The sequence below is a fragment of the Flavihumibacter profundi genome (assembly GCF_020076305.1).
GTDB classification, from domain to species: domain Bacteria; phylum Bacteroidota; class Bacteroidia; order Chitinophagales; family Chitinophagaceae; genus Flavihumibacter; species Flavihumibacter profundi.
Genome location: NZ_JAIQXE010000001.1, coordinates 1325377 through 1556062 on the forward strand (window position 1 = coordinate 1325377; position 230686 = coordinate 1556062).

Annotated in this window: 204 protein-coding genes, 1 tRNA gene and 1 other RNA gene (2 of these 206 running past the window's edge); 75 read left to right on the forward strand and 131 right to left on the reverse strand. The window is 42.7% G+C overall.

From position 1 onward, the window contains the following. A protein-coding gene (locus LAQ65_RS05700) for an alpha-isopropylmalate synthase regulatory domain-containing protein (RefSeq protein WP_224115979.1) crosses the window boundary here: on the forward strand, nucleotides 1-681 show its end. The gene continues 813 nt to the left of window position 1, outside the view; the window shows 681 of its 1494 coding nt (coding positions 814-1494); the start codon falls outside the window, past its left edge; it ends in the stop codon at nucleotides 679-681. 20 nt (nucleotides 682-701) lie between these two features. Then, a complete protein-coding gene (leuB, locus tag LAQ65_RS05705) occupies nucleotides 702-1775 on the forward strand; it encodes a 3-isopropylmalate dehydrogenase (protein WP_224115980.1) in 1074 nt (357 codons plus the stop codon). A gap of 3 nt (nucleotides 1776-1778) precedes the next feature. Here leuB and LAQ65_RS05710 read toward each other — a convergent pair whose 3' ends face one another. The 10 genes from LAQ65_RS05710 to LAQ65_RS05755 form a co-directional block, all read right to left on the reverse strand. Beyond that, nucleotides 1779-2882, reverse strand: a complete 1104-nt coding sequence (locus LAQ65_RS05710) for a DUF4185 domain-containing protein (RefSeq protein WP_224115981.1) — start codon at nucleotides 2880-2882, stop codon at nucleotides 1779-1781. An 18-nt stretch (nucleotides 2883-2900) separates the two neighbouring features. Further along, nucleotides 2901-5156 (reverse strand): DUF7133 domain-containing protein, encoded by a 2256-nt coding sequence (locus LAQ65_RS05715; RefSeq protein WP_224115982.1) that lies wholly within the window; start codon nucleotides 5154-5156, stop codon nucleotides 2901-2903. 51 nt (nucleotides 5157-5207) lie between these two features. Next, nucleotides 5208-6392 carry an RNA polymerase sigma factor gene (locus tag LAQ65_RS05720; RefSeq protein WP_394369715.1) on the reverse strand — a complete coding sequence of 395 codons (1185 nt, stop codon included), beginning with the start codon at nucleotides 6390-6392 and terminating at the stop codon, nucleotides 5208-5210. Nucleotides 6393-6495: 103 nt separating this feature from the next. Further along, a complete protein-coding gene (locus LAQ65_RS05725) occupies nucleotides 6496-6849 on the reverse strand; it encodes a YciI family protein (RefSeq protein ID WP_224115984.1) in 354 nt (117 codons plus the stop codon). Nucleotides 6850-6859: 10 nt separating this feature from the next. Then, the gene (locus LAQ65_RS05730; RefSeq protein ID WP_224115985.1) at nucleotides 6860-7243 is read right to left on the reverse strand and encodes a VOC family protein; all 384 of its coding nucleotides are present in this window, start codon (nucleotides 7241-7243) and stop codon (nucleotides 6860-6862) included. A gap of 844 nt (nucleotides 7244-8087) precedes the next feature. After that, nucleotides 8088-10091, reverse strand: a complete 2004-nt coding sequence (locus LAQ65_RS05735; RefSeq protein WP_224115986.1) for a glycoside hydrolase family 97 protein — start codon at nucleotides 10089-10091, stop codon at nucleotides 8088-8090. A 448-nt stretch (nucleotides 10092-10539) separates the two neighbouring features. After that, on the reverse strand, nucleotides 10540-11703 hold the full coding sequence (locus LAQ65_RS05740) for a serine hydrolase domain-containing protein (protein WP_224115987.1): 1164 nt from the start codon (nucleotides 11701-11703) through the stop codon (nucleotides 10540-10542). Nucleotides 11704-11705: 2 nt separating this feature from the next. Continuing rightward, nucleotides 11706-12107: a hypothetical protein gene (locus tag LAQ65_RS05745; protein WP_224115988.1), complete on the reverse strand. Its 402-nt coding sequence runs from the start codon at nucleotides 12105-12107 to the stop codon at nucleotides 11706-11708. A 21-nt stretch (nucleotides 12108-12128) separates the two neighbouring features. Then, the gene (locus LAQ65_RS05750) at nucleotides 12129-12836 is read right to left on the reverse strand and encodes a hypothetical protein (RefSeq protein ID WP_224115989.1); all 708 of its coding nucleotides are present in this window, start codon (nucleotides 12834-12836) and stop codon (nucleotides 12129-12131) included. A 16-nt stretch (nucleotides 12837-12852) separates the two neighbouring features. Next, nucleotides 12853-13467 (reverse strand): DUF1349 domain-containing protein, encoded by a 615-nt coding sequence (locus tag LAQ65_RS05755; RefSeq protein ID WP_224115990.1) that lies wholly within the window; start codon nucleotides 13465-13467, stop codon nucleotides 12853-12855. 215 nt (nucleotides 13468-13682) lie between these two features. Between LAQ65_RS05755 and LAQ65_RS05760 the strand changes: the two genes are divergently transcribed. From LAQ65_RS05760 to LAQ65_RS05770, 3 genes are read left to right on the forward strand one after another with little or no spacing between them, the layout of a single operon-like run. After that, nucleotides 13683-14750 (forward strand): DUF1611 domain-containing protein, encoded by a 1068-nt coding sequence (locus LAQ65_RS05760; protein ID WP_224115991.1) that lies wholly within the window; start codon nucleotides 13683-13685, stop codon nucleotides 14748-14750. 55 nt (nucleotides 14751-14805) lie between these two features. Next, entirely contained in the window at nucleotides 14806-15843 is a 1038-nt protein-coding gene (locus LAQ65_RS05765) for a dipeptide epimerase (protein WP_262901404.1), read from the forward strand. Nucleotides 15844-15848: 5 nt separating this feature from the next. Beyond that, on the forward strand, nucleotides 15849-16958 hold the full coding sequence (locus tag LAQ65_RS05770; RefSeq protein WP_224115992.1) for a D-TA family PLP-dependent enzyme: 1110 nt from the start codon (nucleotides 15849-15851) through the stop codon (nucleotides 16956-16958). Nucleotides 16959-16974: 16 nt separating this feature from the next. Here the strand turns inward: LAQ65_RS05770 and LAQ65_RS05775 are convergent, their stop codons facing one another. The 5 genes from LAQ65_RS05775 to LAQ65_RS05795 form a co-directional block, all read right to left on the reverse strand. Further along, a complete protein-coding gene (locus LAQ65_RS05775) occupies nucleotides 16975-17370 on the reverse strand; it encodes a hypothetical protein (protein ID WP_224115993.1) in 396 nt (131 codons plus the stop codon). A 7-nt stretch (nucleotides 17371-17377) separates the two neighbouring features. Next, on the reverse strand, nucleotides 17378-17902 hold the full coding sequence (locus LAQ65_RS05780; RefSeq protein WP_224115994.1) for a YceI family protein: 525 nt from the start codon (nucleotides 17900-17902) through the stop codon (nucleotides 17378-17380). A 333-nt stretch (nucleotides 17903-18235) separates the two neighbouring features. Beyond that, nucleotides 18236-18682 carry a DUF1572 family protein gene (locus LAQ65_RS05785; RefSeq protein ID WP_224115995.1) on the reverse strand — a complete coding sequence of 149 codons (447 nt, stop codon included), beginning with the start codon at nucleotides 18680-18682 and terminating at the stop codon, nucleotides 18236-18238. Nucleotides 18683-18917: 235 nt separating this feature from the next. Continuing rightward, nucleotides 18918-19931, reverse strand: a complete 1014-nt coding sequence (locus LAQ65_RS05790) for a DUF3500 domain-containing protein (RefSeq protein ID WP_224115996.1) — start codon at nucleotides 19929-19931, stop codon at nucleotides 18918-18920. A gap of 93 nt (nucleotides 19932-20024) precedes the next feature. Continuing rightward, nucleotides 20025-20393: an O-methyltransferase gene (locus LAQ65_RS05795; protein WP_224115997.1), complete on the reverse strand. Its 369-nt coding sequence runs from the start codon at nucleotides 20391-20393 to the stop codon at nucleotides 20025-20027. 380 nt (nucleotides 20394-20773) lie between these two features. Between LAQ65_RS05795 and LAQ65_RS05800 the strand changes: the two genes are divergently transcribed. Continuing rightward, nucleotides 20774-21748 carry a YitT family protein gene (locus LAQ65_RS05800; RefSeq protein ID WP_224115998.1) on the forward strand — a complete coding sequence of 325 codons (975 nt, stop codon included), beginning with the start codon at nucleotides 20774-20776 and terminating at the stop codon, nucleotides 21746-21748. A gap of 8 nt (nucleotides 21749-21756) precedes the next feature. Here the strand turns inward: LAQ65_RS05800 and LAQ65_RS05805 are convergent, their stop codons facing one another. Then, entirely contained in the window at nucleotides 21757-22161 is a 405-nt protein-coding gene (locus LAQ65_RS05805) for a hypothetical protein (protein WP_224115999.1), read from the reverse strand. Nucleotides 22162-22367: 206 nt separating this feature from the next. On the opposite strand from LAQ65_RS05805, the gene LAQ65_RS05810 reads away from it, so the two are divergent. The 3 genes from LAQ65_RS05810 to LAQ65_RS05820 are packed head-to-tail and all read left to right on the forward strand — an operon-like array spanning nucleotide 22368 to nucleotide 28127. Further along, nucleotides 22368-23516: an efflux RND transporter periplasmic adaptor subunit gene (locus LAQ65_RS05810; protein ID WP_224116000.1), complete on the forward strand. Its 1149-nt coding sequence runs from the start codon at nucleotides 22368-22370 to the stop codon at nucleotides 23514-23516. A 5-nt stretch (nucleotides 23517-23521) separates the two neighbouring features. Further along, complete coding sequence (locus tag LAQ65_RS05815) at nucleotides 23522-26734, forward strand: efflux RND transporter permease subunit (protein WP_224116001.1); 3213 nt, start codon at nucleotides 23522-23524, stop codon at nucleotides 26732-26734. A gap of 1 nt (nucleotide 26735) precedes the next feature. Further along, complete coding sequence (locus tag LAQ65_RS05820; protein ID WP_224116002.1) at nucleotides 26736-28127, forward strand: efflux transporter outer membrane subunit; 1392 nt, start codon at nucleotides 26736-26738, stop codon at nucleotides 28125-28127. 23 nt (nucleotides 28128-28150) lie between these two features. On the opposite strand, the gene LAQ65_RS05825 is transcribed toward LAQ65_RS05820, so the two are convergent. From LAQ65_RS05825 to LAQ65_RS05905, 17 genes are all read right to left on the reverse strand, one after another. Next, nucleotides 28151-28444 (reverse strand): hypothetical protein, encoded by a 294-nt coding sequence (locus tag LAQ65_RS05825; protein WP_224116003.1) that lies wholly within the window; start codon nucleotides 28442-28444, stop codon nucleotides 28151-28153. 78 nt (nucleotides 28445-28522) lie between these two features. After that, nucleotides 28523-29572, reverse strand: coding sequence for an SMP-30/gluconolactonase/LRE family protein (locus tag LAQ65_RS05830; RefSeq protein WP_224116004.1), 1050 nt, complete (start codon nucleotides 29570-29572; stop codon nucleotides 28523-28525). A gap of 11 nt (nucleotides 29573-29583) precedes the next feature. After that, entirely contained in the window at nucleotides 29584-30072 is a 489-nt protein-coding gene (locus tag LAQ65_RS05835; protein WP_224116005.1) for a GyrI-like domain-containing protein, read from the reverse strand. 192 nt (nucleotides 30073-30264) lie between these two features. Further along, nucleotides 30265-31347 carry a TlpA disulfide reductase family protein gene (locus tag LAQ65_RS05840; RefSeq protein ID WP_224116006.1) on the reverse strand — a complete coding sequence of 361 codons (1083 nt, stop codon included), beginning with the start codon at nucleotides 31345-31347 and terminating at the stop codon, nucleotides 30265-30267. Between the two features lie 13 nt (nucleotides 31348-31360). Next, complete coding sequence (gene hisIE, locus LAQ65_RS05845; protein WP_224116007.1) at nucleotides 31361-31957, reverse strand: bifunctional phosphoribosyl-AMP cyclohydrolase/phosphoribosyl-ATP diphosphatase HisIE; 597 nt, start codon at nucleotides 31955-31957, stop codon at nucleotides 31361-31363. 28 nt (nucleotides 31958-31985) lie between these two features. Further along, nucleotides 31986-32744, reverse strand: coding sequence for an imidazole glycerol phosphate synthase subunit HisF (gene hisF, locus LAQ65_RS05850; RefSeq protein ID WP_224116008.1), 759 nt, complete (start codon nucleotides 32742-32744; stop codon nucleotides 31986-31988). Between the two features lie 30 nt (nucleotides 32745-32774). Then, the gene (gene hisA / locus LAQ65_RS05855) at nucleotides 32775-33491 is read right to left on the reverse strand and encodes a 1-(5-phosphoribosyl)-5-[(5-phosphoribosylamino)methylideneamino]imidazole-4-carboxamide isomerase (RefSeq protein WP_224116009.1); all 717 of its coding nucleotides are present in this window, start codon (nucleotides 33489-33491) and stop codon (nucleotides 32775-32777) included. A 9-nt stretch (nucleotides 33492-33500) separates the two neighbouring features. Further along, nucleotides 33501-34913 (reverse strand): pyridoxal phosphate-dependent decarboxylase family protein, encoded by a 1413-nt coding sequence (locus LAQ65_RS05860; RefSeq protein WP_224116010.1) that lies wholly within the window; start codon nucleotides 34911-34913, stop codon nucleotides 33501-33503. 3 nt (nucleotides 34914-34916) lie between these two features. Continuing rightward, the gene (gene hisH / locus LAQ65_RS05865; RefSeq protein ID WP_224116011.1) at nucleotides 34917-35507 is read right to left on the reverse strand and encodes an imidazole glycerol phosphate synthase subunit HisH; all 591 of its coding nucleotides are present in this window, start codon (nucleotides 35505-35507) and stop codon (nucleotides 34917-34919) included. A gap of 32 nt (nucleotides 35508-35539) precedes the next feature. Next, complete coding sequence (gene trpA, locus LAQ65_RS05870; protein ID WP_224116012.1) at nucleotides 35540-36316, reverse strand: tryptophan synthase subunit alpha; 777 nt, start codon at nucleotides 36314-36316, stop codon at nucleotides 35540-35542. Next, nucleotides 36313-36783 (reverse strand): GNAT family N-acetyltransferase, encoded by a 471-nt coding sequence (locus LAQ65_RS05875; RefSeq protein ID WP_224116013.1) that lies wholly within the window; start codon nucleotides 36781-36783, stop codon nucleotides 36313-36315. Before LAQ65_RS05875 ends, trpA begins: the two co-directional genes overlap by 4 nt. Nucleotide 36784: 1 nt before the next feature. Next, nucleotides 36785-37990: a tryptophan synthase subunit beta gene (gene trpB / locus LAQ65_RS05880; protein WP_224116014.1), complete on the reverse strand. Its 1206-nt coding sequence runs from the start codon at nucleotides 37988-37990 to the stop codon at nucleotides 36785-36787. A gap of 4 nt (nucleotides 37991-37994) precedes the next feature. Then, nucleotides 37995-38630, reverse strand: coding sequence for a phosphoribosylanthranilate isomerase (locus LAQ65_RS05885; RefSeq protein ID WP_224116015.1), 636 nt, complete (start codon nucleotides 38628-38630; stop codon nucleotides 37995-37997). A gap of 61 nt (nucleotides 38631-38691) precedes the next feature. After that, nucleotides 38692-39483, reverse strand: a complete 792-nt coding sequence (trpC, locus tag LAQ65_RS05890) for an indole-3-glycerol phosphate synthase TrpC (RefSeq protein WP_224116016.1) — start codon at nucleotides 39481-39483, stop codon at nucleotides 38692-38694. Nucleotides 39484-39494: 11 nt separating this feature from the next. Next, nucleotides 39495-40487: an anthranilate phosphoribosyltransferase gene (gene trpD, locus LAQ65_RS05895; protein WP_224116017.1), complete on the reverse strand. Its 993-nt coding sequence runs from the start codon at nucleotides 40485-40487 to the stop codon at nucleotides 39495-39497. A gap of 62 nt (nucleotides 40488-40549) precedes the next feature. After that, nucleotides 40550-41131 carry an anthranilate synthase component II gene (locus LAQ65_RS05900; protein ID WP_224116018.1) on the reverse strand — a complete coding sequence of 194 codons (582 nt, stop codon included), beginning with the start codon at nucleotides 41129-41131 and terminating at the stop codon, nucleotides 40550-40552. An 18-nt stretch (nucleotides 41132-41149) separates the two neighbouring features. Further along, nucleotides 41150-42601, reverse strand: a complete 1452-nt coding sequence (locus tag LAQ65_RS05905; RefSeq protein WP_224116019.1) for an anthranilate synthase component I family protein — start codon at nucleotides 42599-42601, stop codon at nucleotides 41150-41152. A 260-nt stretch (nucleotides 42602-42861) separates the two neighbouring features. On the opposite strand from LAQ65_RS05905, the gene LAQ65_RS05910 reads away from it, so the two are divergent. After that, nucleotides 42862-43491 carry an NAD(P)-dependent oxidoreductase gene (locus LAQ65_RS05910; RefSeq protein WP_224116020.1) on the forward strand — a complete coding sequence of 210 codons (630 nt, stop codon included), beginning with the start codon at nucleotides 42862-42864 and terminating at the stop codon, nucleotides 43489-43491. A gap of 6 nt (nucleotides 43492-43497) precedes the next feature. On the opposite strand, the gene hisB is transcribed toward LAQ65_RS05910, so the two are convergent. Genes hisB through hisG form a run of 6 tightly spaced genes read right to left on the reverse strand, consistent with a single transcriptional unit; the run spans nucleotide 43498 to nucleotide 49628 of the window. Next, the gene (hisB, locus tag LAQ65_RS05915; protein WP_224116021.1) at nucleotides 43498-44643 is read right to left on the reverse strand and encodes a bifunctional histidinol-phosphatase/imidazoleglycerol-phosphate dehydratase HisB; all 1146 of its coding nucleotides are present in this window, start codon (nucleotides 44641-44643) and stop codon (nucleotides 43498-43500) included. 5 nt (nucleotides 44644-44648) lie between these two features. Further along, nucleotides 44649-45107, reverse strand: a complete 459-nt coding sequence (locus LAQ65_RS05920) for a c-type cytochrome (protein ID WP_224116022.1) — start codon at nucleotides 45105-45107, stop codon at nucleotides 44649-44651. A 3-nt stretch (nucleotides 45108-45110) separates the two neighbouring features. Next, nucleotides 45111-46358, reverse strand: coding sequence for a PQQ-dependent sugar dehydrogenase (locus LAQ65_RS05925; protein ID WP_224116023.1), 1248 nt, complete (start codon nucleotides 46356-46358; stop codon nucleotides 45111-45113). A gap of 4 nt (nucleotides 46359-46362) precedes the next feature. Then, nucleotides 46363-47421 (reverse strand): histidinol-phosphate transaminase, encoded by a 1059-nt coding sequence (gene hisC, locus LAQ65_RS05930; protein WP_224116024.1) that lies wholly within the window; start codon nucleotides 47419-47421, stop codon nucleotides 46363-46365. 11 nt (nucleotides 47422-47432) lie between these two features. Further along, a complete protein-coding gene (hisD, locus tag LAQ65_RS05935; protein ID WP_224116025.1) occupies nucleotides 47433-48752 on the reverse strand; it encodes a histidinol dehydrogenase in 1320 nt (439 codons plus the stop codon). A gap of 15 nt (nucleotides 48753-48767) precedes the next feature. Next, nucleotides 48768-49628, reverse strand: a complete 861-nt coding sequence (gene hisG, locus LAQ65_RS05940) for an ATP phosphoribosyltransferase (RefSeq protein ID WP_224116026.1) — start codon at nucleotides 49626-49628, stop codon at nucleotides 48768-48770. Nucleotides 49629-49865: 237 nt separating this feature from the next. Here hisG and LAQ65_RS05945 point away from each other — a divergent pair, with 237 nt between their 5' ends. Continuing rightward, on the forward strand, nucleotides 49866-50873 hold the full coding sequence (locus tag LAQ65_RS05945; RefSeq protein WP_224116027.1) for an L-threonylcarbamoyladenylate synthase: 1008 nt from the start codon (nucleotides 49866-49868) through the stop codon (nucleotides 50871-50873). Nucleotides 50874-50893: 20 nt separating this feature from the next. After that, nucleotides 50894-51364 carry a hypothetical protein gene (locus LAQ65_RS05950; protein WP_224116028.1) on the forward strand — a complete coding sequence of 157 codons (471 nt, stop codon included), beginning with the start codon at nucleotides 50894-50896 and terminating at the stop codon, nucleotides 51362-51364. 5 nt (nucleotides 51365-51369) lie between these two features. Here the strand turns inward: LAQ65_RS05950 and fsa are convergent, their stop codons facing one another. The 3 genes from fsa to LAQ65_RS05965 all read right to left on the reverse strand — a co-directional run bounded on the left by fsa (nucleotide 51370) and on the right by LAQ65_RS05965 (nucleotide 53600). Further along, nucleotides 51370-52020, reverse strand: coding sequence for a fructose-6-phosphate aldolase (gene fsa, locus LAQ65_RS05955; RefSeq protein ID WP_224116029.1), 651 nt, complete (start codon nucleotides 52018-52020; stop codon nucleotides 51370-51372). 83 nt (nucleotides 52021-52103) lie between these two features. Further along, nucleotides 52104-52203: signal recognition particle sRNA small type (ffs, locus tag LAQ65_RS05960), an RNA gene on the reverse strand. Nucleotides 52204-52295: 92 nt separating this feature from the next. Next, complete coding sequence (locus tag LAQ65_RS05965; protein WP_224116030.1) at nucleotides 52296-53600, reverse strand: type IX secretion system plug protein; 1305 nt, start codon at nucleotides 53598-53600, stop codon at nucleotides 52296-52298. Between the two features lie 107 nt (nucleotides 53601-53707). Here LAQ65_RS05965 and LAQ65_RS05970 point away from each other — a divergent pair, with 107 nt between their 5' ends. Beyond that, nucleotides 53708-54940, forward strand: a complete 1233-nt coding sequence (locus LAQ65_RS05970) for an ABC transporter permease (protein WP_224116031.1) — start codon at nucleotides 53708-53710, stop codon at nucleotides 54938-54940. A 6-nt stretch (nucleotides 54941-54946) separates the two neighbouring features. On the opposite strand, the gene LAQ65_RS05975 is transcribed toward LAQ65_RS05970, so the two are convergent. Beyond that, nucleotides 54947-55675: an RNA methyltransferase gene (locus LAQ65_RS05975; protein WP_224116032.1), complete on the reverse strand. Its 729-nt coding sequence runs from the start codon at nucleotides 55673-55675 to the stop codon at nucleotides 54947-54949. Between the two features lie 25 nt (nucleotides 55676-55700). On the opposite strand from LAQ65_RS05975, the gene LAQ65_RS05980 reads away from it, so the two are divergent. Continuing rightward, a complete protein-coding gene (locus LAQ65_RS05980; protein ID WP_224116033.1) occupies nucleotides 55701-58028 on the forward strand; it encodes a BamA/TamA family outer membrane protein in 2328 nt (775 codons plus the stop codon). Between the two features lie 46 nt (nucleotides 58029-58074). Here the strand turns inward: LAQ65_RS05980 and truB are convergent, their stop codons facing one another. The 3 genes from truB to proS all read right to left on the reverse strand — a co-directional run bounded on the left by truB (nucleotide 58075) and on the right by proS (nucleotide 61587). Next, nucleotides 58075-58779 carry a tRNA pseudouridine(55) synthase TruB gene (gene truB / locus LAQ65_RS05985; RefSeq protein WP_224116034.1) on the reverse strand — a complete coding sequence of 235 codons (705 nt, stop codon included), beginning with the start codon at nucleotides 58777-58779 and terminating at the stop codon, nucleotides 58075-58077. Nucleotides 58780-58811: 32 nt separating this feature from the next. Continuing rightward, nucleotides 58812-59900 (reverse strand): M48 family metallopeptidase, encoded by a 1089-nt coding sequence (locus tag LAQ65_RS05990; protein ID WP_224116035.1) that lies wholly within the window; start codon nucleotides 59898-59900, stop codon nucleotides 58812-58814. A 211-nt stretch (nucleotides 59901-60111) separates the two neighbouring features. Then, entirely contained in the window at nucleotides 60112-61587 is a 1476-nt protein-coding gene (gene proS / locus LAQ65_RS05995) for a proline--tRNA ligase (protein ID WP_224116036.1), read from the reverse strand. Nucleotides 61588-61706: 119 nt separating this feature from the next. Between proS and LAQ65_RS06000 the strand changes: the two genes are divergently transcribed. Together LAQ65_RS06000 and LAQ65_RS06005 are read left to right on the forward strand one after the other, a co-directional pair. Further along, nucleotides 61707-62468 carry a hypothetical protein gene (locus LAQ65_RS06000; RefSeq protein ID WP_224116037.1) on the forward strand — a complete coding sequence of 254 codons (762 nt, stop codon included), beginning with the start codon at nucleotides 61707-61709 and terminating at the stop codon, nucleotides 62466-62468. A gap of 100 nt (nucleotides 62469-62568) precedes the next feature. Beyond that, nucleotides 62569-64119: an OmpP1/FadL family transporter gene (locus LAQ65_RS06005; protein WP_224116038.1), complete on the forward strand. Its 1551-nt coding sequence runs from the start codon at nucleotides 62569-62571 to the stop codon at nucleotides 64117-64119. Here LAQ65_RS06005 and LAQ65_RS06010 read toward each other — a convergent pair. The 6 genes from LAQ65_RS06010 to LAQ65_RS06035 all read right to left on the reverse strand — a co-directional run bounded on the left by LAQ65_RS06010 (nucleotide 64116) and on the right by LAQ65_RS06035 (nucleotide 70272). After that, nucleotides 64116-65501 (reverse strand): GH1 family beta-glucosidase, encoded by a 1386-nt coding sequence (locus LAQ65_RS06010; protein WP_224116039.1) that lies wholly within the window; start codon nucleotides 65499-65501, stop codon nucleotides 64116-64118. The genes LAQ65_RS06005 and LAQ65_RS06010 overlap by 4 nt on opposite strands. A 74-nt stretch (nucleotides 65502-65575) precedes the next feature. Continuing rightward, entirely contained in the window at nucleotides 65576-66487 is a 912-nt protein-coding gene (miaA, locus tag LAQ65_RS06015) for a tRNA (adenosine(37)-N6)-dimethylallyltransferase MiaA (protein WP_224116040.1), read from the reverse strand. Nucleotides 66488-66506: 19 nt separating this feature from the next. After that, the gene (locus tag LAQ65_RS06020; RefSeq protein ID WP_224116041.1) at nucleotides 66507-67076 is read right to left on the reverse strand and encodes a plasmid pRiA4b ORF-3 family protein; all 570 of its coding nucleotides are present in this window, start codon (nucleotides 67074-67076) and stop codon (nucleotides 66507-66509) included. A gap of 38 nt (nucleotides 67077-67114) precedes the next feature. Next, nucleotides 67115-68533 (reverse strand): CCA tRNA nucleotidyltransferase, encoded by a 1419-nt coding sequence (locus tag LAQ65_RS06025; RefSeq protein WP_224116042.1) that lies wholly within the window; start codon nucleotides 68531-68533, stop codon nucleotides 67115-67117. Nucleotides 68534-68639: 106 nt separating this feature from the next. Continuing rightward, entirely contained in the window at nucleotides 68640-69635 is a 996-nt protein-coding gene (locus tag LAQ65_RS06030) for a glycosyltransferase family 9 protein (protein ID WP_224116043.1), read from the reverse strand. Nucleotides 69636-69654: 19 nt separating this feature from the next. Further along, the gene (locus LAQ65_RS06035) at nucleotides 69655-70272 is read right to left on the reverse strand and encodes a Sua5/YciO/YrdC/YwlC family protein (protein ID WP_224116044.1); all 618 of its coding nucleotides are present in this window, start codon (nucleotides 70270-70272) and stop codon (nucleotides 69655-69657) included. Between the two features lie 12 nt (nucleotides 70273-70284). Here LAQ65_RS06035 and sucC point away from each other — a divergent pair, with 12 nt between their 5' ends. Beyond that, nucleotides 70285-71502, forward strand: a complete 1218-nt coding sequence (gene sucC, locus LAQ65_RS06040; protein ID WP_224116045.1) for an ADP-forming succinate--CoA ligase subunit beta — start codon at nucleotides 70285-70287, stop codon at nucleotides 71500-71502. A 59-nt stretch (nucleotides 71503-71561) separates the two neighbouring features. Here sucC and LAQ65_RS06045 read toward each other — a convergent pair whose 3' ends face one another. The 5 genes from LAQ65_RS06045 to LAQ65_RS06065 all read right to left on the reverse strand — a co-directional run bounded on the left by LAQ65_RS06045 (nucleotide 71562) and on the right by LAQ65_RS06065 (nucleotide 76548). Next, nucleotides 71562-72482, reverse strand: a complete 921-nt coding sequence (locus LAQ65_RS06045; protein ID WP_224116046.1) for a sugar phosphate isomerase/epimerase family protein — start codon at nucleotides 72480-72482, stop codon at nucleotides 71562-71564. Nucleotides 72483-72485: 3 nt separating this feature from the next. Continuing rightward, entirely contained in the window at nucleotides 72486-74216 is a 1731-nt protein-coding gene (locus LAQ65_RS06050) for a GMC oxidoreductase (RefSeq protein ID WP_224116047.1), read from the reverse strand. A 385-nt stretch (nucleotides 74217-74601) separates the two neighbouring features. Then, nucleotides 74602-74829 carry a CDGSH iron-sulfur domain-containing protein gene (locus tag LAQ65_RS06055; protein WP_224116048.1) on the reverse strand — a complete coding sequence of 76 codons (228 nt, stop codon included), beginning with the start codon at nucleotides 74827-74829 and terminating at the stop codon, nucleotides 74602-74604. A 26-nt stretch (nucleotides 74830-74855) separates the two neighbouring features. Continuing rightward, a complete protein-coding gene (locus tag LAQ65_RS06060) occupies nucleotides 74856-75539 on the reverse strand; it encodes a bifunctional 4-hydroxy-2-oxoglutarate aldolase/2-dehydro-3-deoxy-phosphogluconate aldolase (RefSeq protein ID WP_224116049.1) in 684 nt (227 codons plus the stop codon). After that, entirely contained in the window at nucleotides 75532-76548 is a 1017-nt protein-coding gene (locus LAQ65_RS06065) for a sugar kinase (protein WP_224116050.1), read from the reverse strand. The genes LAQ65_RS06060 and LAQ65_RS06065 overlap by 8 nt, the downstream gene beginning before the upstream one ends. Before the next feature lie 161 nt (nucleotides 76549-76709). Here LAQ65_RS06065 and LAQ65_RS06070 point away from each other — a divergent pair, with 161 nt between their 5' ends. From LAQ65_RS06070 to LAQ65_RS06085, 4 genes are all read left to right on the forward strand, one after another. Beyond that, nucleotides 76710-77258 carry a DUF1415 domain-containing protein gene (locus LAQ65_RS06070; RefSeq protein WP_224116051.1) on the forward strand — a complete coding sequence of 183 codons (549 nt, stop codon included), beginning with the start codon at nucleotides 76710-76712 and terminating at the stop codon, nucleotides 77256-77258. Nucleotides 77259-77385: 127 nt separating this feature from the next. Then, a complete protein-coding gene (locus tag LAQ65_RS06075; RefSeq protein ID WP_224116052.1) occupies nucleotides 77386-78459 on the forward strand; it encodes a 3-oxoacyl-ACP synthase III family protein in 1074 nt (357 codons plus the stop codon). Between the two features lie 5 nt (nucleotides 78460-78464). After that, nucleotides 78465-79448, forward strand: a complete 984-nt coding sequence (locus tag LAQ65_RS06080; protein WP_224116053.1) for a YpdA family putative bacillithiol disulfide reductase — start codon at nucleotides 78465-78467, stop codon at nucleotides 79446-79448. A gap of 32 nt (nucleotides 79449-79480) precedes the next feature. Beyond that, on the forward strand, nucleotides 79481-80389 hold the full coding sequence (locus tag LAQ65_RS06085) for a matrixin family metalloprotease (protein WP_224116054.1): 909 nt from the start codon (nucleotides 79481-79483) through the stop codon (nucleotides 80387-80389). A gap of 2 nt (nucleotides 80390-80391) precedes the next feature. On the opposite strand, the gene LAQ65_RS06090 is transcribed toward LAQ65_RS06085, so the two are convergent. The 6 genes from LAQ65_RS06090 to LAQ65_RS06115 form a co-directional block, all read right to left on the reverse strand. Continuing rightward, entirely contained in the window at nucleotides 80392-81696 is a 1305-nt protein-coding gene (locus LAQ65_RS06090; protein WP_224116055.1) for a GntT/GntP/DsdX family permease, read from the reverse strand. Continuing rightward, nucleotides 81684-83108 (reverse strand): gluconokinase, encoded by a 1425-nt coding sequence (locus LAQ65_RS06095; RefSeq protein ID WP_224116056.1) that lies wholly within the window; start codon nucleotides 83106-83108, stop codon nucleotides 81684-81686. Before LAQ65_RS06095 ends, LAQ65_RS06090 begins: the two co-directional genes overlap by 13 nt. Nucleotides 83109-83116: 8 nt before the next feature. Further along, nucleotides 83117-84205 carry a hypothetical protein gene (locus LAQ65_RS06100; protein ID WP_224116057.1) on the reverse strand — a complete coding sequence of 363 codons (1089 nt, stop codon included), beginning with the start codon at nucleotides 84203-84205 and terminating at the stop codon, nucleotides 83117-83119. A gap of 111 nt (nucleotides 84206-84316) precedes the next feature. Continuing rightward, a complete protein-coding gene (locus LAQ65_RS06105) occupies nucleotides 84317-84805 on the reverse strand; it encodes a TlpA family protein disulfide reductase (protein ID WP_224116058.1) in 489 nt (162 codons plus the stop codon). 1017 nt (nucleotides 84806-85822) lie between these two features. Then, entirely contained in the window at nucleotides 85823-87793 is a 1971-nt protein-coding gene (locus LAQ65_RS06110) for a putative porin (RefSeq protein WP_224116059.1), read from the reverse strand. A 38-nt stretch (nucleotides 87794-87831) separates the two neighbouring features. Then, complete coding sequence (locus LAQ65_RS06115) at nucleotides 87832-88653, reverse strand: purine-nucleoside phosphorylase (protein ID WP_224116060.1); 822 nt, start codon at nucleotides 88651-88653, stop codon at nucleotides 87832-87834. Between the two features lie 222 nt (nucleotides 88654-88875). Between LAQ65_RS06115 and lon the strand changes: the two genes are divergently transcribed. Then, nucleotides 88876-91278 carry an endopeptidase La gene (lon, locus tag LAQ65_RS06120; RefSeq protein ID WP_224116061.1) on the forward strand — a complete coding sequence of 801 codons (2403 nt, stop codon included), beginning with the start codon at nucleotides 88876-88878 and terminating at the stop codon, nucleotides 91276-91278. 161 nt (nucleotides 91279-91439) lie between these two features. Then, nucleotides 91440-92423, forward strand: coding sequence for a type IX secretion system protein PorQ (porQ, locus tag LAQ65_RS06125; RefSeq protein ID WP_224116062.1), 984 nt, complete (start codon nucleotides 91440-91442; stop codon nucleotides 92421-92423). 4 nt (nucleotides 92424-92427) lie between these two features. On the opposite strand, the gene bioB is transcribed toward porQ, so the two are convergent. The 4 genes from bioB to LAQ65_RS06145 are packed head-to-tail and all read right to left on the reverse strand — an operon-like array spanning nucleotide 92428 to nucleotide 95890. Then, on the reverse strand, nucleotides 92428-93402 hold the full coding sequence (gene bioB / locus LAQ65_RS06130; protein WP_224116063.1) for a biotin synthase BioB: 975 nt from the start codon (nucleotides 93400-93402) through the stop codon (nucleotides 92428-92430). A 10-nt stretch (nucleotides 93403-93412) separates the two neighbouring features. Next, complete coding sequence (locus LAQ65_RS06135; RefSeq protein WP_224116064.1) at nucleotides 93413-94528, reverse strand: M42 family metallopeptidase; 1116 nt, start codon at nucleotides 94526-94528, stop codon at nucleotides 93413-93415. A gap of 33 nt (nucleotides 94529-94561) precedes the next feature. Beyond that, a complete protein-coding gene (locus tag LAQ65_RS06140) occupies nucleotides 94562-95401 on the reverse strand; it encodes a UbiA family prenyltransferase (RefSeq protein ID WP_224116065.1) in 840 nt (279 codons plus the stop codon). 9 nt (nucleotides 95402-95410) lie between these two features. Beyond that, entirely contained in the window at nucleotides 95411-95890 is a 480-nt protein-coding gene (locus LAQ65_RS06145; RefSeq protein ID WP_224116066.1) for a hypothetical protein, read from the reverse strand. Nucleotides 95891-95942: 52 nt separating this feature from the next. Between LAQ65_RS06145 and LAQ65_RS06150 the strand changes: the two genes are divergently transcribed. Next, the gene (locus tag LAQ65_RS06150) at nucleotides 95943-96959 is read left to right on the forward strand and encodes a LuxE/PaaK family acyltransferase (RefSeq protein WP_224116067.1); all 1017 of its coding nucleotides are present in this window, start codon (nucleotides 95943-95945) and stop codon (nucleotides 96957-96959) included. A 170-nt stretch (nucleotides 96960-97129) separates the two neighbouring features. On the opposite strand, the gene LAQ65_RS06155 is transcribed toward LAQ65_RS06150, so the two are convergent. The 5 genes from LAQ65_RS06155 to LAQ65_RS06175 are packed head-to-tail and all read right to left on the reverse strand — an operon-like array spanning nucleotide 97130 to nucleotide 104829. Continuing rightward, nucleotides 97130-97864 (reverse strand): 3-keto-disaccharide hydrolase, encoded by a 735-nt coding sequence (locus tag LAQ65_RS06155; protein ID WP_224116068.1) that lies wholly within the window; start codon nucleotides 97862-97864, stop codon nucleotides 97130-97132. Between the two features lie 10 nt (nucleotides 97865-97874). Then, complete coding sequence (locus tag LAQ65_RS06160; RefSeq protein ID WP_224116069.1) at nucleotides 97875-100019, reverse strand: chitobiase/beta-hexosaminidase C-terminal domain-containing protein; 2145 nt, start codon at nucleotides 100017-100019, stop codon at nucleotides 97875-97877. After that, nucleotides 100019-101044, reverse strand: coding sequence for an NHL repeat-containing protein (locus tag LAQ65_RS06165; protein ID WP_224116070.1), 1026 nt, complete (start codon nucleotides 101042-101044; stop codon nucleotides 100019-100021). Before LAQ65_RS06165 ends, LAQ65_RS06160 begins: the two co-directional genes overlap by 1 nt. 9 nt (nucleotides 101045-101053) lie before the next feature. Next, nucleotides 101054-102505 carry a DUF1501 domain-containing protein gene (locus LAQ65_RS06170; protein WP_224116071.1) on the reverse strand — a complete coding sequence of 484 codons (1452 nt, stop codon included), beginning with the start codon at nucleotides 102503-102505 and terminating at the stop codon, nucleotides 101054-101056. A 2-nt stretch (nucleotides 102506-102507) separates the two neighbouring features. Beyond that, on the reverse strand, nucleotides 102508-104829 hold the full coding sequence (locus LAQ65_RS06175; RefSeq protein WP_224116072.1) for a PSD1 and planctomycete cytochrome C domain-containing protein: 2322 nt from the start codon (nucleotides 104827-104829) through the stop codon (nucleotides 102508-102510). A gap of 324 nt (nucleotides 104830-105153) precedes the next feature. Between LAQ65_RS06175 and rpiA the strand changes: the two genes are divergently transcribed. After that, on the forward strand, nucleotides 105154-105846 hold the full coding sequence (gene rpiA / locus LAQ65_RS06180; protein WP_224116073.1) for a ribose-5-phosphate isomerase RpiA: 693 nt from the start codon (nucleotides 105154-105156) through the stop codon (nucleotides 105844-105846). A gap of 129 nt (nucleotides 105847-105975) precedes the next feature. Then, entirely contained in the window at nucleotides 105976-106278 is a 303-nt protein-coding gene (locus tag LAQ65_RS06185) for a hypothetical protein (RefSeq protein ID WP_224116074.1), read from the forward strand. Nucleotides 106279-106596: 318 nt separating this feature from the next. Here the strand turns inward: LAQ65_RS06185 and LAQ65_RS06190 are convergent. The 6 genes from LAQ65_RS06190 to LAQ65_RS06215 all read right to left on the reverse strand — a co-directional run bounded on the left by LAQ65_RS06190 (nucleotide 106597) and on the right by LAQ65_RS06215 (nucleotide 110930). Beyond that, nucleotides 106597-106678, reverse strand: a tRNA-Leu gene (locus LAQ65_RS06190). Between the two features lie 75 nt (nucleotides 106679-106753). Beyond that, nucleotides 106754-107662: a DMT family transporter gene (locus tag LAQ65_RS06195; protein ID WP_224116075.1), complete on the reverse strand. Its 909-nt coding sequence runs from the start codon at nucleotides 107660-107662 to the stop codon at nucleotides 106754-106756. After that, a complete protein-coding gene (locus LAQ65_RS06200; protein WP_224116076.1) occupies nucleotides 107662-108474 on the reverse strand; it encodes a 2,3,4,5-tetrahydropyridine-2,6-dicarboxylate N-succinyltransferase in 813 nt (270 codons plus the stop codon). The genes LAQ65_RS06195 and LAQ65_RS06200 overlap by 1 nt, the downstream gene beginning before the upstream one ends. 38 nt (nucleotides 108475-108512) lie before the next feature. Next, nucleotides 108513-109106: a porin family protein gene (locus LAQ65_RS06205; protein ID WP_224116077.1), complete on the reverse strand. Its 594-nt coding sequence runs from the start codon at nucleotides 109104-109106 to the stop codon at nucleotides 108513-108515. Nucleotides 109107-109169: 63 nt separating this feature from the next. Continuing rightward, nucleotides 109170-110417, reverse strand: a complete 1248-nt coding sequence (locus tag LAQ65_RS06210; RefSeq protein WP_224116078.1) for a metallophosphoesterase — start codon at nucleotides 110415-110417, stop codon at nucleotides 109170-109172. Between the two features lie 12 nt (nucleotides 110418-110429). Continuing rightward, nucleotides 110430-110930: an NADPH-dependent FMN reductase gene (locus LAQ65_RS06215; RefSeq protein ID WP_224116079.1), complete on the reverse strand. Its 501-nt coding sequence runs from the start codon at nucleotides 110928-110930 to the stop codon at nucleotides 110430-110432. Nucleotides 110931-111054: 124 nt separating this feature from the next. Here LAQ65_RS06215 and LAQ65_RS06220 point away from each other — a divergent pair, with 124 nt between their 5' ends. The 6 genes from LAQ65_RS06220 (at nucleotide 111055) to LAQ65_RS06245 (ending at nucleotide 115429) form a co-directional block, all read left to right on the forward strand. Next, nucleotides 111055-111735: a metal-dependent hydrolase gene (locus tag LAQ65_RS06220; RefSeq protein ID WP_224116080.1), complete on the forward strand. Its 681-nt coding sequence runs from the start codon at nucleotides 111055-111057 to the stop codon at nucleotides 111733-111735. Between the two features lie 38 nt (nucleotides 111736-111773). Further along, complete coding sequence (locus LAQ65_RS06225; RefSeq protein ID WP_224116081.1) at nucleotides 111774-112598, forward strand: ParA family protein; 825 nt, start codon at nucleotides 111774-111776, stop codon at nucleotides 112596-112598. A 41-nt stretch (nucleotides 112599-112639) separates the two neighbouring features. After that, nucleotides 112640-113557, forward strand: coding sequence for a ParB/RepB/Spo0J family partition protein (locus LAQ65_RS06230; RefSeq protein WP_224116082.1), 918 nt, complete (start codon nucleotides 112640-112642; stop codon nucleotides 113555-113557). Nucleotides 113558-113561: 4 nt separating this feature from the next. Continuing rightward, the gene (locus LAQ65_RS06235) at nucleotides 113562-114221 is read left to right on the forward strand and encodes a DUF5683 domain-containing protein (RefSeq protein WP_224116083.1); all 660 of its coding nucleotides are present in this window, start codon (nucleotides 113562-113564) and stop codon (nucleotides 114219-114221) included. Nucleotides 114222-114287: 66 nt separating this feature from the next. Continuing rightward, entirely contained in the window at nucleotides 114288-115004 is a 717-nt protein-coding gene (gene dapB / locus LAQ65_RS06240; protein ID WP_224116084.1) for a 4-hydroxy-tetrahydrodipicolinate reductase, read from the forward strand. 11 nt (nucleotides 115005-115015) lie between these two features. Beyond that, a complete protein-coding gene (locus LAQ65_RS06245) occupies nucleotides 115016-115429 on the forward strand; it encodes an RrF2 family transcriptional regulator (protein WP_224116085.1) in 414 nt (137 codons plus the stop codon). On the opposite strand, the gene LAQ65_RS06250 is transcribed toward LAQ65_RS06245, so the two are convergent. Both LAQ65_RS06250 and LAQ65_RS06255 read right to left on the reverse strand, forming a co-directional pair. Then, entirely contained in the window at nucleotides 115423-116652 is a 1230-nt protein-coding gene (locus LAQ65_RS06250) for a peroxiredoxin family protein (RefSeq protein WP_224116086.1), read from the reverse strand. The genes LAQ65_RS06245 and LAQ65_RS06250 overlap by 7 nt on opposite strands. Before the next feature lie 59 nt (nucleotides 116653-116711). Further along, nucleotides 116712-117659 carry an NAD-dependent epimerase/dehydratase family protein gene (locus tag LAQ65_RS06255; RefSeq protein WP_224116087.1) on the reverse strand — a complete coding sequence of 316 codons (948 nt, stop codon included), beginning with the start codon at nucleotides 117657-117659 and terminating at the stop codon, nucleotides 116712-116714. A 127-nt stretch (nucleotides 117660-117786) separates the two neighbouring features. Here LAQ65_RS06255 and kdsA point away from each other — a divergent pair, with 127 nt between their 5' ends. Then, nucleotides 117787-118608 (forward strand): 3-deoxy-8-phosphooctulonate synthase, encoded by an 822-nt coding sequence (kdsA, locus tag LAQ65_RS06260; RefSeq protein WP_224116088.1) that lies wholly within the window; start codon nucleotides 117787-117789, stop codon nucleotides 118606-118608. Between the two features lie 174 nt (nucleotides 118609-118782). Then, complete coding sequence (locus LAQ65_RS06265) at nucleotides 118783-123540, forward strand: translocation/assembly module TamB domain-containing protein (protein ID WP_224116089.1); 4758 nt, start codon at nucleotides 118783-118785, stop codon at nucleotides 123538-123540. A gap of 20 nt (nucleotides 123541-123560) precedes the next feature. On the opposite strand, the gene LAQ65_RS06270 is transcribed toward LAQ65_RS06265, so the two are convergent. Both LAQ65_RS06270 and LAQ65_RS06275 read right to left on the reverse strand, forming a co-directional pair. After that, on the reverse strand, nucleotides 123561-124766 hold the full coding sequence (locus LAQ65_RS06270; protein WP_224116090.1) for a bifunctional 3,4-dihydroxy-2-butanone-4-phosphate synthase/GTP cyclohydrolase II: 1206 nt from the start codon (nucleotides 124764-124766) through the stop codon (nucleotides 123561-123563). A gap of 65 nt (nucleotides 124767-124831) precedes the next feature. Next, the gene (locus tag LAQ65_RS06275) at nucleotides 124832-125659 is read right to left on the reverse strand and encodes an alpha/beta hydrolase (RefSeq protein WP_224116091.1); all 828 of its coding nucleotides are present in this window, start codon (nucleotides 125657-125659) and stop codon (nucleotides 124832-124834) included. A gap of 149 nt (nucleotides 125660-125808) precedes the next feature. Here LAQ65_RS06275 and LAQ65_RS06280 point away from each other — a divergent pair, with 149 nt between their 5' ends. The 6 genes from LAQ65_RS06280 to LAQ65_RS06305 all read left to right on the forward strand — a co-directional run bounded on the left by LAQ65_RS06280 (nucleotide 125809) and on the right by LAQ65_RS06305 (nucleotide 132067). Continuing rightward, nucleotides 125809-126762 (forward strand): ATP-grasp domain-containing protein, encoded by a 954-nt coding sequence (locus LAQ65_RS06280; RefSeq protein ID WP_224116092.1) that lies wholly within the window; start codon nucleotides 125809-125811, stop codon nucleotides 126760-126762. Nucleotides 126763-126803: 41 nt separating this feature from the next. Continuing rightward, a complete protein-coding gene (locus LAQ65_RS06285; protein WP_224116093.1) occupies nucleotides 126804-127916 on the forward strand; it encodes a carboxylate-amine ligase in 1113 nt (370 codons plus the stop codon). Nucleotides 127917-127929: 13 nt separating this feature from the next. Continuing rightward, nucleotides 127930-129573 carry an amidohydrolase gene (locus LAQ65_RS06290; RefSeq protein ID WP_224116094.1) on the forward strand — a complete coding sequence of 548 codons (1644 nt, stop codon included), beginning with the start codon at nucleotides 127930-127932 and terminating at the stop codon, nucleotides 129571-129573. 78 nt (nucleotides 129574-129651) lie between these two features. Next, on the forward strand, nucleotides 129652-130488 hold the full coding sequence (locus tag LAQ65_RS06295; protein ID WP_224116095.1) for a type 1 glutamine amidotransferase: 837 nt from the start codon (nucleotides 129652-129654) through the stop codon (nucleotides 130486-130488). 57 nt (nucleotides 130489-130545) lie between these two features. Further along, a complete protein-coding gene (locus LAQ65_RS06300) occupies nucleotides 130546-131769 on the forward strand; it encodes a hypothetical protein (RefSeq protein WP_224116096.1) in 1224 nt (407 codons plus the stop codon). Continuing rightward, complete coding sequence (locus LAQ65_RS06305; protein WP_224116097.1) at nucleotides 131753-132067, forward strand: cupin domain-containing protein; 315 nt, start codon at nucleotides 131753-131755, stop codon at nucleotides 132065-132067. Before LAQ65_RS06300 ends, LAQ65_RS06305 begins: the two co-directional genes overlap by 17 nt. Before the next feature lie 9 nt (nucleotides 132068-132076). Here the strand turns inward: LAQ65_RS06305 and LAQ65_RS06310 are convergent, their stop codons facing one another. The 4 genes from LAQ65_RS06310 to LAQ65_RS06325 all read right to left on the reverse strand — a co-directional run bounded on the left by LAQ65_RS06310 (nucleotide 132077) and on the right by LAQ65_RS06325 (nucleotide 140425). After that, nucleotides 132077-133210, reverse strand: coding sequence for an efflux RND transporter periplasmic adaptor subunit (locus LAQ65_RS06310; protein WP_224116098.1), 1134 nt, complete (start codon nucleotides 133208-133210; stop codon nucleotides 132077-132079). Nucleotides 133211-133257: 47 nt separating this feature from the next. Further along, nucleotides 133258-137616: a CusA/CzcA family heavy metal efflux RND transporter gene (locus tag LAQ65_RS06315; protein WP_224116099.1), complete on the reverse strand. Its 4359-nt coding sequence runs from the start codon at nucleotides 137614-137616 to the stop codon at nucleotides 133258-133260. A 92-nt stretch (nucleotides 137617-137708) separates the two neighbouring features. Continuing rightward, a complete protein-coding gene (locus tag LAQ65_RS06320; protein ID WP_224116100.1) occupies nucleotides 137709-138095 on the reverse strand; it encodes a hypothetical protein in 387 nt (128 codons plus the stop codon). Between the two features lie 32 nt (nucleotides 138096-138127). Beyond that, a complete protein-coding gene (locus tag LAQ65_RS06325) occupies nucleotides 138128-140425 on the reverse strand; it encodes a TonB-dependent receptor (RefSeq protein ID WP_224116101.1) in 2298 nt (765 codons plus the stop codon). A 206-nt stretch (nucleotides 140426-140631) separates the two neighbouring features. On the opposite strand from LAQ65_RS06325, the gene LAQ65_RS06330 reads away from it, so the two are divergent. Beyond that, entirely contained in the window at nucleotides 140632-141123 is a 492-nt protein-coding gene (locus LAQ65_RS06330; protein ID WP_224116102.1) for a GNAT family N-acetyltransferase, read from the forward strand. Nucleotides 141124-141708: 585 nt separating this feature from the next. Here the strand turns inward: LAQ65_RS06330 and LAQ65_RS06335 are convergent. The 4 genes from LAQ65_RS06335 to LAQ65_RS06350 form a co-directional block, all read right to left on the reverse strand. Beyond that, nucleotides 141709-142332: a SprT-like domain-containing protein gene (locus tag LAQ65_RS06335; RefSeq protein ID WP_224116103.1), complete on the reverse strand. Its 624-nt coding sequence runs from the start codon at nucleotides 142330-142332 to the stop codon at nucleotides 141709-141711. A 3-nt stretch (nucleotides 142333-142335) separates the two neighbouring features. Further along, nucleotides 142336-142737, reverse strand: a complete 402-nt coding sequence (locus LAQ65_RS06340; protein ID WP_224116104.1) for a hypothetical protein — start codon at nucleotides 142735-142737, stop codon at nucleotides 142336-142338. Between the two features lie 96 nt (nucleotides 142738-142833). Next, on the reverse strand, nucleotides 142834-143256 hold the full coding sequence (locus tag LAQ65_RS06345) for a bactofilin family protein (RefSeq protein WP_224116105.1): 423 nt from the start codon (nucleotides 143254-143256) through the stop codon (nucleotides 142834-142836). An 11-nt stretch (nucleotides 143257-143267) separates the two neighbouring features. Continuing rightward, complete coding sequence (locus tag LAQ65_RS06350) at nucleotides 143268-143663, reverse strand: hypothetical protein (RefSeq protein WP_224116106.1); 396 nt, start codon at nucleotides 143661-143663, stop codon at nucleotides 143268-143270. A 120-nt stretch (nucleotides 143664-143783) separates the two neighbouring features. On the opposite strand from LAQ65_RS06350, the gene porW reads away from it, so the two are divergent. Both porW and LAQ65_RS06360 read left to right on the forward strand, forming a co-directional pair. Next, entirely contained in the window at nucleotides 143784-146765 is a 2982-nt protein-coding gene (porW, locus tag LAQ65_RS06355; protein WP_224116107.1) for a type IX secretion system periplasmic lipoprotein PorW/SprE, read from the forward strand. A gap of 24 nt (nucleotides 146766-146789) precedes the next feature. Next, the gene (locus LAQ65_RS06360) at nucleotides 146790-149198 is read left to right on the forward strand and encodes a penicillin-binding protein 1A (RefSeq protein ID WP_224116108.1); all 2409 of its coding nucleotides are present in this window, start codon (nucleotides 146790-146792) and stop codon (nucleotides 149196-149198) included. A 67-nt stretch (nucleotides 149199-149265) separates the two neighbouring features. Here LAQ65_RS06360 and LAQ65_RS06365 read toward each other — a convergent pair whose 3' ends face one another. From LAQ65_RS06365 to LAQ65_RS06375, 3 genes are read right to left on the reverse strand one after another with little or no spacing between them, the layout of a single operon-like run. Beyond that, on the reverse strand, nucleotides 149266-150513 hold the full coding sequence (locus LAQ65_RS06365; RefSeq protein WP_224116109.1) for an OmpA family protein: 1248 nt from the start codon (nucleotides 150511-150513) through the stop codon (nucleotides 149266-149268). Nucleotides 150514-150570: 57 nt separating this feature from the next. After that, nucleotides 150571-151023 carry a septal ring lytic transglycosylase RlpA family protein gene (locus tag LAQ65_RS06370; protein ID WP_224116110.1) on the reverse strand — a complete coding sequence of 151 codons (453 nt, stop codon included), beginning with the start codon at nucleotides 151021-151023 and terminating at the stop codon, nucleotides 150571-150573. A 3-nt stretch (nucleotides 151024-151026) separates the two neighbouring features. Continuing rightward, the gene (locus tag LAQ65_RS06375; protein WP_224116111.1) at nucleotides 151027-152745 is read right to left on the reverse strand and encodes a L,D-transpeptidase family protein; all 1719 of its coding nucleotides are present in this window, start codon (nucleotides 152743-152745) and stop codon (nucleotides 151027-151029) included. A 29-nt stretch (nucleotides 152746-152774) separates the two neighbouring features. Here LAQ65_RS06375 and LAQ65_RS06380 point away from each other — a divergent pair, with 29 nt between their 5' ends. Together LAQ65_RS06380 and LAQ65_RS21150 are read left to right on the forward strand one after the other, a co-directional pair. After that, the gene (locus LAQ65_RS06380) at nucleotides 152775-153149 is read left to right on the forward strand and encodes a M15 family metallopeptidase domain-containing protein (protein WP_224116112.1); all 375 of its coding nucleotides are present in this window, start codon (nucleotides 152775-152777) and stop codon (nucleotides 153147-153149) included. Between the two features lie 123 nt (nucleotides 153150-153272). Next, entirely contained in the window at nucleotides 153273-153419 is a 147-nt protein-coding gene (locus LAQ65_RS21150) for a M15 family metallopeptidase (protein ID WP_224116113.1), read from the forward strand. A 71-nt stretch (nucleotides 153420-153490) separates the two neighbouring features. On the opposite strand, the gene LAQ65_RS06390 is transcribed toward LAQ65_RS21150, so the two are convergent. The 11 genes from LAQ65_RS06390 to LAQ65_RS06440 all read right to left on the reverse strand — a co-directional run bounded on the left by LAQ65_RS06390 (nucleotide 153491) and on the right by LAQ65_RS06440 (nucleotide 163720). Continuing rightward, nucleotides 153491-153784 carry a DUF952 domain-containing protein gene (locus LAQ65_RS06390; protein ID WP_224116114.1) on the reverse strand — a complete coding sequence of 98 codons (294 nt, stop codon included), beginning with the start codon at nucleotides 153782-153784 and terminating at the stop codon, nucleotides 153491-153493. 37 nt (nucleotides 153785-153821) lie between these two features. Next, nucleotides 153822-154817: a chorismate synthase gene (locus LAQ65_RS06395; RefSeq protein ID WP_224116115.1), complete on the reverse strand. Its 996-nt coding sequence runs from the start codon at nucleotides 154815-154817 to the stop codon at nucleotides 153822-153824. A gap of 28 nt (nucleotides 154818-154845) precedes the next feature. Next, nucleotides 154846-156123 (reverse strand): 3-phosphoshikimate 1-carboxyvinyltransferase, encoded by a 1278-nt coding sequence (gene aroA / locus LAQ65_RS06400; protein WP_224116116.1) that lies wholly within the window; start codon nucleotides 156121-156123, stop codon nucleotides 154846-154848. Nucleotides 156124-156139: 16 nt separating this feature from the next. Next, entirely contained in the window at nucleotides 156140-157159 is a 1020-nt protein-coding gene (gene aroB / locus LAQ65_RS06405) for a 3-dehydroquinate synthase (RefSeq protein ID WP_224116117.1), read from the reverse strand. Between the two features lie 19 nt (nucleotides 157160-157178). Next, a complete protein-coding gene (locus LAQ65_RS06410; protein WP_224116118.1) occupies nucleotides 157179-158270 on the reverse strand; it encodes a chorismate mutase in 1092 nt (363 codons plus the stop codon). 77 nt (nucleotides 158271-158347) lie between these two features. Next, nucleotides 158348-159196 carry a prephenate dehydrogenase gene (locus tag LAQ65_RS06415; protein ID WP_224116119.1) on the reverse strand — a complete coding sequence of 283 codons (849 nt, stop codon included), beginning with the start codon at nucleotides 159194-159196 and terminating at the stop codon, nucleotides 158348-158350. A 20-nt stretch (nucleotides 159197-159216) separates the two neighbouring features. After that, nucleotides 159217-160395 (reverse strand): pyridoxal phosphate-dependent aminotransferase, encoded by a 1179-nt coding sequence (locus LAQ65_RS06420; RefSeq protein WP_224116120.1) that lies wholly within the window; start codon nucleotides 160393-160395, stop codon nucleotides 159217-159219. Next, nucleotides 160392-161219 carry a prephenate dehydratase gene (locus LAQ65_RS06425; protein WP_224116121.1) on the reverse strand — a complete coding sequence of 276 codons (828 nt, stop codon included), beginning with the start codon at nucleotides 161217-161219 and terminating at the stop codon, nucleotides 160392-160394. Before LAQ65_RS06425 ends, LAQ65_RS06420 begins: the two co-directional genes overlap by 4 nt. 215 nt (nucleotides 161220-161434) lie before the next feature. Next, nucleotides 161435-162004: a hypothetical protein gene (locus LAQ65_RS06430; RefSeq protein ID WP_224116122.1), complete on the reverse strand. Its 570-nt coding sequence runs from the start codon at nucleotides 162002-162004 to the stop codon at nucleotides 161435-161437. A gap of 14 nt (nucleotides 162005-162018) precedes the next feature. After that, nucleotides 162019-162831: an N-acetylmuramic acid 6-phosphate etherase gene (locus tag LAQ65_RS06435; RefSeq protein WP_224116123.1), complete on the reverse strand. Its 813-nt coding sequence runs from the start codon at nucleotides 162829-162831 to the stop codon at nucleotides 162019-162021. 49 nt (nucleotides 162832-162880) lie between these two features. Then, nucleotides 162881-163720, reverse strand: a complete 840-nt coding sequence (locus LAQ65_RS06440) for an N-acetylglucosamine kinase (RefSeq protein WP_224116124.1) — start codon at nucleotides 163718-163720, stop codon at nucleotides 162881-162883. Between the two features lie 127 nt (nucleotides 163721-163847). On the opposite strand from LAQ65_RS06440, the gene LAQ65_RS06445 reads away from it, so the two are divergent. Continuing rightward, nucleotides 163848-165443: a S41 family peptidase gene (locus tag LAQ65_RS06445; RefSeq protein ID WP_224116125.1), complete on the forward strand. Its 1596-nt coding sequence runs from the start codon at nucleotides 163848-163850 to the stop codon at nucleotides 165441-165443. An 84-nt stretch (nucleotides 165444-165527) separates the two neighbouring features. Here the strand turns inward: LAQ65_RS06445 and LAQ65_RS06450 are convergent, their stop codons facing one another. Then, nucleotides 165528-165884: a DUF6249 domain-containing protein gene (locus LAQ65_RS06450; RefSeq protein ID WP_224116126.1), complete on the reverse strand. Its 357-nt coding sequence runs from the start codon at nucleotides 165882-165884 to the stop codon at nucleotides 165528-165530. Nucleotides 165885-166112: 228 nt separating this feature from the next. On the opposite strand from LAQ65_RS06450, the gene LAQ65_RS06455 reads away from it, so the two are divergent. The 5 genes from LAQ65_RS06455 to LAQ65_RS06475 all read left to right on the forward strand — a co-directional run bounded on the left by LAQ65_RS06455 (nucleotide 166113) and on the right by LAQ65_RS06475 (nucleotide 171554). Next, nucleotides 166113-166700, forward strand: a complete 588-nt coding sequence (locus LAQ65_RS06455; protein ID WP_224116127.1) for an RNA polymerase sigma factor — start codon at nucleotides 166113-166115, stop codon at nucleotides 166698-166700. 17 nt (nucleotides 166701-166717) lie between these two features. Beyond that, nucleotides 166718-167236 carry an anti-sigma factor family protein gene (locus tag LAQ65_RS06460; RefSeq protein WP_224116128.1) on the forward strand — a complete coding sequence of 173 codons (519 nt, stop codon included), beginning with the start codon at nucleotides 166718-166720 and terminating at the stop codon, nucleotides 167234-167236. A gap of 45 nt (nucleotides 167237-167281) precedes the next feature. Continuing rightward, nucleotides 167282-168916: a tetratricopeptide repeat protein gene (locus LAQ65_RS06465; protein ID WP_224116129.1), complete on the forward strand. Its 1635-nt coding sequence runs from the start codon at nucleotides 167282-167284 to the stop codon at nucleotides 168914-168916. 117 nt (nucleotides 168917-169033) lie between these two features. Further along, complete coding sequence (locus LAQ65_RS06470; RefSeq protein WP_224116130.1) at nucleotides 169034-170092, forward strand: phosphotransferase enzyme family protein; 1059 nt, start codon at nucleotides 169034-169036, stop codon at nucleotides 170090-170092. A gap of 22 nt (nucleotides 170093-170114) precedes the next feature. Beyond that, nucleotides 170115-171554, forward strand: a complete 1440-nt coding sequence (locus LAQ65_RS06475) for a Gfo/Idh/MocA family protein (RefSeq protein ID WP_224116131.1) — start codon at nucleotides 170115-170117, stop codon at nucleotides 171552-171554. Between the two features lie 12 nt (nucleotides 171555-171566). On the opposite strand, the gene LAQ65_RS06480 is transcribed toward LAQ65_RS06475, so the two are convergent. From LAQ65_RS06480 to LAQ65_RS06495, 4 genes are read right to left on the reverse strand one after another with little or no spacing between them, the layout of a single operon-like run. Beyond that, nucleotides 171567-172649 carry an SGNH/GDSL hydrolase family protein gene (locus tag LAQ65_RS06480; RefSeq protein ID WP_224116132.1) on the reverse strand — a complete coding sequence of 361 codons (1083 nt, stop codon included), beginning with the start codon at nucleotides 172647-172649 and terminating at the stop codon, nucleotides 171567-171569. Nucleotide 172650: 1 nt separating this feature from the next. Next, nucleotides 172651-174957 (reverse strand): FdhF/YdeP family oxidoreductase, encoded by a 2307-nt coding sequence (locus tag LAQ65_RS06485; RefSeq protein ID WP_224116133.1) that lies wholly within the window; start codon nucleotides 174955-174957, stop codon nucleotides 172651-172653. A 60-nt stretch (nucleotides 174958-175017) separates the two neighbouring features. Beyond that, entirely contained in the window at nucleotides 175018-175848 is an 831-nt protein-coding gene (gene fdhD, locus LAQ65_RS06490) for a formate dehydrogenase accessory sulfurtransferase FdhD (protein ID WP_224116134.1), read from the reverse strand. Between the two features lie 19 nt (nucleotides 175849-175867). Then, the gene (locus tag LAQ65_RS06495) at nucleotides 175868-177013 is read right to left on the reverse strand and encodes an amidohydrolase family protein (protein ID WP_224116135.1); all 1146 of its coding nucleotides are present in this window, start codon (nucleotides 177011-177013) and stop codon (nucleotides 175868-175870) included. Nucleotides 177014-177031: 18 nt separating this feature from the next. On the opposite strand from LAQ65_RS06495, the gene LAQ65_RS06500 reads away from it, so the two are divergent. Then, on the forward strand, nucleotides 177032-178957 hold the full coding sequence (locus tag LAQ65_RS06500; RefSeq protein WP_224116136.1) for an ABC transporter ATP-binding protein: 1926 nt from the start codon (nucleotides 177032-177034) through the stop codon (nucleotides 178955-178957). On the opposite strand, the gene LAQ65_RS06505 is transcribed toward LAQ65_RS06500, so the two are convergent. Beyond that, nucleotides 178938-181484, reverse strand: a complete 2547-nt coding sequence (locus LAQ65_RS06505) for a family 20 glycosylhydrolase (RefSeq protein WP_224116137.1) — start codon at nucleotides 181482-181484, stop codon at nucleotides 178938-178940. The two genes, LAQ65_RS06500 and LAQ65_RS06505, sit on opposite strands and share 20 nt — an antisense overlap. An 81-nt stretch (nucleotides 181485-181565) precedes the next feature. Here LAQ65_RS06505 and LAQ65_RS06510 point away from each other — a divergent pair, with 81 nt between their 5' ends. Beyond that, entirely contained in the window at nucleotides 181566-182498 is a 933-nt protein-coding gene (locus tag LAQ65_RS06510; RefSeq protein WP_224116138.1) for an alpha/beta hydrolase, read from the forward strand. An 11-nt stretch (nucleotides 182499-182509) separates the two neighbouring features. Here LAQ65_RS06510 and LAQ65_RS06515 read toward each other — a convergent pair whose 3' ends face one another. After that, entirely contained in the window at nucleotides 182510-183958 is a 1449-nt protein-coding gene (locus LAQ65_RS06515; RefSeq protein WP_224116139.1) for an alpha-L-fucosidase, read from the reverse strand. Between the two features lie 130 nt (nucleotides 183959-184088). On the opposite strand from LAQ65_RS06515, the gene LAQ65_RS06520 reads away from it, so the two are divergent. Next, nucleotides 184089-186743, forward strand: a complete 2655-nt coding sequence (locus LAQ65_RS06520; RefSeq protein WP_224116140.1) for a glycoside hydrolase family 3 C-terminal domain-containing protein — start codon at nucleotides 184089-184091, stop codon at nucleotides 186741-186743. 54 nt (nucleotides 186744-186797) lie between these two features. Continuing rightward, nucleotides 186798-187088, forward strand: a complete 291-nt coding sequence (locus LAQ65_RS06525; protein WP_224116141.1) for a hypothetical protein — start codon at nucleotides 186798-186800, stop codon at nucleotides 187086-187088. Between the two features lie 29 nt (nucleotides 187089-187117). Here the strand turns inward: LAQ65_RS06525 and LAQ65_RS06530 are convergent, their stop codons facing one another. The 3 genes from LAQ65_RS06530 to LAQ65_RS06540 all read right to left on the reverse strand — a co-directional run bounded on the left by LAQ65_RS06530 (nucleotide 187118) and on the right by LAQ65_RS06540 (nucleotide 189673). Further along, nucleotides 187118-188485 (reverse strand): Gfo/Idh/MocA family protein, encoded by a 1368-nt coding sequence (locus tag LAQ65_RS06530; protein WP_224116142.1) that lies wholly within the window; start codon nucleotides 188483-188485, stop codon nucleotides 187118-187120. Nucleotides 188486-188530: 45 nt separating this feature from the next. Beyond that, nucleotides 188531-189133, reverse strand: a complete 603-nt coding sequence (locus LAQ65_RS06535) for a 3-keto-disaccharide hydrolase (RefSeq protein WP_224116143.1) — start codon at nucleotides 189131-189133, stop codon at nucleotides 188531-188533. A gap of 87 nt (nucleotides 189134-189220) precedes the next feature. Next, nucleotides 189221-189673 (reverse strand): hypothetical protein, encoded by a 453-nt coding sequence (locus LAQ65_RS06540; protein WP_224116144.1) that lies wholly within the window; start codon nucleotides 189671-189673, stop codon nucleotides 189221-189223. A 197-nt stretch (nucleotides 189674-189870) separates the two neighbouring features. Between LAQ65_RS06540 and LAQ65_RS06545 the strand changes: the two genes are divergently transcribed. The 4 genes from LAQ65_RS06545 to LAQ65_RS06560 are packed head-to-tail and all read left to right on the forward strand — an operon-like array spanning nucleotide 189871 to nucleotide 194686. Then, nucleotides 189871-190527: a TetR/AcrR family transcriptional regulator gene (locus LAQ65_RS06545; protein WP_224116145.1), complete on the forward strand. Its 657-nt coding sequence runs from the start codon at nucleotides 189871-189873 to the stop codon at nucleotides 190525-190527. A gap of 54 nt (nucleotides 190528-190581) precedes the next feature. Beyond that, a complete protein-coding gene (locus LAQ65_RS06550; protein WP_224116146.1) occupies nucleotides 190582-191934 on the forward strand; it encodes a TolC family protein in 1353 nt (450 codons plus the stop codon). A gap of 29 nt (nucleotides 191935-191963) precedes the next feature. Continuing rightward, nucleotides 191964-193079, forward strand: coding sequence for an HlyD family secretion protein (locus tag LAQ65_RS06555; protein WP_224116147.1), 1116 nt, complete (start codon nucleotides 191964-191966; stop codon nucleotides 193077-193079). Between the two features lie 23 nt (nucleotides 193080-193102). Continuing rightward, the gene (locus tag LAQ65_RS06560; RefSeq protein ID WP_224116148.1) at nucleotides 193103-194686 is read left to right on the forward strand and encodes a DHA2 family efflux MFS transporter permease subunit; all 1584 of its coding nucleotides are present in this window, start codon (nucleotides 193103-193105) and stop codon (nucleotides 194684-194686) included. A 43-nt stretch (nucleotides 194687-194729) separates the two neighbouring features. On the opposite strand, the gene LAQ65_RS06565 is transcribed toward LAQ65_RS06560, so the two are convergent. The 10 genes from LAQ65_RS06565 to LAQ65_RS06610 form a co-directional block, all read right to left on the reverse strand. Next, nucleotides 194730-194984, reverse strand: coding sequence for a hypothetical protein (locus LAQ65_RS06565; RefSeq protein WP_224116149.1), 255 nt, complete (start codon nucleotides 194982-194984; stop codon nucleotides 194730-194732). Nucleotides 194985-195089: 105 nt separating this feature from the next. Next, a complete protein-coding gene (locus tag LAQ65_RS06570) occupies nucleotides 195090-196130 on the reverse strand; it encodes a DUF4097 family beta strand repeat-containing protein (protein WP_224116150.1) in 1041 nt (346 codons plus the stop codon). A gap of 573 nt (nucleotides 196131-196703) precedes the next feature. Further along, complete coding sequence (locus tag LAQ65_RS06575; protein WP_224116151.1) at nucleotides 196704-197615, reverse strand: DUF5777 family beta-barrel protein; 912 nt, start codon at nucleotides 197613-197615, stop codon at nucleotides 196704-196706. A gap of 17 nt (nucleotides 197616-197632) precedes the next feature. Beyond that, complete coding sequence (locus LAQ65_RS06580) at nucleotides 197633-198172, reverse strand: YceI family protein (RefSeq protein WP_224116152.1); 540 nt, start codon at nucleotides 198170-198172, stop codon at nucleotides 197633-197635. 26 nt (nucleotides 198173-198198) lie between these two features. Further along, a complete protein-coding gene (locus tag LAQ65_RS06585; protein ID WP_224116153.1) occupies nucleotides 198199-198573 on the reverse strand; it encodes a c-type cytochrome in 375 nt (124 codons plus the stop codon). A 30-nt stretch (nucleotides 198574-198603) separates the two neighbouring features. Further along, nucleotides 198604-199017: an OB-fold putative lipoprotein gene (locus tag LAQ65_RS06590; RefSeq protein WP_224116154.1), complete on the reverse strand. Its 414-nt coding sequence runs from the start codon at nucleotides 199015-199017 to the stop codon at nucleotides 198604-198606. Beyond that, nucleotides 199017-199844: a hypothetical protein gene (locus LAQ65_RS06595; protein WP_224116155.1), complete on the reverse strand. Its 828-nt coding sequence runs from the start codon at nucleotides 199842-199844 to the stop codon at nucleotides 199017-199019. The genes LAQ65_RS06590 and LAQ65_RS06595 overlap by 1 nt, the downstream gene beginning before the upstream one ends. A gap of 94 nt (nucleotides 199845-199938) precedes the next feature. Next, on the reverse strand, nucleotides 199939-201276 hold the full coding sequence (locus LAQ65_RS06600; protein WP_224116156.1) for a PorT family protein: 1338 nt from the start codon (nucleotides 201274-201276) through the stop codon (nucleotides 199939-199941). Then, nucleotides 201257-201859, reverse strand: coding sequence for an RNA polymerase sigma factor (locus tag LAQ65_RS06605; RefSeq protein ID WP_224116157.1), 603 nt, complete (start codon nucleotides 201857-201859; stop codon nucleotides 201257-201259). Before LAQ65_RS06605 ends, LAQ65_RS06600 begins: the two co-directional genes overlap by 20 nt. A gap of 112 nt (nucleotides 201860-201971) precedes the next feature. Next, on the reverse strand, nucleotides 201972-203891 hold the full coding sequence (locus LAQ65_RS06610; protein WP_224116158.1) for an FAD-dependent oxidoreductase: 1920 nt from the start codon (nucleotides 203889-203891) through the stop codon (nucleotides 201972-201974). Between the two features lie 160 nt (nucleotides 203892-204051). On the opposite strand from LAQ65_RS06610, the gene LAQ65_RS06615 reads away from it, so the two are divergent. The 4 genes from LAQ65_RS06615 (at nucleotide 204052) to LAQ65_RS06630 (ending at nucleotide 208489) form a co-directional block, all read left to right on the forward strand. Next, entirely contained in the window at nucleotides 204052-204957 is a 906-nt protein-coding gene (locus LAQ65_RS06615; protein WP_224116159.1) for a DnaJ C-terminal domain-containing protein, read from the forward strand. Between the two features lie 15 nt (nucleotides 204958-204972). Next, nucleotides 204973-205281, forward strand: coding sequence for a chaperone modulator CbpM (locus LAQ65_RS06620; RefSeq protein ID WP_224116160.1), 309 nt, complete (start codon nucleotides 204973-204975; stop codon nucleotides 205279-205281). 1 nt (nucleotide 205282) lies between these two features. Next, on the forward strand, nucleotides 205283-207283 hold the full coding sequence (locus LAQ65_RS06625; protein WP_224116161.1) for a T9SS type B sorting domain-containing protein: 2001 nt from the start codon (nucleotides 205283-205285) through the stop codon (nucleotides 207281-207283). A 153-nt stretch (nucleotides 207284-207436) separates the two neighbouring features. After that, nucleotides 207437-208489 (forward strand): MFS transporter, encoded by a 1053-nt coding sequence (locus LAQ65_RS06630; protein ID WP_224116162.1) that lies wholly within the window; start codon nucleotides 207437-207439, stop codon nucleotides 208487-208489. On the opposite strand, the gene LAQ65_RS06635 is transcribed toward LAQ65_RS06630, so the two are convergent. Beyond that, entirely contained in the window at nucleotides 208486-209469 is a 984-nt protein-coding gene (locus LAQ65_RS06635; RefSeq protein ID WP_224116163.1) for an ABC transporter ATP-binding protein, read from the reverse strand. The genes LAQ65_RS06630 and LAQ65_RS06635 overlap by 4 nt on opposite strands. Nucleotides 209470-209733: 264 nt before the next feature. Here LAQ65_RS06635 and LAQ65_RS06640 point away from each other — a divergent pair, with 264 nt between their 5' ends. From LAQ65_RS06640 to LAQ65_RS06655, 4 genes are all read left to right on the forward strand, one after another. Further along, nucleotides 209734-210342 carry a hypothetical protein gene (locus LAQ65_RS06640; RefSeq protein ID WP_224116164.1) on the forward strand — a complete coding sequence of 203 codons (609 nt, stop codon included), beginning with the start codon at nucleotides 209734-209736 and terminating at the stop codon, nucleotides 210340-210342. 25 nt (nucleotides 210343-210367) lie between these two features. Next, entirely contained in the window at nucleotides 210368-212275 is a 1908-nt protein-coding gene (locus LAQ65_RS06645) for an AAA domain-containing protein (RefSeq protein WP_224116165.1), read from the forward strand. 90 nt (nucleotides 212276-212365) lie between these two features. Further along, nucleotides 212366-212569 (forward strand): hypothetical protein, encoded by a 204-nt coding sequence (locus LAQ65_RS06650; protein ID WP_224116166.1) that lies wholly within the window; start codon nucleotides 212366-212368, stop codon nucleotides 212567-212569. Between the two features lie 43 nt (nucleotides 212570-212612). Continuing rightward, on the forward strand, nucleotides 212613-213704 hold the full coding sequence (locus tag LAQ65_RS06655) for an acyltransferase family protein (protein WP_224116167.1): 1092 nt from the start codon (nucleotides 212613-212615) through the stop codon (nucleotides 213702-213704). 217 nt (nucleotides 213705-213921) lie between these two features. On the opposite strand, the gene LAQ65_RS06660 is transcribed toward LAQ65_RS06655, so the two are convergent. Further along, nucleotides 213922-214110, reverse strand: a complete 189-nt coding sequence (locus tag LAQ65_RS06660) for a hypothetical protein (RefSeq protein ID WP_224116168.1) — start codon at nucleotides 214108-214110, stop codon at nucleotides 213922-213924. A gap of 283 nt (nucleotides 214111-214393) precedes the next feature. On the opposite strand from LAQ65_RS06660, the gene proB reads away from it, so the two are divergent. The 5 genes from proB (at nucleotide 214394) to tamL (ending at nucleotide 225020) form a co-directional block, all read left to right on the forward strand. Then, complete coding sequence (gene proB / locus LAQ65_RS06665; protein ID WP_224116169.1) at nucleotides 214394-215428, forward strand: glutamate 5-kinase; 1035 nt, start codon at nucleotides 214394-214396, stop codon at nucleotides 215426-215428. Between the two features lie 10 nt (nucleotides 215429-215438). Continuing rightward, a complete protein-coding gene (locus LAQ65_RS06670; protein ID WP_224116170.1) occupies nucleotides 215439-216680 on the forward strand; it encodes a glutamate-5-semialdehyde dehydrogenase in 1242 nt (413 codons plus the stop codon). A gap of 239 nt (nucleotides 216681-216919) precedes the next feature. Further along, complete coding sequence (locus tag LAQ65_RS06675; protein ID WP_224116171.1) at nucleotides 216920-217582, forward strand: lytic transglycosylase domain-containing protein; 663 nt, start codon at nucleotides 216920-216922, stop codon at nucleotides 217580-217582. Between the two features lie 169 nt (nucleotides 217583-217751). Continuing rightward, nucleotides 217752-222722 (forward strand): translocation/assembly module TamB domain-containing protein, encoded by a 4971-nt coding sequence (locus LAQ65_RS06680; protein WP_224116172.1) that lies wholly within the window; start codon nucleotides 217752-217754, stop codon nucleotides 222720-222722. Further along, on the forward strand, nucleotides 222723-225020 hold the full coding sequence (tamL, locus tag LAQ65_RS06685; protein ID WP_224116173.1) for a translocation and assembly module lipoprotein TamL: 2298 nt from the start codon (nucleotides 222723-222725) through the stop codon (nucleotides 225018-225020). On the opposite strand, the gene LAQ65_RS06690 is transcribed toward tamL, so the two are convergent. From LAQ65_RS06690 to LAQ65_RS06710, 5 genes are all read right to left on the reverse strand, one after another. Next, on the reverse strand, nucleotides 225021-225194 hold the full coding sequence (locus LAQ65_RS06690) for a hypothetical protein (RefSeq protein ID WP_224116174.1): 174 nt from the start codon (nucleotides 225192-225194) through the stop codon (nucleotides 225021-225023). Between the two features lie 44 nt (nucleotides 225195-225238). Then, on the reverse strand, nucleotides 225239-226807 hold the full coding sequence (locus LAQ65_RS06695; protein ID WP_224116175.1) for a hypothetical protein: 1569 nt from the start codon (nucleotides 226805-226807) through the stop codon (nucleotides 225239-225241). After that, complete coding sequence (locus LAQ65_RS06700) at nucleotides 226800-227309, reverse strand: RNA polymerase sigma factor (protein WP_224116770.1); 510 nt, start codon at nucleotides 227307-227309, stop codon at nucleotides 226800-226802. The genes LAQ65_RS06695 and LAQ65_RS06700 overlap by 8 nt, the downstream gene beginning before the upstream one ends. Nucleotides 227310-227378: 69 nt before the next feature. Continuing rightward, nucleotides 227379-228119, reverse strand: coding sequence for a PKD domain-containing protein (locus LAQ65_RS06705; RefSeq protein ID WP_224116176.1), 741 nt, complete (start codon nucleotides 228117-228119; stop codon nucleotides 227379-227381). A 114-nt stretch (nucleotides 228120-228233) separates the two neighbouring features. Next, entirely contained in the window at nucleotides 228234-229439 is a 1206-nt protein-coding gene (locus LAQ65_RS06710; protein WP_224116177.1) for an acetyl-CoA C-acyltransferase, read from the reverse strand. Nucleotides 229440-229650: 211 nt separating this feature from the next. On the opposite strand from LAQ65_RS06710, the gene LAQ65_RS06715 reads away from it, so the two are divergent. The 3 genes from LAQ65_RS06715 to LAQ65_RS06725 form a co-directional block, all read left to right on the forward strand. Continuing rightward, complete coding sequence (locus tag LAQ65_RS06715; protein WP_224116178.1) at nucleotides 229651-229833, forward strand: hypothetical protein; 183 nt, start codon at nucleotides 229651-229653, stop codon at nucleotides 229831-229833. Nucleotides 229834-230253: 420 nt separating this feature from the next. Then, a complete protein-coding gene (locus LAQ65_RS06720; RefSeq protein WP_224116179.1) occupies nucleotides 230254-230655 on the forward strand; it encodes a c-type cytochrome in 402 nt (133 codons plus the stop codon). A 13-nt stretch (nucleotides 230656-230668) separates the two neighbouring features. Then, on the forward strand, nucleotides 230669-230686 hold the start of the coding sequence (locus LAQ65_RS06725; RefSeq protein WP_224116180.1) for a hypothetical protein. 1098 nt of this gene lie beyond the right edge of the window; 18 of the gene's 1116 nt are visible here — the first part of the coding sequence; the start codon lies at nucleotides 230669-230671; the stop codon falls past the right edge of the window.

Below are 230686 nucleotides of genomic sequence, written 5' to 3' on the forward strand. Positions count from 1 at the left end.
TTCCGCATACCCGTGAATAAACCGATTGTCGGTGAAAATGTATTTACACAAACAGCAGGCATCCATGCTGATGGCGATAAGAAGAATAATTTGTATTTCAGCGACCTGATGCCAGAACGATTTGGCCGGCAACGCAAATATGCCCTTGGCAAAACAAGCGGCAAGGCAAATATTGAAAACAACCTTCACCAGTTAGGCATTCAATTGTCAGATGCAGACCTTAAGAAAGTTACCCAAAGGATTATAGAACTGGGCGACCGGAAGGAAATGGTAACCCAGGCAGACCTGCCCTATATTATTTCGGATGTGCTTGACAGTAATGCCATAGAGGAAAAAGTGCGGATTGAAAATTATGTGCTCATGCATGCGAAGAACCTGAACCCTTCGGTGACCCTGCAGATCCATATAGATGGCGAAATATTTGAGGAGCAGGCGCAGGGCGACGGACAGTATGACGCATTTATGAATGCGCTTAAAAAAGTTTACAAACAAAAGAAGATAGAACTTCCGTTACTGACAGATTATGCCGTGCGTATTCCGCCGGGTGGCAAAAGCGATGCCCTTTGTGAAACCATAATTACCTGGAAGCAGGACGGAAAAGAGTTTAAAACCAGGGGACTGGATAGTGACCAGACTGTATCGGCGCTTAAGGCAACGCAGAAAATGCTGAACATCATTTAAAATTCCTTCAATATTATTTAATGGCAACCCAACACATTTTGATTGTCCCGGGCGATGGTATCGGGCAGGAAGTTACCGCAGTAGGTAAAAAAGTACTAGACCGTATAGCAGAAAAATTCGGCCATAGCTTCAGCTATGATGAGGCGCTGATAGGCCATGTGGCCATTGAAGCAACCGGAACTCCCCTCCCCGATGAATCGCTAGAAAAAATGCGCAAATCAGACGCTGTGCTTTTTGGTGCAGTGGGCCATCCGAAATACGACAATGACCCCTCCGCGAAAGTAAGGCCTGAACAGGGTTTGCTGAAAATGAGGAAAGAACTGGGACTATATGCAAATCTCCGGCCTATCAAATTATTTGATGAATTGCTGGGTGCCTCAAGTATCAAGCCTGAAATCCTGAAAGGCGCTGATATTTTATTCTTCCGCGAACTGACCGGCGATATTTATTTCGGTGAAAAAGGCCGCAAGAATAATGGTGACACTGCCTATGACGTTGCTGAATACAGCCGTTATGAAGTGGAAAGAATTGGCCGTAAAGCATTTAATGCAGCACGTACCAGGAGAAAAAAGTTATGTTCTGTAGATAAAGCCAATGTATTGGAAACATCCCGGCTATGGCGGGAAGTGATCCAGCAGCTTGCACAGGAATATCCTGATGTTACAGTAGAACACCAGTTTGTTGATGCTACCGCCATGTTGCTGATAAAAGATCCATGCAGGTTTGATGTGGTGGTAACCGCCAATTTATTTGGCGATATCCTGACTGATGAAGCCTCTCAGATCGCAGGATCAATGGGCATGCTGGCCAGCGCTTCAATTGGCGATGGTACGGGTGTTTATGAACCAATCCACGGATCGGCACATGATATTACCGGCAAAGGTGTTGCAAATCCTTTAGCCTCTATTTTGTCAGCTGCTTTATTGCTGGATATCTCCTTTGGCATGAAAGCAGAATCTGAAGCAGTGATCAATGCTGTAGATAAAGTACTTAAAGCAGGTTTCCGTACCCGGGATATCGCTGATGCACAAACGCCGGCAAACATGTTGTTAGGAACGGCAGCAATGGGCGAAGCAGTATTGAAATTCTTATAGGTTTTATTTTTCGACTATTTTAATCCGTAAGGTTTTAGGGAAATAGATCGACTGGTTGCTGAGCACTTCATTAAAGTCAAAGCTATTTACATTATAAGTAATGCAAAGCCCATCCCCTTTCTGTTCGGGATGGGCTTTTGCCGCATACATAAACGGCTGCTTAATTCCCGGATACTTTGGCTGGTAAAACAAATAGGGTTCCGTCCATTTGCCGCCTAAACTATCCGCCATGCGAAGGCCCAGGCTTGCTTCACCAAATCCGAAAGACTGCACCTGGATATATTTCTTCAGTTGCTTATCGTAATGAATGGAAAATTCTGTTCCACCAATAAATAATGGCTTTGGTACAGGATCTTTTTTATTCCTTTTTAGCCAATGACCCTCAATATACCAGTCGGGATTTGTGAGTTTGCCAGCATAAGCCCGTTCTATTGGCCAGCGCAGCAGGTACACTTCATGGGTGGCGGGTTCAACGGCCCCGAAGGCATACAGGTATTTATCATCCTTAAGTACAGCAGCAGAACCAACCACCAGTCCATATGTTTCAACGCCATCAATATATTTCATCTTCCAGTGAGAAGGACTATCGTGCGGATTATCAACAAGCGCAGCGCTCCAGCCGGCCACTTCAAAACCGAGCCCGGTTTTCACTCCATGTATTTTCATAAGGAACACAATCAGCTTATCCCTGATCATACTTCCGTGGCCGATCCAGAACCAGTCCTTTCCCGGTAGATAGAAAAAGTCGCGGGGCTTGTTTTTTAAGTTACTCCAAAAATATGTTAGTGGAGAAGAATCTATGTTATAGCCCTTTTGAACAGCGATACTATTCCTGATCATCGTTGAAGCTGTCCTTGACCGGCTTGAATCCTTACAAATAAATCCATCACCAAACAACCAAAGCACATTTCCATTTTCAAGGTCAACGGAAGCTGCGCCGTCAGCTCCACGCCAGGCCGGGTCTTTCCGGAAAAACTGGTCAGAAGTACCAGATGTATCAAGGATTATACTGTATTTACCGGTATCGAAATACTGGCCGTAACATATTGTATTTAATGCACAAAAAAACAATACCAGTAAGGCTGAAGTATGTTTCGGCTTATGCATCACTAAATGATTATTTTATCATGGCTTTTTTTGATTTTTCTTCCAGTCGGTAAGTTCATCCAGTGTCCAGGCTGCTTGTCTATCCTTTGTCTTCTCCCGTATTTCCTTTACATCATCTACACTTACAACCCGGGCCTTATTGCCAAAACTATTCCGTACATAACTAAGTACTGATGCGATATATTCATCGGTATGTTCCTGCTGGGCAGGCATTACGTCGGGATATTTTTTATTATCAACCATCCCTTTCAATCCATGCAATACAATGTTGATCAGGATATCTTTATCACCATTTACCCTGGCGGACCCTGCCAATGGCGGTGCAAGCTTTGAAGGAACGCCCTTACCATCCATACCGTGACAGGTTGCGCACAATTGTTTGAAATTGCTGGCACCATGGAAGACCAGGTCACGATCTTCACCATCCATACGCATCGTAACAGCCCTTAACTCAGCTAATGATTCATCACCTTCTTCCAGGCTCCTTGATGCTGCTTTTACAAGCAACAAATTATTAGCGTTACTGGCACGCAGTTCTTTTAACAAGGCAATTGCCTTTGGATCTTTACTATACCTGAGTGACAGGGCCAATTGAATACGAACCCCTGGTTCCTGGTCATTTTTCAGGTCTTCCAATGCCGCTAATACTTCTGTATTATTTTTCTGGAGAAAAGATTCACTAATACGAATGGCCGCCTTCCTGATTTCCATATCGTCATCTTTTAATACAGCTAAAAGAGTTGACGGTTCAATTGCATTAAGCCCTTCAAGGGTCCATAGTGCATGCAGCCTTGAAACCGGCTCCGGTCCTTTTTTCCAGAAGGCCAGTTTCTCGCCTAATGATCTTTGTCCCAATGCCAGTTTTTTAAGGGCCGGCACAACAGACTGATCATTATGGATCACCAGTAATTTCTGCGCGTTATCACGCCACCAACCATTTGGATGTGACAGATAATTTACCAGCTCTTCATTGGAAGCATCCAGCAATTGCGGTTTGGGGCCTGGTTTGAAGCCATCATGCACCAGACGATAAATCCGGCCCCGGTTAATATTCAGGTCCAGTTGCTTGCGTTTAATTTGCGGATGGATATAACTATCCGGTTTCGTCCATGCGCTTTCCTGGATGATACCATGATACATATCCACTATATACAAACAACCATCCGGGCCTGTTGCTGTATTAACGGGCCTGAAATTCATATCGGACGAAGCCAGGAACTCCCTTTTATCATAGGCGTTTTTTAATATGGCTTCCCCATTTTCATAAAACATTTTTGCCCTCCGGATCAACCTGCCCACCGGTTCACAAATAAAGAGGTCGCCCTGCAAAGAGGAAGGCAACCGGTCTCCGCGATAAACGGACTGGCCACAGGAAGCGGTAAAATGATTCAGGGTACTGTCTGGCCGCAAACGCTCCTGTCCGCCCTGCACATCGGGAGTGCCAATAATTGGCCAGACTTCATAAAAATCACCAGCAAGTTGGTTATCCAGGTCAAGTTCCCCGTACACCGGATTTTCCTGGAAATTAAGGGCAGGCGTTTCACCACCGGCAGAAGAGAAAAACAGCCGGCCATAATTATCATGGGTAAGCCCCCATTGTCCGCCAGGCGGACTGGATAAAGTATCCACCTTCAGTTGGCCATTATTGTACCGATACCGGACCGGGTTACTGGTCACATAAATCCAGTTATCAATATTCCAGATGAGTCCGCTTTTCTGGTGTTCCAGGTTAGCATCATCGGGTGTATCGTTGTGATAGACCTGTGTTTTTTCATCGGCAATGCCATCCCCGTTCTTATCGCGGTAGGCATACATGTTGTAAGTATATGTTTCATTAACAATTAACCTGTCATCTAAAGCCAGCATCATTCTTGGCAACACAAGGCTGTCAATATAAATAGTATGCTTGTCCATTGTACCATCACCATCAGTATCTTCCAGCCTTGTTATGCGGCAAATGGGAAGGCGCTCTCCTGTTCCATTAATGTCCTGCATATAGCTTCGCATTTCTGCAACATACAAACGGCCATTACCATCCCAAACAATAGCAACGGGTTCTTGTATGACCGGCTCACTGGCCACAAGTTCAAGGTGGTAACCAGCAGGCAGTTGCATGGTTTTCATGCTTTCCGCTGGTGATAAATAGGCTGAAGATGGATTAGGATCGATCTTTTCGGGTCTTGCGGGTGGAATTGCCTCCTGTTGCTGTTGTTTACAGGAAAAAACGACAGCAAGCAATCCAACAAGAATGACATTACGAAGAAATAGGTTCATGATATGCTCAGAAATTTCAGATGAAGATATTATTAAAATCCCTACAAGCGCTTAGTGCAAAGAAGTTCCGGGAAAATGCTTTGCAATAGATTGCGTAATAACCCTTCTATCCTGTTCGGTTTTGGCTAACCTTAATGCATGTTCGAGGTTTTCGATGGATTTGGCTTTGTTACTATCCATATACAAATGTGCCAGCAGAGAATAATAAAGGTGGCTATGTTTAAGTTGTAATTTCTCTGCTTCAATAATGGCTTCCTGTTTTGAATTAGCTTTGGAAAGTGCGTAAGTGCGGTTTAATGCGGCAATAGGAGAATATTCCAATTGTAATAACCGGTTGTAAAGTTGTAAAATATTCTCCCATTTATTTACTGAGTCTTCTTTTTGTGTATGCCAATAAGCTATAGCCGCTTCCAAATGATACTTTGTCACTTGTTTTCCCCTTGAGGCCTGGTTCAGATAATACTCACCTTTAGCAATTAATTCCTTATTCCACAGCTTTTCATCCTGTTCTTCGTACAATACAATCTCGCCGTTCTTGTCAATCCTCGCATCGAACCTGGAGGAATGAAAACACATTAAAGATAACAGGGCATTGGCAGCAGGCGTATTGGTATGCTGATATTCGAGAAGCATCAGATTCAGGCGCATAGCCTCCAAACAAAAATCCTTGCGTAGTGTAGTATTTTGGGAAGTTGAATAATACCCTTCACTGAAAAGCAGGTATAAAGTGGTAAGCACTGTATCAAGACGGCTGTCAATTTCAGCAGGCGGAGGCATTTCAATTTTTACTTTGCCGGCTCTTAATTTTTCCTTTGCTCTTTTTAACCTTTTGTAGATGGTTTCTTTGTTCGTCAAAAAGGCATCAGCAATTTCTTCAACCCCAAATCCGCAAAGCAGGTTCAGGGAAAGGCCTATCTGGGCCACCGGGGAAATAGCAGGATGGCAAATGGCGAACATCATCTGCAACTGTGTGTCCCGGATATTTTCATTAGATAAATCAATTTCAATGGGATGCATAGCTGCTTGGGCATATTTCAGTGCAGGTGCAACCTTTGCATTAAACAATTTGCTGTGTCGAAGAAAATCTATGGCTTTGTTTTTTGAAACACTGTATAACCAGGCGGTTGGATTTTGCGGTATCCCTTTAAGTCCCCAGGTTTCAGCAGCCTGCAAAAATGTATCGCTTACAATATCTTCGGCAGCGTGCAGGTATTCCATCCCGAACAGCTTGGTCAATACAGCAATTATTTTTCTGTATTCCGTTCTGAATAAATGCGGTATGAGTTCATTTTCCTGCATAAATAAATGCCCCTGTAAATATACAAGGGCATTCCCTGTTTTAATTATCCATTGGGATTATCGTCCTGATTTCTACGTTACCGCCAATATTGAGTATGGGACATCCCCTGGAAAGCTCTGCTGCTTCTTCCATGGAATCTGCCTTCAAGATAATATATCCACCGATGGCCTCTTTGATTTCAACATAGGGTCCATTAGTAATTACGTTATTCGGTTTAATGACCATTCCATCAGCTGCAAGACGGTTTCCCGGATTTGACAATTTATTCCGTGCAGCTATACTGCCGATCCAATCCTGCCATGGTTTCATCATAGCTTGCATTTGTTCCGGGGATAACGGTGGTTCTTTGCTAACATAATCCCTCCTGAATACTAATAAAAATTCGTTCGTCATAGTTTTTGAATTAATGGTTTGAATGTAATGCTACTGTATTGCCTTCAGTATCAGAAAAGAAAGCCATAAAGCCAACTTCATCACTGATTTTTGTTTTGGGCATTAAGACTTTCCCTCCTGCCTGTTCCACTTTTCCTAGGGCATTTGCCAAATCAGGATTGCCATTCAGGTAGATTTTCGCTCCATCCGCACTTGGTTTATTCATTGGACCCTGCACCAGGGCACCGGAAACTTTTCCGTTCATATCTTCACTGGGGAAAAAAGCCATTTGCATACCCATCATTTCCTGCTGGTTCAGTTCTATCCCAAAAATGCTTTCATAGAATTTTTTCGCCCTGGCAATATCTGAAACAGATATTTCAAACCAATTAAGGATGTTTTCTTTTGCTGTCATTTTTTTAGGTTTAAATAATTAATGAATGTTAATAAGGTTTATGACGAATGGAATTAAAAAGATTGGACAAGCAGGGAAAGTTATTTTACAGAAATGATTATAAAATTCAGGGTAATTAAGCAGTTCCCCCAAAATATCAGAATCGGTGATTTCGGCTGTTTTTAGGGCTTCAGTCAGTCTGCCGCGGGCTGCGAATCGACTTTTCATGCCGGGGCCAGGAAGATTTGTTGGTTGGAGAACACTACCCGCACCAGTACAGCCGCGTACCCACAATATTTAAGCGATCCATCTGCCGATACGGAACCATCGGGCTTAAAGTGACATCGTTAGCGCTAATAACCTTCGCCTTCGGCAGCCCTCGGATATGCTGGTCTCCCAGCTTTCTTAAGCCAATGGCTTAGTAATGGTCTGTAAGGGCATGTTACCTGCCCAAAAGGCCGGATCCCCGATCAAACGCGGCCAGAGTTTTCCAAATCTTTGATTATCGACAAGGTCGAACGCAACCGCAGCCAAGTTCACGTCGGAAAAAACGTGGGAGTCGACCAATCCATGTTCCGGATGGACATACTACCCGAAATGGTCCTTGTGCCAAAATGCTTTGATTAATGCCTTCGCCAATTTATCCGTGTGGCCTGGCCAGGTTGGGTCGTTGCAGAAACCTCCCCTGTCAGTGTTAATTGAAAAATAGCCTGGGTAAACTCGCTTCGTAGCAGCAGGAAGAAGGTTCCTGGATATGTGCTGCTCTGTAAACATAAACCCGCCAGAAACGAAACCCATGCCAATGATACCGGAATTGCTGAGAAAATGCCTTCGTGATTATGGACTATTGGGAAAATTCCTGACTTTATTGTTCAACTGGAATAAATTTTGCAGCCCAGCCTCCACCCTGGGCAAGATGAATTGTCAACACATCATTCTGTTTCACTGTTGCCACATTTCTTTTATAATCCATGCCGTTCAAATTTGCATTTAAACCATCCTGAAATATTTCCACCTGGTAGTCTTTCTTATCTAAAAAATCACACTTTATTTTAAGGGTGCGTTCATCCCAGTTGGTCATAGAACCTACAAACCAGGTATCGTTTTTCTTCCTTGCAATGGTTATGTATTGGCCGATTTTACTTTCAAGAGGATTAGTTGCATCCCACACAGTAGGTATAGATGCTAAAAAATCAAGACATTCTGGTTCTTTATTATAGTTAGTTGGAACATCAACCATGAATTGTAAGGGTGAATAATAGATTACGTACATGGCAAGCTGATGGCATCTTGTACCCTGGCTCATTGGATGGTCTGCGACAGGGAAATAACTTCGTTTGGAAGCGTTAAACATTGCACCCGGGCCATAATCAAATGGTCCAGAAACTCCTCGCATAAATGGAATAGTCACATCATGAATTGGATTTGCCCTGAAGTCAGATTTGTCGCTTTCCGAACCCAGAACAGCCTCATAGGTAAGCAGGTTTGGGTACATCCTTGATAATCCAGTAGGTTTTGTAGCACCATGGTATTCGAGTACCAGGTGATGACGAGCAGCTTCATCCGCAATTCTAATGTAGTCATTAATTCCTTGCTGATCATCACGTTCGAAGAAATCAACTTTCAATCCGCTAACCCCCCATTTTTCAAACATTTCCATATTTTCATCAAGATTTTTATAAAGTGTTCTTGCCACACACCACAATATAATTTTCTTGTTTTTTTCTTTTGAATACTTTAATAATTTTTGCAGATCAAGATTCGGATGGATTTTAGAGAAATCAAGCGGGTCACACCACCCATAATCGACATTCACAAATTCGATATGGTGCTGAACTGCAAAATCAATATAATATTTATAGGTATCAAAATTAGTTCCGGATTTAAAATCCACACCCGAAAGAATTACCTCCTGAGGTGTTTCGGGCACCCAAATTGCATCCCACCAATCATTGATTATTTTACCGGGTTTGACCCATGAAAAATCTGTTTCCTTCTTTTGTTCTGACGCAAGAAGGTACACCAATTCATTTTTCAGTAATTCTTTTTCTGTTTCTGAAATCATGATTACCCGCCAGGGGAAACTTCGCACACCATTGGTCTTAGCAATGTAATCAGCGTTTTCTTTTATGCTTACAGACCAATAGGTATTTTCAAAATCAAATTTTAATGGATAATGTCTGAACGAACCTTGCAGGTTATTTCCTGTAGCCGATAAATACATTCCAGGGTAATCAATCAGGTCTGATTCCGTAATTGATAGCATCGGTCCTTTATCTAACTCAATATTGATGGGTAATATGGCAACTCTGCCAGAATCGATTTTAGAAATTGGAAGGTGGAGATAGTTTTCTTCGTATAAATAATCTTCCTTTTTCCCCATAATGAAATAGGCCTTAGGGTCATTACTGAAATTAAAAGAAGCCTCTTCGTTTTTTATTATTATTTCACTGTTGATATTCGTTAAAAACCGGTACGCTACCCCATTATTATAGGCACGAAAGCTAACCGAATAATTGTTTTTAAATTTTATAACAAGCTCATTATAATTATCCTGAACTTCGGAATTTGTTCCATAAAATGTATTTATCGTCCTATTTACCGTATTGGATTTAAGATTTGAAACCTGTGGTTTTGCACCCAAAACTTCTCCATTATTTAATGTCATGGATATGGAAGAAGGGGTTATCAAAACTTTCCCATCACGAAGAACTGAATAACGAATGTTTTCGCTAATGGAAATCTTCATTTCAGTTCTTTTATCAGGAGAAGTCAATGAGATCAATTTGTCGGTTGCATTTGATGTCTGGAATGTAAAAAGCAGGAGAAAAATACAGCAAATGGTATTACTCAGATTTGAATTTTTCATTGAGTACTATTTAGTGTCAAGAAATTTTAATTTAAAATATGGAATGCTGCATTTTCTTTGCTTTGCCCTATACATATATGACATTGAAAATATAATGCATAAGTTAACAATTAAAAGTCAGATTAATAGTCAGCCTGATCTGCTTTTCACTGAAGCGAATAGCTCTTATTACAGCGTCTTGCTTTCCCCGTTATGAAATCATCCGGCATTATCTTTTTCCAGGGATACCTAATGCAAATAATTTATCAGGAAATTATTTATAAACAGTAAACGAATTATGTATAAAATCATTTAAAATTCCTGGTCCTTGGGGGAAAAAGGCTCGGGTATCGGGCAAAGAGATGTGTTGTTGCCTGTGACAGGCAAGCTGAGGTGACAACATTGCCAGGCCGCCTGAATAGTGAATTATTCCGGAATGGTTGTTACAAGTTCAACATCAGCCGGATGACTATCTTCCCCCTTGAATTGCTTTATTGATTACTGTTAAAAAGTCGCCCAATTTATCTGGTTCCAGCCATCTTGCCACAACTACGATATCGTTTGGCTGGTCTATGACAATATAATTTCCACCAAAGCCATCAGCATAATAAATTTCTGAGGACAGGCCGGCAAATTCCTTGTCCCTATTTGTCCACCATAACAATCCATATGATTTATTCGAAGGCGATCCTATACTAACGGCATTTACCCAATTCGATGAAATTACCTGTTGGTTTTTCCATTTTCCGTTTCTTAAGAATAAGAGTCCAAACCGTGCCTGATCCTGGGCACTAATAAATAAACCGCCGCCAAAATGACCGCCGCCACTTACCGATTGTATCATAATGCCATCGATATTTATCCAGGAATTATCATAGCCATACCAGCGCCAGGTAGATGATGCGCCTATAGGATCCATAATTCTTTCTTTTAAAACAACAGGCAGCGGCTTTCGGAAAACCTGTAAAAGTGAATAAGCCAGCAGGTTCACCCTAACATCATTATACTCGAATTGTGTACCTGGTTCAAGTAGCTTGCGGTTCTTCCAGTCGTCGATTCCACCTGATTTTGGAGGCCTGTCGGCCCAATCGCATTGTCCAAACAGGCATCCTGACCAGTCTGAACTCTGGTTCAGTAGATGCCTCCAGGTAATCTTTGAATTGTGTTCACCCTCAAACTGGTCATCCCAAACATAGGATTTCACCTTATCATCTATATTTTGAATCAATTTGCTATCGAAGGCAAGGCCAGCCACCGTAGATAGAAAACTTTTTGTTACGCTAAAAGTCATATCCACCCTATTAATATCACCCCATTGCGCAATTATATAGCCATGCCGCAATATAAGTCCGGCAGGTTTGCCTCTTGGTTTTGTTGGACCAACAATGGTATAATTCGGTTCATTCGCATAGGCCTTCAAGTTAGCAATGCGAAGGTCGTAATCGGTTTTTGTTTCATGGTTAAGTGCAAATTTAACAGCGCTATCCAGCCAGTGGGCATCAATATTTACTTCTGCAGGCTTTTTTGTTTGCCAGTTTTGATCAGGATAATAATCCTGCTGGCAAAAGGCTGAACTGCTATAAAAAAGCACCTGAAATAGCAGTAGTATATTGAGAATTCGATTACATATCATATTTAGGTATTAGCATTTTTTTCTATAGCAGGACTGCGAAATAATATTCTAGCAAATAATACAGCTAAAAGACAGTACCCAAAAGTAATCGCCCAAATAGCAGAAGGCAAATCGTGGTGTCTGAGTACAGCTTTTAACAAAGCCAGGGAACCAATAGCAAAATGGGTGAAATTGGCCACTGCCAAAGGCCTGTTATAAATACCACCAATAATACTCCCCTTTGCCATCCAGTTAAGCATAGCAAAAGCAAAGAAAAGGGCGCCTGTTATTTGCAGTAACAAATGAAATATTGGCGAATTATCCACCACCAAAAAATGGCTGATTTCTTCAGGGAGAAAACTCAGGCTAATACCGACAACTGCAAGCAGGATTGCACTTAAGGTTAAGATAATTCTAGTGTTCATTTTTCTTTTTATTCTAATTACTCAATTCAGTGCAATGCCTACTATAAATCCTATCCAGGGTTTATTGTTATAAATCCAAACCTTCCTATCGGAACTCAATAAATAATCAAAACCAGTAGAAATCCCGAAACTCGCCACATCCGTTTCAATGAATCCAGCCAGGCCATATTGTATGATCATGCCATTATATTCATTTGATACCGCATTTCGTGTGGAAAAAGGACTAACTGTTGCGGTGCCGGGGCCTAAAAAAAAACCAAAATCATAGCCCCTATTAATTACCTCATATTGGCATTTACCCAGTGGATTCATTTTACTATTTATATAATAGGTATCATGACGCCATCCTGCATATAAAGCAGCATTAAAATCAACTGTCAGTTGAGCCGGAAGCCCATAAATACCAGGTCGGAATTTCATCAGGTTGCTGGTAATATCAATATCCAGGCTTTTCTTAATAAACTTCATGGGAAAGTGACAAAGGCTATCAGAAACGGCAAGCGAGATAGTTGCTAATACTTTATTATCCAAAAAGTTTTCAGCAGGTTTATACACCGTAACATTATCACCGGAAACATCAACATACACTTTATCGGTTTTTTTATCGCCGGATTTCAGGTTATAGTAATTACTATTAAAGCCATGTTTTGATGATTTTTCTACAACGCTACAGGAGTATAGGAAAAAAATGCCTGTAAAAGGAATGATATGTTTAGCTAATATATGCATGAAAGAATGCTGTTTATTATTCGCCCAAATAAGGGTCCTTTATTTTTTTTGCCTGGTATTTCACGTTGGCAATTTTCACTGTGCATTTCGGACCGGTTGGTGACTGCGCCAGGAAACCCACTTTAAACCCGGGTTTCGCATCAAACTGGAAATGCCTTACCAGGAACCATTTTATACCATCCATGGAATAATATAAAGTAATAACATTACCAGCCCTGGCCATTTTATAAAACACTTTATTGGAAGGAATTTCCACAGAATTACAATCATCGGAGAAATCATTGGTCACAACGCTCACAACCCTGTGGGCGCCTGTATAATCCTTCTCAAAACAGAACTTGATCCAGTGAACACTATCGCTAATTAATACGATAGCACCACCATCCCACTTATAATTGAAGGCATGCTCAATTGATGCGACCAAAACAAAATCGTTATCAGGTTCAAAAAGCAGTTTTGGTGCGTTGTCAGTATTATAGGTAACATTGGGATCCCTGAACATGTCGGTTTTTTCACCGGCTTCAATAGTCAGGCTGTTGCCGGAAACAGAAAAACGCGCAGGTATGTTGTTCCAGTAAAGTTTATGGGGAATGGGTGCAAAACTGATAGAATCGGGAACTTGCGCCTTCATATGATCCTGATTAAGCTGGATGAATAAGAATACCACCAAAAATCGGAAGAATTTATTTTTCACGATAATTATTGCATTAATAATTCAATAACATTGCCCTTGGGTAGAAATCCAATTTCAAAACCGAAAATATTTCTTTTTCTCACCATTCAGGGGAATACTTTAAAAGGGTAATTGATCTACCTTAACAATGAATTTTTATAAAACCGGAATTAATGGATGCGGATATTTCAGGAACAGCCTTTATACTCAGCGGTGGACTCTTACAGGAATCGGATGCCAAGACCACCCATGGCCTTTTACGAGGTTCAGAAAGATTTAAAATTACCGCAGTAATTGATCCGAAACATGCCGGGCGGGATGCAGGAGAAGTGCTGGATGGCCGCCACAGGTCGATCCCTGTAATGGCTACCATTGCAGAAGCCCTGGTTAAATTGCCCAAACCCGATTTTTGCATTATTGGTGTGGCAACAGTTGGCGGCGTACTTCCTCCTGCCCTTGCTGATACTGTTCAACTTGCCCTTAAGGAGGGCATCTCTATAGTTAACGGGTTGCATGACTACCTGAATGAACGGCCGGAAATGGCAGCATTGGCTGCTGCATCCGGAGCCATCCTGATTGATGTGAGGAAACCCAAAAAAAGGGCCAACCTGCATTTCTGGACGGCAGAAATTTTCCAAGTCCCTTGCCCCATCATTGCCGTCTTAGGAATGGATTGCGCAATGGGCAAAAGAACAACCGCCCGGTTGATCAGGGATGCCTGCAGGAAAGCAGGACTCACCACGGAGATGATCTATACCGGCCAAACTGGCTGGATGCAGGGGAACCGCTATGGTTTTATATTTGATTCAACGCTGAATGATTTTGTAACCGGTGAACTGGAATACGCCATTCTTTCGGCCTACAAAAATGAAAAAACAGACCTTATTTTACTGGAAGGCCAATCTTCCTTAAGGAATCCAAGCGGGCCCTGCGGACCAGAATTCATGGTTTCCGGAAATGCCCGCCATGTGGTTTTAATACATGAGCCCAAGCGGGAATACTTTGACTACGACCAAAACTGGGGAAGGATTCCTACGGTTGAAAGTGAAATAGAATTAATCAATAAATATGGCTCAACTGTAATAGCACTCGCAATAAATACCACAGGTTGCAGCGAAGAAGAAGCCAGGAAATTCCAGGCGGAATATGCCCGTCGATCAGGCATTCCAGTTATACTTCCTTTGCAGGACGGTGTGGAAAGCTTATTGCCAGTTTTGCAGGCCCTGATCCAAAAACACTAACCTTACCCTGAGAGCAGCGCAGATTATGAAAATCAGTAAAATAAATGCTTTCCGTATGAATATGGCCCTTACCAAGCCATATACAATTGCTTTCGAAACAACTTCATCGGTTGAAAATGTTTTCCTGGAAATAACACTCGACAATGGCATTACGGGTATCGGCGCTGCCAGTCCATCTGTTCATGTGATCCGGGAATCAGTTGATGATTGCATTTCTAACCTTCAATCTGACGCAATGCAGCAGTTTGTTGGCCGCGATATCAGGGCCTTCAGGAAAATGATTATTGAAAGCGAGGCCTTATTCCCAAGGTATTCTGCAACAAGAACAGCCATTGATATCGCATTGCACGATGCATTTGGAAAATTACTGGGCATACCCATTGTAGATTTTTATGGCCGCCGGCAACATTCCCTGCCAACATCAGTAACTATTGGCATTATGAATGTTGAAGATACCCTGGCGGAAGCAAGTGCATTCAAACAAATGGGATTTACAATACTAAAAATAAAGACAGGCCTTAACCTGGATGAAGATATTGAACGCTGCATAAAAGTCAGGGAGCGATTCGGGGAATATTTTAAAATAAGGGTGGATGCCAACCAGGGATATACTGCGCAGCAAACCATTGCCTTTGTGGAAGCCACAAAATCAGTTGTGATTGAACTGGTCGAACAACCGATGCCTGTTGGAACAGAAGCGGAAATGCAGCGACTGCCTGAAGCGACCAGGGAATATATTGCCTGTGATGAATCCCTGAAAGATGCACGTTCAGCATTATCTTTAGCCCTGCCTCCCAAAACCTGCGGGATATTTAATATCAAGCTGATGAAATGCGGAGGCCTATCAGGCGCTTTTGAAATTGCAACGATTGCACGGGCTGCAGGAATTGATTTATTCTGGGGATGTTTTGATGAAAGTATTGTAAGCATTACAGCGGCCCTGCATGCAGCATTGGCTTGTGAGAATACCTGCTATCTTGATTTGGATGGCAGCCTGGACCTTGCAGAAGACCTTGTAACCGGCGGATTTATTTTAGAAAATGGTGCCATGCGAACAAGCGATGGCGCTGGTTTTGGATATAAAAAATTATAAGCAGTATGAACTGGTATGAAGCAACAAATATTAACGAGGTAGACTCTCCGGCACTGTTGATCTATCCCGATCGCGTAGCACAAAATATTGCCACTATGATTAAATGGGTTGGCGGGGATGCCAGCCGATTGGTGCCCCATGTAAAAACCCATAAAACAAGTGAGATCATTCAAATGCAACTTGCAGCCGGCATTGAACGATTTAAATGCGCCACCATTGCAGAATTGGAAATGTGCCTTACTGCTGGGGCTAACTGGGTGCTGATGACATACCAGCTTACCGGCCCTAAAATTGACCGGTTTATCAGGCTTGTACAATTATTCCCGAATGCCAGGATTAGTTCCTTAGTTGACAACCTGCAATCAGCAAAGGTGCTGGCTGCAGCTTTTGAAAAACAGGGTTTAAAAGGAGAAACCTACCTGGATATAAATAATGGGTTCAACCGGACCGGGCTTTTATTGGATGAATATACATTTCCAGTTTACCAGGAAATATCCGCCATAAAAAGCCTTGAACTAAAAGGCCTTCATATATATGACGGACATATTCGCAACAATGAAGTAGAGCAGAGAACCCAGCAAAGTAACCAGTTCTTTGAACCGGTATATTCACTCATGGGTCAAATTACAGCAGCAGGATTTCCTGAGCCGGAAATCATAACCGGAGGCTCCCCAACTTTCACGCCTGCGGCAATGCGAAAAAATTTTTATTGCAGTCCGGGTACTACCCTGCTATGGGATTGGGGATATTCGAAGACTGTGCCGGAATTACCGGTACAATGGGCAGCGGTGCTGTTAACCAGGATCATTTCGAAGCCGAAACCAGGCTATATTACTACTGACCTCGGGCACAAATCCGTAGGGTCAGAAAATCCAATAGACAAGCGGGTTTTATTCCTGAACCTTTCCGATTACACCATAAAAATGCAAAGTGAAGAACACCTGGTGGCAGAAGTGAAGGATTGGGATAAACTGGAAGTAGGTGATGTCCTGTACGGAATACCTTACCATGTATGCCCGACAGTAGCTTTATACGATACCGCCAATATAATACGGGATAACAAGTGGGTGGAAGATTGGTCGGTTATTGCAAGGAAAAGGAAGATCACCATTTAAGGCGGCCAGCAGGTAATCAATGGAACTGATGCCTGAACAAAGGCCGCACTGTAAACCAGGCCAATGCCGGAAAGAATACCATTGGAACTGCAAGCCCCGGAAATAATTCCGGGAACTTCACTTCCAATGGTAAGCTAATGCTCAACGGAACCATGATACTGGCAAAGCTGAGGATAGAGAAGATAAAATTAAATACGATCTCTCCTTTGGTTTTCAACCATCTTGTCAGTCCATAATAAATGAATGAAAATACCATACATACTAAAACGCTTATCCCAATTATGCTCTTCCAGTTAAGCACGCGGGAATAATCCGTTTCCGTTGCGAAAAAATATATCCTGTTGTATATTATTCCCGCCAAAGCGGCCAATACACTGGCAACGAAAGCCTGTTGAAATATCTTCTTATACATATATTTATCAGTTCGTAACAGGAACAGTAATATCAAGGGTGAATTTCTGCGCTCCGTGGTTTGGCTCAGCGGTATTAATATTATAGTCCATACGGTTTACTTCAAAGCTGCCTTTAAAAGTATTGGCTTCAAATACGAAAGGGATAACCACTTCTTTCTGGACACCATGCATATCAATTGTACCCTTTGCCTCAAATCCGCTGGCTGTTTTAACTATTGAGGATGAGGTGAATTTAATTACCGGGTACTTTTCGGCATCAAACCACATGGCGCTTTTGGCATGTGTATTTTTCATCCCATTTCCTGTATTAATTGTCGCCACATCAATGGTAACGTCAAATTTCGAGCCTGCAAGGTCATTAGGATCAAACTTCACTACACCTTTCAACCCTTTAAATTCACCTGATGGATCACCACCAGAAAATTTAATGGAATAGTTGTCACCGATTTTCCAGTCCTGTGCCAGTTTCACTGTAAATGCGGAAGCCACAATAAGCAAGGTTGCAGCAAGTGGGTAAATCAATTTTTTCATGCCGTAATATTTTAAATAAATAATATTGGTACAAACTAATATTTTTTGATTTCACCCTTGCAGAAATGCGGTTAACCCCGACAATTAACAGCCAAATCGGTAAAATTCCGAGATGAAAGGTTCTGTAAAAAACGGAACTTGCTAAAAATTATTTTTCCGCACTTGCGGGTGAAATGGCAGGTACTTGGGTAATGCGGCAGAACAATACCATTGGAAAAGTTCAGGGAAGAGCAATCCGGCGGCCGGGTTTGCCGATACCGCCAGGGATGCAGTTCCTGAAATGAACAGCATGAACCCTATCACATATTAGTGTATAGTTGTGATTTTTTAAAGTCAGGCATCCAGCAACCTACGGTGGTAATTGATTTGGCCCAGGTGGTACGATAAATGCGTAGCCAGGTGTACCATAAAATATTCAGTGGACATTTCCTTCTCAAATACCTTCAAAGGATATTCCTTTTGCAGGTCTTCTTCATTCAACTTATCAAGGGATTCATTAACCATAAGAATTGTGTAGCCAATTTTTTTCAGTAATTCACTGCGCGGAATATCTTTTAAAGAAAATTCAAGGTCACGATTCCGCAGATAGTTTGTTTTCCCGATTTCGGCACCGATATAGGTATTTAGATTCCCGACCAGGTGCAAACAAAGATTCCCGGCAGAATTGGAAATACTATTATCAACCTTCCAGATAATTGATTCATTGCGATATGCAGAAATTTCTGCTGTCAATTTATGCAGGTCGCGATTGATAAGTGTCCTGATAATTTCAATCAACATATACTAATCTGATGTTTTGCAAAATAAGTTCATCTATCTACAAGTCGGCTAACCTCCATTGATGCCCCAGGGTTACCGGACTAAAATTATCATATTCGGGAGATTCACCACCCATCCTAAATCCAGGGGCATCGTTGGAAAGCATGGCTACAATATCCCATCAGGGCCTTCCAACTGCCTTTTGACTACTCCAAACAGAAAACCATGGAACGAGTTGGGCATTAATGGTCATGGCTTAATGATGGTGCGGTGAATTATGGTAATGCTCCCTCAACAGGTCTTCGCCAAAATCACCATTAAAATCGCGCCACACTTCATGAATATGGTTTGCGTTATTCTGGGTATTGTCAAACTCAATCAAAAATGATTTTCCCTGTACATGGTAATAATGTGCCTTACCGGGTTGTGTACCACCAGCCCAGGCAAAGCGGATAGCATCAATATCTTCAGCGGTGATCTTTTTCATCCGGTTTTGGGCAATCAATGGAGGCATTGGTAACAGGTAGGTAACAATCAGTTTGTTCAGCAGCACTTTCTGTGCTGTGGTCATATCCCGTGCCAATATACCATCGGGCTTCAAGGGTCCCACCTGCATGGCATTGGTAGTAAGGATATCGCTGAAAGCCTCTAACTGAATCAGGGCCTTTTCTTTCTGCGACTGGTCTAATGAATTCACTAATTCAAAACCCAGGTCTTCTTCTTCCTTCAGGAGCCTTGTGCCTTTTTTCGGTCCGTCCTGCACGTTAGCAGGATAAACACCAAACAAGACAGGGGCAAATGACAGTTTATCTTTTACTATAGTAAAGTTCAGGGTTATGTGGTGACCCGTAAATTTAAAACCCCATACACTTTCAATAGCGGGGGTTCCATAAATGGAAATGAAATAATTCTCGGGGATTCGGTTCGGATTATCAGGCTGTAATTCTTTTAATAAATATTCAAAATCCATTATATTCTTAGTACGGTCATAGCCTTCCTTACTTAAGAAAGCCTGTAACAAGCTATATACTTTTTCTTTCTGGCTGTTTTCCATGTCTTTTATCGCAAGACCGGTGCGGCCTAACATGGTAGGCGGAACGTAATGCCATTCGTACCGGTTCATTTCCCCAAAGCGGAAAACAGCTTTGCTCTTTTGCGCATCGGTAAGGGAATTCACGAAAGCCGCTCCCTGTGCAGAGCCGGAACTGGTGATCTCCTTTTGGGCAAATAAGGCAATAGGCGCTAATAGTAGAAGTAAAAAAAGTTTCATGTCGATTAATTATATGGGCTTGCCCTCAATTTATAACTAAAACCTGATTAATGCGGTGAGCTTACCGCCTTTTTGCAAGGGAATTTCACCGTTTCATGGCAATGATGATTCCTTTAGCCCAAACAAATATGGCCGGCTCAAAATCATCCCTTCTTCCAGGCCTGCAACAGGTATTCTGGCTTTTTCTGCTTGGCCTTCCGGCCAGTTGGGTTGCGGAAGCATATCATCCATTAGATCAGCTTCTACCAGCAACAGCCGTTGGTCGTTGCAAAGGTATTTTTCAGCAATAGCCAAAAACCGGGAATCATTATCAACTAAAGCCAGGGTTGAATCAGGAGACATTCCATCAAAGATCCAGGATGTGGATAATCCCTTACCTGTTTCCAGTTCCAGGAATTCACTACCAGCCTTTGCAGCAGTCGGGGTCTTCAGTAAAGAACAGGTGAGAATATCAGAAACCATGGAAAACCATTCAGCTATCGTTGCAGCATCAATTTCCAGATAAGATTTTGGTAATAATTACCTTATTTCTTCCTGCATTGGTTGAATGTATTTTCAGACATCATTTTCATGCTGGCTGGTTATTGGTTCTCAGGCCATATTTGAATTACAGAATATGGTATGGCCAATGCAAGTACCTGTAAATAACAATGCATCTGTTCTTTTAATAGAAACAATTTTCTTAAGATAAATAATATACTGAAAAAATCAATATGCCAGCTTTAACATTATGTACTCGCCGCTCTTCCCCTTTTTTTAAGGATACTGCTTATTATTGCATAATTACAGCATGGGCTATACAAGCACTGCCAATCCATATTTATGACCATATAAAACATATTATGAATCCATTATGGACACAAATAATTATCCGGACAACGCTTAAGCATACCCCAAAATCAAAAGACGATACATCATATTCCGAGTTTCAGCTGGCCAAGGGATACCGGAATTTTATGATTACCACAAAACACCATATAAAGGATTTCCTCCTTATTGCAGTGGGAATTTTATCTGCTTCCTTTGGTTTTAAAGGTTTTTTACTGACAAATAAATTCATAGACGGGGGGGCCACCGGCATTTCACTGCTTGTTTCTGTCTTAACAGATATCCCTTTATACCAGTTAATTATTGCCATTAATATTCCCTTTATTATTCTGGCTTACAAAGTAATGGGAAAACAATTTGCGGTAAAAACTGCACTGGCTATAGTGGGACTCGCATTATGTGTTGCTACGGTAAGTTTTCCCGATATAACTAAAGACAATTTACTGGTGGCGATATTCGGGGGATTTTTCCTTGGTGCCGGCATCGGCCTGTCTGTTCGTGGCGGGGCTGTGATTGACGGCACGGAAGTGCTGGCGATTTACCTTAGCCGCAAATTCGGAACGACCATCGGGGATATTATCATACTTATCAATGTGGTCATTTTTTCTGCGGCAGCTTACTTATTGTCTGTTGAAATAGCGCTTTATTCGATGATCACTTATTTATCGGCATCCAAAACCCTGGACTTTATCATTGAAGGTATTGAAGAGTATATTGGTGTAACTATCGTTTCTACACATAGTGAAGAAATCAGGGAAATGATCATCCACAAATTAGGAAGAGGGGTAACCGTTTATTCTGGAAAAAGAGGATTTGGAAAGAAAGGTGAAACCTTCTATACTGATATTCTTTATACTGTAGTTACCCGGCTTGAACTGAATAAGCTGAACACGGAAATTGAAAAAATTGAACCTACGGCATTTGTGGTGATGAACACAGTAAAAGATACGAAAGGCGGAATGATCAAGAAACGTCGTTTAGCGCATTGATGGATTAGTTATTGTTTCTTTAACCTGTATATATCAGTATAATTTACCATCGGCGACCTCGAAAAGGAGATGCTATCTCCTTCCCTGTTCAAGGAAAATTGATGGGATAATATAAGTGACCAGTCAAATTCAGCGGTAAATACACAATCATTTACAAAGGAAATAACGCCATTCTGATCAAGGCTGTAAGTCCCATGACATAAGGCGGGGTATTTTGCAAATTCACTTTCGCCGGTCCATATACCCCTGGAGAAAGTCAATGTTACTTTTGAAACCTGGCCGTATCCATTAACCAGCCGCTGAAAAGTACCGGAATATATCCCATCCTCCAATTGAACGGGGCTGGTGTTGTACTTTTTACAGGAAAAAAAAGAAATTGCAAGGATTACTGTAAATAACAGAAATCGATTCATACCATCGGTTTATAACCAGACAATTAAATTTCAGCATCCGTTGCACTAAGGCTTTTGACATCCGCTAATTAAAAAAAATATTATCTTTCCGGTGTTTTAGTCCGACGGAAAATTATCCGCATTCATTTGAAAGCCTGCATTTTAGGGTTCACCTCCTAATTCAACTTCCAATAATTTTATTTTTACTAACAACCAACTGACTGCTCATGTGTCTATATAAGCGATTCTATTTCCCTGGTGCAGGATATTCCCTGCTGGTTTTTTGGGCAATTTTATCCCATGGTTGTGGTTCAGGCCAGGCCCCCAAACCGGAATCATCGAAAGAGTCAATTGTTTTGCCGGTATTAAAAATCACCCAGGATTCAGCAACCACATACAAGGATTATACTGCTGCACTTGAAGGCAAAATAAATATTGACATCAGGGCACAGGTGGATGGATATCTTAATGGTATTCTTATTGATGAAGGGGCTTATGTGAAAGCCGGCCAGTCCTTATTCAGGATTGACGATAAAGTGTACCGAGAAGAATTGAATACGGCAATAGCCAACCTGCATGTTGCCGAGGCCCACATGAACGCGGCGCAAATTGAAATTGATAAACTGACCCCCCTTGTGGAAAACAAGGTTATTTCAGATATCCAGCTAAAATCTGCCCAGGCAGCCTACAATGCAGCCCTGGCATCTGTCGAACAGGGAAAGGCGGCAGTTTCATCAGCCCGGATCAATCTCGGTTTTACATTGATCAAAGCACCGGTAAATGGCTTTATTGGCAGGATCCCAAAGCGCCTGGGTGGGTTGGTTAGCAGAAATGACCCGCAGGGCCTGACCACCTTATCAGACATAGATTCAATCTATGCTTATTTCACCCTCAGTGAATCAGGATTTTTAAGTCTTAACCAGCAAAGAGAGGGCCTTTCAACCCAGGATATGATAAACAAGCTAAGGCCGGTTACCCTGATCCTGGCAAATGGTACGGCTTACTCCCACAAAGGAAAAATCAATCTTGTTAATGGCCAGTTTGATAAGACAACGGGCAGCATTACCTTACGCGCCACTTTTCCTAATCCTGAAAAACTGCTTCGGTCGGGCAATACCGGTAAGGTCAGGATGGAAGAGCATATGGATTCTGTTCTTTTGGTTCCCATATCTGCAACGATGGACCAGCAGGACAAAATATTTGTGTATCTCTTAGGAGACAGCAACCTGGTTAAACGGCAGTCCATCTCTGTAATGGACAAAGCAGGCACAAGTTATATTGTAAAGGAAGGGATAAAACCGGGTGATAAAATTGTGACTGAAGGAATGGAAAGACTAACTGAAGGAACACGCATAACTCCAAAACCTGGCCAATAATCCTTATGCTGAAAAAAATCATACAAAGACCTGTACTGGCCACAGTCATATCCATCATACTAGTATTGCTGGGGTTAATCGGACTTTTCAATTTACCACTTACACAGTTCCCTGAAATCGCTCCGCCACAGGTATCAGTAAATGCTTTTTATCCCGGGGGTAATGCAGAAGTGGTATCCCGATCCGTTATTGTACCCCTGGAGGAAGCCATCAACGGGGTGGAGAATATGACATACATGACCTCTTCCGCCAACAATGACGGATCAGCTTCCATATCGGTGTCCTTTAAACTAGGTACAAATCCTGACCAGGCTGCGGTGAATGTCCAGAACAGGGTGGCTCAGGTGACGGGAATTTTACCACCAGAGGTTGTGCAGGCGGGTATTTCCACATCAAAGCAGCTGAACAGCATGATCATGGTGATGGAAGTTTATAGCGAAAACAACAAGTTATATAATGAAACCTTCCTGCAAAACTATATCAGGATAAATATTTTACCAGAAATCAAGAGAATACCCGGGGTAGGCAATGCATTTATCTTTGGCGGCAAGGATTATGCTATCAGGGTCTGGCTGAATCCACAGCAGCTGGCAGCATATAACCTTTCCCCACAGGAAGTCCTTGCTGCTATACAGGACCAGAGTCTTGAAGCGGCCCCTGGAAAATTCGGGGAAAATTCCGCAGAAGCTATGGAATTTGCCATAAAATATAAGGGCAAACTAAATAAAATTGAAGATTTCCAAAGCCTGGTAATTCGATCCAACCCTGATGGTTCTGCACTTTACCTCAGGGACATTGCGCGTATTGAATTCGGCGCCGCTTCCTATTCAAATGAAAATAAAGCTGACGGACGGGATGGTGTAGCCATGGGCATTTTCCAGATGGCGGGTTCAAATGCCAATGAGATCCAGATCGCCATTTCTGCAATGATGGAAAAGGCCGCGCGATCATTCCCCAAAGGGGTTAAATATAATGTGCTATACAGCACGAAAACACAGCTTGATGAATCGATCAGCCAGGTGAAGACAACATTGATTGAGGCGTTCCTGCTGGTGTTCATTGTGGTTATCATTTTCCTGCAGGATTTACGATCAACGCTAATACCGGCCATCGCAGTTCCTGTATCACTGATCGGCACCTTCTTTTTCATGAAGCTGATGGGTTATTCCATTAATATGCTGACCTTATTCGCATTATTACTTGCGATAGGCATTGTAGTGGATGATGCCATTGTAGTTGTGGAAGCCGTCCATAGTAAAATGGAAAGGAAACATTTGCCTGCGCTGCCTGCCACTGTATCTACCATGGGCGAAATAACCAATGCTATTATTTCCATTACATTGGTGATGGTTGCAGTATTTTTTCCTGCCGGTTTCCTGGAAGGTTCCACTGGTGTTTTTTACCGGCAATTCACCTTTACACTTGCCGTGGCTATCCTGATCTCAGCAGTGAATGCATTAACATTGAGTCCGGCCCTTTGCGCTTTATTGCTAAAGGATAAGCATACCGAAGAAGGAAGCGAAACAACTGTTGTGCATAAAGGACCCGTGCAGCGTTTCTTTGATGCCTTCAACAACGGATTTAAAGCACTGACCCAAAAATACATCAGGGGGCTGCATTTCCTTGTCCTGCACAAATGGATCACTTTACTGGGTCTGGCCATTATTACCATTTGCTCGGTGTACCTGATGAGTTCCACACCAAAGGCATTTGTACCCAATGAGGACAATAATTTTGTGGTGTTCGGACTCTCACTTCCACCCGGGGCATCATTAAACAGGACGACAAAAACACTGGCAAATGCAACAGAGCTGCTTAAAGATCAGACAGCCATCAATTCAACGGTAACCATCTCGGGTTTAAATCCATTTGGATTCAATAACAGTTCTTCATTTGCCACAGGATTCATTAACCTGAAACCCATTAAAGAAAGGGGAGATATTAAACAGATCGATGACCTGGTCACTCATTTTAATGAGAAATTATCTCCTATCAAGGAAGGGTCTGTTTTCGCTTTTACCTTTCCAACATTACCCGGATTTGGAAACTTCAATGGACTTGAATTTGTTTTGCAGGACAGGACTGGCGGGAGTTTTAAGAAGTTCGGTGAAGTTGCGGATCAATTCGTGTCTGACCTGGCCAAAGAAAAACAGATCGGAAGTGCATTAACAACATTTAAAGCAGATTATCCGCAATTGGAAATTGAAGTAGACAACCTGAAAGCAAAACAAATGGGTGTAAATGTACGTGACCTGATGATGACAGTACAGGCCTATTATGGAAGTATGCAGGCAACGGATTTCAATCTTTTTGGAAAGTATTACAGGGTTTTTGTTCAGGCTGATATTCCTTACCGGGCTGAACCGGTTTCCCTCGATGGTATATTTATAAAGAATACAAGGGGTGAAATGGTTCCAGTAAATTCCATTGTGACACTAAAACATGTTTATGGTCCCGAAACCATTAACCGCTATAACATGTATAATTCCATTTCAGTGAATGCAAGTCCCAAAGAAGGAGTTAGCACAGGCGATGCAATAAAAGCTGTTGAAGAAGTTGCGGCTAAAAAACTTCCTGTGGGATACAGCTATGAATGGACAGGCCTCAGCAAAGAAGAAAATGAATCAGGCAACCAGGTGCTGGCCATTTTTGTGATGTCAATAGTATTTGTTTATTTCCTGCTGGCTGCTTTGTACGAAAGTTATATTCTTCCATTGGCTGTTATCCTGTCTATCCCAACCGGGATTATTGGTGTCTTTTTAGCAATACGGGCTGCCGGCCTGGATAATAATATATATGTCCAGATCGGCCTGATCATGCTCATTGGGTTACTTTCCAAGAATGCGATATTGATCGTTGAGTTTGCATTGCAACGCAGGAAAGGAGGTCATTCCCTCATAGAAGCGGCGCTGGAAGGCGCATCACTCCGATTGCGTCCCATCCTTATGACATCCTTTGCTTTCATAGCCGGTTTAATACCACTAATGAATGTAAAAGGAAGTTCTGCAAATGGCAACCACTCCGTAAGTATAGGCACAGCGGGAGGCATGATGTCGGGAGTTCTTTTGGGAATTTTCATTGTTCCTGTCCTGTTTATACTATTCCAAAACCTGCAGGAGAAAATATCCCCGCCCAGGAAACAACATGAAGAAGCCGATAGCAACCATGCACACCAGCATGTTGAATTAGCCGGAGAACATGACGCGAAAAACCATTAAGATGAACAATTATGTATATATAGCCATGTTGTTGGTTGTTACCAGTGGTTGTACGGTTGGAAAAAAATACACCGAACCTGCCCTGGACCTGCCTGTCCAATACAGGGATGCCAGGACATCTGCTGATACAGCAAGCCTGGGTGAAACACCTTTACATCAATTTTTTAATGACCCTTTGCTTCAACAATTAATAGACAGCACTATAAAAAAGAATTACGACCTGCAACTGGCCATTAAGAATATTGAGATAGCAGACCAACTGATGAAACAGTCAAAGCTCGGATACTGGCCGGATGTAGATGCACAAATAACAGCAAGCACATCCAGGTTTTCAGACAATAGCCTGAACAGTAATTTAGGTGTGACACATATTGAAAATTATAGTGCAGGAGTTGGCCTTTCATGGGAAGCCGATATATGGGGCAAGATACGGATGAGGAAACAAGCGGCCTTGTCAACTTACCTGGAAACAGAGGAAGTCAAAAAAGCTGTGCAAACCAGGTTAGTAGCTGAAGTGGCACAGGGCTACTACAACCTGCTTTCTCTTGACGCACAGCGGGACGTGTCAGAAAAAAACCTGGCCTTAAGGGATAGCACACTGCGCATTATAAAGTTACAATATACTTCCGGACAGGTAAATGCGCTTGCTGTGCAGCAGGCTGATGCCCAGAAGCAGGCAGCTGAATTACTTGTACCAGCCCTTCAAAAAGAAATCACTATCCAGGAAAACGCACTTCGCGTTTTATCAGGGGAGCTTCCATCCGCCATTCAGCTGAGTGCAAAACTCAATGATTTTAATGTCCCGGATGAATTCTCCTCAGGGGTACCTGTTGAAATGGTCAAGTACCGGCCTGATGTCAGAGCCTACGAATTAGCATTACAGGCTGCGAATTCAAGGGTAGGTATCGCTCAGGCAAACATGTATCCTTCCCTTGTTATAACAGCCAGCGGCGGTTTAAATTCATTAATATTCAGCAGTTGGTTCAGTATACCAGCATCATTATTCGGCCTGTTGAACGGATCTCTGACACAGCCAGTATTTCATCGAAAGGAATTAAAGACGGCACATGAAATAGCGAAAATTGAAAGGGAAAAGGCCGTCATACAGTTCCGGCAATCTGTCTTGTTTGCTGTTGAAGAAATTTCAAATGCATTAATCAGTGTCGAAAAATTAAAAACCCAAAGCGAGGTAGCTACAGCCCGTGCTGAAACTTTGCAAAATGTGACACGTAATGCAATGCTTTTATTCAAAAGCGGGATGGCCAATTACCTTGATGTGATCACCGCACAGGCTACGGCATTACAGAGCCAGTTGGATGTATTAGACACAAAACGGCAGCTATTAAATGCAAACGTAGAACTTTACCGTTCATTGGGAGGTGGTTGGAAATAGCCGGCGCCAAAACGTTTTTATGATTAAAAGGCGAACCATGGATAAGGTTCGTTAATAAAATTCAAAGCCCTTAAATGACCATCTCCTGGAATTACTTTAAGTGCAGGTTGGTTAGAGGGATTAGAAGGATATTTCTTACCATCGAATTTTATAATACGGTCTGTTTTGACTTTACCAATCATGACGGGATACCTGGCAACGGTAAATCCGGTTACCAGGTTACCGTGGTTATCAGGCAATAAAATGCTACAATCGCCGGAGCCAAAGAAATAAGGACCGGTCAGACTATGAAACGTATTGGAACCATTACCTTTCATTTCATCCCAGGTTTTGCATTCCTAAAGTTATTTTTTTAAACGGTTTCTGGTTGTAGCCATGGATACTGGTTGTTCAGTTTAGATGCCGTGCAACTTAACCTTCAGAACCATATCATCAGCAGTAATAAACAGGATATCTTTGGTTTCGTTGAACGCACAATTAGATGCCCTGCGCCCGTAAATCCGTATTAAAGCCAACAGTTTTCCATCTGGGGAAATGATATTTAAGCCATCAGGACCGGCACTGAAAATATTTCCCCATTTATCAATTTTCATCCCATCGGCCCCTTGCTTTACGATAGCTTTCTGTTTGGCCATCGTGCCATCGAATAATATGCCGCCACTTTTTATAGCGCCTTTATCATCGAGTTTATAAGCATACCATCGGGGATGCTGGTCATCACTGCTGGCGACATACAATATCTTTTCATCCAGGGATAGTGCTATGCCATTGGGACGCGAAATAGAATCAATTAACAACTGCGTTTTACCATCCGTATTAATTCTATACACCCCTTCAAAATTCAATTCCCTGCTTGGATCCGTTGCACCTTGTGGCAAACCATATATGGGATCAGTAAAGTAAATATTGCTGTTTTTGTCGGCAACAAGGTCATTCGGACTATTAAACTTCTTTCCTTTATAGTTCGCTGAAATTACAGTAAATACAGGAGCTGGCGCATCCAGCGAACTATTCAGCCTCGCTACCACCCTGTTGCCCGACTGGCATAACAATAAAGTTCCGTTATTATCTAGTGTAAGACCGTTGGACCCGATTTCCCCCTCCCTTTTCACAGTATCGGTGTAACCGGATGGGGTTAAAAAAAGTTTGGCTGAATCACCCTCTTTCCATTGAAATATTTTATTCTCCGGCACATCGGAAAATAACAATACCTGCTTTTGTGCAAGCCAGACGGGACCTTCCGACCAATTGAAATTCCCTGCTATAAATTCTATTTTGGCGGTACTATCGATGGCTGTCAAAGCGCTGCTATCAAAAATTTCAATATTACCTAATGGTGTAACCGGAGTTGCCAAACTGGCTTCCTTATTTATGACAGGTTTGGTATGGCAACCAAAACAGGTAACTATAGCAGCTAGTGAGCAAAATAATATTACATATTTCATATTTGAAGCTGTTATCCTTGTTTGATCTTTATAGGCACCCAGATTTCCTCTTCTGAATCGGGGTCATTATTCCTGTACTTTTCCCCTAGCACTTCAAAATGCTCCCTGGTATCCAATTCATACTCAGACTGCGGTAACCAGGTCCCGAAAATATACTGCGCTGTACCTGCGAACATATCCGGGGTGCCTTTATAATTAAAAACTGCATACAATCCTCCGGGCAGGTTGTAAGTTTCCATACCATCCGGGATTTCCTTAAATTCTGAAACTTCAACAACGGCCCATTTTTCGAAAAGAGAATCCGGTATAAAATTATTTTGGCGTGTTGAATAGTCATATACCTGCATACAAATTAAATCAGGTCCCAGGCTATGCTTAATTTTTTTCCGTTCCGGCATAAAAGACCGCCAAAGATCAAATGTCCTGTCATTGGAAAGGGACATTTGCAGGTGTTTCCCCACTAATTTCTTACTGGCAATATCTTCAATCCTGGGTTCCATATTATAACTTAAATCTACCTTCAATATAGCAAATCCTTTCCTATAAAAATATAGCGCTTTCAAAGGGTCCGGATTGAGGTTTTTGGGACCATTACACAGGATATATACATTTCAAACACACAACAATGCCCGCAAAATACTTCGCGGGCATTGTCCCATCAAGGGTTAAAAAACGGTTTTGCTAATTACGGATTAATTGCATCCCAATAACTCGCAGAGTTTCTGCTGCAAATCCTGGCCTCTAAGGTTTTTCGCAACAATTACACCATTGGGGTCAATTAATAAATTCTGTGGTATGGTCTGGATTTTATATTTAACAGCAACTTCATTTTGCCAGTATTGCAAATCACTAACCTGTGTCCATTTCAACTGATCGTCAGCAATAGCCTTGATCCAGCGGTCGCGGTTATTATCGAGCGATACACCAAGCACTGTAAAATTCTTCTCCCGGAAACGGTCATACGCAGCCAGCACATTCGGGTTTTCCTGGCGGCAGGGACCACACCAGCTTGCCCAAAAATCAACCAATACATACTTGCCACGGAAGGAAGACAGAGCCACCGGTCTGCCACTGGTATCGGCTTGTATAAACTCCAGTGCAGGAGAACCAATACTACCGATCTTTTTCTCTGCGATCCGGTCTGAAAGATATTTGCCATAAAAACTGTTCTGCACTTCAGGCGTCATTGCCAGGTAACTTTTCTCCACACGGCCAATATCCTCCACAACCTGCATAATGGTTGCCCACATAAATGGTGCAATATTCTGGTCTTTATGTTTCAGTGCGAATGTATCACCTGCGTCTGCCAACTGGCTCACCAGGTTTTTATATGCCTGCATCAGGCTGTCATTTACGCCGGCCTTATTTGCAGCTTCACTTAGTTGTGCATAATGTTTGAAGAAGGGGTCAAATATCTTTTGAAATTCAACGAAAGAGGCATGCGCGGGGGAACCGGTCAGCGCCAGTTGCTGGATCTTGCTGATATCGCCCTGCATCCCAATCTTATTATTATCCAGAAATACCAACCCCTTCTTCCCCCCTGGCACAAAAGAGATATTGTATAATTTGCTTTCGGGCAACTCACCTTTTAAAATAAAACTGTTTTTATCAGATATGGTGCGGGCAATAGTATCTGTTGGATTATCCGGGTCTGTCAGGTAAACTTTACTTTTATCGGTAAGTCCTGTTATTGTTCCCTTGATTTCAAATTTTCCCATCTGGCCGAAGCCAATTGCTGGTATACATATCAGTAATAGGTAATACAATTTTTTCATGACCAGGTTACGGTTATTTAGAATGACGGTCTTTTAAAATATCAATCACATCCTGCAAGCTATAGCCTTTGGCGTTAAGTAAAAGCAAATAATGAAAAAGAAGGTCAGCTGATTCGTTCAGGAACAATTCGTCATTATTGTCTTTAGCTTCAATCACCATTTCCACTGCTTCTTCACCCACTTTCTGTGCCACTTTATTGATGCCACCGGAAAATAACTTTGATACATACGATTGATCCGGGGAAGCCTGTTTGCGTAAGTTGATGATATCCTCCAGGTAAAAAAGGAAATTCTCGGGGTGGTTCCTTTCGCTCCAGCAGGTATCTGCGCCGGTATGGCAGGTTGGTCCCAGTGGATGCGCCTTAATCAGCAGGGTATCGTGGTCACAATCTGAAGCTATAGATTTCACTTCAAGGAAATGTCCACTCTCCTCACCTTTTGTCCATAAACGTTGCTTCGATCTACTGTAAAAAGTCACTTTACCCGTAGACTCGGTATGGTTCAGTGCTTCCTGGTTCATGAAGCCCAGCATCAGTACTTTCTGGGTCTGGTTATCCTGCACTATAGCAGGAACCAGTCCATCCGAAAATTTTGCAAAATCCACTTTCATAGTACAAATTTACAATTATTTCCTCGCCTTAAAGCCGCACCCTGATTCCCTTTTGGTGCAGGTATTCCTTTAAATCGGGTATCCCAATTTCTTTAAAATGGAAAATACTGGCTGCAAGGGCAGCATCAGCATGACCTTGTTCAAAAACATCTACAAAATGCTGCATTGTGCCGCCGCCCCCACTGGCAATAACGGGAATGGACAGCTTATCTGCAAGCCGCCGGGTGATGTCGATAGCAAATCCCTTCTTGGTGCCATCATGGTTCATAGAGGTTAGTAATATCTCCCCGGCACCAAGCGCCACAGCTTCTTCTGCCCATTCCATGCATTTTTTGCCGGTAGGAGTACGTCCGCCGTTCAGGTAAACATACCATTCTCCGTCAGCCTCCTGGCGGGTATCTATAGCCAGTACCACGCACTGGCTGCCGAAGTCTTTTTCGAGTTCTTTCAGTAAATCGGGCCTCTTGAAAGCAGCGGTATTTACAGAAATTTTATCTGCACCATTCTGCAAAAGCAACCTTACATCTTCAACACTGCTAATGCCACCACCTACTGTAAATGGAATATTAATCTGGTGACTGATCCTGTTAACCAATTCACTCAACGTCTTGCGCCGTTCTACCGTAGCGGTAATATCCAGGAAGACCAGTTCATCGGCCCCCTGTTCAGCATACAGGCGACCCAGTTCAACCGGGTCACCAGCATCTCGCAGGTCTACAAAATTAGTTCCCTTAACTGTCCTGCCATCCTTGATATCCAGGCAGGGTATAATTCTTTTAGTTAGCATAACATATACATTCTGAACAGGTAAGTGGTTTTACCTGAATTGTTGCAGGTCAGCCAAACTGATCCTGTTTTCATAAATAGCTTTTCCTACAATTGCGCCACTGCAGCCAATTTCAGCCAGTTGCACAAGATCATCCAAACTACTCACGCCACCTGAAGCAATAAACTGCAGTTCCGGAAATTCAGCGAGGATATTCTTATACATTGTAAGGGACGGACCTTCCAGTTTTCCATCTTTACTTACATCTGTGCAGAAAACCTGTTGTATTCCATAGCCAATATATTTACGCAGGAAATCATAAATCCAGATATCGGTTGTTTCAAGCCATCCTGCTACGGCAATTTTTTCATTCTTCACATCGGCTCCCAACAAAAAACGGTGCGCACCATACTGCGCTAGCCATTGTACAAACAAATCTTCCGCCTTCACTGCAAGGCTGCCGATTGTTGCCAGGCTGGCACCAGACTCAAATACGATATTTACATCTTTTTCCTGTTTTATCCCTCCGCCGAAATCGATCACCAGGCTGGTTTTACCGGCAATTGTTTCAAGTACTTTCCAGTTTTTTACTGCACCTGATTTTGCACCATCCAGGTCTACCAGGTGCAACCTTTTTAATCCGGCTCCTTCAAATGCTTTGGCCACTTCAAGCGGATGTTCATTGTACACTGTTTTCTGTGCATAATCACCCTGCGTGAGCCGAACACATTTTCCATCAATAATATCAATAGCGGGAATAATTTCCATGTTCAATTATTAGGGGTACAATAATTTTTGGACTGCTGATTTTATTTCTTCCACAGCAATACCAATGTCTTCCGGATTAGTCCGGTAATTCACCAGGGCCGCCCTGATACAGGATTTCCCGCAATAGCTGGTAGGTGTCATAAATACTTTCCCGGTTTCGTTTAAACAGTGCAGTAAGTCATCACGATTAATCCTATCAGCAAAATCAGGATTTACGGTAAAGCAAACGGTATTTAAACGAACAGGTGCTGCGAGGTGGAAATATCCGGTCCCCAGGAGTGAATCTGCAAGTTGGTTGGCCAGGTTGATAGATTGCTCTACTATCCGGCGGTATCCCAATTGGCCGTAGGCCATAAGTGTGAACCATACGGGTAATGCCCTGAAACGACGCGAATTTTCAGGCACAAAATTGAGGTAGCTGAACTGTTCCGCCGGGTTACCAAGGTAGGGAGCCGCCGAATTCTGGAAACATTGCATCTGTAAGGTTGCATGCTTCCTGCGGGTAAAAATCATTGCGCTGTCATATGGAACATTTAGCCATTTGTGAAAATCAATGGTTATACTATCGGCCTGCCCCCAGCCATTAAGCAAATGAGCATGTGCCGGCGAACAAGCGGCAAATGCCCCAAAAGCAGCATCAATATGTAACCAGAAATTATAGTCCTGGCGTAATTTTGCTATTTCTTCAAAATTATCAAAATCAACCGTATTAACTGTTCCAGCACTGGCAAGCAGGATAAAAGGTTGTGACGGGTCTGCGGGCAATAGCGTTTTCAGAGCCTCTATTTCCATAGCTTCCCGGCCATGCATAAGCGGTACCTGGATAATTTGTTTACTGCCCATTCCCAGCATGGCCATAGCCTTGATGGAACTGGAATGGGGAGTACCAGCGTAAACCGGTATATCTGTCCGTAAGCCATCGCGGGCGATATCAGTTTTATTTTGTTGCCCGTACCATTGCCTTGCAACAGCCAACCCGGTAAAATTAGCCATAGTGGCCCCGGTAACGAATGCCCCCATATAGTGATCGGGAAGGGAAAAAAGATCCAAAAGCAGGTTTACCACCTGCAATTCAAGCAATGCTGAACAATCCCCGACACCCGTTGTACTTTGGGTATTCTGGTCAAATACAGTGGTTAACCAATCCCCTGCTATTGAAGCAGGTGTGGTTCCACCAGTAACGAAGCCCCAGTACTTAGGGCCGGATGATGCGACTATATTGGGGAGGAAAACCTGTTCAAACAGATGCTGAGTTCCCTTTGCCCCAAGACCTTCCCAGGGCAAAGCAGGCCAGTCAATTTGCGGTTGTATTACAGCGGTAGGCCCTGCATCAAGATGCTGCAAATAGCGTAAGCTCAGTTGCATAGCTTCCTGCAATATTTCAGGTAACCGGTCAATATCCTGGCGGATGAGTTCTTTCATCTTTTACAGCGCTATAAAATTTTTAAGAATCTGTTCCCCTACTTTTGCAGATTTTTCAGGGTGGAACTGCACCCCATAAAAATTTTTTGTTTGCAGGGCAGAACTATAGGGTTGCACATAATCTGTGATGCCAATTGTTTGTTCACCCATAGCGGCATAATAACTGTGTACGAAATAACAATAACTGTTTTCCGGAACATTTGCGAATAACGGTGACCGCAATGAACTGATAGTGTTCCAGCCAATCTGGGGCACTTTAATGGTACGGTCTGCCGGGCGGAACAATTTCACCGGTTCATTGAATATTCCCAGGCAGCGCGTATCATTTTCTTCAGACCATGCACACATTAACTGCATTCCCAGGCAAATTCCCAGTACCGGTTGCTCCAGGTTAATGAGCAATGCATCCAATCCCTTTTCACGCAAGTAGCGCATGGCACTGCTGGCTTCGCCCACACCCGGAAAGATCACTTTATCTGCCCGCTGCAAAACAGCATGATCATCCGTTACAGTGGCGGTTGTGCCAATCCTTTCCAGTGCATACAATACACTTTGGATATTTCCGGCATTATATTTAACAATAGCAAGTTCCATGTTGATCATTATTTATGGCCGGCGAACCGACATCAGGAATTTCCTACAACGCTTTGTAAAAAAGATTTCGTGGCAACCTGAAGGTTTTTGCTTCCTTCCAATGCTTTAATAAAAGCCGATCCTATGATTGCGCCTTGTGCATGTTCACAGGCGGCATCAAAACCAGTTTTATCTTTAATGCCAAAACCAACCAGCACAGGGTTCTGTAAATGAAAACCCTTCAGCTTTTTCAGGTAAGCATTTACATCTGTCATATTCTTATTACTTCCTGTTGTGGAGGAAGATGAAACAGCATACAAAAACCCGCCGCTCAACTGGTCGAGTTTCCGAACCCTTTCTTCTGTAGTTTCCGGTGTTACCAGGAAGATAAAATCCAGTCCAGATTGCCTGATGACAGCACCATATTCCGTTTCAAATTCATATTCCGGCAGGTCGGGAAGGATCAGGCCATCTACCCCGACTGCAGCCGCATCTTTACAAAACCTTTCAAATCCATACTGCAGTACCGGGTTCATGTAGCCCATCAATATAACGGGAACATGTATCCTCTTCCTGAAATCTTTCAATTGTTCAAACAAAACAGTGATGGTCATGCCGTTGTCCAGTGCAACACTGCTGCTGGCCTGGATTACCGGGCCATCAGCCAGTGGATCGCTGTAAGGCATTCCCAGTTCAATAAGATCTGCCCCGTTTTCCTGTAAGGCTTCCATCACTTCAAGGGTACTGTTTAATTTCGGGTAACCTGCCGTGCAATAAACATTCAGCACACGGGAAGGTTTTGCTACAAATAATTTTTTGATCCGGCTCATAATATTTTTTCCATTTTTATATCACTGCGTTTATACGCGGAATCCCCAATTGGTATTTCTACAAATCCATATTTTCTATAAAGGTGAATTGCGGATTGTAGTCTGGTATGTGAAAACAGTATGATTTTTTCTGCGCCAATGCTTTTTGCAAAAGCAATGGCATGCTCCAATAAACGATGACCTACCTGTCGTCCCTGGAACTTTTCATCCACGGCCATCTTGGACAATTCATATTGGCAGTCAGATTTTCTGATGAGCGCATAAGTACCTGCTATATCCGTACCTATCCTGGCAAAAAAGATTGCACCGCCATCTTCAAGGTAATATTGCTGCGGTTTAGACAGCATTTCAGCATCTATCGGCTCAACTTCAAAATATTTCTGTAGCCATGATTTATTGAGGCGAGCAAAATCGGGGGCCAGAGACGGTCTGAAGGCGATGATATTTATGTCGGGTAATTCAGGCATATCAGGCATTCATCATTTCCATTTGTTTCATATAAGTAGCCAGGTCTTTATCACCACGGCCGCTGAGGCAAAGTACTACCTGGTCAGTTTCATTAAGTTTTAATTGTTTCAGTGCGGCAAAGGCGTGAGCGGTTTCCAATGCCGGGATAATACCTTCCAGTCGTGCAATCTCAAAAGCGGAACGAAGTGCTTCCTCATCGGTGACATTCAGGAAATGGCCACGGCCAGTCTCGTATAGATGAGCATGCAGGGGTCCGATGCCGGGATAATCGAGTCCCGCTGAAATGCTGTGCGGTTCTACAACCTGCCCGTCTTCGGTTTGCATCACCAGGCTCTTGCTGCCGTGTAAGATGCCGGCTTTACCCAGTGCGGTAGTAGCAGCACTGAGCCCACTGTTCACTCCATGCCCGGCTGCTTCAACAGCCACCAATTGCACTGAAAGCTCATCCAGGAAATGGTAGAAAGCCCCGGCTGCATTACTACCCCCGCCTACGCAGGCGACAACATGGGTTGGCAATTCGCTGCCGGTTTTCTCTTTCAGCTGCCAGCGGGTTTCTTCACTGATCACGCTTTGGAATCGTGCAACCATATCGGGGTAAGGGTGTGGACCTACAACACTGCCAATGATATAATGTGTATCTGTCGCATTATTGATCCAGTCTCGGATAGCTTCATTGGTAGCATCTTTCAAGGTTTTGCTACCACTCAAGGCAGGGACTACTGTCGCGCCAAGCATACGCATCCTTGCCACGTTAGGTGCCTGACGCTCAATATCTTTTTCCCCCATGTAAACGATGCACTCAATTCCTTTCAATGCACAAACTGTTGCAGTAGCCACACCATGCTGCCCTGCGCCGGTTTCCGCAATGATCCGCTTTTTCCCGAGCCGCAATGCCAGTAGTATCTGGCCAATAGTATTATTGATCTTGTGGGCGCCGGTATGGCAGAGGTCTTCGCGCTTCAGGTATATATTAGAATGCAATTGCTGGCTAAGCCGTTTGGCATAATATAGCGGGGTCGGACGTCCGACATAATCACGCAACAGGTCGCGGAATTCAAGCTGGAAGGCCGGCTCCTGCATAATACTGAGGTAGCGGGTTTGCAACTCCTCTACGTTAGGATGCAGCATTTCGGGGATATACGCACCTCCGAATTTGCCATAATAACCCCGTTCATTGGGTCGCTGGTAACTGGTTATTGGTTCCATATTATTAATTTCCACTTAATGATGAGATAAATTTACCCACTTTGCCGAGGTCTTTTACACCAGGACTCGACTCAAACTGGCTGTTAATATCAATAGCAAACAAACCCTTGCCGGCTTCACTGGAAGCGAATTCTTTCAGGGCTTTTTCATCTGCAGGTTCAATGCCGCCACTTAGAAAATAAGGTTTGCCGATATTGGTATTCTTCAAAATATTCCAGTCAAACTTCTTGCCTGTCCCGCCATATCCTACGCCCATTGTATCGAACAGGAACATGTCGCAAACATCCAGGTAAGGCTTTATCATCCATTCAATATTATCGTTGTCACTCAGCCTGAAAGCCTTCACCACTGAAACATAGTCGGCGATTTTTTCACAATACTTCGGTGTTTCATCACCATGTAGTTGCACCATGTGGAGCCTGCACTCATCCACCATCTGTATCACTTCGTCGGCTCCGGCATTAACAAAAACACCAACCTTGTTGATATTGTTCTCCTTTTTTAATTGAGTCGTGGTCATATACCGCAAAACGTATCGTGGACTTCGCGGATAAAAAATGAATCCTGCAAATGTGGCACCTAGTTTTTCCAACCGGTCAACCTGTTCTAATTGGGTCATACCGCAAACTTTTACTCTCATACAGTGATCGGATTTTAAGTGTTAAATGTTCAAAAACAGTCAGTGTCAGTGACTATGTTATTCATACAGAAACTTTATTTAATTCGTTGACAAATTGCTGAAAAGCCAGTCCGGGATCAGGCGCTTTCATAAACAACTCACCAATCAAAAATCCCCTGAACCCATGGTCTTTAAAAATCCGGACATTTTCAACTTTATCGATACCACTTTCAGCGACTTTAATGGTTTGTGGCGGTAATTGTGCAGCCATGGCCAGGCTCCTGTTTATATCGACTGTAAAAGTCTTTAAATTCCGGTTATTGATACCAACTACCGGCGTAAAAGCATTCACATGACCCAATTCCTCTTCGCCATGCAATTCCAGCAAAACGCCCAATCCCAGCGCCCTGGCTGTTTTTGCAAGCCGCTCCACTTCCAACGGAGATAAGCACGAAGCAATGAGCAGGATCACATCTGCGCCCATGGATCTTGATTCAACCAACTGGTATTCATCAATAATAAAATCCTTCCTTAGAATAGGGATCTGATTTACCCGTGCAGCTTCGAGGTCAGCAGTACTTCCACCGAAAAACAGTTCATCAGTCAACACCGAAATTGCCGATGCCCCGTTAGCTGCATAGGCTGTTGTAACGGCTACCACATCAGCGGTGGCATTGATGATCCCTTTCGAAGGGGAGCGTCTCTTGAACTCGGCAATGATGCCTGTGCGGGAAACATCCAGCAGGAATTTTTCAAAAGAAATAGTTTCGCGCTTGCAGCCGGATGTTTTCTCGAGAACTGTGATGGGCCGGTTCGCTTTCCTTTCCGCTACTTCGATTCTTTTTTGGGCTATAATAGTGTCTAAAATATTCATATCAACTGCTACTATTGTAATTGGATTAAAATATCTAAACTGGCCTTGGCTTTGCCGCTCTCAAGACTTTCTACCGCTGCAGAATAAGCGCTTTCATAGCTTGTGTACCTGCCTGTACTTTGCAGGGCCATGGCTGCATTGGCAATTACCACAGCATTCTGGGCCCAGCTTCCGTTCCCGTCCAGGATCTTCCGGAACAGTTTTGCAGATTCCTCCACGGTATTACCGCCATAAATGTCTGACGGGTTCACCATCCTTTTACCAAGTTGCTCGGGAGTGAACAATTGTTCACCGAAATTGGTGATCACTTTTGTATCACTGGTCAGGGAAATTTCATCATACCCATCAAGGCTATGGATGATGGTAAACTGCCGGCCGGTTTCTTGCAGAAGGTAATTGTAAATGCGCGCCATCTCAAGGTTGTATACGCCAACCAGCTGGTAGGCCGGGTCTACTGGATTCACCATGGGACCAAGCATATTAAAAAAAGTCCGCATGCCCAGGTTCTTACGGATAGGACCAACAACTTTTAGTGCAGGATGAAATAAAGGTGCATGTAAAAAGCAAATACCGGCCTTATCGATTTCTTTCCTCAGGGCATCATTATTATTCTTGAATTTATAACCCAGTTGCTCCATGACGTTGGATGCGCCACTGATAGAGGAAGCACCGTAGTTGCCATGTTTGGCGACTTTTTGCCCCGCACCGGCAACGATAAAACAGGCCAGCGTAGAAATATTAAAGGTATTCTTGCCGTCGCCCCCGGTTCCAACTATGTCCAGTACTTTATCCCCATCCAGGTTTACCGGCACGCATAATTCGAGCAAAGCATCACGAAAGCCGTGCAATTCTTCAATCGTTACACTACGCATGAGGTACACCGTCATAAAAGCTGTAATCTCATGTTCATTGTACATGGCCTTTCCGATATTTGTCAAAGCCTCCCTGGCCATAGCCCTTGACAATGTCTTGTGCTCAAATAAAAACTGCAAAATTTTTTTCATCTTATTAACTCTGTTTCATCATTAGATGTTGTTCTCACCGCTTACCGTTTACCTTTCGCTACTTAAGCCCCCAGCCAATTCCGCATCATCTTCTCGCCATCAGGGGTGAGCACGCTTTCCGGGTGAAACTGGACACCCTGCACATCATAACGGATATGCCTGAGGGCCATAATTTGACCACCTGCATCCCTTGCAGTAATCTCCAGTTCTTCAGGAAAATTTTCTTCACTTATTACCCAGGAATGATACCGGCCAACTTCAATGGTGGCAGGCAGTCCTTTAAATATATCGTTATCCCTTATTGTGCGATCCTGTTCCACCATTATCGGTGTAGCCACACCGTGATATACTTCTGCCAGGTTAATCAGCGTGCCGCCAAAAGCCTGTCCGATAGCCTGGTGGCCCAGACACACACCCAGTATAGATTTGCCGGGTGCATAAGCTTTGATAAGGGGCAACAACAAACCAGCTTCTTCGGGTATACCCGGTCCAGGTGATAAAATGATTTTATCAAACCTTGCAACTTCTTCAAGGGGTAACTGGTCATTGCGAAAAACTTCAACCTGCTCGCCAATGATTTTTTTTACTAGGTGTACGAGATTATATGTAAATGAGTCGTAATTATCGAAAACAAGGATCTTCATGATTGTTTAATAATTGGTTCAGATTACTTTGGCCAGTTCCAGCGCTTTTTTAAGGGCCCTCAGTTTATTATTTACTTCGGCCAGTTCACTTGCCGGATTACTTGCAGCTACCACACCGGCACCTGCCTGGTAGGTTAGTGTATTCTGCCTGCTCAGGAATGTCCTTATCATGATGGCATGGTTGCAGGTTCCGTCAAATCCGATGAACCCGATAGCCCCGCCATAATAGCTACGTGCCGTTGGTTCAAACTTGTCGATCAATTGCATAGCCCGAATTTTTGGTGCACCGCTAAGAGTTCCGGCAGGAAATGTTTTAGCCATCAATAAAAACGGGTTGGTGCCAGGTGTTACTTTTCCGGTAACCTCACTAACCAAGTGAATCACATGCGAAAAATATTGTACCTGGCGGTAATGGGTCACTTCCACTTCATTGCACAAACGGCTTAGGTCGTTCCTGGCAAGGTCAACCAGCATCACATGCTCAGCATTTTCCTTAGCATCCAGGAGCAACCTTTGTGTTTCCTGCTGGTCAATCGTTTCATCTCCGCTCCGTTTATAAGTGCCTGCTATAGGATGCACAACGGCCTTACCATTGTTTATTATAAGTTGCGCCTCCGGTGATGACCCCATCAGTTTATAATCGCCATAGTCGAAAAAGAACAGGTAAGGTGAAGGATTGATAGTACGCAAAGCCCGGTACACATTAAATTCATCACCATGAAAACCCTGACGGAACCGACGGCTGAGTACGATCTGGAAAACATCACCCCGCAGGCAGCTGGCGATACCTTTGCGCACCATGTCCATATAGGTTTCATCGGGCATATTAGTCTCTTCTTCCCCAACCAGCCGGAAAGGGAAAACAGGTACATCCCTGTTTCGAATCAGTGATTCTACCACGGGAAGTTCCGATTCAACACCCGAAATTTTGTTTTCGCAAAGATAGAGTTCGTCTTTAAAATGATTGATTGCAATCACATATTGGTATAAGCGATATCGCATCAGGGGAATTGCACTGTCATTTCCAGTTCTCGCACTAGGGCTGAGTGGTATTACCAATGATTTCTCCGGAGCGAATTTAATGCTGTCGAAAAACTGAACGGCATCATATGTTGTGTAGCCATACAATCCCTGTGCAAACCGGGCGGCTTTATGGGCAGGGGGAATAAGCTCGAAGCGCTGCATAAATCCCCATAACTGCGCCGGAACTTCAGCGAGGTCATTTATGGCGGCCTTTTCCGGGGCCTGGGCTGGAAATTTATACTCGATACTGTTGGTTGTGCTAATCTCCATACCGGCAATTGCATTAATGCCGATAAAAGAATAACTGTTATCTGCAGCATGATGATCGGTACTTTCGAGTAGTATTGTATCGCGGAATCGGTCGCGCAGGCGCAGGTAAATACCCACAGGTGTATGCACATCCGCCAACATTTGTTTTACTTCAGTTTCAATCCTGATCTTTTTCATTTTTTGTTCCATTGTCCTTTCGCATTCAACAATAAAAAAGCCCCGATTGTCAATCGGGGCCCTGAATTATGTGTAAATAAACACAGTAATAGCATTACAGCACCCCGGAAGAGTTTGTATGCCACCACCACTGCATATTTTGATTGTTTTTGTTCATGAGGGCACAAAGATGCAGCCCCAAATTGGAATGAACAAAATTTTTTTTAAATTACAGACTTCACCCGCCGGGTAATACCCGGCGGGTGAATAAAACCAAGGTTATGGAAATCGTTATTTTTGGCGCGACCGGACAAGTGGGCAGGCACCTGGTGAGCCAGGCGTTGCTGAAAAAGTTCAAAGTAAGGGCTTATGGCCGCAATGTTCATGAACTTTCTGATACCAATAAAGACCTGAAGCTGGTGAAAGCCGGTGTATTTGACGACCTGGATGTGCTTAAAGCGATCAAAGGCTGCGATGCCGTTTTCAGTGTATTAGGCGGGGCTTTCGACGGCACTGATAAGACCAGGAGCCTTGGCATAAAAACCATTACTGCCCAAATGAAAAAGGCAGGGGTTAACCGGATCATAGCTCTAGGCGGAAAAGGTATCCTGGATGCTCCTGAAGGCGGACTACTAATTGACCAGGAAGATTATCCCGCTGAATATATCCCGGTAGGACGCGAACACCAGAAAGCCTGGGAATTTTTACGGGACTCCAATCTGGACTGGACTTTTGTCTGTTCGCCTGATATTATTAACGCAGGCCCTTCCGGAAAATTTATCACCGAGGCCAATATGCCTCCTACACCAGATACCGGGCAGATTAATGCCGGGGACCTGGCTTTGTTTATGCTGAATGAACTCGACAGGCACGAATACAGCAAGCAACGTGTAGGTATAAGCGAAGTATAAACTATATCACAATACACCTTTGGTTGAAGGTAAATAATTGCTGATAGGATCCCTTTTAACTGCCATCCTGATTGCCTTGGCGAATGCCTTGAAAATAGCTTCAATCTTGTGGTGCTCGTTTTCACCCTTACATTCAATATTCAGGTTACAACGTGCGGCATCACTGAAAGATTTGAAAAAATGGAAAAACATTTCAGTAGGCATCTCCCCTATTTTTTCGCGCTTGAATGAAGTATTCCAAACCAGCCAGTTCCTTCCACCAAAATCGATCAGCACTTTAGCATCGGCTTCATCCATCGGCAGGGCAAAACCATATCTTTCCATGCCACGTTTATCCGCAAGGGCTTTAGCAAAAGCTTCGCCCAACGCAAGTGCAGTGTCTTCTATAGTATGGTGTTCGTCGATATGAAGATCGCCATGGGTTTCAATGGAAAGATCAATTTTCCCATGCCGGGCAATCTGGTCCAGCATATGGTCGAAGAAACCCAAGCCGGTGGATATGGAAGACTTGCCACTGCCATCCATATTCACTGCAACCTTAATTTTAGTTTCATTTGTATTGCGTTCATGCACCACCTGCCTCAGCCCAAGCTTTAAAAATGAATATATCTCAGCCCAGTCTGTGCTTTCTAATGCAACTGTATCCTGTCGCAGCGCCTCGGCCTGATCTTTAATTTCCGCGCCACCCAGGCCTGGATCAAGGTTAAGCCAGATCGCTTTACAACCCATGTTCTTGGCCAGTTGAACATCAGTTATTCTATCGCCAATCACAAATGAATTAGCGACATCATAATCGGGGTTATCAAGGTATTGTGTGAGCATGCCAGTGCCGGGTTTACGGGTAGGCAATTGTTCATGCGGGTAACTCTTATCAATATGAACTGCATTAAAAAAAATCCCCTCTCCTTCCAGGCTCTTCATCACCAGGTTTTGCAGGGGCCAGAAAGTGTCTTCCGGAAAAGAAACTGTTCCCAAACCATCCTGGTTCGTAACCATCACCAGTTCATAATCCAACTCCCGGGCAATGCGGCCCATGTATTCAAACATTTTCGGGTAAAAAGTAAGCTTATCAAATGAATCAAGCTGATAAGTCGGTGGTGCTTCGTAAATCAACGTTCCATCACGGTCAATAAATAAAACTCGTTTTGCCATTGCTGTTATTTCAATTTTTTTCTTTCTGCAGTTACCTGTGCAGGGGTAATTGCCTTTGCTTTGTTTTCAAAATTATTGCGAACATATGTCAATACATCGGCAATTTCCTGGTCAGAAAGTTGCACCTGGGCCGGCATTGGATTACCATAATACTCTCCATTGACTTCAATTTCATCATTAAGCCCCTTAAGCAGAATATTAATAAGGTAAACCGGATCGCCAGTTACATAATCGCTTTTAATTAAAGGCGGATTTAATCTGGGCACCCCACTACCATCTGCCTGGTGGCAGGTTAAGCAAGTAGCCTCAAAAACTTTTTTACCCCTTTCCATAGAACCTTTAGGAAGTGGTTGTCCATTAACCGAAACCTTCTTACCGGCAACTGCATTTATTCCCATTGGCAGCAATACAACAAGAATTAAAAGTAACGGCCAGATTATTCTGGCTGTAAATAATCGCAACATTTCTTAATTATTGTAAGTTATCCTGTAAATGGTTCCTTTAACATCGTCGGCCACATAAATGGCCCCATCAGCACCCTGTGTCAATCCACATGGCCGGTGTTTTGCATCGCGGGGTGATTTCACTTCGGCTACTCCAGCAAAACCATTAGCGAAAATTTCCCATTCCCCACTGGGCTGTCCGTTTGAAAATGGAACAAAAGCCACCAGGTAGCCTTCCTGTTTTAACGGGGCACGGTTCCAGGAGCCGTGAAATGCGATGAACGCTCCATTTTTATACCTGGCAGGAAACTTATCGCCTGTATAAAACAACAAGGCATTTGGCGCCATATGTGCAGGGAAGGCAACAACAGGTTTCTGCATATTGGCACAGCGGTCTTCCTTTTTCCCGTCGCCACCATATTCAGGTGCCAATACTTTCTTTTTCTGCTGTCCGTCATAATAACAATAAGGCCATCCGCAATTGGAACCTTCCTTAATCATAAACATCTCTTCTGCAGGCAGTTCAGCACTTTGCTTATCATTATATAAATCTGGATAAAGTTGTGCCAACTGATCACGGCCATGCTGCATCACAAATAATTCATTTATTGCACTGTTCCAGTCAAGTCCAACCACATTGCGCAATCCGGTTGCATAGTGAGTTCCTTCGCTATAAGACTGGTTCAGTTTATTGGCCCTAAAACGCCAGATTCCACCGGCAGTTTCCAAAATGGGGCAGGGATCCTGCCCGGGTGACCCTTTCGTGCGGTCCGCCACCTGACAGGCATTTGAGGGGGCCCCAACATTTATATAAAGATTCCCGGCATTATCCAGTGTTATACTTTTTGATTCATGCTGGTTCTTGTTCACCAATCCCGTCACAATCAACTCGGGCTTATCGGCGTCCAGCACCTCGAATTTATCGTTTAGGCGGTACCGGTAAACCTCGCTATTGGATGATGCATACAGGTATCCGTTTTTAACCGCAATACCTGTTCCGCCAAAATTTCCAAAACCGGTAATCGTTTCATAAATGCCATCCTTATTATTGTCTTCAAGACGCAAAATGCCTTTCCCGTTTTTTAATCTTTCGAGCTTTATAAACAGTACCCCATTGGGGGCTGCTGCAATATGCCTGGCATTTCCCAAATCATCGGCAATGATGCTGGTTGAAAACCCTGCCGGTGTTTGTATTTTTGTGGTATCAGAAGCGCGGGTGGTATAAACGATACCAAACCATAGCGAACTGGCCAATAAAAACCTGACTAGCATTTTATTAATTTGAATTGTGAATGTAAAATTTTAATGCATTCAATAAAGCGACATTCTCATTTTCAGTACCAACAGTAATCCTGAGGCATCCTTCACAGAGTATTACATTACTTCGGTCACGCACCACAATGCCCTGGTCCAGCAGGTATTGGTAAATCTTTTTTGCTTCAGTGACCTTAACCAATAAAAAATTTGCATCTGAAGGGTAAACCGCCAAAACACAGTCGAGTTTAGGCAAAGTATCTTCCAGCTTCGTTCTTTCCTGTACCAGTACCCTGATCATTTCATTCACCTGCTCTACTTCGTCCAGCGCTTTCAGCACAAGATCCTGCGAAGCCTGGTTGATATTATAGGGTGGTTTAATTTTATTCATGATATCAATAATAGGTTTTGAAGCAAAAGCCATTCCAACCCGCAAAGCCGCCAAACCCCATGCCTTGGATAATGTTTGTAAAACCACCAGGTTAGGGTAATCTTCCATTTCCAGCAAATAGGATTTCTGCCGAGAAAAATTTACATATGCTTCGTCCATTACAACAATCCCGAAATAATTGTTCAATAAAATCTCTACTTCTTCACGGTTCAGTGAATTGCCGGTGGGATTATTCGGTGAACATAAAAAGATCATCTTGGTATGGTCGTCAACAGCTTCTTCCAGCGCCTGAAGGTCTAGCTGGAAATCGGGCGTAAGTGGCACTTTTTTAATATCCACATTGTTGATGTTGGCGCTCACTTCATACATTCCATAAGTTGGCGGCACAATAATAATATTATCCAATGCGGGCTCACAAAAAGCCCTGATGAGAATATCAATACATTCATCGCTGCCATTTCCCAGAAAGATATGCTGGGGAGGAACTCCTTTTACAACAGATAACTTTTCCTTGATGGCCCATTGCATGGGATCTGGATAGCGATTATACCACTTAGTTAGTGGCGATCCTAATGAGTTTTCATTAGCGTCGAGAAAGATACTTGCTTCGCCCTTGAATTCATCGCGGGCCGAGGAATAGGGTACCAGGGCTTTGATATTGGGACGAATGAGGTTATCAAGATTAAACATATAGTTGGTTTTTACAACTTTCTGGAGAGGTCTTTCAATTGGATTGCAAACTCTTCGGATGAAGTTCTTATGGTTACTGCGCGTGCATGTGCTGACAATCCTTCAGCCTCGGCCATGGCGGTAATAGTGCCGGCGATATTTTGAAGTCCGGTCGCACTGAGCTGCTGGAACGTGATTTTTTTCACAAAGCTGTCGAGACTAACCCCACTATACGCTGTTGCATAACCGTTAGTAGGTAATGTGTGGTTAGTACCACTTGCATAATCCCCAACACTTTCCGGTGAAAAATGCCCGATAAAAACAGATCCTGCATTAACAACCTTTTCCGACAGGGCCAAAGCATCATTGGTGCAAAGGATCAAGTGCTCAGCGGCATAGTCATTCAGCAAAGCCATTGCTGCGGTTGTATCATGAAGCAAAATCAATTTACTGTTCTCAAGGGCTTTAAGTGCAATTTCTTTCCGGGGCAAGCTGCTTAATTGCTGCTGGATAGCATTCAGCACTTTTTCAACCATGTTTTCTTCAGTAGTAACCAGCAAAACCTGGCTATCCGGACCATGCTCGGCCTGGCTAAGCAGGTCTGCCGCGATAAAGCCAGCATTAGCACTGCCATCTGCAAACACAGCCACTTCACTTGGGCCGGCAGGCATATCAATAGCCAATCCATGCTGCTGCACTAGTAGTTTGGCAGCAGTTACATATTGGTTACCCGGACCAAATATTTTGTACACTTTGGGAACAGTTGCGGTACCAAAGGCCATCGCTGCAATAGCCTGTACCCCGCCTAATTTGAAAATCCTGTTGATGCCGACAACTGATGCTGCAAATAAAATTGCGGGATCGAGCTTTCCGGATTTGTTGGGTGGCGAGCAAAGCACTATTTCCCGGCAACCCGCAATCGAAGCCGGTATGCCAAGCATTAACAAAGTCGAGAATAATGGCGCCGAACCACCAGGTATATAGAGCCCAACTTTTTCAATGCCGGTAGATTGCCGCCAACACCGTATACCTGGCATGGTTTCAACAACCTCAGGTTGCTGCTTTTGCGCTTCATGGAATTTCCAGATATTGGATGCAGCCTGCAGGATAGCTGATTTCAGGTTTTGGGGAACCATTTCCACAGCAGCTTCAATTTCTTCCCTGGTAACTGTCAGGGCAGATAAATGAACACCATCAAACTGTCGGGTGTACCCAAATAGTGCGGAATCACCTTCCTGTTTTACGCGATGCAAAACATCTTTTACAGTAGCGGTTAATTGCTCACTGTCCAATGCAGGCCTTTTAGTGATACCAGCCCAATCCTCCGGATTTGGATATCTGAATACTTGCATGATTAATCAATTATGCTATATGATCATTTTTTCAATAGGGATAACCAAAATGCCCTGCGCTCCAGCTGCCTTCAGTTGTTCGATAATATCCCAGAACTGGTTTTCACTCAATACGCTATGGACGCTGCTCCAGCCTGCTTCAGCGAGAGGTAGAACAGTAGGGCTTTTCATACCTGGCAGCAAACTGATGATCTCTTTTAACTTGTCATTAGGCGCATTCAGCAAAACATATTTGTTATTTTTTGCCTTTTTAACCGCTCGAATTCGAAATAACAATCGCTCCAGTATGATTAATTTTTCTTCACCCAATTGTTCATTGCGGATCAATACAGCCTGGCTTTTCAACACTGGTTCAACCTCTTTCAGTCCATTCATAAAAAGGGTGGACCCACTGCTCACCAGGTCAACAATAGCATCAGCAAGGCCAATTCCGGGGGCTATTTCCACTGAACCGCTGATTTCATGAATCTCCGCCAGGATGCCTTTCTGGTCAAGAAATTTCTGCACTAAAACAGGATAGGTGGTAGCGATCCGTTTACCCTGCAGGTACTCTACACCGGTATATTCATCTTTTCTTGCAACGGCAATACTTAACCGGCATTTACCAAATCCAAGTTCCTCAACAATCTGGACTTTCTTACTTTTTTCGTAAACTACGTTTTCCCCTACAATCCCAATATCAGCCACAGCATCTTCCACATATTGCGGGATATCATCATCGCGCAAAAAGTAGATTTCAAGGGGGAAATTTTCAGCTTCAGTTTTCAGTTTATTGATGCCATTTTTTACATCAATGCCGCAGTCTTTCAGCAGCTTAACAGAATCTTCGTACAATCGACCGCTTTTCTGAATAGCGATCCTGAGTTTTTGTTGCATAAAAGTTATTAAAAAAAAAAGCTTACCAGTGGTAAGCCTTCAAATGTTTTATGTTATACGCAAAACATCATCGCCTACCTGGATGGCAAGAAATGATGGTAATGATTTTGCGCGATTTGTTTCATAATGGTTGCAAAAATATAGCGAATGGCATCAAACCACCAAATTTTTTCTTTACCGCCGGGTAGTTCCCGGCGGGAACTACCCGGCGGGTAAAGGATATCCTATCTTTGCAGGATGAAGGAGAATTTGGGAACCGACATATTGCTGGCGGCTGATTACCTGCGTGCAGGCGAATTAGTAGCAATACCCACTGAAACTGTATATGGCCTGGCGGCAAATGCGCTGAATGAGGCTGCAGTGGTCAAGATTTATGCGGTAAAAAACCGGCCGCAGTTCAATCCCCTAATTTTACATGTGGCAGGGCTCGACCAGTTGAAGCCGCTGGACCTGGAATTACCACCGAAAGCACTGGAACTTGCCGCCAAATTCAGTCCGGGTCCGCTTACTTATGTAGTCCCGAGTTCTGTTAAAATCCCGGGTATTGTAACTGCCGGAACCCCGGCAGTAGCTATCAGGATTCCCGCCCATCCAATGACATTGGAACTGCTGAACCAGCTCGATTTCCCTTTGGCCGCCCCCAGCGCCAACCCATCGGGGATGGTCAGCCCAACTACTGCCTTACATGTAGCACAGCAATTAGGCAACCAGGTCAGTTACATCCTGGATGGCGGAGCCTGCAAGGTGGGCCTTGAATCCACCATCATCTCCTTCCTGGGAAAAACGCCTCAGTTGCTTCGCTATGGTGGCATATCACTTGAAGCCATTGAAGCTGTTATAGGGCCGGTGGCCTTGCCGGCAGAAGGATTTGTGGATAATCCGGTTGCACCAGGAATGCTTGCGCGCCACTATGCCACAATCCATCCGCTCCTGCTAGGTGATGCAAATGCAATAATTAAGCAGGCGCATGCCAGTAATCCTATCCCGCGAATTGCAAGTATTTCCCTGTACCAGCATTTTACTGCACTGCCCGATGCTTACCAGTTCCAATTGTCGCCATCCGGCGACCTGAATGAAGCTGCCCGCAAACTCTTTAGTGCCATGCGTATGGCCGATGAGATGGATATAGACCTGATAGTAGTAGAACGTTTTCCGGAAAAAGGCCTGGGAAGGGCCATCAATGACCGTCTGCGCAGGGCATCCAGCGCCCATGACATATTATTTAACACCACCTTAAATTCCTGAGAAATACCTTACGGTTGGCTATGAAAAATATTTGCTACCCGGGAACAAAAATTATCCTAATCCTGCTCTTGCTTTCAGGTGCCGGCCGGAATTGCCTGTTCGCGCAAAAAAAAACCGGGGAAACGCTACCAAAAAACGATCAAACAGTCGACAGCATTGCCTTTCACCTGTATACCGACAGCCTTAAAAAAGAAGTGCAAAATTATATAAATGTTGATGGACACCTTGCGGGTGGCGGGTGGCTGCCCCTTACCACTAAAGAGATCAGTTTTGCAACGGATGGCGGCAGGTTCTACGGCAATAACCTTGTAATTGACAAGAACTCCGACAAACAAAAAATTACAATAACGGCAACCTATATCCGAAACAAAAACCTCCGCTGTACAACTACCATATACCTGAAAACTGCGAATGAGGAGGAAAAACTTAAAACCAAAGAAGAAGCGCTAGGTAATGGAAAGAAAAAAGGCAACCCAAAGGCCGCCTTTTGATATGGTTACATTTTTTTTGCGTCTTCCAGGAACTTTGCCAGCCCGATATCGGTAAGCGGATGCTTTAGCAAACCAAGAATGGAATCAAGAGGACAGGTACACACATCGGCACCCAGTTCCGCACACTTAATAATATGGTTGGGATTACGGATAGAAGCCGCCAGAATTTCTGTTTTGAAACCCTGGATGCTGTAAATATTAGAAATCTGTCCAATCAATTCAGTACCATCCCAGCCACTATCATCGATACGGCCAATAAAGGGTGAAACGTATGCGGCACCAGCTTTTGCCGCTAAAATTGCCTGACCTGCTGAAAACACCAGCGTGCAATTGGTTTTAATACCGTTATCAGTAAACCATTTGATGGCTTTTACCCCGTCTTTGATCATAGGTACTTTCACAATAATATTCGGATGGATCGCAGCTAGTTTCTGCCCCTCTTCAATCATGGTTTTGAAATCGGTAGACAAGACTTCAGCACTGATATCACCATCAACCATTTCGCAAATTGCTTTATAATGGTTGTTGATATTTTCTTCACCCTTTATGCCTTCTTTGGCCATCAATGAAGGGTTAGTAGTTACACCATCCAAAATACCCAACTCATTAGCTTCCTGGATCTGGGCCAGATTAGCTGTATCAATAAAAAATTTCATGTATGCGTTTTTGTTGAACGGGAACGAAGATAGGAAAGAACAAGGAAAATGAAACAGGCGCAATACCTCAAAAGAAGAGAAAAAAATGGCAGGCTGATTACATCGCGCCGCTACAACCGCTTACCCTTGCTGTCTTCCAACCCTGGGGGAGTTCAGCAGGAGCTGGCCGTGTAAGACCTGCCGCCGCAAAGATAAGGGCAGGTGAGTTAAAGAACAAATCAAAATCAATTTAAAAAGATTATAAACTTTAAACTGGTAAATTTCCAACTGCGGAGTTAATACGGACCCTGGGGCCTGCCTGTAAGTGAATTTACTTTGGAAAGGGCAACCAGTTCATCGGATCGGCCACCCAATGAACGGTAATAAACGAGGACAGTATAACTATTTTCTGTTTCCCAATTATTCCCCTCAGTTTTCTCCAGTGAATAATAAGCAGCATCTCCCTCACCCTGCTTAATCGCATAACCGTAATCGTAAAAGCCCTGCTTCAGCCAGATATTTGTTTCATAAAGTTTTGTTTCCTTATTGAAAACCATTTTTGACGCTGCATCTTTTCCGTAATTGGTTAGCTCCCCAAACAGGTAAAGGTCCTTAGTGAAAGGGATGCCTCCCGGAGGTTTGAATCTGAAATTCACGGTTGCATAATCGCCCTGCCAGTAGGGGTTCATACCATCAAGAGTTTCAAAATAGTACATCCCATTGGCATCACGGTAAAATACGAAACGGAGTCCGTTCCGGTCCAGATCGGGCTTTACAAAAATGTTGGTATACGTGTTACCATACTGGGCACTGTCTACGCGATCACTTTGCAACCTGAAGCTGCGCAGGTCGAGCCAGCGATATTCTCTTCCCCCTGGAAAAACAGATTCATCTTCGGTATTGTACTCCAATGTGTTTTGCCTTATAAAAGTAGGTCGTTGTAACACCCTCCGGTTGTCCCACCGGTTATTCTGTAAAATACAGATTGTAACCTGCTGCATCGGGTTCGCCAGGTTCAGGTTCTTGGTGTTAACCGTAAATGCGATCTTTTGGTGGGTATTGAAAAATTGGTTATTAAAAGGTTGCTGAACCTGCACGGCAATTGCTGCTTTTTCTTCCACAACCAGCACACGACGGGTAAAGGCCAATTGGTTTGGATCGCCGTTCAGGAAAACTTTTAACAGGTAATTACCGGATCTTGAAGGCGCACTGCTGCGGTCTGGCAAAACCTGCATATAATGGGTATAGTGGGTTAAGGCAACAGACGAATTTCGATAAGTGATAATCCTTTGCTGTGTAAAGCCGCGTACATAATCCATAGGGCTTAGGTTTGCGGGCGACCAGTCGGCGTTACACAACTGCCAGGCATAAGAATATGCTTTGGTTCCCCCTTCCCTGTCATCAAAATGCAACTCCAGCTGGTCGCTACTATTAAGCCTTATAACCGGGTACCCCAGCTGGTTTCCAAGTATATTCAGTTTAACCGATTGGATATTACTGTAATAAACCTGGTCTGGTTCCTGTGCGTTGCCCCCGGTAGCAACAACTTCAAAAAGCAGGGTGAGTAAAATTGGTAATATTCCATAAAATTTCTTCACCATTAAACATGTTTTAATGTGTCTTTATCCAATTCCTTCACAAGTGTACAAATTGCAGACGGTATATAGATGCTTTTCTCCATTATATTTGGCGACTAAAACAAAGCCGATTGAATATAGCCGGATTCATAGCCAGGAGAGTTGCTTTTAATGCCCAGAAATCTTTTTCGCGGTTCATTATCCGGCTGGCTGTTGCAGCTACAATGATCAGCGTAACCGCCATGATTGTTGCCCTGGCCTTCACCAATGGCTTCCAGCATACCATCAGCCAGAAGATATTTAATTTCTGGGGACATATCCGGGTTCAGCATTATGAGCCGAGCAAGGTAATGATCGCGGAAGAATTTCCCATCGAAAAAAATGATACTGTTCAGAAACTGGCTAAAACTGTGCCGGGCATTGCTTCTGTCCAGGCTTTCGCCACCCGAAATGCCATCCTGAAAACTACAGAAAGCATTGAAGGTATACTCTTCAAAGGCGTTGAAGCGACTTATGATACGGAAAGGCTGGCTTCCTTCCTTAAACAGGGCCGATGGATGAATTTTTCCGACAGTGGGTATAGCAATGACATCATTTTGAGTGCTTATACTGCTAACCAGCTGAATTTGAAAGTGAATGATCCTGTACTTATTTATTTCATCCAGAATGATGGAAGTCCGCCCAGGGCAAGGAAACTGAAAATTGCCGGCATTTATAAAACCGGCATAGAAGAATACGACAAACTTATTGCCATTGGCGATATCAGGCTGGTACAACGCCTAAATAACTGGCCATCCAGCCAGATTGGGGGATATGAGATTTTTCTTAAAGACTACAGGAAGATGGATACGATTAATGAAAGTATTTATAACCAGCTGCCAATTTTGTGGAATAGCCGCACAATCCGGGATATTTACCCAAACATTTTCGACTGGCTTGGGTTACAGGATAAAACTATCGCCATTGTAATAACTATTATGATCATTGTTGCAGTGCTGAACCTGATCACCTGCTTAATTATCCTGGTATTGGAAAGGACGCGCATGGTGGGTGTACTTAAGGCCCTGGGCGCTTATAATGGAACAATCCAGAAAATATTCCTTTACCATGGGGCTTATATAACAGGGGTTGGCATTATACTGGGCAATGCCGTTGCATTCCTGCTTATTTTACTGCAAAAAAAATACAGTTTTATTAAGCTACCTGAAGAAATGTACTATATAGATAAAGCAGAAGTACAGGTCATCCCCTGGCAGGTTTTTGCTGTAAATGCGGGCACATTTCTAATTTGCATGCTGGTCTTGCTGATACCCACAGTAATCATACGCAAGATCCAGCCGGTAAGGGCTATTCAATTCAAATAAAACTACTTATTCAACCAGGTGTGAAAGGATTATACCTGCAGCTACAGCAGCATTCAGTGATTCTGCAGATCCATGGCGGGGTATTGTTACAGGGTGATTCAGTTCCTTCATTAATTCCGGTCTTATACCATGCGACTCGTTTCCGATTACTAATGCCGAGGGTCCATGCTGCCTTACGTCCTTTAATGGTATGCCATCAAGGACCGCAGCATAAAAATTCCGGTGTGCATGTGCTCGAACATAATCCACCAGGTTGGTATACACTATTTCCACCCTGCCAATGCTGGCCATGGTACTTTGTACTACTTTAGGATTAAATGCATCGGCGCAGTCTGCACTGCAAATCACCTGCTGTACGCCAAACCAGTCGGCAATCCTAATTAATGTGCCCAGGTTACCGGGATCGCTAATACCATCCAATATAAGTTGCCAACCTCCGGGTACTACAGAAAGATCTGGTTTCCTGAATATACCCAATACCTGGTTGGGTGATTTGAGAAATGAAATTCTTTCAAGTTCGCTTTCACTGATCTCTTTTGCCCATTCTGCGGTACGACCAGCAGGTTCGTTGGCCCACCATTCTGGTGTTCCATAAATTTCAACCGCCTGCATATGCGGCATTGCCAAAAATTCAGCAATAATTTTTGGGCCTTCAGCTACAAATAAAGATTCCTCGTCCCTGAATTTTTTGTGGCTCAAACTTTGGATATATTTGACCTGGTTTTTTGTAATCATCACCTGATATTTTCCTTTTTTATTTATGGCAGTAAGTATAACCAAGACCCTCATCCGAAATTTTCACTGGCGGATGCTTTTCGGGTTAGGCCTGCTGCTATTAACAGGCTGTAAGGTTACTAAAAATTACCCCCCTAATAAGCCATTTGTCTATAAAACCAAATTCACACTTAATACAAAGCTACCACAAACCGAGCGGTCGGACCTGCTGGATAAAATGGAAAACCAGCTGGATGACAGTATTAAGGTGAAGTGGGTGACCAAACTGTTTGTTAAACAAATATTAAACAAACCCCCAGCGTTTGACACAGCAAACGCCATAAAATCTGTAAAATACATCCAGGACCTGCTACGGGCTTCAGGTTACCTCTATAGTTCAGTTGACTGGGACAGCAGTCTTTCTGTCAAAAATGATGAAAAAAGGGTAATCGTTTCTTTTAAAGTCGCTACAGGCAAAGTACTCAGGTTTGATTCCATAAGCTATGCTTTCCGGGATTCCATCCTGCAAGGTATCGCTATAAAGAACCGCGACAAATCCATCCTTAAAAAGGGAGATACTTTTACCAAAGAAAAGATTTCCCGTGAAATTGACCGGATGCTGGGCATTTACCGTGATAATGGTTACCTTAAAATTAATCGCGAAGATATTTATGCTGAAGTGGATACTGTTGTATCAGCACTGATAGATCCGGGACTCGACCCTTTTGAACAGGTCCGGTTACTCCAGGAAGTACAGAAAAGGCGTGAAAATCCACTTATTGATGTTGTTTTAAAGCAGAGAGGTACCAAAAACCCCGAACACCTGCAACAGTACACTATCCGAAATGTGCGTATTTATCCCGATCTACAGCTTGTCCAGGATACTGTGCCAATCGTTTTTGACACGATCAGAAAAAATGGGATATCTATTCTAGACTCCCGTCATTTGTTCAAACCTTCTTTCCTGGTACGCAATAATTATTTAATTCCCGGTGCCTTGTTTAAACAAAAGGACCTGTACAGGACAAATAATGTATTTGGCCAAATGGGGGCATGGCAGCGGGTGGGCGTGGACGTTTTTCCGGTTGACAGCGTTGCAGCTGTGGATGTAAATATCAATATGTTTCCAGCAAAAAAACAGGGATTGAATGTTGCCCTTGAAGCCAGCAGCAACGCATCTGAATTAATCACCTCGAGTAACTTATTCGGCCTTGGTGTAAACTTTGGGCTCAGGGATAAAAATGTGAACAAACAATCTATTCAATCCAGTACTAATCTGCGCTTTGGTATAGAACTCGGTAACAAGGCCCGGGTCATCCAAACTGTGCAAACAAGCCTGGCGCAAAGTTTCATTATTCCGAAATTCGTGACCCCTTTCCCCATTAAAGCTGAAAAAGACCTGCTTTCCACTCATACAATCCTGAATGCAAATGGTTCGTATACTGACCGTCACGATTTCTATGCGGTACAGTCCCTCAATACTTCCATTGGTTATGATTGGACCAACAAGAAGAACAGGAACTGGTTATACAGCCCGTTGAACATTGAATTTGTAAGGGTGTTCTCCACCGATAGCCTCGATAAATTATTTGACAGTATTCCCAATTTGAGGAATTCATTCAATGATGGACTAATCATCAGCCAATACCTTCGGCGGAATAATACCTGGACCGTACAGAATAAATTATTCAACCTCAGGTTACAAGGGGAAGAAAGCGGCGCTTTATTCGGACTGATTAAGAAATGGGATTTGCAGGGTCAATTATCACGGTATGTAAGAGCAGATGTTGATTTCCGCTACTATACTAATCATCCCAGGCATACCTGGGCATTCCGGGTTTTCGCAGGGATGGGAGTCCCTTATGGCAACCAGATTGACTCGCTGGGTAATATCAGCAGGGAAACCAACCTACCTTTTTTCAAATCTTATTTCGCAGGCGGACCAAGCAGCATGCGGGCCTGGCAGGTTCGGCAGCTAGGTCCGGGATCCTCTAAAATATTCGCCAATACCAATGCTGACCGTTTTGCAGACATACAGTTTGAGTCGAATATTGAATACCGCTTTACCCTGGGCACAGTTTTTGGCATCAAGGTAAAAAGCGCTTTTTTTACAGATATCGGAAATATCTGGTATAGGAATAACCAGGGCAATCCTGAACTGGATGATACTGTATTTAAATTGAATAAATTATACAAAGACCTGGCAATGGCCGGGGGAACGAGCCTTCGGTTAGATTTCAATTATTTCATTATCCGGTTTGATTGGGCTTACAAATTAAAAGATCCTTTTTATGCTGAAATTAACGACGGCTGGTTCTATAACCTGAATTTGACAAAAGGGCAGTTCCAGCTTGGGATAAACTATCCTTTTTAGGTGAATCGTAAACCGTGAATCGTGAATGGAAAGTACAGTGCACTGCTTAGGACTTTCCGTTCACTGCTAACCTTTCCCTGACCTTCAGTTCCGCTTCTTCGATGTCCATCGCATCATTAACCGAAAACTCACCGATCCGGGTTCTCCTTAAACTGCTTAAATATCCGCCGCAGCCAAGTGCAGCACCAAAATCATTGGCCAAGCTGCGTATATACGTTCCAGTTGAACAAACAACCCTGAAGGATACCAGCGGCATCTCTATCTTTGTGATTTCAAAAACAGAAATTGTTACGGGCCTGGGCTCAAGTTGAACGTCATGCCCTTTCCGGGCCAGTTCATACACACGTTTCCCGTTTATCTTGATTGCAGAATGTATAGGGGGTATTTGCAATATTGGGCCGGTAAATTTTTGTGCAGCGGCTTCCAATTGAGTTTTAGAAATACCTGCAGGATCACTTTGCTTAATGGGCTCTGATTCCAGGTCGTAGGTGGGTGTAACTGCTCCCAGGGTAATGGTGCCGGTATATTCTTTTTCCCTCGCCATATACTCATTTATCTTCTTGGTAAACTTGCCGGTACAAATTATCAGCAAGCCTGTTGCCAGAGGGTCCAGCGTACCTGCATGACCCACTTTTTTGGTCCTGACCAAATTCCTGATTTTTCTTACCGCATCAAATGAAGTCCATCCAAGCGGTTTATCAATCAATAAAACCTGCCCTTCAGCATATGGGTTGATAATAATCTGGTCCACGAACAATTTTTTCAAAGGTAAGCCTGTAAAGTCTACCACAGGCCGGAACTATCCAATGCTTTTTCAAGGGCATTCCAGTCACGATTAATATCTGCACGCTGCGCCATGTTCAGCGGATTCCTTACCACATACTGCCGGGCATACCTTTTCCTATCTGCAGTAAGAGGATGTGTACTCAAAAAACCAGGCAGTTCCAACCCTTTTTCAGACTCCATTAGCCGGTCCATGAGCAACACCATCCCATTTGGATTTACCTGGTTTCGTAACATCCTTTGCATGCCCAGTTCATCCGCCTCTTTTTCCAGTCCGCGGGAATATGACAGGCTCCTTAATGCATTGGCATTCCCAATTATGGCATCGCCAATAGACCCCAGGTCGCCAAATACCATTGTAATTACCATTGAACCGGTCATTTCCTGCAGAATGTTCTTTAAGCTATGCCTTTCATTTACATGTGATGATTCGTGGCAAAGGAGCGCCACCAGTTCTTCAGGCCTTTTTAAATTTTTCAGTATGCCTTTATATACTACAACTTGTCCACCAGGGATCGCAAAAGCATTCACCTCCTTTTCGTTTACTACTGAAATAACAATTTTATATTGTTCACTAAGTTGCAGTTTGGCTGCAAACTGATTGATCAGAACAGTTGCTGTTGTATCTATTTTTTCATTTTCAATTATAGAGGCATAGATCATCTTTCCCAATTCTGCTTCTTTCCTGGGAGAAATAAACTGCACCCCGAAAGCAGCAATGCCAGACACCAGTAAATAATATAATCCAACTACCGCCATCCCAACTAGCAACACCGACACAGGAACCTGTAATTTCCTGAGTCCTGTCAATGCCGGATGCTTTATAGCGCCAGTCTTTTTTAATAATTCAGGAAGGAAATAATGCGTATCAGGAATTTCCAGCAATTGTGAACCATCTGGCAGCAGTGCAAAAATAAATTTTCCTGGCCCCTTACCTGACAGCTTCACTCCATTACAGGGGAAAGCCCTGATATAATCCTGGGTTGCTGCATCATAAAGCTGGATAGCCTGGTCAAACAAAAGTATTCGTACAGGGAAGGCAATTCCCTTAACTGTTGCATAATATTGTACGTTATTGGATTGATCCATATTAAATAACCTGCCTTAACTTTAACTAAAGTTAGTTATTAACAGTGTTTACAGTAACATGTTTAGGCGGGGTAAGAATCAATCTGCAGCCAGAATAGATCCGCTTTAACCTGCTCTATTAAAGAAGGTGTTTTGTTTAATTGAAGAAAAAAAACATGCACAACAATCAAGGTCATGCATGTTTATTATATTAAATATTTAATCTAACGGTTTAATAGGCCCTTGCAAACAATACCCTTTGAGTACTAGGTTTACCGGTAAGAATACATGCTCCTGCTGAAGTATTATTATTTAATGGAATACAACGAATAGTTGCCTTTGTTTTCTCTTTGATGAGCTCCTCGGTTTCGGCTGTGCCATCCCAGTGGGCAGACAAAAACCCACCTTTTTCATCAAGGCACCTTTCAAATTCGGTCCAGTTATTTACTTCAGTAATATGGCTGTCGCGGAATTCCCTTGCCTTATTAAACATGTTCAGCTGGATTTCTTCCAGCAGGTTTTTTAAATAAATAGCCAATCCTTCCAGGGGTACACTCTTTTTTTCCCTGGTATCCCTGCGGGCAATTTCGGCCACATTGTTTTCGAGGTCGCGGGCGCCAATGGCAATCCGAACCGGAACCCCTTTCATTTCATATTCTGCAAATTTCCAGCCGGGTCTTGAGTTGTCGCTGTCATCGAATTTAACCGATATACCCAATTCTTTCAGTTCTTTTACAATTTCACTGACTTTATTGGCAATCATGGCTTTTTGCTCATCGCCTTTGTAGATTGGTACGATTACAACCTGCAAGGGGGCAATTTTCGGTGGCAGGATCAATCCCTGGTCATCACTGTGCGCCATTACAAGGGCACCGATCAAACGGGTACTAACGCCCCAACTAGTAGCCCAAACAAATTCCAGTTTATTTTCCCTGGTCAGGAATTTTACATCGAAAGCCCGGGCAAAGTTTTGCCCCAGGAAATGGGATGTCCCTGCCTGAAGTGCCTTACCATCCTGCATCAGGGCTTCAATGCAATATGTATCTTCTGCTCCTGCAAAGCGCTCGCTTTCGGTTTTTATCCCCTTAATTACCGGTAATGCCATATACTCCTCAACAAATTCAGCGTAAACATCCAGCATTTTCCGGGTTTCTTCAATCGCTTCTTCCCTGGTGGCATGGGCGGTATGGCCTTCCTGCCAGAGAAATTCAGCTGTACGCAGGAACAGGCGGGTTCGCATTTCCCACCGAACCACGTTAGCCCATTGGTTAACCAGGATGGGTAAATCGCGGTAACTCTGGATCCAGTCTTTGTATGTATTCCAGATAATGGTTTCTGAAGTAGGCCTAACAATCAGTTCTTCTTCCAGTTTAGCTTCCGGATCTACGATTATACCACCGCCATTAGGATCGTTTTTCAGGCGATAATGGGTAACTACCGCACATTCTTTGGCAAAACCTTCAACATGGGCTGCTTCCTTGGAAAGGAAACTTTTAGGGATAAAAAGCGGAAAATAGGCATTTACATGCCCTGTTGCCTTAAACATCTTGTCCAATTGGTCGCGCATATTCTCCCAAAGGGCAAATCCATGAGGTTTTATGACCATACAGCCGCGAACAGCCGAATAATCGGCCAATCCGCCCTTAATAACCAGGTCATTATACCACTGTGAATAATCTTCCTGCCGGCTTGTAATCTCTTTACTCATTATAAGTTGTTGGGTTTTAACAATTAGCTTGCAACATTTGATTGTGAAAGGCTGTCTTATATTTGTACTTTTAACAGCGAACGCAAAAGTAAATTTTTCAACCCATTAATAGCTGTGCCATGAACTTCAAATTTTCCGGACTGATTGCAGGTGCTGCCCTGGTAGCATTAAGCAGTTGCTCTTCGGTTTACAAATCCGGCCAAACCCCGGATGATGTTTATTATTCCCCTGGCAAACCAGTGATGGCAGTAGCGCAGAGTGATAACAGTAACCGGCAAACCGATACGAGGAATTACGAACCTAGTTACCGGGATGACCAATACCTGAGACTAATGATTAGTGCAGGGCATTATCCGATGTACTCGTCAATGTACTATTATAATGATTTTGCCATGGTGGATCCCTGGATGTACAATAACTGGCAGTGGAACAGTTACATGGTCTGGAGTTTCGGATTTTACAGTCCATGGAATCCAATGTTTTACTGGAATAGTTTTTATAATCCATATTACTACCCGCCAATGCCAATGTACCCCCCTTACCCGGGTCATGTACCAGGTTATGGACCACATTACAATATAAGTCGCCCGGCTTCAGCATTCAGCATGAGTAGCTACTTAAATATGAATGGCACCAATAATAACAATGGTTATAAACCAGGAAAATATTATGGCGGCAATTACAATAATTCCAATTACTACAACAATACCAATACAAAGAGGTCTTTATTTGGAGGCAACAACAATAATTCATTATATGATCGCCCAACCAGGAGCTATTCGCCAACATCTAATTCAGGCGGTGGCAGTATCAGGAGTGGTTCTTCAGGAGGTAGCAGTGGTGGAGGGGTGAGTCGCCCAACCAGAACTGGTGGAAACTAATTAGGACGGTTTATATTTGATGGAGGAAACAACCTGGCTTTAACTGCATTTGTTTCCTCCTTTTTTTATTAAGTACATAATGTAATTAAAGAGCACGCACATGCGAAAAGCACTTCTGGCAGTTTCAATAAGTTTCATTGCAACAGGATTAAATGCTCAGATTCCTGAGGATGCAATACGAATGTCCTGGGCTACACCAAGCGGAACCGCCAGAAACCAGGCAATCGGCGGTGTGAATGCTTCTTTAGGTGGAGATATCACTTCCAATTTCATCAATCCTGCAGGTATAGCGTTATATAGAACCAGTGAAGTCGTTTTTACACCGGGGTATAATTTCTATAATAATAAAGCAGATTACCGGGGTACGAATTCAGGCATCTCCGGCAATAATTTCATGGTAGGTACAAGCGGTTTCGTTTTTGGCATTAATGACCAATACCGGGCGAACCGGAGTTCAGCTTTCAGTATCGCGGTAAACCGCTCTGTAAATTTTAATAATCATATCAGTTATACAGGCTCAAATAATTACAGTTCCTTTTCAGAGGGATATGCGGCAGAAATTGCTAATTCCGGACTATCTCTTGATGAGGCGCTGAACAGCAGCAACATTTCATTCCCGGCAAGGATGGCTATATATACTTACCTTGTTGACACTTTAAGCATGCCCGGTGGAATGGAAGTGGTAGGTACACCTCTCAGGTATGCATATAAAAATGATACAGCCTTTATACTGAACCAGGCTAACAATATTGAAACAAAGGGAGGTGTCACAGAGATTGCCATCAGCTATGGTGGCAACCATAATGATAAGTTTTACTGGGGTGCAAGTCTTGGGATTCCAATACTAAATTATGAACGTAATTCCACTTTGACAGAAACAGATGCCAGTTCAAACGACCGGAACTATTTTAAGTCCGGAACCTTACACGAATTCTCCACCACAAAAGGCGTGGGAATGAACCTGAAACTCGGTATTATTTTTAAACCGGTTGATAATATCCGGGTGGGACTGGCCTTACATACTCCAACAATTTATGGCCTGCAGGAAACTTATGATGCCACAATGGAAACGAAGCTTGAAAACTACAATGAACCAACTGCTGTTAATGTAAGCACGCTAAATAGTAATACTTTACCTGTATACAAATACGATTACACATCACCATGGAAATTCATGGTCAGTGGCTCTTATGTGTTCCATGAAGTAGCTGATGTAAAACAACAGAAAGGCTTTATCTCAGCTGATCTTGAGTATGTTACCTTCAGCAGCAACCGATTTCACAATGGCGAGGTAGATAATATTCCCATCCAGGATTATTATAATGCTGTCAATAACGTAGTAAAACAAATTTACAAAGGAGCTTTTAATGCAAAAATTGGCGGTGAGCTGAAATTCAATACTCTGATGGCAAGGGCTGGATTTGCATATTATGGTAATCCATATAAAGACCAGCAGATTAAAGGGGACCGTTTGTATATCAGTGGGGGGCTAGGGTATAGGAATAAAGGCTATTTTGTTGATCTGACCTATGTATACCGGCTGACAAATGATGTTAGTTTTCCTTACCGCCTAACTGACAAAGCCAATACTTATGCCGATATAAACGGAGCCGGCGGCAATGTAGTTATGACCGTTGGCATGAAATTTTAAGCATTTGCAGTCAGGAAATCTCGCCACCAATAACCCGAATTTTTTATCGTTCTGAGTTGCGTTTTAAAATCAACATGGATCAGGCCGAATCTTGCTTCAAAACCTTCTGACCATTCGAAATTATCCATAAGCGTCCAGGCGAAATATCCTTTAATTTTTACGCCTTCCTTCCTTGCTTGCAATAAAGCTGCGAGATGAGTTTGGAAATACGCAACCCTGTTTTCATCATGAATATGACCTTTTATTAGTTTGTCTTTAAATGCAGCGCCATTTTCTGTGATCATTAATTCCCGGATTGCACCATATTTCCAAAACCGCTTAATGATATTATGAAAGCTGCCTGGATTTATTTCCCAATCCATTGCAGTATGTGGTACTTTTCTGGACGATGGTTTTACTACAGAAGCTTGCACCAGTGGTATAAAAGGATTATGTTTCACTACTACCGGAAAATAATTCTGAAGTCCAATAAAATCCATATCGAATTGCATCCGCTCAGTAAAGCGCCATGTTGAATTCTGGCGAGCCATTCTGTGCATCAATCCACGGTCGTCTTCAGGAAAGCCTTTACCCAAAAGTGGCTCTATGAACAACCGGTTCATTAAGAGATCAATTCTTTTAGCTGCAGCAACGTCATCGGGTTGCTGCGAAAAAGGAATTACCTCTGAACAGGAAAATGCGGTACCAATATGCGCATTTGAAACATTTTGGCGAAGTACAATTCCGCCATCGGCCTGCGCAATTGCGGCATAATGAACCGTCTTCAAAAAATCATCAAGGCTTTTCTTACCAGGCGCATGCTTTCCAAGTATATATCCAAGTGACGTAAATCCTACGGGTTCATTAAGTACAATCCAGTGTTTAACACGGTCTCCAAAGGCCTTTGCACAAATTTTGGTAAAATGTTTAAACCAGTGATTAATTAACGGATTTACCCACCCGCCCTCCTTTTGCAAAACCTGCGGAAGGTCCCAGTGATACAATGTAACAAAAGGTGTCAATCCAAGGCGAAGGCATTCATCAATTACATCATTATAAAACCGTATACCGGCCTCATTCACCTTTCCTGTACCATTGGGTAAGACCCTTGACCAGGAAATTGAAAACCTAAAACTGTTAAAGCCTAATGCTTTAGCGAGCAAAAGATCGTCCTTAAACCGGTGGTAAAAATCACAGGCCACAGAAGGTCTCGCGCCATTTTTAATAACACCCTGCCGGCGGGCAAATACATCCCAGATGGAGGCAGACCTACCATCTTCCTGCCAGCCGCCTTCATTCTGTGCAGCAGATATTGCAACCCCAAAATAGAAATCATCACCAAAAGATGAAGCCCTTATGGAGGAATATTCTGCAAATTGGTTCGGTAACAAGTTGCTAATCATAGCTAGTAAAGGTCGCACCTCCCCGATTCCGGAATATTATCATTTTGTAAAACTTCGATCTACCCCGGCGTGTATTACCCGCCGGGAGGAAGCCATTGGATGGACCGGTCTTTCCGAAACCAGGTCAACTGTCGCTTGGCATAATTACGGGTATGTTGTTTGATTAGTTCAACTGCCTCTGCAAGCCCAAGGTTACCTTTGAAGTAATCAAAAAGTTCAGAATAGCCAACAGTATTGAGTGCAGTTGGCCATGAGTTTTTCGGCAGGGAAAAAAGATTAAACCTGTTGAAGATGTCTTCAGCTTCCTGAAGCAATCCGGCATCCATCATTCTGTCTACGCGATAGTTGATCCTTTCATATAATTTCTCACGAGGAAGATCAAGTCCGACTTTAATTATGGAAAAAGGTCTTGAGGTAATCTTGCCCGATTGGAAACTACGTATACTCCTGCCCGTTGATTTCACTACTTCCAGGGCCCGCATCAGCCTCCGGGGATTTTGAATTTCACCTTCAGCATAAAATTCCGGATCAAACAGCCGCACCTGTTCCTGCAGCCAGGGCAGTCCAAGTTTTTCGTAATTATTAATAATTTCTCTGCGAACTGCAGGGTACACTTGCGGTAAAACATCGATACCTTCGCAAAGTGCCTTTATATAAAGGCCCGTTCCACCAACGACAACAGCTGTATCAGACAATTCAAAAATCCGTGAGAGTACATTTAATGCATAGCTTTCAAAGACTGCTGCATTTACAACATCCAAAATTGAATGAGAAGCGATAAAATGGTGTTTTACCATCGCCAGTTCTTCCGGTGAAGGGCGGGCAACGCCTATATTCATTTCACGATAACATTGCCTTGAATCTGCTGAAATAATTTCCGTCCCCAACTCCAGGGCCAGTTTTATTGCATACGCCGTTTTACCAACAGCCGTTGGCCCTACAACCACAACAATTGATTTACCACCCGTTGGAACAGCTTTATTCACGATTCTGATTTTCAACCCCTCAAAATTCTTCTTCCCCTTCGGTTTCATTACCTGTTAAATCATCAGTTTCATCCGCTTCAGCTTCCTCTCCTTCAGTTCCAAAACCTTCCGCACCGGATTGGAGGTCGTATTTCTCTTCCATTTCGGCAAGTTTGTCACCGACAAGTCCTTTTGTACCATATTGTGAAGGACCAATTCCTTCTACACGAACAGTAGCAGGATAATCGAGTTTGGGATTTTCTTCTTTGGAAACATTGATCAATTCAACAAGGAATGTCCAGTTACGCACAAAATCATATACATAAACAAACTTCTGGTTGGGATCAAAAATCTCTGAACCAATAGTGGTGGTTGCCATTATCAGGGGATCGGCCCGATAAACCTTATTATATTTCTCAAGGCTGATTTCCCGACCCCTGGCCCAGCTATCATTACTTCGATAAAAAGTTGCCGCATGCTTGTTATCAAACTCATACGCTTTAAGGATCGCCTGGTGCAGGTCCTGGAAACTTTGTTTGTGCCTTATAGCAATATCCCGGTAAACACTGTCGTCTTCCTCAAAATAGATCCTAAACTTCAGTATAGCCATATTTTTTTCTGCGATTTGTGCGTAAAATACAATTTCTTTTATTGAACGGGCTGAAGGTTATATTCTAATGCCTTTTTCACCATTAACCCGTAGGCCGCAGCATAATTATTTTCTATTTCGCCATCCAGGATAGCTTCACGGATAGCATTTTTGATTTCCCCTACAATCCTGCCAGGAGGCAAACCGAATACTTCCATAATCATTTCACCAGTAATCGGCGGCTGCCAGTTCCGGATCCGGTCCTTTTCTTCCACTTCGCGAAGCCGGTCGCGTACCAGGTTAAAATTCCCGAGGTATCGCTTAACCTTAAACTTATTTTTCGAAGTTATGTCTGCAGAGCAAAGTGCCATAAGGTCTTCAATATCATCTCCTGCATCAAAGAGTAATCTTCTGATAGCGCTGTCGGTAATGTTTTCTTTAGTTAAACTTATAGGCCGCAGATGCAACTCCACCAATTTGCGCACGTAGCGCATTTTTTCATTTTGCGGTAATTTCAACCTGGTAAAAATTTTCGGAACCATCCTGCCTCCTATTACCTCGTGACCATGAAAGGTCCAGCCATGGCCTGCTTCAAATTTTTTTGTTGCGGGCTTACCGATATCATGTAAAACTGCCGCCCAGCGCAACCACAGGTCATTTGTATGCTGCGAAATATTGTCCACTACCTGTAATGTATGATAAAAATTATCCTTATGTCCCTTGCCGTCAATATATTCAGCCCCTGCAAGGTCAACCATTTGCGGGAAAATAATATGCAACAAACCCGAACGGTACAGTAGATCCAAACCAACAGAAGGTTTCGCACTGCCCAGAATTTTATTGAACTCTTCGGTTATTCGTTCCTGTGAAATTATCTTTATCCTGTCAATATGTGCACATATGCCTTCCCATGTTTTTTCTTCAATATGGAAGCCCAATTGCGAAGAAAACCTGATACCCCGCATCATCCGCAAGGGATCATCTGAAAATGTTTTTCCAGGTTCAAGCGGCGTGCGGATAATTTTATTTTCCAAATCAGTGATACCGTTAAAGGGATCAACCAACCGGCCGTAATCTGACTTATTCAAACTGATTGCCAGGGCATTGATGGTAAAATCACGCCTAAGCTGATCCTCCTCAAGGTTGCCGGGTGTGACTTCCGGATTCCGGCTATGATAGCGGTAGCTTTCTTTCCTGGCACCTACAAATTCAATTTCAAAATCATCGAGCCTGATCGAAGCCGTTCCAAAATTTTTGTAAAACGCCACCTGTGGCTTTGGTTGAAACCGCTCTGCAACCCGGTGTGCCAGTTCTATACCATCACCTACGCAAACAATATCTGCATCCTTACTTTCGCGTTGGAGAATTTTATCCCGCACGAATCCCCCGATCACATAACAGGGCATATTGAGTTCCTCCGCTGCATGTGCGATCTTATTAAATACAAACAATTCCTTTTCCGTGCAATTGATGTCCATAGGGCTGCAAAGGTAAGCAACCTTTGTTTAGTTGGATATAGGCTGCTATTCCAGTTTGGACCGCGGGATATGAAACGGATTCCAAGCCTCAAAAAGCCGAACTAGTTCAATGGAGCTGCTCCAGTAATTGTTCTTCCCTGATCAGAAGGGCACACTTAAAATGGCCTTCGGGACAAGCTTTCAGTCCGTGTAATCCGCAGGGACGGCAGGGCAAAGGTTCAGCTATTTCTATTATTGCAGACCTTGTCGCCAATGGCCCGAAACCAAATGAGGGCAATGTACTGCAGTAAATAGCTGCTGTTGGTGCATTCACAGCGGAAGCGAAATGCATAGGGGCAGAGTCGTTCACATAATTCATTACTGCTTTCTTCATCAGGGCAGCAGATTGAAGGAAGCTTAATTGTCCGCACAATGACTGCACCAGCTTATTTCCGGCAGCTGAAATTATTGACTGGGCAAGGGCTTCATCTGACGGTGCTCCAATTATGTAAACCTGTAAATACTTTGGAATCCTTTTGAGGAACGCTACCCATTTTTCAGCGGGGTATTGTTTGGTAAACCAAACTGATGCAGGTGCTATTACTAAAAAAGGATACTTGGTAAATGAGGCGATTTTCTGTTCATCGGCTGCAGAAGGATACAAATGCGGTGGAAATGGTTCCTGGTCTGTAAAATGGGCTATGAGGTCATTACATCTTTCTATTTCATGTTTAGGATGCGTGGCATTGCTTATTGTATGCGGCACCACTTTTGTAAAGAAACGACTGAACGGATTCTTATCGTACCCAATTGTTTCCTTAGCACCTGAAAATGCTGTAAGAAGGCCGGTCGCTCCAAATCGCTGTACATTGATTACTTTATCATACCGGGCTGACCGGATTTCATTCAGCAATCGCATGAGATCTTTATATTTCCCGGCTTTTTTATCCCAAATCAACAAACGGTGGAGGTAAGGATGGCTTGCCAATAAACCCTCGTTTCCCTTTCGCACCAAAAAATCGATAGCTGCATCAGGAAAGCGCTGGTGCAGTTTTTCAAGGATGCCGGTAGCCAGCACAACATCACCAATAAATGCGGTTTGAATAATCAGGAAACGCGGCATGGTTATTAATTGGGCGTGATTATACGAATTTTTCAATTACGAATCCTTTTGCCGTGAAAAGCATATGTTTTCTGGCTACCAGGCTGGCTCTTTTTTCCAAAGCCTCAACTTCCAGGGGCGTTACCGCCAATGGTCGCCGGAATCTTTTAATCAGATCGTGTGCAAACCCTTCCTTAACCAATCCTATAGCTACTCCCCCATGGTCGTCCAGCAAATTTTCAGCAAGTCCAAGTACCCCTTCAAACCAAATTGCAACAGGATTAACCTGCTGGTCTAGCCAATCAAAAACGGCAAGATCTAATGCGCTCACATATTGCAGGAGATCACGCTCATCGGCAATGAGTACCACCGGTACTTGCCTGCCCGATCCGGTTTCAATACCCTGTGGGGTACTATTCAGCAATGTTTCCATCGCCCTGTCGTTGGTGGCATCACCGGCAAGCATCCAGCCTGAGGCGGTAGGAATGCCTACCAAATGCCCGTGCTTCATTGCTTCCAGGCATTTTTCCAGATCTTCATTAAAATCCATATCCGGCAAAATTAGGGTATACTGGACCTTAAAAGCCATCATTACCATTGAAATAACACTCGCTATCATGTGTTGAAACGCTATCCCATTTTCCTTATCTTCGCCCAAATTTTTTCCAATATGAACTTGCACGAATACCAAGCCAAGGAATTACTGAAGAAGTACAATGTGCCAGTACAGGAAGGCATTGCCTGTAGCACCCCGACTGAAGCCGAAGAAGCTTATCGCCAGATACACACACAATATAGCAGCCAGTTTGCTGTTGTAAAAGCCCAGATACATGCCGGAGGGCGCGGTAAGGGAAAAATACGCGGAACAGAGCAGCGTGGAGTTGCTGTTGGAAAAAATGCGGAAGCAGTTAAAGAAATTGCCGGAAAAATTTTAGGCGGCACCCTGGTGACCATTCAAACCGGCGAAGCGGGGAAACTCGTCAATAAAGTTTTGGTTGCACAGGATGTTTATTATGAAGGCCCCAACCCGGTTAAAGAATTTTACCTATCAGTATTACTGGATCGTGCGAAAGGGCAGAATGTTGTCATGTATAGCACAGAAGGAGGAATGGATATTGAAGAAGTAGCACACAACACACCTGACAAAATTTTTAAGGAGTGGGTTCATCCTGGATTTCCCCTTCAGCCTTTCCAGGCCAGGAAAATTGCGTTTAACCTCGGGCTAAGCGGAGAAGCTTTCAAGAATTGCGTGAAGTTTGTGACCAACCTTTACAATGCTTATGTTGGTCTCGATTGCGCTATGCTGGAAATTAACCCGCTGTTTAAAACTTCTGATGAGAAGATCATCGCAGTTGACTGCAAAATGAATATCGATGACAGCGCATTAACTCGTCATTCAGAACTTGCTTCCCTTCGTGATATTTCTGAAGAGGATCCTACCGAAGTAGAGGCTGGAAAATACAACCTGAACTTTGTGAAACTGGACGGAAACGTGGGTTGTATGGTAAATGGAGCAGGCCTTGCAATGGCAACCATGGATATCATTAAATTAAGTGGTGGCGAACCTGCAAACTTCCTTGATGTAGGCGGATCTGCAAATGCCCAAACTGTGGAAGCAGGATTCCGGATAATATTGAAAGACCCTAAAGTGAAAGCTATCCTGATTAATATTTTTGGCGGGATCGTGCGCTGCGACAGGGTAGCAGCAGGCGTTATCGAGGCCTACCAAAGTATGGGTAATATCCAGGTACCTATTATTGTGCGACTACAGGGTACCAATGCTGCTGAAGGCAAAAAACTTCTCGATGAAAGTGGCCTGAAGGTTCAAAGTGCTATTCTGCTTAGCGAAGCTGGCGAACTGGTGAACAAGGCAGTTGCTGCCGCTTAACCTATTAAATTTCATATAAAAAAGGAAGACCCGTTACAATTGTAACGGGTCTTCCTTTTTTATTTATGAGAGTTGTATATCTTTTTAAATGCCGATGGAAAATCAGCTATCGCTAATTCCGGCTCTGCGATTTCAGGGTGCCATAACTTCTCCCATTCAAAACTATAAAAACCTTTATACCCCCCGTTGCGCAAAGCTGCGAAGGCTTCTGTTAACGGGGCATCACCACGTCCCAGAAATACATAGTTTTCTTTACCATCTGTTTTTTTAGAATCCTTAATATGCGTATGCCTGATATAGGAATGAAGTTTCGCATAAACCTGTGCAGGAGGCTCATTGGTAACTGTCCACATATTATATATGTCCCAAACCAGGCCCACATGAGGCCCTTCTGAATGTTGCATTAAATACAGGACATCTTCCGTTTTCGACAGATCACCATGGGTTTCCATTAAAACAGTAACTGAACTGCCTTTGGCATAGTCGCCCAACTCTTTCAATCCTGATACTATCAGGTCAAGTGTAACTGCCCGGTCCCGGTCTTTCGGAAGTTCATTAGGGAAAACGCGTACAAACGGACAACCCAAATTGTAAGCCAGGTCAATGAACTGCTTTGCTTCATCAATGTTTTTTTTTCGCTTTGCGGGATCTACATGATGCATTTCTGCTGAAGCACCAAGGTTAACAATTTTCAGGTTTTTATCTGCGAACATTTTCCTGGTAGATGCAATGCTTGCTGCACTACTGAACGCAGGCAATTTTGGTAGGTTAAGCTCCCCGAGGATACCCCTGATTTCTATGCCTTCATAACCATTTGCCGAGCCGAAACTGAGAATTTGTTCAATGCTCCATTTTGGACAGCCAAGCGTGGAAAACGAAAGCAGGGGTGCTTCTTTATTAACTGCAAAAGCTCCTGACCCAATTAATAACCCACCAGCAAATAATGCCGATTGCCGGATAAATAATTTTCTGTTTATCATACGCTATAAGTTTCCTTTTTTCAATTCCTGAACAGCAAAATCGCAGGCCCTGGCCGTTAATGCCATATAAGTAAGTGAAGGATTCTGACACCCCGCCGAGGCCATGCAGGAACCATCTGTGATAAATACATTTTTAACATCATGCATCTGGTTATGACCATTCAACACAGATGACTTTGGGTTCCTTCCCATTCTTGCTACTCCCATATCGTGTATGCTAAAAATCCTTTCGCCGGGTTTGTTGGCATCATCATATGAATTTATTTCTTTACCCCCCAATTTTTCCAGTATCTCAACGGCAGAAGCAGCCATATCTTTCCGCATCTTTTTCTCATTCTCCTTCATTTCGAAATCAATCCCAACAAGTGGCAAGCCCCATTTGTCTTTTTTATCACGGTCCAGGTAAACCTTATTGTCGAAATAAGGGAGGGTTTCACCAAATCCAGCAAGTTCAAAAGACCAGCTGCCGGGTTCAGTAAGTACATCTTTAAGTCCGGAACCTAATTCAGGTTGATCTGCCCGCCCTGACCACCCCGATCTTGCTGCGGAGGTTTGATAACCATAGCCACGAATAAAATCAGGATGCATTGTGTCTTTACTGATATTCCTGAACCTTGGGATATACGTTCCTGTTGGTTTCCGAACATGGTAATATCTGTCTTCAAACCCTTCAATTTTACCAGTCGCACCTACTGCCTTATGATGATCCATCAGGTTATGCCCAACATGGCCACTGCTATTACCCAGGCCTTCGGGGAAGGCATCAGAAACTGAACGTAATAATAATGCGGCAGTATTTATGGTAGAAACATTCAGGAATATAACCCGGGCATAAAATTCTTCTGTCTTTAATGTTTCAGTATCTATAATTCTTACCCCTATGGCCTTTTTCTTTTCATTATCATATAACACTTCAGATACTATCGAAAAAGGCCTTAAAGTAAGTTTGCCGGTTTTCATAGCAGCAGGAAGTGTTGCTGAATTACTGCTAAAATATCCGCCAAATGGGCAACCCTGCTCGCATTTATTCCGGTACTGGCAGGGTCCGCGATCGCCAATTTTATGCGTATGATTAGCAGTACGGCCGATAATCAGTTGTCGCTCCTCATTATAAACCACCTGCATCCGTTTCGCTATTTCTTTTTCCATGCAATTCATTTCCATAGCAGGCATAAAACATCCATCCGGCAAATGAGCAATACCGTCCCGGTTGCCGCTTACCCCAACAAATTTTTCAACATAATCATACCAGGGTGCAAGGTCTTTATAACGAATTGGCCAGTCAACACCAACGCCTTCTTTCAAATTCGCCTCAAAGTCGAGATCACTAAACCGAAGGCACATCCTACCCCACACCAGTGACCTTCCGCCAACCTGGTATCCGCGTATCCAGATATAAGGTTTCTTCTGTATATAAGGATGGTTTTGGTCATTAACTAAAAAATGTTTCGACACTTCGTTGTAGGCATAAACTTTTGTTTGGATAGGATTAATCCGGCGATCTTCCTGTGTTATACCTCCCCGATGGGGCAATTCCCAGAGGTTTTTAGAAGTATCAGTGTAGTCTTTTATATGAACAACATCCCTACCGCGTTCTAATACTAATGTTTTCAATCCTTTTTCACATAGTTCTTTGGCAGCCCAGCCACCACTTATACCGGATCCAACAACAATGGCATCGTAGGTATTCTTAATTGTTGCCCTGGTATTTATAAGAATGGAATCTCCTGGCATAATTTCTTTATTCTAGCAAAATAATAAAAATGACGCATTCGCATATGTATGATTGAACATAATAGTGATTTAAAATCACCACAAACCGACCACTAAAAACAATATATTATAATTCGATGGCCGGATTATTGTTTACATATATAAACAAATGTTATTGCTAACAAAACAAAGTATATACAAGCAAGGTTAATTAGTGAAGGTAACATCAAGCCAGGATTCACAGGAAGGCAACGGAACTGAATAAATCCGGGAAAAGCAATTTATAGGCCTGCATCTAAAGTCCGGAAATTCCTGAAATATAAAATTATCGGAAATCCAAATTGATGAAATCCGTTCTATTAAACGCGACCGAAATGTACAAGCAAATCGAGTTTAGCTAACCAGGTCAGCTCGTTTTTTTCGGTGGTAAGGCAAAGGCTTTAGCCTCATGTTCAAAATGGCCTTTATGAGAACTATCGCAGAATGGCTTGTTTTGTGACAATCCGCAACGGCAAATACTTACAATTTCCCTTCCGCCAAGATCATAAACATTACCTTCTTTATCCCTTATTTCAAAATCACCCTCCACTCGCAGGGAGCCGTTGTTATTTACGGTAATAATTGTTGTAGCCATAGTGCAAAAATAAGGCAATAGTTTTATTAAACAGCCGGCTTGTTTTCCGGATTCCTGATAGCCTGCACCATTTGCAGGAGGTTAGCAGTATCCACTTCAATACGCGAATAATCGCGCTGCTGTAAAAGCGACTTACTGATTAACTGGCTACCCATACCTACAGCAAATACGCCTGATGAAAACCACTGCTGTAAATTTTCTGCAACCGGAGTAACGCCACCCGTAGGCATAAAAGAAATATCTGGAAATAGTTCCCTGATAGCTTTAACAAATTCAGGGCCCAGTAAATTTCCCGGGAATAGCTTAATAACCCTTGCTCCTGATTGTTCTGCAGCTGCAATTTCAGACGGCGTCATACAACCCGGAATCCATAATTTCCCCAGGTACCCGGCGGTTTCTGCGATGGAAGGCAGGTAAGCCGGACTTACTAAAAAATCGGCATTGGCAGCACTGAAATCAATCGCCTGCTGTGCCGTTTTTATTGTTCCAATACCCAATAAAAGGCCCGCCCAGTGATGATCACGGTAATCAATAAGCGCTTTAAAATTATCCATGGCTGCCGGGCCCCTGTTAGTAAATTCTATAACCCTTATGCCTGCGCGGTATAATGCATCTGTAAGGGCTATGCAAACTGCCAACTCGCCGTGATAAAACAATGGCAGCACCCCTTGCGTCCCGATCTTGTCTGTAATTTGGAATGAATTATTCATAAGCTTTTAAAAGAGATTCCACCTCTGAGGCAGATTGCTGTGTTGCATCACCATATTCCAGCAATTTACCAAAAGCCGCAGCAGCAGCGAATGAAATAATATGCTGGGGTAAATGCTCATTATAAATTCCATAAATCAATCCACCCATAAAACAATCGCCGCTACCCACACGGTCAAGGATCTGTTTGGTTGTAAATAACGGGGAGCAATAATTGCCACCCGCAAGGTGGAGGGTACCAAAATAGTCAATACCATTTCCCTTTTCAAACCGGTATGTAAGTGCAACAGAATTGCAGGCAGAATATTTCTCTTTTATAGCCAGTGCTGTTTTAGCGGCATGATCAAGGTAAGTATCCCGGGTAGCACCTGGGTGAATATTCTCATCCACTGGAATTCCGGCAAGTGAATTGGCCGACCAGATATTGCCCATAATCAGCTGGCAGTGTGGTAAAAGCCGGTCCATGATCTCCACTGGCTTTTTTCCGTATTGCCAAAGTTTTGCCCGGTAGTTCAGGTCCACCGAAATCCTGATACCTTTTTTAGTAGCTACCAGTAATGCTTCTTCACAAATTTTGGCCAGGTTTTCATTTAATGCCGGGCAAATTGCGCTGAAATGAAACCATTCCACACCATCAAAGAGGATTTCCCATTCAATTTGGCCTGGCATTAAACTGGCAAAGGAGGAATTCGCCCTGTCATAAATCACACCAGAATTTTTCAGGTCGGTACCTGGTGGTAAATAATAAGTGCCGATTCTTTCACCCGAATACCTGATAGCACTGGTATCAATGCCCTGCTGGAGCAGGTAATCCGAAATATCGTGGCTCAGGTAATGGTCGGGCAATGCAGTAAAGTACCTAACCGGCATTCCCCAGCGGCTCAGTGCTGTCGCTACATTTAGTTCAGCCCCACCGGCATATACAGGCACAACATGTTTCCTTAGCCATTCACCATTAGGTGCAGGTGAAAGCCGTAACAATAATTCACCAAAACAAAATACTTTTCTCATCTGGAATAAGCTGAATTCAGAAGTGCAAAAAGATACGACAGAATTATTCAAAACCACAAAATTAAGCTTGAACCAAACATCATAATTATATAACTATCCCCTTAAAAGGCAAAATAAGCCTGTTGAAATGGGCTTAAGGGAAAGGATTCCTAACTTGCTGTATGATTTCCACTGAAAATGTCATCAACCAAACCCGTAAATGGATCACTGACGTAGTAGTAGGCTGTAATTTATGTCCTTTTGCTGCCAGGGAAATGAGCCGGGAAACTGTTCGTTACAAGGTGGTTGAAGAAATTGCAGAAGATTTGTGCCTGCAGGCATTCCTGGATGAATGCCTGTACCTGGATGGGCACCCGGAAACCGAAACCTGCTTACTGATTTTTTCAAGGGCCTTTCCCGGTTTTATGGATTACCTGGATATCGTTTCACTGGCGGAAGAACTAATTGAAACAGAAGGCTATGAAGGTATTTACCAGGTGGCCAGTTTTCACCCCGACTATCTTTTTGAGGGAGCACCCGCAAACGATGCTGCAAATTATACTAACCGTTCGCCTTACCCCATGCTTCACCTGCTTCGGGAAAAAAGCATTGAAATAGCACTGGAATATTATTCCGGGGATCCAGAAGATATTCCCATACGCAATATGCAATTTGCCAGGGAAAAGGGGCTGATCTATATGAAAATGTTGCGAGATAACTGCCTGAAATAAGTTTGGTTGTGGTAACGGCTTTACCAACAACTAAAAAATTTATAGTAAGATTTTTTATTGAAGACAGCGAATAAAAGCAGTAAAACTCCGAACTTTAAACCGAGTCCGAAAAAATTCCGGCTACACAATGAAAAGATCAATTATTTCCGGTACCGGAAAATATATCCCGCAACAGATCAGGAAGAATGATGCTTTTTTAAAAAACGTTTTTTTTTCTGAGAAGAAACAACATATTGATACCCCTAATGCTGTTATTGCAGAAAAATTCCGGCAGATTACCGGAATTGAAGAACGCAGGTATGCAGATCCGGAAATAACAGCTTCCTGCATGGGTTTGGAAGCTGCCCGTAAAGCCATTGAAGATAGTGGTATTGACCCTGAAACGCTGGATTATATTATTGTGGCCCATAACTATGGCGATATTAAAGCTGGCGAAATTCAGAGTGATACGGTACCGTCACTGGCTTCCCGTATTAAACACCGGCTGGGTATACGCAATCCTTCCTGCGTTGCATATGATATTTTATTTGGATGCCCGGGTTGGTTGCAGGGCGTTATCCAATGCGATCTTTTTTCTAAAGCCGGTGCATGTACAAAAAGCCTGGTCATTGGAACAGAAACACTTTCCAGGGTTATTGATGAACACGACCGGGATAGTATGATTTTTGCAGACGGCGCCGGAGCGGCAGTTCTTGAATGGCAGGAAACCACAGCAGACGGGCCTGGTATACTTGGAACTGCTGTAAGATCAGACACTGGCTCAGAACTTGGGTTTATTGACTTCGGCTGTTCGTACTTACCAGGATCGGATACCCGGCAACGGTATATTAAGATGAAGGGACGTAAGGTATATGAATATGCCATATCACAGGTGCCGGCAGCAATGAAAGACTGCCTGGAAAAAAGCGGTGTTAAAATTGAAGACCTGAAAAAAATTTTTATACATCAGGCTAATGAAAAAATGGATGAGGTGATCATTAAAAATTTCTATGGATTATATGGCCATTCGACGGTTCCTGAAAACATTATGCCTATGAGCATTAAATGGCTGGGGAACAGTTCTGTCGCTACTATTCCCACCTTGTATGACCTGGTTCTTCGTAATGAGCTGGAACCACACCAACTTCATAAAGGGGATATCATACTTTTTGCTTCAGTTGGAGCAGGCATGAATATCAATGCCGTTTGTTACCGCTATTAAAAAAAATGCCTACAAAAAAGATACCACACCACGACTTAGTGATTATAGGCGGTGGCCCCATTGGGCTGGCCTGTGCCCTGGAGGCCAGGAAAGCAAGGATTGACTACATTGTATTGGAAAAAGGATGCCTGGTCAATTCTTTGTACCACTACCCTACCAATATGACTTTTTTCTCCACTTCCGAGCGATTGGAGATTGGCAAGGTCCCATTTGTATCTATTAATCCAAAGCCAACAAGGGCCGAGGCACTGGAATATTACCGGCGCGTTGCAGTAAGCCACGATATCCAAATTAAGTTATTTGAAGAAGTTACTGCCATTAACAGCAAAGGAAAAAGGTTTATAGTTACTACGTCAAGGGCTGTTTATACAGCGAATTATATAATCATCGCAACCGGATTTTATGATATCCCCTTCACGCTTAATATTCCTGGTGAAGACCTGCCTAAGCTAACCCATTATTATAAAGACCCTCATTTTTATGCCATGCAAAAAGTGGTAGTAATCGGGGCGCAGAATTCAGCAGTTGATGCAGCACTCGAAACCTGGCGCAAGGGTGCTGAAGTAACTATGGTTGTAAGGCAGACGGAAATTGGCCAGCGGGTGAAATACTGGGTAAGGCCTGATATTATTAACCGCATTAAGGAAGGTTCTATCAAGGCTTATTACTCCAGTACAGTTTCGGCTATACGCGAACATGAAATTGATATCTTAACGCCCAATGGCATGGTTACCATTGAAAATGACTGGGTAATTGCGATGACAGGTTATGAACCTAACCTGGACTTCCTGGAAAAGACCGGCATCCGGTTATCGAAAGAAACGGCACGTAAACCTGAATATGATGAGAAGACCCACCAAACAAATATACCCAATATATACCTGGCTGGAGTAATATGCGGGGGAATGGACACCCACAGTTTATTTATTGAAAATTCAAGAATACATGCGAAAAGGATCATTTCTGACGTTAAAGAAAAAATGAAGTAATTTCTTAATATATCTCAAACCTGTTCCTGTTTATGAAACCCTTATCAGCCCTTGTGAGCATGGCAACTGCCTGCCTGATGCTGGCCGCTTGTACAAAAACCGATGTAAAACCCGAAAATAGCCTTGTTTTTCCTGCGGGCACACTGTATACTGCGATGCCGAAAGCCGCATTCAGCAAACACAAAGCCGGACTTTTAAAAGCAGAATACCTCACTTGCAACAAATCTAAATCGGAAGGCAAAACCATCATTTACAACGATAAAAAAACCTTTCCGGATGCTGAATTTGTTTCCCTCGACCCACGCCGGGGCTCAACAAGGATGTTAACTTTTGCCATTGGAGACCAGCTCACACATGATTTTGGAATATCTCAAAATGCAGTTCATGCAGCAATTGAACGCGCAATGAATACCTGGAGTAAAGCAAGTTGTACCCGATTGCAGATGCAGCAGGTTTTTACCACAGAAAACCTGGGTTATGTTTCCAGCCAACTAGGTTTTGGTGGTTATGCAAATAACATAGCTGACATCCAGCATGCGGGTTTTCTTCCCGGGGAATTCTTTAACCAGTTGACACCGGGAGGTGGCGATTTTATATTAGCGGTTACTTTTACCTTTATTTATTTTGATGAAAACGGCGCACCTACAGACATTGACGGAAATGGTATTAATGATGTGGCATTCCGCGAAACTTATTATAATGACAATTTTCAGTGGCGCATCAGTAAAAATACAGATTACGATATTGAATCCGTTGCCCTGCATGAAACTGGTCACGCCCTGGGTCTTTCTCATTTTGGTAAGGGTATTTTGTGTAAAGACGGAAAAATCCGTTTCACACCAAGGGCTGTTATGAATGCAGTATATGTTGACGCCCTCAGACAACCCAAAGAAGAGGACAAATCGTTTGAATGTGCAATTTGGAAAAACTGGAATAATTAACCTTATACAAAAGCCGAAAACAAAAGCACAAACAGGAGTCCGGTTACAGAAACAATTGATTCCATAATAGTCCAGGACATCAATGTTTCTTTCACAGAAATACCAAAGTATTCCTTGAACATCCAGAAGCCGGTATCATTCACATGAGAACAAAATACACTGCCTGCACCAACGGATAAAACCATTAGTTCAGGTGATACTCCTGAAGATTGCACAAGCGGTGCCAATATGCCGGCAGCAGTTAGTCCCGCAACTGTTGCCGAACCGATCATCACCCTTATTGCTGCTGCTACCAGCCATCCTGCTAAAAGGGGAGGAAATGAATTTTTTGAAATTACTGCTGCAACTTCATTAGCAACTCCGCTAACCATTAATACTTCTTTAAAAGCGCCACCAGCAGCAATTACCATCATGATCATTGCCACACTTTCTATAGCTTTCGTATAATGCTCCATTAATTCACTTATAGGCATACCCCGCCCTATGCCCAGGAAATAACCCGCAGCAGTTGCTGTAATCAGCATGGCCATAACAGGGTCGCCGATTGCAGATAAGATGCTGTTGAGTGAAGGACCAGGATTAAACAAACTTATTACCGCTGCAGGGAGGGCGATCATTATTATAGGCAAAAGAGCAATAAAAATACTCTGGAAGGCAGACGGCAGCTGTCGGTTTTCGGAAGGTAAAACAGCTCCCTTGCTGGTAATGTAAGAAGATCGGAATCGCTTCCCAAAAAGAATTCCGGCCATCCAGACTACAGGTAATGTTACCAGCAATCCAAATAACATGGTTTTGCCTACTGAAGCTTTAAAAATCGAGGCCAGTCCAACTGGGCCGGGATGTGGTGGTAAAAATCCATGAGTAGCCGATAAAGAGGCCGCCATAGGCATTGCAACATAAAGTATAGGTACACCTGCGCTTGCTGCAATTGTAAATACAAAGGGAACCAAAATCACAAAACCGGCATTATAAAACAAGGGAATACCCACCAGGAAACCCATCAGCAAAACGGCCCATTGGAGATGTGTTTTGCCGAATTTTTTCATTAGGAACTGGCTGATTACCAGTGCAACTCCTGTTTTTTCCAATAATCGACCCTGCATTGCACCCAGGCATAATATCAATGCCATACTTCCCAAAATATTCCCTACCCCATTCTGAATGGATTTCATCAAAACAGGAAAGGAAAGGCCATATGCCAGTCCAACACCCAGGGCAACAAGCAGGAGGGCTATAAAAGGACTGACCTTATTCAGGGTAAGGAAAAACAACAAACCAATTGCTGCAATAAGAATTAATACTGACATAGCCTGCAAAAAAGTTGGTAATTGAAATCGTAAACCTCTCTCGCATGGTGATCAGGAGTATAGGTTTTCTGCCGGATAGGCCTGATTCCAGCAAATTCGTTCAAGTTTTGAATTATTCCTTCCGCTTTCATGCCAATAGCAATCGCCCCCATAGCAGAGGCATCCACTTCTTCTTCAGGAACAAGTATAGGCTTCCGAAGGATATCCGCCATTAATTTCACCCACAAGGGATTATGCGTAAAGCCGCCACTAGCGTATATTTTTTGAATTGGTCCGCCAGCCTGCTCCAGTTTCTGTAATAACATAAGAAACGAGAACCCTATGCCTTCCAGGATAGCACGTTTAAATTCAGGTTGCCCATGCCGGTTATGTATACCAACAAACTGCCCTCGTGCTGCCGCATTCCAGACAGGGGCCCTTTCTCCCCCGAAATAAGGCAGGCAAACTAATCCATCACAACCAGGCTCTGCTGAGGATGCTTCCGATACAAAGTCCCCTGCCAGGTCATTTACATCACCCGATTTTCCCATTACCTGCTGCTGCCACCATTGCAAAACAATGCCGCCATTATTAGTAGCACCCCCACAAACAAAATTTTCTTGGTCCAGCAGGTAGGTAAAGAGTTCTTTCCTTTCATCTACCCATAACCGTGGTAATAAAATACGGATCGCCCCGCTGGTTCCGATAGTCAAAGCTGCTGCTCCACTGGTCATAGCACCGCTCCCCAATTGTGCCAGGCAACCATCACTTCCACCAATCACCCAATGAATATTTCCTTTATCAATTTTTCGGGTAACAGGAACAGGTAGTGACAACTTACCCGTGGTAAGTCCTGCAATTAGCAGTGCTTCCGGATTCCAATCAAGGGTATGCAATGAAAAAAAGCCTGTAGCTGAAGCCAGGCTATGGTCAATTTCCCAGCATTGGGTAAAATGATACCAGACCAGCTCTTTAATACCAATACACTTAAAAGCTGAGGAAAGTAATTCAGGTGAATTTTGCCGCATCCAGGCCAGTTTGCAAAAAGGCGACATCGGATGCAAGGGAGTTCCTGTATCGAAAAATAAATTATTTACAGCTGTATTGCCCCTCCAGCTCTCAACCAACGGCAGGCTGCTGTTATCTGCCCAGGTATACATAGGGGTAATAGGCTCCGCTGATTCATTAACAAGCAAAATACTGTGCATTGCTGCACTTAATGAGATGGTAATCTGGTGGTGGGCTAAAGACAACTCCTCGCTGGCCTGCAACAACAGTGAGTTTGCATGTTGCAGTATCTCATTTGCATCGAGCCTGTCTCCAAATCCTTTCTGGTAACCCAGTTTAGACTGGAAAACCAGTTCCAGTGAAGAATTGCAAATGATCAGCTTGGTATGTGTAGTTCCAATATCAAGACCGGCATAATAATGCATAGGCAGTTTTACTGCACCGAATATAATGATTCGCTATGAACATGAGGCCCCTGCAGGCTATATACATCCAATGGAAAATGCCTGGATTTTCTTTTATTCAGTGATAACTGCGATTTCAACCTGATAGCTCCTTCTTCCAGGCCTTTGCCATCACGGGCATCATAATCATTTAAAATAAGGCCTGTTGCCTCACGCACGCCATTATCAGGATCATCCAGGTAATAGTACAATTTCGCCAGCAGGTAATATGTGGCATACCGCAGTTTACGGTCACCCTTACTGTTGCTACTGTATTCTTTCCTTATCTTTTCGAAATAAGCAATGGCAGGTTTCACTTCTTCTTTAATTCCGTCGAGCGGTTCACTTGGAGTCATGCGAAACAAGGCATTTTTAATTATTGCCCAATTTGCCCTGAAATCATCATATTCCGGATGCTTTCGGTTGCCGATTAACCAAACAGATTCAGTATTCCTGCGTTCAATATAGCCATAGTTATCTGAAAGATCGCCCGACAATTGATTGATTGTGCGGTAACAAACATCGCGACTAACCAAAGCCGTTATCGTGAACATATTCAGCAGGATATTCGCTGCAGCCAATTGGCTTCCTGACTCAACTCCCTTGTACGTATACTGATCATTCCTGGTTACAGCCTGGTATTGCTGCAACTGCTTCCCGGTATAGTCTTTAACCGAAACTGTCGCGCCGTAGGTATAGGTAATCAGCGGCGCATACCATAACTTCCTGCTGGTAATATTCCCATTTTTATCTTTTTTCAGTTCCTCTCGCTGGTCAACGCTTGTTTTAACAATAATCAGGTCTTCCATCCTCAAATTCACAGAAATATGTGCGGAAGACGGAAGACGCCGCCAACCTTCAATTTCAAGACTCTCCTCAGGGTGGTCCTGTGCAATGGCTAGTTTCATTAAAGGCCCAGTTTCAAGTGTAAAATCAAAAGTATGAAAGGAAGAATCTATTTGCAATTTTGGCAAATCCCGGAACGCAGCCGTAAATTCATATCGGTCCAGGTCCACTTTCTGTGCCTGGAGTAAACCTGCAGGCACTACCGCGGCAAGTATTAACCATAGTTTTTTCATACCAGATTGTATTGGATAAGCCTATAACGCCAGATTGGCCGATTTAGTCTGCTTACCATTGGCCCTGTATACTTTCAGAAAGACAAATTCAATACAAAGGATTTGAAATAGCTATTTATTAGTCTTTAATGCCTGCTCCAGGTACTTTGACAATTCAGTCGGATTGGGATCAATTGAAATGATTATCCCGTTTTTATCCAATAAAAAAGAAGTTGGTAGAAGTTCAATTTTCCAGGCATTCGCTGTAGGGGTATCCCATCCCCCCTTTTCATTAAACTGCAACCATTCAATCCGGTCTGCCTTAACGGCTTTTTGCCAGTCCGCGGGGTCCTGGTCAAGACTGATGCCATATACTTCAAACCCCTTTTTCCTGTATTTGTCATACAATGGCAATATCGAATTATTGCTTTTACGGCACGGCATACACCAACTGGCCCAGAAATCGACCAATACAATTTTTCCCCGTAATGAGGTCAGGCTTATCGCCTTCCCATTTTTATCCTGTAAAATAATTTCAGGGGCAAGAGTACCAATTTTCGGCTGCGCATTTACCGAAGTAAACAAACAAACTGCAACCCAAACTGCCAATATTTTCTTCATATGTAATTGAATGCCCACACCTAAGGATGGGCTTTTTTAAATAGTTATTTTATAAACACGCTTTTCCGGTAGCCATAATTTGCTTTTAAAATTCCGCAGCATACAGTATTTCAGAATTGCTGCAGCCTTTATCTTTATAACAGGAGCAGTACATCTGCGGGTTGTCAATCGCCATCCGGTCGGCGGCAAATTTTTCAGTATTATAACCAGAAACGGCTATAGCCTGCTGGATCTTATCTGAACCATTAACATTTTAAACATAGTTAAATACTTTTAATTTTATTTCAGTATTCTGGTTGCACTGAATGTGCCGGCAGATTTTGAAGTTTTTTCAATTGTCATTTTACACATTTTACACATTTCAAAGTTGCCCCAAACTTTAATGGCTTCCTTGCTGGTTTCTTTCATAGCCTTGGCAAAAGAAAAAGAAGAGATAAGTATAAAGAGAAAATTTGAAAAAATGATATCGTTTTCATGAATGTAATTAAAATAAAAAAGAGGAGTCTGTTTCCCTGGATAATTCCAGGAATGATCTTCAAACAAAATCCTGTCAAATTCTAAAAATCCAAAGTAAACTTTTCCGGGAAATATCTAAGACCAGCGGGGCATTTGACTGGTAAATGGTAATGTTTAGGGTAATTTAACTATATTATATTCCTGTTGCCAACCCGATAAAGAATACCAACTAAAGGCACTTACATATTATACCCCAGAAAAGCCGGTTTCAGGTCAACAGAAATCTAAACCTGCTTATATTCATGCTTGCAACAATGCCTTCTGAATTTATTCTTGTCTTTGGCGCAATGAGTGTATTTTGAATTCTTCGAACCGGCCATAATAGTAAATCCAGCATCAGTAATCTGGCCCATATAATAATGATTCTCAACCAGCAACCCGCCGGATACAAAAAACAGGTCCATGCAAGGGATATGGCCAGAATTTTCTTCAGGTTGATATAGCTAGTGCAGAAAATGTGATTATGCATTCTAATCCCTTTAAACTTTTTTAATCGGAAGATCAGTTTACAAAACTCCAGAATATTCCCAGGCGAAGCAGGAATCCCGGGTAAGCATAGGCGGGAGCTGCCAGGTTATTGTTTGTCCAACCAAATGAGCCATCCTTAAACCTGGCCGTATTAAGATTTTCTGCCCTGACATAAGCAGTAAAGCCCCTTATCCTGAAATGCATATAAGCGGCTATATCAGGAAGTTTCATGCGAATTGTTTCCTTATCCTGGTAAAAAAACTGGCTTTGCAAAGGGGAGTAATTATCGGCCTTGTAACCAGAATGGTAACGGGCTTCAACTCCAGCTGCAAATACCAGGTTAGCATAGCCAAGTTTTCCTTCGTAGCCCAACCGTTGCTGTGTAAAAAACAAAGGCATATTTACTGGTCCATTACCAATCTTTTGGTTAAACTGCACCTTGGCCAGCCAGTTCCAGTGCCTGCTGACCCTAAAGATTTTTTGTCCGCTTACTTCCAGCACATTGAAAAAAGCAGAAGCCTGCGCAGCTTTGTAGTAATCAGTGAAATAGGTAAGATTATTAACCAGGAAGTAGCTTGCATTGACCTGCCATCTCCTGGCATCATTTTCAATAGACCCGAATATGCGGGTAATATTTTCCTTATTGAATGTTGGTTGACCGCCAAGGCTGAAACTGCTTGCAGTTTCGTAAATAAAGGATGGTGTGCGGTTTACATTCTGCAAGCCGATTTGCGCATACCCGATTCGCCTGCTGACGTATCGTTTAAGGCTTCCAAACAGATCGAAATCCGCATTATTATAACCGGCCAGGTAAAATTTACCATTGGCTTCGATATCCCATTTTTTATTCCTCGTTTTATTCCGGTATTCACCGTGCAGGAAAATATTATAGTAGGTTCTTTTCCCATCGGTAAAATTACCAGTGAGGTTTTGGATGGAAGCTCCTGCTTTAAGGAATTGCTGCGGATTTTTACCTACCGGGAAGGTATACAATGAAAAATCATTGACAATTTCTGACCAGCGTTCTTCAATAGTAAATTTGGCTGGCGGCGTTACCAGGAAATTATAGTGTTGAATATAAATTGGTGTATCCGGTTCTGAGTCGTAATACTTATATTGATAGTTATTATACTGAAAAGTATATTCCATTCTCAATTTCGGATAGAAAAGCGGTATAACCGTAGAATCTGTAACCAGCGAGTCCCGCTGCCCCAGGTCATACTGTTGCCGGATCAGTAAACCACCTTCCTTCTGCCGGTTGCCGGTATTTAATGTACTGTTCAGGAAACTTTGACCGATTGCAACATAATTGCCCAGCATTACGGGAATGGTACTCCTTTCCTTATAAGTAATAACATCATTCAGGTAATCTTTGTCTGTTTTCATACCCCCGTTTTCATTTGCCTGCATTGAATTACCAATCCAGATGAAATAAAGGCTATATCGTTTGTTTTTGGAATTGTAGAAGGAATTGATCACGTAGCTGTTGTGATTTGTATTCTGGTTTTTGAAAAAACCAGGTGAGTTGATCAGTTCGTATTTAAATGCAAAGTTCCAGTTCGGCCTTATATTTTGTGTATGCAAAAGATGAATGTTTTGCTCCCCCCTGCTTCCCAGCATATAGCCCAACTCCGAATAGGGTCTTGTAGTCTGGAAAAAGCGAACCTTGTCGAGAGGGTTTTTATAAATATCAAAGGCATGAAACCCGGGGTCCCATCCACTGGTTAAGCGGGGTGAAAATGCATATGGTTTTGCTGCACTACCCAGGTTACTTAAATGGAGATAATCCATTGGAATTGGGAAACGGGCCCGAAAATCAATAATTGAAGAATCCAGCATCATTAACCGGGTGGTATCGAGGTAACGATAGCGGATGGTGATGGAGTCTTCCAGGTTGTCCCGGCGCTTCAGGCTGTCTTTAGTGCCAGAGGTCCCGCCCATCCTACCCATGCTTTGGTACCTGCCCATAGGATTCTGTGCCACTACCTGTGAAGATATTGCCATTAGGATTAACCCGAATATATAAACGATCTTTTTCAATCTCAGATTACTTGCACGAGTTGCTTTAAAATGGCGGTTAGTTTAGGCTCTGCTTCACGGGCTGCCTGAAGTACTTCTTCGTGCGTAATAGTATTTTCTTCTTCCCTTATGCCCAGGTCGGTAATTACACTTATGGCAAATACGTTCACACCCATATGCCTTGCTACAATAACTTCCTGCACCGTACTCATACCTACTGCATCGGCGCCAAGAATATGCAGCATTTTATATTCGGCACGGGATTCAAAGGTTGGTCCGGTTACACCCACATAAACCCCTTTGTGCAAATTAATACCCAGTTCTTTGGCGATAGTCCTTGCTTTACTGATCAGGCCTTTATTAAAAGGTTCACTCATATCAGGAAACCTTGGCCCCAGTTCGTCTGCGTTTTTTCCGATTAACGGGTTTACGGTAAACAGGCTGATCTGGTCCTGGATAACCATCAGATCGCCTACTTCAAAATCGGGATTCATTCCACCCGCTGCATTTGATATGAGCAGCGTACCCACCCCCAACATTTTCATCACCCTAACAGGATAGGTTACTTCGCTGGCTGAATACCCTTCATAATAATGAAAGCGTCCGGCCATAACCAATACCTTTTTCCCAGCCAGTTCCCCAAAGATTAATTTGCCACTATGTCCTTTCACTGTCGAAACCGGAAAATGTGGAATTTCAGTATATGGAATCTCCTGTTCAACTTTCATTTCTGCAACCAGGTTACCCAATCCGCTCCCCAAAACAATCCCAACTGTTGGGGTATTCGCATAACGGGATTGTATGAATTGAACCGTTTCTCCCAAACTATTCATCAAATCTGACATATTCTCAAGTTAATAGTTTACCGCCGGGGCGGGGCGCAAATATAAGGATTGATGGCGCGCTGAAGCTTTCAACTTGCTAACTATCTGTCATTTTTAACCTTTGTTCCCCGCCAATAATGGCGCAATACAGCCCATGGCATTATACTTGACCATACACCCTTTTCCGCTTTAAACAAGAAAAAAAGGAAAGGAAGTGTTATTTTGTCATAACAACAGATGATTATGAATCAATCGAATTTTTTTCTCAAACCAGAAGATGAAATGGATTTCATTCCGATTATTCCGCTGAATGAACATGAATCAGACGATAGCCAGGACCTTGTCATTTCAAAAGACCTGCCCATATTACCCCTGCGGAACACCGTATTGTTCCCAGGAGTTGTATTGCCTATTACAGTTGGGCGGGATAAAAGCATAAAAGCAGTTAACGAAGCATACAAAAATGATAAGCTGGTGGGTGTCCTGGCCCAGAAGGATAGCAATATCGAAGACCCGGCTACAGGCGACCTGGAAGCTATTGGCACAGTGGCTAAAATTGTTAAACTGATTAAAATGCCGGATGGTGGCACAACCATTATTATCCAGGGTAAACGCCGGTTCAAACTCCTGGAGTTTACGGCGGATGACCCATTCTTCCGTGCCAGGGTAGACCTCATTGAGGAAGACATTGCCCCTGCTGATGAGAATTTCGCAGCATATGTCGATAATATTAAAGACCTGGCCAACCAGATCATCCAGTTTTCGCCTAATATTCCTTCCGAAGCAGCGATTATCCTGAAAAATATTGAGAACCCTTCTTTCCTAATCAATTTTGTGTCCAGCAACCTGAACACTGAATTGGGGGAAAAGCAGGAATTGTTGCAATCCAATGATATCCGTGAAAGGGCCGACCTATTGCTGCAATTACTACAAAGGGAATTACAGTTCGCAGAGCTAAAAAACAAACTCACTAACAAAACTAAAACTGAGCTGGACAAGCAGCAGCGGGAATATTTCCTCCAGCAGCAAATGAAAAGCATTAAAGAGGAATTGGGTGGTGATAGCAATGAGCTGGAAATAAAGGAAATGAAGAAAAAGGCGGAGCAAAAAAAATGGCCCGCCGCAGCAAAGGAAATGTTCCAGAAGGGTATTGAAAAACTGGAAAGGATGCATCCATCCACTCCCGATTATTCGGTGGTGTATAACCACCTTGACTTGATGCTCGACCTTCCCTGGGGGGATTATACAGTTGACTCTTACGATCTTATCCATGCCAAGGAAGTGCTGGACCACGACCATTATGGCATGGAAAAAATTAAGGAGAGGATCCTCGAATATATTGCTGTACTAAAGCTTAAAGGTGATATGAAAAGCCCGATCCTTTGCTTCGTTGGCCCCCCTGGTATTGGTAAAACATCCTTAGGGCGAAGTATAGCGAGTGCTATCGGCAGGAAATATGTACGGTTAAGTTTAGGCGGACTACATGACGAAAGTGAGATCCGAGGCCATCGTAAAACCTATATAGGGGCGATGCCCGGAAGAATCCTGCAATCGATCCGGAAAACTAAAACCTCAAACCCGGTAATGATCCTGGATGAAATCGATAAAGTTGGTGCCGACCAGCGCGGAGACCCTTCTTCTGCTCTTTTGGAAGTACTGGATCCCGAACAGAATAATTCCTTTTATGACAATTACCTGGAACTTGAATACGACCTCAGTAAAGTATTGTTTATAGCTACTGCCAACAATGTCAGTAATATTCAACCAGCATTGCGTGACAGGCTGGAAATTATTGATTTAAGTGGTTATGCAATTGAAGAAAAAGTAGAAATCGCCCGCAGGCACCTGCTGCCCAAACAAAAGGAAGCGCATGGGCTGGCAAAAATCAATTTCAGGATCTCCGATAAAGTCCTGGATAAATTGATTGAAGATTATACCCGTGAAAGTGGTGTGCGGGAACTGGACAGGCAACTGGCATCCATCATGCGGGCCCTGGCCAAAGAATATGCTATAACGGGAAAGGTAAAACATTCAGTGACGTCAGAAGATGTGGAAAGGATATTAGGCAAGCCCAGGTATAGTAATGAAATCTACAAAACCGCCAATATGGCGGGTGTTGCAGTTGGTTTGGCCTGGACCTATGTTGGAGGGGATATTTTGTTTATCGAAACCACATTAAGCGAAGGAAAAGGGGAACTGCGGCTTACCGGCAACCTGGGTAATGTAATGAAGGAAAGTGCCACAACAGCCCTTACCTATATTCAGGCCAACGCACGAAAACTAGGCATTGAACCTGATGTATTTTCCAAAAAAAATGTACATGTACACGTTCCGGAAGGCGCTGTACCTAAAGATGGGCCAAGCGCGGGGGTTACAATGCTAACAGCCCTTACTTCAGCATTTACCGGCAGGAAAGTTAAGCCTTACCTGGCTATGACCGGTGAGATTACTTTACGCGGGCAGGTTTTACCTGTTGGAGGGATAAAAGAAAAAGTATTGGCTGCAAAACGGGCGGGATTAAAAGAAATCGTGCTTTGCTGGCAGAACGAAAAAGATGTAGCTGAAATAGATACCACTTTTATTAAGGGTGTCACTTTTCATTATGTGAAAACTATGCAGCAGGTGTTGGACCTTTCACTGATTTAGCATAATAATAGATTTAACAAATAAATATTTAAACAAACCGGCAAATTCATTGTAATAATTTTTTTGTATGAATTTCATGTTGGTTGTTTTAAGGTTTAATGATCCCCCATCTCCATGGGGGATTTTTTATTATTTTACTGCCTCAACCAGGTTTCCTTTATATGCGGCATTGGCTAGCGTTAATACTATTCATAACATTTTCATCTGCCAATGCCCAGGTAGCCGGGGGAGCTGATGTTTACAATTTTCTTCGCTTGCCAGTCAGTGCCCTGCATACCGCTTTGGGTGGCGAAAATATAAGCGTTTTAAGCAATGATGTTACAATGGGCTACCAGCAACCAGCCCTGCTAAGGCCTGAAATGCACCAGCAACTCGGATTCGTTTTTACATCCCTGCCTGCTGGCATAAAAAATATTCATTTTACCGGAAGCATGTATAGCGGGTCTTTGTCCACCTCTTTCGCAGCAAGTGTCCAGTATTTCAGTTATGGGAATATTGTTCAAACCGATGCAGCCGGCAACGAAGACGGAGAATTCAAACCAAAAGATTTTGTCGCTCAGGTAAGTGCATCCCGGAGATACGCCCAACACTGGTTTTATGGCTCTGCCATAAAATTCATTCAATCAGATTATGGCATGTACAAGTCAAATGCAATGGCTATGGATATTGGTGTAAATTATGCAGATAGTGTTGGGCAATGGCAGGTTGGATTGCTTATGAAAAATATGGGGGTTCAGTTAACATCATATTCTGGCGAAGGAAAAGAGAACCTGCCATTTGACCTGCAACTGGGCATTACAAAAAGACTGTTGAAAGCTCCTATCCAATTTTCATTAACAGCCAGGGAGCTACACAGGATGATCCTTTACAGCGCGGACAGTTCGGGCAGCTTTGATAAAATAATGCAGCATTTTGTTGTAGCTACGCAGTTTTTTATCGCTGATAAAATTGAATTGACTGCCGGGTACAATCATTTAAAACGAAGGGAATTAAGCATTGCTAATACTGCAAATGGTTTAACAGGATTTTCTCTTGGTGTTGGGGTATTATTGCCCCGCCTGCAGCTCCGGTATGCAAGGGCATACCAGAGCAACAGTAAGGCATATAACCAGTTTGGGATGAATATTGATTTAGCGGGCAACTAAAGGTTTAGCTAACTTCAACTCTTTCTTCTTTAAAAGCTTCTCTTGGTTTTAGTCCAAGTAACCCAAACATCATATTATCTGTATCAAAAGATGGGTTGGGGGTTGTGAGTAGTTTTTCACCGGCGAAAATGGAATTGGCGCCGGCCATAAAACAAAGGGCCTGCTCGGCAATACTCATCTCATTTCTTCCTGCGCTCAGGCGAACCATTGTGCCCGGCATAAGTATACGGGCGGTAGCAATCATTCGTACCATATCCCAGATATCCACTTTTTTATTGTGCTGTAAAGGTGTGCCGGCCACCGGAACCAGCGCATTGATTGGCACAGATTCAGGATGCTTCGGCAGTGTACTCAGGGTATGTAACATGCCAATGCGGTCTTCGTGTGTTTCCCCCAGGCCAATAATACCTCCGCTGCAAACGCTGATACCCGCCTTTCGTACATTGCTGAGGGTTTTAAGACGGTCATCATAGGTTCTTGTGGTAATGATATCACCATAATGCTCTTCGGAAGTATCCAGGTTGTGGTTGTATGCATGGAGTCCGGCAGCCTGAAGTTTCCTCGCCTGATCTTCAGAAAGCATCCCCATCGTACAACACACTTCCATGCCTAGTTCATTTACCCCTTTCACCATATCGATTACACGGTCAAAGTCGCGGTTATCCCTTACTTCCCGCCATGCTGCTCCCATGCAAAAACGGGTAGAACCGGCTTCTTTCGCCTTCTTCGCATAATCGAGCACATCTTCCGTTTTCATCAGCGCCTGCACATCAATGCCGGTATTGTAGCGTGCAGCCTGCGGGCAATAGGCACAATCTTCAGAACACCCGCCTGTTTTTATTGAAAGCAGCGTGCACACCTGCACTTCCGCTATATCCTGGTACTCGCGGTGTAGCGTAGCTGCTTTGTATATAAGCTCGAGTAAAGGTGTATTGTATATTTCTGAAATCTCTGCTTTTGTCCAGTTGTTTCTCAGCATTTCGGGCAATTTACAGGTAATTTAGGTTCGTTTTGGGTGACAGCGTAAGCAATGTTTCATACATCAGCTGAATGGTTTGTTCAATATCATTTTTATGCAGCATTTCAACTGTGGTATGCATATACCTGAGTGGAATGGAAATCAGTACAGAAGGGCAACCATCGTTTGCATAGGCAAAGGAATCTGTATCAGTTCCGGTGCTGCGGCTTACAGTGCGCATTTGTAAAGGGATATTTGCTTTTTCTGCAACTTCCTGTACAAGGTTGAGCAATTTCACATGAACTGCCGGGCCGTAGGTAGGTGAAGGGCCTTTCCCGCAAACAACATCGCCTTCAATAATTTTGCTGATCATTGGCGTTGATGTGTCGTGGGTAACATCGGTAATAATTGCGATATTGGGTTTAATGCGGCGGGCAATCATTTCAGCACCACGGAGACCTATTTCTTCCTGCACAGCATTAACCACATATAGGCCGAATGGCAGTTTCTTTTTGTTTTCTTTCAGCAGCCTGGCTACTTCAGCGATCATGAATCCGCCAATCCGGTTATCAAAGGCGCGTGCAATATAATAATCATGCGCTAGTTCGTCGAACCCATCCTGGTAGGTGACCACATTACCAACATGTACACCAAGATCTTCAACTTCTTTTTTGCTACGGGCGCCACAATCCAGGAAAAGGTTATCGACCTTTGGTGATGGTTCTTTCTGGTCGGTGTTGGACATACGGGTATGTATTGCCGGCCAGCCGAAAACAGCTTTTACCATTCCTTTTTTCCCGTGTATGAATACCCTTTGTGCGGGTGCGATCTGGTGGTCCACACCACCATTTCTTTTCAGGTAGATCAATCCTTCGGGAGTTATATAATTAACAAACCAACTGATCTCATCGGCATGGGCTTCAATCACTACCTTAAAGGGAGCGTCGGCATTCACCACACCAACAACGGTACCATAAGGATCCACAAAATGGCTATCCACATACGGTTTTAAATATTCCAGCCACACTTTTTGTCCACCACTTTCAAATCCAACCGGCGAAGGGGTATTGAGGTAGCTACGCAAAAACTGGTGAGATTTTTCCGTAAGTATACTTGTCTTTTTATTAACGGTTTTACTTTTGGCCATATTTCCATACTGTTTAGCGATCAAAGATAAAGACTAGATGGTTCCGACGGCCACTAACAATGCCTGCAATAGCATCATTCCATCAACGCCCAGTAGGTAAACATATTCATTATTCACTTTTTTTGTGATTTGTATCATCAATTTGGTGCAAATCGCCGACAAAAACATGGCATTAAAGAATACAATATTTCCGGTATGGGTGAGTTGCCAGACAGAAAGGACCACGAAAATAATTAAGGCATAATCGGCATACCGATAGGCAATTGTTGCGCCGGTACGTACAGGCAGGGTGCGGATTCCAGCGGCACGATCAGATTCTATATCACGGATATCAAATAACAGGCAAAGCACAAACATAAAAACAAACCGACGGATTAAAACCAACCAATAGCTGGTAGGATCAATGCCCGACTGGTCGGATGGAAACCATACAGTTACAAGGGTCCATTCCAGCGAAAGCAGAAAAATTTTAAATAACCCATATTCTTTGAGGCGTTTACGCCGGAAAGGTAAAAGTGGCAGGGAATAAAGGGATGCGAGTAAAGCCAGGATAGCCAGTACCACAAAATGCCTGGGCTGAAGCCACCATACCGTGGAAAGGATTAGGGTAAATCCTGCAATACCTAAAAACTTTTGCGTTTTCCTGTGGCTGGCACTCCAGGCATCCCTGGGAGTTGCAGCAGTAGTTCCGGGGCTGTTTTTAAAAAGGTAGTGCAGGTTGTACTGTACCAGGGTGGCGCCGAAAATAAATAGGTAAACTGATGGCGAATTTGGGGGAATGCCCAGCAACAGGTTTGTTTCATAACATAGCGCCACTGCACAACAGGCAATAAATACCGCTCCGAATATCAGGAAATCGGCCAGCTTTTTCATGCACAACATCTATTGGCCATATAGCACAATTGGATTCGAAGTGAGGGTATCACTCACATTTCCGGCACGGTCTTTAACTACAATTTTAATAACTATTGTGTCGTTTGCATCTTCCCCGGGGGCTGGATTTTTTATGGGACGGTAATAATTGGGCTGGGCAAACTGGACTTCAATTTCACCGGATGATTTGTCGGGGAATTTGGGTAATTGGGTATATACTACCGCATAGGAAGTATCATAAGCGCCGTAATCAATCTTTCTCTTATTTAAAGCCTTGGCCGTATATACAAGGGAAGAATCAGAGGCACCCGGAAGGTCACCCTCCTTATCTGTAAATTCGCAGGTCACAGAAAATATCGCATCTGTATTGAAAGGTACCTCACTGGTTTGGGACTTCAGTTTCAACTGGGGCTTGGTCTGATAGGAGTTTTTTTCACAGCCCGTTATTAAGGCTACAATTATCAAAGCGGGTATCAGTTTCCTAAGCATATACGATCTATATTGTGAACGAATTTATCAACAACCTGTTGATTAACCTAACATGCGAAGCGAATTGATTCATAAAATTTTCAGCGTTGGCAAATACCTTCCCGATTCCCTTGTATTGGAGGTCTTCAGGTATCAATATGATCAAAATCCACTTTACCGGCAGTTTTGCTCAGCCATCCACAGGCCGCCGGAGAAGGTTATAAATATTACCGATATACCTTTTCTGCCTATCCGTTTCTTTAAAACACATGCCGTTAAAACCGGTGATTTTGAACCAGAAACGTTTTTCGAAAGCAGTGGAACTACCGGTACAATTAATAGCAGGCACCTTGTCCGGTCACTCGATATTTACAGGGAAAGTTTTACCCGGGGATTCGAGATATTTTACGGAATGCCTCAGGATTTGTGCATTATTGGTCTCTTACCAGCATACCTGGAAAGGCAACATTCATCGCTGGTGTTTATGGTAGATGAACTGATCCGGCTATCGGGGCATCCGCAAAGCGGATTTTACCTTTATGACCACGATAAACTCAGCGAAACTTTGCTTAGCCTCGAAAAAAACGGCCAGCGGGCAATTTTGATTGGGGTAACTTTTGCCTTACTTGATTTTGCAGATAAGTTCCCGATTAATTTGCACCATACTATTATAATGGAAACAGGTGGGATGAAGGGGCGTCGGAAGGAATTGACAAGGCCCGAATTGCACCAGAAACTATCCAATTCTTTTGGTGAGGCACAAATTCACTCAGAATACGGCATGACCGAACTCCTCTCCCAAGCTTACTCGGCCGATAACGGCATCTTTTATTCACCACCCTGGCTAAAAATCCTTTTCCGCGAAGAAGATGATCCCCTTGTGGTCGTATCACCCGGCGGGCATTACCCGCCGGGTGATACCCGCCGGGTGAAAAATGGAGCGATCAATGTAATTGACCTGGCCAATATCGATTCCTGTTGTTTTATTGCCACCGATGATATGGGCAGAATGCATCCGGATGGGGGATTTGAAGTTTTAGGAAGAATTGACAATTCTGATATCCGGGGTTGCAGCTTAATGACCATTTAATTTTTTTTAATCCGACGCAGCGTAATTATAGGAACTCAGGTCTAATACTACCAGATGGCAGAAATGCCATGGAGTGACCAGATCTTACTGCTTTTTTGCTTACCAGCCACTGAACCGGGTACAGAAATGTTCCCGGTTTTTTTTCAGATACTTTCATTAAATCTTTAGACTTATAATTTTCGCAGGTATATATTTTTAAAGTATACACGGTTACCATGGTCCTGCAAAAGTATCCGGCCTTCCTTTACCAACCCGAATCCGGTGAAATCTTTGTATTTGCTATTGGCAACCAATTGCCTGAATGTATCGCTACCTCGTTCGTAGGAAAACAATTTCACGCCATTTAACCAATGTTCTACATGGCTTCCTTTGGAAATTATCCTCGCAGTGTTCCATTGGCCAACAGGATGAACTGGTTTATTGGCAGGCGCCGCAATCAGGTCATATAAAGAGCCGAGGGTCCTGTTTCCTGCAATACCCAGTTTCGCGTCCGGATGATTGTCATCGTCCAAAACCTGGAATTCAAGTCCCAATGCTGAACGCGGGTTTGCTGGTACCGGCTGAGCAGGATCTACAAAATATTTTATACCGCTATTCGCCCCTTCAGTTAACTTAAAATCAACCATTAATTCAAAATCGCTGTACAGATCATTTGTAACAATATCACCCCCATTTACAGATTCTTTTCCCTCTGAGGGTTCAACTATAAACTGTCCATCAGCCACCTGCCAACCTTTTTCAGGAAAACTATTCAGGAAAGCGCCTTTCCAGCCTTTAGTAGTTTTGCCATCAAATAAAAGTATCCAACCATCAGCTTTTTGCCGTTTTGTCAATTTATTGTCTTGAGCTAATGCCGGGCTTGCAATTATAACCAACAGGAGCAAAAAAATCGGATATCGTTTCATGCTTAATAAATTATTGAATAAACACTTCATCAGCAAAAAACCAACCCTTTTCTCCTTTGCCATTATGCCATTTTGGAAGTGGATTAACTGACCGCACAACTAATCGCATTTGTGTAACAGTTGCTGGTTTGAATACACTTGGATAGGAAATCTGGTACCCGGCTGTATCTTTTACCGGTTGTTTTGGCTTAATTGTACTTAGTAAACGAAGCGGACTCCCCTGCACACCTCCCCATACCTGTATTTCAGCAGGAGGCATGAGATAACTCCCAATATCAACCAGGCCACTAATGTTTACCGAACTAACTTGCTTAGGTTCATTAAATTGGATAACCAGGTCCATAGGTTTATCCTTAAAACCCAGCCATAATCCATTCCGGAAATTATTATCCCCTTTTATTGCATCAAATAAAGTCCGTGCGCCTTTGCCTTTATAAGCAGGGTCAGGATCATATTTCAAATAAACTGAATCTGGTGCCAACCCAACTTTGAAAAATGACCGGGAGATTGTTTCACTGCTGAGCCAGCCATTTTTAAATGCTTTTGTCCTTAAGGTAACCGCTGAATTGATTTCTGTCTTTCCATCGTATTTGGGTGAATTAATACTATCGGGTTCCTGCCCATCGAGGGTATATCGAATGTCCACGCCATTTACAAAATGCTTTAGGCGAAGTGCAGTAGCCCCGGTAAGTATCATTTCTTCATTTTCAATTATTGGCGGATTTAATCGAATCCTTACTGTATCACCGGAATAACCATATTCAATATCAGTTTCAGGCATAATTTTCCGGAGGCCTGCGATTTCCGTTTCTGGCACTGTAGTACTCCAGCAATATAACTTTTTAAGCTTTTTAAGCGCCTGCAATTTTTTCAATCCGGCTGCAGTAATATGAGTACCTGAAAGTGACAAATGATTTAATGATTTCAAAGTCAGTAATGAATTCAAACCCGTATCAGTTATATCGGTGAAAGAAAGGTTCAGTTCACGCAACTCAGGAAATTGCCCGATTATTTCCAGGTCTTTATCTGTAACTGGAATTTTATTAAGATGCATAGACACCACCTGTTGCTTTACTGCAAGAAGTTCGTTCAGGTCACTGCTTTTATACTGGGATGCCCCGAAAAAGCTAACCTGCAAGGCTGGTGACTCAGCAGCAATTTGAGCTACCAGCCTGTAATGGTTATTCAAAGACTGAATTGTTTTTTCCGGGGCAGCAGGGAAGGTATATTCTTCTTCGGTACCCGTAGTAAAATATTGCGCTGCCAAAATCCTGATACTGTCAGAAGGATCCAAAGCCAGGTAACGATTGGCTGTATCTGCCCCCTTCTTTATCCAGAGTGCCAGAAGGGTAGCCTCTTCAGGGGTCAATTGCATTTTGCCTTTGGGCGGCATGTGTTTTTTATCATCCAGAGGAAGGTGAAGGCGCTGGAGCAACAAACCAAATTCATTAGCAGCAGAATCCCATAATATGCCATTCTTTCCCCCTTTGTACAAACCGGCTGCCGTTTCCATGACAAGTTCCCCTTTTGCCTTTTTTGAATTATGGCAACCTAAACATTTGGATTCTAGTATAGGGTGAATAATATCAGCATATACTTTTGCCTCCTCAATATTAACCTTGAGTTTTACTTTGTCTTTCGTAACCGGGGCAAGAAGGAAATTGTCACCATGTGTAATACTGGCTCCTTCATGCCCAGTTATTACAAGTGTTAAAAGGGTAACAATACCGGAACTCACTAAAAAACCATTATTTGCCCTGATTGCACCCCGGAAACTATACCAGGCCATACAGCCAATTGAAAGGATTATTCCTCCCCATTTATGCCAGCTTATACTATCCTGCTCATATCCGGGTTCACGCGACAATATCATACCCATAACCGCGGTAATCATTGTAAAACCTGCCGTTGAAATCATCAGCGCATCACCAATTTTTTCACCAGAAGGTTGCTGTAATTGCCGCATGAAAAATCCCTCCCAAAGCACTGACAAAATGATCAATACGAGGGGAAAATGAAGAATCAGCGGATGCATCCTGCCTGCAACCTGCAGCCAATGCGGAATCACTACAAATTCTTCTGCCACTAAAAGAAAAACAAGCAGGCAGTTACCGGCAAATATGCCGTTGATAAAAAATGTTTTCCAGGATCGCATTACACAACGGGAGATAATTTGTACGGATAAACCTTTCCTGAATTCCACTGAGCTATGTAAAGATTTTCTTCATCATCAACACAAACATCATGTGGGTATACAAAACTTTTTGTGGCCTGGCCCATAGTCTGCAAAACACCATTTTCATATACAGGTTCATTGCCACCAGGGTTTGAAATAACTTTGTTATCCTTATCAAGGATCGTCACAAAACCTGATCCCTGTCCCTGGCGGTCATTGGTTTGCAAAACAGCAGCAAATAGGTTTTCACCTTTAATAACAGGTCTGCAAACCCAGGCACCGGGCATGGCCACTGTGCCCAGGAAATTACCATTAAAGTCAAATTTCTTAAAAGCATTTTCCTGGCGGGAAGTAACAATCAGGTGTGGATTAGCGGGATTACGCGCATCTACTGCGATGCCATGCGCATTCAACAAATTTGAAGCCGCCGTACCCCTTCCCCCAAAATATCCTTTATAGTTTCCCTTGGCATCATACCAAATGATAAAATCCTTTCCATAACCATCTGCTACATAAATATCTCCGTTGGGTGCAATGGCTGTTTCAGTGGGAACATACTCCTCAGCCTTTGTATATTGCCCTGTTTCTTTCGGATAATCCAGCACCATCAGTTCACGGCCATCCAAAGTTGTTTTAATAACCTGGTGCCGGCTGTTATCACAGATAAATAATACTTCAGTACCATTTTCATTAAATAGGGTGAGGCCGTGTGCTCCGGGGTAAGTTGTTCCCCACCAGCTCAGTAACTTGCCTTTTTTATTATATATCAGCACGTTGTTTTTGGTCTCGTTGGTCAGCAAAATAATCCTACCCTTGCTATCCTGCACCATCTCATGGCAATCATTGACAGGATTTTTGGATACATCGGCCCTACTCCATTGTGTATCGACTTTATATCTTTTTTTCTGGTGACCAATAATTTCCCCATTATCAAAAGCCATCGGTCCGACCATCAGGCCAGCCATGGCAAGGGAACTATTCCGCACAAATTTTCTTCTATCCATTTTTTTCGGTTATGCTTTGATGATATCTTTTACTACTGTTCCTGCCACATCGGTCAGCCTGTACCTGCGGCCCAGGTGTTTAAATGTCAGCTCTTCATGATTCAAGCCCATCAGGTGAAGAACAGTTGCATGAAAATCATGCACATGAACCGGGTCTTTAATGATATTATACCCGAAATCGTCTGTTTCTCCATAAACGCCAGGCTTAACCCCACCACCAGCCATCCAGATTGTGAAGCAACGTGGATGGTGATCACGGCCATAATTTTCTTTGGTCAGCGTTCCCTGGCAATAATTGGTCCTGCCAAACTCACCACCCCATATAACCAGTGTTTCATCAAGCATCCCCCTTTGTTTCAGGTCGGTAATTAAGGCGGCTGATGCCTGGTCAGTATCTATGCATTGACCCTTAATCTGGTTAGGGAGGTCACCATGACTATCCCAGCCCTGGTGATATAGTTGCACAAAACGAACTCCGTTCTCCGAAAGTTTGCGTGCCAGCAGGCAATTCGCTGCAAAAGTACCGGGCGTTAGGCAATCCGCACCATATAATTTAATGATTGATTCGGGTTCTTTGCTGAGATCTGTCACTTCCGGCACTGCTGTTTGCATCCGATACGCCATTTCATATTGCTGAATCTTGGTATGAATTTCCGGATCGCCGAAATCTTTATAATTCTCTTCGTTTAAGCCTTCCAGCTGGTCAAGCATTTTCCTGCGATCAGCTTTGTCAATAGACTCAGGATTATTCAGGTACAAAACCGGGTTTTCCCCGCTGCTGAACTGCACGCCCTGGTGGATGGAATCAAGAAATCCGTTAGTCCACAATTTTGAATAAACACCCTGGCCGTTTCCCTTTCCTTTTGATAGCAAAACACAAAAAGCAGGCAGGTTCTGATTCTCACTACCAAGTCCATAACTCAGCCAGGATCCCATACTTGGCCTGTTGCCAACCTGGGCACCGGTCTGGAAAAAAGTAAGTGCCGGATCATGGTTGATCGCCTCCGTATACATGCTTTTAATGATACAGAGATCATCAACAACCCCTGAAGTGTGCGGTAATAATTCACTGATCCAGGCCCTGGATTGCCCATATTGGGAAAAGTTGAATAATGAACCTGCCAGCGGAAATTTTTTCTGGTCGGCAGTCATCCCGGTTAAGCGTTGCCCCATGCGAATGGATGCAGGCAGGTCCTGCCCAAATTTCTCGCGCAACATTGGCTTATAGTCAAACAATTCCAATTGGGATGGAGCACCATTTTGGAAAAGGTAAATAATGCGCTTGGCCTTCGGTGCAAAATGCGGCAGATGTTGGAGCAAGGCTTCTTCCCGGTTACCACTACTGAAAAGGTCCGGAATAAGCAGTGAACCCAGGGCTGCACTACCTATACCAATACCTAGTTTCGTAAGGAAACGCCGCCGGTTCATGTGCAGGTGATGTTGCAAAAATTGTTTTTCCATGCTCATGTTTTTACGATGGTTTCTTCCATGTTATATACCAGGTTGATGAGTTTCATCAGCGCGGCCAATTCATTTTTATCCAGTTTATTATTTTGCGGGTATTCACCTGCCTGTAGGGTCTTCTGCGCATCAAGCTGTTTTGACTGGAACGATTTCAACTGGTCATCAAAATATTGTTGCAAAAGCCCTTTTTCCTTTTCAGTTGGCATCCGGCAAAGAATCCTCCGGAATGCGGTTTGAATATTCGCATGACCATCTGGATTAGCTTCAAGTAATTTTTGCGCGAACACCCTAGATGCCTCAAGCACATAAGGATCATTCATCATAGCCAGGGCTTGCAGGGGCGTATTGGTCTGCAGCCTTTTCACTTCGCACTGGTCGCGGTTACTGGCATCAAAAAGCATCATGGAAGGAGGCGGTACGGTTAGCTTGATGAAGGTGTACATCCCCCTCCTGTATAAAGCATCGCCTTTGTCTTGCTGGTAAGTCGCCAAAACACCCCGGCCAGATGTAGCACTTTCCCACAAACCCTTTGGCTGGTATGGCTTGACACTTGGACCACCAATAATAGGTACCAGTAATCCGCTGGATGACAAAACCAGGTCACGTACCAGTTCTGCTTTGAGCCTAACCCTAGGTGCATGTGACAGGTAAATGTTTTCAGGATCATTTTGCTGGGCTTCCGGACTTATCTTTGCAGACTGCCGGTAAGTTGCGGAAGTAACGATTTTCTTCATCAGCTTTTTAATATCCCATCCATTCTCCATGAAATCCACTGCCAGCCAGTCGAGCAATTTTGGGTGCGATGGGAGGTCGCCCTGCATGCCAAAATCACCGGATGTTTTTACCAGTCCTTTACCAAATATTTCCTGCCACATCTGGTTCACGAAAACCCGGGCAGTTAATGGATTCTTTTCATCTACAGTCCATTTTGCCAATCCGAGCCTGTTCCTGGGGTATTTCAAGGTATCATATGGCAACACTGATTCAATGGCAGTAGCCTGAACTAATGTTGTAGGCTGGTCATAAACACCACGGTTCAAAATATATGTTGGCCGCACTGTATCACGATCACCCAAAACCGAGACTGTCATTGCCCCTGTATCCTTGCTGTTGATAAAGGGCATCAGGTTCTTAATATCGCTTGGGGTAATCGTTAAAATTGGTGTTTTAGCAGGTTTGGATATGGAAACATCGCCTTCATAACCGGCTTCCTTTGAATTATTAAAAAAGGCGAACAACTCATAATAGGACTTCTGCGAAATGGGATCATATTTATGGTCATGGCACTGGGCGCATTCTGCAGTTAAACCAAGTATCCCCTTGCTATATGTTCTTGTTTTATCAAGATTGTACTGAATACGGTATTCTTCAGGAATTACACCACCCTCTTCAGTGTATTTATGATTGCGGAAAAATGCGGTAGCCAGTACCTGTTCTTTCGTTGCACCGGGAAGGAGGTCACCGGCAATTTGCCAGCCGATAAAATCATTATACGGCATATTATTATTAAATGCGTGAATTACCCAATCACGCCATGCCCATTGTGTCCTTATATTATCATCCTGGTAACCGTAACTATCTGCATAACGGCCTACATCTAGCCAGTGAATGGCCATTTTCTCGCCATACTGGGGCAGGTTCATCAACTCCTCTACCATTTTTTCATAGGCGTTTTCTGATTTATCCGCAAGGAACCTGTTCATCCTTTCTTCAGTTGGCGGTAACCCGGTAAGGTCTAATGACAACCTTTTCAACAGCCTTTCCTTATCAGCTTCCGGATTGGGGGATAGACCTTTTTCAGCCAGCTTTTCCCCAATAAAATAATCTATTTCATTCCTGGCCCGGCTTTTTTCAGGAATTTCAGGCAATGGTGACTTTACAGGAGCAACAAATGACCAATGTGGTTCATATACAGCCCCTTCCTCAATCCACTTTTTAATAAGCGCAACTTCATAGGACGTTAAAGCACCAAGGTGGGAATCAGGCGTTGGCATCCTGTAAGAAGTATCATCTGAAGTAATGCGTTTGAACAATTCCGATTCTTCAGGCTTTCCTTTAACAATCGCAAATGCACCTTTCGTTTCCTGTAAAGCAGCGAAGGCAAACTTCGGGTCATCCAGCCTTAAGCCAGCTTCCCGCTTATTCTGATCGGGTCCATGGCATTTAAAACATTTATCTGAGAAAATTGGCCTGATGTGAAAATTATAGCTAACTGTAGAAGGTAGCTTTTCAGTACCACTATTGTGGTGATTTACACAGGCCACAAAAAAAATGACCAGGCACATCAGGAACGAGACTAAAATCAGGTGTTTTTTGGTCATAGCAAAGCAAACTGAAAATCAATACTAAATATACTCTATTCCCGGCTTTTTTAGAAGGGAATAATCGTGAACCTTAAGCGGCTTGAAATTAATAGATCAGTTACAGCCATGCTGGTTAATTATTATTAATTAGTTATTTATTATTATCCAAACCTCCCGATCATATTTAAAAAAACCGGAATTTTAATCCGTAAAACGAAACTGCTGAAGTATTGGCTCAGTACCCTCATTACAGACTACGGGGCTATAAATGAGAAAGCGGTTGTTTGGGCAAAACAGTGTTTTTCTATTGATCTACTTGATTTTAGGACCTACAGAATGCTAATGATATTAACACCAGAACAAATAAAGCAGGCAGTGGGCCAAAAAGCGGCAACACTGGTTGAAGATGGTATGACCATTGGAGCTGGAACAGGAACTACTGCCTATTGGTTTATCCACTCGCTGGGTAAAAGGGTTAGTGATGGATTAAAATGCCGGGCTGTGCCTACTTCTGTTCAAACAAAACTTATTTTACTGGAAAATAATATCCCCGTAATAACTCTCAATGAAGTGGCCGGACTGGACCTTGTCGTTGATGGCGCAGATGAAATAGACCACCAGCTCCAATTGATTAAGGGCGGCGGGGGGGCACTTTTACAGGAAAAAATTGTCGCATTCGCCGGGAAAAAGCGAATTACCATAGCCGATTCTACTAAACTGGTGCAAAAACTGGGACAATTTGCGTTGCCCGTAGAAGTGCTGCCATTTGGATACAAAATGGTGCAGCGATATATCGAAAAAAAATATGCAATCACTACCAGGCTTCGGGAAAAAGACCAAAAACCCTTCCTGACAGACCATGGTAATTATATCCTTGATTGCGCCTTTAAAGTCATCCCGAATTTATTTGAGGCGAATGCATTCCTGAATAATATCCCCGGATTGGTAGACCATGGATTATTCCTGGATATGGCCGATGAAGCCCTGATTGGTTATCCTTCAGGGGAAATCAGAAAGATCTTCCGGCCCTTTTAGCTGTTAAATTATCTGAACCCGTTTTTCTTTACAAAACTATAACAATCGGGGTGCCAAATGAGCTAAAATTGGCGTAACTTATGAAAGTTAAAGTTCAATATTTTATACATCCAAACAAAAGGAGGTCACATGAAAATAATCCATGACTCACCATTTGTCGACAAAAGAAAACATACCATCGAATTTCACCTGGAAATTTCTTCTGCAAAAAAAGTATCTCTTGCTGGAACCTTTAATCACTGGGCGCAGGACGTTCTTCAATTACATCCGACAAAGAAAGGTGTCTGGACAATAAGAATTCCCATGTTGCCTAACGGCGTATACAAATACAAATTTTTTATTGACGAAAAGATGTGGATGGAAGATATTGAGAACCCACTCCGCGAACCAGATGGATGTAGTGGTTGGAATAGTATTCTTGCCATAAACTAAAGGTTATTGCATAAAACTAAGGCCTGTGTTCGCGATACTTTTTTTATGGTAATACCTGGCCAGTTATCGGAACGGAGCAGTGATGCAGTGTGTGCTGTACCATATTATCCCCGAATATTTTTGGTAGCCGAAAATAGGCTGTTGGAACAGCCGCCAAACAAATGGCACCAGCAAACAGAATGAATTGTTTCATCAAAAATTGCCTGAATTTAAGGCAAAGCGTTTAATACATATGGGCTCTGTTTATTACCTGGCCTGGGAAAATTTTGCATTTGCACAAATAAAAAAGCCCTCCAAACTTTCGTTCGGAGGGCTCTGTGCCCAGGACTGGATTCGAACCAGCACACCTCGCGGCGCCGCCACCTGAAGACGGTGCGTCTACCAATTTCGCCACCTGGGCAATTCCAGTTAATTGCTTAACGGGGTGCAAATATACAATAACTACAATTCCTGCCAAGCACCAATGTTCTTTTTTTTACCCGGCGGGTGAAGATTTCCATCCGATCAGCAATACGCCTGCAACTACCAGCATCGTTCCGATAATTTGTCCGGCATGCATTTTTTCGCCCAGGAAAATATTGGCCTGTATTATTGTTGAAACCGGTCCGATACCCGAAACGATGGCCGCATTATTTGATCCAATTCTTTTCATGCCAGCACTAATCAGGAAGGAGGGCAATACTGTTGAAATGATCGCAAGCAGAATTCCATATTGCCACATTCCGCCCGACAAATGAATATCCTGCAAAGTATGCCTGAATGCAAAGTGAATAAAAATACCCATTGTTGCAGATAACATGGCATAAGCTGTAAACCTTGTTGCGCCAACTTTTGGAACCATCCGTCCAGTTCCCGCCATGTAAATGGCATAAGTAATGGAACAACAGAATATCAGGAAACTTCCCAAAAGAAAATCTGGTTTGGCGGCATCCAGATTTATCTCACTATAATAAGCTACTGCCAATCCAATGTAGGTTAACAATAAAGCCCATCTCTGGCGCTTTCCCAGTGCCTGCTTAAATAAAAAATAATTGATCAGGGCGGTAAAACTGGGATACAGAAAAAGGATTAACCGTTCAAGCCCGGCTGAAATGAATTGTAACCCCATAAAATCAAACCAACTGCTTACATAATAACCCATCAGTCCCAAAGTAGCTACAGTAAGCCATTCCCTGAAATTCAGTGAAACTTTTTCAGCGCCGGAAGACCACCATGCTGCAAGCAAAAAAAATGGCAATGAGCAAAACATCCGCAAAGCCAGTAAACTCACTACATCAATATGCACGTCCCTAAAGGCCAGTTTCACCAAAATGGCTTTGGTAGAAAACAATATTGCGCCGAGAAATGTAATGAAAACGCCAACCCATTTGCTTGAATCTGGCATTATACGCTTACGTTAAAATCACGTAACGCATCATTCAAACTGGTTTTCAAGTCGGTACTTGGTTTACGTTGCCCTATAATTAAAGCACAGCTCACGTTGAATTCACCAGCAGGAAATTTCTTTGCATATGTGCCAGGAATTACTACACTTCTTGCCGGTACATGCCCTTTGTATTCAATAGGCACAGCGCCACTTACATCAATAATCTTTGTACTTTGGGTCAGCACCACATTTGCCCCCAAAACTGCTTCCTTTTCCACTTTAACCCCTTCTACTACAATACAACGGGACCCTATAAAGCAACCGTCTTCAATTATAACCGGAGCTGCCTGTAAAGGTTCAAGCACGCCACCTATACCTACACCACCACTTAAGTGAACACCTTTACCTATCTGGGCACAACTTCCTACTGTAGCCCAGGTATCTACCATAGTACCTTCATCAACATAGGCACCAATATTTACATAACTGGGCATAAGCACCACATTCCTGGCGATGAAGGCACCATAACGGGCAACCGCATGTGGAACCGCCCGCACCCCCAGTGCCGCATAATTCTTTTTCAAATCCATTTTATCATAAAACTCAAATGGCGGAAGGTCCCAGGTTTTCATTTGCTGAATACCAAAATACATCAGGATCGCCTGCTTTACCCATTCATTCACCACCCAGCCTTGTTCAGTTGGCGAGGCTACACGAAGTTTACCTTTATCCACTTCTTCAATTACTGCCCTAACGGCATCACTATAGGTTGTTTCTTTTAGGAGATCCCGGTTAGCCCAGGCTGCATTAATCTGGTCTTGTAAGGTCATTGCTTGCAAATTTTTGCAAACATAGGGGAAAAAGAAAATTATAGAATCTTTATCCCAACGCTTATCTGAAATCCTTTATTCCGCCAGGCTGCATTTACATCACTTGAATTCACATCTTTGAGGCTGGTGAAATAACGGCCGGTTATTCGGAAAGAAGAGAAATTGATCTGGGCCCCACCCAGCAAGCACAAATCCCCTGAGCTGAAAGCAGCCTTGCCATTTTCCAGGAGGTTTTGACTGTCATCAAGTAATGCGCCAAACTGCGGCCCTGCCTGCAAAGACAGCCAGTCCAGTAAGCGGTAATTCAAGGTAATGGGAATAGTTAAGTAATTCAGTTTTATGGATTGGTTCTTTGCGCCATTTACAGCACCCGTTATGATATCCTCAAAATCATTTCCCGTTTGTGTTTGTAGCTGCGACCACAACAGCTCTGGCTCTATAAACCACTTTTTCCCGAAACCAACTTCCGCAAAGCCGCCCAGGTGATAACCGAAATTAAACTCATTAGACATTGCCTCTCCATCTACCTTGGTAATATTAGCACCACCTTTAATCCCAAAGTGTAAGCCCTGGGCATGAAGAACAGGACCAGCCATCAGTGCAGCAAGCACAAAAAATAGTTTGAATTTCATAATGGGTATTTTATTGAAAATTAGACCATCTTATTCAGTAAGGTTTAATCCCTGCTGTTAAAATCAAACTAATTCAATCAAAGTAATTTCAGGCATAATGCCTACCCTGCCTGGGTAACCTAAAAACCCAAATCCCCTGTTAACATATAATCTTTGTTTGCCGGCTTCATATAAACCTGCCCATTGCTTGTACATATACTGAACAGGGCTCCATTTGAATCCGGGTATTTCCACCCCAAACTGCATGCCGTGTGTGTGACCACTCAACACCAGGTCAACATCCTGGTACTTTTGCAAAACCTCGCCTTCCCAATGGCTCGGATCATGACTCAACAAAATTTTAAACGGGAATTTTTCTGTTCCGGCATAAGCTTCAGACATCTTACCATACTTCGGGAAATTACCCTTGGCACTCCAGTTTTCTATGCCCAATAAAGCAATTTCATGTCCCTCTTTCTGCAGCACAACATGTTCATTCATCAGTAAGCGCCAACCCATATCTGCATGCACCTTCTTTAACTGATCCAGGTTGGCTTTTTTCATTTCATCTGAATCCCATTGTACATAATCACCATAATCGTGATTACCCAAAGTGGAATATATTCCCATCGGCGCTTCCAGCTTTGCAAACATGTGTTTAAATTCATCCATTTCCGTAGCACGGTCATTCACCAGGTCTCCGGTAAAAAGAATAATATCGGCACCCTGGTGCATGATTTTGTGTATGCCTTTTTGAACAGCGAGTGAATCTGTAAATGATCCGGAATGAATATCGCTGATATGTAAAATTTTAAACCCTTTAAATGCAGACGGCAAATTGGGATAGGCAAGTTTCAATTTCCGTACTGTATAGTTATACTTGTTGGTAAAACCATAAAGCAGGGTGCCAAAAAGGCTACCACCCACTGCAAGACCCATCCAGCTAAGAAATGCTGAACGGGTGATTCCATCTGATGATTGTGAAACTTTTACGGACGGATTACTGTATAATTTTCCCACCGTCCACATCATACCCCTTCGTACATCGTCCAGAATCAAAAAGGTAACCGCAAGTAACTTGGCAAAAAACAAACCAACAACGATAGCGAACACATAAGTGCGCAATCCTTTTGGCCAGCTTTCTGGTTTAAGGTAGGGCATGGTCATTAAAAACAACACTGCCAGGCCTGAAATAAACCAATATGCAGCAAAAATGATAAAGCGGGATCTTTGTCCATTGGTTTGAGCTACAACTTTTAAAGCCTGGTATACATAAATGTCCAGCACCAGCAAAATGACCAGGATAATCCATATAAATCCGGAATTGCGCATAATTAATAATTTTTAAAAAGCTATAAACTCGTTCAATTGCTGGTCGATGGCTTTAAGCGTAGGTTCATCCTTTATACTGCCATCCAGGTTCAAGAGTACATTCACAACCGAAATTGGCAATTTGTTGGGATGTACAACAATTTTCATATAATTAAGAATACCGGTAAGGTGCTCCATTCCGCGAAGGTTGCCCGCCCTGCCAGTAGACACGCCGGTAAGGAGTGCTTTTTTCCCCCACCAGGCCTTTTCAATATCACTATTATCAAATAATGACTTCAAAACGCCCGGAATGCTCCCATTATACTCAGGGGAAATAAAAATAAATTTTTCGCTGGGAACCAGTGTTTCGTCTTCCAGCGCCCGGATACCGGCACTGCGAGTGCTTACTTCGAGGTTTTCGAGTGAAACCAGCCTGGTTAAAATCCCCTTTCCTTCAAGCAGGGTTTTGTATTGTGCCGCAATTTTCAAGGTATTACTGCCAGTTCTATTGGTTCCTGAAATGATCGTATACATGGCTTTTTTTTGATTGCCGTAAAAATTTGTCTAGGTTAAACAACAGATGTGCCGGTTTGTTCCACGTTTTTTACTGTGAAACGTTATTTTTGCCTTCCTTAACTTAAAAAAGTTGAGTTCGCCCATGCAATTTACTTATTACGGACATTCCTGTTTTTCGGTGGCGGTTAATGGCAAACATATTCTGTTTGATCCATTTATCAGTCACAATGAATTAGCTTCCGCTATAGATATCAATAAGATTCCGGCTGATTATATCCTGGTTTCTCATGGACACTGGGACCACATTGCCGACTGCATCGTCATTGCGCAACGGACAGGCGCGAAAGTTGCCGCGAATTTTGAAATACATGAATGGCTTAACAAAAATGGGGTTACCAATACCCATCCCATGAATACCGGCGGGTCATGGGATTTTGGCGATTTTCGCATAAAATGTGTTACAGCACAACATTCCAGCTCACTTCCGGATGGAAGTTACGGGGGAAATCCACTCGGCTTTATCATTTTTACAGATAAAGGAAATTTTTACTATAGCGGAGATACAGCCCTGACCCTGGATATGCAGTTGATTCCCCGCTGGGCAAAACTTAATTTTGCGGTATTGCCAATTGGAGACAACTTTACCATGGATGCTGCAGATGCTCTTGCCTGCGCCGAAATGGTGCAGTGCCGCCAGGTTATTGGCGTTCATTACGATACATTCGGATATATAAAAATTGATCATAAGTCCGCGGTTCAGACTTTTGCTGATGCGGGTAAAAAGTTGACCCTGTTGCCAATTGGCCAGACTGTTAGCATATAACCACAACCCTGAAAACCAATTAGAACGAGGATCTTATTATGGCAAGAATTATAGGCGTAGCAAATCAAAAAGGTGGAGTAGGCAAAACCACCACTGCCATCAACCTGGCAGCCAGTTTTGCCGTGCTTGAATACCGCACGTTACTTGTGGATGCAGATCCGCAGGCAAACAGTACTACAGGTGTAGGATTCGACCTGCACAATATTACCCAAAGCCTTTATGATTGCATGGTGAACGGCACACCCATTCGTGATGTAATCCTGAAAACAGATATCCCACACCTTGATTTGGTGCCATCCCATATTGACCTGGTGGGTGCAGAAATCGAAATGATCAATTACCCTAACCGCGAAAATGTCCTAAAGGGTATATTGCAACCTGTGTTAAATGATTATGATTTTATTGTGATCGACTGCTCCCCTTCCCTGGGCCTGATTACAGTAAATGCGCTAACGGCGGCTAATTCTGTGATTGTTCCGGTTCAAACTGAATTTTTTGCCCTTGAAGGTCTCGGCAAATTACTAAACACTATAAAGATTGTCCAAAACCGCCTGAACCAGGAACTCCAGATTGAAGGCATCCTGATGACTATGTATGATGGCCGGCTTCGGTTATGCAACCAGGTAGTAAGCGAAGTTCGCCGGCATTTTGATGAACTCGTTTTTGACACTATAGTTCACCGGAATACCCGTATAAGTGAAGCGCCATCAGTAGGCAAGCCGGTAATTCTTTACGATGCATATAGCAAAGGATCGATAAACTACCTTAACCTGGCAAAAGAAGTGCTCCAGAAAAACAATATGACAAAAATCAGCCAGGAAGACAGGATTATCGAATTGGAAGAAGAATCCGGAGAAGATTAACCCCATTCACCATTCACTATTCACTATTCACTATTCAAAAAATGACTCCCCCCAATAAAAAAGACGCATTAGGCAAAGGAATCCGTTCTCTGTTACAAAATATAGACGCTGACCTTAAAAATACTTCGGGCCAGTTAAAGCCGCAGGTAGTAGAAGCTGCAACCAGTATGATAAGGATTTCCATTGAACAGATAGAAACCAACCCAAAGCAGCCCAGGCACGATTTTGATGAACAGGCGCTGAATGAATTGGCCGCGTCAATAAAAATTCATGATATCATCCAGCCTATTACGGTTTCGAAATTGCCATCTGGAAAATACAGGTTGATTTCAGGAGAAAGAAGATACAGGGCTTCAAAGATAGCCGGACTGAAAGACCTTCCTGCTTATATCCGGCAGGCAAATGACCAGCAATTACTTGAACTGGCACTCCTGGAAAACCTTCAGCGCGAAGACCTGAATGCCATTGAAGTAAGTCTCAGCTATAAGCGCATGATGGATGAATTAAACTATACACAGGAGCAGGTTGCAGAGCGCATGGGTAAGGAAAGAAGTACTGTAGCCAATTATATACGGCTATTGAAACTTCCACCAGATATCCAGATTGCCGTTCGCAACGGAAGCATAAGTATGGGACATGCAAGGGCTTTAATCAATGTAGACCTGGTTGACAAACAACTTTACATTTTCAATGAAATAAAAACTAAAGGTTTATCTGTACGCCAAACAGAAGAACTAGTGCGCAAAATCTACAAAGAAAATGTGCCAGCTGTTAAAAATGCTGCAAAACCTGCACTTGCGCCTGCTTACAAAAAAATAGAAGATAATTTAGCGTCTCATTTCAGCACCCGGGTGAAACTGAACCACAATAAAAAAGGGCATGGCAGTATCACCCTGGAATATTATTCCATCCAGGAACTGAACAAGATCCTTGAAGCAATGGGTGTTACGGTGAATTAAATACATGAAAAAAATCGGATTGGTTATAGCTTTTATAAGTTGCCTGCTTGCAGGTTTTACGAGCTATGCCCAGTCGGATACCACCGGGAAAAATCAGCGAACGAAAGTAACATCCACAACCCCTCAGCCAAAGGCCGCTGCTGACAGCGCAAAGAAATTTGATCCCCGCAGGGCTACTATCCGCTCTGCCCTGATCCCGGGCTGGGGACAGGCTTACAATAAAAAATACTGGAAAATACCAGTTGTTTATGCCGCTCTTGGAATTACCGGTTATATTTTCCTGGACAATGTCAAAACCTATAATGAAGTAGATTATGCCTATAAGGTTTCTGTTGGTAAGGACACGGCTAACTATGATAATGTAGCTGATTACCTGAAACCTTTTGTACCCGATGAAGTAACCTCCCTGGATAATTACAGAAAGGAGTTCAGGCGGAATATCGACTATTCAGTATTGGTTTTTCTTTTATTCTGGGGCCTTAATGTTATAGATGCCACTGTTGACGCACACCTTCATGATTTTGATGTAAGCCCGAACCTTAGCATGAAAATAAAGCCAATGCTGCCAACCACTAGCGGGCCTGGATATGGCAACGGCGCCGGCTTGTCACTGGTATTTGATATTCACAAAGCAAAAGGCAGGCTGATTACGGGAATCAGATAGTTTGGTCCAGCACGAAATCAGGTATTATCACTTCTATCCTTCAGCTTTTTCCCTTTTCTTTGCAAAATGAAAATTGCACTAATTGGTTATGGCAAAATGGGCCGGGCAATTGAAAAAATTGCATTGGAAAGAGGCCATAGCATAGTCCTGAAAATAGATATTGATACCGCGCATCTCTTTACCCGGGAAGAACTCAGCAAAGCCGATGTGGCTATTGAGTTTACCAGTCCGCACAGCGCTTTCAATAATGTCATGAAATTGCTGGAATTCAACACACCGGTAGTTTGCGGGTCAACAGGCTGGCTCGACAAATATGAAGCCATAGAAGAATTCTGCCTCCAAAGGCATGGTGCATTTTTATACGCAAGTAATTTTTCTGTTGGCGTAAATATCTTCTTTGAGTTAAACAAAAAGCTGGCGGCTTTAATGGCAAATCATTCCGACTATGCCATAAGTCTTGAAGAAATTCACCATACACAAAAGAAAGATGCACCAAGTGGCACAGCGGTTACACTGGCAGAACAGATTATGCATGCAAATCACATGAAAAAAAAATGGGTTAATCATGCCAGTGATCACCCCGAAGAGCTTCCAATCATCAGCAAAAGGATTGATCCGGCTCCGGGTACTCATAGTGTTCGATACAGTTCAACAATAGATGATATTGAAATCATCCATACAGCCCACAATAGAACCGGATTTGCAACCGGGGCAGTGATGGCAGCTGAATTCCTGGCCGGCAAAAAAGGTATCTACAGTATGAAAGATGTTTTAGCTTTGTAAATTACACTTGTATGATCTCCAAGAAAACACAATACGGATTAAAGGCCCTGTCTTACCTTGCACAGCTGGAAAATGAAGGGCCTGTATTGATTTCTGATATTTCAAAAAAGAAGAACATCCCCCTCAAATTCCTGGAAAGCATACTGCTCGACCTTCGTAAAGCTGGTTTCCTGGAAAGTAAAAAGGGAAAAGGAGGTGGCTATTTTTTCGCCAAACACCCTTCAAAAATTAAAGTGGCTGCTATTATCCGATTACTGGATGGCCCAATTGCGCTGGTTCCTTGTGCAAGCCTGAATTTCTATAAGAAATGCGACGACTGCGATGAAAAAACATGCGGACTAAACCATTTGATGAAGGAAGTACGTGACGCCAGCCTTAAAATCCTGGAAAACAAAACTGTTGCAGACCTGGCCTATAATTACTGAAGCAGCAGCGATTTGACAGTTTCTTCAAATTCCTGTTTATACTTCGTATATTCTATTCCGGTAGCCGGCCCAAAAAAACCGCCATGTACTTTTTTCACTTTCCCGTCTTTTCCCACAAAAATGGTACTGGGAAATGATTTGATGGGCGTTAATTGTGGCAGTGTCTTCTCTGTCTTAAGGGAATCAGAACTGGTAACGCCAGTTATCAGTATAGGGTAATCTACTGAAAATTTCTGTTCAAATTTCCGCAGGCTGTTTACAGAACGTTCGGTATTTGTACTGTATTCGTAGGCCAGGGCAATCATTTCAACACCACGCTGTTTGTTATTTTTATAATATTCACTAAGAAATCTGGTTTCATCCATACAATTCGGACACCAGCTGCCCATTAGTTGAATAACTACTACTTTATTCCGGAACCGTTCATCTCCAATGCCAACCATTTGTCCATTGAGATCGGGAAAACGGAAATCTAGACTTTCTTCACCAGGCTTCAGTGACATTGCAACCGAAGCCATAGATAATTCTGCTTTTTCATTTTTAACTGCACTGAATTGTTCCCTATTCCTTGCGCCGGCGTAAAACATGCCTCCTGAAATAGTATTGGCATCAGTAATTTTTGCAGTAAACAAGTAGGCATGGCTACCGTCAAAAGTTGAAAGGTAAAGGCTATCCCCATTTACCACACCATCAAGGTAACGGTAATCGCCATCCGGACGCATTATGCTGCCGGATAGCCGGTTGCCTTTTTGCTGAAACTCTGCTAATGCTGGTTTTGAAACCCCTGAAGTATCAACAAATGTTACTGCCCATCTGCCGTTAAGCTGCTGCGTCGGAGGATTGGGCGCCGGAAAACGGGGACTGTTGCCAGGTACAGCCATAAAGGGCCATACCACATTTTTACCACTGGTCTTTTTTATCCACTTACCACTAAGTGAGCCATCACTTTGCAATTGGCAGGCAAATGACGATTCAAAAAAAGGCATTTCAATAAAAACTGAATCCTTTTGGATACTGACCTGCCTGACTTCCAAACGTTCTTCTGCGTTGATAATATAGATGACAGGCTGCTTTTTTTCGTACCTCAGGTCAAAGTTGAACACAACCTGGTGCCCGTCCTGACGAATTAAAGCGCCCCGCCAAAGTCCGGCTTTAAGCGTTTGACCAAAAACACATGTGGAATTCAGCAATGCAATGAATACAAACCAAAAAACAGCTTTCATAGTTAATGAATTAGTAGGCAATATATCCCGTTTTTATATTAGTTGCAGCAACAACCATTCTACTGATTTTGAAGGTTTTCCAACATATCAGCGGTCATTTTGGGCAGGTCAAATTCATGCTGCCAGCCCCAATCACTCCTGGCAACACTATCATCAATGCTTTGCGGCCAGCTATCAGCTATTGCTTGACGATAGTCGGGCTTATAACTCATGCTGAATTCCGGTATATGCTTTCTGATTGCATCCCCTATTTCTTTTGGCGAAAAGCTCATTCCCGATAAATTATAAGAAGTACGTACTGAAATTTTTTCCGCGGGTGCTTCCATCAGTTCAATAGTTGCACGGATTGCATCTGGCATATACATCATGGGCAAGTAAGTATCCTCTTTAAGGAAGCTGGTATATTTTTTTGATTCCAGGGCTTCATGAAAAATTTCCACGGCATAATCGGTGGTTCCACCGCCTGGGGCCGATTTATAGCTGATCAATCCCGGATACCGCAGGCTGCGAACATCTACCCTAAAGCGTTGATAATAATAATTGCACCAGAATTCCCCGGCATATTTGGAAATGCCATATACAGTAGTGGGCTCAATGATGGTATACTGCGGGCAGTTAAATTTTGGTGAAGTTGGTCCGAATACTGCTATGGAAGACGGCCAGTACACTTTGTGCAGTTGTTCTTCCCGGGCAATATCCAGCACATTCAGCAGGCTTTGCATATTCAGGTGCCAGGCCAGGTTAGGATTTTTTTCGCCGGTGGCAGATAAAATGGCCGCCAGAAGATATACCTGGGTAATGTTTTGGCGGATAACCTGAACATGAAGCATTTCCTTATTCAATGCATCAATAGAGACATAAGGGCCGGTTCCTTTCAGCAATTCATTTTCTTCGCGCAGGTCTGAGGCCACTACGCTGTTGTTGCCGTAAATTTTCCTTAACGCGAGGGTCAACTCTACGCCAATTTGTCCGCAGGCACCAATTACCAGGATTTTTTCTTTTGTCATTTACTATTACTTGAAGTTGCAAACCTAAAAAAGAATGCTGGTTATTGGTACTGGTTTGGGAATCGTTTTAATATGTTGCTTTCCCCCGCTCCGGTAACCACTTGCCATTTCTTCCTACCTTCGCAGGATGGAACCATTCTTAAAAGACCTGTTTAAGGGCCAGACATATGACGAAAAGAATTTTTTCCTTATTGCAGGCCCCTGTGTTATCGAAAGTGAAGCATTGCTGATGGAAGTTGCGGAAAAAGTTAGCGGAATCTGCAAAAACATGGGTATCCCCTATATTTTTAAGTCGTCCTACCGTAAGGCAAACAGGACAAGTGCCAGTTCATTTACAGGCTTGGGAGATAACCTTGGACTGAGTCTTTTGAAAAAAACAGGAGATACTTTTCATTTACCTACTACCACAGATATCCATGCGCATGATGAGGCTGCACCGGCTGCAGCTTATGCCGATATTCTACAGATCCCGGCATTTTTATGCAGGCAAACCGATTTGCTGGTTGCAGCAGCGGAAACCGGGAAAGTAATCAATGTTAAAAAAGGACAGTTTTTGAGTGGCCCGGCCATGAAATTTGCTGTAGAAAAAATACGCCAGGCAGGTAATAACAAAATTATATTAACTGAACGGGGTACTACTTTTGGGTACCAGGACCTGGTCGTTGATTTTCGTAATATTCCCTGGATGAAAGAACACGGAGTACCAGTGGTAATGGATGTAACCCATAGCCTGCAACAACCCAACCAAACCAGTGGTATAACAGGGGGAAACCCTCAACTCATTGGTACCATCGCAAAAGCTGCACTTGCCGCAGGAGCAGATGGACTTTTTATAGAAACACATCCTAATCCGGCTGTGGCAAAAAGCGATGGGGCAAATATGCTGCACCTTGATCTCCTGGAAAACCTGTTAATTGACCTGGTTAAGCTCCGAAAGGCTCTTTTATAGGTGATTCACTCATTAAAAATGTTAAATAGCCCAATTCCCGGGTCGCATATACCATTCCGGCCTATTATTTTCGTTAGTTCATAGAATAATCAGGGAGACAAAGGTTCGAATAATTATTTTTATCCCTAAATAACCCGGGTCCTGAAAAAAACACACGTCATAATTACTGACATTTTGGACATCCTGCTCTTGCTGGTGGTTTTTTGTTACCTGCTATTACAAACTTCATTTGTACAGAATTTCCTGGTTCAGCAGGCCGCATCAAGGTTGTCGAAAGCACTAAATACCGAGGTAAAAATTTCACATGTCGATTTGAAGTTTTTCAATACCCTGGAACTTAAAGGAACCCTGGTCCGCGACCATAATAAAGACACCTTGCTGTATGCGGGAGCCTTACAGGTAAATATTACCGACTGGTTCTTCCTGAAAGATAAAATTGAACTGAAACATATCGGACTGGAAAATACCCTCGTTTACCTGCACCGGCGTGATTCGATGTGGAATTACCAGTTCCTTATCGACTTTTTCTCCTCCCCCACAACTACGAAAAAAGATAACCCCATTTCGCTGACCCTTAAAACAGTGGATATTAAGAATATCAGGGTCATGCAGCATGATGAATGGCGAGGTGAAAACCTGGGACTTTCATTAGCCCTGCTTCACCTGGAGACGGATGAATTTAACCTGGCAAATAAAAGCATCCGGCTAAAAGACCTAACCATTAAGGAACCTGTTTTCTCTATTTATAATTATCCTGGATTCAGGCCTCCCTTAAGCCCAAACCCTAACGATACAATCCCTGCAAATAACCCTGATCACCTCCGCTGGAATTCAGGGAAATGGTTCCTGGCGATCAATAACCTGTCAATCGAAAACGGCGCGTTCAGGAATGACGTTCAAACTGACAGGAAGCCTTACTATTATTTTGATGGCGCACATTTTCAGTTTACACGCATCAATGGCAAATTCACCGGTGTAAAACTGGTAAACGATACAATCAGTGGTGCTGCACAGCTCACAACCCGCGAAAGAAGCGGATTCGAAGTAAAACAACTCAAGGCCAATATCCGCTTTCACCCAGAAGCGATGGAATTCAGGCAACTGAATATCCGCACCAATAAAAGCCATCTGCAGAATTATTTCGCAATGCGTTACGACACTTTCGATAATATGAGCGAGTTCATTGAAAAAGTACGGATGGAAGGTAATTTTACAGATGCTGTAATTCATAGTGATGATATCGCATTCTTTGCACCAGAATTAAAAGACTGGAATAAGCGCTTAGTGGTTACCGGTAAAGTGAAGGGTACGGTTGAAGACATGAGCGGCCAAAACCTGGTGGTGCATGCTGGTAATAATACAAAACTTAGTGGGGAATTTACCATGAAGGGATTGCCTGACCTTGACAAAACCTTTCTTGATTTTACCGCCAATGATTTCCACACCACATATGCCGATTTACAGAAAATAGTTCCGGAAATAAACCAGATTAAGGACCTTCGGATTGACCGGTTGGAATACATGAACTTCAAGGGGAACTTTACAGGTTACTTCAGGAATTTTGTTACTTATGGTACCATTGAAACAGCACTGGGTGTAATCAGGACTGATGTGAATATGAAAATACCCGCTAAGGGAGCTCCGGCTTACAAGGGCACCATACGAACCGAAGGATTTAAATTGGGCAGTTTTACAAATACACCCCAAATTGGAAGTTTGGCCTTTGCTGGTGATATCCTTGGAAAAGGCTTTACGTTGGGTAGTCTTGACGCATCCTTAAACGGGAACCTTGCCTTTATTGAATACAATGGATACAAGTATTCAGATATTTCAGTGGATGGTAAACTGGCCAACCGCTTGTTCAACGGAAACCTTGCCATAAACGATGAACACCTTGAAGCTACATTAAAAGGCCTTGTAGACCTGTCGGGTAAAGTTCCCAGGTTCGATTTTAATGCGCTGATCAATAATGCTAATTTGCGCAATTTAAACTTCACCAAAGACGAGGTCGACTTTAACGGCACGTTTAATGTGAATTTTGTAGGCAGCACCATCGATAACTTTATTGGAGAAGCCCGGGTTTCAGATGCTTCTGTATTTAAAAACGGGCAAAGGATTTCCTTTGATTCCTTATATGTTGAATCATCCCTTCAAAGCAATGGCAATAAAACCATAACCGTAAAAAGCAATGAATTTGAAGGCATATTAGCAGGTGAATTTAATATCAGTTCATTACCCGACGCCTTCCAGACCTTTCTCAACCGCTATTACCCAAGTTATATTGCCGCATCAAAAAAGAAAGTCAGCAATAATTTCAGCTTTTTTGTCACCACCAGGAAAGTTGATGATTATCTTGATTTACTGGATAAAAATCTAAAGGGATTCAACTACTCTACCATAAACGGGCAGGTAAACACCCGTGAAAATATTTTTGGATTTGATGCTGATATACCGCAATTCGGTTATAAAAAACTTGGCTTCTACAATGCAAAGCTAAAAGCCAGGGGTACCTACGATTCATTGGATGTATCCACAAGTATTGGGGATATTTTTGTAAATGACAGCCTTCATTTTCCAGGAACGCAGCTCTCAGTAAAATCAAGTAATGATATATCGCTTGTTAATATACAAACAAGTGCAAACCAGACCCTAAAGAAGGCCAATATATCTGGCGAAGTACAAACACTTAAAAATGGTGTCAGGGTCATGTTCCACCCCTCAAGTTTCGACATCAATGAAAATCAATGGAGCATAGACAAAGGTGGGGAACTTATCCTTAGTCGTGAACTGGTAACTTCAGATGGCATTCGCCTATATAGCGGTGACCAGGAAATATTAATCACTTCCACGCCTTCTTCAATAGGCAAAGGGAACGACCTGAAAATTGATTTACAAAAAATAAATATCGGCGACTTCTCCCCATTCTTTGTAAAAAGTAACAGGCTGGAAGGATTATTATCCGGCTCTGTAGAAATAATTGAACCTTTTGGAAACCTGCAGGTTGAAGCCATAGCCAGGGCAGAACAATTCAGGCTAGACAATGATTCCATCGGCAGCATTGACCTTGCGACAACTTATGGCGTCAAATCCGGAAAAGTTGCATTCAAAACCATCTCAGTTAATGAAGGCTATAATTTTGATATCGCGGGAATTGTGAATACAAAAGACAGCCTGTCGGATGAAATAGATATCAATACAAATTTCAACCAAACCAGGATCAATCTTTTACAACAATACCTTACCGGCATTTTCAGTAAACTGGAAGGTAAGGCCACAGGTAATCTTAGAATAAAGGGCAAAGCTAATAACCTAAAATACATTGGAGATGTAAGTTTGAATGATGGCGGACTATTGGTAGATTATACGAAAGTATATTACAAAATACCTGCGGCCCAGGTGAAGTTTACAGACGGGCTAATTGACTTTGGAAAATTTCAAATTGAAGATACCATCGGGAATAAAGGCGAATTAACCGAAGGGAAATTGTACCACAACAATTTCAAGGATATGGCTTTTGACTTTAAAGTACGTACCAATAAATTGCTCTTGTTAAATACTACAAAAGTCGATAATAAGTTATTTTATGGTAATGTGATTGGCAAAGCTAATATGAGTTTTAGCGGGCCAACGTATGAAATGAATATGGACATCAGCGGTGAACCAACCGACAGCAGTAAAATTTACATCGCCACTGAATCCGGTCGGGAAAGTGCTGAAGCCGATTTCATTGTGTGGAAACAGTATGGAAAAGAAATGGAAGCCTACAGGCCTTATGGCCAAAGCAGCAATTTGGTGGTGTCGATGGATATTACTGCCAATAATAAGGCAACAGTATACATGATCATTGATGAAACTACCGGCGATATTATACAGGCCAGGGGCAATGGCAACCTTAAAATGCGGGTAGGTACCAATGAAGACCTTAGCATGAATGGCCGGTACGAAATTGAAAGCGGATATTACAATTTTAATTTCCAGGCATGGAAGAAAACCTTCAAACTGTTGCCTGACCGGGGCAATTCAATTTCCTGGAATGGAGATCCTTATGAGGCACAGTTGAAAATCGATGCGCTGTATGAAGCAGATAATGTCCGGTTCAGTGACCTGCTCAGCAGTGGTGGTTTTAGTGTAACCAGCGAGGACGTAAAACGCTACAGGGGAAAGGTTAATGTAATTGCAAGTATTACCGACAGGTTAACAGCCCCGAAAATTAAATTCCAGATTGAACTTCCCGATAATAGTGCATTGAAAAACAATTCAGAAGCACAGGCTCTCATTTCTGTCATCCAAAGGGATGAGAACGAATTAAATAAACAGGTTTCTTATCTAATCCTGTTTAATACTTTCGGTCCGCTCACCGCAGCCGGAAGCACCACCAGTAACTCCGGTGCATTTGCCAATGCTGCGTTTGAAAGCCTGGTGGTAAATAGTATATCCGGATTTTTATCCAGTGTATTAACTAATGAATTTTCCAAGTTATTGCAGAATGTATTTAATGATAAAAGCCTGAAAATAAACTTCAGTGCTTCATTATATAGCGGCACAAATATTACCGGGCAAAGTAATTCACAGATCACTTTACCCGATCGCACAAATGTAAACCTTAGTGTTGCAAAAAGCTACATGAATGAACGGCTAACCTTTGTAGTTGGCAGTGCTATTGATTTTGGAATCAGCGCACAGCAGGCTACTACTTTCCAGTTCCTTCCTGATGTTAATGCTGAATACAAACTGACTCCGGATGGTAAATTCAGGATAAATTTCTTTTACCGTAACAACTGGAGTTATATCGCCCAATCTGCCCTGCAACGCTCCGGTGTCAGTTTTTCTTATCGCCGTGAATTTGACAGGTTTGCCGATTTATTCCGGAAGAAGAAAAAAAAGAAACCGGCTATCATTGATATTCCGGGAAATGCAAGTATCGAGCAGTAAAAAAAAACTGTGGCATATCTCTACTCCCCTTCCATGATCTTATGGCCGAGTTTATCCCTTTTTGTCCGGAGGTATTTTTCATTATGCGGATTGGCCTTTATTTTGATGGGAACAGACTCAACGATTTCGAGGCCATAACCAACCAGTCCGGCGCGTTTTTTCGGATTATTACTGATTAACCTGATCTTGGTAATATTCAGGTGGCGAAGAATCTGGGCACCAACGCCATAATCCCGTTTATCCATCGGGAATCCCAGGTGGAGATTGGCTTCAACAGTATCCATTCCTTCCTCTTGCAATTTATATGCCCTTAACTTATTCATCAGGCCAATTCCCCGGCCTTCCTGGTTCATATATAAAACCACCCCTTTCCCGGCAGCTTCCACCATTTCAAGGGCTTTATGCAATTGTTCACCACAGTCGCAACGTAGGGATGCCAGTATATCACCGGTAAAACAGGAAGAATGCACCCTAACCAGGATCGGCTCGTCTTTTTCCCATTCGCCCTTTACAAGGGCCATATGTTCATTCTGCGTATGTTTTTCCCGGAAAGCGACCATCTTGAAATGACCATATTTCGTAGGCATATCTACAAGCACAACTTCTTCAATCAGGGAGTCTCTTTTAAGGCGGAATTCTATAAGGTCCTTGATGGAGATCAGTTTCATGCCGAATTTTCTGGCAAGGATTTCCAATTGGGGCAGTCGGGCCATTGTTCCGTCTTCATTCAATATTTCTACAAGGACCCCTGCCGGTTCTAATCCGGCCAAACGGGCCAGGTCTATTGAAGCTTCTGTATGTCCGGCTCTTCTGAGAACACCCCCCTTTTTTGCCCTGAGCGGGAAAATATGTCCCGGGCGGCCCAGGTCATCAGGCCTCGTTGCCGGATCTATTAATGCCTGAACAGTTTTTGCACGGTCATGTGCAGAAATTCCTGTAGTACAACCATGACCTAATAAATCTACTGATACGGTGAAAGCAGTTTCATGCAAAGCAGTATTGCTGTTAACCATCATTTCCAGGTGGAGTTCATCGCAGCGGTCTTCAACGAGCGTGGCGCAGATCAAACCCCGGCCTTCCTTACTCATGAAATTGATCACTTCGGGAGTAACATGTCTTGCGGCAATGACAAAATCACCTTCATTTTCACGGTCTTCGTCATCTACCACAATTACCATTTTACCGTTCCGAATATCATCCAGTGCAGATTCAATACTATCCAGCATAAAGAATATTTGTACAAAACTAACAATTATTAGCCGGGGATGTTCGGAACAAGTCCTTGTTCCGGTTAAGCCTTCCCACAGGCCCAGTCCAGGAACAACGGCATCGCTTTGGACCATGTGGCAATGTCGTGTCGCCCATCAGCAAGTTCCAGGTAAACGATATCCTTTTCTGTATTATAGCCTTTTTTATCCAACTCTGCAATAAGATCAAGCGTATCATCAATAGAGTCGATTATACCATTATTGTTGCGGTCATTGGTTTCATCGAGCGTTCCGGTTACGAAAAAGAATTTCAGCCAGGGAGCGTAACTGCCCTTGCGCACGAGCTCATGCATAATCCGGTGTATATCATCATTATATTCCGGATCGTCCTGGTCAATAGTACGCCACCAAAGTGACCCGGAAAAGACTCCGACTTTAGTAAACTCATGGGGATGGGCCCAAACAATATCAAGTGCACTTAGCCCGCCCAGTGAAAAACCAGCAAACCATTTTTCCCTGAATTCAGGAATAGCCAGCCTTTGCCTGACAAGGGGAAGCAATTCTTCAAATATAAATAAGGTATATGCTTCAGCTTTATTTCCCCGGCCAAGGTAATCAGGGATACCAGCTGTGCCGTATTCCATTTTCCTTTGTTCGCCGGCATGAATAGCGACGCAAACAAACTGGCCAGGGGAATTTTTCCGCAAGGATTCATCCAGCATGGCCTTCAAACCAAGCTCTTCCATGTTCTGACCGTCATTAATTAAAAGCAAAGCAGGAAGATTTGCAGCAGATAGTTGTAAAGGCAGATATATATCAGCTCTTACCTTACGTCCAAGATGGTTGGATACTATCTCCAATGCAAGAGTGTCAATACTATTTGTTTTCTCAAGGCACATCGTGTCCGTCATATCTGTTCTATCGCTTAGTCAGGTGAATGCCGGAAATTACATGTTTTTGTTGAAAAAATGGCGCAGGAATTCATTCTGTCCTAATCTTAACTTGAACAAATAATAGTATATTGAAAACAGTTAGTAATCATTAAACTGTTGCAAAGACTATGAAAAAAATAGGTATTCTATTTGGCCAGGAACGCAGTTTTCCGATGGCCTTTATTGAGCGGATAAATAGTAAAAACATAGAAGGGATATCAGCGGAAGCGGTTCGGATTGATAAAGTAATGCAAGGTGAACCTACCGAGTATTCGGTAATAGTTGACCGCATTTCACAAGACGTTCCCTTTTACCGTGCATACCTGAAAAATGCCGCGCTATGTGGAACCGCAGTCATCAACAATCCATTCTGGTGGAGTGCAGATGAAAAATTTTTCAATAATTGCCTGGCCACAAAAATTGGCGTTCCGGTACCAAAGACAGTAATTCTCCCCTCACGTGATCATCCAGCAGATACTTCAGACCAGTCTTTTAGTAACCTTGCATACCCGCTCGATTGGGAAGGCATTTTTAAATATGTTGGATTCCCTGCATATATGAAACCATTTGCCGGCGGCGGATGGAAAAATGTTTACAAATTGACCAGTATGGACGATTTCTTTGAGAAGCACAATGAAACCGGAGAACTGGTAATGTTGCTGCAGGAAGAAATTGTATTTGATGAATATTACCGCTGCTATTGTATTGGAGGGAAGCATGTGCGCATTATGCCTTATGAGCCACGCAACCCGCATCACCTCCGTTACCAGGCTGATTTCGCACCAAGTGCAGAACGCCTGCAACAAATGGAGGAAATTGTTTTACGCATCAATCACTACCTGGGTTATGATTTTAATACGGTGGAACTGGCATTGAGAGATGGTATTCCCTATGCAATCGATTTCTGCAACCCCGCACCAGATGCTGAAATAAAGAGTGTTGGCGAAGACAATTTCGCATGGGTAGTAGAAACTGCTGCTAATTATGCCATTGAAAAAGCCCTGGCCTTCAATCCCGGAGCCGACAATTTAACCTGGGGCGAATACATTAAACGCAGTGCAGCTAAAACAAAATTGATATAGAAAAGGTGAGCGATTCACCATTCACCCAAAAAAGCTTGCTTATGAGTGCCATCAATTACCAACAATTCACCCTTGGTATTGAAGAAGAATACATGGTGATTGATCCGCAGACCCGCGAACTGAAAAGTCATGAACAGCGTATTGTGCTGGAGGGCCAGAAGATCATCAAAGACAAAGTAAAAGCCGAAATGCACCAGGCCGTGGTTGAAGTTGGCACAGATATTTGCAAGAATATTGATGAGGCCCTTCATGATGTGGCTACCCTTCGAAGGACCATTTCTCAGGTTGCCCATGAACTGGGTTTCGCCATGGGGGCATCAGGAACGCACCCGTTCAGCCATTGGGAAAGCCAATTGATAACAGACCATGTCCGGTATAGTGAAATAGTGAATGAATTACAGGAAGCAGCCAGAAGCAACCTGATTTTCGGATTGCATGTACATGTGGGCATGGAAAATCGCGAAATGGCCAACCATATCGCTAACAGTACCAGGTATTTCCTGCCGCATATTTATGCACTAAGCAGCAACTCCCCATTTTGGGAAGGACGCCAAACAGGGTACAAATCCTTCCGGACTAAAGTATTCGACAAGTTCCCGCGTACAGGTATACCTGAATATTTCGCCACTATTGAAGACTATGATAATTATGTAAAAATGCTGGTGAAAACCAACTGTATTGATAATGCCAAAAAGATCTGGTGGGATCTTAGGGTGCATCCTTTCTTCAACACAGTTGAATTCAGGATCTGCGATGTTCCGATGACAACCCATGAAACCATCATCATTGCAGCCCTGTTTCAGGCTATTTGTGCCAAGATCTATAAGTTGCGGACACAGAACATGAATTATATACAGTATTCCCGTGCACTGATCAACGAAAATAAATGGCGGGCCAGCCGTTATGGTATTGACGGCCGGTTAATTGATTTTGGAAAAGAAGAGGAAGTGAATACCCGCGTATTAATTTATGAACTGCTCGACTTTGTTGATGATGTGGTGGATGAATTGGGAAGCAGGCATATCCTTTCGCTGGTACCCAACTTGCTGGAAACCGGCACCGGCGCAGACAGGCAGCTGAAGGTTTATAATGAAACAAACAGCATGGTAGCTGTTGTTGACTACATTAAAGACCAGTTCCTTTATGGCATCTGAGCAAAAAACAGCTATGTACGCAAACTTCATAAATAAAATTCCTGTTTGGATTATACTGGTGCTGTTATTAGGATGCAATTCAAAACATCCGGCAGATCTGCTGGTGCACAATGCAAGTATCTATAGTGTAGACAGCAGCTTTACTGTTTATGAAGCCATGGCAATTAAAGACGGCAAAATAATTGCCATGGGAAAAAATGCCTCATTATTATCGGACTATGACGCAAAAGAAATAGTTGACGCCGAAGGCAAATACATTTACCCCGGATTTATTGATGCCCATTGTCATTTTCTGGAATACGGACTTGGTCTGCAAACTGCAGACCTGGTAGGTACGGAAAGCTGGGAAGCTATTATTGATACACTCAAATCTTTTGCTTCCCGTCATAATGAAGGATGGCTGATTGGCCGGGGCTGGGACCAGAATGATTGGCCGAAAAAAGAATTCCCTACAAATCAACAATTGAATGAATTATTTCCCGACCGCCCGGTTTTGCTATCACGTGTAGATGGTCATGCTGCCATTGCAAATAATAAGGCACTCGAACTGGCGGGTATTAAAGCAGGCGAAAGCTTAACCGGTGGTGAAATTGAAGTGAAAAACGGGAGGCTGACCGGCATATTAATCGATAATGCTGTGAACCAGGTATATGCAAATATGCCATCACCCTCCCAATCACAATTGAAAGCTGCTTTATTAGATGCCCAGGCAAATTGTTTTTCCATGGGATTAACAACAGTGGATGACTGCGGATTGGATTATCCCCAGGTATTATTCATGGACAGCCTTCAAAAAACAGGTGAACTTAAAATGCGGGTTTATGCTATGCTGGCCGATGCCAGGATAAATTATGAATTTTTATTACCCAAAGGCAAAATTAAAACGGACCGTATGAATGTACGATCCTTTAAAGTTTATGCTGATGGTGCATTGGGTTCAAGAGGGGCTTGCCTATTGCAACCCTACAGCGACAAGCCGGGACACCTGGGCTTTTTGCTAAACAACACAAACCATTATGATTCCGTGGCAGCCGTGCTTATGAAAAATAATTACCAGATGTGCACACATGCTATTGGTGACAGTGGTAACCGGACAATTTTGAAAGTATATGCGAAATACCTGAAGGGTAAAAATGATCTGCGTTGGAGGATAGAGCATGCACAGGTCGTTAATCCTGCTGATTTCGGCCTTTTCGGCCAAAATTCCATCATTCCCTCGGTTCAGCCAACGCATGCTACTTCAGATATGTATTGGGCAGGCGTTCGATTGGGAAAGGAAAGAGAAAAAGGGGCATATGCCTACCAGCAACTTCTTAAAGAAAATGGATGGATTGCGCTGGGGACTGATTTTCCTGTCGAAGATATCTCACCATTCAAAACATTTTATGCCGCAGTGGTTCGCAAAGATGCCAAAGGCTTTCCACAGGAAGGATACCAGATGGAAAATGCATTAACCCGCCAGCAGACCCTTCGCGGAATGACCATATGGGCAGCAAAAAGCAATTTTGAGGAAGGAGAAAAAGGTAGTCTCGAAACCGGTAAATTGGCCGACTTCGTAATCCTCGACAAAGACCTTATGAAAATCCCGGCCACAGAATTATTATCCGTAAAGGTTATCCAGAATTACCTTGGGGGCGAAAAGGTATTTTCACGGTAAATAAGCGATATTACCCCAATTTTCACCCGCCGGGTAATACCCGGCGGGTGAAAATGCGAAAAATTGTAATTTTGCGGCATGGAAGGGGCGAATAAAATGATCAGGGTAGCAATTCTAGACCTCTATGAAGGCGTTGAAAATCAGGGAATGCGGTGTATACGGGAAATACTTAACCTGTATTCAGCGGAGAACCAGCTAGACCTGCATTGGGATGAATTTGAAGTAAGGATCCAGAAAAAAGTACCTGATCTGTCTTATGACCTATATATCTCCAGCGGAGGGCCAGGATCCCCTTTGGATAGTGAGGGCAGCGAATGGGAAAAAGTTTATTTTGACTGGCTTTCTTCGGTTGAAGCGTATAATCAAAGATCAATTGATCACCGGAAAAAATACGTTTTCTTCATTTGCCACTCCTACCAGCTGGCCTGCCGTCATTATAAGGTGGGCAAGGTTGCAAAAAGAAAATCCACCGCATTTGGGGTATTTCCGATACATATGTTACCAGGTGCACAGAAAGAGGTGGTTTTCCAAAATCTGAAAGATCCTTTTTACTCGGTAGACAGTCGCGATTACCAGGTAATTGAACCCGACCATTCCCTCATCAGGCAAATGGGTGCAAAAATACTGGCCATTGAAAAGGAACGCCCGCATGTTCCATTTGAAAGAGCAATGATGGCTATACGCTTTAATGATTTCATGGTGGGTACGCAGTTTCATCCTGAAGCTGATCCTGTTGGCATGAGTATGTACCTGCAGCGTGAAGACAAAAAGAAAACGGTTATTGATAATCATGGTGCCGCCAAATGGGCAAGCATGATTGAACACCTGAATGATCCTGATAAAATCCGTTGGACCTATTCTCAGGTGCTTCCCAATTTTATTACAGACTCCATTTCAAAACTCAGGGAGAATTAAACAACTGTTATTGCATTTACTTTTGACTTTTTCTTACCTTCCGCTAAAGCCTGATACATGGTTGCAGCATTAAGGGAAGCATTCAATAATTCTTTTACACCTGAACGATATGAACAATTTCTGAAAGAATTAAACAGCTGTCATGAAGGAGCTATTGAATTCAGGGTTGCTGAAACGCCAATATTCGTCAATAAGGAATTTACCCAAAAAATACTGGATGCCTGCGAAGCAATTGTTGATGTTATTACAGACCCGGATTTTAAAAAACTAACTGACAGAAGTATACCTAAAGGCGAAAATGTGCCCCATGAAAATAATCATGCGCATATGATTGCCTTCGATTTCGGCATTTGCACCAATGCATCTGACGAACTGGAGCCGCAACTAATAGAAATGCAGGGATTCCCTACCCTATTTGGATTCCAGGTATTTTACCCTGATATTGTCCGGAAACATTTTGACATACCAGAAAATTACACCCAATACCTGGGCGGTTATACGCGCGATACTTACCTTGCTGATTTCCGTGAACTATTATTAGGCCCTTATTCAGCCAAGGAAGTTATACTGCTTGAAATAAAACCAGAAAAACAAAAAACCCGGATAGATTTTTACTGTACTCAGGACTATACGGGGATTAAACCAGTGTGCATTACAGAGCTTATACAGGAAGGGAATCAGGTTTATTACATGGACAACGGTGTAAAAACAAGGATCAGGCGCATATATAATCGAGTTATATTTGATGACCTTCACGCTCAAAAAGACGATCTGGGGAATTTTGTAGATATCACCCAGGACCTTGATGTTGAATGGGTACCACACCCCAATTGGTTCTACAGGATCAGCAAATTCACTTTACCGTTAATCAGGCACCCTTATATCCCTGCGACTTATTTTTTAAACGAATTGAAGCAGGTGCCGGCTGATCTGGAAAATTATGTACTCAAACCTCTTTTTTCATTTGCCGGACAAGGCGTCGTAATTGATATATTACCTGAAGACATTCTCGGAATTAAAGATCCGGAAAACTGGATACTACAGAAAAAAGTAAAATATGCAGATGTAATACCGACACCGGATATCCCTGCAAAAGCTGAAATACGGATAATGTATATCTGGAAGGATGATTGGGAAAGACCAAAGCCGGCTATTAACCTTGCCCGTTTAAGCAAGGGAAAAATGATAGGTGTAAGGTACAATAAAGACAAAGAATGGGTAGGCGGCAGTGTGTGTTTTTTTGAACAGCCGAAAAATCAAACCGATGCAACACATAAATGATATTCCATCTCGGGAGTTCCTTCCCGGATTATCCGGTAAAATGCTTCATGGAGAAATGAGTACCCTGGGAATATGGGAAATAAAAAAGGGCAGCATCATTCCGGAACACAAGCATGAAAACGAGCAAATCACTTATGTACTCGAAGGCGAACTACAAATGACCATCGGCGGTATAACCTCTGTGTTCACTGCAGGATGCGTACAGGTAATCCCGCCAAATATCCCACACAGCGCAGTTGCATTGACCGACTGCAGGGCTATTGACTCCTGGACCCCTGTACGCGAAGCATATCGCTGATCATCGAGGCTAATCTGCTTTGTTTTTCATTAGCATCAGAATCGAATAAGCTCCCCTGGTAACAAATTCAGAAGTACCAAGCGTGCTGCCTTCCGGGATTTTTATTTCTGTGAAGCCATTTTCACTTTCACCAACGGAAACTTCAACCATCTCAAACTTGTCATTTCCCTTAGCCCTGTAAATGAATTGCTTACCGCCGTAACTGACCACCGCATCGTCCGGCAACGCTAATGCCTTATTATTTTTTACATCAATCTCGGCATTCATATAAGTACCGGGAACAAGGCTTTTATCATAAGTTTCAAAATGGCAATGTACATCTGTATTCCTTTCCGGCGACAAGTCCTTACCAATTAACAGAATTTCACAGGGATGCTTTTCATCAGGCCGGTTATTGGTATATGCAACAAGTTTCTGGCCGATAAATAATTTATCGAGATCCCTTTCAAATACTTTCAGGGCCAAATGGATGTCAGTAGGATTAATCAATTCAAACATCACTTCAGTCGGGGCAATATATTTACCAATATTCACATTCACCCGGGATACAAATCCATTTATAGGTGAATAAATATTCACACTCCTTGAAATGTTCAATTCACTCAACCGGTCAATATTAATGCCCGCAAGTTTCAATTTTTCAGCCAGAGATGCTATCAATACAAGCTGACTTTTGTATTCAGCCTCTGACTGCTGGAAAACTTTGTCACTGCTCGCCCGCGTCTGGTTCAAATCTTTCTGCCGGTTATATTCATTTTCCAGGTAACTGATCTTCGCTTTCGCTGTAAGATAGTCTTGCTGCAATTGGATGTACTGCTGGTCTTCCATCACAGCTATAACTTCACCTCTTTTAACATGCATGCCCGGCAATAACTTGGTGGATTTCAGGTAACCGCCCAAAGGCACACTAACCGAAACCATATTCTGAGGAGGTACATCAATTTTGCCATTTACTTTCAGGATGGTGGAAATTATTTTTTGCTGAAGCTTACCCGTTGTCAATCCCGCATTTTTAATTTGCGCTTCTGTAAGCGTAATGTTTTTATCATCTGCCCGGGCTTCACCCGTTTCGTCAGAATTTTGTTTACCACCACAGGCGGAAAATAATATAATTAAAGAACCAAGGAATATAATCTGTTTCATACTATACTTATTTATTATTATTCCCTGCTAAAAGAGTTTGGACGCACTCAATTCGCAGAAAAATAGTTTAACTGGATGATTGATTCGTTTAAATTCTTAACAGCTTCAACATAATCATTGGTAAGGGTTGTTGCCTGGTTAACCAACAATACCCATTCGAGATAATTAATATTCCCACTGGCTAACTGCTGATTAGCTGTTTCTGTAATCAACCGCGCATTTTTCAAAGCCGTATCTTCATAATACCGGACAGCATGAAGATGCTTTTTATATTGGGAAAAGGCCATTTCATAATCAGTTTTCATTGCCTGCAGGCTTGCCGCATAATTGCCTTCCGCGACCAGCCGGTTAAACTTCGAACCATTAATTTTTGCCTTTTGCGCACTTGCAAAAATCGGGACACCCAAGCCAACCTGGAAAGAATTAAATCGCCTGGAACTGTTATAATATTTATCATCGGCACCTATACCCACGAAACTGGCATTATTATAACCGAAAGATAAATCCGGCAATAACTTACTTCTTTCCAATTGATAATTTGCTTCCGCAACTTTTTGTTGTTGCTGCATCATTTGAAGAAAAGGGTGACTCACTAAAACACTGGTATCCGGAACTGCGGAAAACTCCATTTTAAACTTAATGTCAGCAGGAAGAAAATTAATTACAGTATTCAGCAGCAATTGAAACTGCAGTTGCAAAATGGCAGAATCCTGGCGAACCTGTTCCATCTGCAGTTTTATTTGGCCCAATTGCGCTTCCGCACTTGTCTTTTCAAGGATATTAGATTCCCCTTTTTCAAACCTCAAAGATGCCCTGCTGTAGAAATCACTATAAAGGCTGTCAACATACTGCATCAGCCTTGCTTTTTGCCTAAGGTAAACAATACCATAGTATACCTGGGAAACCTGCTTTTTCAGCAGGGACTCCTTAACAGCAACACTGAACAAACTACTTTGCCATTCCTGTTGCAATAACTCTTTTTGTCTGGTATAAACTTTCGGGAAACTAAACGATTGCGATATACCAAATTTAGTATCCGTATAAATACTGTTTATCTGCCCGAACTCCCCAAACAAATTTGCCTGGGGAACTACAGCATTCGATTTGATAAGCAATTGCTGGTATTGCGCCTTCAGCTGTTCATTCTTTACCTGCAAATTATTTTTTAGCGCAGTATCAATAGCAGCTTTCAGAGAAATTGGGGTTTGTGCTTCTGAGCTGTTTGCAAAGGATAAACAAAGCACAATAACTGAAGCCACCTTGACGGGCAATTTTCCTTTCTTACCTTTTTTAAAGCCTCCTTCAAAAGTCATATACAGTACAGGAAGAACAAACAAGGTCAGAAATGTGGCGATAAGCAATCCACCTATAACCACTGTGGCCAATGGCCTTTGCACTTCTGCCCCGGCGCCATTACTGACTGCCATCGGGAAAAATCCAAGGGAAGCAACAAATGCTGTCATCAATACTGGCCTCAGCCTGACTTTTGTTCCCATAATCACTATTCTTTTCAAATCAGTTAAACCGTCTTTTTTAAGGCGGTTAAATTCGGCAATAAGTACAATTCCATTCAATACGGCTACACCAAAAAGTGCAATAAACCCGACTCCTGCGCTTATACTGAAAGGCATGCCTCTCAGTGAAAGGAAAATAATCCCTCCAATCGCAGACAATGGAATGGCTGAGTAAATCAGCAGGCCCTGCTTAATGGAATTAAAAGCAAAATAGAGTAACAGGAAAATCAATAACAGGGAAACTGGCACGGCAATGAGCAGCCTCTGTTTTGCAGCATTCAGGTTTTCAAACGCCCCGCCATAAGTAACATAATAACCAGCAGGGAATTTTATTTGTTTATCTACTTTTGACTGTAAATCGGTTACTATGCTCTGAACGTCACGGCCCCTGACATTAAAGCCAACCACAATCCTTCGCTTCGCGTCTTCACGCTGTATTTGGTTGGGTCCGTCTTTAACCTGTACATCTGCCAGCTGATACAATGGCACCTGGGTACCATTCGGTGTTGGGATCAGGAGGTTCTGAACATCCTTAACATCTTTCTTGAGTTCTCCGCTCAGCCTAACCACTACATCAAACCGCTTTTCCCCTTCAAACAACATACCGCTGCTCTGGCCCGCAAAAGCGGTATTCAAAACCTTGTTAATATCACTGATATTCAGCCCAAATTGGGCTATGGCATTCCTGTTATACCTTACAATAACCTGCGGCATTCCCGCCACCGCTTCCACATAAAGGTTTTTAGCGCCATCTACGGTATTAATTATACTTCCCAACCTGCTGGCATATAAAGCAAGCGTATCGAGGTCGTCACCAAATATTTTACATACTACGTCCTGCCGCGCACCAGTCATCAATTCGTTAAACCGCATCTGAACTGGGAATTGAAAACCAGCCGTTACACCTGGAATTACTTTTAAGGCAGTACCCATTTTTTCACTCAGGTCGTTAAATGTTTTTGCTGAAGTCCATTCCTCTTTTGGCTTTAATATTACCATCATATCGCTGGCATCCATTGGCATTGGATCCGTTGGCACTTCACCACTGCCAATTTTTGTAACCACTTTCTCAACTTCAGGAAACCGGGTTAGTAATATATGTGCAGCCTGTTGTGTATTTCTGATGGTTGTATTCAGGCTGCTGCCTGTCAACACCCTTGTATCGACGGCAAAATCACCTTCTTCCAAAGCCGGGATAAATTCACCACCCAGGGTAGAAAGTATATAAACAGCCCCTACAAAAAAAGCAATAACTGATAACAAAACAGTTTTAGGGTAACCAACGACTTTATTTAAAGCAGACTGGTAAATCCGCTCAATGTTCGCCATTAATTTATCGGAAAGATTTTGCTTGTGTTTTAAGGTTTTACTCAGGAAAATGGAGCTCATCATAGGAATATAAGTCAGCGATAACAGGAATGCACCTAATAAAGCGAATGCCACTGTTTGGGCCATTGGTTTAAACATTTTCCCCTCAATTCCCTGCAAAGTAAAAATCGGCAGGTAAACCACAAGGATAATGATCTGTCCAAAGACAGCACTATTCATCATTTTGCTGGCTGAATGATTTACTTCTTCATCCATCTGTGGCTGTGTAAGCGAGTGCACACCAGTGAACTTCTTGCTATGTGACAACTGGTGCATGACAGCTTCAACAATAATTACAGCGCCATCTACTATAAGTCCAAAATCCAATGCCCCCAAACTCATCAGGTTACCACTTACCCCAAACAGGTTCATCATGATCACGGCAAATAACATTGCCAGTGGAATCACGGACGCAACTAATAATCCAGCCCTGAAATTCCCAAGGAACAAAACCAGGACAAAAACCACTATCAGTGCGCCTTCCATTAAATTCTTCTCAACAGTACCAATAGCATTATTAACCATTTTGGTACGGTCAAGAAAAGGTTCTATTACCACTCCTTCCGGGAGGGTTTTCTGGATTTGCGCAATTCGCTGTTTTACGTTTTTTATCACTTCACTGCTGTTGGCACCTTTTAGCATCATTACAACAGCCCCGGCCACCTCGCCCTTATCATTATAGCACATTGCACCATACCTCGTTGCAAAACCAATTTTAATATCTGCGACATCTCTTACAAACAGCGGCGATCCACCGGAAGTGGTTTTGATAATAATATTATTGATGTCGTCAATACTGCCTAATAATCCTTCACTTCGTATATACAAAACTGTTGGCCCCTTTTCAATATATGCTCCGCCAATATTCTGGTTATTGCTTTCCAGTGCCTTGAAAATATCGGTAATAGTAATATTATAGGATAGCAATTTATTAGGGTCAACTTCTATCGAATATTGTTTCAGTTTGCCCCCGAAACTGCTTACTTCAGCAACCCCTTTCACGCCCAGAAGCTGCCGTCTGACAATCCAGTCCTGGATAGTCCTGAGTTCTGTCTCATTGTATTTATCCTGGTAACCCTCCATGGGTCGCACAACATACTGGTAAATTTCGCCCAATCCAGTGCTTACAGGCCCAAGCTCCGGAGTTCCTATGCCGGCGGGGATTTGCGTTTGTACTTTCTGTAACCGTTCCGCTACCTGTTGCCTTGCCCAGTAAACGTTGGTGGCATCATCAAAAACAATGGTAACCAATGACAGTCCAAACCGGGAAAAACTTCTCATTTCTTTTAATCCCGCTATATTATTATTAGCCTGTTCAATGGGAAAGGTTACCAGCCGTTCAATATCTGTTGCGCCAAAGGAAGGCGCAATAGTAATTACCTGTACCTGGTTATTGGTGATATCAGGAACCGCATCAATAGGCAACCTGGTAAAATCGTAACCACCATAACAGATCAGGGAGATTACAAATAAACCTATGATAAGTTTATTCCTTACAGAAAACTCAATGATTTTTGTAAGCATACTTTATTTTCTGGTAAATAATTTGTTTGGAAAACCCATGTACAGCAAATTAACCCTCCTTTCGGACAGGTAAGCCATACAATAATAATTTCTTAACAGGATTTTGGAGGCTGCCAGATAATGGAGAGATATGGGGGTAGAATAAACTGGTCGTCTATAATAAAGTTCTTCTTTTGCGGAAGATCTACCGGTTGAATTACTGAAAGTTCAACCGACAACGGAATAAATGCAGGTGCAGTAACTGAGATACAATCATTAGAAGTTTTAAACGGCAATTGCATGTCGCGGTCATAATCTTTATCCCTGGGACTGCCATGCAGGTAATGAATAGCCAGGAAATGCAAAAGTGAAATACTTTTATCCTCTTGGCGGTGTTCTTTGAAGTGTTCAAACACAACCGGTAGTTTTAATAATTGATGCGCTTCCGTTGTGGACAACAGGTAGACCGTTAAAAAGAATATGGTAATTACTTTTTTCAAAATCAATGTAAAGCTACAAAAAATAAAGGCTACTATTCCACTCCAGCTTTCCTGTTTATTGCATAACGGAAGCCTATGAAAAATTTACGACCCTGGTTTGGCGCATATACATAATTGGGATCAAAACTAAGCGCATAAGGATTTTCAGTGGTGGGGATCACCTGGCCATTACTATCGCGGACCACCTGTTTATCAAACGGATCATGGGCCCTGGCTATAATAAAAGGGTTATTTGCCAGTGGGGTAAAATTGAGCAGGTTTTTTACTCCGCCGAACCATTCCCACATACCTTTACCCTTTTTAGTCAATTGCAGGTTCTGGATCGTCCATACCGGCGAAACCGGGCTCCTCGGATCAAGGTTAGATACCAGGGGTAATAGCATTGGCCCATAAATATTCCCTGTATAATCTGCAGACCAGCCGCTATTTCCCACGGTATAACTAAGCGTCCATGTTCCCGACCATTGTTCTGTGAGCAACTGCCTGTAACGTTCTGTTTCACCGGATTTATTCTTTGTTGCAAGGGAAACATCCTGCAATGTAAAACCCGCAGTAAAGCGAAGTCTTTTAAAAGCAGCTTCGACATTCAGGCTTGTGCCGACTGACCTGGCGAACCCATCAAGGTTAGCGTATATAATTTTATCGGGATCGGTTTGGTAATCGGGCAAAATCCGGTTGGAAAAATAAGTGTACCAACCAGAGGCTTCCACATTCATATACCCTTTGGAAAAAATCAGTTTCCGCGTATAGTTTATGTTCAGGTTATAGCTTTTTTCTGGTTTGAGGTTTCCCTTTATTTCCACTTTCCGTGCACCGGTAAGGGCTGCATGGTCTTCAGTAAAAAGGTTAACTACCCTGAAGCCAGATCCTGCATTAATGCGAAGGTAATCCATGTCCGAAAAAGACCATTTCCAGGCTACCCGCGGTGTAAAGATATTTCCATGTCTTTTATCATAGTCGTACCGTAAACCCGTCAGTAACAAATGCCGCTTATTAAGGGTGATCTCATCCTGCAAAAAAATGCCGGGTAAAAATATATTATCGGGACGGTTACCGGATCCGTTTGGGCCGGCTGTAGCCGGCGTATTATCATCATAGGCTGTATACCGGCCAACAATACCCGAAAGAAGCTGGTGTTCATCACCCATTTTCTTTTCCCAGGTAAATTCGGCAAACCCTATTCGCTGGTCAGCATTAAAAAGGTTCTTTCCATAGGCAGATCTTTGCCGGTGAAAATTTGCAGAGAAAAGGAAATTTATTTTTTCAATTAAAGGTAACTGGTAGTTCCCGATCAGTTCCCCCCGTGTAGTACTAATCTGCTCACCATATACTGAATCTGTAGCACGAAACTCCCGGGTCCATTGCATTTCCCCGCCAAACCGGTCTTCAGCAATGAACCGCATGGCAAGAGCCGCCAGCCTGCTGAACTTCCGGGTAAAACTGGTTTTCCCAAAAAGGGAAACCCTGTTTTGCAAGGTCACATCTGTGAAGTTGTCCAGGTTTTTATCATAGCGATGGGTGAAATTAAAATAGTTTACACCAAGCAGGGTCTGGCTCTTTCTTCGGTTAGCTAACCTCATACCAAGGTCAAAATTGTGTTCCCGCCAGGAACTGCCGCTATATTCAAATGAAATTAATGGGGCTTTGCCCGGCTGCCGCGTAATTACATTAATTAATCCGCCAATCGCTTCAGACCCATATAATGAAGAAGCCGGCCCCTTTACAATTTCAATCCTTTCTACAAGGGCATTGGGAATACCCTGCAGTCCATATACTGAAGCCAGGCTGCTAACAATAGGCATTCCGTCGATCAGCACCATGGTATAAGGGCCTTCCAATCCGTTAATATGAATATCCCCTGTGTTACAAACATTACAATTCAGTTGCGGCCGAACCCCGTTTACCAGTTGCAGTGATTCAAAAATGGAGGGTGTTGGGTTTTTCCGGAAAAACGATTGGTTATAAACTTCCACAGGAACAGGACTTGCGGACCGCTGGACTGCACGCATTGTACCAGTTATCACCACCTCGTCCATTTCACGCAAATTGGGCTGAAGCTCTATTATTAGCGAGTCGGAATTTATTGGCACGGCGATATTCTTATATCCAACTGCAGATACAATTAGCTGTGCGGTTGTATCTGGCAATTGTATCCTGAACTGGCCGGATGGCCCTGAAAGAACAGACAGCTTACCATTTTCACAGGCAATTGTTGCCATAGGAATGGCCGTACTGTTTCCTTTTTGGACAACCCTGCCAGCAATCCACCGGCTTTGTGCTGCAAGTAATTGAACAGCCAGCAATGCCATGAAAAAAAATAGAAAATTCATTTTTAGTCTTGTCTAAATTTATATTTAGACAAATATAAAAATATGACTTAGAATTTCCATACTAATTATTAATCTGGCACGTTATTGGTTAAATCCTGCTATATGAAAAATGCAGATAAAGTTTTCCTTGCCGCAATTTTTACAACACTTGTAGTTTTCTACTCGGTTTTCGCTATCATTTTAGCCTGATTGGCTAGCTTTGGGCCATGATAATTACCCTCAGGCCTATTGAACCGGCAGACAATGCCGCATTAGCTGTTATCATTCGTTCCTCCCTTGCGGAATTTGGCGCCAACAAGCCAGGCACCGTATTTTACGATAATTCCACTGATCATTTATTTGAACTTTTCCGTCAACCCGGTAGCACGTATTTCGTTGCTATTAAAAACGGTCAGATCCTTGGCGGTGCAGGAATATTTCCAACAAAGGGATTACCACCGGGTTGTTGTGAACTGGTAAAAATGTACCTGCTGAAAGAAGCCCGGGGAAAGGGCCTCGGAGGTAAATTGATTGCACATGCCCTGGATACAGCCCGCCAGTTGGGCTATAAGCAGGTGTACCTTGAAACCATGCCCGAATTACGCAAGGCCGTTTCCGTTTATGAAAAATTTGGATTTAAATACCTCGATGGACCAATGGGCAACTCCGGACATTTCGGCTGCGATGTTTGGATGCTAAAGGATTTGGAGGATAGCTAAATCTGTCCTTTCCACCCCTGAAAATTGGAATATGGCCTGGGTATCCACCTTTGCCAAGATCCGGATAAAGACAACAACAACCGCTCAGTGCAGTTCAGACTATACCATGATGCTGAGATATTGCTGTGAATAACGGCAAAATAACGGCAAAATAACGGCAAGTAAAAGTGAAGAACTCCTCAATTAACCTAACTGAAAGGCACTGAGATTATCCCTGCAGCATCGAAAAAGCAATCGCATATTGGGCCGGGACCTCGCCCTTGCAAAGGCAGCCACACCTGAACCGACCCGGGCGGATGATTGTATTATTAACCAGGATATCTATAAAATGTCGAAGGCGACCGCCACCAGCGATTTCCAGGACATGGCCAACCCAGGCAAAAAACCCCGATGTATTTTACATCAGGAGACAAGACTTAATGGGCTTATGTTCCTGGAATAATGGGCTCATGTTCCAGAATAATGGACTCATACTACGAATAATGGGCTCAAACATATCCCGGTTAATAGAACCTGCGAAATACGCCCACACAAAAGGTAGTCCGGAGGAATATTTAGCCAGTGAGTCCCGATCAGCGAAACTGTTCAGGCACTGGCCTGCTCAACTTCATACAAACCACTGAATAAATACAATTTTCCTGTTGCCACTTCCTTGCACTGGTAGCGCTTTCTCAGCTTTTTACCCTTTTTGAATATACGTCCGCCATCGATGGCAAACAATGCTCCTTCAGGTAATTCCTCTACCATAATACCCCTATCATCGGGATGGTCATGATTGCGCAATATCCGCATCAAAGGTTCATCTGCACAACTGCTTGCCGGCAGGTTATGGAGGCTTCTTAAAAGAGCTTGTTCCACATCAGCGGGAAATATCTGCCTGCCCAGGAATTGTTGCAGCAAAACCCTGTAGAGTTGTTTCCATTCTTTCCCGTGAGCCGATACCCTGTGGCCATGTGTTTCGAATGTAACCAGGTGGGCCAGTTCATGCACGAGTGTTATCAGGAAAGCGTATGGGTTTAGGTTTCCATTAATACTGATCCGGTGATTTCTGTCCCGCAATGCATGCCGGTAATCGCCCAATACAGTACGTCTTTCCCTTGTTATTGTTAAATGGACCTTATGTTCATGCAGATAGCCCGCAATGAGTTCAAAGGAACCGGCAGGTAAAAAATGGGATAATTGTTGTAAAGGATACTCCTTTCGTGGCATGGATCAGGCAGACTTGGATTGCTTAAGCACCACACGCAATTCAATAAAAGTATATAACATATAGAGGAACATGCACCCAAAAAGGGCTGGCTTGTTCACATTCTCACGTGCAATAAATATATAGATGAAAGCTGCAATGGCGCAACCAAATAGTTTTAACAACATGCCACTGTAAACATTGCGCAGGAATATCGACGTTGATTTGTTGCGCATAGCATTATGTTGCAGCCAGGTTGAAAGTAAAAAAATCAGGAACAATATAAAATTGCCTGCTTGTAGAATGACAGTATTTACAGCATTTTCTTCCAGCCTTTTATTCCAAATCAGGAGAAAAGCATTTACCAAAACAAAAATCAGGATAATTGGAACAAATGCCTTTTTAGCGGATAGTTTATCTTTTTCCATTGGCCCAAAGGTAATGTCCAAATCGATAAGGGCAAATGATTCCCACCCCCAAAACCCCACAGGGTCCGGGACAAAGCGCTATACGCCCTTGCAAGGCTAAGCAGCCTTGCTGTCTTTCTGCTTTTCGCTGATGGCAGCTGCTGAAGGCGCTGCTACTTGTGTGCCCATATGACAGGCCCCATTGAAAGTAGCTGCAGGCTCAATTTGCAGTTTGCCAGCATGGATATTACCATTCACAACACCGCTGGCCTTTAACTGTAGCAATTCCTTTACTTTGATGGTACCGGTCACTTTTCCCATGATATCGGCCTGGAGTCCATGTATATCACCTTCTACTACACCGTTGGCTCCGATAACTACTTTGGCAGTACTGTGCACATTGCCGATAAGTACTCCATCAATACGGAGGTCGCCGTTACTGGTGATGTCGCCTTTAAGAGTGGTACCGTTTCCGATCAAACTTGTACTGTTTCCGCTGGTCTCGGCAGCGAATTCTGATTTGGATTTTCCGTTGAACATAGCATTGGATTTTAGTCTGTGGTTGTTTCAGTAGCTGGGATATTAAGGGAGGTAGTGTCCAGTTTAACGGTCGCATCTCCCTGCAAAACGCTTTTTATACTTTGTAAATACTTGTCTTTATACTCCATCGCCTGTTCAAGTGAATCAGTCCTGATCTTCAACTGCCGCAGTTCCCGGGTGGCATTTGCGCTGCCATAACCGGGTATATACAACTTAAGGGGCGTAAAAACGATCAAGGCAACTGTTAATCCGGTTAGCAAAACGAAAATTGTACTCAACCCGATATACACACTTAACCTGGACAATTTAAAAGTTACGACCTCTTCGTAGCTGTCGTCGTTCATCACAACCAGGCGATACCTGTTACGTAAACGTCTAAAGGTGGTGTTTGTATTGTTTTCAGGCATTAAAATTGTTCTGTTTTCTTTATGTACACACACAACTTACATAAAATTCGAGCCAAAATATTTAGGTAACTTTAAAATATTTTTCTTGCCGGAGAGTTTTTATCAATTTAGTTTGCGCAGATGATCAACCAAAAGGGCATCAGACATTATATTCCTTTGCTGTTTTGCCTTTCCTGTTTTTTCCCCGGACTGGGTCAGCCAACACTTGATCCCGACCTAAAAAAGCCAGTCAAGTACGAAAACCGTATCCTGAGGGCTGAAAAAACCGGGGAGAAGAAATTTACTGTACCCCGTCGTTTCTTCCAGAATACCTACACTCATTATAATTATGCCTTCAACGCCCGCGCAAAACTAAACCAGGTGCTGGATAATGCAAAGGCCCAGCATATCGACAGGTATTCCGAATTGCTTAGCTTTTACAATTATACCCTGGAGAGTACTTCAGAACATCGAACCGAACTCGATTCTGTCATATACAAAGTAAATGCAGGTATTTTCCTCCACGACCTCCGTAGTAACTGGATGGACAATATTTACCTATTGATGGGTGAAGCTTATTATTACCGGAATACCCTCGATACGGCATTCATGACATTCCAGTATATGAACTATGCCTTTTCACCAAAGGAAGACGATGGCTATGATAAAGTTATTGCAAGTAATTCCAATGAAAATGGCAGTGTCATGAAGGTTGCAACCGTTGAAAAACGGAATATTATTGACCGGGCCTTTACTGAACCGCCCAGCAGGAATGACGCTCTTATTTGGCTGGTCCGCACGCATATTGCCCGTAATGACCTGGTTACTGCAGCCACTTTAATCCAAACCCTTAGGAACGACCCCGATTTCCCAAAAAGATTAGCTCCACAGCTCGCCGAAGTGACTGCATACTGGTTTTATAGTCGTCCGCAGTATGACAGTGCCGCTTATTACCTGCAATTGGCATTACCGGCAGCGGGCAATAAACAGGAAATGGCCCGTTGGGAATACCTGATGGGACAATTGTATTCAAGGGCAGGAAAACCAGATTTGGCGAAAGAAGCTTTCCGCAACTGTATGCAGCATACCCTTAATCCTGTAATGGAGGTAGCCGCACAATTGCAGGCCGCACAGGAAATTTCAGGATTGGAGGATGTTGACTGGCAGGCCGCATTGATTTCACTTGAAAAAATGGCTAAGAAAGAGCGCTATTATAATTACCGGGATCTCATTTACTATACCATGGCCCGAATTGAAGTGCGCCGCAAAAGACTACCGGATGCAAAGGCTCACCTTGTGAAAAGCGTGAAATTCAGTAACAATAATCCAGAGCAGAAAAGCAGGTCCTTCCTCCTGCTGGGCGAAGTAAATTTTAATCAGCAAGAATACCAGGCAGCCAGCCGGAATTATGACAGTGTTTTAACAAATATTTTTCCAGAGTCCGAATCCCAGGAAATTGAACAACGGAAAGAAATGCTGCACAAACTGGTACTCCAATATGAAGTAATCCAAAGGCAGGACAGCTTGCAACACCTTGCAGCTTTACCAGAAGCTGAAAGAAATGCAATCCTGAAAAAATACCTGAAGCAATTGCGAAAACAACAGGGATTAAAAGAAGAAGAACAGGGCCCAACCGTAGGCGGACCAATACTTCTTCCATCTGGCAATGCTATGCCAACTGATCTCTTTACCGACTATAGTTCGGGCGAATGGTATTTTTACAATAACTCCCTCAAAAGCAGGGGATTTACTGAATTCAGAAATAAATGGGGTAACCGTCCAAATACTGACAACTGGAGAAGAAGCAGCAGCGTATCAAATGTTACTTTCAATAAAGAAATAGCAGCCGGTGAACAGAAAATCGATTCTGCAGATGCCGGTAATCTGAGCCTGCAAAAATTAACTGCACAGTTGCCGATTAGTCCGGATAAACTGCAGGTTTCCAACGACTCAATCTTACAGGCACAATACCAATTGGGCTTATTATTACAAAATAAAGTGGAGGATTATGCCACTGCTGCTATACAATATGAACAAGCAGAACTAAGGTATCCTGCGAGCAAACTTGAACCTGACATATTGTACAACCTTTCGGTCTGTTACCGCAAACTTGGCAAAACAAACCTTCTGGCCACAACCATTGACAAATTAACCAATAAGTATTCCGATACCCGCCAGGCACGGCTGGCCATCGATCCAAGAGCTGTGCAGGAAGCCGATAGTGCCGTTTCAAAGCATGCAACAAGCGCTTATAACGAGGTATATGATTTATATATTGAAGGTAAATTCACCGCAGCTATTGCAGCAAAAAACAGGGCCGATAGTACATTTGGCACCCATTACTGGACACCACAGCTGTTGTATATTGAATCTGTATTTGAAATAAAGAACAGGCAGGATGGCCAGGCTATTCAAACACTGGGACAGATTGTTTCACAATTCCCGGAGCATCTGCTTGCCGAAAGGGCTACCAACATGATCAGCGTTTTAAAAAGGCGGGCGGAAATAGAACAATACCTCAATAACCTGCAAATTGAAAGGCCTGCTGAAGACAGCACTGTTAAACTACCTGAGGAGACAAAACTTCCGCCTGCTGCTGCTCCTGAAAAAGCACCAGTTACTGCAGACACAGTCCGTGCAATCAAGGCCGTAGCTCCGATTGCCGCACCTGCAAAAAATAAACCAGTTACTGACAGCAGTCTTTTGAAAAAAGCAGCGCCTTTAGTGCCGGCAAATAGTGTATTTAATCGCCATGCGGCACAACCCCATTATGTAGTATTGGTCCTTGACCAGGTTGATCCTGTTTATGTGAATGAAGCCAGGAATGCTTTTATCAGGTATAATAAGGAAAGGTATTACAATATAACAACCAATGTTGTTATCGTTAGTTTGTCCGACCAGGTAAAACTTGTTTCAATTAGTGGTATGCCAAATGAAGAAGCTGCATTACAGTATATAAAACAAGCAAAAGACCTCGCCCCGAAAGAGATTATCCCGTGGTTAAAAGGAAATAAATATTATTTCTTGCCGGTTGCACAGGATAATATGGACCTGTTGATCAGTAATAAAAACCTGCCAGCTTACCGTGACTTTCTAAAACAACTATTTCCCGATCAATTTTAAAATTTTATACTAAGCAGAATACTTATGAAACAAACCGTAAAGGTCTTTTGGAAAATATTTTTTATTGGCTTAGCTGGATTTGCTTTGTTGATTTTACTGATCAACTTTGGGCTGTTTGGCAAACTGCCTTCACTCAGCGAACTGGAAAATCCATCCATCCTGCAGGCCACAGAGGTATATGCTGCAGACGGAACCCTTATGGGTAAATATTTCCGGGAAAAAGGGAACAGGAGCAATGTAGAATACAGAGACATTTCCAAACATGTTATCAATGCCCTTGTAGCGACAGAAGATGAGAGGTTTTATGAACATTCGGGTATTGATGGAAAAGGTGTGGCACGAGCCATTGCATTCCTGGGAACTAAGGGCGGCGGGTCTACAATTACCCAGCAACTCGCGCTGAATATGTTTGAAGAAAGGGCCACCAATCCGTTCGCAAGGGTAATCCAGAAATTAAAGGAATGGATAATTGCCATAAAACTGGAAAGGAATTTTACAAAGCAGGAAATCCTTGCACTTTATCTTAATGTGGTGCCGTTTAGTGATAATGTTTACGGCATCAGGAATGCGTCAATTACCTTTTTCAGCAAGGAACCTGACCGGTTAAATGTTGAGGAAGCGGCAGTCCTGGTGGGAATGGTAAACGGACCTACTATATTCAATCCACGTAGAAATCCCAAGCCAGCGCTAATGCGAAGGAACCATGTAATCACCAAAATGGGCGAAAACAGTTACCTCACAGAAGCAGAAGCCAATAGAATCAAATTACTGCCTATTACCCTTAATTATAAAAGGCTCGATGAAAATACAGGCCTTGCTCCCTATTTAAGGGAAGTGGTGCGCGGCGATATAAAAAAATGGTGCAAAGAACATACAAATCCGGCTACCGGCGATCCCTATGATATATATAAGGATGGCTTAAGGATTTACACCACAATTAATCCCCGGATGCAACTATATGCTGAAGAAGCAGTGGCAAAGCATATGCCTAACCTCCAAAAAGCATTGAATGAACAGAATTCATTGAAGAAAGGAACGATCTGGAAAGAGCATAACAATGTGCTGGTAACTGCGATGAAACAAAGTGACCGATGGGAGAACGGGAAGGACGATGGAATGAGTGATGAGGAATTGAAGGCCAGCTTCAACCAAAAAGTGCCAATGAAAATCTTTGCCTGGAATTCCAAGCGGGAAAAGGATACAGTGATGACGCCTATGGATTCAATCAAATACCACCGTCAGATGCTTCAGACTTCATTCATGGTTATGGACCCCTTAACCGGTGAAGTGAAAGCCTGGGTAGGGGGCATCGATTTTAAAAACTATAAATACGACCACGTAAATATAGAAACCAAAAGGCAGGTGGGTTCTTCCATCAAACCCTTCCTCTATTGCGAAGCCATTGAAGAAGCCGGCTTCACACCTGAAACCCCGGTGCAAAACGTAGCCCAGAATTTCCCGGGCTATGGAATGGTTCCGGCGAAAGGAGAATGTAAAGGCAATACAGTTACTATGGCCAGTGCCCTCACTTATTCCTTAAACTGCGCCACCGCTTATATCATGAAGCAGATAGGACCAAAACGATTTGTTGAGTTCCTCCACAATATCAATATCAATTCAAAAATGGAAGCTTACCCTTCCATTTGCCTGGGTGCGGTAGATCTTTCAATGTATGAAATGCTTTATGGATATACCATGTTTGCTAACCGCGGATTCAGCACCCAACCTATTTATATTACCCGGATTGAAGACCGTAATGGCAATGTATTGGAAAGCTTCCAGACAAAAATGAACCAGGTGATCAGTGAGTCCGCTGCCTATACCACCACTAAAATGCTTGGTGGACCCGTAGAAGTAGGTACAGCGGCAGGCTTACGTGCACGTTTGGGTGCTACTGAAATGGCCGGAAAAACCGGCACAACCAATGACAATGCTGATGCCTGGTTTATAGGATTTACCCCTCAATTATTAGGTGGTACCTGGATCGGGTGCGATGATCGGTTTATACGACTTGAAAATGCGCTGGGTTACGGTGGTCGGGCAGCTTTGCCAATTTGGGAATATTTCTTCCAAAAGGTTTATGCGGATAAAACCCTTGGCATTGATAAAGAGTCGCGATTTGCACAACCTGAACAAATGCGCAATGAAGCGATGTACGATTACATGAATATCATTGACCAGTCGCCGCCTCCAGGCGCAGAAGGCATCGACCAGGGAAATGGTGGTGCCGACCAGTACCTATCTGAGCCCGATACCAATAATGTTCCAGTTGAATCCAAATTAAACCAGGAAGAAGAGAATGTATTAAAGGAGGCCAACAAGAAAGATGAGAAAAAAAACCTGGATAAATTCCCTATGGCGGAGCCACCCAAAAAGGAAAAAAAAGGATTCTTTAAAAAACTATTTGGTGGGCGTAAAAAGGAAGAAAACTAATTAAAGTATAAATATAAAAGAGGCTGCCTTAAAATAACAGCCTCTTTTATATTTATAACCTGTTCAATTATTGGCTTACTTTAAATTCAACCCTGCGATTCTTGGTTCTTCCGGCGCTTGTATTGTTTTCAGCTATAGGCTGGTCTTGTCCGTATCCCACTGCTGTTAATCGGTCTGCACTTACACCCCTGGAAACAAGGTAATTAATTACCGATTGTGCACGCTTTTCGCTGAGTTTCCTGTTGAATTCAACACTTCCGGTATTGTCTGTATGACCAGCAACTTCAACTTTCAATTGAGGATATTGAACATTGAGGATATTTGCACCTTCATCCAATGTCTTTTTGGCAGCTGGTGTAAGTTTTGCACTGCCTAATACAAACTGCACTGCGGCAGCATTAAACTTGGCGGTTTCCAATTTAGGGCAACCACCATTGTCGATTGGACCTGCAACATCCGGACATTTGTCTTCCTCATCATTTACACCATCATTATCTCGGTCCGGTATTGGGCAACCCTGGTAACGGGCCAAACCTGCTACATCTATACATTTATCTTCTTCATCATTTATGCCGTCGTTATCAGTATCAGGTATAGGACAACCCTGGTAACGGGCAATCCCAGGCACAGTCGGGCATTTATCTTCTTTATCGGCAATTCCATCGCCGTCCGAATCAGCATCCTTTTGAATAACAACCGGTGGCGGTGGTGGTGGGATTACTTTTACTTCTTTCTTCTTGCCTACATTACCGGCGATACCAATGCTGTGGTAAAAATGGTCAGAGGTTGTGGGTGTTACACCAATGCGGTACTGTGAGTTGATCAGTACAAATGCTTCATTACTGATGTTTACCTGCATACCAACTCCAACCGGGATAATCGCCCCCCAGTAACCACTCCATTCAGAAGCACCAATACCTGCAGACAAGTAAGGTGATATAAGGTGTTTATCAGAAAACATTTTCGCAAAGGCCATCGCATCCCATTCTATCAGTGCGTTCGAATAACTTTGCGATTTACCCTTAATTGGGTATTCAACAAAAGTTAATCCCATAGAAGTTGAAAAATCAAAATGGTTGGTAAGTCCACGCATATAGTTAAATGCAAGCCCATAATTCATATCACCGGGCTTCGTCCACTCATGATTTTTGAGTACATCATTCAGGGAGGAGTTTTTTATCTTTTGGGGGGTTGCAAAATCAACAGCAAATAAATGGATCCCAACTGCTGGCCTCTTCAGGTATTCATAGGGTTGGGCAAAAGCTGCCGAAAAAATGCAACATAAAGTAACCAATGAAAAAATAACTTTTTTCATAACGCGTTTTTTGGTAACCAAGGGGCAAAAATAGACCCTAACAGGTAAGTGTTAAAATTATTTATTAATATGATTAGCTGTAAGATCAGCAGGCATCTGCTTGCCAAGTACCTCCAGTTTCACTTTTGCAAGTCCATGACCTGTGTATCCCAATTTTTTTGCAGCAGATCCTGATAAGTCAATAAGGCGGGGATTTTTATAATGTAATCGGTCGTTGATTTTTACAATAACTGATTTATGGTTGCGCTGGTTAGTTACTTTTACCCAGGTCCCTAACGGTAATCCATTATGCGCTCCAGTCATTTTCTTACTGTCATATACTTCTCCGTTAGCTGTTTTTCTTCCATTGAACTTATTCGAATAAAAACTGGCGGTGCCATATTGAATTTTTGCGTTGCTGACCTTTCTTTTCTTTTTAGCAGGTACCGGGCTTTGGTCTGTAGTTTGGGCAGTAACCGTTCCGGTATACAACAAACCCAGCGCAATGATCATTCTTGGAAGGAATTTCATAGATCAGTTAATTGGTTTGGACCTGAAATACCGTTGGGAAAGCAGGCGGTCATCTTCATAAATATCCTCATAAAACCTGATTTTATTATCCTGTCCTTCACAAGTAAAATATCGTATAAATATTGGAACATGCAAAAAATCAGTTATAACATGCTTCTCTTGGCGGTTAATCCAGGCTTTTAACGTATCGGGGGGGTATCTTATTTCATTGTTCCGTACCAAGAAATCAGATAATTTTTCCCATTCCTGTACACGGACACATCCATGGCTAAGCGATCTTATGCTGCGAGAAAACAATCCCCTCGCGTTGGTATCATGGAGGTAAACATCATATTTATTACGAAAGTTGAACTTCATTAAACCAAGTGAATTATCATCGCCCTGGCGCTGGCGGAGCAGGTATGGAAAATGTTCCTTATTCAGTTTAAACCAATCAATGGAAGCCGGATTGATCACACTATCATTTTTATCGACCACCATCAGGTTTTGCTTATCAAGATAATCGATACTCTTTTGGATTTTGGGGAGCATTTCCTTAAAAATGATACTGTACGGCACTGTCCATTGTGGATAAGTTATAAAATTCACAATTTCACTGGTCAGCACTGGTGTACGGGTTTTTGGTGCCCCGACTATTATTTTTGATTGCAAAACAAGGGTATCGGCATCAATAACAGAAAGCTGGTATGCTGGCAGGTTAACCCACAAGTAAGTCTCGGGCATTTGCGTGCCGAGTTGTTTATACCGGTCAAGGTTAATAACAATCCGCTTGAATTTTTCCCAATTGGTATTATTCAGGCTCCCGATTGTTTGTTCCGCAGCAATCCCTGTAGTACGGATACCATTTTTTTGCTGATATTGCCTGACTGCCAATTTATACTTTAATGTATCAGCGGAGTCCCAATTTTTATCCAGTATTCCTGCTTCCTGCAATCTTTTGGCAACCTGGCTTATTACTTCCAGTGAATCTTTATTGGGATAAATTATATAGGTATATTCTTTAAACTTAACCGAATCAAGAAAAGCGGGCAATGCTTGGCGGATTGCCTTGTAACCAGCAAGGGTTGGCTCCAATGCTTCGAGTGATTGCCTGATCTGGTTTGTAACGAGCGCTTCCTTTAATAACCTAACCAGTTCTTCATCCCTGAAAACAGAATCGGGCCTGAGGGTGGTACTATCTCTTTCAAGGTGGCCGAACTTCAAATGTCTGGCCATTTGGAAGAAGGCATCCGTCATTAAAATATCGGTCCTGGTCCATAAGGCAATGTTCTTCCGGTTTATTGTGTCTATTACAATTTTATTGCGTGCCGATAAAATAGCCGGGAAATGATAATCAGATGGGAACAGGCCATATTCTTTTGATTTACTGATTAGCGTGAATAAGGTATCCCCTGCTGGCAACCATTGAGCTGCATTGCTCCACAACGGCTGGAAATCGCCGGTTTCATAAAGCCGGGATAAAAGGTGGTAATTGGCAATTTGGGTTGAATCATTCAGCTTACCTTCTGAAGCCTCAAGAAATGAAACCAATTTATTGAGTTGTTCATTTGCTTTTGGTTGCACCTCTTCCGGCTTATTTACAATTACCACTTCATCCGGTGCTTTTTGGGGGGTGGCATTTTTACAGGAAGGGATTATTGCAAATATTATAGGAAAAAAAACTGCCATCAACACATGGTTGAACAATACTTTTCTTTTGAACATCTTAAAATGCAGATTCATTATTTTCATTTTCTAAAACCAGACCAAACATGTACAATATACTTATTCAGTTTCATTTGCTTCTCTCTGGATTGCCGGTATTTTGCAACAGCAGCTTTGGCCAGGCAACAAAAAATACGACGATTACCATAATGCAAGATGTGAAAAAATTCCGGGAGGTTGTCAGCACTGATCCGAATCAACGGATGGTCGATTTAACAAACTATATACCAAACCTGGTATTTGACCTGAAATACAGTAAAAAAGACAATTTCACACACCAGGTATTGTACCCGGCTAAAATGTATTACAGTTTTTTGCGGCTGCCGGCGGCAAGTGCCCTGCGGGAAATCTTTGAAGCATTGCAAAAAGAGGGAATCGGGGTAAAAGTTTATGACGCTTACCGGCCTTATGACGCTACTTAACTGATGTGGAATATTGTCTGAGATGAGCGTTACACGGCAAACCCGGCCAAAGGAAGTGGACATAACCGTGGAATCTCAATAGATTTAACGTTGCTGGATACACGAAGTGGACAAGAATAACCGATGGGAACTTCGTTTGATAATTTCAGTGATTCAGCACATAACAACTCCAGGCAGTTGCCGGAATATATATTTTCAAACAGGAAAAAGCTAAAGACAGTAATGGGAACTCATGGCTCTAAAGCAATGAAAACGGAATGGTGGCATTAAAGCTGGCCAAACGAAGGAAGGTTTGATATTCTGAATTTCAAATTCAGCCAGCTAAGAAAACTGGAACATGATTAGATTTCAATAACAGCAGTAACAGCTTCAATATTAATTGGACCGTATATATGCGGAAATGTTTCTTTATTCGAGGGAGACCATTCGTGTATCAGCTGGCTGCGTAAAAGTGAAGGATCGATAACTAATTTTACCAATCCGGTTTTATCGGCATAATATCGTTCCAGGGTGGCCGCGACCTGGCTATCTTCTGAAGCATGGATAAATCCCTCGTCAATCAATGAACTGGTTTCATAATAGCCCATGGTAAGGGCTAAGTCCCATTCTCTTTTGTAGGCTATATGATATATCATCGTTTTTTATTGCTTAACGCGTAAATGCAATTGGTTATTATTTCATTACCCTTGGCACCCTGTTTACCAGCATCATCAGGTCAGCCAGGACCATAGCTGTTACCGCTTCAAGTACAACCGGAACGCGTAAGGCAATACAAAGGTCATGGCGTCCTTTTACAGAAAACACTTCCTGTTCACCGGTTTCCCAGTTTAAGGTAACCTGGTCCTTTGGCGTTGAAGAAGTGGGTTTAATGGCAATACGGAATACTAGTTCATTTCCATTGGTTATACCCCCTACCACCCCACCGGCATGGTTGGTACGGGTTTTACCTGAGTTGTCTTCAATGGAATCATTATGGTCAACACCGAACATTTTTGCAGCCTGGAAACCAGTGCCAAATTCAATACCCCGAACAGCCGGAATAGCAAAAACGGCATGACTGATCAAAGATTCAACCGAATCGAAGAAGGGCTCCCCCAGGGAGGCGGGCAATCCATTCACCCTGCATTCAACAATACCACCTATGGAATCCTTGGCATCAATGGCTTTCTGTAACCCTTTCTCAATATCCGCCTCGCCGCCAATTTCCAGGATGTTTGCCGAAACTGATATTCCTTTCAGGATTTTCTTTGCCACAACACCGGCTGCCACTAACCCAACGGTTAACCGTCCGCTGAAATGGCCACCGCCCCTGAAGTCTTCAAATCCTCCAAATTTTTGGTGGGCAACAAAATCCGCATGCCCGGGACGGGGAACTGCCCTTTGTTTTTCGTAGTCGCCGGAACGGGTATTCTTATTTTCAAAATAAATAGTCATGGGCGCGCCTGTTGCGCGACCATTGAACAACCCGGTTTGAAAAACAGGGATATCGTCTTCTTTTCGGGGTGTTGTACCTTTTTGTACGCCACCCTTTCTTCTTTCAATATCCTCCACAAAATCTGCTGCATCAAGGGTCAGACCAGCAGGAACACCATCCAGCACTACACCCACTGCGGGTCCATGAGATTCGCCTACTATTGTAACCCTGAATAATTTTCCAAATGCGTTCATTGGTTAATATTACTTTTCACAGCTATGGTTAAACGTACTGAACGTATGCTCCCAATTGTGCAAGGTGATCAAAAAAGTTTGGATATGATTTATTAATAGCTTCTGCTGCATCAATAGACATGGGTCCGGTGGCATTCAAAGCTGCCACAGCACCAGCCATGGCAATCCGGTGGTCGTGGTGCGAATACAACCGGGCACCTTTAACTCCGTTTCCACCCCTGATAATCATAAGATCATCCTGCAATTCAACAGGAACCCCCATTTTCCCGAATTCTTCCTGAAGGGTTATGGCCCTGTTACTTTCTTTGTGTGCCAGCCTTGTTACACCTTTAATAACTGTGGTTCCGGAACAATAAGCCGCAAGGGCAACCAGCGGGGGAAAAAGATCGGGACAATCGGTCGCGTCGAATTCAAATCCTTTAAGGGGCATTGGCCTGAGGGCAATCTGGTTGGCTTCAATACTAATTCCTGCACCACAACTGATCAATGCGTTCAATATGGCTTTATCGGCCTGTGTTGAGAAAACATCCAGGCCGTGAATAATGATATTGCCAGAAATCGCGCCAGCCACCAATAAAAATGCTGCACCGCTCCAATCACCTTCTACAGTATATTCCCGGTGTTTTGCTGCATCCGGGATATAAGAACTTCCAACAAAATAAAAAGCTTCATAATTCATGTTTTCCGGAACTGGCAAACCGAAAGCTTTCATTACTGCAAGGGTAAGGTCTACATAAGGTTTGCTTTTCAGGTTGGTCACTTTAACAGTAACATTTTTAGCTCCGGATGCTGCATAAGCCATAAGGATTCCGGTAAGGAATTGTGAACTTAAAGAACCATCAATAGTAATATCGCGAGGCTGCAGTGGACCCTTTACTACCAGGGGCAGGCGGCCTTCCCTGGTTTTCACGGAAACCCCAAGTTGGGGCAGTACTTCGTCAAAAAAGTCCATTGGCCTCGTTACAAGGCTGCCTTCCCCTGTAATGGTGATCTCCTCTTCATTCATTGCCACTAGTGGCGTAAACATCCTGATGCCTAAGCCGCTTTCCCCGCAATTAACGGTATGCTCACGGGCATGAATACCGGAACTACTGATTATAAGTTGCCGGGCTTCCTCTTTTACAGTAGCGCCGAGGGCATGTATGACACCCAGTGCAGCTTTGTCATCATTGGAATGGCCCGGATTTATCACCATGGTTGTACCGCCGGCAGCAAGTGCTGCGGCACAGGCCCTTTGCATTGAACTCTTCGATGCTGGTGCATATATTTCCCCATGCAATACAGATGGTTTAATTGTTGCGATCATAACTGAGGTAGAAACATTATAATTGTTCGATGATTTTTTTAACCTGCTCCAGCGGAAGGGTATGCACTATGCCTTTCCCGATTTTTTGCAGCAGGATATAGTGAAGGCTATCCCTCTCCCTTTTTTTATCGTGTTTCAAAACGTCGAAAACCTTGCTGCTATTGAAACGTGCATATGTTGGAAGTTGGTACTGGCTAATAACATCCACTACTTTTTCAGCACCTTTAAAACCAAGGATTGTTTCCGATAAGTGTGCTGCATATGTCATGCCGATAGCTACTGCCTGTCCGTGGGACAATTCAAACTGGTTCTCCAGGGCATGTCCCAGTGTATGACCAAAATTAAGCAGTTTGCGGTCACCTTGCTCAGTTTCATCAACCTGAACAACCTTAGTTTTAAGCAGGGCGTTCCGGCGTATTAAAGCTGCGAGTTCTTTTTTCTTTACCTTGTACCAATCTATATCGTGGGTGGCCAACTGGCGGAACATTGCCGCATCTTTAATACAGGCGTGCTTGATGATTTCTGCAAAGCCATTCTGCCATTCGGTTTCAGGCAAAGTTTTCAATACCCCTGCGTCAAAAAGCAAAAAAGAAGGTTGCCTGATAATACCGACCAGGTTCTTGTAAACACCTACATCGACCCCGTTTTTGCCTCCAATGGAAGCATCAACCATTGCCAGCAGGCTGGTTGGCACAAAACCAACCCTGATACCCCGCATGTACACTGCACCGATATACCCGGTAAGGTCTGTGATCACACCGCCGCCGATACCAATCAGCGTGGTTTTCCGGTCAGCCTCCATTTCTATCAGCGTATCAATTACTGCATCTGCGGTTTGTTGGCTTTTGTATTCCTCACCTGGCTTTAGTACAATTGTATTCCATCCTTTTAATTGCTTTTGATACAATGAAAAAATATGATCGTCGGTAATGACGATAGAATATTTCTTATCTGCTACCTGGCTGAGATTCGACAAAGACGCATTGAAATAATACTCTGTAACAGCATGTCCAATCCTGATCTTTTTTGTTTCCATGAATTTCAGGGTATTGGGCTTAACTGTTCATTATTTTGTTCTGGTGGTTGATACTTTCCATATGCACAGCATCAAAATACTTGGTGATGAATTCTTTGCTCAATCCAAGTTTATCACCTTTCAAAAATGCGCGCTCAAGGATTTCATTCCAGCGATTGGTTTGCAAAATGGTGATATTGTTATTCTTCTTGTAAGAGCCGATTTGTTCAGCAACTTTCATTCGCTGACCCAAAATCTGCATCAGTTCATCATCGAGGTGATTGATTTGCTGGCGCAATTTTTCCAGCGCTGCATGATAAGCATCAGAATCCACATCTTCCCTTCTCCAGGTAATAGCATCAAGCATTTCTGCCAGTTTTTCGGGGGTAACCTGCTGCTTGGCGTCACTCCATGCGTTATCCGGGTCAATATGGCTTTCGATCATCAGTCCGTCAAAATCAAGGTCGATCGCTTTTTGCATTACATCCTGCAGAATATCGCGGCGTCCGCAAATATGAGATGGATCGTTAATGATCATCAATTCAGGATTACGGCGTTTCATTTCGATAGCAAGGTGCCACATTGGAGCATTCCTGTATTCTGTATTACCATAGGATGAAAATCCACGGTGAATAAGTCCAATTTGTTTGATACCTGCTTTTGCAACACGTTCTACCGCACCCAACCATAATTCAAGGTCAGGATTTATCGGGTTCTTTATGAGTACCGGAACATCGGCACCTTTAAGGGCATCTGCCACTTCCTGAACACTGAAAGGGTTAACTGTAGTTCTTGCACCAATCCACAGAATATCTACATCAAAATGGAGCGCATCTTCAACCTGCTTAGCTGTGGCTACTTCTACCGCTACAGGCAAACCGGTCAGTTTCCTTGCCTGCTGTAACCAGGGCAGGCCTTTTGTACCGATACCTTCAAATGAACCCGGCCGTGTGCGGGGTTTCCAGATACCGGCCCTAAGTACATCTACTTTCCCGGTTTTTGCCAGCCGCTGAGCGGTTTCAATAACCTGCTCTTCGGTTTCGGCACTGCATGGTCCGGAAATAATTAAAGGACGTTTAGCCCAGGCCTCCTGGGTGATTTCTTTCATTGTTTTTGTTGCTGTTGCTTGCATGATATGTAAATTGTAAAGTTACTTTTTTTGTTGGGTAGTAAGCCGCCGATGGTATGCAGGGACTCCTGATTCACAATTCAGCCTAATATCCTCCTGATCTTATTTGCGTTTTCAATCAATTCCTGCAGGTATTCATAATTTTCCTTTTCAAGGCATGATTTGAATTTCCGGAGCTGCGTAATGTGCTCATTTAATACATCCAGCACGTTATCGCGGTTTTGCATAAAGATGGGTACCCACATGGCCGGATTACTTTTGGCCAGCCTTACCGTACTTTCAAAACCCGCACTGGCCAGTTCGAAAATTGCCTGGTCTTCCCGTTCCTTCTCTAATACAGTATTCGCCAATGCGAATGATGTGATGTGGGAAATATGACTCACATAAGCTGCATGCAAATCATGCGCCACGGCTTCCATTTCCAGCAGGTGCATTCCAATTTTCCGGTATACCTGCCTAACCCATTCCACTGCATCAGCATCACTTTCACCCGCATTACAGATAACTACCGCCTTATTTTCAAAAGCTGATTTTACCGCAGCTTCAGGACCACTGTACTCAGTACCCCACATAGGATGTGTAGCCACATAACGCCCTCTTTTGGGGTGGCCGGCAACCACGTTAACCAGCTGGGATTTTGTTGATCCGGCATCAAATACAATCTGATGGTTCACACGATCCAGTACTTTCGGCAAAATGGTGATCATTTTATCAACGGGTATTGCCAACACAATCGCTTCACTTTGTGCAATAGCTTCTTCAAGTGGCAAAATTTCATCTATTAATCCAAGTTCCAGGGCTTTTGCTGCATGCTCTGCATTACTCTCAACACCGATTATCCCGGCAGCCATGCCCTTTTCATTGAGTTGCAAGGCCAGCGACCCTCCTATTAAGCCTACACCGACAATGGTTATTTTTTTCCTTTCCATAGTATTAAATCCACTAAACATTAACTGTTAATAGCAACAGGAATGGATACCCGTATACGATCAATTGCCTGTTGCAGTTTTTCCTCCGGACTACAAAGGCTAACCCTGATAAACCCGTTTCCTGCGCTTCCAAATATGCCGCCTGGCGTAATGAAAACATTGTTATTATACAAAATGGCATCACTCAGCGCATACCCATCTGCATAAGCAGAAGGAATTTTCGCCCAAACGAACATACCCACCTGCTGCCTGTTATACGTGCAATCGAGCATATCCAGCAAAGAATACACCAGGTCCCGGCGGCGGGCATAAATGGCATTAACACTTTTATACCAGTCAGTACCTAATTGCAGTGCCCTGGCAGCGGCGAGTTGAACCGGCAAAAACATACCACTGTCCATATTGCTTTTGAACCGGATGATCTCATCAATCCTTTCCTTTGCTCCAGCCAGCATACCTACGCGCCAGCCGGCCATATTATGGCTCTTGCTGAGTGAATTCAATTCAACCACCACTTCCTTTGCACCAGGCACAGCCAAAAGGCTTACCGGATGTTCATTTAAAATGAAACTGTATGGATTATCATGACAGATCAGAATATTATGTTGCCGGCCAAATGCAACCAATCTTTCAAAAAATCGCCTGGAAGGTAACTGCCCGGTGGGCATATGCGGGTAGTTTACCCACATCAGTTTAACTTTCGACAAATCTTGTGCAGCTATAGCATCAAGGTCGGGTTCCCAGTTCAGGGTTTCAACCATTTCATACGGAACTGCCTTACCTCCTGCAAGTTTTACCGCACTGCTGTAAGTTGGGTATCCCGGATTGGGAATCAGCACTTCATCGCCTTCATTGAGGTAAGTCATACAAATATGCATGATACCTTCCTTGCTTCCAATAAGTGGAAGTATCTCAGATTCAGGATCAAGCTGAACGCCATACCAGGTTGAATACCAATCGCTCATTGCCTTGCGCAATACCGGCGATCCCTTATAATTCTGGTAGGCATGTACGTTAGGTTTCGCAGCCTCTTCCTGTAAAACCTTAACCACATCGGGGTGCGGGGGAAGGTCGGGGCTGCCGATACCCAGGTTTATAATGGCTTTGCCTGCCTTATTGAGGGTATCAATTTCGCGTAGTTTTTGTGAAAAATAGTATTCACCAATTCCATTCAAACGATTGGCGGTTGCTATGGTCATATTCTGCCGTTTTTATAAATGCCATACACCTGCAAGGCAACGGTCATGGGACGGATTGCCTCGATGATGGTATTAAATTGCTCAATATTATCAAATTCCATATCAGCGTGAAAACTGTATTCCCAGTCACTTCCCGGGATAGGAAAACTCTGAAGCTTACTCAGGTTGATGCCTCCTTCTGCAATTTGGCTAAGTACACGCGCCAGGCTCCCCCTTGAATGATCGGTATGGAAATTCACCGAAGCTTTATTAGCATCGGCAATAACGCTTGTATTTTCAGGCCGCATTAACACCAGGAAGCGTGTATAATTATTCTTCATGGTATGGATATTCGGTGCAAGTACATCCAGTTCAAACAATTCAGCAGCTAATTTGCTGGCAATGGCAGCAGCATGCCTGTGCCTTTTCTGGTGGATGATTTTCGCACTGAGTGCAGTGTCCTCGGTTTCTACCAGTTTCCAATCATATTTTTCAAGAAAATCAATGCATTGCAGGATAGCCATAGGGTGGGAATGAACTTCCCTGATATCTTCAAACGATACTCCCGGGTTCACCAGTAGGTTTTGTTTGATTTGGAGGTAAACTTCCCCTACCACGCGCAGGTTGCTTTTCTGCAGCAGGTTGTAATTCGGGAGTATGCTGCCGGCAATGGAATTTTCAATGGCCATTACACCACCTTCACTTTCCCTTTTGTTGGCAGCAATCTTTACCACTTCCCTAAATGTATCGCAGGGGATAACTTCCACCTGCCTGCCGAAGAATTGCTGGGCAGCCACCTGGTGGAAACTGCCTTCATAACCTTGTATTGATACTCTTGTTGCCATAAAAAACAAGAGTCCCGGCTTTTTGCCGGGACTCTTTATGTTAGTTGTTGATGATCTTATTTTGTTGATCCTACACAAAGCATCGCCGGCCTTCTGCCTGTAAAAAAGTAGAAGTAAAAATAAAATCGGCCAAAAGAATTGGGTTGAATCATGTTGTAAAAATAACGAATGAAATCAAATGAAAAAAAGTTTTTTTCCTTACAATTGTTAGTTTTTCACTGCGAGGGCAAGCGTTTCCGCTGTTCCTCATCTATTTTTTTAAAAAGGTGAAAGGGTTTAAACGTACGCCAGTTGCTGAGTTCCACCAATTCCAGATAACGGTTCAATTTAGCTTTCCTGAAATCATATTGGGTCTGTACAGGCATATTTATCAGTACTGTCCAGCCATTATTTTCAATCATTTCTTCATACCATTCTTCATAATAATCGCGGTCTCCGCTGTGAAAATTCAATACATTTTCAGCAATAAAAATGAATTTGTAAATGCCTTCGGCCTGGAATTTATCAATAACGTCCCTTTTCAGGCTCATTATATCATTTTCAATAGCATCATTCCATTCGCCCAGCAATTCAATGATAGCATATCTTTCTTCATAATCGGCCATTATCACTTTCAGGTATAGTGTCCTGGAACCAAATTCATCCCATTGCGGATGTATATAATAGTTGTATATAGTTTGCGAATATTCAAATTCAGAATAGTTGCGGCCATAGAAAGGTGAGCGTTCGTCCTCTTCGCTGATGTATATGTGCCGCCAATTATAAAATGGTTCGATTTCGTGCATATCCTGCAGGCAATTTACTGCCTTTCCGCTGCTTTTTTAACGCTGCCCCATTTAAGCAGGAGATCCCTCGCTTTCTGGTAGTCATCAAGTGAAAGTTGTTTCATAAGCATTTTGGTTCCGCGATCCAGCAATTTCTCATTTGTGAGTTGCATGTTTACCATTTTATTATCTTCCACCCTGCCTATCTGGATCATTGTGCAGGTGGAAATCATATTAAGCACAAGTTTCTGGGCTGTACCACTTTTCATCCGGGTACTGCCAGTTACAAATTCAGGTCCCACTATCACTTCGATGGGAAAATCAGCAACAGCGCTTAGCGGTGAATTTGGATTACAGGAAATTGATCCCGTAACAATGCTGTTTTTTTGGCACTGCTGCAAAGCACCTATTACATAAGGAGTAGTACCACTGGCGGCAATCCCGATTACAATATCTTTTTCACTCACCCCATATGCCTGAAGGTCAAGCCAGCCTTGTTTAAAATCGTCTTCTGCATTTTCAACCGGTTTCTGGATCGCTTCGGTTCCCCCCGCAATAAGGCCAATGACTATGCCGTATGGCATGCCAAAGGTGGGCGGAATTTCACTGGCATCCAAAATACCCAACCGGCCACTGGTTCCTGCGCCGATATAAAAAAGGCGTCCACCGGCCAGCAATCGGTCTGTGACAACATTAACCAGCTTTTCAATTTGGGGAATGGCTTTTGCAACCGCCTGGGGAACCACATGATCTTCCTTATTCATGGCAGTTAAGCAATCCATAACTGACATTTCCTCCAGATTGTGATAATGACTGTCTTGTTCAGAAAAGCTTACAAATTCAGGCATGGGTGAAATATTCGTAGTTCCATTTATTCCGGGGAATAATTGCCGGCAATCAGGAATGGTATTTGACTAATCCCTCCATGGGATGTTGCAAAATAGTGCCGGCTTCCAGTTCATAAGATGAACAGAGTTCGAGGATCACATCCCTGAATCCAAAGGCTACCCCACCAACAAAGTGGATAGGCAGCTTCCAGCTTTCATTGTATTTGCATATATGGTGAAAAAAGAAATCATTCAGTCCGTCTTCTATGATATTCTCCACCATAAAGTGACCCCGGTTTTCAGCCAGGAAAAGAGCAAAACCAGCCAGGAAACGATTAGGCAGGGGTTGCTTATATACGTGGTCGAGTATGTCGACTTCGTTCATTTTATATTTATCTTCAAACCGGAATTTCAGTTCCTCATCAAAGGTCTTATAAAGGTAGTATTGGATTACTTTTTTACCAAGATAGGACCCGCTGCCTTCATCGCCTAGTACGTAACCCAAGCCCGGGCTATTCTTCACAATTTTCTTCCCGTTAAAATAGCAGGAATTACTGCCGGTTCCCAAAATGCAGGCGATGCCTTTCTGGTCGAGGCAAACTGCTCTTGCAGCGCCGAGCAGGTCGATATCTACAACAATATCAATAACAGGAAATATCCTTTGCAGGGATTTCTGGATCATTTTCCGGTTTTCAATGGATTTACATCCTGTACCATAAAAGAATATTGCGTCTATCTTAAACCTGTGGATTCCCGGATAGAGGTCCCTGCGAACCAGCTCTTCAATTTGCTGGCTGTCCAGGAAATAAGGACTAATTCCAAGAGTAAAAACAGTTTTTTTGATCTTGCCCTTGTCCACCACACACCATTCGCACTTTGTTGATCCGCTATCGGCTATTAGGATGGCCATATTGATTCATTAATAATAAAACGAAAATAAAACTATGTTCACAAACTACGGTTAATAATGTACAGCTATAAAACAGGCTTACAGACTGATGGTATCAATTTCGTAATTTGCAATCCGAATTGAAGATATGAACGAGAAAAGTAAATTAAAACTTTGGTTACCCCTATTATTTTCAGTGATGATGATTATTGGAATGGTGCTGGGTTACAGGTTGCGCAGTAATACCCAGGCTGTTGGCAGTATGTTTAAGTTTTCCCAAAAGCGGTCCCCTATCCAGGAAGTATTGGATCTGGTAATGTTGAAATATGTTGATAAAGTAGACAGTGATACTTTGGGCAATGAGGCGATCCAGGGCATGCTTTCAAAACTTGATCCGCATTCCAGCTTTATCCCGGCTAACCAGCTTGGTGACGTAAATGAGGTTTTACAGGGAAATTTCCAGGGCATTGGCATAGAATTCCAGATATTCCAGGATACTGTTAATGTTTTGAGTGTACTTCCGGGTGGCCCAAGTGAAAAAGCAGGACTGATGGTAGGCGATAAATTTTTGAAAGTAGGCGATAGTGTTGTAACAGGTAAGATCAGTTCTGATGGGATCAGGAAGTTACTGCGTGGCCCTGGCGGATCAACAGTAAATACGACCCTTTTACGCAATGGCCGGGTGCTCGAAGCAAGGATACAGCGGGGTATCATTCCAATTCCATCTCTCGAAGCCGGATACCTGATCGCTCCCGGAACGGGTTATATGCGACTTAATAAATTTTCTGAAAATACCTATGAGGAATTTATGGCCAGCCTGGAACAGTTGCAGGGACTTGGTATGCAATCGTTGATACTTGATCTTCGCGGAAATGGAGGTGGTATTTTGGGTGAAGCCATTGATATTGCCGATGAATTCCTGGATGGCGATAAACTCATTGTGTATACAGAAGGTAACAATAGTCCCCGGATAGAATACCGTGCGCGCAGGAAAGGGCTGTTCGAGAAAGGCAAACTTATATTACTACTCGATGAACAATCTGCATCAGCCAGTGAAGTACTGGCCGGCGCCCTGCAAGACTGGGACCGTGCTGAAATTATTGGCCGCAGGAGTTTCGGTAAGGGGCTGGTTCAGGAACAATATAACCTGAGTGACGGTTCTGCCTTGCGCTTAACTGTTGCAAGGTATTTTACCCCTTCAGGCAGAAGTATCCAGAAGCCTTATGATAAAGGGATAGATGATTATGATAACGACATAGTAAACAGGTACCATCATGGCGAACTGGTTAACGCCGACAGCAATAAAGTGGCCAATGGAAAGGCGTATAAAACAAATGCTGGTAAAACCGTGTATGGCGGCGGGGGGATTATGCCCGATGTATTTATCGCTGCAGATACTACCACTGGCCTGAAATCCCTCGTTGCCCTATTTCAAAATAATACCCTGAGTAATTTCACATACTTATATTATACAACCCATACCGGGCAGTTGAATGCATTTAAGGATGCGGCCGCATTTTCCACAGGATTTAATTGGTCTGACCACGACTGGAATGATTTTATAGCTTTTGCAGCAAAAGATAGTGTACTGCTGGCGGGAATGCCCGATTCAGATAAAGCTTATTTATCGGACCGTATGAAAGGCTTACTTGCCAGGTATCGCTGGCGAAATGAGGGTTATTACCGGGTATTGAATCCACATGATATTGTGGTTCAGAAAGCCCTGAAAATATTAAATCCTTAGAAAAAATGGTATGGAAATGCCAAAAAGGGCGGTCTGAAGCAGACCGCCCTTATGGCATTTAGCCAGGGATAAGGTTAAGGCAGGTTAACTGTCTTGCGGATTTTTATCGAGAAGTTCTCTTTTTTCAATGCGGTAGGAACCAATAAGGCCGAGGCCGCCACCGATACCGATAAACGCGAACCAAAGGGCTGGGTTTTCATCATCGTGCAATACATACTGGGTGATGAAATAAGCCAGGGCCAGTCCGATTCCGGCTCCAAGGAAAAGCAGGCCGTTTTTCAGGTTGCGGTAAGGAGCGGGACGGTTAGCGAATTCTTTAGGGTTCATCCCTCTTTCAATCATAGCCATATTTTCACGGCTTTTCACATACACCAAACCAAAAACCATAGTGAAAAAACCGAGTGGAACTAAAATCGGGATTAACATTTCTGCGCCTTGCATAAAATCTGTTTTATTATTATTTAATCTTGTTTGTTCTGTTTTATCAGACTACTGTTTCCGGATCCAGGTTACAGCCTTCTGATATTTTTTTCCGGTAATGGAATCTACAACCTAAGACTACGCCATATCTGTCCAGGTTACAGCAACACCTAAAAAATGGTGTAAATTCACCCGGCGGGTGAATTTACCTGTAACCAGGAAGAAAGAAACCGCGTCATATACCAAGCCATGCAAACGGGGCTTACAGATAACGATATTATCCAGCTGGTTCGGAAAGGCGATCAACAGGCTTTTGCCCAGTTGGTAACCAAATACCAGAACTATGTATTCACGATCATTTTGCGCTACCTGCCCAGCAGAGAAGACGCAGAAGAAGTGGCACAGGATGTTTTTGTGAAAGCTTACCGAAGCCTTGGGGATTTCAGGGGAGAAAGTAAATTCAGTACCTGGTTGTACACGATTACCACTACTACCTGTATAACCTTTCTCCGGAAAAACAAACTGGATGTGCAGTCGCTGGACAATGAAAAAGTCTTCGCGCAGGCAGATAATATGGATGGGGGTATGCGGGCTAACCAGGTTGAGCAGAAATCCAGGGTTGCTATGGTGAACCAGGCCATAAAGATGCTTTCACCCGAAGATGCACAGGTGATCACCTTATTTTATAAAGGAGAGCAAAGCCTGGATGAAATTGCACAAGTGCTTGGCCAGGAGACCAATGCAGTTAAAGTGAGACTGCACCGTGCAAGGCAAAGGCTAAAAGAAAAAATGGAAAAATATTTTGCACAGGAGGTAAAAGACCTGGCACATTATTGACTACCAAAAAACAACATATGAACGCGCATAACAACATGGAAACACAACTCTGGGAATATATCGACGGGTTGTCTGGTGCCGATGAACGTAGTTTCATTGAAGGTTTGATTGCAGCTGATGCGGAATGGCGCAAGAAATATGAAGAATTGTTGTCTTTCAATGCAGCACTGCACCAGGATATTGAGATAGACCAGCCATCCATGCGGTTTACCCGCAATGTAATGGAAGAAATTGGCCGTCACCAGATTGCACCTGCCACCGGGTCATATATAAATAAGAAAATCATTTATGGCATAGCCGGTTTTTTCCTGACGCTCATTGTTGGTTTTCTGATCTATGCCATCGGGCAAATCGATTGGTCTGTAGCTCCGGTGAACAATACATTGCCCTTTAATCTCCCGAAAATTGATACCAGCAAGGTCTTCAACAATAACTATGTGAATGCCTTCATGATTGTAAACACTGTTTTAGGATTGATGTTACTGGATCGTTACCTGGCGCAGCAAAGAAAGCATTGGAAAAAGGAAGATGCCTGATTCAATCTTACCGTTTTTTTGGTATCTTTTGGAAAATGACATTTCATGAAAATGCTCCTACTATGGGCTTTCATTGTCTTCCTTGCCTATACAGAGCCGCTGCCTGGAATTGATCAGCAAGCCCTTCAGATGGCCATTCAAAAAAAATCATTAACCCGTATCAGTTGCACCCCAGACTGGAAAACCCTTGATATAGGTAAGTTGGCAGCCAGGATCACTCCATTACCAGGCACTGGAAAATGGAATTGGAAAATTACCAGTACAAATGATAGTGCCCGGTTCTATTTTAACCAGGGGATCAGGCTATATTATGGTTTTCACATTGTGGAAGCTGTTCCCTCTTTTCGGAAAGCCCAGCAATTTGATCCGAATTCCGCCATCTTATACTGGGGTGAAGCACTTGCCCTCGGTCCCAATATCAACGATATAGGCTATATAGCATCTGTTGAAGCATATTCAGCTGCCCAAAAAGCAGTTGCACATTTATCAACTGCATCAGCTAAAGAAAAATTATTGATTGAAGCGATACAGCTCAGGTATAGCCTGGATAGTTCGATTCAGCAGTCTGTGTTAAATGAACAATATGCTGCCGCCATGAGGGGAGCATTCACGCAATTTGATCATGATGCTGATGTTGGCGCCATTTATGCAGATGCTTTGATGCTCCTGCATCCCTGGGATTTCTGGAATCATGATGGTACTCCCAAAGCCTGGACTCCTGAAATTGTTGGCCTGCTGGAAAAAATTCTAAGAAACGAGCCCAATCACCCAGGTGCCAACCATTATTATATCCATACCATTGAAGCCTCAGCTAACCCGGAAAGAGCAATTAATAGTGCTAACCGCCTTGGCTCCCTTGCACCGTCCTTATCGCATATGGTACACATGCCTTCACATATTTATGTCCGTACAGGTGACTACCAAAAGGGAATTGATGTAAACACTTCAGCCGTCCAAAAATATGCGCAATATAAATTACTCTATCCTGCAGTAGAGGAAAAAGCCGATTTATATGAAATCCATAACCGGCATATGCAGGCTGCGTGTGCAATTCAGCTGGATAATTATTCAAATGCATTTAAAGTGGCCAGGGAGACCCGGCAAAGTATTTCCCCAGATTGGATGGATATACCTAAACTTGGATATTATATCCAATATATATACCTGACACCGGAAATGACTATGCTGGCTTTTGGTCATTGGGATGATCTTCTTGCTCAGCCGGAATTTGCCGACCGATTAACCTACGCCAGGATTTTACAGCACTTCGCCAAGGGGGTTGCTTATGCAAGGAAAGGCCAGGTTAAGGAAGCGACACAGCGTCTGGCACAAATGGACCAATTATTAAAAGACACCTTACTGGCAGAACCTATTGGTGCAATGAATGCGCCAAAATCAGGCGGATTAGTAGCACGTTCCATCCTTGCTGGTGCGATTGCAGAAGCCAATGGAATGCCAGGAGATGCCTTTAATGTTTATTCAACTGCAGTTGATTTGGAAGATGCCATGATTTACAATGAACCAAAAGACTGGTTAATACCTGCGAGGCGCTTCCTTGGAGAGGCATTTCTGAAAGCTGGCCTAATTGAAAATGCCCGTTTGGTATTTAATACTGATCTTAAAAAAAATCCCGGTAATTTGTATGCGAAAAACGGCCTTACCGCTTGTAATAAGAAGTAAAATTCAGAATAACAAGCCTGGTTCATTCACTCCGTAATTTTGAACAAACGGTTGCATTCCGATTGCTGGCTGTTTTGTTTTAAGTTCGGTTAAAATAGCACCACAGCATAATAAGAAATGGTACGATCGATACTACCGGCATTTGGAATTTCAGCAGAAGATGTGAAATTTGAACCATTTGGTTCTGGCCTTATCAATACAACATGGCGTATATATAATGGAGATTCGGAATATATTTTACAAAAAATAAACCAGGCTGTCTTTAAAGAGCCCAGGTTCATTGCAGAAAACGTTAGAAAAATTGCCGATTACCTGCATGAACATTATCCGGATTACCTTTTTGTAACGCCAATTAAAACAATCTCGAACAAAGAACTTGCCTTCCTTGAAGGAGAAGGTTATTTCCGCCTGGTTCCATTTGTCAAAGGCGCTCATACCCAAAATGTAGTAAGTCAGGCAGATGTTGCCTTCGAGGCTGCAAGGCAGTTTGGAAAATTCGCAGCCCTGTTATCTGGAATGGATGCACGAATCTTACACAATACTATTCCCAATTTCCATAACCTTAAACTCAGATACGAGCAATTCACAGAGTCATTGGTTAATGGTGATCAAACAAGGATCCAGGCAGCAAAAACAGCTGTACAATATATCCTGGATCAGGAGCAAATCGTACGTGAATATGATGCAATCGGTAAAAACCCCTCATTTAAAATCAGGGTAATGCATCACGACACAAAGATCAATAATGTCTTATTGGACGAAAATAACAAAGGCATGTGCGTAATAGACCTCGATACGGTAATGCCAGGTTATTATATAAGTGATGCCGGAGATATGCTGCGGACTTATTTATCGCCTGCCAGCGAGGAAGAAACAGACTTAAGTAAAAATGAAATAAGGGAAGATATTTTTGCAGCCATTGTTAAAGGCTATCTGCAGGAAATGAAGCAGGTACTAACACCAGCGGAGAAAGCAGCGTTCGTCTATGCCGGAAAATTCATGATTTATATGCAGGCGATTCGCTTCCTGGCCGACCATTTTAACAATGATATATATTATGGGGCGAAATATCCCGGACATAATTATAACAGGGCGATAAACCAGATCGACCTTTTACAAAAACTGTTTGATAAGGAAGAAAAATTACTTCAAATCCTGAATCAATATATTTCATAAACAGCCATATAAAAAATACAACATGAGTTCAAACCGCAGAAACTTCTTAAGGAATATAACACTCGGCACAAGTGCCATTGTTAGTGGATTGCCTGCCTGGGCAGTAGGCAATGAAATTGATGGTGAAGCAAATAACAAAAGGCTAGGCAACCAGCAACCCGGACATTTTAACATGAGCGGGTTTGCAGCACCAAAATTGGATAAAGTCCGCATCGGCTTTGTTGGTCTTGGTATGCGCGGACCAGGGGCAGTGGAAAGAATGAGTTTTATTGAAGGCGTTGAAATTAAAGCGCTTTGCGATAAATTTCCAGAAAGGGTTACATCCGCCCAGAAGATACTGGAAAAAGCAGGACTTCCGAAAGCAAAGGAATACACAGGTGAAAATGGATGGAAAGCAATGGCGGAGAGTAATGACCTCGATTTAATTTACATAACCACTCCATGGTCATTACACACACCCATTGCTGTTTATGCAATGGAACATGGTAAACATGCTGCTTCTGAAGTACCAGCTGCACTTACCATTGACCAATGCTGGCAACTTGTAGAGACCTCAGAGAAAACAAGGAAACACTGTATGATGCTCGAGAATTGCTGTTATGACTTTTTCGAGCTTCTTACACTGAATATGGCCCGTAATGGTGTTTTTGGCGAACTGGTTCATACCGAAGGCGCTTACCTGCATAACCTCGTTAACCTGAACTTTGACAAAAAAGGATATGCAGACATGTGGCGGCTGAAAGAAAATGCGAAGCGTAACGGCAACCTATATCCGACACACGGTCTTGGCCCGATTGCACAAGTGCTTAATATCAATCGCGGTGACCAGATGGACCATCTGGTTTCCATGTCTTCCAATGATTTCACCATGCAGGCACATGCAAAAGAACTGGCTGCAAAAGATGATTTCTTTAAACCATTTACAACAGCCCATTTCAGGGGCAATATGAACAATACCATTATCAGGACCATGAAAGGCAAGACTATGCTCTTGCAGCATGATGTCAGTTCAACACGTCCCTATTCCCGCATCCACCTTGTAAGCGGAACGAAGGGAATAGCCCAGAAATGGCCTGAACCTGCCAGAATTGCACTGGGGGAAGAATGGGCTTCTGCAGAAGAAATGAAATCCCTGGAAGAAAAATATACATTACCAATTGTTAAACACATCGGTAACATAGCCAAAAGTGTTGGCGGACATGGCGGAATGGATTTCATTATGGATTGGCGTTTAATTGATTGCTTGCGCAACGGCCTTCCTCTTGACCAAAACGTATACGATGCCGCGCTCTGGAGCTCAATTGCACCACTATCTGAAGCTTCAGTAAAAAACAGGTCACGCTCTATGGACGTTCCTGATTTCACCAGGGGAAACTGGAAAACCAACAAGCCGGTTGACCTAACACTAGATGGCGGCGGAACAACTACAATCAGGAATAGCTCAGCAACAAATAACAAATAAAAAAATAGCAGCTCACCCTGCAGATCGCTGTTGAATGGCTTTCACCAATTCATCAGCGATCTGCTGGTGTTCCTGCAGATCGGGGTGGTCACCACAACCTTTATGGTAGCGCTGTGTAAAAAAATAGGACCAAACCTTCCCATCTCCTTCCGAATGTAATGCTGCTATAATCACACCAAGGTTTTTGCGCTGGTAAGCAGCAAGTTCCTCATTTGCCATTGGGCTAGAAATACAGAATATCTTTGCCGATGGATGAACCTTTCTCAACTGCCTGATAAACAGTATATATTTTTGCCGAAATAAAATTGTATCCTGCAGGCCATCATTTTGGCCGAGGCAAACAGTAATTATATCAGGATGATAGTTACCAGGATCCCAAAGTCCGGAATTTTCCCGCATATTTATTTTATCATACACCTGGGGCATTGTTATCGTCATATTACAGCAACTTTTAATTAGGCCTATACCAGAAACAGCGGTCAGGTGCCACTGGGCTTTAAGTACCCTTGCAGCAACCGGGCCATATGAATTAAATGCATTTTGCTGGTCATACCACTCCCCTTGTCCACATGGTTTAACTGATTGATCAGTACCTGATCCACAGGTAATTGAGTTTCCAATAAATTCCATTTTAAGTTTATGTGCAGGTGGCAAAGGCTTTAAGTCTGCGCAATTGAAACCAACCAATTCAAGAAAACCGACGCCAGATTCGGTGCATTTACAAATCAATGCTGTATGATTGCCCTTAGCTAACCCTGAAGCGATTTTGATGGTATTCTGTTTACCAGTTGTCTGCACCCTGGTGAGTGTCTTGCCATCTACCAGAATTTGTAAATAATTGTACTGCCTGCCGTACAACACTTCATCGTTTATAACCATTTCACAGGCTGGCCCTTCAAAAACAATTTCAATATATACTCCTGGTGCCCAAAACCTGGGCATATCCGGATTGGAGAAGTCTATTCTTCCGGTATAACGGATACGTTTATCTGTAGCAGGGAAAAATTGAATATTTTCTTTGCGCGCCAAAGTGATTATGTGCCATGCAGGAAGCAAGGTAGTTATGCAGAATATGAGAAGTAGTTTTGACTTCATTTTATGATTTTTTTTCAACTTTAATCACTACTGTCTTCGATGCAGGTGTATTACTTTTTTCGGCTACACTTGTTATAGGCACCAGTACATTTGTTTCTGGGAAATAAGTTGCCACGCAAGTTTCCGGGATTGCATAAGGAACTACGATAAATTGCCGGGCTACCCGCTCAACCCCATCATGGTGATTATATAAATCAACAATATCCCCATTTTCAAGGTGGCGAATTTTCATATCAACAGGGTTCATGAATATTACCCTGCGCTCATTGTATACACCACGGTAACGGTCATCCAACCCATAAATAGTGGTATTAAACTGGTCATGGCTTCGTATAGTCATCATTATTAGTTCTCCTTCATCCAGGATAACCGGCTGGTACCGGGCAATATTAAAAATTGCCTTCCTGCTTTGTGTTTCGAACTGACCTTCACGGTTACAATTTGGCAAGTAAAAACCACCCGGCTGCCGCACTCTCTGGTTATAATTGTCAAAGCCAGGAATTGTTTTTTCAATAGCATTCCTGATATGGTCGTAATCATCCATAAACTTATCCCAGTTGATTTTACTACGTTCACCAAGTACCGCTTTAGCGAGCCTTGCAACAATTAGAGGTTCACTAAGCAATTGGTCTGAAACTGGTGCCAGTGAACCTTTTGAGAGTTGCACCACACCCATTGAGTTTTCACAGGAAACAAACTGGTCTGTACCCATTACCTGGTCGCGGTCGCTCCTGCCAAGACAAGGCAATATCAACGCTTCGTTACCGTGAACAAGGTGACTTCGGTTAAGCTTGGTTGATATATGGACAGTTAGCCGGCATTTCCTTAAGGCCGCCGCGGTAAATCCGGTATCGGGCGTGGCTGAGAGAAAGTTGCCACCTAATGCTATGAAGATTTTTGCAGATCCACCATGCATCGCTTTGATACTATCCACAACATCAAATCCTGGTTCCTGTGGTGGATCAAAATGAAATTCCCGGCGAATTGCCTGAAGCAGACCCCGGGATGGCTTTTCATAAATGCCCATCGTTCGGTCGCCCTGGACATTACTATGGCCGCGCACCGGGCAGGTACCGCCACCTTTAATACCAATACTGCCTTTTAGTAATAAGATATTCACGATTTCCTTTATAGTATCAACTGCATTCTTATGCTGTGTCAGCCCCATCGCCCAACAGGCAATGATTTTTTTCTTATACCGGATCAGCTGCACCAATTCCCGGATCGCATCGTCATGTATTCCGGCCAAATGGGCAAGATCAGCGAGTTTTTTCTTTTGTATATGTTTTTTATAGGCTTCAAAACCATCTGTATTTTCCCTAATAAAAACGGGGTCGAGCACTTTACCCGGCGCTTTTTCATCTTCCTCAAAAAGTAATAGTGCAATAGCCTGCAGCAATGGCATGTCACTGTTTATCTTCACTGGTAAAAAAATATCAGACAATGTGGTTCCTAGTCCCAGCAGGCCTTTCAACTGCTGCGGATGATTAAATCCAATTAAACCACTTTCCGGTAATGGATTGATAGAAACAATTACTGCACCATTCTTTTTGGCTTTCTGCAGGGAGGTTAACATCCTTGGATGGTTGGTTCCTGGATTTTGTCCCAAAATGATGATCACTTCTGCATGGTCAAAGTCCTTGAGGGTTACTGAACCTTTCCCAATACCTAATGATTCACCAAGTGCTACCCCGCTGCTTTCATGACACATATTGCTGCAATCTGGCAGGTTATTGGTACCAAAATGGCGAACAAATAGCTGGTACAAAAACGCTGCCTCGTTGCTTGTGCGGCCTGATGTATAAAATATTGCTTCATCAGGTGATTGTAATTCATTGAGTGAACAGGCTATTTTCTGAAAAGCGGCCTCCCAACTAATAGGTTCATAATTTTGTCCGCCAGCTTTCAGGTACATCGGCGCCGTGATCCTTCCCTTTTTCCCAATTTCATAATCCGATAACCGGGCCAGCTCAGGTACAGAATTGTTTGCAAAAAAATCGGCACCAATACTTTTCAGAGTGGCTTCCTCTGCAACTGCCTTAGCGCCGTTTTCGCAATACTCGGCAATGCCACTCCTTTCGTCATCAGGATCTGGCCAGGCACAACCCGGACAATCAAATCCATCCTTTTGGTTTACCCTGGCAAGGGCTTTTAAACCCCTTACCCAGCCTGCTTCAGCAACTATATGCTTAAAGGAAGACAGCACTGCTGGTAACCCTCCAGCAGATTCTTTAAATGGTCCAAGTCTAATCCCCGTAAACTTTTCAGGATTTTCAGCCGCAGGTTCTTTGTTAATCATTTCACTCATGGATTTCCTGTTTTTGTAATACAAAAAAATTCGGGATCTGCCGCTACGTCTTCACCAGTTTTATAATTGTATTCTTTGCCCTCCGCAATAGATATTAAACCGATCCTTACGCATGAATCCCACGAGCGTGATACCGCATTCAAAAGCCATTTCTGCCGCAAGGCTGGAAGGTGCACCAATTGCAGCTACCATCCGTATTCCTGCCATTGCTGATTTTTGGATGAGTTCAAAACCAGCCCTGCCGCTAAGTAACAAAATTGAATTTTTCAAAAGGTGCCGGTTATCAGGTAAAATTGTGCCGATCAGTTTGTCCAGTGCATTGTGTCTGCCGATATCTTCCCTTATATGCAATAGCTTTCCATTATTGTCAAACAATGCACAGGCATGCAAACCACCCGTTTGTTCAAAGCCGGTTTGGTGATTCAGTAACTGATTGGGCAATTGGTATAAAAGCTCGGCAGGGACTCCGAATGTTTCATCTGTTTCCCTAATAGGTAAATTTGTCCAGATAGCATCTATGCTCGCTTTACCGCAAATACCACAACTGGAACTACTGTAAAAATTGCGATAGGTACTGCCAATTACCGGAACTACATTTTCTTTCAAAGTAGCTATTACCAGGTTTTCATCTGACTTGCTAACCTGCAGAGAGTCCAACTGATCAAAGCCTTCAATAATACCCTCAGTGAATAAAAATCCCAAGGCCAGTTCCAGGTCATTACCCGGTGTCCTCATGGTTACTGCAATACTTTTTTTTATTCTTCCATGGGAAGAACTGTATACCAATTGTATTGCCAAAGGTTCTTCTACTGCCAGTTGGTCGGGCATTTCTGTAACAACTGACCTGCTCACTTTTTTTATGGCAATCTGGTTTATTGCAGGGTTATTCATGATACCTGTATTTTAATAATTATTGATCGAATAGCCTGGAATCAATATTGGGAATGATACGCAAAGCATTTTTATAATAAATTTTCCGCAGGATTTCATCACTCAATCCGAGTCCATACATCCGCCAGAAAGCATGGTATTTTTTGTGGTAGGGAAAATATTCATCGGTTGTTTCAAGCACCCTGAAATAAGTAGCATATTCTGCTGGCACCCAGCTGTCTTTACCAAACAGTATCCTGTTTTGGTATTTCGTAAAAAAAACCGAAGCAGCCCTGGGCTGCCGGCCTATTTCTGCGATGACCGCCCCAAATTCCACTAATACATTGGGCATATCGGTCAGCAGGCTGTCCAGGCTTTTGAGGTCATTGGCATACCATCCGAAGTGGGCAGCAATAAATGTAGTTTTCGGATGATTTTTAAACATCCTGTGTTGCTCATCAACAAGGGTTTGCCAGGGTGCGGGATTATTGTCGCTTTTTTTTCGGCCGGGATGGGTCTGCAATTCCAGCAAGCGTTCATTTTGTTCATCCATCGGCTGCCAGAATTGTCTTGGGTCTGCTGTATGGATCAAAACCGGGATCTTTAATTCCGCGCACTTATCCCAGATTGGATCAAGCCTAGGATCATCTACAGTTACCCTTTTACCATACTGGTCAACAACGGAAAAACCGAGGTTCTTGAATATTTTCAGGCCATTTGCGCCATTGCGCACATCTTCTTCCAATTGCTTTACTGTATTGGCAGTCCAGTCATCGCTGCCAATGCCGTTAAAATTAAGGTTAGCAAAAACTATAAAGCGATTGGGATATTTGTTCTTTACCGATGTTGTCATTTTTTTGAGGGAATTACCTGTTCCTCCGCTAAGGTTAACCATTACCTGCAAATTAAGCTGGTCCATTTCATTGACGAGGTTTTCCAGGGCTGAAGCAGACATATCATCCTGGTGGTTATGCACATCAACAAAAGGAAATTTAGCCCTTCTCAACAGGTGCTCAGGCACTACTAAACCGGATTTTGGATCATACTTCTCAAAATCGATTGGTGAAGACTGGCTTTTGCAGGGGGGGATGAAAAAAAATAGCAGAACCAACAATTGCCCTGCTGTTTTAAACCAATTTTTGAACAATTGGTGATAGCTATGGTTATCTTGCAGTTTCATTTTCATTCGAAACAGTATATTTCTATGGCGAGGGAAAGAGGCAGATTTAATAGTAACGGAAAAAGACAGGAGGAACCGCCTAAAGTAAAAATAAGCAAAGAAAGTTTGCGACAGGCATTGGTATTGTTCTCTTACCTGAAGCCATATAAGGCCAAATTTATCATGAGCCTGGTATTTATTGGATTGTCTGCCTTTACAACCAGTTTATTCCCGTTATTCCTCGGAAAAATGATTGACGCCGCATCACCGGGAAGCAATATACCAGGTATGGCAGGCCAGGGTACAGGAATGCCCTTTGGAATTTCCCTGAAAAATATTCATTGGAGCCTTAACACAACGCTGCTGCTAATTTTCATACAACTTTCCATACAAACCATATTTTCCTTCATGCGTGTATACCTGCTTACAGAAGTGGGTGAGAAATCTTTAGCCGGGATGCGCAAGGATGTATACAGTAAGTTGCTCACCATGCCCATGAGTTTTTTTACCGAGAAAAGGGTGGGTGAATTAAGCAACCGCATATCATCTGACCTGTCGCAGATCCAGGACGCCATTTCCTTTACGCTGGCTGAATTTCTGAGGGGGATTTTCACACTTATTATTGGTCTTGTTTTCATATTCTGGATCAGCACTAAACTGGCACTTGTTATGCTGGCTGTAGTGCCTGTAATAGCTGTGCTTGCCGTAGTCTTTGGCAAACGAATCAGGAAAATGTCGCGAAAGGCACAGGACCAGCTTGCAGAAAGCGGGATAATTGTGCAGGAAACTTTCCAGGGCATTACCGTTGTAAAGGCTTTCACCAGTGAGTTCTATGAAATTGGCCGTTATGTAAAAAGTATTTTTGCTGTAGTCGATACGGCCATCGCGAATGCGCGGTACCGTGGCGCATTTGTTTCCTTCATGATATTTAGCGTTTTTGGGGCCATCGCATTTGTTATGTGGTATGGGGCCAATATGATCCAAAACGGGGAACTAACCATTGGATCCTTAACGATGTTTGTTATTTTTTCAATGTTCGTGGGCGGCACATTCGCAGGTTTCGCGGATATGTTTTCCCAATTACAGAAAACCCTGGGTGCAACGCAAAGTGTCCGGGAAATTCTCCGGTCAGAAGGAGAAGCAGTAAGCCTGCAACCCACCGTTGTTGAAACTGCTTACACTTTGAGGGGTAATGTTCGGTTTGAACACGTTGCTTTCAGTTACCCTGGAAGAAAAGATGTTCCAGTTTTAAAAGATCTTTCGCTAACTGCTTCTAATGGACAGCAAGTTGCAATTGTAGGACCCAGCGGTGCCGGGAAAACTACATTAGCATCCTTACTATTGCAATTTTACCAACCCGATTCCGGTACTTTGTATTTTGATGACCGTCCTGCCACTTCTTTTCCCCTTACCCAACTAAGGAACCAGATGGCTTTTGTTCCGCAGGAGGTATTGTTGTTTGGAGGAACCATCCGTGAAAATATTGCTTATGGAAAACCGGGAGCAAGTGAAGCGGAAATCATTGCAGCAGCAAAGCAGGCGAACGCCCATTTTTTCATATCAAAATTCCCCGACCAGTATGATACCCTGGTGGGTGAGCGGGGAATCAAACTAAGTGGCGGCCAACGCCAGCGTATTGCAATTGCCAGGGCTATCCTTAAAAATCCCGCGATCCTGATTCTCGATGAAGCTACATCATCATTGGACAGCGAGAGTGAGCAACTGGTGCAGGAGGCACTGGAAAACCTGATGCAGGGACGCACTTCATTCGTAATTGCCCACCGGTTGTCTACGATCAGGAACGCTGACCAGATTGTGGTTATTGATAAAGGAATGGTTCATGAATCCGGCACGCATGCTGAACTTATGAACCAAAACTGCCTTTACCGTAAGCTTAATGAAATGCAGTTCGAATTTAGCCTCCTAACCGGATCTGTTCCCGATAACAAAGCTACTGATTTACCACTGTAACAATTCGACTACCCCTTCCAGTTACATCAAAAGCACGAACCCTGACAGTCCCTTTTTCAGTTATTGGTTCAGTATAGGTTGCCGAAGTAATTAAAGGTTCTTTCCCGTCGGTAGAATACTTAAGCACAAAACCCGGAAGTTGCTGGTTCACCAATACCAGGCCATCTTTGACCAGCACACCTGGTGCAGGAATCCTGTATTTGTAGCCGCCGGAAGTATAGGAAAGACGGGGCAATTCCCGTTTTCCAAGCACATTGGTAAAGGTTGACCATGCTTTCTTGTAGGCAACCCCTGCTGCTACTGTATCTGGTTCGTTAGCCCATGAAGGATCTGGTGACCATGCCCTCTCGGCAAGTCCAAGTAATTTTGGCAAGGCCATATATTCCAGCCTTTCTTCACTCCTTACCATTTCCGACCAGATCAGGCCCTGCAATCCAACAATATTTGCTTGTCCGTATGCAGTAAGCTGGTCCTTACCTATAAAGGTTTCGGGACCAACAGGATTGCCTGCTGCATCCTCCTTTGTATTTTTGAAGTAATCAAAAGGCGTAAAAGAAAAAGTTTTGTCAACATCAGTAAATCCACCCCAAAAGTAACCTGGTTCTTCAGTCGATTTATAATAAGCCATATCAAAATAATTATTGCTCACTGGTGCCAGTATCACTTTGTAACCAGCATTAGCGAGACGATACGGAAGGTCTTCATTGCCCGAGCCTACCATATTATTCCATACATACAACCGATAGCCTTCATTGGCCAGCACCGGGTTTACAATCAGTTTCTTAACGCCTTTCAATGTGGTCTTCCGCATACCAACTTCTTCCCAGCCGGAAAGGGTTAGCTGGTGCTTTTTCAGGATCTGATCAACTTTGGTAAAATAATAATACCATAGGTCATTGGTTTCTTGTAACGAAGGATCCTGCTTTACCAGTTCCTGGCAAAGAGGGGATTTTTCCCAGGCACCATCAGGAACTTCATCACCACCAAAATGAATAGTGGTAAGCGGTGCGCCGGCTTCCTTATACATTGATACTACATCATCAACAATTTTCTCAATAAAATTATATACAGAAGGCAAAGCCACACACATTACGTTATCTGTCCATTGCTGTGCTGTGCTGTAAACAGATTGATCATTTATATCGCGCAGCAGGTATCTCTTTGCTTCATCAGGGTTGCCCTGCTTCATATATTTTTCATAGCGGGCATCCATCGACTTGATTGCAGCACGGGCATGCCCCGGGGTTTCTATTTCCGGCAACACAACAATGTGCCTTGCCTTAGCATAACGCAGGATGTCAATAAATTCGGCCCTGGTATAAAATCCGCTGGCGGGCAGCTTTCCGGGATCAGGTCCGGCACCATAAGATGGTGGCAACCATTTTTTACTATCCAGTGTATGTCCACGTTGCGAACCAATAGCTGTCAATTCAGGGAAGGAAGGCATCGCAATACGCCAGCCCTCATCGTCATTAAAGTGCAAGTGAAGGTTATTCAATTTGTACATAGCCATTAGATCAATTATCCTTAGTAACTCATTTTTGGGCTGAAAATTCCTTGCTATATCTAAGGTAAAGCCCCGGTAGCCAAAACGCGGTTCATCCACAATGGTGGCAGCGGGAATAGGAACGGATTTTTTTACTTCAGATAAATGATCTGGTGAAATCATGTTCAGCAAAGATTGTATGGCATAGAATACCCCGGCACCGGATCCTGCAGAAATTTCTATACCATCCTTATTTATAACTAGGCGGTATGCCTCTTCTTTCATAGGCGCTTTAATAATATTTATTGACCTGACGGATTGTATAAATGTGCTTGCAATCACGGGTCTTTTTCCGATAAGGCGGCTTACTGCATCAGCCAGAAAATCAGCTTCGGCAGCAAATTCATTCCCAGTTATGATGGCAATATCCTGGTCGATGGAAAAAGAAGCATCGCCTCCCGTAAAAGATACCGGTGTAGGAAATACTACCGGAAGCTTGTTGGCGGCGATCTCTTCAACCTGCTTGTTTTCTTCATAGACAATTGCAGGCGTTTTATAATTTTCAGTAGTATCTTTTGAAGGCAACACCTTATAATCTGTTAAAGCAAATCCCTGGTCGGGGTATGTATCCCACACGATATAAAGGCCTGAAGGGGCAGCGACATTATTCAATGCTTTCCCATCAGAAAGGAAATCTGATTTCATGGATTTGCCGGGCTTGATACCTTCAAATGCTGCAGTAGGAAAACACTTAAAGATATCCCCATTAACATGGGCATATTGTAATCCGGCCACAACGCGGTCCGGTGTAATATCATATGAAGTAGAGAAATAGATCGTCCAGCCGCTTTTCGGAAAATCCCTTTTCCCCTTATTGGTTAGCGTTAGTATATTCAGCGCCTTTGGCTTCCCCCCATAATTATTGCTTTCGAGAACCCACTGCACTGCCAGTTTCCCTGCCGGGAATAATTTTGATGTCTGGGCCTGTAACATAGGTAACAGGAACAATAATGGAAAGATTAAAAATATTTTTCTCTTCATGCCTGAAAAATACCTAATAATCGCGGATTAAGTGACAAGAAATTCCCTTTAAAATTCGTAATTTTTCAATGTTTTTTTTCCATGCTGAAATTATCTTTCCTTTCACTGGCATTGTTTTCCTGCGTACAGCTCAGCCTGGCCCAGCAGAAAAGAGTGGAACAACCCAAAGACATTTTATTTCCGGAAATTGAATTGAAAAAAAATATTTCTTACGGAGTACCGGCAAAAAAAGGGATTAAGAAAAGTTATTATTTACTGGACCTCTATTCTCCTAAAACTGATTCCTTACAAAAGCGGCCTTTAATCATAATGATGCATGGCGGCGGATTTAAACTGGGCAGCAAAAAGTCGAACAGTACTCCAATATTCAGTAAAGCATTTTCACAGCGGGGATATGTATGCGCATCCGTTAATTACCGGTTAAGCAAAAAACGGACATTGTCTAAATACAGGGACCTTGCGGAAGGTTGCTTTGATGCAATGGCAGACCTCAACCAGGTGATTGCTTTTTTCAGGAAAAACATGGAAAATTATGGTATAGATACAGGAAGAATTATCCTGGCAGGGAATTCCGCCGGTGCAATGGTCGCCCTGCAAGCTGTTTATGGCAATCGCAGAAAAATGGCACAAATAATTGGATTAACAGGAGCTGACAGTCTCATTATGCCAGTTTTAGAACAGCACATCAGCGCCATTGTCAATTGCTGGGGGGCCATATTTGACTCAACCTGGCTATTCAATGCCAGGGTGCCAATTGTAAGCATTCATGGTTCGAAAGACAGAGTGGTTCCGATTGATTACACGGACAGCACCCTATTTGGCAGCAGGGTAATTAACAGGCAATCCGACGCCATTGGTATTCCTAACAAGATAAAGATCTATGAGGGCTACGATCATGAATTACAGCGGCATTTCAATCCTTTCTTTACAGGCGCCGCAGCAAAGCGCCGCTACAGGGAATCAGCTTCATTCATTTGCAACTTTCTTTCTGAACAGGGCCTAAATCCCAAATAAGAACAATCCGGTTACAACACAATTTTAAAGGTTGTGGCGTACTGGAAGGAAATTGCTTTTTGTTTTAGTTTGTCAGTTGGAACAATTGTATACACACCATTAACAAGGGCCAGTTTTAATTTTTCCTTCGGCGCATCCAGGCAGGATACCTGGCTGTTTTTTCGAACAGGCATCCCAGCCAGGGATATCTGTGCAGGCAGTTCCATATGGCCATCCTTATCGCTTAGTACATAGGCATAAATGGTCTTCTCGTCTTTGGATTGCAGGTAAACAACATTGCCATATTCATAAGGTGCCAGAGGAATGGTTCCATATACAGCTTCTCCGTGGATTTTCATCCATTGCCCGATTTCCTTTAACCGGCTATATGCAGTATCACTAAAATCGCCCTCGGGTGAGGGACCAATATTCAGGAGGAAATTTCCACCACGGGATACGATCCTAACCAGCATATGGATTAGTTCATTAGTTGGCTTATAGGTATCATTGGGCACATAGCTCCAGGAACCTCCCATGGTAATACAACTTTCCCAGGGGTAATTTAATGGCTTGGCAGGAATTGTTTGTTCGGGCGTAAAATAATTTTCAAACTCACCGCCAACGGAACGGTCAACCACCACTAGTCCTGGTTGTAATGACCTGCCCATTTTAGAGATAGCAGCCATATCAATATCCTGGTCATAAGGAATCGTACGCTGCCACTCCACTTTTGGATCAATGGACCCGAATGGACGCACCCAGCCCCCGTCAAGCCAAAGAATATCAACTTTTCCGTAACCGGTCATTAATTCACGTATCTGGTTATGCGTAAATTGCTTGAAAGCAGTCCATTTTTCAGGATATTTTTTAGGATCATAATTTACGTTCCTGTCCTTGGGCGGAAAATAGGGCCACCAATAAGTGGGTACGTGCCAGTCGGGTTTTGAGAAATAAGCACCAATCATGAACCCATCTTTCCGGAAGGCATTGAACACTTCCAGCGCAATATTACTCCGTGGATTTTTAGAGAAGGGAGTTTTTTCATCCGTTATTTTATAATCTGTTTCTTTGGTATCAAACATGCAAAACCCATCATGATGTTTTGTGGTGAGCACAACATATTTCATTCCGGCATCTTTTGCCGCAGCCGCCCATTTTTCAGGATTAAAACGGGTTGGGTTAAAACTGGTTTGCAAATTTTCATAGGCCTTTTTGTAGTCATAATAATTTGCTGAATAAGGCCCGCGGCGCTGGGTCCAGCCTTCATCTTCCGGGCAGATACTCCAGCTTTCAACTACCCCCCACTGACTATAAGTACCCCAGTGCATGAAAAGGCCAAACTTCAGGTCCTGCCAATGTGCCAGTTTCTGTAAGACTTCCGGGTCCACCGGACGAACATAGCCGGAAGACATATTATGTTCCTGCGCCTGAACAGCAACAGTTCCCACAAAAAAAGCCAGGCAAAGGGTGATTATTTTCACTGTAAAACTTTTTTAAAATTGGATAAATTCCAGTCAGTTTTGTACTTTCCAAGGTGCTGCTGTAAACTATAACATTACTAGATTTACGTATCAATTCAGCATCATGCCAGAATAATTAAAAATACGCAAAGTGAGAATTTCAAGTTTACTGTTTCTGCTCTTTTTATGCACCAAAATTACCTTTGGGCAACAGCTTGCACCCTATAAAAACCCGAAATTACCAATACCTGAAAGGGTTCAGGACTTGCTTTCCAGGATGACCCCCGAGGAAAAATTCTGGCAATTGTTTATGATTCCCGGCGACCTTGATAAAGCAACAAAAGACCAGTACAGCCATGGGATATTTGGTTTCCAGGTAAGTGCTGCCTCGAAAGGTGATGCAGGCGGCCAATTGCTTACTTATAATACATCAGAAAATGCGGTCGCGCTGACCAGGAAAATAAATGCCATACAAAAATATTTTGTGGAAGAAAGCCGGTTAGGCATTCCCGTTATAGCATTTGATGAAGCCCTGCATGGATTGGTCAGGGATGGAGCCACAGCTTTCCCGCAGTCTATCGCATTGGCCGCTACCTGGGATACTGCAGTTATGCGCAAGGTAGCCTCCGCTATTGCGACAGAAACAAAAGCAAGGGGAATAAGGGATATCTTATCTCCGGTTGTTAATATAGCCAGCGATGTTCGTTGGGGAAGAACCGAAGAAACCTATGGCGAAGATCCTTTCCTGACCAGCGAAATGGGTGTTGCTTTCGTAAAATCTTTCGAACATATGGGCATTATTACTACGCCGAAACATTTTCTGGCCAATGTAGGCGATGGAGGCCGCGACAGCTATCCTATTCACTGGAATGAACGCTTACTTGATGAAATTTACCTGGTGCCTTTTAAAGCCTGTATAGAAAGAGGTGGTTCAAGATCAGTGATGACTGCCTATAATTCCCTTGATGGCCATTCCTGTTCTACAAACCATTGGTTATTAACCGACAAACTGAAGGATGACTGGGGCTTCAAAGGATTTGTAATTTCAGATGCCAATGCGGTTGGTGGCGATGTAGTATTGCACTATACGGCAAAAACATATGCAGATGCTGGAAAGAATGCCATTAACAATGGATTGGATGTTATTTTCCAAACCGATTACCAGCACCATAAATTATTCATTGCTCCTTTTTTGAATGGGGAAGCGAATCAAAAAAGGATTGACGATGCCGTATCGCGGGTATTAACCGCCAAATTTGAACTGGGCTTATTCGAAAATCCTTATGTATCTGAAGAACTTATACAGCAATTACAACGTGAAAACCGGCACAAGGCAATTGCCCGGGAAGCCGCACTGAAATCAATGGTGCTATTGAAAAATAATAACAATGTTTTGCCATTACCCCAAAAAATCAAGCGGATTGCGGTAATTGGGGAAGAAGCCACAGCTGGGCGCCTTGGCGGCTATAGTGGCAAAGGTAATGGCACCATCAGTATATTAAAAGGTATTGAAAAAAGAGCGGGAAATATTACTGTAAACTATTCCCCTGGTGCGGGTATTCAATCAGAAAGCTGGACAGTGGTCCCGTCAAAATTCTTAAGCAGCTTAAACGGGCCTGGTTTAAAAGGCGAGTATTTCAATAACGTGGTATTAGAGGGCAAACCAGTAATGAGCCGTACCGATCCTGAACTGAATTTTTCCTGGACACTGTTTTCACCTGGAGAACCTGTGAACCTCGATTTTTATTCGGTGCGCTGGACCGGGCAAATCGTATCGCCGGAAACCGGCAACTTTTCCATTGGCCTGGATGGAAATGATGGCTACCGGCTTTTCATCAATAACCAGCTTGTTGTAGACCGCTGGCAAAAGCAATCCTACAGTACCCAAATGGCCCGGTGGCATTTTGAAGAAAATAAAAAGTATGACCTGCGGGTGGAATTTTATGAACCGGTAGGCAATGCCAAAATTCGTTTAATCTGGACCGTTGGGCAAAACAACAATTGGCGCCAGCAGATCAGTAAGGCTGTGGCAGTTGCGAGGCAGTCAGATGTTGCTATTATAACTGCAGGCATCCATGAAGGGGAGTTCCAGGACAGGGCTTTCCTGTCCCTCCCCGGTCACCAGGAAGAACTGATTGAAGCAATCGCAGCAACAGGAAAGCCAGTAATAGTTGTGCTTACCGGTGGCAGTGCCATAACCATGAACAAATGGATCAATAAAGTGGATGGTATTATTGACAGCTGGTACAGCGGGGAAGAAGGGGGAAATGCGCTGGCTGCCATACTTTTCGGAGATTATAATCCTGCAGGCAGGCTACCAATCACCTTTCCGCAACATGAAGCGCAATTGCCCCTGGTTTATAATCATAAGTCAACTGGCAGAGGTGATGATTATTATAATTTATCGGGCCTGCCCTTATTTCCATTTGGCTATGGATTGAGCTATACCAGTTTTATATACAGCCAAATTGAGCTCAGCCAAAATAATATTCGGAAAGGAAGCACAACAACAGTGAGCTGCCTGGTAAGGAATTCAGGTAAACAGGCAGGGGAAGAAGTGGTTCAATTGTATATCCGCGACCTGCTGGCCTCGATTTCGAGGCCGGTTATGGAATTAAAAGGTTTTCAGCGGGTCAGCCTGAAACCGGGCGAAGAAAAGAAAATCAGTTTCGAAATTACACCGGAAATGCTGCGTATGCTTGACAATTTGCTGAAGGAAACCGAGGAAGCCGGTGATTTCCGCATAATGATTGGTGCTTCTTCAAGGGATATCCGGCTAAAGGAAACGCTAACGGTAAAAGAATAAACTTTCTTTACCCACCAACCGGCTAAACTTATTCACATTCAAAAATTTGGGCCGATGGGTAGGGATAATCTTGTTATTTTAGTAGATATGAATAACCGATACAAAACTTTAGAAATACTTTATTCGATTGTTCAGGATACTCCTTCGCCTACCCGTTATTCTTGTAAACCAAACCAGATAATCCTTAGGCAGACCCTTCCATGGGATAGCATTATTGTTCACCTGCAGGAATTGGCAAATGAACAATTGGTGAACTTTAAACAACATGGGGTTGATTCCACTGTAACCTTAACTGAAGAAGGATTACAATATATTAAATCAGGTGCATTAAAAATGCAGAAATAAAAAAAGGGAGTTTTACAACTCCCTAAAAATCATTTTTTAATTAATTGCATTTTTTCCGGGTTCCACAACATTGCGGTATCCTGGTTGTAACTATCGTTGCATAATAATGCCGGTGCTGCTGCACGATATCCAAATGTAGCATCCTCAACTACAGATCCGCCATTGCGGATTGCAGTGAAAAAGTTCACGAAATGGTCGTGCGGTCCACCCAGGTATCCTTTTTCTGCAGCAAAAGTATATTCTTCAGGTGCAAGAATCCTTTTACGGTCTGTGATAGGTTTTCCAGCTTTCCGCATCTGTTCAATAAAGAAAGGATCATCTGATTCGATAGTTTTATTGCGCTTTACGGTTACGCTATCCCAGGTAATATCCATTGACCCTTCGCTTCCTACAAGTTTAAGATAAGTAGTGCCGCTGGTTCCGTCTACGAAATTGCAACGGAGTGACAGGTTAAATGCTGGATGTGCCTGGCTCTCCGGATAATCAAAAGTCCCTAGTAACACATCGGGTACTTCACGGCCGTCTTTCCAGTAGCGCAAACCGCCAGATGCATATACTTTATTAGGACCGAACGAGTTCGTAATAAAATGCAGGCTCGAAAACAGGTGAACGAAAAGGTCACCTGACATTCCGGTGCCATAATCGCGGTAATTGCGCCAGCGGAAAAACCGCGTTGCATCAAATGGCCGTTTTGTCGTATTGCTGATAAAAGTTTCCCAGTCAACGGAGGTTGGGGAAGCATCAGCAGGTATGGGATACTGCCATGCGCCGATCGGTGAATGGCGGGCCCAGAAACCTTCAGCATAATTTAATTCGCCGATAGCACCGTCTTTCAGCAATTCTTTCGCCTTTTCATTTCCCAGTGAAGAAACCCCCTGGCTACCGACCTGGAATATTTTACCGGTTTGTTTTTGCGCCTGGATAACTGCAGGTCCTTCAGTAATTGCATGCACCATTGGTTTTTCACAATACACATGCTTACCTGCTTTCATGGCATCGATAGAGATTTGCTGGTGCCAGTGATCAGGAGTAGCAACAATCACCGCATCAATATCCTTCCTGTTCAAAAGTTCTTTATAACTGCGGGTAGTAAACAAGTCGGCCCCCCATTTTTTGCGGGCATCTTCCAAACGGCCATTATACAGATCACATACCGCTACCAGCTTGGCACCTGGTACACCCAATGCTGTAATTGTATCCTGAGTACCCATTCCGCCCGCACCTATAAGGGCGATATTAACCTGGTCATTCGGACTAAATGGTTTTCGGAAAAGTTGTTGCTGAAAAATATTCCTTTCTTCTGCAGCAAACAAATTAGAGCCGACTGCAACTGCGGCAGTTCCGGTTGCAAGGTGTTTTAAAAAATGCCTGCGTGATGATCCGTTTTTTCTTTCCATTAGTAATGCTTTATCAATTGGTTGTTATTCAAAAAGAGTACTTAATTATTTATCAAGGGATTTAATCTTTATATCTTTCCACCTTACTTTAATGCCTCCGCCGTCGTGAATTTGCAAAGCAATAAAGCCATGGCCCTGACCAATTTTTTCATCTTTCAGGTAAACCATTTGCTTGCCGTTTAACCAGCTGGTAATTTCATCACCAATAACCTGGATTTTCATTTCATTCCATTCACCCACTTTCAGGTTTTTCTCATCTTCTGGTTTTGGTAATATCAGCCATCCCCTTCCGTATGATTCATAAATACCACCGGTGTGCTGGTCTATCGGTGCCACTTCAACCTGCCAGCCACTTATTTTTGTGCCTTCAATTCCTGAGCGTATAAAAACGCCGCTATTACCATTGGCCTCCTGCTTGAATTTCAGCTCGAGGATAAAATCCCTATAGTCCTTATTGGTTGACAGATAACCATATTGTTTATCGGGACCGCTTTCACAAATTAATTCACCTTTTTCAACGTACCATTTTTCTGTACCATGAGTGGTCCATCCGGTCAGGTCCTTACCATTGAAAATTTTTGTAAAATGTTGGCTGAATAGCTGTGTTGTAAGGAATAACACCACAATTAGGACAGTTAGTTTTTTCATTGCTGTTTAATTTAGGCAATTTTTAAATAATAAATTGGCTGGGGCATAAATTAGGAAGATTACTTGAATTACTATCCGGGGATTTTACTACTCCACCGTTTCTATGAAATAAACATTACCATTTACGGTAACAGAATGGCCTGCAGTTGCGCCTAAAAATTTGTTGCCCAAGGGTGATTGGGTTGATAAAGCAATGATGTCATTCCCATTTACCTTTAGTTTGCCTAAAGCCAGGCTCAGAAAAAAATACCCCCGATTGGTTTTGATAAGGCTTCCCTTACCAGCCATGTAACTTGCCTTGGCTGGATCAATTTTTTCCAACTCATCCCATTGCCGGATGGCTTCTTTTAGCTGGTTCCGTATGTTCTCCTGTTCCAATTGCAGCATTGCCAGAGCAGTTTCATGTTTATCACCGGCAGTACTTTTTGTTTCGTTTTTACCACTTTCTTTCAGGTCATCAAGGGAACTTTGCAAAAGGCTGATCTTTTCCTGAAGTGCAACACTGTATAATGAATAAATTGTTTCTTTAAGGGTCATCATAATCAATCTTCCTTTGTGCTTTGCCAGTAGGCATGGCCCAAACTTAGTCGATTTAAAAGAGCTGCAAACCTTAATACACTGCAAATGAGGGGAATTTTCGGCTGCATATACATGCATGAACAGATTTGTTAAGAAAATCATAATTAAATTAAACAAACGTTTAATTTAATTAAACATTTGTTTAGTTTTGCGTCGCAATGAAAGAAAATCTCCCCCAGGATCTCCATTATTCTGAAAAGCAGGTAGCTATTTTGCTGGCAACAGAACAGTTAATTGCAGAAAAAGGTTATTCTGCCAGCTCGGTTCGGGATATTGCCCAGGCGGCCGGGGTTAACGTGGCTATGATCTCTTATTATTTCGGTTCAAAGGAAAAACTACTTGAAGCCCTATTTGTGTACCGCATTGATTCCAGCAGGGTCGTATTACAAGCCTTGCTCGAAAATACCGTCCTCAACCCCTTCGAAAAATTGGAAATACTGGTGACAAGTTATGTAGACAAACTAATTAACAATTTCGCATTTTACCAGATAATGAACCGTGAACCAGCTATTAAAGAAATCAAAAATATCAGCAAGATCGTTAATGCGACGAAACAGCGCAACCAAGGTATGATCAGGCAGTTAATCGATGAGGGGCAGTCGAAAAATTTCTTTAAAAATACAGTCGATGTATCCTTACTGATGCATACCATGATGGGAACACTGATGAGTGTATGTAATAATGCTGATTACTTAAAAATTATTTATCAAAGTGAGCATTTATCTGAAGAAGAATTTGGGAATATGATGCGGGAACGCCTTAAGGTGCATTTATTCCAAATGATGAAAGCGGCTTTAACACAACCTATTACCTAACCTGTTCAACGACCTGGCATTTTTTGATTGAAGGCAAACAATAATTATAGCATGATGAAACCGTCTATCGTATTTAAATTTTTATTCCTGGCTTTCCTGCTCCCCGCAGTTCCGGCCCTGGCACAGGATATCAGGCCAATAAGCCTGGAGGAAGCTATCGAACTGGGGCTTAAGAATAGCAATAAACTAAAATTATCCACTGCGAAAATTGATGAAGCGAAAGCAATCCTAAAACAAGCTGAAGAAAATAAATTGCCGGATGTTTCGGTTTCAGGATCTGCGCTATATTTACCAAGACCCAATATTAATGTGGATGAAAGCCTGAAAGGCGCTCTCGGCGGCAGTGGCGGCGGACAGGCAACAAAACCTATTGAAGTTCATAGTGTTTTTTATGGTTCACTTAATGTGAGCGAGCCAATTTTTTCTGGTTTCAAAATAAAATCAGGCATTGAAAGTGCCCGTTACCTTGCTGAAGCAGCAAAGCTCGACAGTGACCACGATCGTGGTGCAGTTATTGAAAATATCATACTGGCATATACAAATCTGTATAAAGCAGATGCAGCTATCGGTGTAGTAAAGGAATCATTAATTGAATCAAACCAAAGGGTGAAAGATTTTACCAGCCTCGAAAAAAACGGCCTGCTGGCACGAAATGATTTACTGAAAGCGGAGTTCGAAGTATCTACCTTGGAACTTACTTTACTGGAAGCTGAAAAAGACCGGAAGCTGGCAAATGTGAATATGAATATCCTGCTTGGGTTACCAGAGACGTCAATATTGCAAACTTCTTTTCCAGCTAAAGAACTGGCTGTGGACAAATCACTGGAAGAATGGGAGACCCTTGCGGCAGATAACAGGAAGGATCTTGCAGCATTGAAACAGCGTGAAAAGGCATCTGCCAGTTCAATAACAGCTGCCAGGGGAGATTATTACCCCAGCATTGCAGTTACGGGAGGATTAATTGCAGCAGATATTCCGGGACTATTGACTATTACAAATGCAACAAACCTGGGCCTTGGCGTAAGATACAGTGTTTCCTCTTTATGGAAAACAAAAGCTAAAATCAGTCAGGCCGAAGCTCGACAGCAACAAATAATTGTAAGCCAGGCCATGTTAAATGATGGCATTCGGATGCAGCTCAACAAAGACTACCAGGAAGCAATTTTGGCAATCAGGAAGATTGCAGTATTAGAAAAGGCAGTTGAACAAGCCAATGAAAATTACCGCATCGTCAAGAATAAATTTAATAATAGCCTTGCAACGACTACTGAGGTACTCGATGCAAATGTGGCCAGGCTGCGGGCACAGCTGAATATTGAATTCGCGAAGGCTGATGCGCAAGTCAGCAATTACAAACTTGCAGAGAGCGCCGGAATACTTTCAACCAATTTTCCGGCAAGTAAATAATTATATACAATTAATGTATTGAACCGATTATGGAACCAAAAGCAAATCAACCGATTCCTGTTGAAGGAAAAAAGAAACTGAACCTGCGATTTATTGTTGTATTCGCCATCCTGGTACTGGGTGGAAGTGCGTTCGGTATTACAAAGTACATTCATGGACAGCACCATGAAGATACTGATGACGCCCAGGTAGAAGCAGATATCAGTCCCGTTATCCCAAGGGTTGGTGGGTATATCACCGAAGTCCGAGTGAAAGACAACCAACTGGTTAAAAAAGGCGACACCCTGCTAATATTGGATGATCGCGATTTCAAGTTAAAACTGGAACAGGCTGAAGCCGCTATTGCGGCTGCAAAAAACAGCCTTGGCGCCGCTGAGGCTAATACCAGTGCGTCTGAAGCTAATATTGCAACTACGAAGGCGAATGTTGCTACAATTGATGCACAGATCGAAACCGCAAAAGTTAATCTCTGGAGAACAGAACAGGATTTTAAACGTTATGAAAACCTGTTTGCGGACCACAGCATCACACAGCAACAATATGAGCAGGCGTCTGCGGCCAAACAAACTGCCGAAAAGCAATTGAAGGTTCTGGATGAACAAAGGAAAGTAGCCATCCGTCAAACCAATGCCACTGCTTCCCAAAGTAAGGCCACTGCAAAGCAAATAAACGTTTCTAATGCGAATATTCTTCAGCGCATAGCTGAACGTGACGCTGCAGCGCTTAACCTTACCTATACAGTTGTTACTGCTGGCGCAGATGGCCGGGTATCAAAAGTAAACGTTCATCCTGGACAGTTCATACAAGCCGGACAAGCATGTTTTTCCCTGGTACAAAGTAATTCCATTTGGGTTGTTGCTAATTTCAAAGAAACCCAATTGAATAAAATGGCAGAAGGCCAGAAAGCGATCATAACCGCTGATGCATTTCCCGGACAGAAATTCGCTGGTAAAATAAGCTCCTTCTCACCTGCTACAGGTTCACGTTTTTCTTTATTACCACCAGACAATTCCAGTGGTAACTTTGTAAAGGTAGTGCAGCGCCTCCCGGTGAAAATTGATTTTACCGAAGTAAATGAAAAACTAGAAAACCTTCGTCCAGGCATGAACGTTTCAGTTGATGTTCACCTTGACAAAGCGGAATAATTCATCAAGACCAGATCATTACTATGCAACAGGAATCCCTGGTTGAATATGGCAGCAGAAGGGTAATCATTACGATTACAGCAATTATGTGTGCGCTGCTTGAAATTGTTGACAGCACCATTGTAAACGTAGCCCTTAACGATATGAAAGGCAATATGGGTGCTACTTTAAGCGAAGTTGGCTGGGTCATTACTGCCTATGCTATCGGAAACGTTATTGTTGTACCTATGACCAGTTGGTTTTCACAACAATTTGGCCGCAGGAATTATTTTGCGGCATCTGTTATCATATTTACCATCTTTTCCTTTTTGTGTGGTAATGCCACGAATATCTGGGAATTAGTCGCATTCCGGTTTGTACAAGGTCTGGGAGGTGGTGCATTATTGGTAACCTCGCAAACCATTATTACTGAAAGTTATCCACCGGAAAAAAGAGGTATGGCACAGGCTATATATGGACTTGGCGTGATCATCGGACCTACCCTGGGCCCGCCACTAGGTGGCTATATCGTCACTAATTTTTCCTGGCCATATATTTTTTATATCAATATCCCAATTGGGATTATTGCAGCCGTTTTGATCATGGAATTTGTTCGCAGTCCAAAATACACTGAAAAAACAAGCTCCAGCCAAATCGACTATTGGGGGATACTATTACTGACCACCTTTGTTGGCTCCTTGCAATATGTTTTGGAACGTGGTCAGGAAGAAGACTGGTTCAATAGTTCCACCATTGTTATTACCACAATTACGGCAGTGCTTGGTTTCTTTTTCTTCATCTGGAGGGAACTTACCTACGATAACCCTATTGTAGAATTGCGGGTATTAAAAAATGGAAATTTACGCATAGGTACAATTATGTCTTTTATCATGGGCTTTGGGTTATATGGATCAACTTTCATCATTCCCTTATATACACAAAGCACTTTAGGCTGGACCGCCCAGCAGGCAGGTATGCTGATGATTCCTGCAGCCTTAACTACAGCTTTTATGATGCCTTTAATTGGCAAATTGTTGCAAAAAGGAGTGAGTCAGCCTTTACTTGTTGCCATAGGCCTTCTGATCTTTTTTGTTTACAGTTTTTGGGGCTATAAAATTCTAACACCCGATACTTCTGCAGATAATTTCTTTTGGATGCTGATTGCCCGGGGAATTGGTATGGGCATGCTGTTTATCCCCGTAACTACCCTTTCGCTCTCCACTTTAAAGGGACAACAAATTGGACAGGGTGCAGCGTTCACCGGAATGATGCGCCAATTGGGCGGGTCTTTCGGTATTGCCATGATCACTACCTATATGTCTAAACAGAACCAGGTATATCGCGCAAGGTTGATCGAACATTATACACCAGACAATACATTGTACATGTCTAAATTTAATGGTTTGGTAAGCCGGTTTATTGCCAGCGGTATGCCCGAGAACGAGGCTATCAGCAGTGCACATAAAATGATGGATATCTCCGCCTTAAAACAGGCTGCAGTGCTTTCTTATATGGACGTATTTCTCTATATAGGAATTTTGTTTTTGGTCTGTGTGCCCTTTATATTGATGGTCAAAACACATAAATTGAAGAAATCTGACCTTTCAGCTGCAGCGGCAGCACATTAAATAAAGTTTTGGCAGGGCGTTTAAAAGTGGACAAACTTTAGTGTCAGGTTTCCTGATACCCCGATAAGGTCATTATCCAAAACTCCTTTACTACTGCTTCTAAAAGTACGACCCCAAAAAAACCAGGCCTGAATCGCATCCATTTCAGCAGGTTGAATTCAACCTGAATCCCCGGTTCCAGGATAATGAAAAAATTGGAGCTGTATTCGTATTGTTCAACATCCCAATCAAACAGGTCCAGGTCGTCAAGCGGCACAGGGATGTAATTGGTAGTAACTGTAACTTCGAAAAAGATCAAAAAAAACGTATTACAAACCGTCCGCCATACAGTTCAGGGATGGTAGCAAAACTCCTGTTAATCGTGGTGAACTTAGTGCGATTGGTTCCATACCCGCCATATTTTTTATAGGAAAGTCAAATTGATACTTCCGCTATTGGCATGAACAGTAACCGGGATACCACCGCCATTCAGTTTTCCCTTTATGCTATGGTCTTCTACATCACCACTGAAATTTGTAAGTGTAGAGGTTCTTATCTGGTCAGCCTGTAATTTCAGGTCATATCCTTTGCCAGCCGGCAGCTGCAAATCGATATTTCCGCCTGAATTACTTAGCGTTAGGTATTTATCCGTAGTTTTCATGCTCACCCTGATATTTCCACCGCTTGTTGCAGACTCAAGACTGCCAGATATATTGCTTAAATCAATATTCCCGCCGGATGTACTTGCAGACAATTCACCCGAAACCTGGTCTCCCTGAACATCACCACCACTGGTAACTGCTTTGATTTTCCCTTTTAACCTGCTTAAATGCAAGGATCCACCGGAGGTCGACAGTTTTTGTTCTCCTTCACAATTTGTTGCATTTATATTTCCACCGCTGGTTGTCAGCTCAACTTTAGCTTTTGTATCAGTTACAGAAATATTCCCACCGGAAGTTACTCCATCAATTGTTCCGCCAACATGATTAATCTCAAGGTTGCCCCCACTAGTGGTAAAATCCTGCATACCTTCTTCAAGGTCACTCAAACTAATATTCCCTCCACTGGTAACAAGTTTGCTGGATACATTCCTTGATGTAAATACTTTAAAGGAAATACTTAGGGTACTGTTCCAGTTGCCATTTTTTTTCTTTGGCTTTGCAGTAGCAATCAGCTGGTTATTAACCACCGAAATATTAAGGTCATAATCTTCATCTATCCTTTTCTTTATTGCCTCTTTAGAATATTCTGAACTTTTCTTGTTACCTGCCCAAACATATACTTCAATCCTTGTGCCTTCATCAACGCCCTGAACTGAAATATTTCCACCGGTTGTTTCAACCCTTATATTCCGGACGGCTTCCTTACCAAAATTTTGGGTCAAATAGGGTTGTTGGGCTCCGGGATTCTGTCCCCGGGCCTGCATGGCAATTACCGGCAGCAGGATGAAAAGCAACTTTCTCATGTTTTTTAATTTTGAAAGGGATTATACCAAGAGAATGCCAAGTCACTAAATGATTGAATACCTTGGTTTTAGATTTTTCCATAGACTTACTACTGTTCGTTTTTGATACGTTTAATGTCCGAATTTGGCATTCATTCTCTCATCGGGAAGACCTGGATGCTTTTACTGCCTATTGTGGTTCTGGTCATGCAGTTTTGACTCCACACCAGGAAGGGAATGTAATGGTCATATTTGCTGAGGCAATTGGAGTTCCAAGTGAAAATATTTAATCCCCATATATGAGAGTAAAACCCCGGGTTAGCAGTATAGCATTGGCGTCAGACCTTTTCCAGACAGAAATGCTTATAAGATTTGCCCATAAAAACTGAGTCCGGGTATCGGTTTACTACCAATTGTACTGGACACGTTAGAATCGCTACGACCGACTATGACCGACCCGGACCTCAGTTTTGACACGCTTTTAATACAAACTTTTCAATCCTTGTGTGACAGGGAAGGATTTTGGAAATGGTTGCGAGGAAACAGAGGTAAGAACATTGATGAAAAAGCAATGGAAGGAATTATATATGAATACTACTTTGGAATGGATTTTGCTTGCCCCGTATTAAAGACCCTGGATATATTGAAGCCAAAATAAATACCACCTTTACCCCAGCTATCAGTTGTATTTGCAAGGAAAACGGGAGGAACCAGCCCTCTCGAATTAGTGAATATAAACTGGAATACATGCCCTCCTGTTTCAATATCCAAACCAGCAGATAGTGAATTGTATACTTCTTTTGAAACAACCTGGTTAGGGAACAGGTAATTGTATTCCCCGTTTATACTAAGCCGTTTTGTTAATTTGATACGCCCACCTGCACCTAATACAAAAATGTTGTTTTTATCCACCGCCTCAGGCACCAGGTTATAATGTAACCAACTGGGCGTTACCTGCAAAGAGAACGCTGTACTGAATTTCTTCGCTAACATCAGCTGGGTAAAATATTTTGTCCGATATGTGGCATCAAGGTATGGTTGGTCGGCATACCTGAGAGTGGTATAAGTTAAGCCGGTATTAAGGCTAATTGATAATGGATATTTGTTATCGGTAGTTTGTCTCAGGATTTTATATTTCAATGATCCGTCAAAATTCTTTTCAAAGGAACTCCTCCCGATACCCACCATCAAGCGATCAGTTATGCCATAATCCAGGCCGAGCCGGATCGTAGCATTGTCTAATCCGAAAAGGTCATAAGCCCCATCGCTCAATTTGCCGAACCTGTGCATAATCATAACCTGTAAAACTCCCTTTGCAGGTGATTCAATACTAGCTGTATTGAGGATATAAGTTCCTTTAAAAGTTCCGGTTACCGGCAGGTTAGCCATTTCCGGAGCCATACCTGATAGTTCATTTAATAAGGAAGCACTGTCATTCTGAGCCATGGCTTCAACAGACGAAGAAACAGTTGCAAACAATAAAACAAAAGGAAGTAGTTTTCGCATAAAGAACGTTATCTGGTTCATTGTTTTTTGCACTCAAATGAAATAAACACATCCACTTTCTTAGAAATCTTATCACGTACTAATGAAGGGATATTGATCTTATAATCTTCGGGAGTAATTTGAAATTCAGCTTTGCCCTTTAAAACACCATCTATCACCTCCAAAATCGCAGGCAGGGAAATTTCCCGGGTAACCCCATGGATGGTTAGTTTTCCATTTACCGACAATTTGTAAGTGCCATTTTTTCCGGCATCGACCGGATCAGTATATACGCCTTCGAAAACTGCTTTGGGGTACTTGTCACTTTCCACATAATTTTCGTTAAAGTGTTCCTGCATCAGGGCTTTATTAAAAAGGAAACCTTTCATAAGTATAGATGCTGCAATGCTTCTGCCGGAAGGGTCTATAATTGCCAGTAACTGTTTGTTTTCCGCAGCAATATCTTCAAGGTCGGTTTTGGAATAAAAACGGGCGACACCATTCCTTGTAATATAGTGTTGGTTAAAGCCAGCTATATAAGAACAAACCAGAATAAAAAGAAGGGCTATCTTTCTCATAGGTCAATATTTTTGGTAAACCCAGTCTAGTTATCCAAAGCACCCTGGTCTACCCAGGCTTTGATTTTTGAAATATTACAATCAGATAATTTGGCACCACCCTGTGGCATTGGAGTGTAACCCGGACTATGGGAAATAACACCAATTAGCTTGCCGTTATCGACGGCATTTGCCACACCACTATAACTGGTGAAAATTCTATTACCCGTTGGATTTGCTGCATTGTGGCAGGATGCTGTACAATTTGCAGAAACAATGGGTTGTATGTCTTTTGAAAAAGACATATTCTCAGTATTACAGCTGGTATTCGCATTCTGGCTGGCAGCGTTGTCTTTGGTGCAGGAAAAAAATGCTCCTACAGAAGCCGTAAGGAAAATAGCAATCTTCAATTTCTTTTGCATAATCTGATCTATTTTATGTTATTATTTACTTCATGGAATTACACAATCCACCATCATTACATCCATCATAAATCCTGCACATTTACCTTTAACCAAAATTTCCTTTTTATGGATATCGGCTTTAGGCATTACAGCCATTGAACAGTTTATTGCCCCTTCCGAACCGGTAAGTAAAAGAACAGACATATTACCTGAGGATGAATCAATTTCCTGGACTATTCCTTTCACTTCAATTATTTTGTTCAGGTATTTATGATTAGCAAGTAATTCATCCTGCTTATAGTCCCTGAATAAAACTGCAGCATCAATCCGAAGTTCAGTAGAACTGACCAAGGCAGTTATTCGCGGTTTATTATAGAGGTAAAAACTGTATTCTATCCCCACCCCCAGTATAACCACAAGAACAAAAGCCAGTATCATCCTTTTCTTTTGAATAGGTTTCATTAATTACTGCTTTTACCACCTCCGCCGATCCAGTCTGTAATCACTTTTTTCTCATTTGCAGTTAATGCTGGTCCACCTTTTGGCATATTGCCGTTTATTACAGCTGCGGTATTAATCTGGTCTTTGTGGGCAACGATATTGCATTCAATGGTAAAATCAAGTCCGGAAGAATGGCCGGCTACATGGCAAGTGGTACACTTGCTGTTTATCAGGGATACGACGCCTGCAAATAAAGGACCATTTGGCAACGCCGCCACGGTTACAGTGGTTGTTTTTTCACAACCATCCCCATCTTTTGCATACACTGTATAATCACCCGGAGCAACATTAAGAAAACTATTGTCCGCCTGGTAGGTACCACTGCTTCCTAAGCGATAAGTAAACCCTGTACTGCCGGCTGCATCAACTGTAATTTTTCCACTGGGTGTACATTTGTCTGAATTATTACCGGATGCGGAAACAGTAATTGTTTTACCAATACATGGATCTCCATTAAGTACTGTAAATGTTCCGGTACCTGTACATCCTGCAGCAGTTTTTGCAGTGATGGTATATGATCCGGCTGACAGGTTGCTGAATGTGCCGGACTGCTGGTAGGCACCATTATTCAGGCTGTATGTTAACCCTGTGGAACCTGAACCAGTTGCCGCAATTGAGCCTGTAGTAGTTCCTGGGCCTGTTGTATTTGTTGTTGTTGCACTTACGGTAATTGTAACACCTGCACATGGGTCAGCAGGAGTATCACTTCCACTCTTGCTACAGGAAATAAATAACGCAACCAGGAGAAGAAAATAAACCGGCGAAATGCGAAATGATTTTACTGACATATTGATCGATTTAACTTATGGAGTTATCCAACTATTACTAAACCAACCAATCGTACACAACCTTAAAAAGGTTGCTTTCAGAAAAATTATTTCTTTAAAATGGTAAATTATATTTAAGGCCTGCCTGTAAGCCAAAAGAATAGATAAACACTTTCCCTTCACCAATACCGCGTAATGGTATATTAAAATAAGGTGCTGCCAATATGGAAATTTTTTTGTTTAATACTCTTTCATAACCCACTGAAACACTAGCGCTGGAAAACAAATTAAATACACCGGTTTCAAAGGTATGAGTAGAATAAACAGGATTACCATAGCGCAAATAATCATATTCATAATGCTCCTTTTTCATAATTGCTGAGCTTAAGCCGGCAATTGCAAACCAATTATTTTTTTTACGCTGGGCAAAAATATACCGGACCGAAATTGGGATTTCCAGAACGGAACAATCTGCATCCACAGATTCAATCACATAATTCGGGTTATCATAATATGAACCAGGCTTGGGCGTATAGTCTCCTTCACCAGCGGTATATATTTTACCAGACCTGAAAATTCCAGCCTGTATTGCCCAATGCTTATTGAAACTATACCCTACACCACCACCAAATGATAATGCCGCATCTCCCACTCCCCGGCTTTTAACAAACGACCATTCCGGCGCCCCTGCTCCATATATATATAAATGTGCCAGTTTAGCCGTTATCTTTTTGCTGGCGGCCTGGCTTGTTGCGGCTTGTTGCGTCATGCTATCAGCAGACCGCTTTGCCAAATTTTCCGGTGTTTCCTGCGCTATTGGTTTTACAGTATCTGCAATTACCGGCTGTGCTGTTTCTACAGATTCTGGTTGAACCAATACTTCATCATGATTCCCTAACTCCTGTGTTTCCCCGCCATTTTTCTGTTTTACTTTTCCATTTTTAGTCTGCTTGATATTTTGCCCTATTGAAATTTTTGAAATTTCACTTTTTCTCCTTTGCTCCTTACGTGCTGCCTTAACTCCTGGAACTATTGGTTTTATTCCAGCATCTATACCGTTTTCTGAAATTTGCGAAACACCAGTTTCAGCAATAGATTTAGTTTGCGTGTCCGCTTTCACTAAAAGGTTTTCATTCTTTCCATTTATAGGGTTTGAAGGTGAAATATTCCTGTTGGTTTTATTACTTTCTATTAGTTGTTGTTGGATTTTTGCAGCCGGTTGATCATTTTCAATTCCAGGACTTCGTAGAAATTTTGTAACGGCAATAGTTCCACCAATCAGCAATAAAGCACCGAACCACCACCACCAAAAAATAATCCTTCGGCGTTTTTTCTTCTCGTCGTCTAGCATGGCTTCCATTTTTTGCCATGCTTCTTCATTAACCGGAGGGCCAGGCTGCCGCACAGCTTCCCTGAACAGGTCGTCGAATGAATTATATTGCTCTTTGTCCATGTGTTTCTAGTTGTGTCACTTTGTTTACAATCATTTTTTGAAGATTAATCCTTGCTTTTGACAGGTTCGACTTTGAGGTACCAACGGCAATATTCAGCATTGCGGAAATTTCTTCGTGAGAATAGCCATCTATTACATACAGGTTAAACACCATGCGATAGGCTGGTGTCAATCTGGTAATCATTTCCAATAGTTCTTTGTGTGATAATCGTTCAAGTCCAGTGGCAGCCACAGGGATATTCTCAAGGGTTTCTCCCTGGTCATGGACAAAAAGGAACCTACCCTTCTCCTTTCGCACATGATCAATGGCTGTATTAATAAATATGCGGCGTATCCAACCTTTTAACGAGTTCTCCAGGGAATCGTATCGAGGTTTAAAGTACCCGATCTCGTGGAAAATTTTTAAAAACCCATCATTAATCACTTCAATGGTTTCTTCCTGCTGGTGCACATAGCGGTTACAAATGCTGAAGGCATAGCCGTAAAAATCCGAATAAAATTTCTTTTGGCTATCCCTGTCCAGCAAAGCACACCCTGCAACCAGTGCAGGTAAGCTTTCCTCAGCACCTATTATTACACTCATGTATTGGTATATTTAACGGTACTTTGTCAGCATAGGTTGCCCCGATGTAACATTTTTTTTCAAAAATCTGGCTTATACCGGCAAACAAGCTGGTTTATTTGTTCAAAACCACTTAATTGTTATTAAAAAAACCCTGATAATCAACTGCTTTTAAAGAGAAGGGATCAATGGTATGGTCAAGTAATACAGCCAATTCAGCGCGGGTTAGTGGTCTTTTTGGCAAATAATCCTTTAATCCCCACTTATTCCATTGGGCCTCTATCATAACAGTAAATAAGGCATTATTAGCCATATGGTTCCGGGTTTTTCTGGGTACTTTTTCGGGGTGTTTTTTGGCGGTTTGGAAAAGTATACCTATGGCCTGGTCAATCGTAAGCAAATCGTTATTAAAATCAGGCCAGTTTACACTATCGAACTCTTTGTAATCAGTCCGGAATGTTTTAACAGAAACCAGTGAGTCGGGATAAAACCAGGTCTGGTTTTCCCAGTGGTAAGGGACGCCTGTTCCCCTGAGTATCCCACATAACCCGGTCTTTTGTATCGCTGAAAAATACGGATTTGTAGGTGGCACATCGATGTAAGGTAACAGGTACACTTTCCCCTCCAGTAATTTCTGCTGGAGCTTGCGTACGCCAATCTGTGCAGGTTGCACATGATGCCTGGCAGATAAAGCAGCCAGCATACCCGCTGCTTGACCGGTTAACATTACACAAGGTTGTAATCTAGTAGTACCATTTACCACATTGCTAACACTAATTCCTTTTTCGGCAATAACCAATCCTTTTACTGTTTTCGGAATAAGGGTACCAAATGGAATTGCAAAAGAAGGAATCGGATAAAAATCCAGGTGTTGCGGGGCAACAGGATTTTTTTTATGATGATGGTCAATCGGATAATCACCCACAGCAATCCCGGTCCTGTAAAGCGGGCTTGATGCGTTATAAGGATCAGCAATTTGGGTTATAGTATACCTGACCAGTCCATTTACGCGCCTGCCTTCGCGGTAGTAAGGAATTATCGGCAAACGGTCCGGTGTAGGAAATTCATCGTTGGCCAAACCAAGATTCTTGTACCCAAGTTGGGACTGGATAAAATAAATAAATCTTAGGGTAGTCTCTTTCGAGGCTTCCAGTTTTTGCATTCTCTCAGCCGGGCTAAGTTCAACCAGGTTTAGGTAGGTATCATTTCCCCTTATAGGCCAGTTGATCAGGTATTTGTCATTGGGTAATTTTGCATATTCCAGCATTTTTTTAGCATCCACGGTAGGTTTTGGCAGTGAAGGATTGGTATAATAATCAGTACATGCGCCATCAAACTCAGCAGGATCATAACCAGAAGGCTTAACTATTGTACAATCTGATGCTTGTCCATAGTCTTTTAAAATGGCCACATAGGTAATATCCTGGATAATATCATTTGTGGCTTTGACTCCAACGTTTTCTCCGGTTATCTCATCCGATTCCATTCCTAAACTATAAGGTACTTTACCCAGAAACATAAGATCGCCCAATTCAGTGGCATCAATGGTAATTTCTGCACTGATCTGCAAAGTATCATTATCCTGATTTATAAATCCTGCTCCCCCAACCCTATCCCCATTTTTTGTTACAACATAGGGACTATACCCGTAAATAACTTTCAGGAATTTTTCCTTTGCTGCCATCACCTTAAAAATGCTGTCGCCCACATGGGGTTCAAAAAGGCAATTCGACACCCATCCGGTTTGCAAAGCTGCTTTCCCGCCGTATACTTTATACAATTGCTCACGGAACTCCTGCCATATTCCGGAAGGCAACTGATCGTTACCATCTGTGGCAGATACCCCTGCCGAGGTTAACATCCCCCCCAGCCAGGAAGAAGATTCTACCAAAATTGTCGGTATTTGCATGCGGGCAGACTGAATTGCCGCAGCCGTACCACCGGTTCCACCACCAACTACCAAAACCGCTGTTTTCTGCGACCTTTGCGCAAACAATGGATAAACCAGCAATACCAGAAATGCGAGGGATAAAGTAAATTTTCGGTTTATCATTATAGTTATTAAAAGCGCTGAAGTAAATAATTAGGGGTTTAGCCAATTTATGATTTTAAGCAGTTATTTCACACTATATACCCAATTTTCCAGTCAAACCGGTCTAAAATTTGACTAGATTTAATTTTTATTTCAGGAACTAATTTAACAAACCCAATGTATGGCTTTCATCGACTACTATAAAATATTGGGATTAGATAAAACCGCTTCCACAGAGGATATCAAAAAAGCCTACCGGAAACTGGCCAGAAAACACCACCCCGATTTAAATCCGAATGATAAGGATGCCCATCTTAAATTTCAGCAGATCAATGAAGCAAATGAAGTTTTGAGTGACCCGGAGAAACGCAGGAAATATGATGAATATGGTGAAAACTGGAAACATGCCGATCAGTTTGAACAATCCCGCCAGCAACAGCAGCGCTATGGCAAGCAGGGATTTGAACCATTCGGCAGCGAAAGTGATGGCGACCATTATTCCGACTTTTTTGAATCGCTTTTCGGAGGGCAGTTTGGGCGGGAAAAGAAGGGAGGTGGAAGAAGTAGTTCATCGGCCAGGTTCAGGGGACCTGATTACAATGCAGAACTTCGCCTTCCCCTTAGACAGGCATACATCACCCACCAGCAAACACTAAATGTACAGGGAAAGAACATCCGCATCACTATTCCGGCTGGCATTTCGGACGGGCAGGTTATCAAACTAAACGGTTATGGCGGGCCTGGAATAAACAATGGTCCAACTGGTGATCTTTATATAACATTTGTAATTGAAGCAGACAAGCATTTTAAGCGGCTCGACAATGACCTGTATGCAAATGTAGAGCTGGACCTTTATACAGCTGTATTAGGCGGGGAAACAACAATAGATACAATGGATGGTAAAGTAAAACTGAAAATCCCCCCTGGTACCCAAAATGGCACAAAAGTGCGCTTAAAAGGAAAAGGTTTCCCGGTTTACAAAAAAGAGGGTGCTTTTGGTGACCTGATCGTTACCTATTCTGTTAAAATTCCTACGAACCTGAATAAAGAACAAACGGAACTCTTCCGGAAATTATCAACCATGTAATTTTAATCATTTTTTATGTCCTTCCAGTTAATTTCAATTACAGAATATTGCAGTAATTATCAGGCTGATCCCTCGTTTATTGCAGCATTGCAGGAAGAGGGAATAATTGAAATCATCGTCAGTGAAGAAAACAGTTTCCTTTTGGCTGAGCAAATTCCCGAACTCGAAAAATATACCCGCTGGTATTATGAAATGGGGATAAACAGGGAAGGTATTGATGCTATCAGGCAATTACTGCAAAGGATAAACAACCTGCAGGAAGAACTAAGAATAATGAGAAACAGGTTATCGTTTTATGAATCAATTAATGAGCTGAAGTTATAGTATGAAGACAGTTGTGCTGGTTTTGTTGTTACTGATTTCTCTTTATGGTGCAGGCCAAACATGTACGAACATTGGTCAAAATCCATCTACAGCTTTTCCTGTCTGTGGTACTAGTATTTTCAAACAGACCAGCGTTCCCTTGTGCGGAAACCACGCATTGCCATCTCCATGTAAACGGGATGGAGTAACAGATACAAACCCGTTTTGGTACAAGTTCACCTGTTTTCAGGATGGAACTTTGGGTTTTTTAATAACCCCGAATAACCTTGGTGATGATTACGACTGGGAATTGTATGATATCACCGGTCATAATCCCAATGAAGTGTTTGTGGATGGCAACCTGCCTATCGCGTGCAACTGGAGCGGTGAAAAGGGATTAACCGGAACATCTACCGGCACCAATGGCTTTTTTGTTTGTGGCGGCTATGGAAAGCCTTTATTCAGTAACATGCCCTTCCTGAAAGCAGGTCACAATTATCTTTTATTAGTGAGTCATTTTGATCCATTCACAAATTCAACAGAAGGTTATACGCTAGAATTCAAAGGAGGCTCTGCGGTAATTACTGACCCGACACCGCCAGCACTGAAATCTGCCAACGTTAACTGCGGGGCTGATAAAATTGCAATTAAATTAAATAAAAGAATGCTTTGTAGCAGTATTGCCGCTGACGGATCAGACTTTTACATAGACCCTATAAAAGCAAATAGCATAGCAGGTTCCGGCATAGCCTGTTCTGCAAAGTTCGATACAGATTCGATAGAAATTACTTTAAGCCAGCCCTTACCACCGGGTGATTATACCCTAAAAGTAAAAGTTGGAACGGATGGCAATACCATTTTGGACTTTTGTGGAAATGGCATCCCCATTACAGACCAGGTACCTTTCACGGTTTTACCCAGTGCCCCGGTACCGATGGATAGCCTTTCTGCAGTTAGTTGTGCTCCACAACAGTTAACACTTGTATTTAAGAAAAATATTTCCTGCAAAAGTATTGCTGCAGATGGCAGCGACTTCCTGGTTACCGGAAGCTATCCTGTTAACGTAACTGCTGCTGCAGGAAACTGCACCGAAAATTATACCCGTGAAATTATCGTAACCTTAAATAAGCCACTGCAACAGAAAGGAGATTTTAAAATTCAATTGAAAAGAGGTACAGATGGAAACACCATCCTGGACGAATGCTCAGAAGAAACACCGGCAGGGGCATCATTGCCATTTACAATAAAGGACACGGTTAGTGCTGATTTCACTTACGACCGGCAATATGGCTGTTCAAAGGACCTCGTTTACTACAGGCATCCCGGATCAAACGAGGTAAATAGCTGGAAATGGAATCTTGACGAAAGCCTCAGCAGTTCACAGCAGAACCCAACCGCATCTTACAGTATTTTTTCCTCAAAGCAAGTATCCCTAACGGTTAGTAACGGATTTTGCAACGATACAGCTACGGAAACAGTTGTACTCGACAATTTTATAAAAGCCGGCTTCAGTGTACCAGAAGACAACTGCCCGCTTGAGCCTATTACCTTTAACAGCGAATCAGTTGGTAATTCATTAACCCATTTCTGGAATTTCGGGGATGGAAATTCCTCTGCCGAACAATCTCCGGTGCATACCTATCAAAGATTCAACAACACCAGGGAATTACGTGTCCAGTACACCATTACTGACAGTATCGGTTGTACCAGTACGATAGAAAAAAATATTAAGATATATGTAAGTTGTTTCATTGACGTGCCCAGTGCATTTACACCCAATGGTGATGGCAAAAACGATGTGCTTTATCCGCTTAATGCGGTAAAAGCGGAAAACTTATTATTCAATGTATATAATCGCTGGGGACAATTGGTATACTCTACCAGGGACTGGAAAAAAGGGTGGGATGGCCAGTTTAATTCTGTTTTACAGGAATCCGGGCTTTATGTATGGACACTCAATTATACTGACCGTGACTCAAAAAAACAGTTTTCCCTGAAAGGAAAAACAATGTTATTGCGATAATTTGTGGCTATAAACCTGATGGTCTTGTTTAAAACCCTCACTGCACGATACAGCAAGCGGCAGAATTCCCCAATAATGCAGCGCACTGCTGTATTTTTTTTCTTTTTCATATCAGGATTCGGCTAAGCTTCATGGGCCTCCCGTATTCCTTCTGTGAAAGAACAGCTACACCTTTCAGAAGGTGAATTAGGCCTTGTACTTTTCGCCTTTCCCGTTGGCTTACTGCTGACTTTACCATTCACAAGTATGCTGTTACAGAAATACAGCAGTAAATCGATAATGTTTGGAGGCGCATTGGCATTTAACGGGGTTCTTTGTTTACCAGGCACTGCAGCATATATTTGGCAATTGGTAATGGTATTGCTGGCTTTTGGAATTACCCGTAACCTACTGAACCTGTCTATGAATGCACAGGCCGTGGAAACACAGCACCGATATAACCGTTCCATTATGAACTCCTTCCATGGTGTATGGAGCCTTGCCGGATTTGCAGGGGCCTCAATTGGTTATTTAATGGTATCCAAAGACGTAGCAGTCAGCTACCATCTTATCGGCGTCAGCCTCCTGTTGTTTATACTGACAATTATTTTCATACCGCTAACCAATAGTGTTCCGCCCAGAAAGGAAGAACGACGTAGTTTCTTTAAACTTCCTGAACCCGCTCTGCTAAATTTCTCGCTTATCTGCTTTGCCTCAATGGCCTGTGAAAACACGATGTATGATTGGGGAAGCATTTACTTCCGCCAGGAAATGCATACGTCAAAAGGCCTCGCCACACTTGCCTTTGTAGTATATATGATTGCCATGACAACCGGCCGTTTTCTTGGCGACTGGATGACCAATAAATTGGGCATTCTGCCATTACTTACTCTTAGTGGCACATTAATTGTAACCGGATTTTCAATAGTTCTTTTAACCCACATGCCCTACCCGGGTATTGCAGGCTATATTTTAATTGGACTGGGCGTATCTTGTGTTGTTCCCCTGGTTTTCAGTATGGCCGGAAAAACTGCGGGAGCCAATACCGGCGCAGCATTGGCATCTATCTCAACAATAGGGTATGTGGGCTTTTTATTTATCCCACCATTTGTTGGATTAGTTGCGGAAGCAACCAGCCTACGGTGGTCTTTTGGCTGCATAGCTATGATGGGAGCATTGATCATATGGCTTACACGGATAATGCAAAAAACAGCCGAAACCGCTTAAATAAAACAATGGGAAGCCACACGAAAGGCAATGTTTACTAGCTCACCAGGATTATACAGACCAGTATCAGATTGTACAACTATGGTCTGGTTTAATACCCGTATTTCAACGTGGTAATAATTCCCCATAAAATAAACTGCTTTTACGGTCCCTTTTATTGTTGGCCCACCCAATTTGGTAATCTGGAAATGCTCTGGTCTTGTAAAAAGGGTTTTACCAGCCTTTTGAGCAGGAAATATATGGGGAAATCCAGCAGCAAGTTCCGGACCTATCAAATTGTACCTGCCAAAAATTGCACCTGCATATTCATTCACAGGATGTCCGTAAACTTCTTCCGGTTTGCCTTTCTGTACTATAAGTCCGGATTGCATCACTAAAATTTCATCTGCCTGGGATAGCGTATCTAACGGATCATGGGAACTGATTATAGAAGTGATCTGCAAGGTTTCACCCAGGTCTTTTAATACTGTTTTCAACAATTGTTTAAGTTGGAAATCCAGGTTGGAAAACGGCTCATCAAGAATAAGTAGTCTGGGTGATCCAACCAATAGGCGCGCCAATGCTATCCTTTGTTTTTCACCGCCTGACAACTGATCAGTCCCCCTTTTTAAAAACTGGCTGATACGGCATAGTTCATAAATTTCATTTGCGTCTTCTTCTGAAAGCCGGTTGGCATAGGACAAAATCTCTTCAACCCGGTAATTATTGCGCAATTCAAAATGCTGGGATAAATAAGCAATTTTAGGGTGTCCCGGAATCAATTTTTCATTTGGCCCTTCCACCCTTTTACCTTCCAAAAAAATGTTTCCTGTATCGGGCTGAATTAATGCCCCAATAAGTTTAAGCAAGGTTGTCTTGCCCGACCCGGTTTCACCGACCACTGCAAGCACCTGTGATTTTGCCTGCACAAAATTTGTCTCCTGCAAAACAAATCCATCCCGGCCTTCCTTGCTGATCCCGGCAACCTCTAAAAATTCCATATATATACTAAGCTTTGTTTTATTGACAACTTTGCCATTTTGCAAACTGCAAGTAACTATTATCCCTGCAATAATTAAACATAAACCTTAAAGCCTCCACGCAAGATCCGTTTATAAGAAAATAATCTATATTATACAACAGAAATATATCTTTTACGTTCTTAGGAATATGGAAGACTTTTAAATTCCATACAAAGGATAAACAGCAGCAGATAAAAACCATATAACTGGTATCCTTTTTATTATTATCCCTTAAACCTGTTTATGAAATTCCAAAGCAGCATCAGCTTAGGCTTTTTTGTGCTGGTAGCCTTAATTTCCTGCAAAAAAGAAGATACAGCACTAATCGATAATGCCACCAGGATCCAGGGAAACTGGAAATTCATCCGGATGGAAGTATACTCCCAAAGCACCATAAGCACCACAGAAGAAGGTAACCTGCAGAAATCAGTCACTACCTCCAATTATACTACAAAAGAAAATACCGGTACATTATCCATCGACTCCGCTAAATTCAATTTTACCGAAATTTCGTATACCATCGACACTGTGGTACAAGCAGAGTTTTATACAAATAATGTTTTAGTGTTTGCAACTGAAGTACCATTTGGGTTAGTCCAGCCTTCCTATAATGCATCGATAAACTATAATATAGCAGGCCGGGACTCAGTTTATTTCCAGAATGGATTTATCAAAACCCCGGATGCAAGTGGCATAACCCTACCCAGTGTCGCTTCCGGGTCAAAAATAGCCTGGTCTGGAGATACCCTAGTACTGAATACCCCCTTCAACCGAAAAAATACCCAAAAAATCAATGGCGCTACTGCCAATGTTGAAACGGAAGGCATCCAGGTAATTAAACTGAAGCAATAAGCTTTCAGATTGATTAATTTTGCCTATGGATTATTTCGACAGGCTCCAGGAATTATTACATATCGAAAAGCAGGCTGATCAACAATCTTATTTAAAGTTAACAGAACAGACAAGTGTTGCTGAGCGCAGGTTGAATGGTATTTCCTGGTACCCGGTTGCCTTGAAGGGAACGGAAATGGGAAGGGGCGATTACCTTATAGTGGAATTTGAACGAACCACACACCAGGATAGTAACCATCAATTTCGGTTTGGTATGCCTGTCGCTTTATTTTCCAATCATGATGCCAGGCAGGACCGAATTGATGGGATCATTTCCTACCTGAACGGCAACAGCATGAAAATCACTTTGCCGGTTGATGAATTACCCGATTGGTCGAGAGACGGCAAACTAGGCATTGACCTATTGTTTGATGATAACAGTTATGACGAAATGTTTAATGCCCTGAAACAGGCAAAAGCTGCCAGTGACAGTAAATCGGGAAACCGGCTGGTCAATATTCTCAAAGGCGAACAATCTCCTGTATTTTCTTCAGATATTATACTGCCGGATATCCCCCACCTGAACAAATCACAGCATGCTGCAGTCAGGAAAATACTTTCCGCAAATGACCTGGCGATTGTTCATGGTCCGCCAGGCACTGGCAAGACCACTACCCTGGTAGCAGCCATTAAAATTTTATTGCAACTGGAGACACCCCAAATACTTGTTGTTGCCCCAAGCAATACAGCAGTTGATTTATTAAGTGAGAAATTAGCAGAACAGGGAATAAACGTATTGCGTGTTGGGAATCCTGTGCGGGTATCAGAAAGATTGATGGCTTTAACCCTCGATAGTAAAATGGCTGCCCATAGCCAGACGAAAAACATCAGGGCATTGAAAAAACAAGCTAACGAATACCGAAACCTGGCGCACAAATATAAAAGGAGTTTTGGCAAAGCTGAACGGGAACAACGTAAAGCGCTTTTTGATGAAGCCCGGAAGATCATGAAAGAAGTGAGCCAAACGGAACAATATATAATGGATGATATTATCGGGAAAGCTCAGGTAATAACAGCAACCCTTGTGGGTGCCAACCATTACACAATTAAGTCACTCAAATACCCTGTTGTGGTAATTGATGAAGCGGGACAATCACTTGAACCCGCATCCTGGATACCCATCCTGAAAGCGCCGAAACTGATTTTAGCCGGTGACCATTTCCAATTATCGCCAACTATTAAATCTATGGAAGCTGCACGAAACGGTTTAGGAACATCCATTTTGGAAAAAGCAGCGCTAAAACACCCTGAAGCAGTGGTACTGCTACAGGAACAATATCGAATGCATGAATTGATAATGGGCTATCCATCTTCGGTGTTCTATGGCAATGTATTAACCGCGGATCCTTCAGTGGCCAGTCACCTTTTATTTAAAGATGATGAACCCCTGGTATTTATAGATACTGCAGGCTGCGGGTTTGAAGAAAAAGCAGAAGGCACCAGTACATCAAATCCCGAAGAAGCGGCCTTCCTTTTTAAGCAGTTATCCATGCTCGTCAACAGATTGAAGGATCATTATAATGACTTAAATTTCCCAAGTATTGGCATCATTTCCCCCTACAAACAACAAATAGAACTACTCAAAATGCAACAATCCGGTTACCCGGAATGGTCAGGCATCCTTCATAAAATATCGGTAAATACCATTGACAGTTTCCAGGGGCAGGAAAGGGATATAATATTTATTAGCTTAACACGGAGCAATACAGACGGGGAAACCGGTTTCCTTTCAGAAATAAGGCGCATCAATGTGGCCATGACCAGGGCCAGGAAAAAACTTGTGGTCATTGGGGATAGTGCCACCCTTTCAAAAATCGATTTTTTTGGAGGTTTCGTCGAATATACCCAAAAGAATAATGCCTATAAAAGCGCATGGGAGTTTGTAAATGAATGAGTTACAACTTTCCCTATACTTTATCGTTTTTTTCATCAGCACAATTTTAGGGAGATTTTTAGGTTATTAGTATACCCTAAAAGTATACCTATGCAAACATTTCGTCAATTGCTGATTTCAGCTATTTCCAACATTTTCCTCGTTTGGGGAACGATCCTGATTGCCATGACTTGGTTTTTAGGAAGACACACCGCTGGCCAAATCGTTATGTTTTATTGCCTTGGCGGTGCTCTTGTGCTTTTACACTTTGTTGTGAAGTTCAACAGGAAAGAAGCCGCAGAACTGCAAGGTTAAAAAAACGGGTTGGCCGGGCTGATGGATGATTTAAATCCAAACTATGAAGCGTCATTTTGAAATACTAGACGGATTACGCGGCATAGCTGCCTTAAGCGTAGTGTTTTTACACTTAATGGAAGCAACCTATCCAGGTGCATCCATCAACCCATTTCCACATGCTTACCTGGCCGTTGACTTTTTTTTCATGCTGTCGGGATTTGTAATTGCTTATGCCTACGATAAAAGATGGTCAATACTTAATATAACTGAATTTTTCAGGCTTAGGGTAATTCGCCTTCACCCGTTAGTGGTTTTGGGATTAGTTCTTGGTGGAATTATCTATTGGCTAAATCCGTATAGTACGGTTTCAGCTCATAATAACAACTTGCTGTTTAGCACCGCTCTGCTGCTCGGGTCATTCCTTATTCCGGCGCCCCCCCTGGCTAACCGAAGTGATATAACCCATCCCCTGAATGGCCCTTCCTGGTCCTTATTCTTTGAATACCTTGCCTATCTTTTTTATGCTGTTTTCGGCCATAAACTCACACAAAATAAATTGGGTATTTGTATCGCCTTTTCTGGTATGGCACTCCTCGTAACCTCAGTTGCGATGGGCAACCTGCATGGCGGCTGGGGATGGTCAAATATATGGATGGGCCCCATTAGGGTTAGTTTTCCATTTTTAGCAGGTATTTTTTTATACAGGAGCAATTTTCGCCTGACTATCCCATATGCTTACCCGATTTTATCAATTTTATTACTGCTGGTTTTTGAAGCCCCTGCCATGACTTATAATGGCATTTATGAAGCCGTTTGTGTTATTGTAGTATTTCCGGTTATTTTGGCTATTGGGGCTGGCGCTCCATTACAGGAATGCTGGAAAAAGATCTGCCGGCTTTCAGCAGAATTATCTTATCCCATTTACATTCTCCATGCACCCCTACTCTATCTTTTCGGATCTTGGGTATCAGCTGAAGCGCATACTTCCATAACCATAAAATTAGTTGCAATTTGTGTTGTTGCAGTAATCATCCTGATATCCTGGCTGGCGTTGCGTTTCTTTGATGAACCATTGCGAAAATGGTTGAACACACAAACCCGGGCTAGCTGGGATATCTCAAAGCAAAAGCAATACGGGTATTTCCCTAAATAAAAAACCCTGATTTCCATCTTTGGGGAAGCCTTCGACAAGTTTCCACCTTGTGTGGATGAAAGTTTTCAACATCCCAATTGGAATCCGCCATGTAACTTTATTCCTTCCAATGTACATGAAAAGCAATGTTCTCTAAGCTATCGGGCAATGTCAGGAAACATAAATCCTGTTTAACCGCTCACGTTCAAGAAAAAATACCTTTTGTGAAAAGGAACACTCATGTTGGCAGCCTTGTGAAAATCCTTTCCTTTAAAAAATCCCTAATACCCCCAACAAGGTCAACCTTGTAAAAAGTGTCGAAATGAAATTCAATAGCAGCCACTTTTTCCGCTTTAAACAAAGGACGGGCTGCCGATAATACGTGGGTAGCGAGGTTGTAGGAAAAAGCTGGCAATAATCTTGGCACAATGTTGTCTTTTCTTTCTGCGCAGCTTCTAATTCGGGTCTCTGGGGATGGCTTTTACTTTGCTTTGCTACAAGAAATTGCATTATGCATATAGATGCCAATCAGGATGGCTGTGAGCAATTTTTTTTGGTGACTTCTTACCAGCTTTTAAAGAAATAATAAGAATTATTAATGTGCTGCCTAAAAAAATTGGCAAAACGCGGCTACAAGCCCTTTATTTTAACCGGATTTTCTTCCGGTTCTTCCTATTTTTAATGCCGCAACGTAATAAAGATTAACACAAATGGCCAGGGAAGTATTAGTGATCAAGTTAGGGACAGCAGTAATCACCAATTCAGAAGGGAATATTGACCATTCAATAGTAAAAAAAGTAGCCGCAGAAATTGCAGGCCTTTACAAGCAATACGATATAGTTTTGGTATCGAGTGGTGCGGTGGGCAGCGGTAAAAAATTCATCCGCGATTACAAAGGTAGCTTATCCGAAAGAAAGGCTGCTGCAGCGGTTGGGAACCCCATTTTGATACAATTATACCATAAGTACCTGCAACAACATGGTATTACAGTAGCCCAGGCGCTTTGTGAAAGGGTGCATTTTTCTAACCGCAAGCAATTTTTGCAACTCAAACAAACCTTCAACACTTTTTGGGAAAACAGCATCTTACCTGTTGTAAATGAAAACGATTTAGTGAGCAATGTTGAAATTAAATTCTCAGACAATGACGAATTGGCTACACTCATCGCAATTGGATTTGACGCTTCCACTTTAATTCTTTGCACTTCAGCAGGCGGTTTGCTCGACGATAAAAAACAAGTTATCCCGAAGATTGAAAATGTTGATGCTTCTGTTTTACAATATGTAAATACTGAGAAAAGCGGGCTTGGACTGGGAGGCATGATTTCAAAATTAACCTTTACGCGGCTGGCTATATCACTGGGGATAAGGGTTATTATATGCGGATTAAAAGGCCCGCATCCTCTTGTAGACGCGCTTGGTGAAAAGAACGGCTCCTGCTTTACACCAAAAAAATCAAACTTAAGGGCCAGGCAAAAATGGCTCGCCAGTGGTTCAGTTACCTTGGGTACACTACACGTAGATAAAGGTGCCGCTAAAGCACTGGCCAATAGAAAAAGTCTGTTGACCATTGGTATTAAATCTGCAGAAGGGAAATTCGTAGGGGGAGAAGTGATCCAACTCATGGATGAGGATGGCGTAATTTTAGGTGTTGCCAAAACTAAAATGGATGCCTTATCTATTTCCAAACAACTAAATGAAAAAGGTATTATCGCCGCACATGCCGATGATATCGTTTTATTCTAATTCAACCAACATGAAATCCATTCTTCCTCTCCTCAAAAAAACCCATGCTGCCACTGCCGGTTTACAGGATTTATCCAATAAAGCACTGCAGGAATTACTTCAGGCCATTTCCAGGGCTTTGATGGCGAATACAGATGCTTTACTAAAAGCAAATGCCAAAGACCTAGCCAGGCAAGATCCCGACAACCCAAAGAACGACCGGCTGCTTTTAAATGCCCAAAGAATTACCAATATCGCCAGCAGTATAAAAAAAGTAGCAAAGCTGCCAGACCCGGGCGGACAATTATTGCAAAAAAGAACATTGCCCAATGGGTTGGAGCTGGAAAAAATTACTGTACCAATTGGTGTAGTTGGTGCCATCTATGAATCAAGGCCTAATGTAACATTCGATATCGCAGCCCTATGTCTCAGAAGCAGGAATGCCTGCGTACTAAAGGGAAGTGCAGATGCTGCCAATACCAACCAACTGGCTGTTAAAATTATAAAGTCAGTGTTGAAAGAACAGGGTATTAATCCCGATGTAGTTTGTTTGCTGCCTTCAGACCGGGAAGCGGTTGATGAAATGATGCAGGCAACACGTTATATAGATGTATTAATACCGCGTGGTTCTGACAGCCTGATCAAATATGTAAGGACACACAGCCTGGTTCCGGTTATTGAAACAGGCGCAGGTGTATGCCATATTTATGTAGAAAGCGAGGCCAACCTGGAAAAAGCTTTGGCTATTGTTGTAAACGCGAAAGTTTCAAGGCCATCAGTTTGTAATGCAGTCGATACCATACTTGTTGATAACTCAATTGCAGGACGATTCCTGAAATCCTTACAAAAGGAATTTGAAAAAGAAAAAGTGGAAATTTTTGCTGATGCAACTGCCCATAGGTTATTAAAATATTACCCCTTCCTAAAGAAGGCAAAACCCCAGGATTTTGGCCGGGAATTCCTGAGCCTGAAATGCGCCGTTAAAGTCGTGGCCAATATTGCCGAAGCCTTGCAGCATATTTCAAAATATTCAACAAAACATTCTGAATCCATTGTTTCTGAAAATAAAAAGACCTGTGAAGCATTTATTGGGAAAGTTGATGCTGCTGTAGTCTATTCAAATGCATCCACCCGCTTTACAGATGGGGAAGTATTTGGATTAGGCGCAGAAATTGGCATTTCCACCCAAAAACTACATGCACGCGGGCCATTTGCATTGGAAAAATTAGTCACGGAAAAATGGATTTTACGCGGTAGCGGGCATATCCGTTAAGCAATATTGCCCTAATTAGTAGATTTCCCAAGTAATTCAACCTTGCAATGTTGTTTTCTGCAATATACCTTTGATGCATACCTGTGAATAACCCTTAGCAGCAATCCGGTAAAATGAAAAACCCGAATTACCGTACCCCCCGGATTCAGGCTGTTGTATATCCAATTCCTATGCAAATATTTTGTTGACGTTATCCAATCCCTCCTGGGTCGGCATTGTCTTATCTGAAAATGAAAACAATGTTGCCATCTCAAGTTATTCGCGTATGTTTTACAAGTATTTTACTTTTATCCCTTACTATTACTACCGGTAGAAATACCAGCCAGGTTAGCTTATTAACTGTGCAGAAAGAAAATGCCCTGCATATAAAAGATAAAGCCAACGCATTCATACAAAAATACATTTCTGCTAATACTGAAAACCTGGAAGATATCAGGAAAAAAAGTATATCCACCTTTCATATGATGGACAAAATTTTGAACCACTATGAATTGCCGCTGGAATTGAAGTACCTGGCGGTTATAGAATCAGAATTGAATCCAAAAGCCCTGTCACCGGTTGGTGCAGCAGGCACCTGGCAGTTAATGCCTGAAACCGGCAGGATTCTCGGACTAACTATTACTGCCGGTATTGATGAACGCCTTGATGCAAAAAAAAGCACTAAAGCCGCCGCCATTTACCTGCGTGATCTTTATACAGAATTCGGCGACTGGCAATTAGTATTGGCTGCCTATAATTGCGGTCCTGGTCCGATTTACACCGCCATGCAAAAATCCGGCAGCAAAAATTTCTGGATGCTGCAAAAATACCTTCCCAGGGAAAGCAGGGAGCACGTGCATAAATTTATTGCAACTTACCAATATTTTGAAGGTGGCGAAAAAAGCATGGCCTTCCTTGACTAAGTTGGGTGCTGATGTCGGATTGCTCAAAAATCATATCGCAAACCACTATCAATCAACAACATATGATTAATTCCCATATAAAATATTATATTCACCGTATTAAAGCAATTATTAACTACGGCTATAATAATACAGGGCAGCCTACCCTATCATCATTTTCAGGAATTCTATGTTGTCCTCACCCCGGAAAATATTTAAAAAAATTGCCAAATGGTTGTTATGGGTGATCACCATCCTGATTTGCCTTTTACTTCTTGTTTGGGGGATATTGCAAACAAATTGGGGACAAAGTACGCTGAAAGGAATTGCTGTAAACTACCTACAGAAAAAATTACATACAAATCTCTCTATCAATTCGATTGCCATAAAGTGGCTTTCACATATCCAGGTTAATGGTATATATATAGAGGACCAGCAGAAAAGGCCATTATTTCGCCTGCAGCGACTCGACATTGGTTATGATATTTCGCAGGTATTTTCAAAGCGTATAAGTATTCCTGTTATAGACCTAGAAGGCCTGCAGTTAAATTTGTACAGGAGTACCCAGGATTCGCTATTTAATTACAGTTTTATTACTGCGGCATTTGCCAGCAAAGAACAGGCCCCAAAAGATACAGCTGGCAAGGGATATACCATCCTGCCGGGAATTATTTCGGTATCGAAAATGGGGTTCACCATGGCAGATAAATTTGGCGGCCAGGAGTACACTGCATCAATCAATAGATTTCAAACAACAGTTGATCAACTTAACCTGAGAGGGATAGTTTTCCATACCCGCAATATTGTAGCTGATTCCGTTTATTGCCAGATTGTTTTAACTAGTGAAGGACATCAAAAAGCTCAGCAGGTGGATACTACAGCTACACCGGCATCGGTTATATTTGGCAGTGACTCTGTAAAATTTTCCCGCATCAATTTCAGGCTTGAAAATAAGTCGTCACAATTTATAGCCGATACAAAAATTACACTGCTTGCCGGCAATAAAGTAAAATACGATCTGCAGAAAATGTATGCTTCGGCCGCCTTCATCACATTGAATGACCATAACACAACAATACAAACAATCACCAATAAAAATGCGGAGCCAGCTGTTCAGGCAACAACTGTGCAACCAGGTAAACCATTTACTTTTTACGTTGGAGGAATTTCAATTAGTAATAACGCCTTTTCTTTCGATGACCAGGCTTTTCCAAAATCCGGGAAAAAAGAGCTTGATCCAAAGCATATTGCAATAGAAAAATTTTCCCTGGATGCCGCAAATATTGGCTATAATGGCTTTACCTACGCTGCCGACCTGAAGCAAATGAGCCTGGTGGAAAAAAATGGTTTCCAACTGGAAAACCTGAGTACAAATGCCCTGTATTCAGATACTGCAGTAAGCCTGAAACAGTTATATGTAAAAACAACCAAAAACCAGATCAATGCAGATGTCCGCGTTTCCTTCAAGGGGATTTCCCAAATCACCACCAGTCCGGAACTTACACACATTAATGCAACAATAAAAGATAGCCGGATTCAGTTAAGCGAACTACTATTCTTTCAACCCGGATTGAAAAAGAACAAATCATTCGCACCATTAGCTGGAAAAGTTTTTTATGCAAACACCAGTTTAAAAGGCAGCCTGGATAAACTGCTCATTCCGGAAATTTCCATAAAATCAGCACAAACAAGGTTGCTGGCCAGCGCAGAAGTTTACCATCTTCCCGATATCAAAAAACTGCTTATCAACCTCCGGCTAAAAGAGTTCAGCGGCACAAGGAAGGATCTCTTAAGTTTCCTTCCGCCAAATACTATACAGGATTCCCTTTTGCATTACATACCTAATACTTTTAGTATAAAAGGAACTTATAAAGGAACCCTTAACGACCTTTTTACAGATCTTCAGATTGCCACATCTGAAGGCAATGCCAGCATAAAGGGAAGCCTTAAAAACATTGCCGACAAAACGAATGCAGAATATGACCTGACTGTAAATACTGATGCAGTCGAACTGGGAAAACTTATGGAAGACAGCCTCTTCGGTAATCTTTCTGCTACTGTAAATGTTAAAGGGAAAGGATGGGATATCAAAACGGCTAATGCCGTTTTCCAAACTTATCTGCGGGAGGCTTATTACCAGGGCTATACCTACCATGACATAAACTTTTCGGGCAAGGTATCCGGCAATACACTGGATGCACATCTTCAATCAAGGGACCCCAATATTACAGTAAGTTCCGACACCTATTATAACATGGACAAACTCCATGGCAGTTTTAAAACCAACACAGTTATTGAAAATGCCAACCTCCTGAATCTTGGATTTTTAAAAGATACACTGGTTATATCAGGCCGCCTAAATGCAGATATCCCACAATTAGATACCGCCAAGACAAATGGGAACATACTGGCATCGGGATTAAGTGTTCAATTTGGCAGCAAACGATTTAATATCGACTCGGTACAACTTGATGCAGTATATGCCAATGACACCCAGCTTATTCAATTAACCACTCCTTTTGCCGATGCAACAATAAAAGGAAAATATACCCTAAAAAATATTCCGGCTGTAGCTAAAACCATTATCAACAGCTACCTATACACTAATAGTAATGATTCAGTTTATACCCATAAATTAGTCGCCAGGCTTGATGCAAATATCCATATACCTGATAGTATTGCTACCCTGTTTCCAAACCTGAAAAAAGTTAGTCCATTCAATATTACCGGCACAATTAATACTGATAGTTCATCGATCACTATATTGACGGAAATCCCGAAACTGGATTATATGGACTATGAAATTGATACCCTGAAAATTGTTGGGGTTAATAAACCAGGGCAAACCTGGTTCAAAGAATTGAATTATGGCATACTGGTCAACCAAATAAAAAGCCCATCGGTTAACCTGGCGAAGAGTACCATTACAGGCAGCATATTGCATGGGAAAATTAACGGGCGAATTGATTTATTCGATGAAAACCTCGAGCCAAAGTATTCCATTCCTTACAATATTACCAATGACCCTGATTTGCCTTACCTACACATGGAGGATTCATTGCTAATCAATAAACGCCCCTGGAAAGTAAATGACAATAATATCATTTACCTTAATACCAGTGCACTAAAGGGCAGTAACCTGGTTATTTCTAAAAATGATGAATTAATAAGCTTATCGGCCGATACTACAGTATTAAGCGGACTCCCATTAAAACTGGACCTGAAACAATTCAAACTGAAAAATATTTCGGAAATAATTATTTCCGATACTGCACTTGTAGAGGGAACTGTTAACGGAGGGATGGTAATGCAATCATTTGTTCCCTTTTCTTTCACTTCAGACATCACTATTGATAGTCTTCGGCTAAAAGGAGTGAATGCCGGCAATCTATCACTGAACGCTGGGATTGGAAATGAAAATATAATTAATGTAAATGTAGCCCTGAAAGGGTCAGACAACGATGTCACCTTATCAGGCACCTACCAGCCAAAGGAAAGCACTGCAGACCTGGCATTAAATATGAAGCAGTTTAGCCTGCGTAACATAGAACCATTTACAAAAGCATACCTTGGAAAATTATCCGGAGAGATAATCGGGGACCTTACAATAAAAAGTAAAATCAGTAACCCGGATATAAGGGGGATACTCAAAACACAAAATATAGAGGCAGTTTATAAAGATTTTGGCACTTATATTAAGATCCCGGCCGGCGAAGTGGTTTTTAGTGAAGAGGGGATCAGGCTGAATGAATTCAATTTTACCGATAGTGCCGGACATAAAGGTTTACTGGAAGGAAGTATACAAACATCAGGCTTCCCTAAATACCAACTCGACCTGAAACTTACCACCAATGGATTCCTCGCTATTGACAAAAAAAAATACCCCGACCAGACGATCTATGGTCCAGCTTCTGTGGATGCCCTGATATCGCTTAAAGGCAATGAAGAAGCCATTAATGTCGATGGCACAGTTAAGGTCCTTGACAATTCGAACTTTACATATATTAATACTACATCAGAAACGCAAAGACGGGGTGATGGGCTGATTGAATTTTTTGACCCTGCACATCCATCTGATTCATTAACTGTAATTAAGGAAAAGGAGAAGGCGTCGGCCGGTCCTAAAATTTCGGTGAATACTTATCTCACAATTACTCCAAGTAGCAATGTAAATATCGTAATGGATGAAACAAGTGGTGACAATTTGAAAATTAATGGAACAGCCGGACTGAATTTGTCCAGGAGTGCTGAAGGGAAAATAAGTTTAACGGGAAATTATACAGTAGAGAAGGGGGACTATGACCTTTCCATTGCCCAGATTATTAAGAAAACTTTCATTCTACAGAAAGGCAGCAGCATAACCTGGAGCGGCGACCCGCTTAATGCCGATTTGAACTTAACGGCCTTGTATAAGGTTAAAACAACTGCTGCAGAATTAGTAGGCGACATTCAATCAATTCCAGGTATAGATAAGCAAAAATTCAATGTTGAGGTGTACATGATGTTCACAAAGAAATTATCGAAACCTGATATCAACTTCCGGTTAGACTTGCCGGTAAATGAACGGGAAGTCTTTGATGGGATAGTGTATACTCGCATTAAGCAGGTGAACAATATTCCATCAGAATTAAATAAACAGGTGATGGGATTATTAGCCTTCGGCCAGTTTATTGCAGAAAATCCCTTCAGCAGTTTTAGCAGCACCACATCAACTGCTTTTGAAACAAGGGCATATGCTACTGCCGGACGCCTGTTAACACAGGAATTAACCGACCTGGCCGGCAATGCAGTGAAAGGAGTTGAATTTGATGTTGCGTTCGACGTATATGAAGACTATACCAGTGGTAGTTCCGAGCGTAACACAGACCTGAAAGTGGGTGTCAGCAAATCAATGGCTAATAATCGTTTGAAAGTGTATGTTGGAAGCAACTTTGCACTGGAAGGCCATAACCAGAATGAAAATGCATTATCCGGACTTGCGGGAGATATCATTGCAGAATACCAGCTGAGTTCAGATGGCAAATACAGGATAAAGGGATTCCGCATAACCGAGAATGAACTTACTTTTGAAGGAAATGTTGTTAAAACGGGTGTCACTTTTGTTGTAGTACTGGAATTCAACAAATTCAAAAACGCTTTTAAAAAGCAAAAGAATAAGTAATTGCTGTTAACAAGATACCATACTGGAATCATAATATTACTGGTATTAGCCCTGCCTTTGCTGTTACTCTCATCCTGCAGCACTACAAAATATGTTCCGGAAGGTGATAAATTATATACCGGGGCAAAAATAGTTCCTGTTGTTAGTAAACTGGACAAAAAAATAAAATTCGACCTTGAAAAGCATACCAGGCCTAAACCCAATACCAGTTTTCTTGGTATTAAATACAAGCTCCTGATTTTTAATGCCTTTAAAGAACCTAAAAAACCAAAGGGCTTTATTTACCAGATAAAACACAAATTCGGGCAGCCGCCGGTTTTATTGAGCGAGGTAAAACAAAAATCAGTAGAAACTAAGATTCAGCAGGAATTATTTGACATAGGTTTTATGAAACCTGCTGTAACCGGTGAAACAATTTCAAAAAACAGGAAAGCTTCTTTACAATACAATGTAAAAGCTGGCTCAAGGTATAAAATCAATAACCTGTTTTATCCATCAGACAGTAATGCTATTGGGCTGCTAATTAAAAAGTCAGCGGAGAATTCCTTAATAAAAAAAGGAGACTATTTTAACCTGAATACCTTAAAATCGGAACGAACCAGAATTGACCTGAGCCTGAAAGAAAATGGTTATTTTTTCTTTGAACCAGACTTCTTGTTTTATAAAGTAGATAGCCTGCACCAGGGCTTTACTGATCTCTACCTTACCATAAAACCCGAGATGCCGGCAACAGCAGGAAAAACCTGGAATATCGGCGATATTGTTATTTATGGAAATTATATCCTGGAAAAAGATTCACTCATCACACGGCAGGAAGGAAGGAAAGAGAAGGAATTTACGGTGGTTGATAATAAGGAAACGTATAAAACAAGTTTATACAAGAGGGCCATTATGATCGGTAAAGGGCAAACCTATAACAGGGATATTCATGAGCTGACAGTAGAACGTCTTATGAACCTCAATACTTTCAAGTTTGTGAAAATGTTGTATTCCCCGGTTCAGGACAGCACTTCACACATATTGAATACCCGTATTTATTTAACCCCGGCCAGGAAACAGTCACTCCGGCTGGAATTGTCTGGCACCAGCAAATCCACCAATTATGTTGGTTCGGAAATTTCGCTGAATTACAAGAATCTCAATTTATTTAAAGGTGCGGAAGTACTGGAAGCAAAAATATCCGGAGGATTCGATGTTCAGGTAGGAGGTAATGAATCATCTTCGAATGCGTACCTATTTGGCGCTGAAGTAACCCTAAGTCTCCCGAAACTTCTTCCCGGTTTCTGGGTCAATTCAAGCAAGGCAACTTATATGCCCAGGACATTATTTTCCATGGGAATTGAATACAACCAAAGGCCCGATTTATATACCATGAGATCCATGAGGACTTCCGTCGGCTATAGCTGGAAAAAAGGGAAAGCCATTGAGCATACTTTGCGCCTGATCAATATAAATTTTATTTATCCCAGCAATATAACAGAGAAATTTGACAGCATACTGACTGCGGACCCAACCCTTAGAGCATCCTATGAAGAGCAATTAATTATTGGCGCCTTGTACCGTTTTCAATATAATAATAGCTACCGTACCAAAAGGAGATTTAATTATGCATTTGACGGGCTCATCAGTTCTTCAGGAAATTTATCCAGCCTGATTATAAAAAGTGATGTTGATACAATAGGCGCTAAACAGTTAGGCAATGTTCCTATATCACAATTTATCAGGTTGCAGGCAGATCTCAGGGGCTATTGGCGATTGAACCCGAAGTTCGACTGGGCTAACAGGATCATTGCCGGGGTAGGATTTTCCTATGGGAACAGTGCAGTCATGCCTTACTCAGAACAGTTTTTCATTGGTGGAAGCAGTAGTATCAGGGCGTTTCGCATCCGGACCCTCGGACCAGGAAGTTATTATACAAAGGAAGAGGCTTATCAGGCAAACGAATCGGGTGATATAAAAACGGAACTGAATTCAGAACTGCGATACAATATGTCAAAATATATAAAGCTTGGGGCTTTTGTTGACGCGGGTAATATCTGGTTAAGAAATGAACCAGCAGACAAACCCGGCAGCGGGTTAAACAAAGGTGATTTTTTTAATGAAATGGCAGTTGGTGCTGGACTGGGTCTTCGCCTCGATGTTTCTCTTATGGTGCTGCGGTTTGACCTCGCAATGCCCTTACGGAAACCCTGGTATCCAGAAGGAAGCAGGTGGGTCTTCAATGAAATTGACCCGGGAAATAGTCAATGGCGAAAGGATAACCTGATTTTAAATATCGCGATAGGTTACCCGTTTTAGTTAATTTCCTTTAGCATTCTCAGGGTCTTCGGCTTCCTTGTGCTTTTCATGAACCGGGTAATTTCTATTTAGTTTTTCTTCCAGTTTACCCCGCTCTTTCCTGTTCACACGGAACATCCAGATAAACAGCACAATTAATAAAATGCCTGTCAATACAAAAAAAGAAATATTCATAGCGAACTGTTTACCCTGCAAAATTATCCGATTTAACAGCCTTATTAATGTATCCGCCACCTTATAAACACCTGGCCGTTTATTGGTTGCGCCTTGGGGCTTCCCCCGGAAGTTAAACTGGTAACCGGAATTAATACACCAGCACCCAAAGTGGCATTTCGGAAAGAATACCCTGCTTCTACCCTACCAACAAGAAATCCCGGGGCTATATAATTCCATAGTGTGGAAGACTTGTCTATACTTATTAATTCACCTGAAAGTTTAGCCTGATCGGAAGCCCTTACAGTTTTAATTTCCCCCAGGGCTTTGCTTTGCCATTGATACTGCAATCCTGCCCCAATTGTCCACCGCCCGGCTAAATGGTGATTATACAGCAGTGCCAGGCTAAATCCCTGGGAATTAATAAGGCTTGAATCTCTTATGACAAGCGTTGAATCTGTACCAGAATAGGTACCTGTGGAACTCGCTAATGTTTGGCTTCCAAGGTAGTATTTCGCGAATGCGTCAACTACAAAACGCAATTCATGTTTGGCTCCCCAATTTTTCGTAATCCAAATTTGCGGAATAAGTATTCCATATACCTGGCTTCCCCCACTGGCACCTGTAAATAAATTGTCAGTTCCCTGTATTGGCAAGGGAATATTCCATTGCGCACCATAATGAATGTCCTTAAAAATCCCTGCATTCTTGGTATTAACGGATAGTTTACCATTGCCACCGGATATTTTTTTCGCTGAATCCAGCAATTCTTCATTTATTCTTGTCTGTGATTTCTTTTCTGCTTTAGGGAACTGCGAAAAAGGATCATTCATCAATGCAGTATTACCAGCAGCAATATCCTTATCCAACCCATATGGAATAAAATAATCTGCTTCAGCAGCAATAGGAACTGGGTCAGGATTCTTATTCTTATTTCCGCCCTTATCCCCTGCAACTAAAAAAGCAGATGGTGGCGTCAAATATTGTCCTTGTTTTTTGCCTTTTTTATCAATTGGTACAATGGCCTTCTTTTCAAATGATTTAATAGCTGCCTTGTCATTTACTGGATTTACGTTGCGCTTTTTATTAACTAAGGTTAAACCTGTGGATTTCCTCAAATCTGGGTTATCCAAAACTCCATTACCTTTTAGTGTTCCAACAAGTCGGGTAGTTGAATCTTGCTTTAAAATACCCACCCCCAGGTTGCTATCAACCAGCCTGGTTATATTATTTGCGGAATTTCCTGGTTGTACAAAGGTTGCAACTGAATCCACCTTAACTAAGTTTTCGCTATCAGTCCTGCCTTTAACTCTTGTATTTTTAGCTTCCGCTGTCTCTTTCTGATTATTGCCTGAGGATACATTTGGAAGGTCAGCCCTTTTTTCTATTGGCATTGAAATGTTTAGAACTTCTTTTTGTTTAACTACCAGCCATATTGTGGCAATAATAAGCCCCAGGATAAAAATCCCACCCGGCCATTTCCAGTTTTTCCAGCCTGGCTTTTTTACTTTCACAACCGGCATTTCATCATCCAAACGGGCATGCATATCTGCCCATGCATTTTCTACATTAATACCAGGATCCGGATAGGACTTGTTTAATAATGGTTCATTATGTAAATTTTCGTCATGCACTTCTTTCAATTATTGGTGATTGTTCAAAAATTACTTTCAGTTTGTTGCGGCATTCATTCAGGTGCCATTTCACAGTACCATCTTTCAACTCCAGGGCTTCACCTATTTCCCTGATGTTATACCCTTCCAGGTAAAACAAGCTGCAAACCGCACGGGTACCGGCTGGCAATTTATCAAGGTATACATAGATATCTTTCCACTCAAATTGCCTGAATGGGTTAATTGTGGTATATACATTAAGATCATCCTTCAATTCAACAGTCAGGTTTGCCCTTTTATCGCGAACCAGTGTCAATGCAGCATTCCTTATTATTGTGTAACACCAGTTAAAAAACTCGCCCCTGGAAGGATCATATTGACCGATATTGCGAAAAATTTTCAACATTCCATTATTTAACGCAGTGAGGATATCATGATTGTCTGAAAAAAAAGTTTTGCACAAAGCAAAAAAAGCCGGGTAAAATTGTTTGTACAATTTTTCCTGGCTTTTTCGGTCATTCACCCTGCAGCCCGCTATGATATTTTTAAGGTCTTCCAAAAATTCAGCTTTTTTTATACATCAGGCAGCAACTTAATTTACGGACAAAGGAGAAATGGTAACTCCGGATGTATATGGCCATGTAAACGAATAACCATTCCCTTCTTTTACAAAGCTACCAGAATAGGTTGTACCATTCAATTTGATATCAAACCCGTGTGTTCCTTCTGAAACCGGGTAGAAAAATAACTGTGCAGCTGCTTTTGCTTTTCCGACGGTGCAATATGAAGTAGGAATGCTTACCCCTGTGAATTCAATGGCGTAATCATTGCCGTTGTGGTCATAATTATACAGCAGGTAATGATTCAGGCAATCGTAATCATCTTTTGAAATTACGGAAATCACAAGCCCGGAATTACCCATTGAATCAATGACTGAAGGCGTTAAAGCGAACTGGTCTCCTACCAGGGTTACAATTGCAGATCCCTGGCTGTTTTCACCGGGATTATAAATACTATCGGTAACAGTTACACTTGTTGTTGAATATAAGCCATTAGCACTTGCTTCAACAGTATAAGTACCTGCCTGCCCAAATAAAATAGACGCACTGCTACCACTGGCATTGATTTGAACTGCTGAAGAGGGGCTAACCTGCCAGTTCACCCGGGCAATAGTGTCTGCACTACTCACATGGAAAACCACAGGTTCACCCATTTTGATTGAAGTAGATTTGGATGCCTTTATAGAAAGACTTGATGAAGAATTTTCTTTTTTACAGGCCTGGAATACGAGTCCAATTGCAAGTATTGCAAGCAGGAAATGGAGTTTTTTCATATTTATACCTTTTTCAAATTATTAATGTGATTAACACAGTCGATCGCCTTGTTAATAGATAAACTACAAGGCAGTTTGAAAAGGTTGGCTAAATAAAAGAAAATATTAAAAAACCTAACAACGCTCCAGCACAACTGCATATCCCTGCCCCACGCCTATGCACATAGTCACCAATGCATATCGCTTTTGCTGCTTTTGTAATTCTATAGCTGCAGTTTGTATTATACGTGCGCCCGTCATGCCTAATGGGTGGCCCAGGGCAATAGCCCCTCCATTCGGGTTAATCCGCGGATCATCATCCTTCAATCCCATTTCCCTGATGCAGGCAAGGGATTGTGCGGCGAAGGCCTCATTCAATTCAATGATATCTATATCATTTAGCCGCAATCCGGCCCTGATCAATGCTTTTTGTGTTGCTTTTACCGGTCCTATTCCCATAATCCTGGGTTCTACGCCAACAACTGCAGAAGCTACGATCCTTGCTTGGGGCTGAAGCGAATACCACTTTAGCGCCTCTTCCGAAACTATGTACATAGCGGCAGCACCATCATTCAATCCTGATGAATTACCCGCTGTAACACTCCCCCCTTCCATCCTGAATGCAGGTTTCAGGGTTGACAACTTTTCCAGTGTAGTGCCCGGCTTCATGAATTCATCAGTTGCAAACTGAAGCGCTTCATTTTTCTTTAGGGAAACTTCCACCGTTATGATCTCGTCCGCCAGCCTGCCCGAATCACAGGCCTTAGCTGCTTTAATTTGCGAGTTGAAGGAAAAAAGGTCCTGGTCTTCACGGCTGATCTGGTACATTTCCGCCAGGTTTTCTGCCGTAACGCCCATGGCATCGGTACCATATAATTTTTCCATGAGAGGATTCACAAAACGCCAGCCAAAACTGGAATCAAACATCTGCGCATCATTACCAAATGGTTTGGATGTTTTTGAAATAACCCAGGGCCCGCGGGTCATGTGCTCAACACCGCCAGCAACGAATATATCTCCATCACCAGACCGGACAGCCCGCATAGCTTGTATTACTGCAGACATTCCGCTGGCGCATAACCGATTTACCGTTTCTCCGGGAACGGTATAAGGAAGTCCGGCAATCAGCAGCGACATCCGGGCCACATTCCGGTTATCATCACCAGCCTGGTTCACACAACCAAAAATCACATCGTCAATCCGGTCAACCGGAATCCGTGGATTACGTGCAACCAATTCCCTGATCACTAAAGCGGCAAGGTCATCTGCCCGGACAGTAGAAAGTGATCCACCAAAACTACCAATGGGTGTCCTTATGCCATCAATTATATATACATCCATAGTATGAAGTTATTATGAAATCAAGATATTACGGGAGATATCGGGAACCCGGAATTTTCCTGAGGCAACTATAGTCTGTAGTGATGAAGGCAATTGGATCACCAGGGAGGCCGTCCCACATAAAAGTTCTTCATTCCAGCAGTTTTAGCTGCATTAAGAATGGGTGTAAAATCGATATTACCGACGCATGCCGGTAAAATAACTTCCCGGTTTGCATTCAGGTCTTTCGTATGCTAAAGGGAAAACTGCCATGATCCTGTTTGAATTATTCAACCTGGTCTTTGCCGGCTTTAATGACCCAGGCCAGGTCGAAATCCATTTTAATGATATTGGCATGGACTTCAGCCAGCAAAAAGGCCGTTATTTTATACCCAATGGCAGCGACTTTCTTTAATCTGGCTTCAACATCACTAATAATGATATTAAATATAGTAAATAACTGAACCCTTTTTGCATGCTCAGCCTTCTCTTCAGCATAACATACCTTTCGCAGTTTTATACCATCCCCACTAAATGTATTTAAAAAATATTTTTATAGAAATAATGTAGTGCCTATTTCAACTAAGCAGGATTTTAGATTAGAATGATTTGTTTCGAATACCGTACAATTAATCATACTAATGAATATCAAAATAATTATCCGTTTAACCAGCAGTTAACCAAAAACAAATTGCTTCTTTTTACATTTACGTAACCTCCTGCACTTTCACTCATTTTTCATGAGTAACCTCATAATACAAAATGAGCAACCTCACAAAACATGCTACGATACAGTAATTGATATAACTAAAAAAGTATAAAATCCTAAAACACAATGAAATACTTAAAAATCACATTTATACTATTATGCATCAACGTTAGTGTAAATGCACAAACAAAAGGAAGTGCATGGGAACCCCCGAAAGAAGCCGAAAATCTCAAAAACCCTTATCCGGCTGATGCGGCCATCTTAAGTGAAGCAAAAATAAATTACAACACTTACTGCACCCCCTGCCATGGCGATAAAGGCAAAGGTGATGGTGTTGCCGCAGCGGGATTAACCATTAAACCAGCAGACCATTCTTCAGCATTAATTCAGAAAAAAACAGACGGTGCCCTTTACTGGGAAATGAGTGAAGGACATAATCCAATGCCAGCTTACAAACAAACACTCACAGAAAAACAACGATGGGAACTCGTAGACTACATTAGGACCCTTGCAAAAAAACCCAAATAATTAAACTGATTATATGAGAAAGCTACTGCCT

Excerpts from the sequence above, each read along its gene's own strand:
- LAQ65_RS06460 (WP_224116128.1), top strand. The coding sequence starts at position 166,718 with ATGAACGCGCATAACAACATGGAAACACAACTCTGGGAATATATCGAC.
- LAQ65_RS06585 (WP_224116153.1), bottom strand. The coding sequence starts at position 198,573 with ATGCAAAAGAAATTGAAGATTGCTATTTTCCTTACGGCTTCTGTAGGA.
- fdhD (WP_224116134.1), bottom strand. The coding sequence starts at position 175,848 with ATGAATAACCCTGCAATAAACCAGATTGCCATAAAAAAAGTGAGCAGG.
- LAQ65_RS06220 (WP_224116080.1), top strand. The coding sequence starts at position 111,055 with ATGCAATTTACTTATTACGGACATTCCTGTTTTTCGGTGGCGGTTAAT.
- LAQ65_RS05980 (WP_224116033.1), top strand. The coding sequence starts at position 55,701 with ATGGCAGTAAGTATAACCAAGACCCTCATCCGAAATTTTCACTGGCGG.
- LAQ65_RS06590 (WP_224116154.1), bottom strand. The coding sequence starts at position 199,017 with ATGAAACCTATTCAAAAGAAAAGGATGATACTGGCTTTTGTTCTTGTG.
- LAQ65_RS05905 (WP_224116019.1), bottom strand. The coding sequence starts at position 42,601 with ATGAAAAAGATCAGGATTGAAACTGAAGTAAAACAAATGTTGGCGGAT.
- aroA (WP_224116116.1), bottom strand. The coding sequence starts at position 156,123 with ATGATCGCAACAATTAAACCATCTGTATTGCATGGGGAAATATATGCA.
- lon (WP_224116061.1), top strand. The coding sequence starts at position 88,876 with ATGAATCAATCGAATTTTTTTCTCAAACCAGAAGATGAAATGGATTTC.
- LAQ65_RS06140 (WP_224116065.1), bottom strand. The coding sequence starts at position 95,401 with ATGAAAAAGCTGGCCGATTTCCTGATATTCGGAGCGGTATTTATTGCC.
- LAQ65_RS06680 (WP_224116172.1), top strand. The coding sequence starts at position 217,752 with ATGTTGTCCTCACCCCGGAAAATATTTAAAAAAATTGCCAAATGGTTG.
- LAQ65_RS05920 (WP_224116022.1), bottom strand. The coding sequence starts at position 45,107 with ATGTTGCGATTATTTACAGCCAGAATAATCTGGCCGTTACTTTTAATT.
- LAQ65_RS06450 (WP_224116126.1), bottom strand. The coding sequence starts at position 165,884 with ATGCAAGGCGCAGAAATGTTAATCCCGATTTTAGTTCCACTCGGTTTT.
- LAQ65_RS06330 (WP_224116102.1), top strand. The coding sequence starts at position 140,632 with ATGATAATTACCCTCAGGCCTATTGAACCGGCAGACAATGCCGCATTA.
- LAQ65_RS06325 (WP_224116101.1), bottom strand. The coding sequence starts at position 140,425 with ATGAATTTTCTATTTTTTTTCATGGCATTGCTGGCTGTTCAATTACTT.
- LAQ65_RS06080 (WP_224116053.1), top strand. The coding sequence starts at position 78,465 with ATGCCTACAAAAAAGATACCACACCACGACTTAGTGATTATAGGCGGT.
- LAQ65_RS06640 (WP_224116164.1), top strand. The coding sequence starts at position 209,734 with ATGAAATTCCAAAGCAGCATCAGCTTAGGCTTTTTTGTGCTGGTAGCC.
- LAQ65_RS06095 (WP_224116056.1), bottom strand. The coding sequence starts at position 83,108 with ATGCATTATTATGCCGGTCTTGATATTGGAACTACACATACCAAGCTG.
- LAQ65_RS06110 (WP_224116059.1), bottom strand. The coding sequence starts at position 87,793 with ATGGCAATATCTTCACAGGTAGTGGCACAGAATCCTATGGGCAGGTAC.
- LAQ65_RS05950 (WP_224116028.1), top strand. The coding sequence starts at position 50,894 with ATGAAAAATATTTGCTACCCGGGAACAAAAATTATCCTAATCCTGCTC.
- LAQ65_RS05840 (WP_224116006.1), bottom strand. The coding sequence starts at position 31,347 with ATGAAAAAATTGTATTACCTATTACTGATATGTATACCAGCAATTGGC.
- LAQ65_RS06200 (WP_224116076.1), bottom strand. The coding sequence starts at position 108,474 with ATGACCTTACAAGACCAGATTAATGCAGCCTGGGCTAACCGGGATCTC.
- LAQ65_RS06090 (WP_224116055.1), bottom strand. The coding sequence starts at position 81,696 with ATGTCAGTATTAATTCTTATTGCAGCAATTGGTTTGTTGTTTTTCCTT.
- LAQ65_RS05975 (WP_224116032.1), bottom strand. The coding sequence starts at position 55,675 with ATGATTACAAAAAACCAGGTCAAATATATCCAAAGTTTGAGCCACAAA.
- LAQ65_RS06305 (WP_224116097.1), top strand. The coding sequence starts at position 131,753 with ATGCAACACATAAATGATATTCCATCTCGGGAGTTCCTTCCCGGATTA.
- LAQ65_RS06030 (WP_224116043.1), bottom strand. The coding sequence starts at position 69,635 with ATGCCGCGTTTCCTGATTATTCAAACCGCATTTATTGGTGATGTTGTG.
- LAQ65_RS06485 (WP_224116133.1), bottom strand. The coding sequence starts at position 174,957 with ATGAGTGAAATGATTAACAAAGAACCTGCGGCTGAAAATCCTGAAAAG.
- LAQ65_RS06285 (WP_224116093.1), top strand. The coding sequence starts at position 126,804 with ATGAGTGCCATCAATTACCAACAATTCACCCTTGGTATTGAAGAAGAA.
- LAQ65_RS06705 (WP_224116176.1), bottom strand. The coding sequence starts at position 228,119 with ATGAAAAAACTCCATTTCCTGCTTGCAATACTTGCAATTGGACTCGTA.
- LAQ65_RS06365 (WP_224116109.1), bottom strand. The coding sequence starts at position 150,513 with ATGAAAAAAGTTATTTTTTCATTGGTTACTTTATGTTGCATTTTTTCG.
- hisD (WP_224116025.1), bottom strand. The coding sequence starts at position 48,752 with ATGCAAGTATTCAGATATCCAAATCCGGAGGATTGGGCTGGTATCACT.
- LAQ65_RS06440 (WP_224116124.1), bottom strand. The coding sequence starts at position 163,720 with ATGGCCATCCTAATAGCCGATAGCGGATCAACAAAGTGCGAATGGTGT.
- LAQ65_RS06645 (WP_224116165.1), top strand. The coding sequence starts at position 210,368 with ATGGATTATTTCGACAGGCTCCAGGAATTATTACATATCGAAAAGCAG.
- LAQ65_RS06670 (WP_224116170.1), top strand. The coding sequence starts at position 215,439 with ATGAAATCCATTCTTCCTCTCCTCAAAAAAACCCATGCTGCCACTGCC.
- LAQ65_RS06205 (WP_224116077.1), bottom strand. The coding sequence starts at position 109,106 with ATGAAATTCAAACTATTTTTTGTGCTTGCTGCACTGATGGCTGGTCCT.
- hisIE (WP_224116007.1), bottom strand. The coding sequence starts at position 31,957 with ATGAAAGTGGATTTTGCAAAATTTTCGGATGGACTGGTTCCTGCTATA.
- hisA (WP_224116009.1), bottom strand. The coding sequence starts at position 33,491 with ATGGAAATTATTCCCGCTATTGATATTATTGATGGAAAATGTGTTCGG.
- LAQ65_RS06555 (WP_224116147.1), top strand. The coding sequence starts at position 191,964 with ATGGAACCAAAAGCAAATCAACCGATTCCTGTTGAAGGAAAAAAGAAA.
- LAQ65_RS06005 (WP_224116038.1), top strand. The coding sequence starts at position 62,569 with ATGCGAAAAGCACTTCTGGCAGTTTCAATAAGTTTCATTGCAACAGGA.
- LAQ65_RS06345 (WP_224116105.1), bottom strand. The coding sequence starts at position 143,256 with ATGTTCAACGGAAAATCCAAATCAGAATTCGCTGCCGAGACCAGCGGA.
- LAQ65_RS06415 (WP_224116119.1), bottom strand. The coding sequence starts at position 159,196 with ATGGAAAGGAAAAAAATAACCATTGTCGGTGTAGGCTTAATAGGAGGG.
- porW (WP_224116107.1), top strand. The coding sequence starts at position 143,784 with ATGATCAACCAAAAGGGCATCAGACATTATATTCCTTTGCTGTTTTGC.
- hisC (WP_224116024.1), bottom strand. The coding sequence starts at position 47,421 with ATGTTTAATCTTGATAACCTCATTCGTCCCAATATCAAAGCCCTGGTA.
- LAQ65_RS05795 (WP_224115997.1), bottom strand. The coding sequence starts at position 20,393 with ATGGTTTCTGATATTCTCACCTGTTCTTTACTGAAGACCCCGACTGCT.
- LAQ65_RS06420 (WP_224116120.1), bottom strand. The coding sequence starts at position 160,395 with ATGACCATAGCAACCGCCAATCGTTTGAATGGAATTGGTGAATACTAT.
- LAQ65_RS06290 (WP_224116094.1), top strand. The coding sequence starts at position 127,930 with ATGTACGCAAACTTCATAAATAAAATTCCTGTTTGGATTATACTGGTG.
- trpA (WP_224116012.1), bottom strand. The coding sequence starts at position 36,316 with ATGAGCCGGATCAAAAAATTATTTGTAGCAAAACCTTCCCGTGTGCTG.
- LAQ65_RS05790 (WP_224115996.1), bottom strand. The coding sequence starts at position 19,931 with ATGAAACTTTTTTTACTTCTACTATTAGCGCCTATTGCCTTATTTGCC.
- LAQ65_RS05860 (WP_224116010.1), bottom strand. The coding sequence starts at position 34,913 with ATGAAAGAACTCATCCGCCAGGATATTGACCGGTTACCTGAAATATTG.
- rpiA (WP_224116073.1), top strand. The coding sequence starts at position 105,154 with ATGATATTAACACCAGAACAAATAAAGCAGGCAGTGGGCCAAAAAGCG.
- aroB (WP_224116117.1), bottom strand. The coding sequence starts at position 157,159 with ATGGAAACAAAAAAGATCAGGATTGGACATGCTGTTACAGAGTATTAT.
- LAQ65_RS06070 (WP_224116051.1), top strand. The coding sequence starts at position 76,710 with ATGATTTCCACTGAAAATGTCATCAACCAAACCCGTAAATGGATCACT.
- trpB (WP_224116014.1), bottom strand. The coding sequence starts at position 37,990 with ATGGAACCAATAACCAGTTACCAGCGACCCAATGAACGGGGTTATTAT.
- LAQ65_RS05745 (WP_224115988.1), bottom strand. The coding sequence starts at position 12,107 with ATGAACACTAGAATTATCTTAACCTTAAGTGCAATCCTGCTTGCAGTT.
- LAQ65_RS05885 (WP_224116015.1), bottom strand. The coding sequence starts at position 38,630 with ATGAGAGTAAAAGTTTGCGGTATGACCCAATTAGAACAGGTTGACCGG.
- LAQ65_RS06075 (WP_224116052.1), top strand. The coding sequence starts at position 77,386 with ATGAAAAGATCAATTATTTCCGGTACCGGAAAATATATCCCGCAACAG.
- LAQ65_RS05730 (WP_224115985.1), bottom strand. The coding sequence starts at position 7,243 with ATGACAGCAAAAGAAAACATCCTTAATTGGTTTGAAATATCTGTTTCA.
- LAQ65_RS05760 (WP_224115991.1), top strand. The coding sequence starts at position 13,683 with ATGGATGCGGATATTTCAGGAACAGCCTTTATACTCAGCGGTGGACTC.
- LAQ65_RS05805 (WP_224115999.1), bottom strand. The coding sequence starts at position 22,161 with ATGAATCGATTTCTGTTATTTACAGTAATCCTTGCAATTTCTTTTTTT.
- hisG (WP_224116026.1), bottom strand. The coding sequence starts at position 49,628 with ATGCAACAAAAACTCAGGATCGCTATTCAGAAAAGCGGTCGATTGTAC.
- sucC (WP_224116045.1), top strand. The coding sequence starts at position 70,285 with ATGAACTTGCACGAATACCAAGCCAAGGAATTACTGAAGAAGTACAAT.
- LAQ65_RS06410 (WP_224116118.1), bottom strand. The coding sequence starts at position 158,270 with ATGCAAGCAACAGCAACAAAAACAATGAAAGAAATCACCCAGGAGGCC.
- LAQ65_RS06635 (WP_224116163.1), bottom strand. The coding sequence starts at position 209,469 with ATGGAATTTTTAGAGGTTGCCGGGATCAGCAAGGAAGGCCGGGATGGA.
- LAQ65_RS05725 (WP_224115984.1), bottom strand. The coding sequence starts at position 6,849 with ATGACGAACGAATTTTTATTAGTATTCAGGAGGGATTATGTTAGCAAA.
- trpD (WP_224116017.1), bottom strand. The coding sequence starts at position 40,487 with ATGAAAAAAATTTTGCAGTTTTTATTTGAGCACAAGACATTGTCAAGG.
- LAQ65_RS05900 (WP_224116018.1), bottom strand. The coding sequence starts at position 41,131 with ATGAAGATCCTTGTTTTCGATAATTACGACTCATTTACATATAATCTC.
- LAQ65_RS06500 (WP_224116136.1), top strand. The coding sequence starts at position 177,032 with ATGGCGAGGGAAAGAGGCAGATTTAATAGTAACGGAAAAAGACAGGAG.
- leuB (WP_224115980.1), top strand. The coding sequence starts at position 702 with ATGGCAACCCAACACATTTTGATTGTCCCGGGCGATGGTATCGGGCAG.
- LAQ65_RS06000 (WP_224116037.1), top strand. The coding sequence starts at position 61,707 with ATGAACTTCAAATTTTCCGGACTGATTGCAGGTGCTGCCCTGGTAGCA.
- LAQ65_RS06135 (WP_224116064.1), bottom strand. The coding sequence starts at position 94,528 with ATGGCCAAAAGTAAAACCGTTAATAAAAAGACAAGTATACTTACGGAA.
- LAQ65_RS06270 (WP_224116090.1), bottom strand. The coding sequence starts at position 124,766 with ATGCTGGATAGTATTGAATCTGCACTGGATGATATTCGGAACGGTAAA.
- LAQ65_RS06530 (WP_224116142.1), bottom strand. The coding sequence starts at position 188,485 with ATGGAAAGAAAAAACGGATCATCACGCAGGCATTTTTTAAAACACCTT.
- LAQ65_RS06430 (WP_224116122.1), bottom strand. The coding sequence starts at position 162,004 with ATGCACGAAATCGAACCATTTTATAATTGGCGGCACATATACATCAGC.
- LAQ65_RS06215 (WP_224116079.1), bottom strand. The coding sequence starts at position 110,930 with ATGTATACGATCATTTCAGGAACCAATAGAACTGGCAGTAATACCTTG.
- proS (WP_224116036.1), bottom strand. The coding sequence starts at position 61,587 with ATGAGTAAAGAGATTACAAGCCGGCAGGAAGATTATTCACAGTGGTAT.
- LAQ65_RS05775 (WP_224115993.1), bottom strand. The coding sequence starts at position 17,370 with ATGTATAAGAAGATATTTCAACAGGCTTTCGTTGCCAGTGTATTGGCC.
- LAQ65_RS06340 (WP_224116104.1), bottom strand. The coding sequence starts at position 142,737 with ATGGAAAAAGATAAACTATCCGCTAAAAAGGCATTTGTTCCAATTATC.
- LAQ65_RS06570 (WP_224116150.1), bottom strand. The coding sequence starts at position 196,130 with ATGAGAAAGTTGCTTTTCATCCTGCTGCCGGTAATTGCCATGCAGGCC.
- LAQ65_RS05755 (WP_224115990.1), bottom strand. The coding sequence starts at position 13,467 with ATGAAGGCGCAAGTTCCCGATTCTATCAGTTTTGCACCCATTCCCCAT.
- LAQ65_RS06255 (WP_224116087.1), bottom strand. The coding sequence starts at position 117,659 with ATGACAAAAGAAAAAATCCTGGTAATTGGTGCCTGCGGACAAATTGGC.
- LAQ65_RS06165 (WP_224116070.1), bottom strand. The coding sequence starts at position 101,044 with ATGGATAGAAGAAAATTTGTGCGGAATAGTTCCCTTGCCATGGCTGGC.
- LAQ65_RS05825 (WP_224116003.1), bottom strand. The coding sequence starts at position 28,444 with ATGAAAGGTAATGGTTCCAATACGTTTCATAGTCTGACCGGTCCTTAT.
- LAQ65_RS06300 (WP_224116096.1), top strand. The coding sequence starts at position 130,546 with ATGGTTGCAGCATTAAGGGAAGCATTCAATAATTCTTTTACACCTGAA.
- LAQ65_RS06625 (WP_224116161.1), top strand. The coding sequence starts at position 205,283 with ATGAAGACAGTTGTGCTGGTTTTGTTGTTACTGATTTCTCTTTATGGT.
- trpC (WP_224116016.1), bottom strand. The coding sequence starts at position 39,483 with ATGAATATTTTAGACACTATTATAGCCCAAAAAAGAATCGAAGTAGCG.
- LAQ65_RS06550 (WP_224116146.1), top strand. The coding sequence starts at position 190,582 with ATGAAACCGTCTATCGTATTTAAATTTTTATTCCTGGCTTTCCTGCTC.
- hisB (WP_224116021.1), bottom strand. The coding sequence starts at position 44,643 with ATGGCAAAACGAGTTTTATTTATTGACCGTGATGGAACGTTGATTTAC.
- LAQ65_RS05830 (WP_224116004.1), bottom strand. The coding sequence starts at position 29,572 with ATGAAATATGTAATATTATTTTGCTCACTAGCTGCTATAGTTACCTGT.
- LAQ65_RS06310 (WP_224116098.1), bottom strand. The coding sequence starts at position 133,210 with ATGAAACAGATTATATTCCTTGGTTCTTTAATTATATTATTTTCCGCC.
- LAQ65_RS05735 (WP_224115986.1), bottom strand. The coding sequence starts at position 10,091 with ATGAAAAATTCAAATCTGAGTAATACCATTTGCTGTATTTTTCTCCTG.
- LAQ65_RS06175 (WP_224116072.1), bottom strand. The coding sequence starts at position 104,829 with ATGACCAAAAAACACCTGATTTTAGTCTCGTTCCTGATGTGCCTGGTC.
- LAQ65_RS06545 (WP_224116145.1), top strand. The coding sequence starts at position 189,871 with ATGAAAGAAAATCTCCCCCAGGATCTCCATTATTCTGAAAAGCAGGTA.
- fsa (WP_224116029.1), bottom strand. The coding sequence starts at position 52,020 with ATGAAATTTTTTATTGATACAGCTAATCTGGCCCAGATCCAGGAAGCT.
- LAQ65_RS06510 (WP_224116138.1), top strand. The coding sequence starts at position 181,566 with ATGCTGAAATTATCTTTCCTTTCACTGGCATTGTTTTCCTGCGTACAG.
- LAQ65_RS05965 (WP_224116030.1), bottom strand. The coding sequence starts at position 53,600 with ATGGTGAAGAAATTTTATGGAATATTACCAATTTTACTCACCCTGCTT.
- LAQ65_RS05770 (WP_224115992.1), top strand. The coding sequence starts at position 15,849 with ATGAACTGGTATGAAGCAACAAATATTAACGAGGTAGACTCTCCGGCA.
- LAQ65_RS06580 (WP_224116152.1), bottom strand. The coding sequence starts at position 198,172 with ATGAGAAAGATAGCCCTTCTTTTTATTCTGGTTTGTTCTTATATAGCT.
- LAQ65_RS06455 (WP_224116127.1), top strand. The coding sequence starts at position 166,113 with ATGCAAACGGGGCTTACAGATAACGATATTATCCAGCTGGTTCGGAAA.
- porQ (WP_224116062.1), top strand. The coding sequence starts at position 91,440 with ATGCGGCATTGGCTAGCGTTAATACTATTCATAACATTTTCATCTGCC.
- LAQ65_RS06245 (WP_224116085.1), top strand. The coding sequence starts at position 115,016 with ATGATCTCCAAGAAAACACAATACGGATTAAAGGCCCTGTCTTACCTT.
- LAQ65_RS06210 (WP_224116078.1), bottom strand. The coding sequence starts at position 110,417 with ATGCGCAATTCCGGATTTATATGGATTATCCTGGTCATTTTGCTGGTG.
- LAQ65_RS06595 (WP_224116155.1), bottom strand. The coding sequence starts at position 199,844 with ATGTCAGTAAAATCATTTCGCATTTCGCCGGTTTATTTTCTTCTCCTG.
- LAQ65_RS06370 (WP_224116110.1), bottom strand. The coding sequence starts at position 151,023 with ATGAAATTCCTTCCAAGAATGATCATTGCGCTGGGTTTGTTGTATACC.
- LAQ65_RS06480 (WP_224116132.1), bottom strand. The coding sequence starts at position 172,649 with ATGAAGTCAAAACTACTTCTCATATTCTGCATAACTACCTTGCTTCCT.
- LAQ65_RS06115 (WP_224116060.1), bottom strand. The coding sequence starts at position 88,653 with ATGTCAGATTTGATGAATAGTTTGGGAGAAACGGTTCAATTCATACAA.
- LAQ65_RS05875 (WP_224116013.1), bottom strand. The coding sequence starts at position 36,783 with ATGCCTGAATTACCCGACATAAATATCATCGCCTTCAGACCGTCTCTG.
- LAQ65_RS06535 (WP_224116143.1), bottom strand. The coding sequence starts at position 189,133 with ATGAAAAAACTAACTGTCCTAATTGTGGTGTTATTCCTTACAACACAG.
- LAQ65_RS06085 (WP_224116054.1), top strand. The coding sequence starts at position 79,481 with ATGAAACCCTTATCAGCCCTTGTGAGCATGGCAACTGCCTGCCTGATG.
- LAQ65_RS06605 (WP_224116157.1), bottom strand. The coding sequence starts at position 201,859 with ATGAGTGTAATAATAGGTGCTGAGGAAAGCTTACCTGCACTGGTTGCA.
- LAQ65_RS06055 (WP_224116048.1), bottom strand. The coding sequence starts at position 74,829 with ATGGCTACAACAATTATTACCGTAAATAACAACGGCTCCCTGCGAGTG.
- LAQ65_RS06650 (WP_224116166.1), top strand. The coding sequence starts at position 212,366 with ATGCAAACATTTCGTCAATTGCTGATTTCAGCTATTTCCAACATTTTC.
- LAQ65_RS05715 (WP_224115982.1), bottom strand. The coding sequence starts at position 5,156 with ATGAACCTATTTCTTCGTAATGTCATTCTTGTTGGATTGCTTGCTGTC.
- LAQ65_RS05945 (WP_224116027.1), top strand. The coding sequence starts at position 49,866 with ATGAAGGAGAATTTGGGAACCGACATATTGCTGGCGGCTGATTACCTG.
- bioB (WP_224116063.1), bottom strand. The coding sequence starts at position 93,402 with ATGCTGAGAAACAACTGGACAAAAGCAGAGATTTCAGAAATATACAAT.
- proB (WP_224116169.1), top strand. The coding sequence starts at position 214,394 with ATGGCCAGGGAAGTATTAGTGATCAAGTTAGGGACAGCAGTAATCACC.
- LAQ65_RS06050 (WP_224116047.1), bottom strand. The coding sequence starts at position 74,216 with ATGCCAGGAGATTCCATTCTTATAAATACCAGGGCAACAATTAAGAAT.
- LAQ65_RS06195 (WP_224116075.1), bottom strand. The coding sequence starts at position 107,662 with ATGCCAGATTCAAGCAAATGGGTTGGCGTTTTCATTACATTTCTCGGC.
- LAQ65_RS06225 (WP_224116081.1), top strand. The coding sequence starts at position 111,774 with ATGGCAAGAATTATAGGCGTAGCAAATCAAAAAGGTGGAGTAGGCAAA.
- LAQ65_RS06710 (WP_224116177.1), bottom strand. The coding sequence starts at position 229,439 with ATGGATGTATATATAATTGATGGCATAAGGACACCCATTGGTAGTTTT.
- LAQ65_RS05740 (WP_224115987.1), bottom strand. The coding sequence starts at position 11,703 with ATGATATGTAATCGAATTCTCAATATACTACTGCTATTTCAGGTGCTT.
- LAQ65_RS05910 (WP_224116020.1), top strand. The coding sequence starts at position 42,862 with ATGGAAATCGTTATTTTTGGCGCGACCGGACAAGTGGGCAGGCACCTG.
- LAQ65_RS05820 (WP_224116002.1), top strand. The coding sequence starts at position 26,736 with ATGAACAATTATGTATATATAGCCATGTTGTTGGTTGTTACCAGTGGT.
- LAQ65_RS06360 (WP_224116108.1), top strand. The coding sequence starts at position 146,790 with ATGAAACAAACCGTAAAGGTCTTTTGGAAAATATTTTTTATTGGCTTA.
- LAQ65_RS06690 (WP_224116174.1), bottom strand. The coding sequence starts at position 225,194 with ATGAATATTTCTTTTTTTGTATTGACAGGCATTTTATTAATTGTGCTG.
- hisF (WP_224116008.1), bottom strand. The coding sequence starts at position 32,744 with ATGCTAACTAAAAGAATTATACCCTGCCTGGATATCAAGGATGGCAGG.
- hisH (WP_224116011.1), bottom strand. The coding sequence starts at position 35,507 with ATGGAACTTGCTATTGTTAAATATAATGCCGGAAATATCCAAAGTGTA.
- LAQ65_RS06610 (WP_224116158.1), bottom strand. The coding sequence starts at position 203,891 with ATGATAAACCGAAAATTTACTTTATCCCTCGCATTTCTGGTATTGCTG.
- LAQ65_RS05835 (WP_224116005.1), bottom strand. The coding sequence starts at position 30,072 with ATGGAACCCAGGATTGAAGATATTGCCAGTAAGAAATTAGTGGGGAAA.
- LAQ65_RS06445 (WP_224116125.1), top strand. The coding sequence starts at position 163,848 with ATGAACGAGAAAAGTAAATTAAAACTTTGGTTACCCCTATTATTTTCA.
- LAQ65_RS06335 (WP_224116103.1), bottom strand. The coding sequence starts at position 142,332 with ATGCCACGAAAGGAGTATCCTTTACAACAATTATCCCATTTTTTACCT.
- LAQ65_RS06470 (WP_224116130.1), top strand. The coding sequence starts at position 169,034 with ATGGTACGATCGATACTACCGGCATTTGGAATTTCAGCAGAAGATGTG.
- LAQ65_RS05815 (WP_224116001.1), top strand. The coding sequence starts at position 23,522 with ATGCTGAAAAAAATCATACAAAGACCTGTACTGGCCACAGTCATATCC.
- LAQ65_RS21150 (WP_224116113.1), top strand. The coding sequence starts at position 153,273 with ATGGGAACTTCGTTTGATAATTTCAGTGATTCAGCACATAACAACTCC.
- LAQ65_RS05785 (WP_224115995.1), bottom strand. The coding sequence starts at position 18,682 with ATGTTGATTGAAATTATCAGGACACTTATCAATCGCGACCTGCATAAA.
- LAQ65_RS06170 (WP_224116071.1), bottom strand. The coding sequence starts at position 102,505 with ATGGAAAAACAATTTTTGCAACATCACCTGCACATGAACCGGCGGCGT.
- LAQ65_RS06495 (WP_224116135.1), bottom strand. The coding sequence starts at position 177,013 with ATGAAAATGAAACTGCAAGATAACCATAGCTATCACCAATTGTTCAAA.
- LAQ65_RS06395 (WP_224116115.1), bottom strand. The coding sequence starts at position 154,817 with ATGAACGCATTTGGAAAATTATTCAGGGTTACAATAGTAGGCGAATCT.
- LAQ65_RS06315 (WP_224116099.1), bottom strand. The coding sequence starts at position 137,616 with ATGCTTACAAAAATCATTGAGTTTTCTGTAAGGAATAAACTTATCATA.
- LAQ65_RS06505 (WP_224116137.1), bottom strand. The coding sequence starts at position 181,484 with ATGAAGAGAAAAATATTTTTAATCTTTCCATTATTGTTCCTGTTACCT.
- LAQ65_RS06275 (WP_224116091.1), bottom strand. The coding sequence starts at position 125,659 with ATGACGGACACGATGTGCCTTGAGAAAACAAATAGTATTGACACTCTT.
- LAQ65_RS06010 (WP_224116039.1), bottom strand. The coding sequence starts at position 65,501 with ATGATTAGCAACTTGTTACCGAACCAATTTGCAGAATATTCCTCCATA.
- LAQ65_RS06185 (WP_224116074.1), top strand. The coding sequence starts at position 105,976 with ATGAAAATAATCCATGACTCACCATTTGTCGACAAAAGAAAACATACC.
- LAQ65_RS05810 (WP_224116000.1), top strand. The coding sequence starts at position 22,368 with ATGTGTCTATATAAGCGATTCTATTTCCCTGGTGCAGGATATTCCCTG.
- LAQ65_RS05990 (WP_224116035.1), bottom strand. The coding sequence starts at position 59,900 with ATGGATCAATCCAATAACGTACAATATTATGCAACAGTTAAGGGAATT.
- LAQ65_RS06620 (WP_224116160.1), top strand. The coding sequence starts at position 204,973 with ATGTCCTTCCAGTTAATTTCAATTACAGAATATTGCAGTAATTATCAG.
- LAQ65_RS06720 (WP_224116179.1), top strand. The coding sequence starts at position 230,254 with ATGAAATACTTAAAAATCACATTTATACTATTATGCATCAACGTTAGT.
- LAQ65_RS06675 (WP_224116171.1), top strand. The coding sequence starts at position 216,920 with ATGTTGCCATCTCAAGTTATTCGCGTATGTTTTACAAGTATTTTACTT.
- LAQ65_RS05780 (WP_224115994.1), bottom strand. The coding sequence starts at position 17,902 with ATGAAAAAATTGATTTACCCACTTGCTGCAACCTTGCTTATTGTGGCT.
- LAQ65_RS06295 (WP_224116095.1), top strand. The coding sequence starts at position 129,652 with ATGGAAGGGGCGAATAAAATGATCAGGGTAGCAATTCTAGACCTCTAT.
- LAQ65_RS06020 (WP_224116041.1), bottom strand. The coding sequence starts at position 67,076 with ATGGCTATACTGAAGTTTAGGATCTATTTTGAGGAAGACGACAGTGTT.
- LAQ65_RS06065 (WP_224116050.1), bottom strand. The coding sequence starts at position 76,548 with ATGAGAAAAGTATTTTGTTTTGGTGAATTATTGTTACGGCTTTCACCT.
- LAQ65_RS06150 (WP_224116067.1), top strand. The coding sequence starts at position 95,943 with ATGCGAAGCGAATTGATTCATAAAATTTTCAGCGTTGGCAAATACCTT.
- LAQ65_RS06390 (WP_224116114.1), bottom strand. The coding sequence starts at position 153,784 with ATGATATATCATATAGCCTACAAAAGAGAATGGGACTTAGCCCTTACC.
- LAQ65_RS05765 (WP_262901404.1), top strand. The coding sequence starts at position 14,806 with ATGAATATGGCCCTTACCAAGCCATATACAATTGCTTTCGAAACAACT.
- LAQ65_RS06100 (WP_224116057.1), bottom strand. The coding sequence starts at position 84,205 with ATGAAAAAACTATGGTTAATACTTGCCGCGGTAGTGCCTGCAGGTTTA.
- LAQ65_RS06155 (WP_224116068.1), bottom strand. The coding sequence starts at position 97,864 with ATGAAACGATATCCGATTTTTTTGCTCCTGTTGGTTATAATTGCAAGC.
- LAQ65_RS06560 (WP_224116148.1), top strand. The coding sequence starts at position 193,103 with ATGCAACAGGAATCCCTGGTTGAATATGGCAGCAGAAGGGTAATCATT.
- dapB (WP_224116084.1), top strand. The coding sequence starts at position 114,288 with ATGAAAATTGCACTAATTGGTTATGGCAAAATGGGCCGGGCAATTGAA.
- LAQ65_RS06230 (WP_224116082.1), top strand. The coding sequence starts at position 112,640 with ATGACTCCCCCCAATAAAAAAGACGCATTAGGCAAAGGAATCCGTTCT.
- LAQ65_RS06045 (WP_224116046.1), bottom strand. The coding sequence starts at position 72,482 with ATGATAAACAGAAAATTATTTATCCGGCAATCGGCATTATTTGCTGGT.
- LAQ65_RS06280 (WP_224116092.1), top strand. The coding sequence starts at position 125,809 with ATGAAAAAAATAGGTATTCTATTTGGCCAGGAACGCAGTTTTCCGATG.
- kdsA (WP_224116088.1), top strand. The coding sequence starts at position 117,787 with ATGGAACCATTCTTAAAAGACCTGTTTAAGGGCCAGACATATGACGAA.
- LAQ65_RS06540 (WP_224116144.1), bottom strand. The coding sequence starts at position 189,673 with ATGATGACCCTTAAAGAAACAATTTATTCATTATACAGTGTTGCACTT.
- LAQ65_RS06465 (WP_224116129.1), top strand. The coding sequence starts at position 167,282 with ATGAAAATGCTCCTACTATGGGCTTTCATTGTCTTCCTTGCCTATACA.
- LAQ65_RS06380 (WP_224116112.1), top strand. The coding sequence starts at position 152,775 with ATGTACAATATACTTATTCAGTTTCATTTGCTTCTCTCTGGATTGCCG.
- LAQ65_RS06425 (WP_224116121.1), bottom strand. The coding sequence starts at position 161,219 with ATGGCAACAAGAGTATCAATACAAGGTTATGAAGGCAGTTTCCACCAG.
- LAQ65_RS05925 (WP_224116023.1), bottom strand. The coding sequence starts at position 46,358 with ATGCTAGTCAGGTTTTTATTGGCCAGTTCGCTATGGTTTGGTATCGTT.
- LAQ65_RS06145 (WP_224116066.1), bottom strand. The coding sequence starts at position 95,890 with ATGCTTAGGAAACTGATACCCGCTTTGATAATTGTAGCCTTAATAACG.
- LAQ65_RS06350 (WP_224116106.1), bottom strand. The coding sequence starts at position 143,663 with ATGCCTGAAAACAATACAAACACCACCTTTAGACGTTTACGTAACAGG.
- LAQ65_RS06105 (WP_224116058.1), bottom strand. The coding sequence starts at position 84,805 with ATGAAGAAAATATTGGCAGTTTGGGTTGCAGTTTGTTTGTTTACTTCG.
- LAQ65_RS06655 (WP_224116167.1), top strand. The coding sequence starts at position 212,613 with ATGAAGCGTCATTTTGAAATACTAGACGGATTACGCGGCATAGCTGCC.
- LAQ65_RS06025 (WP_224116042.1), bottom strand. The coding sequence starts at position 68,533 with ATGGACATCAATTGCACGGAAAAGGAATTGTTTGTATTTAATAAGATC.
- LAQ65_RS06160 (WP_224116069.1), bottom strand. The coding sequence starts at position 100,019 with ATGCGATCCTGGAAAACATTTTTTATCAACGGCATATTTGCCGGTAAC.
- LAQ65_RS06435 (WP_224116123.1), bottom strand. The coding sequence starts at position 162,831 with ATGCCTGAATTTGTAAGCTTTTCTGAACAAGACAGTCATTATCACAAT.
- LAQ65_RS06235 (WP_224116083.1), top strand. The coding sequence starts at position 113,562 with ATGAAAAAAATCGGATTGGTTATAGCTTTTATAAGTTGCCTGCTTGCA.
- LAQ65_RS06600 (WP_224116156.1), bottom strand. The coding sequence starts at position 201,276 with ATGGACAAAGAGCAATATAATTCATTCGACGACCTGTTCAGGGAAGCT.
- LAQ65_RS06375 (WP_224116111.1), bottom strand. The coding sequence starts at position 152,745 with ATGAATCTGCATTTTAAGATGTTCAAAAGAAAAGTATTGTTCAACCAT.
- LAQ65_RS06575 (WP_224116151.1), bottom strand. The coding sequence starts at position 197,615 with ATGCGAAAACTACTTCCTTTTGTTTTATTGTTTGCAACTGTTTCTTCG.
- LAQ65_RS06615 (WP_224116159.1), top strand. The coding sequence starts at position 204,052 with ATGGCTTTCATCGACTACTATAAAATATTGGGATTAGATAAAACCGCT.
- LAQ65_RS05710 (WP_224115981.1), bottom strand. The coding sequence starts at position 2,882 with ATGCATAAGCCGAAACATACTTCAGCCTTACTGGTATTGTTTTTTTGT.
- LAQ65_RS06525 (WP_224116141.1), top strand. The coding sequence starts at position 186,798 with ATGGGTAGGGATAATCTTGTTATTTTAGTAGATATGAATAACCGATAC.
- LAQ65_RS06060 (WP_224116049.1), bottom strand. The coding sequence starts at position 75,539 with ATGAATAATTCATTCCAAATTACAGACAAGATCGGGACGCAAGGGGTG.
- LAQ65_RS05750 (WP_224115989.1), bottom strand. The coding sequence starts at position 12,836 with ATGCATATATTAGCTAAACATATCATTCCTTTTACAGGCATTTTTTTC.
- LAQ65_RS06250 (WP_224116086.1), bottom strand. The coding sequence starts at position 116,652 with ATGAAAGCTGTTTTTTGGTTTGTATTCATTGCATTGCTGAATTCCACA.
- LAQ65_RS06475 (WP_224116131.1), top strand. The coding sequence starts at position 170,115 with ATGAGTTCAAACCGCAGAAACTTCTTAAGGAATATAACACTCGGCACA.
- LAQ65_RS05800 (WP_224115998.1), top strand. The coding sequence starts at position 20,774 with ATGAATCCATTATGGACACAAATAATTATCCGGACAACGCTTAAGCAT.